The sequence below is a fragment of the Streptomyces sp. NPDC059201 genome, assembly GCF_042754585.1.
Classification (GTDB): domain Bacteria; phylum Actinomycetota; class Actinomycetes; order Streptomycetales; family Streptomycetaceae; genus Streptomyces.
In genome coordinates, this window is sequence record NZ_JBHZBB010000004.1 from 1 (window position 1) to 226063 (window position 226063).

The following is a 226063-nucleotide window of genomic DNA, read 5'->3' on the forward strand; positions in this document are numbered from 1 at the left end:
GCGCAGCCCCGCGGGCGCAGGCCCCGCGGGCGCAGGCCCCGCGGGCGCAGCCCCGCGGGCGCAGCCCCGCGGGCGCAGGCCCCGCGGGCGCAGGCCCCGCGGGCGCAGGCCCCGCGGGCGGAGAACCGGCGGGCGGAGAACCGGCGGGCGGAGACCCGGACCGGCGCAGCCCCGGACCGGCGCAGGCCCGGACCGGCGCAGGCCCGGATGAACGGGCACTCGGCGGGGCGGACGCCCGGGTACGAGTAGGTACCCGGGGGTCCGTGTGTGTGTGTGGGGGGGGTGGGTCAGGTCAGGGATTCTCGGAGGTCGGCGATGAGGTCGTCCACGTTCTCGATGCCTACCGAGAGGCGGACCAGGTCGGCGGGGACCTCCAGGGCCGAGCCGGCGACGCTCGCGTGCGTCATGCGGCCCGGGTGCTCGATCAGGGACTCGACGCCGCCGAGGGACTCGCCCAGGGTGAAGAGCTTCGCGCGGTTGCAGACGCCCACCGCCGCCTCCTCGCCGCCCTCGACGCGGAAGGAGATCATGCCGCCGAAGGACCGCATCTGCTTCGCCGCGATCTCGTGGCCCGGGTGCTCGGCCAGACCCGGGTAGAGCACCTGCGTGACCTTCGGGTGCCGGGTCAGGAAGTCGGCGACCCGCGTCGCGTTCTCGCTGTGCCGGTCCATGCGGACGGCGAGCGTCTTGATGCCGCGCAGCACGATCCACGAGTCGAACGGACCGGCCACCGCGCCCATCGCGTTCTGGTGGTACGCCAGCTCCTCGCCCAGCTCCGCGTCGGCCGCGATCAGGGCGCCGCCGACGACGTCCGAGTGGCCGCCCATGTACTTGGTGAGCGAGTGCACGACGACGTCCGCGCCGAGCGCCAGCGGCTGCTGGAGGTACGGCGAGGCGAAGGTGTTGTCGACGACCAGCTTCACCCCGGCCTGGCGGGCCACACCCGCGACGGCCTCGATGTCGGTGATGCCGAGCAGCGGGTTCGACGGCGTCTCGACCCAGATCAGCTTCGTACGGTCGTTGACCGCCGCCCGGACGGAGGCGATGTCCGAGGTGTTCGCCACCGAGAAGTCGACGCCCCAGCGCTGCACCACCTTGGCGAAGAGCCGGAAGGTGCCGCCGTACGCGTCGTTCGGGATGACCACGTGGTCGCCCGGCGCGAGGAGCGTGCGCAGCAGGCAGTCCTCGGCGGCCAGTCCGGAGGCGAAGGCGAGACCGCGCCGGCCGCCCTCCAGGGCCGCCAGGTTCTCCTCCAGGGCCGTACGGGTCGGATTGGCGCTGCGGCTGTACTCGTAGCCGCCGCGGAGCCCGCCCACACCGTCCTGCTTGTAGGTGGACACCTGGTAGATGGGCGGGACGACCGCGCCGGTCAGCGGGTCGGCGGTGTTGCCCGCGTGGATGGCGCGGGTCTCGAAGTTCTGGTGGCTGTGCTGGTCGCTCATGGTCAGGAGCGTAGTGCCGGGGCCCGCCCACCGCCGCGATTCGTCCACGACGGTGTCCTGGACAATGGACACATGGAGATTCTCTGGTTCCTGATCGCCCTGGGCCTGCTCTTCGGCGTCCTCGGCCCCTATCTGCTGCGCCGCCGGAGCGGCGGCATCCGGCAGGTCGCGCCCGGCACGCCGGACGCCGCCGACCCGGACGCGTACGGATTCGTCCGTCAGGAGGAGCTGGACGTGCGGCTCCCCGGACCGGACCACGATCTCCTCGACGTCCTCGACGTCGTCCAGGCCACCCAGGACTGGCGGGCCGCCGCGCAGCTGCTGGCCGGGACGGACAAGGAGGGCGAGGTCCGCTGGCAGCGCGTCCAGGCGTTCGCGGGCGCCGCCTCCCTGGAGCTCGCGGAGAAGCCGGGCGTCGGCGGCGCCTGGCTGCGCGCCTGGCGTTCGGACGCGCCGAAGGACGCGGGCGCCGCGGCCGTGCACGCGGAGTTCCTGGTGCAGCAGGCGTGGCGCTCCTCGGCGGCCGGCAGCGACGACTTCCGGATCATCCTGGAGGAGGCCCGGAAGGTCGCCGACGAGGCGGCGCTGCTCGCGCCCGGCGACCCCGTCCCGTACCTCACGCAGCTCGCGGTGGCGCGCGGACTCGGCTACACCCACGAGCAGTTCGACCAGGTGTGGGCCAAGGTCATCGACCGGGCGCCGCAGCACATGGGCGCGCACCTGGCGGCGCTGCACTACTGGTGCGAGAAGTGGCACGGCTCGCGCGAGGAGGCCGACCACTTCGCGACGACCGCCGCCGCGCGGGCGCCGCACGGCTCGCTCCTCGCCGCGCTGCCGCTCTTCGCGGTCTTCGAGCACGTGCCGGACGTGGTGCTCGTGCAGGACTTCTACCGCACGGCGGTGGTGAGCAGGGCGATGGAGGGCGCGCTGTACGCGGTGCACTCGGCCCGCCCCGACGACCCGATGCTCGCGCACGTACGGCACCTGCTCGTGTCCTTCCTGGTGCGCGGCGAGCGCTGGGCCGAGGCGATGCAGCAGCTGGTGCACGTGGACGGGCACGTGGGCGCGGTGCCGTGGACGCTGAGCGGCGACCCGGCGGCCGAGTACACCCTGCACCGGAACCTGGCGGTGGCCGGGTACGAGGCGAACGGCGGGAGCCCGGTGACGCTGCGCCGCTGACGTACGGAGTCCGGGCGCGACCGGGGCCAGGGCCGCGCGGGGAATCGCGGGAGGTCACCGGGTGTTGTCACGACTGCCGACCGTCGAGGAGAGATGCCGCATGTTCCTGTCCCGCACCCCCGTCCTGCCCGCCCCGGAGCAGGCCCTGCGCGGCCGCCCGGAGCCGGAGTTCTCCCTGTCCGGGCGCCACACGGTGCTCGGCAACCCGCTGTCCGGCCCCTACCCGGAGGGCCTGGAGGTCGCCGACTTCGGGCTCGGCTGCTTCTGGGGCGCGGAGCGGAAGTTCTGGCAGACCGACGGCGTCTGGACGACGCTCGTCGGCTACCAGGGCGGCTACACGCCGAACCCGACGTACGAGGAGGTCTGCTCCGGCCTCACCGGGCACACCGAGGTCGTCCGCGTCGTCTTCGACCCGGCGAAGGTCTCGTACGAGACCCTCCTGAAGGTCTTCTGGGAGTCCCACGACCCGACGCAGGGCTTCCGCCAGGGCAATGACGTGGGCACCCAGTACCGCTCCGCCGCCTACACCCACTCCCCCGCCCAGGCCGAGGCGGCGGAGGCCTCCCGGGACGCGTACCAGAAGGTCCTGAGGTCCTCGGGCTACGGCGAGATCACCACCGCCGTCCTCCCGGCCGCCGACCGCCCCTTCTACCCGGCGGAGAGCTACCACCAGCAGTACCTGGACAAGAACCCGGCCGGCTACTGCGGCATCGGCGGCACGGGCGTCTCCTGCCCGATCGGCGTGGCCCCGGCGGAGTAGGCGGGTCGGGGCGGGTCAGGCGGACTGGGCGGCGCGTACGGCCGCGGCCGTCGCCGCGGGGTCGTACCCCTCCGGGGTGCCGTCGATCAGCAGCACGTCGCCCGCCATGTGGCGGGTGCGCAGGGGCAGCAGGGCCTGGTACGGCTCGGAGTCGTACCAGGCCCTCGCCTCCTCGTACGACGGGAAGGCGATGATCACGACGGCGCCCGGCCACGCTCCTTCGAGGACCTCGCGGCGGGGCGCGCCGTGCACGAGGAAGCGCCCGCCGAAGGGGTCCAGGGTGGCCTGGATCCGCTCCATGTAGGCGAGCACCTCGGGGTCGAGGACGGGCTTCGGGCTGAGGCTGGCCATCGCGTATGCGGTCATGGGACCAGCGTGCCGGGGGCGGGCGGCACCGTCGATTACCCCGGAGGTCATCCTGAGGTCATGGATCTCCTGAGGTCATGCGGAAGGGCCCCCCCGGAGCGGAGGGGGCCCTTCCCGGTTCTCAGGTCTCAGGCGCAGGCGCGGGCGGGGCTCACGCCTCCGAGCCGGCCTTCCAGGTCGCCCAGTCCATGTTCCAGCCGTTGAGGCCGTTGTCCGGGGCGATCGTCTTGTCCTTGGAGTTCTTGACGATGACGACGTCACCGGTGATCGACTGGTCGTAGAACCAGGCGGCCATCTGCTTGGAGTCGCCGGCGCCCTTGACGTCGGCGAGGCCGATGCAGCCGTGGCTGGTGTTCACGGAACCGAAGATGGAGCGCGCGCCCCAGTAGTTGCCGTGGATGAAGGTGCCGGAGGTGGACAGGCGCATGGCGTGCGGCACGTCCTTGATGTCGTACTCGCCCTTGCCGTCGGAGTCGGTGAAGCCGACGGTCGCGCCGTTCATCCGGGTCTCCTTGAACTTCTCGGAGATCACCATCTCGCCGTTGTAGGTGGTGTTGTCCGGGGAGCCGGCGGAGATCGGGATCGTACGGATCACCTTGCCGTCGCGCTTGACGGTCATCGTCTTCGTCGCGACGTCGACGGTGGAGACCTGGCTGCGGCCGATCTTGAAGGTGACGGTCTTCTGCTGGACGCCGAAGACGCCGTCCGCGCCCTCGACGCCGTCGAGGTCGAGCTTCAGGGTGACCGTCGAGCCGGCCTTCCAGTAGTCGTCCGGCCGGAAGTCGAGGCGCGTCGAGTTGAACCAGTGGCCGACGATCTCCTGGCCGGAGGTGGAGGAGACGGTGATGCCGCCCTGGACGGCCTTCTTGTCGGTGATCGCCTTGTTGAAGTTGATCGAGACCGGCATGCCCACGCCGACGGTCGAGCCGTCCTCGGGGGTGAAGTTGCCGATGAAGCTGTTCTCCTTCGACACGGTGGTGAAGGAGGAGTTCTCGTGCGCCTCCAGGCCCGTCGCGTCGACGGCGGTCGCGGCGATCTTGTAGACCGTGGCGCGCTCCAGCTGGCCGCTCGGCTTCCAGGAGAGGCCGTCGGCCGCTATCTCGCCCTTGACCTCGGTGCCCTCGCCGGAGGTCATGGTGACCTCGGTGAGCTTGCCCTCGGTGACGGCGACCTTGGCGTCGTTGTTGATGGAGGCGTTCTGCGAGCCGTTCTCCGGCGAGATGGTGATCTGCGCCTTGGAGGTCTTCTGCTCGGCCGCCTCGTCGACCTGGGCCTGTGACGGGGCGGTCGGCGAACCGGACGCGGCCGAGCCGGCCGGGTCGTCGTCGTTGCAGGCCGAGAGCACGAGTACGCCGCTGAGGACCGCCGCCGCGGCTGCCAGGCTCCTGCGGTGCTTGCCGACCGTCATCACACGCTTCTCCATCGTCGCCGATTCCCTGTCAATCCATCAGAACACCCATGACACCCCCTCCGGTTCCGGATGCGGGGGGATTGTGGGGAAGACCACTGAACACCACTGTTCGACACGCGTGTACGGGCCGTCCGGTTCCCGGCCGTCCGCACCCGGGCGCGAAACGGCCCCGGGACGCCGTCCCGGGGCCTGTGAACAGGGAGGTCGTCGCCGCTACGGCCGGGCGTCTTCCTCGTCGTCATCCCCGTCCCCATCTTCCTCGTCGAGCTCCCACTCCATCGCATCGGGGTCGTACTCGATCTCCTCGCTGCTCCAGGCGGCCTGGACGAGCTCGACGCCGGGCAGGTCGCGGACCAGGTCGAAGGGCTCGACGAGGTAGGCGAGGGCCTCGGAGGAGTCCTCGCGGACGGCGGTGCGGGCGTGCTCGCGCTCGTCGGCCGGCATGAACTCGTCGGAGTCGATCCGCCCCTCGGCGGCGGCGGTCAGCTCGGCCGGGCCGTCGATCTCCAGGACGATGTCGACCCGCAGGCGGACGTGGCGGGTGGCGGTCTCGGTGCCGGTCTCGGTGCCGACGGAGGCGGGGGCGGGGGTTTCGGAGGTGCTCATGGCTGGGAGCGTAGGGTCTGCCCGGCCCCGCCTTTCCCGCGACCCGCTGAATGTGGCTAGCATCTGGCCACCGCGGGCTTCCCGCGGGGCTTTCCGTGAGGGAGAACGAGATCCGCGTGTCCGCCGCCCGACGCCCGCTGCTGACCGCCACCGCGGCGGGGACCCTGCTGTGCGCCCTGTGGTTCGTCCCGTCGGCGAACGCCTCCGACGGCACGACCGGGGCGGGGGTACGGAACGGGAGCACGCAGCCCGCCTCCCCCGGCGCCGACCGCCTCGCCGAGACCGGAGGCCCGGACACGACGGCGTACCTGCTGGGCGGGACGGGTTTCCTCGGCGTGGGCGCGGGGTTCGTGGCACTGGCGATGCGACGACACGGGCGCGCGTCCTGACGTAGGGGCTGCCGTCCTGACGTACGGGCGGGCGCCCTGACGTATCGGCGCGCGTCCCGACGTACGGGCGGGCGCCCTGACGTACGGGCGCGCGTCCTGACGTATCGGCGGGCGTCCCGACGTACCGGCGCGCGTCCCGACGTACCGGCGCGCTTCCTGACGTACGAAGGGGCCGCCCTCCCCCGTGGAGGCGGCCCCTTCGTACGTCCGTACCGTCCGTACCGTCCCGTGCTTCCGGTGCGTCAGGCCAGCGGGCCCGTGACCGGCTCCACGGCGGCGACGAGGCGGCCCTCGCGGACGAAGGCGTCGGCGGCGGCCAGGTCGGGCGCGAGGAAGCGGTCCGGGCCGGGGCCGGCGACACCGGCGGCGCGCAGGGCGTCGATGGCCGCCCGCGAGGCGGGGGCCGGGGTGAGACCCTCGCGCAGCTCGATGCCGCGGGTGGCGGCGTACAGCTCGACGGCGAGGATCCGGGCGAGGTTGCCGACGGCGGTGCGCAGCTTGCGGGCGGCGGACCAGCCCATGGAGACGTGGTCCTCCTGCATCGCCGAGGACGGGATGGAGTCGGCGGAGGCCGGGACGGCGAGCCGCTTCATCTCGCTGACCAGGGCGGCCTGGGTGTACTGGGCGATCATGAGGCCCGAGTCGACGCCGGCGTCGTCGGCGAGGAAGGGCGGCAGGCCGTGGCTGCGGTTCTTGTCGAGCAGCCGGTCGGTGCGGCGCTCGGCGATGGAGCCGAGGTCGGCGGCGGCGATGGCGAGGAAGTCGAGGACGTACGCGACGGGGGCGCCGTGGAAGTTGCCGTTGGAGCGGACCTCTCCGCTGGACAGCACGACCGGGTTGTCGACGGCGGCGGCGAGCTCGCGCTCGGCGACGAGCAGGGCGTGGGCCATGGTGTCGCGGCCGGCGCCGGCGACCTGCGGGGCGCAGCGGATCGAGTAGGCGTCCTGGACGCGGGGGGCCTCGCCGGCCTGGAAGTGGCCGGTGAGGCCGGAGCCCTTGAGGACGGCCAGCATGTTGGCGGCGGAGGCGGCCTGGCCGGGGTGGGGGCGGATGGCGTGCAGCTCGGGTTCGAGGACCTTCTCGGTGCCGAGGAGGGCTTCGAGGGAGAGCGCGGCGGTGACGTCGGCCGACTTGTAGAGGGTGTCGAGGTCGGCGAGGGCCATGATCAGCATGCCGAGCATGCCGTCGGTGCCGTTGAGGAGGGCGAGGCCCTCCTTCTCCCGGAGGACGACGGGCGCGATGCCGGCGGCGGCGAGCAGCTCGCCGGCGGGCTTCACGGTGCCGTCGGGGCCCTCGGCGTCGCCCTCGCCCATGAGCGCGAGCGCGCAGTGGGAGAGCGGGGCGAGGTCGCCGGAGCAGCCGAGGGAGCCGTACTCGTGGACGACCGGGGTGATGCCGGCGTTGAGGACGTCGGCCATGGTCTGCGCGACCTCGGGGCGGACGCCGGTGTGGCCGGAGGCGACGGTCTTGAGCCGCAGGAACATCAGGGCGCGGACGACCTCGCGCTCGACGTGCGGGCCCATGCCGGCGGCGTGCGAGCGGACGATGTTCCGCTGGAGCTGCGCGCGCAGCTCGTGGTCGATGTGCCGGGTGGCGAGGGCGCCGAACCCGGTGGAGACGCCGTAGACGGGCTCGGGCTTGGCGGCGAGCGCGTCGACGACGGCGCGGGAGGCGGCGAGCGCCTCGACGGCCCCCTCCGACAGCTCGACACGGGCGCCGTGACGGGCGACGGCGATGACGTCCTGCGGGGTCGTGCCGGACGTGCCGAGAACGACTGTCTGCATATCCATATTCAGCACCCTACGGATTGAAGACCGACCTGTCACTAGGCAACATGTCACCACCCCGACCGCACTGGGCCCCTTACTCCGTCCGGCGCCCGGCGGCGGCGTGACCGTGGGCCCGGCCGTCACGGTTCAGGGGGCGGCTCCGGCGGCGGGTTCGTCGGGGAGGCGTCGCGGAAGCGGCGGCGGTCCCGGGTGCCGGGCGGGGCGTCGGCGAGGCGGATGACGGTGCCGTCGCGGCCGGCCACGACCGGTTTCGCGGAGCGGGCGGCCTTGGCCTGGTACTGGGCCGCGTCGGCGAGGCGGAAGAGGCGGCGGGCGGACTTGAGGGGGCCGATGGGGTCGCCGGTGGAGGCGACCCCGCAGGCCACGCCCTCGCCGAGTTCGAGTTCGGCGGCGCGGACGCACAGCTCCTCCGCCACGGCGACGACCTCGTCCGCCGTCGGGCCGACCGCCAGGAGGCAGAACTCGTCGCCGCCGAGGCGGGCGGCGAGGGCGCCGGGGAGGCGGGCGCCGCAGCGGGAGAGGACGGAGCCGAAGCGTTCGAGGAGGCGGTCGCCGACGGCGTGCCCGTGGGTGTCGTTGACGCGCTTGAGGCCGTTGAGGTCGCAGACGAGGAGGCTGACGACCGAGCCGTCGGCCCGGTAGCGCTCGATGGCCTCGTCGAGGCGGGAGTCGACCGCGCGGCGGTTGGCGAGGCCGGTGAGGGGGTCGGTGAAGGCGAGCTTGCGGACCTCCTCCAGGCGCTCCGCCTGGGCGATGCCCGCCGCGACGACCGCGGCGAGGACGTTCGCGAAGTCGGCGTCCCCTCTGGTGAAAGGTTTCGCCCCCGCGGGCCGGGCCACGTACAGCTCGCCCCAGGCCCGGCCGTGCAGCACGATCGGGGCGACCACGCAGCAGCAGCGGCCGCGCCGCCGCAGGCCCTCGACGCGCCCGGTCAGATGCGGCGCGTCGGCCGTCTCGATCCAGGCGTGCGGCCCGGCGCCCACCGCCCACCGCTCGTGCAGGAACTCGGTGATCTCGGGGAACTGGTGCACCGGATACGTCTCCGCGTCCGGGAACTCCTCCTCGCCCACGGCCCGGTCCCCGGCGTTCACCAGCACCCGCAGCCGCCCGTGGTCCCGCTCCCAGACCGACAGGGCGCCGAAGCACCCGTCCAGTCCGGCACACGCCCCGAGCGCCGCGGCCCGCCAGAACTCGCGCGGGGTGTGCGCCGCCGCCATCCCCTGTGCCAGCGCCACCACGGCCCGCAGCCGCACGTCCTCTCCCATTCCTCCAGCTTAGGGAGGTTTGATCCGTTTTCCCTTCCGAGACGTCACCTAACGTGACATCTGGTACAAATCCGGATCATTTAGGTCACTCACGGGGGCGCTGCGGTAGGAAAGCGGGGCGGCAGGTCACTCCCCCGGCCACTCCGGCTTCCGCTTCTCGTTGAAGGCCGCCACGCCCTCGGCGCGGTCGCCCGAGAAGGCCACCGAGCGCCAGGCCGCGTCCTCGACCTCCAGGCCGGCCCGCAGGTCCAGGCCCTGACCGAGCCGCATCGCCTTCTTCGCGGCGCGCAGCCCGACCGGCGAGTTCGCGGCGATCCGCCCGGCCAGCTCCAGGGCCGCCTCCCGGGCGTCCTCCGCGACCACGTCCACCAGGCCCAGCTCGCGCGCCTCGGCGGACTCCACCCGGCGCGCCGTGAAGACCAGCTCGGCGGCGCGCGCGGCGCCCACGCGGCGCGGCAGCAGCTGCGTACCGCCACCGCCCGGGATGACGCCGACGGAGACCTCGGGGAGGCCGACGACGGTCGACGCGTCGGCGACGATCAGGTCGCAGGCGAGCGCCAGCTCGTACCCGCCGCCGAGGGCGAAGCCGTGCACGGCCGCCACGGTCGGCATGGGCAGCTCCAGTACGCCGGTGTAGGCCGCGCGGGCGGTCGGCCGCTGGCGGACCAGCTCGGCGTCGGTGAAGGAGTTGCGCTCCTTCAGGTCGGCGCCGACGCAGAAGGCCCGGTCGTTCGAGGAGGTCAGGACGGTGACCCGGACCTCCGGGTCGGCGGCGAGCGCCGCGCACGCCTCGCCGAGGGAGCGGGCCATCGCGGAGGAGACCGCGTTCATCGCCTTCGGCCGGTCGAGGACGAACTCGGCGACGTGCCCCTCCTTGCGGACCAGCACGAACTCACCAAAACGCTGCTCGGACATCTCCTGCGCCCTCCCGGTTAACGACGGTTCACACGGTTCACCGGGAGGGATCTTAGGTCGGACGGCGGTTCAGGAGCCAGGGCTCCACGACGCCGAGGCCGCGGACCGACCGCTGCCACATCGGCTGGAGCGCGAAGCGGTACGTCTCCGGGGTCCGGCCCTCCTTCTCCGCGCGGGCGGCCTCCTCCGCCGCCTCGGCCTCGGAGACGGGCACCTCGCCGGTGCGGGTGAGCTCCTCGGCGAAGGCGCTGTCGACCAGGACGGCGTCCTTGGGGGCTATCGAGGTGAGCCGGCTGGCGAGGTTCACGGTGGTGCCGAAGACGTCGCCCATCCGGGTCGTGACGGTGCCGAAGGCGATGCCGACCCGCAGCGCCGGCATGGTCTCGTCCTGGCTGAGGGTCTCGATCAGGCGGAGCGCGATCTCGGCGGCGATGCCGGCGTCGTCCGCCGCGTACAGCACCTCGTCGCCGAGGGTCTTGATGAGCCGGCCGCCGTGCGCGGCGACGAGGTCGGCGCAGGTGGTCTCGAACGCCTCGACCAGCTCGCCGAGCTCCTCCTCCTCCAGGCGGCGGGTGAGGCGGGTGAAGCCGACGAGGTCGGCGAAGCCGACGGCGAGCCGCCGGTCGACCATCTCCTCGTCGTCGGCGGCCTGCACGAGGACCCGGCCGGTGGCGGCGGCGAGCTGCCGCCGCCACACGTAGATCAGGAACTCCTCCAGCTCCGGCAGGAGCAGTTCGACCAGGGGATACGTCACCTCGGTGCGGGTCATGCCGGGCTCGGGCGGCTCGGTCAGGCCCTCCAGGAAGGAATCGATCTGCCATTCCGCCAGTCGGGCGGTGGTCTGCCCGGTGGAGCGGGCGACCTGCACCGCCATCGGCTCGCTGAGCAGCCCCGCCTCGACGAGGCCGGCGAGCCGCCGCAGGGCGAGCACGTCGGCCTCGGTGAGCGCCTTGGCCTGTCCGATGTCGGCGAAGCCCATGGCCCGCCAGAAGCGGGAGGCCAGTTCCATGGAGACGCCCGCGGTGCGGGCGGCCTGGAAGGGGGTGTAGCGGCGGTCGGCGCCGAGGATGAGCTGTTCGAGCCGGATGGCGAGCGGGTCGTCGCTCGGCTCGGCCGTGTGGTCGACGGCGTGGTGGGGCGTGGGGTACGCCGAGGGCTCGGCGTTCTCGCCCGCCCCGGGCGGCTCGGGCCGGCCTTCGCCCGTGTTCGCGTCGTCGACGGTCACCGGCCGCCTCCTGCCCGTTCCCTGCCGCTGCCCACGTGTCCTTGCCGATCTGTTCGCCTGGATCGCGCTCCACGATACGACAGGTGTGGGCTGGCTCACGCCGGAACGGTTCGGGGGGTTCAGCCCGTCGCGCGCAGGTGGACGATGTCGCCCGCGCCGACCGCCTCGGTGCCGCCGCCCTCGGTGGCGACGACCAGGCGTCCGTCGCCGTCCAGGGAGACCGCCTCGCCCTCCAGCATCCGCTCGCCCGGCAGGTCGGCGCGGACCCTGCGGCCCAGCGTGGCGCAGCCTTCCGTGTAGGCCGCCAGGACCCCGGACGCCTCCGGGTCGCCGCCGGCCCGCACCCAGGCGCCGTACCGGTCGGCGAGGGAGCGCAGGACGGACCGGAGCAGGGTGTCGCGGTCGGTGGAGACGGCTCCGGCGAGGAGGAGCGAGCCGGCCGTGGGGACGGGCAGCTCGTCGGCGCGCAGCGAGACGTTGATGCCGAGCCCGACGACGACCCCGTCCTCGCCGGCCCGCTCGGCGAGGATCCCGCCGACCTTCCGCTCCTCGCCGTCGACGGTGACGAGGAGGTCGTTGGGCCACTTGAGGGAGAGGTCGGCGCCGGCCGCCTTCGCGAGCCCAGTGGCGGCGGCCACCCCGGTGAGCAGCGGCAGCCAGCCGAGCCGGTGCACGGGCACGTCCGGCTTGAGCAGCACGGAGAGGAAGAGCCCGGACCGCGCGGGAGCGCTCCAGGTCCGGTCGAGCCGCCCCCGCCCGGAGGTCTGCTCCTCGGCGACGAGCACGGCCCCCTCGGGCAGCTCACCGGCCCGCGCGGCCAGGTCGGAATTGGTAGACCCGGTGCTCGCCACCACGTCCAGCGAGCTCCACAGCCCATCCGGAAGAAGCAGGGCCTGCCGCAGCACACGGGCGTTGAGCGGGGGTCGTTCGAGGTCGGACCAGGGTCCGCCGGAGGCGTTGGAGGTCGTCATGCAAGCCAGACTAGGTGTGGCAAAGACCGCAGTGCCGAACCGTATCGGCGTCGATACGCTACGGGTCAGTAGGCCAGCAGTAGCCCATTCGCAGTCAACGAACCCCCCGTGACCAGGCAGGGAGCCGTATCCCGATGTCCGAGCCGGCAGAGCAGTACGAGATCGACATTCACACGACCGCGGGCAAGATCGCGGACCTCAGGCGCCGTATCGACGAGGCCACGCACGCCGGCTCGGAGCGGGCGGTGGAGAAGCAGCACGCGAAGGGGAAGCTGACCGCGCGTGAGCGGATCGCCCTGCTGCTCGACGAGGGCTCCTTCGTGGAGCTGGACGAGCTGGCGCGGCACCGGTCGACCAATTTCGGGCTGGAGAACAACCGGCCGTACGGCGACGGGGTCGTGACCGGGTACGGCACGGTGGACGGGCGTCCGGTGGCCGTGTTCTCGCAGGACTTCACGGTCTTCGGCGGGGCGCTCGGCGAGACGTACGGTCAGAAGATCATCAAGGTCATGGACTTCGCGCTGAAGACCGGCTGTCCGGTCGTCGGCATCAACGACTCGGGCGGCGCGCGCATCCAGGAGGGTGTGAGCGCGCTCGGGATGTACGGCGAGATCTTCCGCCGCAACACCCACGCCTCCGGGGTGATCCCGCAGATCTCGCTGGTCGTGGGCCCGTGCGCGGGCGGTGCGGTGTACTCCCCCGCGATCACCGACTTCACGGTGATGGTGGACCAGACCTCGCACATGTTCATCACGGGTCCGGACGTCATCAAGACGGTGACCGGCGAGGACGTGGGCTTCGAGGAGCTGGGCGGCGCGCGGACGCACAACACGACGTCGGGCGTGGCGCACCACATGGCGGGTGACGAGAAGGACGCCATCGAGTACGTGAAGCAGTTGCTCTCGTACCTGCCGTCGAACAACCTCTCCGAGCCGCCGGCGTTCCCGGAGACGGCGGAGACCGAGGTGTCGGGCGAGGACCTGGAGCTCGACACGCTGATCCCGGACTCGGCGAACCAGCCGTACGACATGCACCGGGTGATCGAGCACGTCGTGGACGACGGCGAGTTCCTGGAGACGCAGGCGCTGTTCGCGCCGAACATCCTGACCGGCTTCGGCCGGGTGGAGGGCTTCCCGGTCGGCATCGTCGCCAACCAGCCGATGCAGTTCGCGGGCTGTCTGGACATCAACGCGAGCGAGAAGGCCGCGCGGTTCGTGCGCACCTGCGACGCGTTCAACATCCCGGTCCTGACCTTCGTGGACGTGCCGGGCTTCCTGCCGGGCGTGGACCAGGAGTACGGCGGCATCATCCGGCGCGGCGCGAAGCTGATCTACGCGTACGCCGAGGCGACCGTCCCGCTGATCACGGTCATCACCCGCAAGGCGTTCGGCGGCGCGTACGACGTGATGGGCTCCAAGCACCTGGGCGCCGACCTGAACCTGGCGTGGCCGACGGCGCAGATCGCCGTCATGGGCGCGCAGGGCGCCGTCAACATCCTGCACCGGCGCACGATCGCCGAGGCGGAGGCGAACGGCGAGAACGCCGAGGAAGTGGCGGCGGTGCGGGCGCGGCTGATCCGGGAGTACGAGGACACGCTGCTCAACCCGTACATCGCGGCCGAGCGCGGCTACATCGACGGGGTGATCCTTCCGTCGGAGACCCGCGCGCAGGTCGTGAAGGGTCTGCGTCAGCTGCGGACGAAGCGGGAATCCCTTCCTCCGAAGAAGCACGGCAACATCCCGCTCTAGCCCTCGGGAGGGACAGCACGATGATCAAGGTCGTACGAGGCAACCCGACGCCCGAGGAGCTGGCCGCCGCACTGGCGGTGGTCCAGGCCCGGGCCGCGGCCACGGCGGCGGCTGCCGCCGAGGACGGCGGCCCGGCGGTACCGGAGGGCTGGTCGGATCCGTCGCGGATCGCGCGTTCGGTGCGTCCGCGGCCGGGCCCGCGGGCCTGGGCGCGGTCCTACTGGCCGGTCTAGAGGCGTACGTACGGTGAAGGCCGGACCCCGTGTGCGGGGGGGTCCGGCCTTCGTCGTACCCGCTCAGCGCTTTCGGGGACGCAGGAAGACCGCCGAGGCGAGGGCCGCCGCCGCGACGAGGGCCGCGTTGACGGCGACCGCGCGGGCGATGCCGGCCGGGAGCGTGGCGGCGGTGACGAGGACGCCGCTCATGATCGGGGTGCCGAGGGTGATGCCGACCTGCTGGGTCATGGTGGCGATGCCGGTGGCCATGCCCTGTTCGTCGTCGGGCAGGCCCGAGGTGGCGGTGACCATGAAGCCGACGATGGCGAGCATGTTGCCGACGCCGCCGGCGAAGGTGGCCGCGAGGAGCAGTCCGTACGTGCTCCGCCCGTCGCCGATGCCGAGGAGGGCGAGGGTCGCGGCGGCCTGGAGGGCTCCGCCGGCGACGAGCGCGGTCCGGGGCGAGGAGCGGCCGATGAGGCGGGGGGCGAGCAGGCCGCCGAGGACGGTGCCGGCGCCGAGGACGCCGAAGGAGAGCCCGGCGGCGAGCGGGGAGAAGCCGAGGACGTCCTGGAGGTGCAGGGTCATCAGGAAGACCAGCGAGGTCTCGGTGGCGAAGGCGGCGAGCCCGGCGAGGTTGCCCCAGACGACGGTGCGGCGCCTGAGGATCCGGAGGGGGACGAGCGGGGCGGCGGAGCGCCGCTCGACGAGGGGGAAGGCGGCGAGGAGGGCGGCGGCCGCGGCGAGGGAGAGGAGGACGCCGGGGTCGGTCCAGCCGTGCTCGCCGGCGGCGGTGAGGCCGTGGACGAGGGCGAGGAGGCCGCCGGTGACGGTGATCGCGCCGGGCACGTCGAGGCGGGGGCGGCCGGCGGGGCGGCTCTCCTTCAGGACGGCGGGGGCGACGAGCAGGACGGCGAGGGCGACGGGCACGTTGATGAGGAAGGCCCAGCGCCAGGAGAGCAGGTCGGTGAGGACGCCGCCGAGCACGGCTCCGGTGGTGAATCCGGCGGACATCAGGGCGCCGTTGAGGCCGAGCGCCCTGGCCCGCAGCGGGCCTTCGGGGAAGGCGGAGGTGAGGAGGGAGAGGCCGGCGGGGGTGACGGCCGCGGTGGCGAGGCCCTGGGCGACGCGGGCGGCCATGAGGAGTTCGGGGGTGGTGGCGAGGCCGCCGGCGAGGGAGGCGGCGCCGAGGACGCCCATGCCGGCGAGGAAGACGCGGCGGCGGCCGAGGAGGTCGGCGAGGCGCCCGAAGAGGAGGGTGAAGCCGGCGGCGGAGAGCGCGAAGGCGGTGGCGATCCACTGGAGGCCGCCGAGGGAGAAGCCGAGTCCCTCGCCGATGACGGGGAGGGCGACGTTCAGGATCGAGAAGTCGACGGCCAGCATGAACTGGGCGACGAGGAGGACGAGGAGGACGAGCCGCATCCGTCCGTCCATGCGGACGCCCGGGGCAGGGGCGGGGGGTGCATCGAGCGCGACCATGACGGGACCCCTTAATGGGAGACTGGTTCCGTTAAGATGGGCGAGACGCTAGCAGACTGCCGAGCCTTAACGGAACAGGAGACCCATTTGAGCGAGAGCAGCGGTACGCCCGACCCCTCGGCCGTGCCCGGCACCCAGCGCCCCGGAGGACGTACCGCCAAGGTGCGCCGGGCGGTCCTCGACGCCACCGAGGAGACCCTCGCGACCGGCGGCTTCCACACGCTGAACATGGATCAGGTCGCGGCCGCCGCGGGCGTCGGCAAGACGACCGTCTACCGCCGCTGGGGCTCCCCCGTCGGCCTGGTCACGGACCTCCTGCGCGACATGGCCGAGCAGTCCGTGCCCGCCGCCGACACCGGCAGCCTGGCGGGCGACCTGCGGGCCAACGCCGTCCTCGTACGGGAGACCCTCACCGACCCGCGGATGGGCGCCGTCTTCCGGGCCGTCCTCGCGGCCGCCGCCTGCGACGAGGAGTGCGCGCGGGCGCTGAGCGGCTTCTACCGCACCCGGCTCGCCGAGTGGGCCCCGGTCGCGGACCGGGCGGCGGCCCGCGGCGAACTACCCGCCGGCACCGACCCCCTGGAGCTCCTGCGGGCGGTCTCCGCGCCGCTCTACTACCGCTTCGCCGTCACCCACGAGGAACTGACCGCCGCCGACGCCGAGCGCGCCGTCACCGCCGCCCTGGCCGCCGCCGCGGCGGGCGCGTACCGGGAGGGTTGAGTATCCGTACTCAGGCGCCACGGGCGTCGCGCACCGCACCATCGGGAGCATGCTGTGGTCCGACCCGGAGAACAAGCCTCCGAAGTTCCTGCGCGAGGCGCAGACGATGATGCGCAGGACGGGCGTCCTGCTGGCGCTGGCCATGGTCGTCCTGATGCTCGTGGCGGGCGCGCGCTGAGTACGCTGCCCCCATGACTGCTGATCGCCCGGGGGGCACGCCCCGCCGTCTCGTCCTCGCCTCCGCCTCCCCCGCCCGGCTGGGTCTGCTCCGGCAGGCCGGTCTCGCGCCCGAGGTGATCGTCAGCGGCGTGGACGAGGACAAGGTCCACGCCCCGACCCCGGCCGAGCTGGCCCTGACGCTCGCGGAGGCCAAGGCGGCGCACGTGGCGGCCCGGCCGGAGGCGAGCGGCGCCCTGGTGATCGGCTGCGACTCGGTCCTGGAGCTGGACGGCGAGGCGCTGGGCAAGCCCGCCGACGCCGCCGAGGCGACCCTCCGCTGGCAGCGGATGCGGGGCCGCGTCGGCATCCTCCAGACCGGTCACTGCGTGTACGACACGACGGCCAAGCGGTACGAGTCGGCGACGGCCTCGACGGTGGTGCGGTTCGGCGAGCCGACGGACGCGGAGATCGCGGCGTACGTGGCGAGCGGCGAGCCGCTGCACGTGGCGGGCGCCTTCACGCTGGACGGGCGGTCCGCGCCGTTCATCGAGGGCATCGACGGCGACCCCGGCAATGTGATCGGCCTGTCGCTGCCGCTGCTGCGCCGGCTGCTCGCGAAGCTGGACGTGGGCATCACCGACCTCTGGCGGGCCTGAGCCGGCGTCAGGCCCCGGCGGGCTCCGGGGCCTTGGCCGGCGCCGGGGCCCCGGCCTCCTTCCCGTACGCCACCAGGGTGAGGACGACGAGCCCGACGACGGTCATGAGGAAGGCGAAGGCGCCCCAGCCGATCAGGCCGACGGCGACCGCGCCGAGGACGCCGTGGACGACCGCGCAGCCGATGAGGAGCCCCCGGCCGAAGCGGCCGGGGCGGCGGTCGCGGACGCCCGCGAGGAGGGCGACGGCGGCGCAGAGCGCGAGGGCGAGGCCGGAGCCGATGCCGAGGGCCCAGGTGCCGGTGACCATGTGGTCGGGGTCGAGTCCGTCGAGGGACATCGACTGGATCTCCACGAACCGCGCCATGATCGCGTTGAGTCCGACGATGGCGGGCGCCTCCGCGAGGAGCACGGCGCCCGTGACGAGTGCGATCGGTCTGCGGGCCACCTCGGCCACCCCCTGGATTCGCCTGTTACCGACAGTACGGTCGACAGCGCGAAGGCTACTGGCCGGTAAACGTCCGGACAAGAGTTCGCGCGCCATGGCCAAAGGGCGACGTTCCGGCAAAGAATCATTGCGCCATTCGTAGGGACTCCACAAAGAAACCCGAATGGCGACTGGCTCCACGAACAGAGACCTGCGCCACACCTCGGAGCTACTGTGCCGTAAAGAAACCCTGCGTACCGTGGTGCGACAAGGGATTTCACGACCCGAGCGACCGTCGATTCACGCTCCGTGTGGGCAAGCTCACCCTTGGGGCGGGGTCGAGGGGCCGTGTCGGCAGTCCCTAAACTCAGCTTGTTTCAAGGAGGGAGCCATCGTGCGCAAGGTGCTCATCGCCAACCGTGGCGAAATCGCTGTTCGTGTCGCCCGTGCCTGCCGGGATGCCGGGATCGCAAGCGTAGCCGTCTACGCCGATCCGGACCGGGACGCTCTGCACGTCCGCGCGGCCGACGAGGCGTTCGCCCTGGGCGGTGACACCCCGGCCACCAGCTACCTGGACATGGCCAAGGTGCTCCAGGCCGCGAAGGACGCCGACGCGGACGCCATCCACCCCGGCTACGGCTTCCTCTCCGAGAACGCGGAGTTCGCCCAGGCCGTGCTGGACGCGGGTCTGACCTGGATCGGCCCGCCGCCGCAGGCCATCCGCGACCTCGGTGACAAGGTCGCCGCCCGCCACATCGCCCAGCGTGCCGGCGCCCCGCTCGTCGCGGGCACCCCGGACCCGGTCTCCGGCGCGGACGAGGTCGTCGCCTTCGCCGAGGAGCACGGCCTGCCGATCGCCATCAAGGCGGCCTTCGGCGGTGGCGGCCGCGGACTCAAGGTCGCCCGCACCCTCGAAGAGGTGCCGGAGCTGTACGACTCCGCCGTGCGCGAGGCCGTCGCCGCCTTCGGCCGCGGCGAGTGCTTCGTCGAGCGCTACCTGGACAAGCCGCGTCACGTCGAGACCCAGTGCCTCGCCGACCAGCACGGCAACGTGGTCGTCGTCTCCACCCGTGACTGCTCGCTCCAGCGCCGCCACCAGAAGCTCGTCGAGGAGGCGCCCGCGCCGTTCCTGACGGAGGCGCAGAACGCCGAGCTGTACGCGGCGTCGAAGGCGATCCTGAAGGAGGCCGGCTACGTCGGCGCCGGCACGGTCGAGTTCCTCGTCGGCACCGACGGCACGATCTCCTTCCTGGAGGTCAACACCCGTCTCCAGGTGGAGCACCCGGTCACCGAGGAGGTCACCGGCCTCGACCTGGTCCGCGAGATGTTCCGGATCGCCGACGGCGAGGAGCTGGGTTACGGCGACCCGGCCGTGCGCGGTCACTCCTTCGAGTTCCGTATCAACGGCGAGGACCCGGGCCGCAACTTCCTCCCGGCCCCCGGCACGGTCACCCTCTTCCAGCCGCCGACCGGCCCGGGCGTCCGCCTGGACGCGGGCGTCGAGTCCGGCTCGGTCATCGGCCCGGCCTGGGACTCGCTGCTCGCCAAGCTGATCGTCACCGGCGCCACCCGCGAGCAGGCGCTCCAGCGCGCCGCCCGCGCGCTCGCCGAGTTCAAGGTCGAGGGCATGGCCACGGCCATCCCGTTCCACCAGGCCGCCGTGGTGGACCCCGACTTCACCGCCAACCCGTTCCGCGTCCACACCCGGTGGATCGAGACGGAGTTCGTCAACGAGATCAAGCCGTTCGCCCCGGCCGGTGCCGACGCGGACGAGGACGAGGCCGGCCGCGAGACGATCGTGGTCGAGGTCGGCGGCAAGCGCCTGGAGGTCTCCCTCCCGTCGTCGCTCGGCATGTCCCTGGCCCGTACGGGTCTGGCCGCCGGCGCCAAGCCGAAGCGCCGCGCCGCGAAGAAGTCCGGCCCGACCGCCTCGGGCGACACCCTCGCCTCGCCCATGCAGGGCACGATCGTGAAGGTCGCGGTCGAGGAGGGCCAGGAGGTCAAGGAGGGCGATCTGATCGTCGTCCTGGAGGCCATGAAGATGGAGCAGCCGCTCAACGCGCACAAGTCCGGCACCATCACGGGCCTGAGCGCGGAGGTCGGCGCGTCGATCACGTCCGGCGCCGGCATCTGCGAGATCAAGGCCTGACGGCCCCACACCTCACACCGAAGGGCCCGCAGGCAGCCGCCTGGGGGCCCTTCGCCGTACGTACACGGGGTACGGGGACGAGGGGACGGCGGCTCACTGCGTATGGGGGGTGTGCTGGGGTGGTACGGGGGCGTACGGGGGTACGGGGGCGTGCTTGGGCGGTACGGGGCGTGCCTGGGGCGCGTACGGGCCAAGGGCGCGTACAGGCCGGGGCTGTCCTGCCTCGTGCCGGCAGGCTCTAGCGGCGGCGGAGGTCTGCTACTCGGGCCGTGCGTTCCAGGGGTTCGGCGGCCAGGCCGGGGGCGGGGCCGCGGAACTGGCCGCCGGGCATCCTGCCGCCGCGCTGGACGGGGAGTGGCATGTCGCGACGGCCCCGGACGCCCGGGGGGAGTTGCTCGGAGGCGGGGGCGCCGCTCTGCCCGGTGCCGGCCACCGCGATCTGCACGCCCTGGTCGGCCAGGGCCTGGAGCTCGGTGGCGGCCCGCTCGTCGTGCGGCGGGGGCTCGTCGGTGACCAGGCGGGTGATCACGTCCGTCGGCACCGTCTGGAACATGGTGTCGGTGCCGAGCTTGGTGTGGTCGGCGAGGACCACGACCTCGGCCGCCGCCTGCACCAGCGCCCGGTCCACGCTCGCGGAGAGCATGTTGGACGTGGAGAGGCCGCGCTCGGCGGTGAGCCCGCTGCCGGAGAGGAAGGCGCGGGAGACGCGCAGCCCCTGGAGCGACTGCTCGGCCCCGCTGCCCACCAGGGCGTAGTTGGAGCCGCGCAGGGTGCCGCCGGTCATGACGACCTCGACCCGGTTGGCGTGCGCCAGGGCCTGGGCGACGAGCAGCGAGTTGGTGACCACCGTGAGGCCGGGCACCCGGGCGAGCCGGCGGGCCAGCTCCTGGGTGGTGGTCCCGGCGCCGACGACGATGGCCTCGCCCTCTTCGACCAGGCTCGCGGCGACGTCGGCGATGGCCGTCTTCTCCGCGGTCGCGAGATGGGATTTCTGCGGGAAGCCGGATTCTCGCGTGAATCCGCCCGGCAACACCGCACCGCCGTGCCGGCGGTCGAGGAGTCCTTCTGCCTCCAGGGCCCGTACGTCACGGCGCACGGTCACTTCGGAGGTCTGGACGACGCGGGCGAGCTCGCGGAGCGACACGGCCCCATTGGCTCGCACCATTTCGAGGATCAACTGGCGACGTTCTGCAGCGAACACGAAACTGACAGTAACGTGCGCCGCCGTTGCTTTTCAGCACTATGCGCCGGATTGCGGAAGATACACACAGGCGGGGCTCCCAAGTGGTATGGAGAGCCCCGCCATTGATCCGTTTTATGCCCCGGCTATGCCCCGTCTTGCCGGGGGTTGTCCGAGTCGGCGAACCGTTCCCGCAGGCGGGGACGGCGATCGCCGCCCGGGGCCGGAGGGTGTCAGCCCTCGCCCGAGGTCTTTCGGGTGTGCAACTGCCGTGCCACTTCCGCGATCGAGCCCGACAGGGAGGGGTACACGGTGAAAGCATTTGCGATCTGTTCGACCGTCAGATTGTTGTCGACCGCGATCGAGATCGGGTGGATCAGCTCGCTCGCCCGGGGGGCGACGACACAGCCGCCGACCACGATGCCGGTGCCGGGGCGGCAGAAGAGCTTCACGAAGCCGTCCCGGATGCCCTGCATCTTCGCGCGGGGGTTGCGCAGCAGCGGCAGCTTGACGACCCGGGCGTCGATCTTGCCCGCGTCGACGTCGGCCTGGGTGTAGCCGACGGTGGCGATCTCGGGGTCGGTGAAGACGTTCGAGGAGACCGTCTTCAGGTTGAGCGGGGCCACCGCGTCGCCGAGGAAGTGGTACATCGCGATCCGGCCCTGCATGGCGGCGACCGAGGCGAGCGCGAAGACGCCGGTGACGTCGCCCGCCGCGTACACGCCGGGGGCGGAGGTGCGGGAGACCTTGTCGGTCCAGATGTGCCCGGAGTCCTTGAGCCGGACCCCGGCCTCCTCCAGGCCCATCCCGGCGGAGTTCGGGATCGCGCCGACGGCCATCAGGCAGTGGGTGCCGGAGATGACCCGGCCGTCCGAGAGGGTGACCTCGACCCGGTCGCCGACCCGCTTGGCGGACTCGGCGCGGGAGCGGGCCATGACGTTCATGCCGCGGCGGCGGAAGACGTCCTCCAGGACCGCGGCCGCGTCCGGGTCCTCGCCCGGGAGCACCCGGTCGCGGGAGGAGACGAGGGTGACGCGGGAGCCGAGGGCCTGGTAGGCGCCGGCGAACTCGGCGCCGGTCACACCGGAACCGACCACGATGAGCTCCTCCGGGAGCTCCTTGAGGTCGTAGACCTGCGTCCAGTTCAGGATCCGCTCGCCGTCCGGCTGGGCGTCGGCCAGCTCGCGCGGGTGGCCGCCGGTGGCGATCAGCACGGCGTCGGCGGTCAGCGTCTCCTCGGTGCCGTCGGCCGCCGTCACGATCACCTGGCGGGAGCCGTCGACGGCCTGGCGGCCGGAGAGCCGGCCGCGGCCGCGCAGCACCCGGGCGCCGGCCCGGGTCACCGAGGCGGTGATGTCGTGCGACTGGGCGAGCGCGAGCCGCTTCACCCGTCGGTTGACCTTGCCGAGGTCCACGCCGACGACGCGGGCGGCCTGCTCCACGTGCGGGGTGTCGTCCGCGACGATGATGCCCAGCTCCTCGTAGGAGGAGTCGAAGGTGGTCATCACCTCGGCGGTGGCGATCAGGGTCTTGGAGGGGACGCAGTCGGTCAGGACGGACGCGCCGCCGAGGCCGTCGCAGTCGACGACGGTCACCTCCGCGCCGAGTTGGGCGCCCACCAGGGCCGCCTCGTATCCGCCGGGTCCGCCGCCGATGATCACGATCCGGGTCACTGGGATCTACGCCTCGCGCTCTCGTTCTGCCGGGGGGTCCCCCCGTGGACTGCGGTGCGTACGCCATTGTCCCGCACGCTTCAAGTGCGTACCCCATTGTCCCGTACGCGGCCCGGTCCCTCGCGCCGGGGCCGGAAATACCCCCGCCGGGGCGCCGCGGAAGCCCCCGGACGGCCGCCACCTCGGGTTTCGCCGGGCACCCCCGTCCCTCCCGTACCCTCGGACCCATGTCGCTCTACGCCGCTTATGCCGGCAACCTCGACGCGCGGCTGATGAGCCGCCGCGCCCCGCACTCCCCACTGCGCGGCACCGGCTGGCTGAACGGCTGGCGGCTCACCTTCGGCGGCGAGCAGATGGGCTGGGAGGGGGCGCTCTGCACCCTCGTGGAGGCCCCGCGCCAGCAGGTCTTCGTGGCGCTGTACGACATCGCCCCGATGGACGAGGACTCGATGGACCGCTGGGAGGGCGTCGGGCTCGACATCTACCGGCGGATGCGGGTCCGGGTGCACACCCTCGACGGCGAGGAGGCGGCCTGGGTGTACGTGCTGAACGCGTACGAGGGCGGGCTGCCGTCCGCGCGCTACCTCGGCGAGGTCGCCGACGCGGCGGAGTCGGCGGGGGCGCCGCACGACTACGTCATGGAGATCCGCAAGCGGCCCTGCTGAGGCCATGCCCCCACCCCGGGCGCGGGGCGCTCTCGTGGGAAACGACAAGACAACGATCGCATGTCCGTCCGCGCCGTCATCTACGCGCGTAGGAATTCTCGGGCTAGGCTTCTTCGCGAACGAAATTCCGTCCGGGGCCACCTCCCTCGGACCCCCTCCCCGAGGCGAGAGAGCCCAGTGAACGCTACTGCCACCCCGTACGAGGCCGCCGAGGCCGCAGCCGCGCGACTGCGCGAGCTGACCGGAGTCGAGAACCACGACGTCGCCCTGGTCATGGGCTCCGGCTGGGCCCCGGCCGTGGACGCCCTGGGCGCCCCCGAGGCCGAGTTCCCCGTCACCGAGCTCCCCGGCTTCCCGCCGCCGGCCGTCGAGGGCCACGGCGGCAAGGTCCGCTCGTACAAGATCGGTGCGAAGCGCGTCCTGGTCTTCCTCGGCCGCACCCACTTCTACGAGGGCCGCGGCGTCGCCTCCGTCGCGCACGGCGTCCGTACGGCCGTCGCCGCCGGCGTGAAGACCGTCGTGCTGACCAACGGCTGCGGCGGTCTGCGCGAGGGCATGCGCCCCGGCCAGCCCGTCCTCATCAGCGACCACCTCAACCTGACGGCCGCCTCGCCGATCGTCGGCGCGAACTTCGTCGACCTCACCGACCTGTACTCGCCGCGGCTGCGGGCGCTGTGCAAGGAGGTCGACGAGACGCTGGAGGAGGGCGTCTACGTCCAGTTCCCCGGCCCCCACTACGAGACCCCCGCCGAGATCAACATGGTCCGCGTCATGGGCGGCGACCTCGTCGGCATGTCCACCGTCCTGGAGGCCATCGCCGCGCGCGAGGCGGGCGCGGAGGTCCTGGGCATCTCCCTCGTCACCAACCTCGCCGCGGGCCTCTCGGGCGAGCCCCTGAACCACGAGGAGGTCCTCCAGGCGGGGCGGGACTCGGCGGCGCGGATGGGTGAACTGCTGACGCGGGTCCTGGACCGGATCTGAGTCTTCCGCGCGGCCCTCGCGCCGCTGCGGCCCCGGGGCGCCGGGCGGGCTTCGGGCCGCTGCGGCGGGTCCGACCGCCGGGGCGCTGCGGCGCGTGCGGGGGCGCGCGGTGCGGGGTGCGGGGCCGCTGCGCGGGGCTCCTTCCCCACCCCGCCCCTTCCCGAAACTGGGGGCAAGCCCCCAGGCCCCCGTACGGCCTGCGGCCGTGCCCTCAAACGCCGGGCGGGCTGAAATCAGCCCCGCCGGCGTTTGAGGCGCGGGGTCCGGGGCGGAGCCCCGGTTACGGGAAGGGGCGGGGTGGGGAAAGGCTCCGCGCAGCGGCCCCGCCGCACCGCCCACCCACCCGCACCCGCCCGCACCCGCCCCCGGGACCGCACTTCACCCGCACCCGCACCCGCACCGATTCCTCCCCCACCCACCCGCACTCCGAAAGGCGCATCACCGTGACGCAGGACGAACTCCTCGCTCGGGCCCAGGCGTGGCTCGCCGAGGATCCCGATTCCGAGACCCGGGAGGAGCTCGGCGCGCTCCTCGACCGGGGGGACACCGACGAGCTGGCCGTCCGGTTCGCCGGGACGTTGCAGTTCGGCACCGCGGGGCTCCGCGGGGAGCTGGGCGCCGGGCCCATGCGGATGAACCGGGCCGTGGTGATCCGGGCCGCCGCCGGGCTCGCCGCGTACCTGAAGAAGGAGGGGCAGGCCGGCGGCCTGGTCGTCATCGGGTACGACGCCCGCTACAAGTCCGCCGACTTCGCCCGCGACACCGCCGCCGTGATGACGGGCGCCGGCCTGCGCGCCGCGCTCCTGCCGCGCCCGCTGCCGACGCCGGTCCTGGCGTACGCCATAAGGCACCTGGGCGCCGTCGCCGGCGTCGAGGTGACGGCGAGCCACAACCCTCCCCGGGACAACGGCTACAAGGTGTACCTGGGCGACGGCTCGCAGATCGTGCCCCCGGCCGACGCCGGGATCGCGGCCGAGATCGACTCCGTCCGGGCGCTCGCCGACGTGCCGCGGCCGGAGGACGGCTGGGAGACCCTCGGCGAGGAGGTGCTGGATGCGTACCTGGCGCGTACCGACGCCGTCCTGACCCCCGGCTCGCCCCGCACCGCGCGGACGGTCTACACGGCCATGCACGGCGTCGGGAAGGACGTCCTGACGGCGGCCTTCGCGCGCCACGGCTTCCCCGCCCCCGCGCTCGTCGCCGCGCAGGCCGAGCCCGACCCGGCGTTCCCGACCGTCTCCTTCCCGAACCCGGAGGAGCCGGGGGCCATGGACCTCGCCTTCGAGGCGGCCCGGGCCGTGGACCCCGACCTGGTCATCGCCAACGACCCGGACGCCGACCGCTGCGCCGTGGCCGTGCCGGACGCGACCGTGGACGGCGGCTGGCGCATGCTCCGCGGCGACGAGGTCGGCGCGCTGCTCGCCGCGCACCTCGTGCACAAGGGCGCGCGGGGCGTCTTCGCGGAGTCGATCGTGTCGTCCTCGCTGCTCGGGCGGATCGCCGAGGCCGCCGGGGTCGGGTACGAGGAGACGCTGACCGGCTTCAAGTGGATCGCCCGGGTGGACGGTCTGCGGTACGGCTACGAGGAGGCGCTCGGCTACTGCGTGGACCCCGAGGGCGTCCGCGACAAGGACGGCATCACGGCCGCGCTGCTCGTCACGGAGCTGGCCTCGGAGCTGAAGGAGCGGGACCGGACGCTGACCGACCTGCTCGACGACCTGGCGGTCGCGCACGGGCTGCACGCCACGGACCAGCTGTCGGTGCGCGTGGAGGACCTGTCGGTCATCGCGGACGCGATGGCGGCGCTGCGCGAGAAGCCCCCGGTGCGGCTCGCGGGGCTGTCCGTCGTCTCGGCGGAGGACCTGACCCGGGGCACGGAGTCGCTGCCGCCCACGGACGGTCTGCGCTACCACCTGGACGGGGAGTACAAGGCGCGGGTGATCGTCCGCCCGTCGGGGACGGAGCCCAAGCTGAAGTGCTACCTGGAGGTCGTGGTCCCGGTCGCCGACGCGAGCGGTCTGGAGGCGGCGCGGGCGACCGGCGCCGAGGTGCTGGGCGCGCTGAAGAAGGACCTGGCGGCGGCCGCGGGGCTGTGATCCGGGCGTGAAGGGCGAGGGCCGGTACGGGAGTTCCGTACCGGCCCTTCGTCGTCCCCCTCGACCGGCTTATCCGAAGCGGCCGTTGACGTAGTCCGCCGTGCGCGGGTCGCTCGGGGAGCCGAACATCCGCTCCGTGGGGCCGTGTTCGACGATGACGCCGGGCGTGCCCTGTTCGGCGAGGAAGAAGGCGCAGGAGTCGGAGACCCGGGCGGCCTGCTGCATGTTGTGGGTGACGATCACGATCGTCACGTCGGACTTGAGCTCGGCGATGGTCTCCTCGACGCGCCGGGTGGAGGTCGGGTCGAGGGCCGAGCAGGGCTCGTCCATGAGGAGCACGCGGGGGCGGACGGCGAGCGCGCGGGCGATGCAGAGGCGCTGCTGCTGGCCGCCGGAGAGGGCGCCGCCGGGCTGCCGGAGGCGGTCCCTGACCTCGTTCCAGAGGCCGGCCCGGGTCAGGCACTCCTCGACGAGGGCGTCCTTCTCGTCGCGTCCGGCCCGGACGCCGCCGAGCTTGAGGCCGGCGAGGACGTTCTCGTACAGGGACATCGCGGGGAACGGGTTGGGCTTCTGGAAGACCATGCCGATCTCGCGGCGGGCGTGGGTGATGCGGCGGCCCCGGTCGTAGATGTCGGCGCCGTCGAGGAGGACGCGGCCCGACAGGGCGGCGGAGCCGATGAGTTCGTGCATCCGGTTGAGGATGCGGAGGAAGGTGGACTTGCCGCAGCCGGAGGGGCCGATGAGGGCGGTCACCTCGTGGGCGGGCATGGCGAGCGAGACCCGGTCGAGGACCTTGCGGTCGCCGAACCAGGCGGAGACGGCCTCGGCGTCGAGCGCGCCGGCGCGGCCCGCGCGGTCGGCGTGCCCCGCCCGCGGGTCTCCGGCGGGGACGGGCGGCAGGGTGACGGTGTCGGCGAGGTCGGTCACGGTGTCATCAACTCCACGGCTTTCAGAGGAGGTTGGGGAGGAGTCGGGTCAGTTCGCCGGAGACGAGGACGCCGAGTGCGAGGAGCACGGGGGTGGCGGCGATCCAGGTCTGGCGGGGGCCCCAGCGGCGGCGGGCGGCGACGGTGAGGACGGCGGCGAGGAGGAGGGCCTGGGCGCCGAGGAAGATCTTCGGCCAGGCGGCCGGGTCGCCGGAGAGCGGCTTCTCGGCCTCGGTGATCCAGCCGGGCCGCAGGGGGCGCGGCGGGCTGGGCTGGACGTCGGAGAGCAGTTTCGCGTCGACGAAGAGGAAGTTCTCCGGGGTGTACGCGCCGCCGTCCGCCGTGACCAGGGTCAGCCGGCCCTCGCCGGCGCCGAGGGCGGCGAGGGTCGGGTCGCCGGGGCGGCGGACGCCCACCACCTCGTAGACGGCGTCGCCCTGACCGGTCGTCACCTCGACGCGGGCGCCGGGCGGCAGCCGGTGCAGGTCGTTGAAGGGGCTGCCGTAGCCCCACTGGCGGCCCATGAGGACGGCCGTCCCCGCCTGGCCGGGCAGCGGGGTGTCCCGGCGGTGGCCGGGGCCCGACATGAGGACCTCCGAGGTGGTGCCCTCGGCGACGACCTCGCGCACGCCGAGGACCGGGATGCGGAGCAGGGCGACGGGGTCGCCGAGGGCGACCGCCTTGCCGTCGTACGTGGTCTGCCCCACCGGGGCGGTGCCGAGGGCGAGTTGCTCGCGCAGCTCGTCGTAGGCGGTGGACTGGTCGCGAGCGTGCTGGAGGTGTCCGACGACGGTCAGGTTGGCGGCGAAGCCGATGAGGAGGGCGGCGAGGACGCACAGCGCCGCCCCGGCCAGGCCGAGCCCGGCGCGGGGGGCGGCTGGTGCCGGTGCGGTGGTCACGGCCGGGCGACCGCCTTGCGGCGGCGGTTCTGGAGGACGGCCGCGGCGCCGAGCAGGCAGAGCGCGAGCGAGCCGAGGGCGGCGGAGGCGGCGGAGGAGGTACCGGTGGCGGCGAGCTGGCCGCCGGACCCGCCCTGGGTGGCGGCGCCGCCACCGGAGGCGGAGCCCGTGCCGGTGGAGCCGTCACCGGTGGTCGAGTCGGAGCCGCCGGAACCCTCGGAGGTGGAACCCGAGCCGGAGGAGCCGGAACCGGAACCGGAACCCGATCCGCCGGCATCTGTGCTGGCGCTCGGGGAGGGCGTGGCCGAATCGGAGGGGGTCGCCGAGCCGGAGGGCGTGGCCGAGCCGGAGGGGGTCGCCGAGTCGGAGGGCGTGGCCGAGTCGGAAGGACTCGCCGAATCGGAGGGGGTCACCGAGCCGGTGGGGGTGGGCGTGGTGCCGGTGGGCGTGCGCGTGGGCGTGGGCGTGGTGGGGGTGGGGGTGGGGGTAGGGGTGGCCTCGACCACGTACAGGGTGTAGACGAAGGAAGTGGGGGTGTGGGCCTCCGGATCGGTGGGGGCGAACGTGGCGACCACGGGCAGTCCGTCGTTGTTGACGGCGGTCTCGGTGACGGTGACCTCGGCCTTTCCGGCGACGACGTCGGCGGTGCCGATGTCGATGAGTTCCTCGTTCACGAACTTCTGGAAGGTCACCGTTCCGGCGGCCTCCTTGGGCTGCACGTTTGCGATGATCTTGGCCGGCCGGCCGACGACGGCGGAGGCGGGGTCGGACGTCACCTCCAGCAGGGTCGCCTTCTGCGCGATCGGGGTCCAGGTGTCACCGGTGACCTGGACCATGGTGGAGAAGAAGTGCTCCGTCTCGGCCCCGCCCGCGGTGCGGCAGTAGAGACGAAGCTCGTAGCGGCCGTCCAGTGGGCCTTCGGGGATGAACAGCCTGAGACCCTCCTGGAGCGACTGCGGATATGCCTCGGCGTCGATGGGCCGGGTGAAGGGGCCATCGCTCAGGGGTTCCCCCGCGACGGTCGTCGCCAGGTTGCTGAAGTTGTCGGCGAGCCCGGGATCGACCACGACGAGCCGGGTCCCGACGTACGGCTTCGCGGGCTGGTCCGGCGCGGGGCAGGCCGCGGAGGTGCTGACCCCCGTACCGATGGGCTTGTCGGTGAGGGAGCCCGACCCGCCCTGCACGGTGAAGGTGCCGTGCAGCGTGGCGGCCTTGGCGGGGGCGGCCATGGCCAGGACGACGGCGAGGGCACCGCAGAGGAGGGCGAGCGCCGTGAGGAGCGCGACGGGTGATCTGAGTGGTGCGGGGCGGTTCATTCGAGTCCCCCAGGAATCGGTTGCGGAAGTGGGTGGGTCGGCGGGATCGGGAAGCGGTGGCGGTCGGCGATCGTGGTGCCGGCGGCGCAGAGCCGGATCTCCCCCTGGAGGCGGACGGTGGGGTGGGTACGGGTACGCCGTGGGGCCGGGCACCCTGGGGTGCCCGGCCGTTGCGCGGTGACGGGGAGCTTGGTGATCAGCGCTCGCCCTTGACGGTCGTGGCGCCGCAGGCGGTGCCGAGGGTGCCGAAGCCGTAGTTGGCGATCGTGGTGCCGGCGGCGCAGACCTTGGAGGTCGAGCCGACGAAGGTGGAGGCGATCGTGGCGTTGGTCAGCTTCGCGGTCGGGACGACGTTGTAGACGTCACGCGTGAAGGGGAAGGACAGGTTGAGCGACTTGTCGGCGTTGCGCGGGGCGACGGTGTTGACCGAGCCGAGCACGGCCGAGCCGCGGCGGTCGGCGACGACGAGCTTCTCCTGCGCCGTGTACTGGGCGACGGAGTAGGGGGCGATGTCGCCGTCGGTGTCGAGGACGGTGCCGTCGTTCTCCTGGACGCCCTGCTGGACGCAGGCGCCCGGGGTGGTGACGCCGATCGCGGAGAGGAAGAACTGGCGGGTGCCGGAGTTGGACTGCGGCAGGATCGGGGTGAGCGTCACACCATTGAGGCTGGTGAGGTTGCACTCGTAGATCGACTTGAGCTGCGCCGTCGTCAGGTCGGACGGCAGGGCGCTGCTGGAGCGCTTGGCCCAGGACACGGCGTCCTTGGCGAAGGGGATCCAGGTGAGGTCCGTGGTGGAGACGTCGACGGGGCCGCGCGAGGAGCGGGCGAAGTCGAGGCAGCCGGAGGCGGTGTCCACGGCGTTGCGGAGCGCGTCGATGCCGGCCGAGGAGCCGTTCGGGCGGTTGATCACACAGCCGGCGGACTTGGTCTTGATGGTGGCGGTGCCGGTGGCGTCCCAGGAGGCGATGATCTTCTGGTTGACCGCGTTCAGGACGACGTTGCCGAGGCCGTTGAGCACGTCCTGGGTCGTGTCGGAGCCGACACCCGCCAGGGTGCGGTACTGGGTGACCGGGTTCGGGTCGGCCTGGGCGGCCGGGGCGAAGGCCGCACCGAGACCGAGGGCGGCGACGGCGAGGGTGGCACCGATACGAGCGCGGGACTTGACGTTCACTTCTGATCTCCTCCGTGGAAACGGATGTCATGGAATGGACGCGCAAGCAAATCCGGATTTCTTCTTTCCCGGCCGGTCCGTCGACCGGCCGGGAACAACAATTCCGTACGGGCGGATCCGGGAACCACCACGTTCAGCCGCTTTTCAGGTTACGAATTCCTGTCCTAGGTGAATCCGAGGGGGTCGCGCGGCGGCCCGCGAATCCGAGGACGGCCGGCCCGGCGAGTGCGGCGGCGCCGCCGGCGACGAGGACCCCGAGGAGGACCCAGCGGATCCAGCCGAGGACCCCGGAGGGTGTGGTGCCGGTGGACGCGGCGAGCTGTTCGCCCGGGGCGCCGCCCGAGCCGGAGCCCGAGCCGGCTCCGGTCCCGCCGGGCGGGGCGGAGGGCGGGGCGGAGGACTGCCCGCCCGTTCCCGCGCCGCCGTCGGCACCGGAGCCGGAGCCCGAGCCGGTGGCACCGGAGGAGGACCCGCCGGTCCCCGTGCCGGGGTCCTCGCCACCGGAGCCACCGGAGCCGGTGGAGCCGGCGGAGGCACCGGAGCCGGACCCCGTGGAGCCGCCGGAGCCCGTCCCGGCCGCCCCTCCGGAGCCGCCGGGGCCACCGGAGCCGCCCGGGCCGCCGGAGTCGCCCCCCGGTCCGCCCGGCTCCGCCGGTGCCCCGCGCTCCAGCCGTTCGGCCGCCGCCGTCGCCCGCTCCTTCAGCTTCGCGGGCAGCGGGGCGTAGCCGAAGGGCAGGTCGCCGGGGGCGGTGCCCTGACGCTGGCCGGGGCCGGCCGCGTACCGCATCACGCGCGCGTAGTCCCGGCGGGCGTCGGCGGGCAGGCCGGTGGAGGCGGCGGCGTAGGTCACGACGGTCAGCGGGTAGCCGCCCGCGCGGACCCGGGCCGGGTCCGGGGCGAGGACGCCCGGCACCGACGAGTCCCGGAACTGGCCGACCGCCTTGAGGAGGGCGTCGGTGGTGGGCAGGACGTAGGTGCCGTCCGCGTCGGGCAGGGCGGCGACCTTGAGCTGGTAGCGGGCGGCGGAGGCGCTCTCAGTGATGCCGTAGGCACGGCGGGAGCCGGGCTGCGGCGCAGGGCCGATGAGCTTCAGCCCGCCGGAGGCGGTGTCCAGATCGGCCTCGTACTTGCTGTTGTGGCTGCCCCTGCGGGTCGACCGGGCGACCTCGTGGAGATCACCGGCGTACGGGGAGCGCTCGAGCGCCCCGTACGCGATCGTCTTCCCGGACAGGGTCAGCACGGTCTCGGTCGGGTCGGCCTTCGGGAACTCGTAGAGGCTCGTCCCGGGCAGGCCGAGGTCCGCGTAATGGGGATTGACCTTCATTCCCCACGGGTCCGCCTTTCCTTCCAGGAAGGCGCGCGCCTCACGATTTCCACGCACATAGTCCCAGACGACCTTCGAGGCGTCGGAACGCTCGGCGGAGAGCAGGATTCCACCGGGGTAGCTCATCTCGGCGGGCGGAGATTCCTTGAATCGCGGATTCAGTTCCAGGAATTCCGGATCGCGGACGATGGAGACCGGATTCTTCTTGAGGTGGTCGGGCGGCGGCAGGGCGGAGGTGCTCACCCGGACGTCGTACGGATAGGACAGCGTGAGCAGCTTCGCGAGGAGGCGGGGGCTGAGCCGCAGGTCCTTCACGAGCCCGATGGCGTCGGCCTCCCAGAAGAAGCCCACGGTCAGCCCGCTGACGGCGACCGGCGCGTGGACGAAGGCCGGCGCGCCGCCGTCCGGCGCGTCCCCGGACGGCTCCGGCGGCTCCGGCGGCTGAACCGGCTCGACCGGCTCGACGGTGAAGCCGAGGCCCGGGGAGCTGGCGGTCGGCGCGAGGAGGCCGGAGCGGACCGCCTCCTCGCCGCGCTGGGAGAAGGTGAAGCGGGTGGCGCCACCCGCGCAGAGGGCCGACTGCCAGGAGGTGACGGCCTCGGTGACCAGCTCGGAGCCGGTCATGCGGCGCTCCGTCTTGTCCGTCGGACAGGGGTCGCCGACCGGTAGGAAGCCGAGCGGGAAGACGAGCCGCTGCTCCCAGTTGGTGGTGGAGAGCGGCGAGGTCTGCGGCCTGCCGTCCTTCTGCGTGCCGTCCGGGTCGAAGGAGCCGCGCGGCACCACGACGAGCCAGCAGCTCCGGCCCCGGACCTCGGCGCCGGTGCCCTGCGGGTCGCCGCAGCCGAGGTGGGGCGCCTCACGGGTCGACTGGAGGTTGAAGCCGGCCTCGCCGGTGCCGTCGGGCTGGGTGACGAGGTAGGGCTCCTCGTTGGTGTCGACGGGGCTGAAGTAGGTCCAGTCGGTGGACTTGGTGGTGGCCGGGCCGGCGACGGGGGTGAAGGGGACGAAGGGGCTGGTGGTGTTGCCGGGGTACTCGGGGTCCGGGATGTCCTCGGCGTACTCCTCCTCCCTCGGGTCGGTACCGGCGGGGAGCACCCGGCGCCCGACGTGGCTGCCGACGTTGAGGCCGCCCAGCGGGAGGGCGCCGAACTGGCACTGGTCCCGCCGGGGCCCGGCCGGGTCGTCGCCCCAGCACTGCATGATCTGGAGGTAGTCGGCGCCGGCGGCGGTGGGCTCGCCGCCCTTCCAGGTGACCCGGACGCCCTGCCCGCGCAGGTTCCGCGTCTGGTGGACGGTCACCTCCAGGCCGGAGAAGTCGTCGTACGGTCCCCGGCCGCCGCGCTTGGTGACGGCGGAGCTCTCGGAGTCGGTGGCGGCGACGGCCTGCGTGTCCCGCGGCAGCGGCAGCAACGCGAGGACGAGCGCGAGGAGCAGGGCCCCGAGGCCGAGGGACCGGGAGCGGAGACGGGTGGTCGAGGTGCCGCCGGCCGCGGGCCGCGGCGGCGCGCCGAGGTGCCGCATCACCGGCCACCTCCCTGGCGGTCCGCACGCGCGGCCATCAGGCGGCCGACGAGCGGCGGTGCGATCACGGTGGCGAGGAGCAGGAAGGCCGAGAGGACCATCAGCAGGCCGCGCAGGCCGGCGCCCGAGTCGGCGGCGAGGGTGACGGGGGTGCCGACGACCGGGTTCCCGGCGAAGGCGTCCCCGCCCCCGGTGCCGTCGCCGCCGCCCGCCGCCCCGCCCGCGCCGCCGTCCGTGACGATGTCGCCGGTGTCGGGGTCCACGACGGGGCCGCCGCTGCCGCCGGAGGCCGCGGCGCCCGCGCCTCCCGAGCCCGAGCCGGTGCCGGATGCGGCGCCGGAGGCGGCCCCGGCCGTGGTCCCGCCGGTGCCGGTGGCGCCGGTCGACCCGCTGCCGGTCCCGCCGGTGGAACCCGTACCCGATCCCGTACCGGATCCCGTACCGCCGCCACTGCCGCCGGTCCCGCCACCCGAACCCCCGCTGGAGCCGGAGCCGTTGGAGCTTCCGCCGCCGGAACCACCCGACGCGGAGCCTCCGTTACCGCCGCCCGAGCCGGAACCGCCGGACGTGCCGCCGCCGTTGACGACCTGCGTCGGGACGCCCTTCGCGCCTCCCGTGCCGTCCGGGCACTGCTGCGCGCCCTGCTTGTCGCAGGACTTGGGCCGGGGGGCGTTCTTGGCGAGGGTGTTGGTGCCGTCGGCGGAGAAGGTGGGGTTGCGGCAGGAGGAGAGGTCGACGGCGCCGGTGGGGGCGCCGGGGATGCGGCGGATCTGGTCGAAGCCCGCCTGGACGAGGTTCTTCGGCAGCGGCGAGTAGCCCAGCTCCTCGGCCTGCTGCTGGCCCTCGCAGAGGAAGTAGCGGGCGAAGGTGCCGAGCGAGCGGCCCTTCTCGGCGGTGTGCGGGGCGGTGTCCGAGGTGGGGACGACCATGTAGCTGTAGCTGGAGAGCGGGTACGCCCGGGAGTCGCCGGAGCGGTAGACGTCGTCGAGGATCTGGGTGAGGTAGTTCGCCGACGAGCGGTTCGTCTCGATCCTCGCCTGGAGGAGGGCGACGGCGACGGCCTGGGCGGTCGGCTCGACGTAGTGGCCGGAGCGGTTGAGGACCTTGACGACCGGGAAGTGCGCGTTGACCGCGTACGAGTACTCGACGTAGGTGATCGCGCCCTCGCCCTGCGGCTGGCGGACGTGCGCCGAGACGCCGAGGGAGCCGGACTTGGCGACGGTGGTGGTGCCGGGCGCGACGGGGAAGTACGAGGTCATCCCGCAGGGGGTGGAGCGGCCGGCCCGCCGGCAGTAGTCGTCCCAGGTGGAGCCGTGCTCCTTGGCGAGCCAGGTGGTGAACTGGGCGGTGGTGCCCGAGCCGTCGGAGCGGACGACGGGCACGATCCGGCGGGCCGGGAGCACGAGTCCGGGGTTGTCGGCCTTGATCTCGGGCGCGTTCCACATGGTCAGCTGACCGGTGAAGATCTTCGCGAGGACGGGGCCGGAGAGGCGCAGGTTGGTGACCTGGCGGCCGCCGATCCGGAGGTTGTACATGAAGGCGGTGCCGCCCGCGACGATCGGCATGTAGGCGTAGCCGCGGCGCGGGGGCACGTCGGTGGCGCCGCCGTCGGTGAGTCCGTACGGGATCTCGGAGACGGCGAAGTCGACGGTGCCGTTCTTGAACTGCTCGCGGCCCTGGGAGGAGCCGTTGGCGTTGAAGTTGACGGTCAGTCCGATGTTGGCGCCGATGTTGCGCCGCCACTGCTCGACGGCGTTGGAGCTCCAGGTGGAGCCGGAGCCGGTGATCTTGGTGTAGCCGGCGGCGTGGGCGGCGGGCGGGCCCGCGAGGAGGGCGAGCAGCGCGCTGAGCACGGCGGCCAGGCCCAGGAGGGTGCGGGTGAGCGGGACGGGCGTTCTCACGACGTGCTCCTCGGAGGTACGGGCTGGGAGGGAAGGGCGGGGGCCGGGGCCGGGGCGGGCGCGGCCGTCGGGGCGAACCGGGCCGCGTCCTCCCGCGAGGCCGCCGCGCGCCGCCGCTCCTGGCGCTTCGTCAGCTGCCCGGGCCCGCGCCCTCCGGCGATCCGGGCGAGGACGAAGAGCAGCAGGACGAGGAGCATCAGCACGGCGGCGGTGCCGAAGCCGCGGGCGATCATGTTCGGTTCGGGCGACTTGACGAGCTCGAAGGTGGCGAGCGGCAGGGAGACCTGGGCGCCGGAGGTCGGCAGCGCGTTGAGCTCGGCGGTGAAGCCCGCGGTGAGCAGCACCGGGGAGGTCTCCCCCACCCCGCGGGCGGTGCCGAGGATGACGGCCGTGGTGAGGCCGGAGCGGGCGGTGGGCAGGACGACGTGCCAGACCGTGCGCCAGCGCGAGGCGCCCATGGCGTACGAGGCTTCGCGCAGGGTGCCGGGGACGAGCCGGATGACGACGTCGGAGGCGCGGATGATGATCGGCAGCATCATCACGGAGAGCGCGAGGGCGGCGGCGAGGCCGGAGCGGTCCATGCCGAGGGCCAGGATCACGGTCGCGTAGATGAAGAGACCGGCGACGATCGACGGCAGCGCGGTCATCGCCTCGACGATCGTGCGGACCAGGCGGGCGAAGGGGCCGGGGACCTCGTTGAGGAAGACGGCGCAGACGATGCCGGCCGGGACGGTGAGGACGAGCGCGATGCCGACCTGTTCCAGGGTGCCGACGACGGCGTGCAGGACGCCGCCGACGTCGAGCGGTTCGAGCGGGCCGGCGAGGCTCATGTCCTCGGTGAAGAAGTTGAGGTGGACGAGGGCCTCGCGGCCCTCCCAGAGGGTGAAGGCGACGACGAAGACGAGGACGGCGAGGAGGACGAGGCCGAGGGTGCGGACGACCACGCCGGCCACCCGGTCGCGGACGGCCGGCCCGTCCTCGTCGAAGGAGACGAGCAGCGCGTAGAGGCCGAGGAAGAGGGCGTACGCGACGAGGGCGAAGCCGACGGCGCCGGTGAAGGGCAGCAGCCGGGCGAAGAGCAGCCAGCTGAGGGCGAGCGCGGCGGCCGCGGCGCCGAGGACGGCGTACACGTCCGTGGCGCGCAGCCCGCTGGTGGCGCGGCGCCGTTCGGGCCCGGCCGGCGGGGCCTTCTCGGTGGGCGGTCGCAGCGTCGGCCGCTCCGGGGCGATGGTCATGCGGTTCCCCCTGTTACGCGTCGCTGGACGCGCCGGAGCGGCTGCGGGCGACGATGGACGAGGCGGCGAAGTTGACGATCAGGGTCATGACGAAGAGCGCGAAGCCGGCCGCCATCAGGGCGGACATGCCGAAGGCGGTGGCCTCGCCGTAGCGCAGGGCGATGAGCGAGGAGACCGAGCTGGTGCCGGTCTGGAGCACGTGCCACTGGATGGTGAAGACCTGCGAGATGACCATGTAGACGGCGATGGTCTCGCCGAGGGCGCGGCCGAGGCCGAGCATGGTGCCGCCGATCATGCCGCCCTTGCCGAAGGGCAGGACGACGGAGCGGATCATGCCCCAGCGGGTGGCGCCGAGCGCGTACGCCCCCTCGCGTTCCCCGGCGGGGGCCTGGGAGAAGACCTCGCGCATGATCGAGCAGATGATCGGCGCCACCATCATCGCGACGACGAGCCCGGCGACGAAGGTGGAGGAGGTGTAGACGGTGGGCGGCGCGAGCGGGTCGTCGGGGTCGGCGCCGTCGACGCGCAGGAAGGGGATCCAGCCGAAGTACGCGGAGATCCAGCGGGCGATCGGCAGGATCGATTCCTCCAGCCAGAACACGCCCCACAGGCCGTAGACGACCGAGGGCACGGCGGCCATCAGGTCGACGGTGGAGATGAGGGTGCGGCGGAGCCCGGGCGGGGCGTACTCGGAGATGTAGAGCGCGGCGCCGGTGGCGAGCGGCACGGCGACGACGATCGCGACGAGGGCGATGAGGACCGTGCCGAGGAGGACGGCGGCGATGCCGAACCGGCCGGCGTCCGGCTCCCAGTTCTCGGTGGTGAGGAAGGAGCCGCCGGCCCGGTCGAGGGCCTGCCAGGCGCGGTGCAGCAGGAAGCCGCCGACCAGGAGCATCACGGCGAGGACGAGCCCGCCGCCGGTGCGGGCGACGCCGCGGAAGACCCGGTCGGCGGGGCCGGGGTCGGCGTGCAGCCGTCTCGGCGTGTCGGGCGGGCCGGCGGGCCGCGCGTCAGGAGCGCCGGGCGGCGCGGTCGGATCGGTCGTCTCGGTCGTCACGGGAAGGACGTAAGTCCGGTCCGGTTGACATGCGCGCCACGAGACGTGAACGAGGGGCGCCCGAGAGGCAACTTCCGTTCACCATAAGGCGGTCGAGGTCCACTGGGCGGCCTCGGTGGCCAGCAGGGCGCGGAAGCGGTCGTAGGCGGAGCGGCAGGTCGAGTGGCGCTCGTACGACCTCCCGGAGAGCGCGGCGGTACGGCCCTCGGCGTCGCGCAGCAGCCAGACCCAGCCGTTGCCGCCCGCGGTGTGCTGCACCCCGCCCCCCATGGCCGCGTGCTGCGCGCAGAGCGCCGCGAAGGCGGCCCGGCAGGCCGCGTGGTCGGCGAAGCACTGCCCCGACCGCGCCACCACCCGCCCGTTCTGCGCGACGAGCCGCCAGTCGTATCGTCCGTCGGCTCTGACGTCGACCAGACAACGTGTCCCGGACACACCGGTGCCCTTGGTCATTGCCCCCACCCCCACAGTCTCGGCACGGGCAATCTATTGACAGTGCCGGGATCGTTGGGCGCTAAACCATCTGCGGGAGACATGCTTCACCCCGCCGTTGCCCCTAGGACATCGGCGGGGTGTGGAGGGCGCGCGGGGCGCGGGGCCGGGCTCAGCCGGTCGCGGTGAGCACCACGAAGAGGATCAGGCCGACGACGGCCGGGGCGATGATCTCGTACGCCCAGCGGATCTGCGGCTCGCCCTGCGCCCCGGGCCTGCTCCGGTGCCGCTCGGCCATCTCCCGCAGGTCGGCCACGGTCTGGTCGCTGGGCGCGGTGCGCGCGGCGGAGTCCCGGACGTCGGCGGTGACGCTGGTACGTCCGTGGGGGTCGTCCTGGGAGGCGCGGGAGGCCCGGCGCGCGGCCTTCTTCCGCTGCCGCAGCGAGACGGGCACGGCCCACAGCTGGTACTTGGCGCCCTCCTGCGTGAAGACCTCGCTGGAGTAGCCGGCCCGGAGGTCGGCGACCGACGCCCACGGCAGCAGGATCGAGCGGAAGGGGTTGCGGATCCGGAGCCGGTCCTCGTTGGCGTACACGGCGGGCCGGATGGTGAAGGCGAGGATCAGGGGCACGACGAGCAGCAGCCCGGCCAGCGCCAGCCAGGGCGTCCGGCCCTCGCCGCGCAGCACCGCGTCGCCCGCGAAGACGAGCGCCAGGGCGAGCAGGAAGACGCCTCCCGCGATGCCGAAGGAGGAGCGGAAGACGCGGTCGGCGTAGGTCGGCTCGGGGCTCGGCTCGGAGTTCGGCTCGGAGGGCGTGGGGCTCGTCATGCCGCCGATTCTGCCTCAGGAGGCGCGGTGGGGCTCGGGCGCCCCGCACGGGAGGGCTCAGGCGGGGAGGGCTCAGGCGGGCCGGGCGGTGATCAGGTCCGCGTACAGGATGACGCAGTTCGGGGCGGCGGGTGTCGCCGTAGACCTTCTCGGTCGGGAAGGCGTCCTTGGCGACCTGCTCCAGCTCCCGGACGCGGAAGACGGCGGCCGACCCGTCCGCGCGGGTCACGGTGATCTCGTCGCCGACCCGGACCCGGGAGACGTCCTTGAGCACGGCCGGTCCGCGCTCGGTGTCGAAGTGCCCGATGAGGACGGCGGGCCCGGTCTCGCCGGGCGTGACGCCCTTCCCGTACCAGCCGATCCGGTCCGCCTGCGCGACCGAGGGCACCTCGACGGTCCCGTCGGCGTTCAGCCCGAGGTCCAGGATCGGCCCCGTGTCGACCCCGGCGGAGGGGAGCTGGACCCGTACGGGCAGCGAGCGGACGAGCGGCTTCACGGCGGCGGCGGAAGCGGAAGCGGAAGCGGTAGTGGAGGCGGTGGGCGCCGGGGCGGCGGCCGACTCCACGATCCGGGCGGGCGGGGTGGCGACCGGCTCGTTCCCTGCCGAGCACCCGGCGAGCGCGACGAGGACGGCCGCGCACAGCACGGCGGAGGCGGAGGCGGAACGGCGGCGGTGGTGGTGCTTCATGGGCGGGCTCCGGCGGCGAGGAGGTCGGTACGGCGGGCGGCCGGCCGTCACGGGGTGGATGACGGCCGGCCTGGGGTGGGGTGGAACGCTCCGGGCTCGGGTCAGGGGCGAGGAGCGGGGTGTACGAGGCGTACGCGTCGCGGCGTACGGGCGTACGCCTCGGGGTGTACGGGTCAGCCCCGGGCGGCGGCGGAACGGCGGCGCAGCACGGTGAAGCCGAGCCCGGCGGCGGCCAGCGAGGCGGCACCGGCGCCGACCGCGAGCAGCGTGGCGGAGCTCTCCCCGGCGGCGAGCTCGGCACCGGCCGCGACGCCACCGCGCGGGACGACGGAGGTCTGACCGCCGGTGGTGACGGCGGTGCCCGCGCTGCCGTGCGTACCGGTACCGGAGCCGGAGCCGGTACCCGTACCCGTACCGGTGCCCGCACCCGCACCCGCACCGGAGCCCGTACCGTTCGCACCCTTGACCGGCTTCAGCTCGCAGCCCTTCGGCAGGGCCGGGAAGGCGTGCGTGCCGCCCTTGGCCGTGCCGCCTTCGACCTTGGTGTACAGCGACGGCGTGGCGCTGAACGGGTGGTCGATACGGGCGACGATGCCGGCGCTCTCCGGCAGCGAGGGGTGCGTGCGGTCGAGCGTCCGGAAGACCTGCTCGCCGCTGCCCAGGTCACGGAGGACGGCCTTCGGCCCCTCCGGGCTCATCGTCAGCTCGGCCTCGGTGCCGGCGCCGATGCCGACGGTGGTGACGGTGGTGCAGTCGTCGACGCGGGTGACCGGCTTCGGCGCGGCCTGCCGGGCGGCGCCGAGGACGTAGGCGGCGAACCCGCCGTCGCTCTCCAGGACGACGACGGCGTTGTTGAAGTGGAAGACCTGGCGGTCCTCCTTCAGGTAGGCGAAGCCGGTGCCCTCGGTGCCCCACCGCAGCTGCTGGATGCCGTAGCGGCCGTCCTTCTTCGCGAGCTCCAGCGTGGTGCCGTCGACGAGCTTGTACCGGCCGGGCTCGGCACCCGGGACGTAGTTGCCGACCCAGCTCAGGGTCGTCCCGTCCGCGTGGAGGACGAGGAACTGGCCGTTGTCGTTGCCCGCGACCGAGCGGTGGTCGGCGTCGAGCGTGCCGACGTTGCGGCCCTCGCGGTAGATCTCGGCGCGGTGGTGGTCGTCGGAGACCCGGAAGATCCGGGCCTCGACGCCGTTCGGCAGCTCGACGGTACGGACCTGGCCGGGGGCGGCGACGAGCCGAGGGGCGGCCTGCCGGGCCGCGCCCCGGACATAGGCGGCGAGGCCGCCGTCGGGCTCGACGACGATGATCGCGTCGCCGTACGTCATGACCTTGCGGTCGCCGTCGGTGGTGAGGATCTGGCCCCCGGCCTTGAGGGTGTAGCCGCCCCGCTCGGCCACGAGCTCCACGCGGACGCCGTTGACGAGCTCGTACGTGCCCGGGTCGGCGCCGGGGAGGTAGTTGCCGCGCCAGGTGGCGGTCTCGCCGCTCGGGTGGAGCACGAGGAAGGTGCCGTCGTCGTTGCCGGCCACCGCGCGCCCGTCGGCGTCCAGGGTGCCGACGCGCTGGCCCTCCTTGAAGAGCTCGGCGCGGAAGTGCGTCGCGCCGACCTTGAAGATCTTGGCCTCCGCCCCGTTCGGCAGGGCCAGGGTCCGGACGTACGTACCGTCCGCGTCGGCCGTCACCCCGGCACCGGCCTTCGGCGCGTGATCGGCCGCGACAGCGGCGCCGGCGGTGAGGGCCGGGGTGATCGCGACGCCCGCGACGAGCGCGGTGGCGATGGCGGTGCGAAGGGCGGTGCGCATAACGACTCCTGTGATGTCAGGCAGGTGATGGGGTGAGTCGCATGCCGCTGACATCTCCTCGGGGAGGGCCGGTGAGTTCTCGCTGGCTGCTGATAAGAATCTAAAGATCTTGTATGGGGGATCGGTCCACTCCATGTCACGAGCCTGTGACAGCCGTCACCCACCCCGACGGACCTTTCGCGCTCCACCCTTCACACCCCCGCGTACGCCCCTGCCCCACACCCCGGCACCGCCCCCAGACCACCCCCGCACCACGCCGTCCCGCGCCCGTGACCTCGGCCTCCTCTGACGCCCTCCCCTGTACAGGTCGCTACGCGCGTAGATATGCTCGACTGGTGACCATGCCCACCCATGCATCCGCAGCAGCCGCTTTCGCCGACGTGACCGCGTCCGAGAGCACGCTGCGCCGCTTCCTCCACGGGCTGCCCGGCGTCGACGCCGTGGGCCTGGAGGCGCGCGCCGCGTCCCTCGGCACCCGCTCGATCAAGACCACGTCCAAGGCGTACGCCATCGACCTGGCCATCTCCATGATCGACCTGACCACGCTCGAAGGCGCGGACACCCCGGGCAAGGTCCGGGCCCTCGCCGCGAAGGCCGTCCACCCCGACCCGACCGACCGCACGACCCCGACGACCGCCGCCGTCTGCGTCTACCCCGACATGGTGGCCACCGCCAAGGCCGCCCTCGCGGGCTCCGGCGTCAAGGTCGCCTCGGTCGCCACCGCCTTCCCGGCGGGCCGCGCCGCCCTCCCCGTGAAGCTGGCCGACACCGCCGACGCCATCGCCGCCGGAGCGGACGAGATCGACATGGTCATCGACCGTGGCGCCTTCCTCGCCGGCCGCTACCTGGAGGTCTACGACCAGATCGCCGCCATCAGGGCCGAGTGCGGCGACCGCGCCCGGCTGAAAGTGATCTTCGAGACCGGCGAGCTGTCCACGTACGACAACATCCGCCGCGCCTCCTGGCTCGGCATGATGGCCGGCGCCGACTTCATCAAGACCTCGACCGGCAAGGTCGCGGTCAACGCCACCCCGGCCAACACCCTGCTCATGCTGGAGGCGGTGCGCGACTTCCGCGCCCAGACCGGTGTACAGATCGGCGTGAAGCCCGCCGGCGGCATCCGCAACACCAAGGAAGCCATCAAGTTCCTGGTGCTGGTCAACGAGACGGCCGGCGCGGACTGGCTGGACAACCACTGGTTCCGCTTCGGCGCCTCCAGCCTGCTCAACGACCTGCTGATGCAGCGCCAGAAGATGGCGACCGGCCACTACTCCGGCCCCGATTACGTGACGGTGGACTGATCGACATGACCTCCCCCTTCGAGTACGCCCCCGCGCCCGAGTCGCGCGCGGTCGTCGACATCGCACCGAACTACGGCCTGTTCATCGACGGCGAGTTCACCGACGCGGCCGACGGCAAGGTCTTCAAAACCGTCTCCCCTTCCACCGAGGAGGTCCTCTCCGAGATCGCCCAGGCGGGCGAGGCGGACGTGGACCGCGCGGTCAAGGCCGCCCGCAGGGCCTTCGAGAAGTGGTCCGCGCTGCCCGGCTCCGAGCGCGCCAAGTACCTCTTCCGGATCGCCCGGATCATCCAGGAGCGCTCCCGCGAGCTGGCCGTCCTGGAGACCCTGGACAACGGCAAGCCGATCAAGGAGACCCGCGACGCGGACCTCCCCCTGGTCGCCGCCCACTTCTTCTACTACGCGGGCTGGGCCGACAAGCTCGACCACGCGGGCTACGGCGCGGACCCGCGCCCGCTGGGCGTGGCCGGCCAGGTCATCCCGTGGAACTTCCCGCTGCTGATGCTGGCGTGGAAGATCGCCCCGGCGCTCGCGACCGGCAACACGGTCGTCCTGAAGCCCGCCGAGACCACCCCGCTCTCCGCCCTGTTCTTCGCGGACATCTGCCGCCAGGCGGGCCTGCCCAAGGGCGTCGTCAACATCCTCCCCGGGTACGGGGACGCCGGCGCCGCCCTGGTCGCGCACCCCGACGTGAACAAGGTCGCCTTCACCGGCTCGACCGCCGTCGGCCGGCAGATCGCCCGCACGGTCGCCGGCAGCGACAAGAAGCTCACCCTGGAGCTGGGCGGCAAGGGCGCCAACATCGTCTTCGACGACGCCCCCCTCGACCAGGCCGTCGAGGGCATCGTCAACGGCATCTTCTTCAACCAGGGCCAGGTCTGCTGCGCGGGCTCCCGCCTGCTGGTCCAGGAGTCGATCCAGGACGAGCTGCTCGACTCGCTCAAGCGCCGCCTGTCGACGCTCCGCCTCGGCGACCCGCTCGACAAGAACACCGACATCGGCGCCATCAACTCCGAGGAGCAGCTCTCCCGGATCACCTCCCTGGTCGAGCGGGGCGAGGCGGAGGGCGCCGAGCGCTGGACCGCCGCCTGCGACCTCCCGGAGGCCGGCTACTGGTTCGCCCCGACGCTCTTCACGGGCGTCACCCAGGCGCACACCATCGCCCGTGACGAGGTCTTCGGCCCGGTCCTGTCGGTGCTGACCTTCCGCACCCCGGACGAGGCCGTCGCCAAGGCCAACAACAGCCAGTATGGCCTCTCCGCCGGCATCTGGACGGAGAAGGGCTCCCGCATCCTCGCGGTCGCGAACAAGCTCCGCGCCGGTGTCGTCTGGGCCAACACGTTCAACAAGTTCGACCCGACCTCGCCCTTCGGCGGCTACAAGGAGTCGGGCTTCGGCCGCGAGGGCGGTCGCCACGGCCTGGAGGCGTACCTCGATGTCCGATAAGACCGAGCAGAACCGTCTGAGCGTCTTCAAGACCTACAAGCTGTACGTCGGGGGCAAGTTCCCCCGCTCCGAGAGCGGCCGGGTGTACGAGGTGAGCGACTCCAAGGGCAACTGGCTGGCGAACGCCCCCCTCTCCTCCCGCAAGGACGCCCGTGACGCGGTCGTCGCCGCGCGCAAGGCGCAGGGCGGCTGGGCGGGCGCGACCGCCTACCTGCGCGGTCAGATCCTCTACCGCGTCGCCGAGATGCTGGAGGGCCGCCGGGACCAGTTCGTCCGCGAGGTCGCGGACGCCGAGGGCCTGTCGAAGTCGAAGGCGGCGGCGCAGGTCGACGCGGCGATCGACCGCTGGGTCTGGTACGCGGGCTGGACCGACAAGATCGCCCAGGTCGTCGGCGGCGCCAACCCGGTCGCCGGCCCCTACTTCAACCTCTCCACCCCGGAGCCGACCGGCGTCGTCACCGTGCTCGCCCCCCAGGAGTCGTCCTTCCTGGGCCTGGTCTCGGTGATCGCCCCGGTCATCGCGACGGGCAACACGGCCGTCGTCATCGCCTCCGAGAAGGCCCCGCTCCCCGCCCTCTCCCTGGGCGAGGTCCTGGCCACCTCCGACCTCCCCGGCGGCGTGGTCAACATCCTCTCCGGCAAGGCCGCCGAGATGGGCCCGCACCTCGCGGCCCACCTGGACGTCAACGCGATCGACCTGACGGGCGCCGACGCCGCCCTGGCCAAGGAGCTGGAGATCGCGGCCGCCGAGAACCTGAAGCGCGTCCTGCGCCCCCGTACCGAGGACTTCGCCGAGTCCCCCGGCACGGACCGCATGACGGCCTTCCTGGAGACGAAGACCGTCTGGCACCCCACGGGCTCGCTGGGCGCCTCCGGCTCCTCGTACTAGCCCCCCGGCATACGGGACGGCCCCCGGGCAGCAGCACTGCCCGGGGGCCTTCGGCATGCCCGCGTTACGGAAGCAGCTTCTGGGTCAGCGGTCCGGCCACCGGCAGGTCGGCGACCGCGCCGCCCTTCGCGACGTCGCCGGTGACGAGGTCCGTGCCGATCGGCTTGAAGTCGGCGATCTGGGTGCCGATGCCGTTGGCCAGCGGGTCGACGCCGGTGTTGGCCAGCGGGTCGAGCTGGAGCCTCGTCAGCGGGCCGAGCCCGTGCGTGACGCCGGACAGGGCGCCCGCGCCGGCCGCGGCGGCGTCCGTGCGGGTCAGCGAGTCCACCGGCAGCGGCACGGCGGCACCCGGCGCCGCCTGGGCCGCGGCCGCCGCGCCGAACACGGCGGCACCGGCCGCGGTGACGCCGAGACCGGCCTGGAACAGGAAGCCGCGGCGGGGGGTCTTCGGCTCTGCGTGACGCGCCATGAGGGTCCTTCCGAGGGGTGAGCGGGCGGCCACCGACAGTAGTGGAGGTGTGATGCTCGATACCAACGGCCCTCCTCGGTGGTCCCCTGGACGGGGTAATGCCTCACACTGGTGTTCCGTGAGTTCCCAACCGATCCCGACCCGGGTCGTCCTGCTCGCGGGCCCCTCCGGCTCCGGCAAGTCGTCCCTCGCCGCCGTCACCGGCCTCCCGGTCCTGCGCCTCGACGACTTCTACAAGGAGGCGGGCGACCCGTCGCTCCCCCTCGTCGACGGCGGCAGCGACACCGACTGGGACTCCCCGCGCTCCTGGGACGCGGACGCCGCCGTCGCCGCGATCGTCGAGCTGTGCCGTACGGGCCGGACCGAGGTGCCCGTGTACGACATCGCCACCAGCTCCCGCACCGGCAGCGACCGCCTCGACATCGAGCGGACCCCGCTCTTCATCGCCGAGGGCATCTTCGCCGCCGAGATCGTGACCCGCTGCCGGGAGCTCGACGTGCTGGCCGACGCGCTCTGCCTGCGCGGCCGCCCGTCCACCACCTTCCGCCGCCGGCTCCTGCGCGACCTGCGGGAGGGCCGCAAGTCGGTCCCGATGCTGCTGCGCCGCGGCTGGCGCCTGATGCGCGCCGAGCGCGCCATCGTCATCCGCCAGACCGCCCTGGGCGCCCACCCCTGCGCGAAGCCGGAGGCCCTGGGCCGCCTGGCCGCCGCCGCGGCGGGCCGCCACCGCACCCCCGCGAGCCGCTGAGGCGCCCCGCGCACGCACCCGCACCACGCACGAAGCGGGCCCTACGAGACCCCCCGGACTCGTACGACCCGCTTCGCTGTTTCCCCCGTGGGCTCCAGATCCCCCCTGGAGCCCTCCCCCGTGGTGCTTCCCCCGTGTCCCCCCGTATCCCTAGGCGACCAGCTCGCCGAAGGACTCCTCCTCGTCACGGCCGAAGCTCAGCACCTCGTCCTCGCGCAGCCGCCGCAGCGACCGCCAGATGCTCGACTTCACCGTGCCGACGCTGATGTCCAGGATCTCCGCGATCTCCGGATCGGTCCGGCCCTCGTAGTAGCGCAGCACCAGCATGGTCCGCTGGAGCTCGGGCAGGCGGGCCAGGGCCTGCCACAGCACCGCGCGCAGCTCGGTGCCGCGCATCGCGTCCGTCTCGCCGACCGTCTCCGGCAGCTCCTCGGTCGGGTACTCGTTGACCTTGCGCCGGCGCCAGGCGCTGATGTGCAGATTGGTCATCGTGCGGCGCAGGTAGCCGCCGACGGCGGCCTTGTCGCTGATCCGGTCCCAGGCGCGGTACGTGGAGAACAGCGCGCTCTGGAGCAGGTCCTCGGCCTCGAAACGGTCACCGGTCAGGTGGTAGGCGGTGGCGTACAGGGAGGCCCGGCGCTCCTGGACGTAGGCCGTGAACTCGGCCTCCGAACAGGAACGCTCCCCCGTGGCCTCCCCGTACACCGCTCCCCCGTCAGCGACGGCGACCATGTACGGCGCCTTGCGCTGACGCCCGACGGTACGAACGCACCCCCGTCCGTTCGCCACACCGCCGGACTTCTCGGTGCTCCGCACGACGTCGTGGAGACGCGTGACAACTGCGCTGGAGGTGGTGCCGTGCAGTGTGTTCATCTCGCGCCCCCCGTCGTTCGGAGTGTGTGTTTCGGTCCGTGTGCCAAGAAGCTTGCCCGGCGGACTTCATGGCGTTGTCCGCCGACTGTCACAGACGTGTCACAGGGACGGCGACGGAAGCGCGCCTCCGGGCGGTCGAACTCGGACGGCTCATGAGCCAGAATGACCTCCGTGCCTTTTCTGCTGCTGATCGAGGACGACGACGCCATCCGCACGGCCCTCGAACTCTCCCTGTCCCGGCAGGGCCACCGGGTGGCCACCGCCGCGTCGGGCGAGGACGGCCTGCTGCTGCTCAAGGAGCAGCGGCCCGACCTGATCGTGCTGGACGTGATGCTGCCCGGCATCGACGGGTTCGAGGTGTGCCGGCGGATCCGCCGCACCGACCAGCTCCCGATCATCCTGCTCACCGCGCGCAGCGATGACATCGACGTCGTCGTGGGCCTGGAGTCGGGCGCCGACGACTACGTGGTGAAGCCGGTGCAGGGGCGGGTGCTCGACGCCCGGATCCGGGCGGTGCTGCGGCGCGGCGAGCGGGAGTCGACGGATTCGGCCACCTTCGGGTCGCTGGTGATCGACCGGGCCGCGATGACCGTGACGAAGAACGGCATGGACCTCCAGCTGACCCCGACCGAGCTGCGGCTGCTGCTCGAACTGAGCCGGCGGCCCGGACAGGCGCTGTCCCGGCAGCAGTTGCTGCGGCTGGTGTGGGAGCACGACTACCTGGGCGACTCGCGTCTGGTGGACGCGTGCGTGCAGCGGCTGCGGGCGAAGGTGGAGGACGTGCCGTCCTCGCCGACCCTGATCCGCACGGTGCGCGGCGTCGGTTACCGGCTGGACGTCCCTGCGTGACGAAGGGGAACAGGGGGGTGTTCGCCCGGCTGCGGCTGTCCAGCCTGCGCCTGCGGCTCGTCGTGGTGTTCGCGCTGGTGGCGCTGACGGCGGCGGTGTCGGCGTCGGGGATCGCGTACTGGCTGAACCGCGAGGCGGTGCTCAAGCGCACCCAGGACAGCGCGCTGAACGACTTCCGGCAGGAGATGCAGAACCGGGCGGCGACGCTGCCGCTGCGCCCGACGCAGGAGGATCTGCGGCGCACGGCCGAGGAGATGACGGCGGGCGGCGCCGGCTACCAGGTGCTGCTGCTGGGCGAGCGGGCGGTGGGGAAGCCGATCGTGGGCGCCTCGGACCCGGACGTGTTCACGCTGGCCGACGTGCCGGTGTCGCTGCGGGAGGCGGTGGACACCCGGCGCCCGGTGACGGACGCGAACCCGTATCCGTACCACCTGTTCTGGCAGCGGACGGAGCGGGGCGGGACGCCGTACCTGGTGGGCGGGACGCGGATCGACGGCGGCGGGCCCGCCGGTTACATGTTCAAGTCGCTGGCGGCGGAGAAGGCGGACCTCAACTCGCTGTCCTGGTCGCTGGGGATCGCGACCGGTCTCGCGGTGATCGGTTCGGTGCTGCTGGCGCAGGTGGCGGCGTCGACGGTGCTGCGGCCGGTGCGGCGGCTCGGCGAGGCGGCCCGGCAGCTCGGCGAGGGCAAGCTGGACACCCGGCTGCCGGTGTCGGGCGCGGACGAACTGTCCGATCTGACGCGGACGTTCAACAGCGCGGCGGAGAACCTCCAGAAGAAGGTGGCGGACATGAGCGCGCGGGAGGAGTCCTCCCGGCGCTTCGTCGCGGACATGTCGCACGAGCTGCGGACCCCGCTGACCGCGCTGACGGCGGTGACGGAGGTCCTGGAGGACGAGCAGGACTCCCTGGACCCGATGATCGCCCCGGCGGTGGCGCTGGTGGTGAGCGAGACCCGGCGGCTGAACAACCTGGTGGAGAACCTGATGGAGGTGACCCGCTTCGACGCGGGCACCGCCCGGCTGGTGTTGGACGACGTGGACATCGCCGACCAGATCACCGCGTGCATCGACGCGCGGGCGTGGCTGGACGCGGTGGACCTGGACGCGGAGCGCGGCATCGTGTGCCGGCTCGATCCGCGCCGGCTGGACGTGATCCTGGCGAACCTGATCGGGAACGCGCTGAAGCACGGCGGCTCCCCGGTGCGGGTCTCGGTCCGCACCGAGGACGGGCCGGGCGAGGAACCGGAGGAGGAGCTGGTCGTCGCGGTGCGGGACCACGGTCCCGGCATCCCCGAGGAGGTGCTGCCGCACGTCTTCGACCGCTTCTACAAGGCGAGCGCCCAGCGGCCCCGCTCCGACGGCTCCGGTCTCGGTCTGTCGATCGCCATGGAGAACGCGCTGATCCACGGCGGGACGATCTCCGCCGCCAATTCGGTGGGCGAGGACGGCGCGGTGGACGGCGCGGTGTTCGTGCTGCGGCTGCCCCGGGACGCGTCGGCGGTCGCCCGCGCCCTGGGCACCGGTTCCCGGCAGGGCGAGGGGGAGGACGAGTGAGGCTGCGTACGGCCGCCGTGGCGGCACTGGCCGTGCTGGTCACGGGGTGCGGGATCAGGACGACCTCGGTGCCGGTGGACGCGGGCGCGGCCCCGTCCCGGGTGCCGTGCAACGTGCCGGAGGCGGCGGCGCCCGGTCCCGGGGTGCCGGTGCGGGCGTTCCTGGTGTGCGGTTCGCAGCTGGAGCCGGTGGACCGCAGGTCGCCGCAGCCGGAGGACAAGGTGAGCGGCGACCCGGTGCGGACGGCGACGGCGCTCCTGGCCCAGCTGCTCGCGGACCCGTCGGAGGCGGAGCGGCAGGCCGGTTTCACCACGGCGGTACGGGCTCCGCTGTCGGTGGAGGGCGGCCGGCCGGGCGACCCGGAGGGCACGCTGCGGCTGAGCCGTCAGCCGGAGGACCTGGCGCCGGCGGCGCTGTCGCAGCTGGTGTGCACCTTCGCGGAGAGTTCGGCGGGCGCGGGCGGGCACACGGTGCTGCTCGCGGGCCCGGGGGCGTACCCGCCGAAGCGCTACCGCTGTACGACGGAGCTGCGGGAGCGGCCGGAGTCGGCCCCTCCGACGGCGGCGGCGCCGACGGCTCCGGCGACGCCGGCGGGCTGAACCGGAACCGTTCCCCGCACGGGCGGCGTCTTGGGGGGCGTGCAGCGTCAAGGTTCGGGCGGGAACGCCGCCGTGGTCGTCCGCGTGATCGGGTTCGTGCTCCTGATCGCGCATCTGCTGCTCGTCGCGTGGGTCGGACTGCTCCCACGGGACGTGGCCTGGGTGACCGCGCCGAACACGGTGCCGCTGGCCGGGCTGCGGGCCGATCTGGCCCTCGGGCCCGCCGCGGCGGCCCGGCAGATCGCCGCGGGACTGCTGCTGCTCGCCCCGCTCGGGGTGCTGCTTCCGATGTGCGACGGGCGGCTCGACGCGTCGCGGTGGGGGTCGCTGACCCGGACGACGGCGGCGGGGGCGCTGGTGTCGCTGGCGCTTGAGCTGCTCCAGACGGCGGTGCCGGGGCAGGTCGTGGACGTGGACTCGGTGCTCCTGAACACCCTCGGGGTGGCGCTGGCGCATCTTCTGGTGGTGCCGGCGGCGCGGGCGCGGATGCGGCGCCGTCGGGCGTCCGCGAAGGGCCAGGGGCGGGGCCGGGGTCAGGGTCGGGTCCTGATGGGGAACGAGGCGGATCAGGGTCGTACCCCGAGGATTCCCAGGGTTCCGATCGCCCGGTAGGCCGACGTCGAAGGGGTGGGCGCGGAGGCACCATGGAGTCATCGGGAGGCCCGGAGGAGCGGCCGCCCGGAACCGACGAAGGAGCCCACCATGGCCGCACTTGTCCGCCCCCGCGAAGGCCGGATGCTCGGCGGTGTGTGCGCGGCGCTCGCCCGGCGCTTCGGCACCTCCGCCCTGACGATGCGGGTGATCTTCCTGGCCTCGTGCCTGCTGCCCGGTCCGCAGTTCCTGCTCTACGCGGCGCTGTGGCTGCTGCTGCCGAGCGAGTCGCGGACGAAGGCGGCCGCCTGGTAGCCGCGGCGGCACCCAGCACGCCGAAGGGGCGCGGACCCGGGGAAGCCCGGTCCGCGCCCCTTCGGCGTGGGGTGGTGCGGTCAGCCGATCGGCAGGCCGCCGGCGCCGAGCGGGAGGCCGCCGAGCAGGCCGCCGAGCGGGGTGGCGCCGAGGGCGCCGGTGGCGGCGTCGGTCGGCAGGTTCTGGGTGGCCTGGCCGGCCGCCCCGGGGAGGGTCTTGACGCCCTGGTCGAGGCCCTGGCCGAGGGCGCCCTGGCCGGCGGCGAGGGACTCGCCGGCGCCGTCGGGCAGCGTGGTGAGGCCGTCGCCCAGGGGGGCGAGCTGGGTCACGGAGCCCAGCGCGTCGGCGCCGTCGAGCGGTGCCGGGAGCGGGGCCGCGGAGGCCGTGCCGGCGGCGGCAGCGGCGAATGCGGCGCCGAGGGCGGCGACACCGAGCTTCTTGGCGGCAGACTGCTTCATCTGAAAATCTTCCTTGGGCTTGGGGGCTGAGCTTCGGGACATCAGGAAAACAGATCCGGAACAGGGGAATCCGGATATGCAGAGCAGCTCCGCAAACTAACCGCCCCGACTCCGGTCCGCAAACACCGGAAAGCCGCCGGGTGTCGTGCTCCCCGGCGGCTCCGTGTCCTTCCGTGTGGCCCTTCTCAGCCCTCGTGGCCGGAAGACGCGCTGGTCGTGGCGGTCTGTCGGAAAAGCCACTCGGATTTCAGTTCGGCATATCCGGGCTTGATCACGTCGTTGATCATGGCCAGTCGTTCATCGAAAGGAATGAACGCTGATTTCATCGCATTGACGGTGAACCACTGGATGTCGTCGAGCGTGTAATCGAAGGTGTCGACCAGGAGCTCGAATTCCCGGCTCATGCTGGTGCCGCTCATCAGCCGGTTGTCGGTGTTCACCGTCGCCCGGAAGTGGAGCTTGCGGAGCAGTCCGATGGGGTGCTCGGCGTACGAGGCGGCGGCGCCGGTCTGGAGGTTGGAGGTGGGGCACATCTCCAGCGGGATCCGCTTGTCGCGGACGTAGGCGGCGAGCCGGCCGAGGCTCACCGTGCCGTCGCCGGCGACCTCGATGTCGTCGATGATCCGGACGCCGTGGCCGAGCCGGTCGGCGCCGCACCACTGGAGCGCCTGCCAGATCGACGGGAGGCCGAACGCCTCGCCCGCGTGGATGGTGAAGTGGTTGTTCTCCCGCTTGAGGTACTCGAAGGCGTCGAGGTGGCGGGTGGGCGGGTAGCCGGCCTCGGCGCCCGCGATGTCGAAGCCGACGACGCCGTCGTCGCGGTAGCGGTTGGCGAGCTCGGCGATCTCCAGGGCGCGGGCCGCGTGGCGCATGGCGGTGAGGAGGGCGCCGACCCGGATCCGGTGCCCGGCGGCGCGGGCCCGCCGCTCGCCCTCGCGGAAGCCCTCGTTGACCGCCTCGACGACCTCCTCCAGGGTCAGCCCGGCCTCCAGGTGCTGCTCGGGGGCGTACCGCACCTCGGCGTAGACGACGCCGTCCTCGGCGAGGTCGACGGCGCACTCGGCGGCGACGCGGAAGAGCGCCTCGCGGGTCTGCATCACGGCGCAGGTGTGCGCGAAGGTCTCCAGGTAGCGCTCCAGGGAACCGGAGTCGGCGGCCTCGCGGAACCAGACGCCGAGCTTGTCGGGTTCGGTCTCGGGCAGCTTCGAGTAGCCCTGTTCCCGGGCGAGTTCGATGATCGTGCCGGGGCGCAGTCCGCCGTCGAGGTGGTCGTGGAGCAGCACCTTCGGGGCACGGCGGATCTGGTCCGCGGTGGGGACGTGGGATGTCGGGCTCGTCATTGCCGCACTCTAGCCCCTACGCGCGTAGAATGCCCCCTGTGGCGCCGGGTCCGGAAGTCTTTTTCCGGTGCGCCGCCGGGGCCCGTCTGCCTAGCCTCGGCCCATGACCCCGACCTCGTACGCCACCGAACTGCCCCGCGTCCACCGCTTCCTCGTCGACTTCCACCGCCGACAGGCCGCCCGCACGGCCGACTTCCCGGGCGGCTTCGCCGCGCTCGACGACACCTACGCGCACTCGCGCGGCAGCAACCACGCACTGGTCACCGGCCCGACCGACCCGGAGGCCCTGCCCGGGCGGCTCGACGCGCTCCTCGGGCACCTCCCCTTCCGGCTCCTGTACGTGCTCGACGGGGAGGTCGCCGCCGGCTGCCGGGGGCCGCTGGAGCGGGCCGGGTACACGGCCGGAGGCACGTACGTCATGCGGCACACCGGTCCCGTGCCCGCGCACGGCGGGGCCCGGGAGGTGGGCCTGGAGGCGCTGCGCGCGCCGGTCGCCGCCTCCTGGCGGCTTCCTCCCGGAGGTGCCGGACGAGGTGATCGAGCACCTCGTGGAGCGGCGGGCGGCCCGGCTGCGCGGCGCCCCGGAGGTCCGCTTCCTCGCCTCGTACACCGAGGACGGCGAGGTGGCCGCCTGGGCCGACCTCTACCTCGACCCGGAGAGCGGGATCGGGCAGGTGGAGGACCTGGTCGCGGCGGCGGAGCACCGGGGGAACGGGCACGCCGGGCGGGTCCTCGACACGGCGCTGCACCTCGCGGACGCGGCGGGCTGCGGGCTGCGCTTCCTGACGGCCGACACCGCCGACTGGCCGCACACCTGGTACGCCCGCCGGGGCTTCACCGCCGTCTCCACCGTCCACCTCTTCGAACGCGCGTAGACCGCACGGGAGTTCGCTCCCCGGACGATACGTAACAGAGACCGCGCGTACGACTGCCGTACACCTCCGCTTCTGAGACTGTTCTGTCATGGCGCAGTACGCACTCGTGGGGACCGCCGACGGCCGGAGACCCCGGCTCGGTCGGCCTGTCGGGGTTTCACGGTCCGTGGCGGCGGTGGGCGGCGTGGCGCTGCTCCTGCCGGACGGCGAGCCCGTGTCCGGGCGCCGGGCCTCGGCCCGGGCACACGCCTCCGCGCTCCCGCTGGGGCGCGAACTCGCCCGCGCGGGACAGTCGGAGGGGCTCGTCGCCCAGGTGGTGCGCTACCGGGGGCGCGGCTGGAACGGCACCGACGCGGAGCTCGCGGCGGACGCCTCCTGGGCGATCGGCGAGGCGGTACGGCGCTACGGCGACGTCCCGGTCTGCCTGGTCGGCCACGGGATGGGCGCGCGGGCGGCGCTGCGGGCCGCCGGGCACCCGGCGGTCGGCGCGGTCCTCGCGCTCGCGCCCTGGCTGCCCGAGGACGACGTGGCCGCCGAGCCCGAGCCCGTGCGGCAGCTGGTGGGGCGGCGGGTGCTCATCGTGCACGGCACCAACGACGCCACGACCGACCCCGAGCTGTCCTTCCGCTTCGCGGCCCGCGCCAAGAAGGCGAACCGCGAGACCTGCCGCTTCGAGGTGCACACGGACGGGCACGGGCTGCGCCAGTACGCCGACGAGGTGCGGGCGCTCGCCGCCGACTTCGTACTCGGCGCGCTCTTCGCCCGGCCCGTCACCCGGCCCCTGACGGACGCGATGGCGGCCCCGCCGCCGATCGGCCTGCGGATGCCGCTGGCGGCGGGGTTCGGCGCCGGGTCACGCCGGCGCTGAGTCCTCCTGCGGCGGCCGGGACTCCTTCGGGAGGAGGTGGCCGCGCCGGCTCAGCAGGAACTTCTTGAAGGCGGCCACCGGGGCGGTGTCCGGGTGGCCGTCGAGCCAGGCGACGCCGATCTCGCGGACCGCGCGCGGGGCGGTGACCGTCAGCTCGACGACCCCGGGTCGGGCCACGGCCGGCGGCGGCAGCAGCGCCACCCCGAGCCCGGCCGCGACCAGGCCGCGCAGGGTCTCGGCCTCCTCGCCCTCGAAGGCGACCCGGGGCGTGAAGCCGGCCTCCGCGCACAGGTCGTCGGTGATGCGGCGGAGCCCGTACCCCGGTTCGAGGGTCACGAAGGTCTCCTCGGCGGCCTCGGCGAGCCGGATGCGGCGGCGGCCGGCCAGCCGGTGGTCGTCGGGGACGACCAGCCGCAGCCGCTGCTCGTCGAGACGGCGGCCGACCAGGTCGGGGGCGTCCGGCACCGGCGAGGTCAGACAGAGGTCGAGCTCGCCCGCGCGGAGCCGTTCGATCATCGCCTCGCCGTAGTTCTGGACGAGGGTGAAGCGGACCTTCGGGTGGTCGACCCGGAAGGCCCGGATCAGCGCCGGTACGGTCTCCGAGCCCATGGTGTGCAGGAAGCCGAAGGCGACCCGCCCGGCCGTGGGGTCGGCGTCGGCCCGTACGGTGTCGGCGGCCCGCTCGACCTCGGCCAGCGCCCGCTCGGCGGCGGTCAGGAAGCGGCGGCCCGCCGGGGTGAGCGCCACCGTCCGGCCGCGCCGGGCGAACAGCGCGACCCCGAGGTCCGCTTCGAGCCGGACCATCGCCCGCGACAGCGTCGACTGCGGCACGCCCATCTCGGCCGCGGCCCTGGTCACGTGCTCGTGCCGGGCGACCGCGGCGAAGTACGCGAGCCGCGGCGCGAGCAGCGGTCCCATGTCTTCTTCGTTACTGTTCGGTGACAGCCGAGGCTGTGACCTGTACTCATGCAGCACGGGAACGATTACAGCAGATCCGTGCATTGGACGCATGAAGCGGACGGTCCTACGTTCGTGGCATGCCTTCCGCCAGTACCAAGGCGGACGCCACACCCGCGTCCGCCGACACCCGCCTCGCCCCGGGCGCCCCCGGCCACCGCCGGATGAGCCTCGCGCTCTTCGCCGCCGGCCTGGCAGCCTTCGCCCTCCTCTACTCCACCCAGGCCCTCCTCCCGGCGATCTCCGCCGAGTTCGGCGCCACCGCCTCGGCCGCCTCCTGGACCGTCTCCGCCGCGACCGGCGCGCTCGCCCTGTGCGTGCTGCCGCTCAGCGCCCTGTCGGAGCGCTTCGGCCGGCGCACGATGATGACCGCCTCCCTCACCGTCGCGGTCGGCGTGGCGCTCCTGGTGCCCTTCGCGCCCAACCTGGAGGTCCTGATCGCGCTCCGGGCGCTCCAGGGCGCGGCGCTGGCCGGACTGCCGGCCTCGGCGATGGCGTACCTGGCCGAGGAGGTACGCCCCCGGGCGCTGATCGGCGCGATCGGCCTCTTCGTCGCGGGCAACTCGGTCGGCGGCATGAGCGGCCGCATCGTGACCGGCTGGGTGGCGCAGATGTGGGGCTGGCGGGCGGGTCTGGCCGCCGTCGGCCTGACCTCCCTGGTGTGCGCGCTCGCCTTCCGGGCGCTGCTCCCGAAGGCACGGCACTTCACCCCCGGCTCCCTGGACCCGAAGGCGCTCGCCGCCACCGTGCGGGGGCACCTGGCGGACCCGCTGCTGCTCCGTCTGTACGGGATCGGCGCGCTGTTCATGACGGTCTTCGGCGCCGTGTACACGGTGATCGGCTACCGGCTGACGGAGGCCCCGTTCTCGCTGCCGCAGGGCGTGATCGGCTCGATCTTCCTGGTCTACCTGGTGGGTACGGTCTCCTCGGCGGCGGCCGGCAGGCTCGTCGGGCGGCTCGGCCGGCGCGGGGCGCTCTACCTGGCGGTCTCCACCACCACGGCGGGCCTGCTGCTCTCGCTCGCCGACACGCTCGGCGCGGTCCTCGCGGGCCTGGTCCTCATCACGGCCGGCTTCTTCGCGGGCCACGCGGTGGCGTCCTCCTCGGTGAGCCGGACGGCGAAAACGGGCCGGGCGCAGGCGTCGGCGCTCTACCAGTCCGCGTACTACCTGGGCTCCAGCGCGGGCGGCACGCTCGGCGCGATCGCCTTCCACGCGGGCGGCTGGGCGGGGACGGTCACGATCGGTCTGGTGGCGGTGCTCGGCGTCGTCTCGATCACCCTGTACGGGACGCACAGCGCGCGCGTCGAGGCCCGGCGGATCCATCCGGTGACGGCCTGAGCACGCCTGGATGACCGTACTGTCACGGTTCCGGCTGCGCCGCAACTGAAGCGCTCCCCCGCACGTCTCGTATGTCAGGACTCTAGGGGGAGTTGACGATCATGAACCGATTCGCGAACCGGGTGGGGAAGAGAGCCGGCATAGCCGCCGGCCTCACCTCGCTGCTCGTGCCGGCCGCCCTCGTGCTGGGCGCCTCGCCGGCCCAGGCCGCCTCGTGCAACGTGACGACGGGGCCGTACCAGAAGCAGGTCGAGAAGTTCCTCGGCCGCACCGTCGACGGGCGCCAGTCGCTCGGCGACTGCCAGGCCATCCAGTCCTTCCAGCGCAAGCACGGCATCACGCCGAGCGTGGGCTACGCGGGACCGCTGACCTGGCGCACGATGAACACGATGATCCAGCAGAAGGCGGCCGGGACCAACCCGAACAAGGACCGCAAGTGTCCGACCAACAAGGGCCGGATCGCCTGCGTGGACCTGACCCGCCAGCTCACCTGGATCCAGGACGGCTCGCGCCTCAAGTACGGCCCGGTGCCGGTGCGCACCGGCAAGGACGGCACCGAGACCCGTACCGGCCTCAAGAAGATCTACTGGCGGAACATCAACCACTGGTCGACGATCTACAACGTCTCGATGCCGTACTCGCAGTTCTTCGACGGCGGGCAGGCGTTCCACTCGACGACCAAGTCCATGTGGAACCCGCCGGGTTCCGGCGGCTGCGTCAACATGCGCTCGGCCGACGCCAAGGCGTACTGGAACCTGCTGCGCAACGGCGACGACGTCTACGTCTACGGGCGCAAGCCGGGAACCTGACCCCGGCTGTCGGTGCGCTGCGGTAGCTTCGCTCTCACCGGTGCCGAACGCCGGCGCCGGTGAGGGGTGATGGGGAACGCGATGGGCGAGACCGCCGTGGTGACGACCGATGAACTCGACAAGTACCGGCGGGAGCTGACCGGTTACTGCTACCGGATGCTCGGTTCCTCCTTCGAGGCGGAGGACGCGGTCCAGGACACGATGGTGCGGGCCTGGAAGGCCATGGACTCCTTCGAGGGGCGCTCCTCGCTGCGGTCCTGGCTCTACCGGATCGCCACCAACGTCTGCCTCGACGCGCTGAACGCGGGCAACAAGCGGGCGCGGCCCATGGACCTCTCGGGGCCGACGCCGGTCGCGCAGGCGCAGCTCGTCAAGCAGCCGGAGATCACCTGGCTGGAGCCGATCCCGGACGGGCGCGTGATGCCGACCGCGGGCGACCCGGCGGAGGCGGCGCTCAGCCGTGAGACCGTGCGGCTCGCCTTCGTCGCCGCGCTCCAGCACCTCGCGCCCAAGCAGCGGGCCGTGCTCATCCTGCGCGAGGTCCTCGCGTGGAAGGCGAGCGAGGTCGCCGAGCTGCTCGACACCTCGGTCGCCTCGGTGAACAGCGCGCTCCAGCGGGCCCGGGCGACCATCGCCGAGCAGGCCCCGGCCGAGTCGGACGCGGCGGACCCGCTCGACGAGGAGCAGCAGGCGCTCCTTGAGCGGTACGTGGCCGCGTTCGAGGGCTACGACATGAAGGCGCTGACGGCGCTCCTCCACGAGGACGCGACCATGACGATGCCGCCGTTCGACCTGTGGCTGCGGGGCCACGACGACATCGTCGGCTGGATGCTGGGCGTGGGCGACGTGTGCCGCGGCTCGAAGCTGGTGCCGACGGTGGCCAACGGCTCGCCGGCCTTCGCGCAGTACCACCCGGACCCGGAGGGCGGTTTCAGCCCGTGGGCCCTGATCGTGCTGGAGGTGCGGGACGGCAAGGTGGCCGGGATGGACTTCTTCCTGGACACCCCGCGCTGGTTCCCGCTCTTCGACCTGCCGGAGCGGCTGGAGGCGTAGCGCGTCAGAGCACCTCGTCCAGGCCGGTGAGGCGGAGCAGGGCCGTGAGGTCGGGTCCCGCTCCGTGGAAGGTGAGCCGGTGGCCCGCCCGGCGGGCCGCGAGCCGGATCCGGGCCAGGGCGTCCACGGCGTCCAGCCCGTACGCCTCCGCGTCGACGCCGCAGCGCACCTCCCCGGGCGGGGCGGCGGCGAGCCGGGCGCAGAGCCGGGCGACCTCCTCGCGGGTGGGCCGGGCGGGGAGGGTCATGAGGAGGGGCTGACGGGTGTCCACGAGGGGGTGACCGCCGGAAGGCGGGAAAGTCATCGCGTGAGAGGCTCGCGATCATGACTACTCACCCTGTCGAACTGGTGATCTTCGACTGTGACGGCGTTCTGGTGGACAGCGAGCGGCTCTACTGCCGGGTGGACCGGGAGGTCTTCGCCGGGCTGGGCGCCGAGTTCACCGAGGCGGAGATGGTGGAGCACTTCGTGGGCTCCTCGAAGGACATGCTCACCGCGATCGTGGCCGAGCGGCGGGGCCGCCCGCTGGAACCCGACTGGGACGCGCCGTTCAAGCAGCGGTACGAGGACGTGCTCGACGCGGAGCTGACGGCGGTGGAGGGGGTCACCGACGTGCTGGACGCGCTGGCGGTGCCGTACTGCCTCGCCTCCAACGGGAGCCACGCCTCCATCCGCAGGAACCTCGGCCGGACGGGTCTGCTGGAGCGCTTCGAGGGGCGGATGTTCAGCGCCCGTGACGTCGAGCGGGGCAAGCCCGCCCCGGACCTCTTCCTGCACGCCGCCGCCGCGATGGGCGTCCCGCCGGAGCGCTGCGCGGTGGTCGAGGACAGCCGCTACGGCGTCCGGGCCGCCCGCGCCGCCGGCATGCGCGCCTTCGGCTACACCGGTGGCCTGACCCTCCCGTCCCACCTCGAAGGCCCGGGCACGGTGCTCTTCGGGCACATGCGGGAGCTGACGGGGCTGCTGGGGGTCAGCTGACGGGGAACTCGGCGGTGTCGAGGGTGAGGTCGAAGGGGGCGGGGAGGTGGATCTTCTCGCCGAACGGGGCGGCGCTCAGGACCCGGTAGACGTCGCCGACGGGCTCTCCGTAGAGGGTGATGGTGGGGCCGCCGGGCGCGTGGCGGTCGATGAGGAGGTAGAGCGGCACTCCGGCTTCCGCGTAGACAGCCGCCTTCGTGATCCGGTCGGTGCTCGCGTTCGACGGAGAGGTGACTTCGACGACGAGCTCCGCCACGTCGGCGGGGATGAGATGGCCGGGTCCGTCCAGTTCGGCCAGCGGAGCCACGAGAAGATCAGGAATGAAGGCGCTCATGCGGCTCGGGATCGAGACGGACTGCGTCTGGTAGACGCCCCAGTCCTCGGGGATGACAGCGGCGAGCCGCCGCAGAACCCTGTAGGCGATGCTGTTGTGCCGGGCGGATGGCGTGGGTGCCACGGTGATGATCCCCTCGATGATCTCCACCTTGCAGCCCTCGGGCCGGTCCATCGACTCCCAGCGACGGACCAGATCCTCCCAGCCGTTGCCCGCGTCGGGGTGGGGCTCGGCAGCGAGTGCGCTCATGGTGTGCTCCTCATTCGGTCGTCACCGATCCCAGCATGCCGAACGGGACCGGTGGAGGTCCATCGGTCCCGTTCACCCGAAGGTGTCATTGGCACATGCCAGAGCCGTTACGCGATGCGGTCCAGGACGATCGGGGTCGCCTTGAAGTCGGTGCCCGCCGGGGCGATGTCCCAGGCGCCGGTGAGGGAGCCGAGGGCGTAGTCGAACTTCTCCGGGGTGTCCGTGTGGAGGGTGAGGAGGGGCTGGCCCGCCGTGACCGTGTCGCCGGGCTTGGCGTGGAGCTCGACGCCCGCGCCGGCCTGCACCGGGTCCTCCTTGCGGGCGCGTCCGGCGCCGAGGCGCCAGGCGGCGATGCCGATGTCGTACGCGTCGAGGCGGGTGAGGACGCCCGAGGAGGGGGCGGTGACGACGTGCCGCTCGCGGGCGACCGGGAGGGTGGCGTCCGGGTCGCCGCCCTGGGCCGCGATCATCCGGCGCCAGACGTCCATCGCGGAGCCGTCCTTGAGGGCCTTCGCCGGGTCGGCGTCCTTGATGCCGGCCGCGGCCAGCATCTCGGCCGCGAGGGCGACGGTCAGGTCGACGACGTCCTGGGGGCCGCCGCCGGCCAGGACCTCGACCGACTCGCGGACCTCCAGGGCGTTGCCCGCGGTGAGGCCGAGCGGGGTCGACATGTCGGTGAGGAGCGCGACCGTCTTGACGCCGCTGTCGGTGCCGAGCGCGACCATGGTGGAGGCCAGCTCGCGGGCGTCCTCGATGGTCTTCATGAAGGCGCCGGTGCCGACCTTGACGTCGAGCACGAGGGAGCCGGTGCCCTCGGCGATCTTCTTCGACATGATCGAGGAGGCGATGAGCGGGATCGCCTCGACGGTGCCGGTCACGTCGCGGAGCGCGTACAGCTTCTTGTCCGCGGGGGCCAGGCCGTCGCCGGCCGCGCAGATGACGGCGCCGGTGGTGTCGAGGACGTGCAGCATCTCCTCGTTGGAGAGCAGGGCGCGCCAGCCGGGGATGGACTCCAGCTTGTCGAGGGTGCCGCCGGTGTGGCCGAGGCCGCGGCCGGAGAGCTGCGGGACGGCCGCGCCGCAGGCGGCGACGAGCGGGGCGAGCGGGAGGGTGATCTTGTCGCCGACGCCGCCGGTGGAGTGCTTGTCGGCGGTGGGGCGGGAGAGCGCGTCGAAGTTCATGCGCTCGCCGGACGCGATCATCGCCGCCGTCCAGCGGGCGATCTCGTCGCGGTTCATGCCGTTGAGCAGGATCGCCATGGCCAGGGCCGACATCTGCTCGTCCGCGACCACGCCGCGGGTGTAGGCGTCGATGACCCAGTCGATCTGCTCGGGGCTCAGCTCGCCCTTGTCCCGCTTGGTCCGGATGACGGAGATGACGTCCATGTCGTGGTGCCTCTTTCTACGCGCATAGAGGGGGGAACGGAAGGAGCGGCCCCTCCCATCGTGCCGGAAGGGCCGCTCCGAGGTGCTATGGGGCGAGGTGGTCCGGGCCGAACGCCTGCGGCAGCATCTCCGCGAGGGTCAGGAGCCCGGCCGGCGTCTCCAGGACGAGCTCGGCGCCGCCGAACTCGTAGAGGAGCTGCCGGCACCGGCCGCAGGGGACGAGCGGCTCGCCGCGCCCGTCCACGCACACGAAGTGGGTGAGCCGCCCGCCGCCGGTGGCCTGGAGCTGCGAGACCAGGCCGCACTCGGCGCACAGGCCGAGCCCGAAGGAGGCGTTCTCCACGTTGCAGCCGGAGACCGTCCGCCCGTCGTCGACCAGGGCGGCCGCGCCGACCGGGAAGCCCGAGTACGGGGCGTAGGCACGCGCCATCGCCTCGCGGGCCTCGGTCCGCAGGGCCTCCCAGCCGGCCTCGGGGAGGGCGGTCGTCACTTGCCCTGGCCCTTCCGGTAGGGCAGGCCGTCCGCCTTCGGCATCCTGAGCCGCTGTGCGGACAGGGCCAGCACGAGCAGGGTGGTGATGTACGGGGCGGCGTCGACGAACTGGCTCGGGACCTGGTCGGTGAGCGCGTACCAGAGGAAGAACGCGACCGCGAAGACCGCGGAGATCACGGCGGGCACGTACTTCTTCTTGTACAGCTGCCAGGCGGCGGCGAGCACCAGGAGCAGGGCGACGAGCAGCAGCAGCGCGTGGACGTTCTCGGCGCCGCCGCGGATCTTGAGGCTGTCGGTGAAGCCGAAGAGGCCGGCGCCGAGCGCCATGCCGCCGGGCATCCAGTTGCCGAAGATCATCGCGGCGAGACCGATGTAGCCGCGGCCGCCGGTCTGGCCCTCCTGGTAGATGCCGGTGGCGACGATCGCGAGGAACGCGCCGCCGAGGCCGGCCAGGGCGCCGGACATGGTGACCGCGATGTACTTGTACTTGTAGACGTTGACGCCCAGCGACTCGGCGGCGACCGGGTTCTCACCGCAGGAGCGGAGCCGCAGGCCGAAGGAGGTGCGCCACAGCACCCACCAGGTGGCCGGGATCAGCAGGAGCGCGACGACGGTGAGCAGCGACAGGTTGGTGACCAGGCCGCCGAGGATGCCGGCGAGGTCGGAGATCAGGAACCAGTGCTTCTGCTGGAGGTCCTGGAGCCAGTCCGAGAGCCCTGGGATCGTGATCTCGTAGATCTGGTCGATGCGGGGGGACTGCTTGGAGGAGCCGCCCTCGGCCTCGCCGAACGTGAAGTTCGACAGGTACATGGTGAAGCCGGCCGCGAGGATGTTGATCGCCACACCGGAGACGATGTGGTTCACGTTGAAGGTGACCGTGATGATCGCGTGCAGCAGGCCGCCGAGCGCGCCGCCGAGGAGACCGAAGAGGACGCCCACCCAGGGGCCCCACTGGTAGCCGGCCCAGGCACCGAACCAGGTGCCGAGGATCAGCATGCCTTCGAGACCGATGTTGACCACGCCCGCGCGCTCGGCCCACAGGCCGCCGAGGCCGGCGAGGCCGATCGGGACGGCGAGCCGGAGCGCGCCGGAGACCTGGCCGACGGAGGTCAGGTCGTCGGCGCCGGAGATGACGCGGACCAGCGAGAAGAGGACGAGTCCGGCCGCGACGATCAGCAGGATCCACGGCAGGGTGAGCTTGCGGCGCCCGGTGCCCTTGGGTGCGGCGCTCGGCTTGGTGACAGTGCCGGTGCTCATGCCGAGACCTCCTTGTCGGTCTTGATGGCGCCGCCGGCGGCGAGCTCCTCGCCGACCTTCTGCTGCTGGCGGCGGGTGCCGTAACGGCGGACGAGTTCGTAGGAGACGACCACGGCGATCACGATGATGCCCTGCATGATCTGCGTGATCTCCTTCGGGTAGCCCTCGACGTCGAGCGACGAGGACGCCTTGTCGAGGAACGCGAAGAGCAGCGCGGCGAAGAGGATGCCGACCGGGTTGTTGCGGCCGAGCAGCGCGATCGTGATGGCGGTGAAGCCGACGCCGACCGGGAACGACAGGCTGTACGTGTGGGTGTCGCCGAGCAGCGTGGGCATGCCGGAGAGGCCCGCGAGGCCGCCGGAGATGAGCATCGAGGTGAGGATCATCCGCTTGGCGTCGACGCCGCTGGCCTGCGCCGCGGACTCGCTCTCGCCGGTGGCCCGCAGGTCGAAGCCGAAGCGGGTGCGGTTGAGGACGAACCAGTAGACGACGCCGAGGGCGAGGGCGACGAAGGTGAAGCCGTAGATCTCGCCGTTGCCCTGGCCCATGTCGATGCCGGGGAACCAGCCCGACTCGGCGATCTCGCCGGTCGTCAGGTCGTTGGAGCCCGGGGGCTGGACGCCGAGGTTCTTCGGCAGGATCAGCCAGGCGATCAGGGAGGTCGCGATGGCGTTGAGCATGATCGTCGAGACGACCTCGGAGACGCCCCGGGTGGTCTTGAGGAGACCGGCGATGCCGGCCCAGAAGGCACCGGTGAGGGCCGCGACGACCACGATCATCAGGATGTGCAGCGGGCCGGGCAGCTCGACCGAGGCGCCGACCACGGCCGAGACCATCGCGGCGAGGCGGTACTGGCCGTCGACGCCGATGTTGAAGAGGTTCATCCGGAAGCCGATGGCGACGGCCAGGGCTGCCAGGTAGTAGATCCCCGTCTGGTTGACGATGAGGACCTGGATGTCCGAGTACCCGGCGTTCTCGATCATCAGCCGGATCGGCTCGATGGGGTCGAGGCCCGTCGCGAGCAGCACCAGCATGGTGAGCACGAACGAGGTGACCAGGGCCAGCACCGGGCCGGCGGCCCCGATGATCAGCTTGTCCTTGTCGATCTTCATCATCGGGCGTCACCGTCTTCGGACTGCTCGGGCTGCTCTGCGGCGCCTTCGAGGTGGCCGGAGGCCGCGCCGGTCATGGCGGAGCCCAGCTGCTCGGGCGTGATGGTGGCGGGGTCCGCGTCCGCGACGAGCTTGCCGCGGTACATGACCCGGAGGGTGTCGGAGAGGCCGATCAGCTCGTCGAGGTCGGCGGAGATCAGCAGCACCGCCAGGCCCTCGCGGCGGGCGTCCCGGATCGCGTCCCAGATCTGCGCCTGCGCGCCGACGTCCACACCGCGGGTGGGGTGGGCGGCGATCAGGAACTTGGGGTTGTGGCTCATCTCGCGGCCGACGATCAGCTTCTGCTGGTTGCCGCCGGAGAGGGAGGCCGCGGTGACGTCGATGCCCGGGGTGCGGACGTCGTACTCGCGGACGATCCGCTCGGTGTCCTTGCGGGCGGCCTTCGGGTCGAGGATGCCGCGCTTGGAGTTGGGCGCCTCGGTGACGTGACCGAGGATGCGGTTCTCCCAGAGCGGGGCCTCCAGGAGCAGGCCGTGGCGGTGCCGGTCCTCGGGGATGTAGCCGATGCCGCCCTCGCGGCGCTTGCGCACCGAGACCTTGGAGATGTCCTCGCCGTCGAGCGTGATGGCGCCCTCGTCGGGGGTGGCCATGCCCATCAGGGCCTCGATGAGCTCGGTCTGGCCGTTGCCCTCGACACCGGCGATGCCCAGGATCTCGCCCTTGTGGATGGTGAGCGAGATGTCGTCGAGCAGCTTGCGGCCGGCCGCGGCCTCCTCGTGGACGACCGTCGTGCTCGACGGGTCCGCGGGGGCGGCGGTGGTCAGCGGGGCGCCGGTGGCGCCGCCCTCCAGGAGGGTCAGCCCCTTCACCTGGAGCATGGCGACGTCCGTGACGGTCGACTCGCGGGTCTCCGGGGAGGGCAGCTCGCTGCCGACCATCAGCTCGGCGAGCTGCTTGGTGGTGGCGGTCCTCGGGTCGGCGGTGCCGACGGTGGTGCCGCGCCGGATGACGGTGATGTCGTCGGCGACCTTCAGGACCTCGCCCAGCTTGTGCGAGATGAAGATGACGGTGAGGCCCTCGGCCTTGAGCTCGCGCAGGTTGTCGAAGAGCGCGTCGACCTCCTGCGGGACCAGGACGGCGGTCGGCTCGTCGAGGATGAGGATCCGGGCACCGCGGTAGAGCACCTTGAGAATCTCGACGCGCTGCCGGTCGGCGACGCCGAGGTCCTCGACGAGGGCGTCGGGACGGACGCCGAGGCCGTACGCGTCGGAGATCTCCTGGATCTTCCGGCGGGCCTTCGCGCCGATGCCGTACAGCTTCTCGCCGCCGAGGACGACGTTCTCCAGGACGGTGAGGTTGTCGGCGAGCATGAAGTGCTGGTGCACCATGCCGATGCCGCGCGCGATGGCGTCACCGGGACTGGAGAAGGTGACCTGCTCCCCGTCGATGGCGATGGTGCCCTCGTCCGGCTTCTGCATGCCGTAGAGGATCTTCATGAGGGTCGACTTGCCGGCACCGTTCTCGCCGATCAGGGCATGGACGGTGCCCTTCCGGACGGTGATCGCGATGTCCTTGTTGGCGACGACGCCGGGGAAGCGCTTGGTGATGCCGTGGAGTTCCACGGCAGGGGGGCTGGACGCGTTGATGACGCACTCTCCTTGGCCGAAAGGAGTGGGAGCGGAGGGCAGGGCGGGGCGAAGTTATCGTGCCGGTGCGAGATCTACACGCGTAGCGCTGCCGAAAAGTGAAAACCCGTACGGGAATGGGCCCGGGGCCCGGTCCTGGTGGGAGTCCCACCGGGGCCGGGCCCGCGGGCAACTGGTCGTGAGCTCGCGCCTTACGGAGCGGTCTTGACCGTGATCTTGCCGTCGATGATGTCCTTCTTCGCCTTGTCCACCGCGGCGATCAGGTCGGTCATCGACTTGTACTTCGGGTTCGAGTCGGCCAGGCCGACACCGTCGGTGGCGAGGCCGTAGCGGACCTCACCGGTCTGCGGCTTGCCGTCCTTGACCGACTTGATCAGGTTGAAGACGGAGTCGGAGACGTCCTTGGTGACCGAGGTCAGGATCGAGTCCTTGTACTCGGCGAGACCCGCCTGGTTGTACTGGTCGGAGTCGACACCGATGGACCACTTGCCGGCCTTGGAGGCGGCCTCGATCGCACCGGAGCCGGCGAGACCGGCGGCGGCGTAGATCACGTCGGCGCCCTTGTCGAGCTGGCCCTGGGCGGCGGCCTTGCCGAGGTCGGGCTTGGCGAAGCCGTCGAAGTTCGGCGGCTGGGTCAGGTACTGGGTGAGCACCTTCGCCTTGGGGTTGGTGTCCTTGACGCCCTGGACGTAGCCGGCCTCGAACTTCTTGATCAGCGGGACCTCGACACCGCCGATGAAGCCGACCGTGCCGGACTTGGACGCCTTGGCGGCGGCGACGCCGGCCAGGTAGGAGCCCTGCTCCTCGTTGAAGACGAGGTTGGCGATGTTCTTGCCGGTCACCGAGGTGTCGTCGATGATGCCGAAGGTCGTGTCGGGGAACTGCTTGGCGACCTTCTCGATGGCCGGGGCGTAGGCGAAGCCGACGCCGATGACCGGGTTGTTGCCGGCGCGGGCCAGCGAGGTGAGGCGCTGCACCTTGTCGGCGTCGCCCTCACCGGACGACGGCTCGGCCTCGGCGCCCTTGACGTCGAGCTCGTCCTCGGCCTTCTTCAGGCCGGCGTAGGCGGCGTCGTTGAAGGACTGGTCGCCGCGGCCGCCGATGTCGTACGCGATGGCGGCCTTGGCGGCCTTCGAGTCGGAGCCGGAGCCGCCCTCGGAGGAGGACTTGCCGCAGGCGGTGGCGGAGAGCGCGAGCGCCGCGGAGGCGATGCCCACGGTGGTGATCCTGGTGATCCGGCGCAAGAGGAGGGTCCCTTCAAGACTGACCGAAAGCGCCTCTTCCGGCGCTGGCTTTGCGGCGATCGTAACGCGCGTAGATGTCAGTTAAGGACCCGTTCATGAGTCGTTACCGTATCGACGCGAACCCACGGGTCACAGTACCCGTACACACTTCGCGATCAAGGCGCAACCCCGTGTCATCAGCCGAGATGGGGGCGCCGCCCCACGCATGGCGGGGGACGGCGCACGGTGCGGCGGGGGTCAGACCCCCTCGGCGCGGGCGTCGAGCAGGGCGGCCGCGGTGAAGAGCTCGACGGCGGTCTGGATGCACCGCTCGTCCACGTCGAAGTCGCCCGCGTGGAGGTCGCGGACGCGGGGGTCGCCGGGGGCGCGGACGCCGAGCCGGGCCATCGCGCCGGGCACGTGCTCCAGGTACCAGGAGAAGTCCTCGCCGCCGAGGCTCTGCTCGGTGTCCTCGACCGAGTCGGCGCCGCGGCGGGCGGTCATGGCGTCCCGGAGCAGCTCGGTGATCGTCGCGTCGTTGACGACCGGGGGGACGCCCCGGACGTAGTTCACGGTGGACTTGGCGCGGTGCAGGGAGGCGACCTCGTCGACGGCGGCGTGCACCAGGTCGGGGGCGTCGCGCCAGGCGGGCAGGTCGAGGCAGCGGACGGTGCCGGAGAGCTCGGCGTGCTGGGGGATGACGTTGGGCGCGTGGCCGGCCTCGATCCGGCCCCAGGTGACGGAGAGGCCGGCGCGGGCGTCGACCCGGCGGGCGAGGACGGCCGGCACGTCGGTGGCGATCCGGGCGGCGGCGGTCACCAGGTCGGTGGTGAGGTGCGGGCGGGCGGTGTGGCCGCCGGGGCCGTCGAGGGTGATCTCCAGGCGGTCGCAGGCGGAGGTGATGGGGCCGACGCGGAGCCCGATCCTGCCGACGTCGACCTTGGGGTCGCAGTGGACGGCGATGATGCGGCCGACGCCGTCGAGGACGCCGGCCGCGACCGCGTCGGCGGCTCCGCCGGGCAGGACCTCCTCGGCGGGCTGGAAGAGCAGCCGCACCGGGCGCGGCAGCCGGCCCTCGCGCTCCAGCTCGGCGAGGACCAGGCCGGCGCCGAGGACGGTGGTGGTGTGCACGTCGTGGCCGCAGGCGTGGGCGCGGTTGGGCACGGTGGAGCGGTACGGGACGGTCTTGGCGTCCGGGATGGGCAGCGCGTCGAGGTCGGCGCGGATGGCGAGCATGGGGCGCGCGCGGTCCCAGGTGCCGATGTCACAGATGAGTCCCGTGCCGCCCGGGAGGACGCGCGGCGCCAGGCCGGCCGCCTCCAGGCGGGCCTTGAGCGCGGCGGTGGTTCGGAACTCCTGGTTGCCGAGCTCGGGGTGCATGTGCAAGTCCCTGCGGAAGGCGATCAGTTCGCCGCGCAGGGAGGAGGACAGCGTTCCGGGCAGGGTGAAGGATCCGGGCTCACGGGTCTTCAACTGGTTCACCCTTTGAAGGGTAGGCCCATCCGGTGATCAACTGCCCGTTGATCACCAAAAGTTCAACCCGTTAGGGGAAAGAATCTCGGTTTGCCGTGCATGGGACACGCTCCGTATGGGTAGGCTCACCCGATTTCTCGGCGGTGGGGCCGGAACGCGAACCGGTCAGCCGAATTCCAGCCGGTCGACCGCGGCACCGCTGCGCGGAGTGAGCCGGTCCACCCCCGACGCCGTGCCGGCGACGCCCGCGAGGAAGCCCTGGGCCCGCGGGGAGGCGGTCGCCTTGAGCCATTCGGGTGCGATCTCGCAGACCGCGACCTTCACCCCGGTGCCCGCCAGAGCGAGCGGCAGGGTGTGCACCACGGTGGACGGGAAGCTGACGATGGTGGCGCCGATCGGGCCGCGCCGGGCGATCAGCTCCAGCGGCAGCTCGGGACGGACCACCTGGAGGCCGGTCTCGACCGCGACCCGGTGCAGCTTCTCCGGGGTCTCGCGGCGGTGGGCGAAGTAGCGGGTCGCGCCGTGGGTACGGGCGAGCTGCCCGACGACCCGCAGGTAGTGCTCGGCGTCGACCACCCCGGTCTCGACGAGCGAGGTGCCCACGAGGTCGGCGCCGCCGGTGAGCGCGGGCGGCCCGAAGCGCTCCCGGGTCCACGCGTAGGAGTTCTCGGTGACCTCGGTGCCCGGCGGGGCCTGGACGGGCAGCGAGGTGAAGATCTCGACCGTCCTGCCGGGTCCCGGGGCGAACCGGCGGCGCGCCAGCGAGGTGACCGGGGCGAGGACCAGCTCCCGCGGCCCCAGGTCGCCCTTGCGGTGCCAGCGGACCAGCCGCTCCCCGCCCGCGAGCTGGGCGGCGAACTCCATGGTCGCGGTGCCGTCGTCGACGACCGTGACGTGCCGGGGCCCGTAGAGGGTGAGCAGCAGTTGTACGTAGCGGGAGAACGGGTCGCCGACGATGACGCGCTCGGCGGCGCGCAGCGGCCCGCCCAGCTCGCGCAGGGTCCGCGCCAGCGCGCCGCGCCCGGCCCGCGCCTCCTGCCAGTGCACGGCGAACCCCTCGTCGCGGGCGAGCTGGGCCATCCGGCGCAGCTGCCCCCGCGACATGGGGTCGTTCGGCGAGAGGACGACGATCCGGAGGTCGTCGGAGGCGGCGGGTGCGGCGCCCGCGCGGGGCGGGGCGGAGGCGTGGGCCGGGGCCGGAGCCTCCGGGCCGTGCGGGGCCTCTGTGCCGTGCGGGGCGAGGGCGGCGGGCGCCCGGGGCGGGGCCGATGCCTGAGCCTCCGGGCGGTGCGCGGCGGAGGCAGCGGGCGCGGCGCCCGGCGCCGGGGGGGCCGGCGCGGGTGCCTGGGGGGCACCCGGCGCCGGGGAGGGCGCGGGGGCGGCGGCCGGGACGGGGCCCCGGCCGCGCGCGTGCGCCCACTCCAGGACGTTCAGGAGCTGGACGGGGCTCTCGACGAACGCCAGACGGCCGGTCATGCGGAGACGGGCTCCAGGACGCGGCGGAGCTTCTTCATGGGGCCGAGCTCCGACTCGTACACCTTCTTCACGCCGTCGCCGAGGGCGGTCTCGATGGTGCGGATGTCGCGGACGAGGCGCTCCAGGCCCTGCGGCTCGACGGAGGCGGCCTGGTCCGAGCCCCACATGGCGCGGTCGAGGGTGATGTGGCGCTCGACGAAGGTCGCGCCGAGGGCGACGGCGGCCAGCGTGGTCTGGAGGCCGGTCTCGTGGCCGGAGTAGCCGATCGGGACGTTCGGGTACTCCTCCTGGAGCGTCTGGATGACGCGCAGGTTCAGCTCCTCGGCCTTGGCCGGGTAGGTGGAGGTGGCGTGGCAGAGCAGGATGTTGTCGCTGCCCAGGACCTCGACCGCGTGGCGGATCTGCTTCGGCGTCGACATGCCGGTGGAGAGGATGACGGTGCGTCCGGTGGCGCGCAGCTCGCGCAGCAGCTCGTCGTCGGTGAGGGAGGCGGAGGCGACCTTGTGGGCGGGGACGTCGAACTTCTCCAGGAAGGCGACGGCCTCGGTGTCCCACGGGGAGGCGAACCAGTCGATGCCGCGCTTCGCGCAGTGCTCGTCGATCTGGCGGTACTCGTCCTCGCCGAACTCCACGCGGTGGCGGTAGTCGATGTAGGTCATCCGGCCCCAGGGGGTGTCGCGCTCGATGTCCCACTGGTCGCGCGGGGTGCAGATCTCGGGGGTGCGCTTCTGGAACTTGACGGCGTCACAGCCGGCCTCGGCGGCCACGTCGATCAGCTTGAAGGCGTTCTCGAGGTCGCCGTTGTGGTTGATGCCGATCTCGCCGCAGATGTAGACGGGCTGACCGGGACCGGCGGTCTTCGGGCCGAGGGTGCGCAGACGGGTGCTCATGGTGGTGCTTCCTTTAGCTTTCGAGAGGGGTGGGGGAAGGGGTGTTCAGCTCGGGTCCGAGGAGCCAGGCGGCGATCTCGCGGATCGCTCCGAAGCCGCCCGGGGTGACGGTGACCGCGCGGGCCGCGGCCCGGACGGAGTCGTGGGCGCTGCTCACCGCGACGGGCCAGCCGACGAGGTGGAAGCAGGGCAGGTCGTTGACGTCGTTGCCGGCGTAGAGGACGCGCGCGGGGTCGATGGACTCGGCCTCGCACCACTCCTTGAGCGCCAGGTCCTTGCGGTCGATCCCGTGCAGGACGGGGATCTTGAGCTTGCGGGCGCGGGCGGCGACGACGGGGTTCTGTTCGGTGGAGAGGATGAGGACGGGCAGTCCGGCGCGGCGCAGGGCCGCGATGCCGAGGCCGTCGCCGCGGTGGGCGGAGACGAACTCCCGGCCCTCCGCGTCGAGGTGGACCCGGTCGTCGGTCTGGGTGCCGTCGAAGTCGAGGACGACCGCGTCGACGTCGGCGAAGCCGGGCGTGGCCGGCTCGTCGAGGAGCGGGGCGAGGGCCTGGGCGCGGGCCAGGTCGTGCGGGTCGTCGATCTCCAGGACGCGGGCCGGGTCGGTGACGACGAGCGCGGTGCGGCCGAAGAAGCGGTGCCCGTGGGTACGGAATCCGGCCGCGTCCATCGCGTAGACGGCGCCGGTCTCCAGGTACTCGGGCTCGCGGTCCTGGCGGCGCGGGCGGTGGGCCTTGTCGTGGTTGACGCCGGTGGCGCCGGTCGCGCTGTCCCTCGGGTCGCGCCAGAGGAAGCCGTGCGAGGGGGCGGCCGTGAAGGCGGTGTCGGCGGCGCCGGAGGTGATCCGGGCGACGGCGTCGGCGACCTCGGCGGAGCTCAGGAAGGGGCTGGTGCACTGGACGAGGAGGACCACGTCGGCGGTGCGGCCGTGGCCGGCCTCGAAGGCGTCGAGGGCGTGCAGGACGGCGGACTCGCTGGTGGCGGTGTCGCCGGCGATCGCGGCCGGGCGCTCGACGGCCTCGGCGCCGAAGGCGCGGGCGGCGGCGGCGATGGCCGGGTCGTCGGTGGAGACGAGGACGTCGGTGACGCCCACCGCGCCGAGGCAGGCCCGGACGGCCCGGCCGACCAGCGGGATCCCGGCGACCGGGGCGAGGTTCTTGGCGGGGACGCCCTTGGAGCCGCCGCGCGCGGGGATGACGGCGAGCACGGTGGGGCTCGGCTTCTTCGTGGGCATCACAGTTCTCCCAGGCGTCGGACGACGGGGGCCACGCGCTGGACGCCGTGGCGGTAGGCGCCGCGCGCCGCCTCGCGGACGATCCGGCGCAGCCCGCTGTCGCGGACCGGGGGCGCGGTGACGTCCAGGCGGTGGCGGGCGAGGATCCCCGGCAGGTAGCCGGGGGCCGTCTCCGCGGTGTAGTAGGGGCTGATCGGGGGGAGTTCGGGCAGCGCGAGGAGTGTGGCGACCTTCTCGCGGGCGGCGTCGAAGGCGGAGTCGTACCCGCCGTCGGAGGCGACGCCCTGGCGGGCCAGCCACTCCTCGTCGGGCTCGGGTGCCTCTCCCCGGTCGAGCCGGTCGAGCCGGTCGAAGGAGGTGAGGAGGCCGGAGCCGATGAAGTGGTGGTTGCCGTTGACCTCGCGGACCCCGCAGTCGGTGAGGATCGCGGTGGGGATCCGGCGGTGCAGGGCCTCCAGGGCGGCCGTGGAGGAGACGGTGACCAGCAGGTCGGTGCGGTCCAGGACCTCGCCCATGTGCCCGTACACCAGGCGGAAGTTGGCCGGCGGGTCCAGGTCGCGCACCAGCCGCTGGTACGGGTGCTCCTCCAGGTGCGTGGTGTGCTCGCCGGGCTTGGAGCGGAGCTTGAGGAGGACCTCGCGCTCCGGGTGCAGCCGGGCGTGCCGGACGAGCCGCTCCAGGACGTACGCCCGCTCGGCGCGGGTGACCGGTACGGACGGCTGGGCGGCGAACACCAGGGTGTCGCGGCCCGGTTCGGGGCGATGCGGGGCGCCGCCGAGGAACGGCAGGGCGGCCTCGACGACCGACTCGGAGCCGGCGCCGACCCCTTCGTACACGGCGCGGAACCGGTCCGCGTCGTGACGGGAGTTGGCGAGGACGACGTCCGCGCCGTGGCGGAGCAGCAGGCCGTCGGCCAGCTTCTCGTAGACCACGCCCACGTACCCGGTGACGATCACCGGCCGGCGGTCGAGACCGAGGTCGGCGAGGCCCTGGAGGACGGCCCGGACGGTGCCGCCGACCAGCGCGAGGACCACGACGTCGTACCGCTCGCCGCGGGCCTCCGCGTCCCGCACCTCGCGCAGGAACTCCGCGCCGGTCACTTCGCGCGGGGCGGCCGTGGAGGCGCCCGTCTCGGCGAGCTGGCGGGCGGTGGGGGTGGCCCTGCCGCGGAGCACGAAACCGGTGGGCTCACTGGTGGAACCGGGGGTCTCGGTGTCCGCCGCGGTGATGCGGCGCGCGGTGAGCGCACCCCATTTCCACCGGGTGTCGGAATCCGCGAGTACGGCGACCCGTACCGCTTCACTGGAACTTGCTGGCACGTCGAGGACGCTAGAAGGGCATTCCGGTCTACGGCCCAACTGAGCCGCAACAAACGGTGAACAGCACCTCTCCGTGATCTGAAGCGGCCCGGGATTCAGCCGTTGGACGGCCCGAAATCCCCTCGGGTAAAGGCGGTTAAGGAGCCCGCCGCTTCGTGTTCACCGAAAATCCCCCGGACGGTCGGCGAAGCGGCCGGGGCGGCGCCTAGCGTCGGCCGCGTGGTCAAGCTCTCCGTCGTCGTGCCGTTCTTCAACGTGCAGACATACGCCCCCGACACCCTCGCCAGTCTGCGCGCCAACGCCCGCGACGACTTCGAGTTCCTCCTCGTCGACGACTGCTCGTTCGACGACACCCCGGACATCCTCGAACGGGCCGCGCGCGAGCTGCCCGGCGCGGTCCTGATCCGGCACGAGCGGAACGAGGGCCTGGCGACGGCCCGCAACACCGGTCTCGACGCCGCCCGCGGCGAGTTCATCACCTTCCTCGACGGGGACGACTGGCTCTCCCCCGGCTACTACGGGCGCCTGGTGGCCGCCGCGGAGGACCTCGGCTGCGACTTCCTGCGCACCGACCACACCTCGGTCACCGGCCGCGCCCGCTCGGTCCGCCGGGCGCCCGTCCCGCGCCGCAACGAGGTCATGGACCCGCGCGAGGCGATCCTCCCCGCCCACCGCACGACCTCCGTCGACTACCCGTTCGCCTGGGCCGGGATCTACCACCGCAGGCTCCTCGACCGGGGGCTGCTGCACTTCCCGCACGGCCTGCGCACCGCCGAGGACCGGCCGTGGATCTGGCGGCTGCACCGCGAGGCGGAATCCTTCGCCGCGATAGGCGAACTCGGCGTCTTCTACCGGCGCGGGGTGGCGACCTCGCTCACCCAGATCGGCGACGTCCGGCAATTGGATTTCATCCGCGCATTCGACCAGGTGATCGAGGAGACGGCCAAGGACAGGGAAGCGGACCGCTTTCTCCCCAAAGCCGTCCGCACCTATTGCGCGGTCATCGCCCATCACATCGGCTCGATACAGAAGTTCGAACCGGACGTGGCCCGGCAGCTGAAGGCGATGAGCGCGGGCGCGCTGCGCCGCATGCCGCAGGACGTCCTCGAACAGGCGCTGACCGCGATGGGCGGCGACCGCGCGGCCGTCCTGCGCAAGCTCCGCCGCCGGCGCCCCGCACCTCCGCCGCCCGCCCCGCCGGCCCCGCCGCGCGGCCGGGGTCCGGCGGCCGGCACGAACTCCTCGGAGGTGGCCGCGTGAGCACGGCCCGTACGACCCAGATCTTCGCCGCCTCCACCCTCTACGGCGCGGTCACCCTGGCCGCTGCCATAGACAGCGGCTGCTTCGGCACCGCCGCCCGGCGGATCCTCCTCGTCACCAACAACGCGCCCGTCCCGGAGACCACCCCCGCCTTCGACGAGGCCGAGGGCTTCGGCCGGATCCGGGACCGCTTCGACGAGGTGGTGTCCTGGAACGAGACGATCTCCCCGCTCCACCCCGGCGGCTGGACCCCGCGCGGCCAGGACGTGCCGATGCTCCAGCGCCACCTCCACAAGGTGTGGGGGCTGGACGGCGACCGGGTCGAGCTCGTCCTGGAGTCCATCCAGGTCACCCCGGCCCTCGCCCTCGCCACCCTCCTCCCCGCGGCGGCGATCACCGTCTACGCGGACGGGCTGATGAGCTACGGCCCGACCCGCAACAAGATCGACCCGCTGATCGGCGGCCGCGCCACCCGCCTCCTCCACCTCGACCTGGTGCCGGGCCTGCGGCCGCTGCTGCTCGGCGAGTTCGGCGCGGTGCCGGAGACCGTACCGGTGGAGGCGTTCACCAAGGCGGTCGGCGAGCTGGCCGGCTCCGACGCGCCGGCCGCCGCCGGCGAGGGCCCCGCGCTGCTCCTCGGCCAGTACCTGGCCGCGCTCAAGCTGATGACGGCCGCCGAGGAGGAGGAGCTGCACCTGAGCATGGTGCGCGGCGCGGTCGCCCGCGGGCACCGGAGCCTCGTCTTCAAGCCGCACCCGACCGCCCCCGACTCCTGGACGGCCTCGCTGGCCGAGGAGGCGGCCCGGCTCGGCGCCGAGCTGTCCGTGGAGACCCGCCCGGTGCTCGCCGAGGTGCTCTACCGGGAGCTGCGGCCCTCGCTGGTCGTCGGCTGCTTCTCGACGGCGCTGATGACCGCCCGCACCTTCTACGGCCTGCCGGTCGCCCGGGTCGGCACCCGGGAGCTGCTCCAGCGGCTCACCCCGTTCCAGAACAGCAACCGGATCCCGCTGACGGTCGTCGACGCGGTCGTCCCGCCGCTGACGCCGGGCCCCGACGAGGAGGAGCCGGTGACGGACACCGCCCGCCTCGACGACCTGGTCGCCGCCGTCGGCTTCGCGATGCAGCCGAACATACGGGGCGACCTGCGGGACGCGGCGGTACGCCACCTGTCGGGGCCGTACGCCGAGCGCACCCGGCACCACTTCTCCCGCCGCAGGCTCACCGTCCTCGACCTGCCGGGCGGCCTGCCGGTCCCCCGGCACCCGAGGGTGCGCCGGCTGGCGCGCCGGGCGCTGCGGCTGCGCAAGGCGCTGAGGAAGTAGCGCCGGAGACCGGCCCGGGACCTGTGCGGAGGTCCCGGGCCCCACCTCCTCACGCGCGGGCGATCGGCTCCTGGATCTCGGTCACCCAGCCGGCCGGGTCCTCCGGGCACTCCAGGTACAGCTCGCGGGCGTAGCCGGCCGACGTGTACGCGTTGGTGTCGATCCAGGAGGCGAGGGCCTGCGCGGTCGGCAGGATGTCGTCCATCGAGCCCCGGTGGACGACGGTCGCCGCCTCCTCGATCCCGGGCAGCACGTGGACGCGTACGCCCTCCGCCTCGGTGCCCTCGGGCACGGTCATCGCGGCGTGCACGACGATCGAGCCGTCTCCCTTCCCCGCGTCCTCGTAGTACGCGATCCCCGGCCCGAAACCGGTGACCCCGGCGGCCTCCAGACGGCCGCACAGCTCCCCGTACAGCGGCCCGATGACGGGCGAGATGGCCTCCGGCCCGAAGCCCGCGGCAACCGCGCTCAGCTCGGCGACCCGCACGGCGGGGATCTTCTTGACGACGACGTCCTGCGTGGACATGCGTCCCTCGCTCTCGATGGCTCGGAGCCGCGCACCGACCTGGGCGAGCCGTGCCCGCGCCTCTTCGAGGGCGGTCTCCAGCTCGGTCCTGCGCAGCCGCAGCATCCCGCGCAGCTCGTCCGCGCCGATCTCGTCGTCGAGGATGGCCCCCACCTGTTCGAGGCTGAAGCCGAGGTCCTTGAGCGCGATGACGCGGTTGAGCCGCGCGAGCTGGTCCGCCGAGTAGAAGCGGTAACCGCTGTGCGGGTCGACGTGGGCCGGGCGCAGCAGTCCGAGCGCGTCGTAGTGACGCAGCATCCGGACCGACACCCGCCCGTGCCGGGCGAAGTCTCCGATGGCAAACATGACGCCCCCTACGGAACGGCCTCACACGGTGTGAGGGTCAAGCAGGCACGGGACGGGTGCGGGGGTTCAGGCGGCGCTGCTGAGGGAGAGCTTCACGGCGAAGCCGAGGAAGAGGGCGCCGGCGGCGGAGGTGGCGCCGGCGGAGAGGCGCTTGCGGCGGCGGAAGGCGGCGGCGAGGCGGGTGCCGCTGAATATCAGGGTGGTGAGGTAGAGGAAGCTGCCGAGTTGGAGCAGGGCGCCGAGGACCAGGAAGGAGAGCGCCGGGTAGGCGTAGGACGGGTCCACGAACTGCACGAAGAAGGAGATCAGGAAGAGGATCGCCTTCGGGTTGAAGATGCTGATGACGAGCGCCCGGCGGTACGGGTGTTCGGTGGAGCCGCTCTCCGCGCCCTCGGGTCCGGCGCCGTCGGGCTGGTGGCGGGAGCGCCACATGGCGAGGGCCGCGCGGAGCATCCCGTACGCCATCCAGGCCAGGTAGCCGGCGCCCGCGTACTTGACGATCGTGAAGAGCAGCGGGGTGGTCTGGAGCAGGGAGGCCGCGCCGAGGGCGGCCAGGGTCATCAGGATCGTGTCGCCGGTGAAGACGCCCGCGGCGGCCTTGTAGCCGGTCCTGGTGCCCTTGCGGGCGGCCACGGACAGCACGTAGAGCGAGTTCGGCCCCGGGAGGAGGATGATGAGGACGAGCCCCGCGAGATAGGTCGGCAGATCGGTGACACCCAGCATGGGCGGAGTGTCGCACATGGGTACGACACTCCGCTGTGACCTGCGTCTATATGGATGAGACTAGAAGACGTCGCTGGGCACGTACGTGCCCCAGACCTCGCGCAGGGCGTTGCAGACCTCGCCGACGGTGGCGCGGGCCTTGAGCGCGTCCTTCATCGGGTAGAGGACGTTGTCCGTGCCCTCGGCCGCCTTCTTCAGCTCGGCGAGCGCCGCGTCGACGGCCGCCTGGTCGCGCTCGGCGCGGAGCCTGGCGAGGCGGTCGGCCTGCTGGGCCTCGATCGCCGGGTCGACGCGCAGCGGCTCGTACGGCTCCTCGACGTCGATCGTGTAGCGGTTGACGCCGACGACGACCCGCTCGCCGGAGTCGGTCTCCTGCGCGATCCGGTACGCCGAGCGCTCGATCTCGCTCTTCTGGAAGCCGCGCTCGATGGCGTTGACCGCGCCGCCCAGCTCCTCGACCTTGTCCATCAGCTCCAGCGCGGCGGCCTCCACGTCGTCCGTCATCTTCTCGACGACGTACGACCCGGCGAAGGGGTCCACGGTGGCGGTGACGTCGGTCTCGTACGCGAGGACCTGCTGGGTGCGCAGCGCGAGGCGGGCGGACTTGTCCGTCGGCAGGGCGATGGCCTCGTCGAAGGAGTTGGTGTGCAGCGACTGCGTGCCGCCGAGGACGGCCGCGAGGCCCTGGACGGCGACGCGGACCAGGTTGACCTCGGGCTGCTGGGCCGTCAGCTGCACGCCCGCGGTCTGGGTGTGGAAGCGGAGCATCAGCGACTTGGGGTTCTTCGCGCCGAACTCCTCCTTCATCACCCGCGCCCAGATCCGGCGGGCGGCGCGGAACTTCGCCACCTCCTCCAGGATCGTGGTGCGGGCCACGAAGAAGAACGACAGCCGGGGCGCGAAGTCGTCGACGTCCATGCCGGCGGCGACGGCGGTGCGGACGTACTCGATGCCGTCGGCGAGGGTGAACGCGATCTCCTGCGCGGGCGAGGCACCGGCCTCGGCCATGTGGTAGCCGGAGATCGAGATCGTGTTCCACTTCGGGATCTCGGCCTTGCAGTACTTGAAGATGTCCGCGATCAGCCGCAGCGAGGGCTTGGGCGGGAAGATGTACGTGCCGCGGGCGATGTACTCCTTCAGCACGTCGTTCTGGATCGTGCCGGTCAGCTTGTCGGCGGGCACGCCCTGCTCCTCGCCGACCAGCTGGTACATCAGCAGGAGGAGGGAGGCGGGGGCGTTGATCGTCATCGACGTCGAGACCTTGTCCAGCGGGATCCCGCCGAACAGCACCCGCATGTCGTCGACCGAGTCGATCGCCACGCCGACCTTGCCGACCTCACCGCTCGCGATGGCCGCGTCGGAGTCGTGACCCATCTGGGTGGGCAGGTCGAAGGCGACCGACAGGCCCATGGTGCCGTTGTCGATGAGCTGCTTGTACCGGGCGTTCGACTCCACGGCGGTGCCGAAACCGGCGTACTGGCGCATCGTCCAGGGGCGTCCGGTGTACATCGACGGGTACACACCGCGGGTGAAGGGGTACGCGCCCGGCGCGCCCAGCTTCCCGTCGGGATCCCAGCCCTCCAGGGCCTCCGGACCGTAGACCGGCTCGATGGGCAGTCCCGACTCCGACTCGCGCGCCATTGCTTGTGCCTCCCGATTGACCTGCTGCCCGCTACTGTGCGGTACCGACCCTCGCGACGGACTGTAGCGGCGGCTGTGCGGCCCGGTGGAGAGCAGCACGCTGGGACCTTCCTCACAGCATGAGCGCTTGCTCGCACAGGTGCGCAACCACAGGCGGGCGGGAAGCATCCCTATGGGCACAGTTCATTCCCCGGGGGGCCACCATGAAGCGTTCGTCCGTCATACGCAGAGCCGTTCTCGCGACCGCCGCCGTCGCGCTCGTCACGACGGGGTGTACGGCCCAGGCGGCCGGGTCGGACGACAAGCCGCCGGCGCCCACCACCTCGGCCCCGGCCACCTCCGCGTCCCCCGCACCCTCGTCGTCGGCCCCTTCCTCGCCCGCTCCGTCCTCGCCGGCTCCGGCGCCCTCGGCGAAGGCGCTCATGAAGGACGGGGACGAGAGCGAGCAGGTGCGGGAACTCCAGGCGCGGCTGCGCCAGCTGGACTACTTCGACCGGGCGCCCACCGGCTTCTACGGGACGATCACGGCGAAGGCGGTCTCGGGTTTCCAGAAGAAGCGGGGGCTGCCGGAGACGGGGTCCGTGGACGAGACGACCTGGCAGCGGCTGCTCGGCATGACGAAGAAGCCGACGGCGGACGAGCTGAAGCCGTCCACCACCAACAAGCTGGACACCCCGGACGCGCGCTGCATGACCGGCCGGGTGCTCTGCATCAGCAAGGAGAGCCGGACCCTCGCCTGGATGATCGACGGCCGGGTGGTCTCGTCGATGGACGTGCGCTTCGGCTCGGAGAACACGCCGACCCGTGAGGGCACCTTCGCAGTGGGCTGGAAGGCGAAGGACTGGACGTCGACGATCTACCACACGCCCATGCCGTACGCGATGTTCTTCAGCGGCGGCCAGGCGGTGCACTACTCGTCGGACTTCGCGGCGCGCGGCTACAACGGGGCCTCGCACGGCTGCGTGAACGTCCGGGACCGGGCGAAGATCTCGGCCCTCTTCGACCAGGTGAAGGTCGGCGACAAGGTCGTCGTCCACTGGTAGCGGAAGGGTGGTGGCGGACGGGGCGGGAAGAAGGGGCGCGGGTGGGACCGGGGGAACGTGTCCCACCCGCGCCGGGTGCGCGGAGCCGTAGGTACGGGGGGAACCCCGGCTCTCTGCGCGGCCGATGACCAGTCGGCTCACTCTGTACTGCGCCGCCGGGCCGAAAAGTGTCACACCCCCGGCGCGGGGGCTCCCGTCGGGCAGAGCGCGAGGGCCTTCGCGGGGGTCTCCGCCGGGTGGGTCCTGCGCTTGGTCTTGTCCTCGTCCTTGCCCTCGCCCCCGTGCCTGTCGGCCTTGGGGCGGTCCTTCGGGTCCTGGTCGCGCTCGCGGTCGGAGTCGTCGTCCCGGTCGTTCCCCTCGCCGTCCTTCTCCTTGTCCTCCTTCTCCTTCTCCCGCTCGCGCTCCTTCTCGCCGTCCTCTTCCTTGCCGTCCGCCTTGTCGGCGCCGAGGAGCCTGTCGCAGTAGGCGCGCAGGGTCTCGCCCACGCGCGGGGCGCCGGTGAGCTGTTGGCGGGCGGAGGCGTCGAGGCGGCCGTCGCGGTACGCGCGGCACGCCTTGGTCCTGCGGTCGGCCTCGGTGCCGCGCCTGTCCTTGGGGGTGGGGGCGACCGAAGTGGGGTCGGTGGGCTTGCCGGTGGGCTTGCCGGTGGGCTTGCCGGTGGCGGTCGCGGTCGCTTCGGACCGGGCCGTGGGGGTGGCGCCGGGTGTGGGGGTGTCGGCGGGGCGGCCGGGGTCCTCGCTGCGGGAGGGGCTCGGGTGGCGTTCGATCCCGGCGGTCGGTTCGCGCGGGTCGGGCGGGTCGGGCGGCGTGGCGGTCTCGGCGGCGGTGACCGTACGGGAGGGTTCCCTGTCGACCAGCGGGAGTACGCCGGTCCCCGCGGCGACGGCGACCCCGCCGACGGTGACGGCGGCGAGCCCGGCGGCCAGCCCGTACCGCAGGGAGCGTCCCCAGCGGCGGGTCGTACCGGGGGAACGGACGAGCCGTACCCGCCCGAGGTCGGCGGAGACGACCGCGTCGGCCGGGGAGTCGGCGGTGGCGCGGGCCGCGGCGCGGGCGGCGGTGGCGGTGCGGAAGGCGGCGAGGGCGGCCTCCTCCCCGGCGAGCGGGACGCCGGGGGCGGGGGCGGCGGAGGCGCGGGCCGCGTCGAGGGCTTCGGCGAGGGCCGCGGCCCCCGTGGGGGCCTCGGGACCGGCGGGGTCGACGGGCTCGCCCCGGAGCAGCCGCTCCGCGGCCTCCGGGTCGAGCCACTGATTCCGCTCGTCGGCCATCACATGTCCTTCTGCGTACGCGGACGCCAATGCGTCACACCGCCGGGGGCTATGAAGCCCTGGTTCCGGCCGCGCTGGGGCGGCACTCCGTCGAGTGCCTGCGCGTCGGGCGCGGGCCCGCCGCCGGGGGGCTCCCCGGCCGGTTCCGGGGCGGCCGCGCCGGCCGCGCCGACCGCGCCTTCGACGCCGAGGAGTTCGGCGAGCTTCTTCAGGCCACGGTGGGCGGCGGTGCGGACGGCGCCGGGGCGCTTGCCGAGGGCCTCCGCGGCGGACTTGGCGTCGAGTCCGACGACGACGCGCAGGACGACGGCCTCGGCCTGGTCCTGCGGGAGGCGGGCGATGAGGCGGAGGGTGTCGCCGGTGGCCAGCGCCTCCAGGGCCTCGCCCGCGGTGTCCGAGTCGGCGGGCTTGTCGGTCAGTTCGGTCTCGTCGGCGCCGGAGGCGGGCCTGCGGCCGCGCATCCGGATGTGATCGAGGGCGCGGTTGCGGGCGATCCGGGCCGCCCAGCCGCGGAAGCGGTCCGCGTCGCCGCTGAAGCGGTCGAGGTCGCGGGCGATCTGGAGCCAGGACTCCGAGGCGATGTCCTCGGCGTCGGCCTCTCCGACCAGCGTGCGCATGTAGCCCAGCAGACGGGGGTGCACGGCGCGGTACACAGTACGGAAGGCGTCCTCGTCCCCGTCCTGCGCAGCGAGCACCGCGGCCGTCAGCTCCGCGTCGTCCCCCAGCACTCCCCAAACCCTGTCCGTCGGTCGCGTTCTGCGCGCGCCAGCACGTCGGTCGCGTCGTCGGGGCTGGTCATCGCCGCCGAGTCCGCCTCGCGCTCCAGCACGCTACGTCGATTCCTGGCGTCGCGTCCACGCGGTGCGGGCACCTTGTACAACTTGCAACCTTCGCTCCGCGCGCGGGTGGCGCATCCGACGGTGTGACAGAAACCGCACCACCGGCGCTGTAGGGAGTACGGAGCCGTGCTGCGGCTCCGTGGACGACGACCGGGGCCTCTCCTGTGGGGGGTGGCGGCCCCGGTCGTCTCCCTTTTCCGGGCCGCGCTCCGCCCGATTCATCCCCTCTTCATGCCATACGACGCATCACTCAAAAGAAGTCACGAGAAGTCACACCGGGCACGACTGTCAACCGATCGTTGACAGTGCAGGGGTGTCAACCTAGGGTTGCCTCATGACGCATCCCGCGGTTCCGCAGCTCAGCATCCGTCTCGACGAACTCATCGACGCGATCAAGAAGGTCCACCCGGACACGCTGGACCAGCTCTCCGGCGCCGTCATCGCGGCGGACTACCTCGGCGAGATCGCCGACCACCTCATCGGCCACTTCGTCGACCAGGCCCGCCGCTCCGGCGCCTCCTGGACCGACATCGGGCGCAGCATGGGCGTGACCCGTCAGGCCGCCCAGAAGCGCTTCGTCCCCAAGGACCCCGACGCCGAGAGGATGGACCCGAACGCCGGGTTCGCCCGCTTCACGCCGCGCGCCCGCGCCGTCGTCGTCGCCGCGCAGAACGAGGCGATCGCCGCGCGGAACGCGGAGACCGTCCCCGGACATCTGGCGCTCGGGCTGCTCGCCGAGCCCGAGGGGCTCGCCGTCCTGTGGATCACCCAGCAGGGCGTCACCGCCGAGCGGCTGCGCGAGGCGGTCACGCCGACGCTGCCGCCCGTCGCCGAGGAGGTGCCGGCGCTCATTCCGTACGACGCGGCGGCGAAGAAGGTGCTCGAACTGACCTTCCGCGAGGCGCTGCGGCTCGGGCACAACTACGTCGGCACCGAGCACATCCTCCTCGCCCTCCTGGAGCACGAGGACGGCGAGGGCGTGCTGAGCGGTCTCGGCCTGGAGAAGGCGACGGCCGAGCGGCAGCTCTCCGAGCTCGTCGCCTCCGCGACGGTCGAGGCGCCTTCGGAGGACTGAGCCTCAGGCGGTGCGGGCCCGGCGCGAGACCACCGCGCGCAGCACCCGGCCGCCCTCGACGGACAGCTCACGGGCCCGGCGCAGTCCGGTCGGGCCGTGGGCGACCGTCTCCAGGACGGCCTGCTGGCGGCGGAGTTCACCGGCCTGGAGCGGGCCGTCCTCGTGGACGTCGTACAGGCGGTGCACGGCGAGCGCGACGGACGAGCACTGCCCGGCCCAGGCCCGCAGGGGCTCCTCGGCCCACGCGGCGGGAGCCCCGTCGAGCATCGTGCGCACCATCGTGACGACCCCGCCGGCGTCCGCGTCCCCGTCGCCCGCGCCGTCCAGCTCGACCCGCGCCGTGGCCACGGCCTCGGCCCACCCGCCGCCGCCCCCGCGCGCCACCGCGGCCCACACCGGGCGCAGCACCTCGGCGCGCCCGGGCGCGAGCAGCGGCAGGCACCGGTCCAGGCAGGCGAGCCCGGCGGCGGCGAGGCCGCGCTCGTCGGCCCCGTCGATCAGGTCCCGCAGACTCCGGCCCGTCTCCACCGTCATGGTCGCCTCCGCCGCCTCCGCGCCGACCGGCGCTTTTCCGTCACATGGCGGCCGGAATCATGCCAGTGGCCTTGGTGTGCTGCATAGAGGTCAGACGGCGGACGAACAGGATGGCGAGGATGCCGGCGACGACGGTGAGCAGGTAGCCCGCCAGAGACCAGCCCGCTGCGGTGGTCCACTCGTCCAGCGTCTCGGCCCGCTTGTACGCCTGGGCCGCCACCCGGTCCACCACCGCTCCGGCGACCCAGAAGGACCACCAGGAGTTCAGCAGGGTCAGCTCCCGCGCGCCGTCGGCGGCGGACGGGTCCGGCCGGCTGCCCCGCCAGATGTCCGCGGCGATGTTCCGCGGGATCCACAGGTTGGCGATCGGGATGAACCACGCGCCGATGGCCCAGCCGGGCCTGCGGCTCTGGAGGTCGCCGGCCCAGACCTCGGCGTTCAGCCGGACCCGGTGGAACCAGATGATGAAGAGGACGATGGTCGCCACGTAGGCGCCGCCGCTCGCGACGCCCAGCAGGGCGAGGTCGACGCCGGCGAAGGTGCTCGCCCGGTAGGCGGCCAACGGGTCGGTGAGCGACCACACCTCGTCGCCGGCGAGCAGCAGGTCGAGGAAGACGTCGACGCCCAGCAGGGTCATGACGGCGTACGCCAGGCCGTTGGGATTGCGCAGCATGAAGGTTCCCCCCAGGAACGGTGTGCGATCGGAACGGCCCCTCCCCCAAGGGGCCGGGGCGGAACCTATGCCAGGCGGAACCGTTCCGTCCAGGGAAAACCCCAGCTCAGCCGCGTACCTTCGTCGCCAGGGCGCGGAAGTCGGCCCAGCTCTGGGTGGGTTTGCGGGAGTCCCACACCTTCTGGGAGAGGGCTTCGAGCGGGAGGCGGATGCCGGCGGCGACCTGGTCCTGGGTCTGGGCGTTGGAGAGGTCGCACCAGACGGCGAGCCGGCCGCCGAGGATCTGGGCGTCGTAGCGGGCGGGGACCGGGGTGGTGCCGCGCAGGACGAGCGGGGTCCACTGCTCGTAGATGCGGCGGCCGGTCGGGTAGGTGAACTGGTTGGGCTCGCCGAGGACGTAGTAGAGGTACTCGTCGTTGAGGTTGACCAGCTTGCGGCCCGCCTGGAGGTACGGGAGCGGGGGCCGGGCGCCGAACTCCTTGCCGGTCCAGTACTCGACCTCGATGTCCTTCGCCGCGCTCACCACGCCGCCCGCGAAGAAGCCGTCGTTCCACGCCTTGAGGGTCTTGCCGGTGGGGCGGACGGTGGCGGCGCGGTCGTTGAGCCAGTCGGTGGCCAGGTCCTGGACGCGGCCGGAGGGCCCGTACGCCTCGCGCGCCGCCTTCGCGAGCTGCGGGTAGCTGGCCTCGGGGTCCTTCGCCATCAGGGCCACGTACTCGTCGGCGCCCAGGTGCCAGTAGGCGCCGGGGAAGAGGGCCGTGTACTCGCGCAGCAGGTCGTCGACGATCCGGGCCGAGTCGGGGTCGGAGATGTCGACCGCGCCGCGCGGGGTGCGGCCGCTCACGCTGACCAGCTGGAGGTCCGGGTGGGCGTCGATGACCGCGCCGAGGTGTCCGGGCGAGTCGATCTCGGGGACGACGGTGACGTGCCGGCTCGCGGCGAGCGCGAGGATCCGGCGGACCTCCGCCTTGGTGAGGTGCTGCTTCGAGACGACCTCGGGGTGCGAGTCCGACTCGATCCGGAAGCCCTGGTCGTCGGAGAAGTGCAGCCCCAGCTGGTTGAGCTTGAGGTCGCCCATCTCCCGGATGCGGTCCTCCAGCCAGGCGGCGGTGAAGTGCTTGCGGGCGATGTCGACGTTGAGTCCGCGCTGCGGCTTGGCCGGCCGGTCCGTGACGGTGCCCTCGGGCATCGCCCCGGCGCCCTTCACCGACTGCTTGAGGGTGCGGGTGCCGTAGAAGACGCCCGCCTCGTCGGGGCCGGCGATCCGGACCCGGCCGTCCTTCACGGTCAGCGTGTACGACTCGGGGGCGCCGCCCTTCGCGCCGAGCGCCAGCTCGACGTCGCCGGTGACCGGGGCGGCCTCGCCGCGGTAGCGCAGGCCCAGCTCCTGGGCGATCAGCCGCGCCTCGTCGGCGAGGCCCGCGCTGTTCGCGCCGAGGACGACGCCCGCGCGGGGTCCGGGCTTCCAGCCGGGGCCGCGGGCGGCCTCGTGGGAGCGGACGGCGGGGACGGTGCGGGGGGCGGTGGAGAGCGGGTACGTCCGGGTGGGCGTCGGCGAGGGGGAAGGGGTCGCCGTGGTCGGCTCGGGGGCGGGGGCCGCGGCCGTGCCCGTACCGGACGGGGCCGAGGGGGCCGAGGGTGCCGCGGAGGGGGAGGCCGTACCGGACGGGGACCCGTTCGAGCAGGCCGCGACGGTGGTCAGGGCCACCGCGGCCGCCAGGAGTGCCGGGCCCCGCAGGGCGCCTCGTGGGGAGTACCGCATCTTTCCGATCCTCCCGCACCGGGGACGGACCGGCCAATCGTCCGTGCGCGGATCCCCACCCGGAGGAACGGAACCTTCACGTCCATCACACGTTCCTAAACTCTCCCTTCCGGGTGAAATTCGCGCACTCGTCGGACACTTCCCCCGTACCGTCGATAACGTTGCGTCACGCCCACCCCACTCGTCCCGCCGTCCCGGAGCCCACGCTGACCAGCGACACCCACGCCCCCTGCCGCAAGCCGGGACCGGCGGACGCGCCTGCCATACCCGCCCAGAAGTCCCCCGGCGCCCCGCACGGCCTGCTGCCGCTCAACGCGGCGGCCCCCGCCGAGGCGGTGGCACTGCTGCTCTCCTGCTGCCACAGCCCCCGCTGGGCCGAGCGGATCGCCGCCCACCGGCCCTATCCCACGGTGGACGCCCTGCTGGCCGCCGCCGAGGAGGCCGGGTACGACCTGACGGGAAACGACCTCGACGAGGCACTGGCCGCGGAATCCTCCGCGCCGCCGGACCCGGACGCGCCGCCGGCCGCCCGGACCGCGCTGCGCGCCGCCCACGCCGCGTACGAGAGCCGCTTCGGCCATGCGTTCGTCATCAGCCTGGACGGGGTGCGGCCGGGCGAGCGGCTGGACGCCGTCCTGGCCGGAATCCGGTCACGTCTCGGCAACGAACCGGACGAGGAGCGGGCCGTCGCGGCCGACGAGCTGCGCCGGCTGGCGCGCTCCCGGCTCGCCTTCACGCTCTCCCAGGGACTCACGTTCCGCCGCGCGGACCTGTGATTCTCCCCGGAATGGGCCGAATCCGCCTCGGACGATAGCCCGTCCGTGCCTGTTTGATCACACTGACGGACCCCGCGCGAGCGAACCGACAAGTCGTCGCTACGATGACCGGGGCCGGTGGACCGTACCCGGCCGGGCCAGACCGACAGAGAAGCCGGCCGGGCCCCTGATCCCCGCTCCCGGAGGGTTTTTCCGTGCCGGCTGGAACGCTGTACCGCGGCCGGGAAGGAATGTGGTCCTGGGTGGCTCATCGAGTCACCGGCGTCCTCATCTTCTTCTTCCTGTTCGTACACGTGCTGGACACCGCTCTCGTCCGCGTCTCCCCCGAGGCGTACGACGAGGTCGTCGCGACCTACAAGACGCCGATCGTCGCTCTTCTGGAGTACGGCCTGGTCGCCGCCATCCTCTTCCACGCGCTCAACGGCCTCCGGGTCATCGCCGTGGACTTCTGGTCCAAGGGCCCGCGCTACCAGAAGCAGATGCTCTGGACCGTCGTGGGCATCTGGGTCGTGCTGATGGCGGGGTCGATCTACCCCGTCCTCGGCCACGCCGCACGTGAACTGTTCGGGAGCTGACCTCAGACATGTCCGCTGACACGACTTCCGCGATCGGTCCCGTCGAGGGCGCTGCCTACGACGCGGACAACCCCGCCCCCTACATCGAGGCGCCGCGCAAGCGCACGGGCAAGACGCCCAAGTCGACCCGCGGCAACTTCGAGATGGCCGCATGGCTCTTCATGCGCCTCTCGGGTGTCGTCCTCGTGGTCCTCGTCCTCGGCCACCTGCTGATCCAGCTCTTCCTGGACGGCGGCGTCTCCAAGATCGGCTTCGCCTTCGTGGCCGGCCGCTGGGCGTCCCCGTTCTGGCAGGTCTGGGACCTGCTGATGCTGTGGCTCGCCATGCTGCACGGCGCCAACGGCCTCCGTACCGTCATCAACGACTACGCGGAGCGCCCCAACACGCGCCTGTGGCTCAAGGGCCTGCTGTACACCGCCACGGTGTTCACCATCCTTCTGGGCACGCTGGTGATCTTCACCTTCGACCCGAACATCCGCTAGGCACGGGGCTGAGGTAACCACCCAATGAAGATCCACAAGTACGACACCGTCATCGTCGGCGCCGGCGGCGCCGGCATGCGCGCCGCCATCGAGGCGACGAAGCGCAGCCGCACCGCCGTGCTGACGAAGCTCTACCCCACCCGCTCCCACACGGGAGCCGCGCAGGGCGGCATGGCCGCCGCGCTGGCCAACGTGGAGGAGGACAACTGGGAGTGGCACACCTTCGACACGGTCAAGGGCGGTGACTACCTGGTCGACCAGGACGCCGCCGAGATCCTGGCGAAGGAGGCCATCGACGCCGTCCTCGACCTGGAGAAGATGGGCCTGCCGTTCAACCGGACCCCGGACGGCACCATCGACCAGCGCCGCTTCGGCGGCCACTCCCGCAACCACGGCGAGGCCCCGGTCCGCCGGTCCTGCTACGCCGCGGACCGCACCGGCCACATGATCCTCCAGACGCTGTACCAGAACTGCGTCAAGGAGGGCGTGGAGTTCTTCAACGAGTTCTACGTCCTGGACCAGCTGATCACCGAGGTCGACGGCGTCAAGAAGTCCGCCGGCGTCGTCGCGTACGAGCTGGCCACCGGCGAGATCCACATCTTCCAGGCGAAGGCGGTCATCTACGCCTCCGGCGGCACCGGCAAGTTCTTCAAGGTGACGTCGAACGCCCACACCCTGACCGGTGACGGCCAGGCCGCCTGCTACCGCCGCGGCCTGCCCCTGGAGGACATGGAGTTCTTCCAGTTCCACCCGACGGGCATCTGGCGCATGGGCATCCTCCTTACGGAGGGCGCCCGCGGTGAGGGCGGCATCCTCCGCAACAAGGACGGCGAGCGCTTCATGGAGAAGTACGCGCCGGTCATGAAGGACCTCGCGTCCCGTGACGTCGTGTCCCGCTCCATCTACACGGAGATCCGCGAGGGCCGCGGCTGCGGTCCCGAGGGCGACCACGTCTACCTGGACCTGACGCACCTCCCGCCGGAGCAGCTCGACGCCAAGCTCCCGGACATCACCGAGTTCGCCCGTACGTACCTCGGCATCGAGCCGTACACGGACCCGATCCCGATCCAGCCCACCGCGCACTACGCCATGGGCGGCATCCCGACCAACGTCGAGGGTGAGGTCCTCTCGGACAACACCACCGTCGTCCCGGGCCTGTACGCGGCCGGCGAGGTCGCCTGCGTGTCGGTGCACGGCGCCAACCGCCTCGGCACCAACTCGCTGCTCGACATCAACGTCTTCGGGCGCCGCGCGGGCATCGCCGCCGCCGAGTACTCCCACAAGGCCGACTACGTCGAGCTGCCGGAGAACCCGGAGTCCCTGGTCGTCGCGCAGATCGAGAACCTGCGCAACTCCACGGGCAGCGAGCGGGTCGCCGACCTGCGCCGCGAGCTCCAGGAGACGATGGACGCCAACGTGATGGTGTTCCGCACGGAGCAGACCATCAAGACGGCCGTCGAGAAGGTCGCCGAGCTGCGCGAGCGCTACAGGAACGTGTCCATCCAGGACAAGGGCAAGCGGTTCAACACCGACCTCCTGGAGGCCATCGAGCTGGGCAACCTGCTCGAACTGGCCGAGGTCATGGCCGTCTCGGCCCTGGCGCGCAAGGAGTCCCGCGGCGGTCACTACCGCGAGGACTACCCGAACCGCGACGACGTCAACTTCATGCGCCACACGATGGCGTACCGCGAGGTCGGCGAGGACGGCTCCGAGACCGTGCGTCTCGACTACAAGCCGGTCGTCCAGACCCGCTACCAGCCGATGGAGCGTAAGTACTGATGGCCACCCCCGTTCTGGAAAAGGTCGAGGCGGAGTCCGCCGCCTCCCCGTACATCACGGTCACGTTCCGGATCCGCCGCTTCAACCCCGAGCTCTCGGACGCGGTGGTCTGGGAGGACTTCCAGGTCGCGATCGACCCGAAGGAGCGCGTGCTCGACGGTCTCCACAAGATCAAGTGGGACATCGACGGCACGCTGACCTTCCGTCGCTCCTGCGCGCACGGCATCTGCGGCTCGGACGCGATGCGGATCAACGGCAAGAACAGGCTCGCCTGCAAGACGCTGATCAAGGACCTGAACCCCGAGAAGCCGATCACCGTCGAGCCCATCAAGGGCCTCACGGTGATGAAGGACCTCGTGGTCGACATGGAGCCCTTCTTCCAGGCGTACCGCGACGTCATGCCGTTCCTCGTCACCAAGGGGAACGAGCCGACCCGCGAGCGCCGGCAGTCCGCCGAGGACCGCGAGCGCTTCGACGACACCACCAAGTGCATCCTGTGCGCCGCGTGCACGTCGTCCTGCCCGGTCTTCTGGAACGACGGCCAGTACTTCGGTCCGGCCGCGATCGTCAACGCGCACCGCTTCATCTTCGACTCGCGCGACGAGGCCGGTGAGCAGCGCCTGGAGATCCTGAACGACAAGGACGGCGTGTGGCGCTGCCGCACGACGTTCAACTGCACGGACGCCTGCCCGCGTGGCATCGAGATCACCAAGGCGATCCAGGAAGTGAAGCGCGCGCTGATCACGCGTCGCTTCTGACCTCCTCCGCGTGATGCGAAGGCCCCGTCTCCCTCCGGGAGGCGGGGTCTTCCGCGTGTGCGGGGCCCGGGAGGCGTCAGCCGCCGACCAGGGGGACCAGCTTCAGGAAGACGACCTCGGTGGCGGGGCCGAGGGTGACCGTCTCGTCCGGGTCCTCGATCTGGCGGTCGCCGACGAGGACCAGGAAGCCGTTGCGGGCGAAGGCGTCCAGGGCGCGGGCGAGCCCGGCCTCGTACCCCTCCGGGCCGGTCTCCAGGGCGACCCGGCGGGCTATCAGCTCGCGCAGCGGCAGCCGCTCCTCGGGCACGGCGAGGGGCGCGGAGGCGGTCCGGGCGCCGAGGGTGGTCTCGTCGACGAAGGTGACTGTTCCCATGCCGACGAGCGTAGGCACCGGCACTGACAGTCGGTCAGGCGGTCGGGCGGTGAGGTGGTCGGGCGGTCAGCCGTGCCAGTGCGGGGCGGCCGGGTCCGCCTCGGCGGCGAGCATGACGCGGCGGAGGAGGTCGTTGAGGGTGGCGCGCTCGGCGGGGCTGAGGACGCCGAGGAGGCGCTCCTCCTCGTGGCCGAGGACGTCCATGGCGCCGAGCCAGGTGGTGCGCCCGGCGCCGGTGAGTTCGACGACGACGCGGCGGCGGTCGGTGGTGGAGGGGGTACGCCGGACGAGGCCGCGCTTCTCCAGGGCGTCGAGGCGGCCGGTGACCGAGGCGGGGGCCAGGTCGAGGTCCTGGGCCAGCTCGGAGGGGGCGGCGGAGCCGCCGCGGCCGGCCAGTTTGTGCAGGGTGTCGAACTCGTGGCGTTCGAGGTCGAAGTCGACGAGGGACTGCTCGCGGACCCGGCGGAGGTAGACGGAGAGCTTCTTCATCCGGGTGACCGCGCCTTCGACGACGGGGTCGAGTTCGGGCAGGACGGGCTGCCAGCGGGCCACGTGCCCGTCGGTCCAGTCCTGCTCCTGGGGTGCCAGGGGGTCCGGCTTGTTCATGGGGGGATCGTACGTGCGGGGGTCCGGCCTGTCCGGGCAGTGATACTTCGTTGCCTAATATTTCGTTGCCAAATCATTAGGTACCGAAATACTCTGCGCGCATGCCGTCCGCCGCCACCGCGTCGCCCCCCGCCGTCCGCCACCCCCTGCGCACCCGCCCCTTCCGGCTGCTCTTCGCCGGGCGGCTGCTCTCCCTCACCGGAGACGCCGTCGTGCCCGCCGCGCTCGCCCTCGCCGTCCTGGAGGCCACCGGCTCCACGGGCGCGCTCGCGCTCGTGCTCGCGTGCGCGATGGTGCCGAAGCTGCTGCTCCTGCCGGTCGGCGGAGTGCTCGCCGACCGGTTCGACGCCCGCGCCATCGCCCTCGCCACCGACCTCGCCCGGTGCGCCACCCAGCTCCTCGTCGGGGCCCAGCTCCTGAGCGGCAGCCCCACCCTCTGGCTCATCGCCGCCGCCTCGGCCGTCGGCGGCGCGGCCGGCGCCTTCGCCATGCCGACCAGCTCGCCCCTGGTGCGCGGGACGGTCGCCCCCGAGGCGCTCCTGCGGGCCAACGCCGCCATGGGCATCGCGCACAGCGCCACGCGCGTGGGCGGGCCCGCGCTGGCCGGCGCGCTCGTCCTCACCGTCGGCCCCGGCTGGGCCTTCGTCCTGGACGCCGCCTCCTTCGCGGTCAGCGCCGCGCTCCTCGCCGTCCTGCGGGTCGAGCGGGTGCCGATCCCCCGCCGGTCCTTCCTCGCCGACCTGCGCGAGGGCTGGCGGGAGGTCAGGTCCCGCGACTGGTACTGGACCAGCCTCGTCGCCCACAGCGCCTGGAACGGAGCCGCAGCCGTCCTGATGACCCTCGGCCCGGCGATCGCCCTCGACCGGCTCGGCGGGGCGGGCGCCTGGGTGCTGCTGCTCCAGGTCGGCGCGGTGGGGCTGCTCGCCGGCTCGCTGCTCGCCGACCGGCTGAGCCCCGCCCGGCCCGTCCTCCTCGCCAACCTCGCCCTCTCCACGTACGCGCTGCCGCTGGCGCTGCTCGCCGCCGGGGCACCCGCCTGGGCCGTCATCGCCGCGTACGGGCTCGCGCAGGCCGGCCTCGGCTTCCTCAACCCCGTCTGGCAGACGGTCGTCCAGCGCGCGGTCCCGGAGCAGGTCCTTGCCCGGGTGGTCTCGTACGACTGGCTCCTCTCGCTCGCCGCGATGCCGGTCGGCTACACGCTGGCCCCGCTCGCCGCCGACGCCTGGGGCCCCGGCGTCCCGCTGGTCGCGGCGGCCGTCCTGGTCGGCGGCTGCTGCCTGGCGACGGCGCTGGTGCCGGGGGTGCGGCGGGTGCGCTGAGCCCGTTGTCAGTGGCGGGTCCTACCGTGGTCGGCATGGTGGGGATCACGGGCCCGGTGAGCGGGCTGGACGAGGCGGTGGACCGCGAGCGGGCCGGACGGGCGGGGGCGCTCGTGGAGTTCCTGGACGCGCTCGACGCGGCGGGACGGCGTGCGGCGGCCTTCGCGCTCCAGCGTCACGGGGCGCACCGGGGGACGGCGGAGCTCGGTCTCGCCCACCTGGCCGGGCAGCGTCTCGGCTGGTCGGCCGCCGAGTCCGACCGGATGCTCGCGCGGCTCCTCGGCCGGGACGCGGAGTTCTGCCCGCACGAGCTGCGCGAGGCGTTCCTGGTCGTGGTGCCGATCGCCGTCGCGGTGGCCGAGCAGGTGGAGGAGTACGACCGGCCGAGACTGCGGACGCTCCGTCACCTGGGCGAGTCCTACCGGTGGTACGGGAACGGCGAGGGGTACCAGGGCATCCGGCGCAGGATCGACGCGCTGCTGGCCCGCGAGGCGCCCGTCGTCGACGGCCGGCTCCCCCGGCACCTGCTCGACGCGCTCGACGACTACGGTCCCGCGATGCGCGCGGCCCACGGGGAACTGCTGTCGGGTGCGGGCGTCGCCGCGTTCCTCGGGCACTGCGCGCTGCTCGACAGGCCGCGGGCCACCCGGGCCTGGCGGAAGCGGGCGGCGGAGCTGCTGGCCGGGGCCGAGCGGGGTGCGGAGGTGGTGCGGCGGCTGCTGGAGGGGATCGCCGCACAGCCCGAGCACCGGGTGCACGACCTGAACCCGTTCGGGATGGGGCTCGCCTCGCTCGCCGGGGAGGGCAACACCTCCTTGGTCCGCGGCCTGTTGTGGGCCGCGCTCGGCGTCGGGGAGGAGTGGGCGGTGCCGCTGGTGGGGGCCGTGGCGCTGAACGCGGGGACGGGGCTCGGCGGGTCCGGGGGGATGTGCCGGAGCCAGCCGCTCGCCACGACGGCCGTCGCGGTCCTCGGGGAGTGCCCGGCCGAGCGGGCCGGGGAGGCCGTCGCGGAGCTGGGACGACTGCCGAGACGGGTGGTCAACCGGACGGTGGTGAAGGGGATCGCGCGCGCCCGGGAGGCGGTCTCCGCGCGGGCCGGGATCACCGCGTCGATGCTGCGGGAGCGGGCGGTCCCGGAGCTCGGGCTCGACGGGCGCGGGGTGCGGGAGACCCCCCTGGGGGCGTACACGGCGGAGCTGGCGGTACGGGAGCCGGGCACGGCGCTGCTCTCCTTCAGGGGCCCGGAGGGGAGGCTCCTGAAGACCGCGCCGAAGGAGGTGCGGGAGGCGCGCGCCGAGGAGCTGAAGGATGTGCGAGCCGGGCTGCGGGCGCTGTCGGCGCTGCTGTCGGAGGAGCGGGCCCGCCTGGAGGAGCACCTGGCGGCGGGCACGAGCTGGCCGGCGGAGGACTGGCAGCGGTACTACGTGGACCATGCGGTGACGGGGGCGGTGGCGCGGGCGCTGGTGTGGGAGGCGGGGGGCGACCTCGGGGGCTGGGTCGCCGGGCTGCCGGAGCGGTCGGGGGGCGGGTGGGTGCTGGCCGGGGCGGACGGCACCGCGCGGCCGGTCGGGGCGGGCGACTGGCTGCGGCTGTGGCATCCGCTGCGGGCCGGGGACGAGGAGGTCGCCGGGTGGCGGGCGGCGCTGCTCGACCGGGAGGTGCGGCAGCCGTTCAAGCAGGTGTTCCGGGAGGTGTACCCGCTGACGCCGGCGGAGCGGGAGACAGCGTCGTACTCGAACCGCTTCGCGGGCCACGTGCTGCGGTACGGGCAGGCGCGGGCGCTGATGACGGGCCGGGGCTGGGCGGGGCGGCACCTGGGGCACTTCTCCGAGGGGGACTCCTCCGAGCTGGTGAAGGAGCTGCCCGCGCCGGGCGAGCTGCCTGCGGCGGAGGGGACGCGGTGGCGGGCCCGCTTCTTCGTCGACCTCGTCGACCAGGGGGCGTACTCGGACGGGCTCGCGCTGCTGTGCGCGACGGACCAGGTGCGGTTCGAGCGGCGGGCGGGGTCCGCGGGGCCGCGCGCCTGGGAGGAGGCGCCGCTGGAGGAGGTGCCGGCGCTGGTGCTGTCGGAGGCGCTGCGGGACGTGGACCTGTTCGTGGGGGTGGCGTCGGTCGGGGCGGACCCGGAGTGGCGGGACCGGGGCGCGGACCGGGCCTACGGCGACTACTGGCGGAGCTGGGGCTTCGGGGAGCTGACGGCGGGGGCGCGGGTGCGGCGGGAGACGCTGGCGCGGCTGCTGCCGCGGACCCGGCTCGCGGACCGGGTGGAGCTGACGGACCGGTTCCTGCGGGTGCGGGGGGAGCTGGGGGCGTACCGGATCCACCTGGGTTCGGGGAACGTGCTGATGGAGCCCTCGGACGCGTATCTGTGCGTGGTGGTGGACCGGGCGCGGGAGGCCGGGCGGGCGGCGGGGAAGGTGTTCCTGCCGTTCGAGGAGGACGGCGGGATGCTGTCGGTGATCCTGTCGAAGGCGTTCCTGCTGGCCGCCGACGACCGGATCACCGACCCGTCGATCACCGCGCAGCTGCGGCGGGGGCGCTGAGCCCGGCGAGGTGGTCGAGGAGGAGGCGGAGGGTCTCCTCGGGGCGCTCCAGGGACGGCAGGTGACCGGCCCAGTCGAGCTCGACGTGGCGGGCCTCCGGGAGGAGGGCGGCCGTCTTCTCGCCGATGGCGCGGAAGTCGGGGAGGTCGTGGGCGCCGGTGACGACGAGGGCGGGCACGCCGATCGTCGCGAGGTCGTCCTCGGTGACGCCGGCCGACCGGGCCTCGTGCTCCTCGGGGACGTCGAGCTGGAGCTCGAAGGCGCGGCGCTGCATGGTGTGGACGAGGGCGCGGGCCTCGGGGCCGGCGCCAGGGCCGAGCCACAGCTCGACGTTGAGGGCGGTGGCCCCCTCCACGTCACCGGCTTCGAGGAGGGCGTCCTCCCGCTCGCAGAAGGCGGTGAGTTCGGGTCCCTCCTCGTGCTCGACGGGGGCGGCGGCGCAGAGCAGCGCGAGCGCGGCGGTGCGGCCGGGGTGGCGGACGGCGAACTCCAGGGCGACCTCGCCGCCGAAGGAGGAGCCGACGAGCACGGCCCGCTCGGCGCCGAGGTGGTCGAGGAGGTCGCGGACGTCGTCGGCGTGCAGGTGCGGTGCGTCGGCGGGGGTCTCGCCGAAGCCGCGGAGGTCGCAGCGGACGACCCGGTGTCCGGCGTCGGCGAGGGCCTGGAACTGCCCGTCCCACATCCGGCGGTCGCAGACCCCGGAGTGCAGCAGGACGACGGTCTGGGGGCCGGTGCCGGCCGTGTCATGAGAGAGCGTCACCCGCGTGACTGTAGACGCCCCTGACATCACGGGCCACACCTTTCCCACCGCCTTCCCATCACTCCTCCACCCGCGACTTGAACACGTTCAAGAAGGGGTCTACAGTCATGACTGCCAGCATTTGAACGCGTTCAAGGGAGCGTGGGGCATGGACCTCACTGTCGTCGCGTACATCGCCTACCTGCTGATCAGCGTGGCCCTCACCATCTGGGTCGCCCGCACCCTCAGCCGTAACGGAAGGATCTTCCTCGCCGACGTGCTGCACGGGAACGAGAAGCTCGCGGAGGCCGTCAACCACCTCCTGGTGGTCGGCTTCTACCTCGTCAACTTCGGCTTCGTCGCCCTCTACCTGCGCCAGGACGCGACCGTCCTCGACGCCCGGGAGCTCTTCGAGGCCCTCTCCGTCAAGCTCGGCGTCGTCCTGCTCGTCCTGGGCGTGATGCACCTCGGCAACGTCTACGTCCTCAACAAGATCCGCCGCCGGGGCGCCATGGAGCGCGAGCAGGTCCCGCCGGTCGCCCCGCAGGGCTGGACCACCGGCCCCAAGAACGGCCCCTGGGCCCCGCCCGCCCCGCAGTCCTGACCCGGCCGGCCGACGATGACGACCCCCGCCTCCCGTCAGGGCACCCCCGTCGGACGTCTGACCGTGCTGTACGACGCCGACTGCCCGCTCTGCGTGCACCTCAGGCACTGGCTGCTGCGCCAGCGGCAGCTCGTACCGCTCGACCTCGTCCCGGCCGGCTCGCAGCGGGCACGGGACCTCTACCCGGACCTCGACCACGCCTCCACGCTGCGGGAGATCACCGTGATCGGGGACCGGGGCCAGGTCTACACGGCCTCGGCCGCCTGGATCGTCTGCCTCTGGGCGCTGGCCGAGCACCGGCCCAGGGCCCACTGGCTCGCCACCCCCGCCGGACAGCCCTTCGCCCGCGCGGCCGTCCTCGCCGCCGCGCGCTGGCGGGAGGCGCTCAAGGGCCCCGGCGCAGGGGACGGACCCTGCGGGGACGGGCACTGCGAAGTGCCCGGTCCGCCCGGCTAGGCTCGGCTCCGTGAAGGACGCGAAGGAAGAGAAGAAGGCCCCGGCCGCTCCGAAGACCTCCGAGGCTTCGAAGGCCCCGAAGAGCGAGCAGACCCGGACGCTCATCCTGGAGACCGCGCTGCGGCTCTTCCGGGAGCGGGGGTACGACAAGACCACCATGCGGGCCATCGCCCAGGAGGCCGGGGTCTCGGTCGGGAACGCCTACTACTACTTCGCGTCCAAGGAGCACCTGGTCCAGGGCTTCTACGACCGCATCGCCGAGGAGCACCAGGCGGCGGTCCGGCCCGTCCTGGAGGGCGGCGAGAAGGAACTCGTCGCCCGCATCAGGGGCGTCCTGCTCGCCTGGCTCGACATCGCGGAGCCGTACCACGAGTTCGCGGCCCAGTTCTTCAAGAACGCGGCCGACCCGGACAGCCCGCTCTCGCCGTTCTCCCCCGAGTCGGAGGGCCCGCGCGAGGCGGCGATCGAGGTCCACCGCCGGGTGATCTCCGGCGCCTCGGTGAAGATCGACCCCGAACTCTCCGAGGCGCTGCCGCAGTTGCTCTGGCTCCAGCAGATGGGCCTGGTGCTGTTCTGGGTGTACGACCGCTCCGAGGGCGCCGCCAACAGCCGCCGCCTGGTGGAGCGGCTGTCGCCCGTCACCGCGCGGGCGATCTCGCTCTCCCGCTTCCGCATCCTGCGCCCGCTGGTCAAGGAGACCCACGAGCTGCTCGCGGACTTCATGCCGACGGCCGCCGGCATGGCGGCTTCGGGGCGGCCCCGCAGGACCGCCCCGAAGCAGGACTGAGCGCGCCTCGGCGGCTCAGATCCAGGAGAGCTCCCACAGGCGCCAGATGCCGGTGCCGTCCGAGAGGTTCTGCGAGCCGCCGACACCCTCGGTGGCGAGGACGTAGTCCTTCTTCTGCCAGAGCGGGACCAGCGGCACGTCCTTGGCGACCTCGTCCTGGATCGCCTTGAAGTCGCGGGTGGTCCGGGAGCGGTCGCTGTACTGCTGGGTGTCGGTGATCAGCTTGTCGACGGTCTTGCTGGAGTAGCCGTTGTCCAGGGTGTTCCCGGTGCCGACGAGCGGGGCCGTGAAGCTGTCCGAGTCGGGGAAGTCGGGGAGCCAGCCGACGGTGTACGCGTCGTAGGCGCCGCTGGTGTAGCCCTTCTGGAAGGTCTGCCAGTCGGCCTCCACGACCTTCACCTCGAAGAGCCCGGTCTCCTCCAGCTGCTTCTTGATCTGCGCGGTCTCGGCCTTGTACGTGGCGTCCTGGCGGTAGCCGAAGGTGAACGCGACCGGCGTCTCCACGCCCGCGTCCTCCAGCAGCTTCTTCGCCTTCGCCTGGTCCGGCGCCGGGTAGCGGTCGTAGAAGGCCGTGCTGTGGCCGACGAAGCCCTGCGGGATCAGCGAGTACAGCGGCTCGACCGTGCCCTTGTAGGCGCCGGTGGTGATGGCCGGGCGGTCGAGGACCGCCGCGATCGCCTGGCGTACCGCCTTGGACCCCATCGGCGAGTCGGCCCGGGTGTTGAAGATGATGTTGCGGATCTCGGCGCTCTCCGCCTCGGTGAGGCGCGTGCCGCCGTTGGTGTCCAGGTTCTCCACGAAGGACGGCGGGAGCTGCCGGTGCGTCACCTGGACGTCCTTGGACTTCCAGGCGTTCGCCAGGTCCTCGGACTGCTTGTAGTACTTCACGAGGACCGGCCGGCCCGTCTTGGCGAGCGCGCCGCGGTACTTCGGGTTCGGCTCCAGCAGGGCGCTCTGGCCCGGCTTGTACTCCTTGAGGAGGTACGGGCCGGTGCCGTCGACGCCGTTGTCCTGGCGCAGCGCGTCGGCCGGGTAGCGCTCGCGGTCGACGATCGAGCCGGCGCCGGTGGCCAGCTTCAGCGGGAAGGTGGCGTCCCGGCCGCTGAGGTGGAAGGTGACGGTGAGGCCGTCGGCCGTCACGTTCTTCAGGGTGGGGAAGAGCGGGGCGGGTCCGACCTCGGCCTTGATCTTCAGCATCCGGTCGAAGGAGTACTTGACGTCCTCGGCCACCACCTTGCGCCCGCTGGGGAAGGCGAGGTCGCCGCGGAGCGTGCACTGGTACGTGGTGAGCTTGTCGCCCACGAACTTGCAGCTCTCGGCGGCGTCCGGGCTCGGGGTGGTGAAGCCCGGCTTGAAGGTCAGCAGCGACTGGTAGACGTTGCTGTAGATCGCCCAGGAGCCGGCGTCGTAGGCACCGGCCGGGTCGAGCGAGGTGACCTCGTCGGTGGTGCCCACGGGGACGGGGTCGGTACGGCCCTCGTCGGAGGGCAGGAGTTGCCAGCCCCCCACCCCCGCGGCCACCAGTACTCCACAAGTGATGAGGATCCGGAGTCGGACCGTCGACCGCATTGCCGTGCTTCCTTTTTTCGTGCAAAAACCCCAAGAGCGACGTCCCCCGAATCGTCGCGTTTGCGCCACCCAATCACACGGGTTTCACACGGGGAAGAGGAAACCTTCACATGGCATGCATATGTCCGGGAAATGCGAATTTAAGTCGATGAGCAGCACGTATCGACCCCGGCGCAGCGAGTGACATTCTCCGATTACGCCTGTTTCGAGGCGAGTTGGACGAGGGTGATGTCGGAGGGCGCGCCGACCCGGACCGGCGGTCCCCACGCGCCCGCGCCCCGCGAGACGTACAGCTGGGTGTCGCCGTACCGCTCCAGTCCGGCCACGGTCGGGTTGGCGAGTTCGGCGAGGAAGTTGCCGGGCCAGAGCTGGCCGCCGTGGGTGTGTCCGGAGAGCTGGAGGTCGACGCCGTGCGCGACGGCGTCCTCGATGACGACCGGCTGGTGGGCGAGGAGGACGGCCGCGCGGGAGCGGTCGCGGTCGCCGAGCGCGCGGGCGAAGTCCGGCCCCTGCCCCTCGCTCTCGCCGGCCACGTCGTCCACGCCGGCGAGGTCGAAGCCGGCGGCGATCTCCAGGCGCTCGTTGCGCAGCGGGCGCATGCCGAGCTCGCGGACGTGGTCGACCCAGGCGTCGGCGCCGGAGAAGTACTCGTGGTTGCCGGTGACGAAGAAGGAGCCGTGCCGGGCGCGCAGCCGCGCCAGCGGCTCGGCGGCGGGCCCGAGGTTCTCCACGGTGCCGTCGACGAGGTCGCCGACGACGGCGATCAGGTCGGGCTGGGTGGCGTTGATCGCGTCGACGATCCGCTGCGAGTGGGCGCGCCCGAGGATCGGCCCGAGGTGGATGTCGGACACGACGGCGATCCGGTACCCGTGCGCGGCCCGCGGCAGCTTGGCCAGCGGCACGGTCACCCGCTTCACCTTCGGCCCCCGCAGCACCCCGTACGCCCCGTTCCCCACGGTCCCCACGGCAGCGGCGGCCGCGGCCCCACCGACGACCCGCGACACGAAGAGCCGCCGCGACACGTCGGAGACGACCGGCGCGTCGGACGCCTCGGCCTGTGGCACCTCCGGCGCCTCGGGTTCCCGAGTCAGCTCCGGTACGGGAACGGGCGCGGGCGCCGGTACGGGAACGGGCGCGACGGCCGGCGCGACGGCGGCCCGCCGGGCGAGCCACCGCAGCAGCAGCGGCCGCACGGCCTCCCCGACGACCAGCGCGAGCACCACGTACAGCAGCAGGGCGAGCCACAGGAACCCGGGCCAGGCCACGACCTGCTGGAACAGGAACGGCGCACCGGCCCGCCCGGAGACCAGCGCCGCGATCGACAGCACCGGCAGCACGACCACCGCCACAGTCCCGACCCGCCGCGCCACCCCACCGGCCGCGGTCACATCACGAACCAGCCGGCGCCACACGTACCAATGAACCCCGCCGAGCAGCAAGAGCACCAAGGCCAGAAAGGGCAGAAAGGCGATCACGCCTGGAACCTCACTTGTGTCGGTCGCCGGTGTTCGGTCGCCGGTCGTCGGTGGCCGGTCGTCAGTCGGTGGAGCGGCGGGAGGCGCGCAGTCCGCGCAACCCGATCACGCCGATCACCGTCCCCAGAACGAAGGACGTCACGGCGAGCAGCAGATGGACCCAGAAGTAGGCCGTCGGGTCTCCGGCGTCGTCGAAGGCGAGCCCGCTCCCGTCGTTCCATAGATTCTTGACGAAAGTGACCCAGATGAACCAGCTCCAGACCCCGAAGGCGAGCAGGAACCAGGAGACGCGGCGGCTGAGCTTCATGGGCTCAGTATCGCCGCGGGCCCTGTGGGGGCCGCGTCCGGGTGGATGGGGTGGGGTGGAGGGGGGCGTGGGGTTCGGATCGGTGGGGCGGGCATGTACGTTCTCGAGCGTGTCTGCTTCGAAGAGGATCGCTGGTGCGGTCACCGCCGCCCTGTTGCTGCCGATCGCGCTGGGGGCCGGGCCCGCGCGCGCCGACGAACCGGTGAGGCCGGGGGCCACGGCGAAGACGCCGGAGAAGAAGGTCGAGCAGCCGAAGCCGCCGCAGAACATGTCGACGGTCGGCGGGGTGCTGCTGGGGGTGCCGGGGACGCAGGTGAAGCTGGGGGCCGGGGCGCCGGTGCTGCCGAAGGAGCTGTCGGCGCGGTCGTGGATCGTCGCGGACGCGGAGAGCGGCGCGGTGCTCGCCTCGCACAACGCGCACTGGCGGCTCGCCCCCGCCTCCACGCTGAAGATGCTCTTCGCGGACACCCTGCTGCCGAAGTTCTCGGACAAGAAGCGGGTCCATCTGGTGACCGGCGCGGACCTGGCCGGGATCGGCGAGGGGTCGAGCCTCGTCGGGATAAAGGAGAAGCAGAGCTACACGGTCCGGGACCTGTGGCTCGGGGTCTTCCTGCGGTCCGGGAACGACGCGGTGCACGTGCTGACCCGGATGAACCAGGGCCTCAACAAGACCGTCGCCGAGATGAACGCGCGTGCGAGCGAGCTCCAGGCCCTCGACACGCACGTGAAGACGCCGGACGGCTACGACGCCCCGGGGCAGGTCTCGTCCGCGTACGACCTGACACTGATCGCCCGCAGCGGCATGCAGAAGGCGGACTTCCGGGAGTACGCGGCGACCCCGCGCGCGGCCTTCCCCGGCGAGGCGAAGCCGGGCAAGAAGCGCGAGACCTTCGAGATCCAGAACACCAACCGGCTGCTGACCGGTGACTTCGGCATCGCCCCGTACCAGGGCATCGCCGGGGTGAAGAACGGCAACACCACGCACGCGGGCGCCACCTTCACCGGGGTCGCCGAGCGGAACGGGCGGGTGCTGCTGGTGACGGTGATGAACCCCTCGTCGAAGGAGCAGCACGCCGTCTACAAGGAGGCCGCGCGCCTGCTCGACTGGGGCTTCGCGGCCTCCGGGAAGGTGACGCCGGTGGGTGAGCTGGTGCCGCCGCGGAACGCGGTCCCGGTGGCGCGGCCCTCGGGCGGTACGGAGTCGGGGGGCGCGCCGGCGCCGGGCAAGGATCAGGCGGGGTCGAGCGGTCCCGCCGTCGCCGCCGCCTCCGAGGGGGGTTCGGGCGGGGTCGGGATCGCGCTGGCCGTCGCGGGCGGGGTGCTGCTGCTGCTCGCGGCCGCGGTCTTCCTGGTCAACCGCCGCTGGCCGGCGACGGGGACTCGCTCCCGGTCCCGGTCCCAGTCGCGGTCCCAGTCCCCGTCGCCTTCTCGGTCCCGGTCCGGGTCCCGTTCTCGGTCTCGGTCTCGGTCTCGGACCGCCGATCCGGATCCGGATGTGAATCCTTAGAGTCCACGGCCGTCCACGCGGAGCAGAAGAGGAGGAGTTTCGCGGTGAAGTTGATCCAGAGGAGCAGGGCCACCGGCACGCCGAAGGCCCCGTACATGGACTTCGCCGCGACCTCCCGCATGTAGCCGCCGAGCAGCAGTTTGAGGAGTTCGAAGCCGGCCGCGCCGATCAGGGCGGCGACCACGAGCCGGCGGCGCGGCGGGTCGACGTCGGGCAGCAGTTTCAGGACGTAGAGCAGGATCAGGAAGTCGGCGGCCATCGCCACGAGGACGGCGGCGAACTGGAGCACCACGCCGCCCGCGCCGCCGCCGGAGATGCCGAGCCGGTCGGCGCTCCAGCCGACGGCCGTGGAGCCGAGCCAGGAGGCGGCGAGCGAGCAGAGGGCGACGCCGCCGAGCCCGACGAGGACGACGGCGTCCTTGCCCTTGCGGAGCACCGGGTTGCCCTCGTCGGCGTCGTCGAGGCCCCAGACCGCCCGCAGGCAGTCCCGCATCGAGCCGACCCAGCCGATGCCGGTGAAGAGCAGCAGGGCGCCGGCGACGAGTCCGACGGTGCCGGCGTTGGCGACGAGGCTGCCGATGTCGAGCTGGTCGGAGATGCCGGGGACCTGTTCGGAGAGCTTCTCCTCGATCCGGTCGAGCTGCTCGTCGGTGAGGAGCGCGGCGCCGATCGCGGCGGCGACCGTGATCAGCGGGAAGAGGGCGAGGAAGGAGAGGAAGGTGATGGCGGCCGCGAGGCGGCTCCAGTGCACCTCGTCCAGCCGCTCGTAGGAGCGCCAGGCGCGTGTCGTCATCAGTCGGGCGGCCCAGGGGCCGATGACGGGGAGCTTGGTCAGCCAGTCCATGGTTCCAACGTACGAGGCGGGCGTGCGCGGGGCGCGCATCCGGCGCCGGACACCCCGGAACGGGCCTGCCGGCTCGGTACGGTGACGGGGAGGGAGGTGTCCGCGGCCGGATCCGGGAGGCCGGGAACCGCCGCCGTACGCCCCCGAATCGCCTCGTCAGCCGCTCCGTGCGTCCTTCCGTCCCCGCTTCCCCGTCCGGGAGGGGGGAGCGAGGGCTGCGCGGAACCCGCCCGCCAGGGCGCCGATGTCAGGAAGTACGCATGAACTCGCAGCCGATCTCCGCCCCGTCCGCCGCCCCGTCCGCGGGGCCGGTCCCCGACCCGTCCGCAGGGCCGGTCGCCGCGCCGGCGGGCGGTGGGTCAGGGCGTCCGCGCGTGGATCTCCTCACCCGGGAGTATCCGCCGGAGGTCTACGGCGGGGCCGGGGTGCACGTCGCCGAGCTGTCGCGGGTGCTGCCGCGCCATGTCGACCTGCGGGTGCACTGCTTCGGCGGTCCCCGGGAGGGCGACGGGGTGCTGGCGCACGCGGAGCCGCACCTCGCCGACGGCGCGAACGCGGCGCTGCGGGTGCTCGGCGCGAACCTCGGGATGGTGGCGGCGGCGGCCGGGACGGAGCTGGTGCACAGCCACACCTGGTACGCGAACGCCGCCGGCTTTCTGTCGCAGGTGCTGCACGGGGTGCCGCACGTGGTGACGATGCACAGCCTGGAGCCGCTGCGGCCGTGGAAGGCGGAGCAGCTCGGTGGCGGGTACGCCCTGTCGTCGCTGGTGGAGCGGGTCGCCGTGGAGCGGGCGGACGCGGTGGTGGCGGTGTCGCGGGGCATGCGGGAGGACATCCTGCGGGTCTATCCGGAGGTCGATCCGGAGCGGGTGCACGTGGTGCACAACGGCATCGACACGGCGGTGCAGCGGCCGGACCGCGGGACGGCGGCGCTGGAGCGGTACGGCGTGGACCCGGACCGGCCGATCGTGCTCTTCGTGGGGCGGGTGACCCGGCAGAAGGGTCTCCCCCAGCTGCTGAGGGCGGCCTTCGACCTGGATCCGGAGGCGCAGCTGGTGCTGTGCTGCGGGCAACCGGACACGCCGGAGATCGCGGCGGAGACGGCGGCGCTCGTCGACGAGCTGAGCGCGGTGCGCAAGGGGGTGGTGCGGATCGACGGGATGCTGGATCCGGTGTCGTTGCGGCAGTTGCTCACGCACGCGTCGGTGTTCGTCTGCCCGTCGCTGTACGAGCCGATGGGGATCGTGAACCTGGAGGCGATGGCCTGCGGTACGCCGGTGGTGGCGACGGCGACGGGCGGGATCCCGGAGGTCGTGGTGGACGGCGGGACGGGGCTGCTGGTGCCGGTGGAGCAGCGGGCGGACGGTACGGGGACGCCGCTGGACGAGCGGCGGTTCGCGGCGGACCTGGCGGCGGCGGTGAACCGGCTCCTCGGGGATCCGGCGCTGGCGCGGGAGCTGGGGGCGGCCGGGCGGCTGCGGGCGGAGCGGGAGTTCGGCTGGGACCGGGCGGCGGAGCGGATCGCCGGGGTGTACGCGCGGGTGCTCGGCTCCTGACGCGTTCCGGCGGCTCCCCCGGCCCGGCCCCGGGGCGCGGCTCTCCGCGTCCCGGGGCGGGGGCGTACGGGGCCCGTACGGGTACGGGTACGGGTACGGGTACGGAACGGGAACGGCATGCGTGAAGGCCCCCGTCGGCCTGCGGGTGCAGGTGCGGCGGGGGCCTTCGGTGGGGCGGTGGGGCGCGGGGCGGGTCAGGCGGCGGCGAGGTCGTTCTTGATGAAGTCGGCGGCGCGCTCGCCGATCATGACGGCGGTGGTGTGGGTGTGGGCCGAGACGATCGTCGGCATGATCGAGGTGTCGGCGACCCGCAGGCCCTGGATGCCGTGGACGCGCAGCCGGGAGTCGACGACGGACAGCTCGTCGATGCCCATCTTGCAGGTGCCGGAGTAGTGGTGGTACGAGCCGGTGTTGCGGGAGACCCAGGTCTCCAGCTCGGCCCGGGTGCGCACGTCGGGGCCCGGGGCGACCTCCTTGACGCCCCATCGGCTGGTGAACGCCTTGGTGCGGAAGACCTCGCGGGCGATCTCGGTGCAGTCGGTGGCCCGGACGAGGTCGGCGCGCTCGGCGTAGAAGTTGGGGTTCACGCGGGGGCGGGCGAGCGGGTCGGCGCTGCGGAGCTTGATCCAGCCGCGGGAGAGCGGGCGGACGACGGCCGGCAGCATGATGACGAGGTGCGGGTCGACGTGGTCCTGTTCGTGGACCGAGGAGACGCTGCCGGTGGCCTTCCACTCGACGAGCTTCTCAATGAGCTTCTCGCCCCAGGGGGCGCGGGGCAGGAACCACAGCTCCAGGTCGGGGGCGAGGAGGCCGGGCTCGGAGCCCCAGAAGAGGACGGGTTCGTTGATGACGCCCTCGGTGGGGCCGGGCTTGTCCATGTAGCCGGTGGGGCCGATGACGAGCGGGTGGTTCTGGTAGTTCTCGCCCACGCCGGGGAGGTCGGCGACGACGTCGATGCCGAACTCGGCGAGCTGCTCGGGGTCGCCGACGCCGGAGAGCAGGAGCAGCTTCGGGGACTCGATGGCGCCGGAGCTGAGGACGACCTCGCGGTCGGCGCGGACGGTCGTGAGGGTGCCCTCGTGGACGTATTCGACGCCGACGCAGCGGGTGCCCTCGAAGAGCAGGCGGGTGGCGGTGGCCTCGGCGCGGACGGTGAGGTTGGCGCGGTCCCTGGCGGGTTCGTAGTAGCCGGCGCGGACGCCGCCGCGCTTGCCGTCGGGGGTGATGTCGAGGTGGTGCCAGCCGACGCCGAAGTAGTCGACGTTGACGTCGGCGACCTGGGGGTAGCCGAGTTCGACGCAGCCGTCGACGAAGGACTGGGAGACGGGGTTGCCCTCGTCTCCGGCGTTGACGACGTTGATGGGGCCGTCGAGGCCGGCGGTGGGGTTGGTGCCGTCCTTCTGGTTCTCGACGCGCTGGAGGTAGGGCAGGACGTCGCGGGCGGACCAGCCTGCGGCGCCGCCGTAGGCCCAGGAGTCGTAGTCGGCGTCCCGGCCCCGGTTGTGGATCATGTGGTAGATGCTGGAGCTGCCGCCGAGGCCGCGGCCGGCGGCGGAGTAGACGGTCTCGCCGCCCATGGCCGGCTGGGGTTCGGTGAGGTAGGACCAGTCGAACTCGCTCAGGTTGGTCTGGGACCAGAGTTCGGGCACCTCGATCAGCGGGTCGTCCTTGGCGCTGCCGGCTTCGAGGACCAGCACGGAGACGTCGGGGAGTTCGCTGAGCCGGGCGGCCGTCACCAGGCCGGCGGTGCCTCCGCCGACGATGACGAAGTCAAAGGTCTCGGTCATGGTTGTTCGATTCCCTGGGTACGTGGGTGCGGGGGCGCGCGGTGCCGTCAGGCGTCCGCGCGGACGAGGTCCGCCGCGCGCTCGCCGATCATGATCGTGGCCGCGTTGGTGTTGCCGGCGGTGATGGCCGGCATGACGGAGGCGTCCGCGACACGGAGTCCTTCGACGCCGTGGACGCGCAGGGCGGAGTCGACGACGGCCCCGGCGTCGGGGCCCATCCGGCAGGTGCCGGCGGGGTGCCAGACGGTGGAGGCGGAGGCGCGGACGTACGCGGCGAGCTCGGTGCGGGAGGTCAGGTCGGCCCCGGGGGCGAGCTCCCGTCCCCGGTAGGGGGTGAGGGCGGCGGTGTGGGCCAGTTCGCGGGCCAGCTCGATGCCGCGGACGAGGACGTCGAGGTCGGACTCCTCGGAGAGGTAGCGGGGGTCGACCACGGGCAGCGCGGTGGGGTCGGCGGAGGCGAGCGTGACGGTGCCCCGGCTGTGCGGCTGGGCCAGGATGGGGGCGAAGGTGAAGCCGGGGCCCTCGGTCTTGTACCGGTCGTCGACGAACTGCACCGGGCCGAAGAAGTACTGGAGGTCCGGGGAGTCCGCGGGGCCGGGCTCGGGCCGGGTGTGGACGAACAGGCCGGCTTCCGCGAGGAGTTCGGGGAAGGGCAGGTCGCTGAGGCTCTCGTAGCCGACGCCGAGGAGCAGGTGGTCCTGGAGGTTGCGGCCGACTCCGGGGAGGTCCACGAGGGGGGTGATGCCGTGGCGGCGCAGTTCCCCGGAGGGTCCGATGCCGGAGAGCATCAGGAGCTTGGGGGTGGCGAGCGCGCCGGCCGCGAGGATCACCTCGCCGGTGGTGCGGGCGGTGTGCGGGACGCCGTCGCGGAGGTAGGTGACGCCGGTGGCCCGGCCGCCCTCGACGAGCACGCGGGTGACGGTGGCGCCGGTGGCGAGCGTCAGGCCGGGGTGGTCGCGCACCGGGTCGAGGTAGGCGGAGGCGACACTGGAGCGGCGGCCGTCCTTGGAGCGGGTGGACTGGTAGTAGAAGCCGCCGTTCTCCTGCCGCTCGGCGTTGTAGTCGATCGGCCCGGGGTGGCCGAGCTCGTCGGCGGCGGCGACGAACGCCTCGGAGACGGGGGCGGGCCGGGGGTAGTCGGTGACCGCGAGGGGGCCGCCGGTGGAGCGGTGCTCGCCGGCGCCGCCGGAGTAGTCCTCGGCCCGGCGGAAGTACGGCAGGACGTCGTCGTGGCCCCAGCCCTCGTTGCCGAGGTCCCGCCAGCGGTCGAAGTCGCGGCGGTTGCCCCGTACGTACATCATCGCGTTGACGGAGCTGCCGCCGCCGAGGACGCGGCCCTGGGGCAGGGGTACGGTGCGGCCGTCGAGGCCGGGCTGCGGGACGGTCTCGTAGCCCCAGGCGGTGTCGCCGCCCCAGAGGGAGACCATCGAGGGGATGTCGGTGCGGTGGATCCGCTCGTCGCGGTCGTCGGCGCCGGCTTCGAGGAGGAGGACCCGGACGTCCGGGTCCTCCAGGAGCCGTGCGGCGACCACGCCGCCGGCCGACCCGGCGCCGACCACGATGAGGTCGAAGCTCTCCTCGCCGGTCACCGGGGCTCGTTCTCCGCGAAGCTGGGCAGGAGCTTGGTCTCCTGGAAGCTCGGGATGAGGTCGACGACCAGGTATTCGAGGTAGTACCTGCCCCACATGGTCTGCCAGAGCGGGAAGGTGCCGTCGAACTCCTCGCCCCGGACGCCGGCCAGCTTGGCCTCCAGGTCCCAGATCAGGGTGTCGAAGTCCTCGTGGGTGAAGGGGAGTCCGAAGGACTCGGCGGCGGCGAGGACCTCGTCCTTGCTGCGGTACTTCAGCGAGTCGAGGAGGTCGGGGCGGACGGCCACGGTCCGCAGGAACTCGATCGCGTTCTTGGCGCTCATCGGGCGTCCACCTGCTCCTCCGTGACCAGTGCGGTCAGTTCGTCGTCCGTGTAGCGGGGGACGACCCGCTCGACCAGATAGCCGAGGTGGGTCTTGCCCCACATGGCCCGCCACAGGCTGCTGTTGCCGTCGACGGGTTCCTGGTCCTTGCCGGCGATGACGCCCATCTCCAGCTTGAAGATGACGTCGGACATGTCGTCCGCCGAGAAGTCGTAGCCCTCGTTCTTCGCGTGGAAGAGGAGCTGGCTCAGGTTCCTCAGCTCGTACGCGGCCAGCGTCGCCGGATTCTCCCGCACGGCCACGAGGAAATCGAGAAAGCTCTTCTGTGACATTTCCTTCGCCCCCTTTTCCCATGATTCGAGCACGAATGATTCACTGCGCCGATTCTCGTCCGGTAGTTCTTTTCCGGGCAATCAGCGGAGGCCGACTTCCTGACCTGTGGGGCAGAAGGGGCGCTAGCGCTTCCAGTGCGGCATGTGGAGGAAGAGGACGCGCCGGCCGGTGGTGACGATCCAGTACTCGAAGAGGTTGAGGCCGACCAGGACGGCGGCCACGAGCACCCCGGTGACCAGCATCGGGAGGTACAGGGCGAGGGGGGTGAGGAGCAGGCAGAGGGCGGCCGCGGAGAAGCGGCTGACGCCGGCCGCGCCGAACATCCGCCACCGGGAGTAGCAGAATCCGAAGAGGTACAGGGCGGCGCTCGGCGCGAGCAGCAGCTCGGGGAGGGAATGCGGCACCGCCATCGGATACAGGCAGATCTTCTTGAGTCCCACCGCGATGAAGATGATGGCGGTGAGGTAGATGAAATGGCCGTAGTTGAAGACGTCCCGGACGATGCGGGCCTGCACCGGGTCGGTCTCCAGGCTGTGCCGGACGGCCGCCGCACCGAAATGGAAATAGGTCCACCACAGGCCGACGATGACGGTGAAGCTGACGGCGAGCGCGGCGGACCTGGCGGGTCCCAGGGAGCTGTTGGAGGCGTTGGTGCCGACGGCGAGGACGGTCTCGCCGAGCGCCATGATGATGACGAGGCCGAAGCGTTCCGGGAGGTGCGAGGTCTCGAAGGTGAAGCGGTCGAGCCGGTGGCCGAAGAGGACGGGGACGACCACCTCCATGACGGCGGCGGCGCCCCAGAGCGCGGTGCGGGCGGCCCCCGAGGTGAGGCCGCCGGCGAGGAAGAGGGGGCCGGCGAGCAGCAGGGTGAGCCCGAAGGGTTCGACCCTGAGGTCGCCGAAGAGCGGCAGCTTGCGCATGCCCGCCCACAGCAGGGCCCGCATGACGACGTAGCAGAGCGCGAAGAGCAGTCCGTGCTGCTGGTAGGCGTACGGGATGGCCACGGTCATGCCGAGGCCGCAGGCGGCGAGGGCGAAGAGCATCAGCCGGATCGCCGGGCGGTCGAGCGCCACGCCCGCGGAGTTGCCGAGCAGGGTGGCGCTCATCCAGCCCCACCAGAGCGGGACGAGGAGGACGAGGGTCTGCGCCAGGCCGAGGGGGCCGTGGGCGGCGGCGAGGAGGCCGGAGATCTGGACGAGGGCGAAGACCCACACCAGGTCGAAGAACAACTCGGCCCAGGTGACCCGCTGTTCGCCGTGCTTCCCGGACGGTTCGGCGGCGCCGCCGGTGGCGATGTCGACCTCGGAGTCCGGGTCGGCCGCGGCGGCCCCGCCCGCGGGGGCGGGGCCGCTCCTTGCTGCCGTGCGGTCCACCGTCAGTCGGCCTTCAGCTCGGGCGGGTAGAGGAAGTAGTTGACCGCGGAGGCGGCCTGCGCGCCCTCGTGGACGGCGGCGGTGACCTGGTGCGAGTGGAGGGCGGTGAGGTCGCCGGCCGCGTAGACGCCGGGGACGGCGGTCTTCTGCTCGGTGTCGACGACGACGTAACCGCTGTCGGCGAGGGGCAGCCCGAGCCGGCGGGCCAGCGTGGTCTCGGGGGTGGCGCCCTGGATGCTGAAGAGGGCGTCGAGTTCCAGCCTGCGCCCGCCGCGGGTGACGACGGCGGAGAGCATTCCGTCCGCCCCCTCGACCTCGCCGATCCGGTCGTGGTGGACGGGGATGCCGGCGCGGTCGAGGCGTCGGCGGTACTTCGGGCTGATGTCGTCGGCGCGGCTGTTGGTGAGCAGTTCCACCCGGTCGGTGAGGCTGTGCAGCTGCATGGCCTCGCCGGCGGCGGCGTCGGTGTGGCCGACGACGAGGATCCGCTTGCCCCGGTTCTCGTACCCGTCGCAGGTGATGCACCAGAACATCGAGCGGCCGACGTACGACTCCCAGCCCGCGAAGTGCGGGAAGTGGTCGAGGACGCCGGTGGCGAGGACGAGGGTGCGGGCGCGCCAGGAGTGGCCCTGCGAGCGGACGGTGAAGCCCTGCTCGGCGTCGCCCTCGGCGTGGGTGATGAGGTGGTGGACGATCCGGGCCCGGGGGTAGCGGGCGAGCTGCTCGGTGCCCAGCTTGCGCAGGTCGACCGTGGGGATGCCGTCGGGGAAGCCGAGGTAGTTGTGGTTGGTCTGGTGGTGCGTGGAGCGGCCGTGGCCGGTGTCGAAGACCAGGACCTCGCGGTTGTAGCGGGCCAGGTAGAGGGCGGCGGAGAGGCCCGCGGGGCCGCCTCCCACGACGATCGTGTCCACCGGCTCGCCGGCGCCCTGTCCTGTACCGGTACCCGTGGCTGGGGACGTGGACGTCACCGGGGTCCCTCCCTCGACTCTGTCGACAACGCGGTCATGGCCGCCGACGGTAGGGAGGGCGGCGGCCGCCGGGCCACTTCCTCGCGGAGACTTCCTGGGGTCGGGCCGTTCGCCGCCCGTACCTCAGGCAGTCCGCGCGGGTTTCTTGCCCGCCGTCCGGCCGCGGTGTTCCCGTCGGGAGTTCCCCTCCGCACTCCCGACTGGAGATCCCATGCGCGCAAGTCTCGTCCACGGCCATCAGGACGTCCGGGTCGAGGAGGTGCCGGACGCCCGGCTCCGGTACTCGACCGACGCGGTGGTCCGGGTCACCCACGCCTGCATCTGCGGCAGCGATCTGCTCGGCTACCGGAACACGGCGCCCCGGCCGCACGGGCAGCGCACCGGCCACGAGTTCATCGGCGTGGTCGAGCGGGTGGGTTCGGACGTCGCCCAGGTCCGTCCCGGTGACCGGGTGATCGCCCCCTTCACCTGGTCCGACGGGGTCTGCGCGCACTGTGTGGCCGGGCTCCACACGTCCTGTGTCCGCGGTGGCTTCTTCGGGCAGCCGGGCTCGGACGGGGCGCACGGCGAGGCGGTGCGGGTGCCGTTCGCGGACGGCACGCTGGTCGTGGTGCCGAAGGGGGCGGACGCCCCGGCGGGGGCGCTGCTCACGCTGTCGGACGTGATGGGCACGGGGCACCACGCGGCGCTGTGCGCGGCGGTGCGGCCCGGCGGGACGGTGGCGGTGGTGGGCGACGGCGCGGTGGGGCTGTGTGCGGTGCTGGCGGCGCGGCGGCTCGGCGCGGGCCGGGTGATCATGCTGAGCCGGCATCCGGACCGGCAGGCGCTGGCGACCCGGTTCGGCGCGACGGACCTGGTGCCCGAGCGGGGCCCGGCGGCGATCGAGGCGGTCCGGGAGCTGACCCGGGGACTCGGCGCGGACTCGGTGATCGGGGCGGTGGGCAGCGGCGAGGCGATGCACACGGCGCTGGGGGTGGCCAGGGACGGGGGCGCGGTCGGCTTCGTGGGGGTGCCGAAGGACGGCAACGAGGGGGTGGACTTCCGGCAGATGTTCCGGCGGAACGTGGCGCTGCGCGGGGGTGTGGCGCCGGTGCGGGCCTATCTGCCGGAGCTGCTCGCGGACGTGCTCGCGGGGCGGCTCGACCCGTCTCCCGTGTTCGATCTGACGGTGGGTCTCGACCAGGTGGCGGAGGGGTTCCGGGCGATGGACGAGCGGCGGGCCGTGAAGACGATGATCACCTTCTGAGGGGCGGCGGCTCCGGCGGGAGCGGCGGCGACCGCCTCTGCTCTCCTGCGGACGGGCTCCGCCCCCTCGGGGGTGGAGCCCGTCGCGCGTACCGGCGTGCCGTCGTCTTCGCCGCGCCGGGCGGCGGGATCGGGGTGGGTCAGCGGAAGTCGGGGCCCCGGGTGCGGGTGCGCTTGAGTTCGCTGAATCCGGGGGTGGAGGCGACGAGGACGACGCCGTCCCAGAGGCGGCCGGCCGCCTCGCCGTGCGGGGTGGGGCTGACGACCGGGCCGAAGAAGGCGGTGCGGTCGGGGACGGACGGGCCGTCGAGGGCGATGACGGGGGTGCCGACGTCCTCGCCGACGAGGGCGACGGCAGCCTTGTGGGAGTCGTACAGGGCGCTGTCGTAGGTCTGCGCGGTGAGGTGCTCGGCGAGGCCGGCGGGGAGGCCGGTCTCGCGCAGGGCGTCCTCGACGACGCTCCGGGTGTGCGGGAGGCCGCGGTTGTGGAAGCGGGTGCCGAGGGCGGTGTAGAGGGGGCCGACGACCTCGTCGCCGTGCTCGTGGGCGGCGGCGACGCAGACGCGGGCGGGGCCGCGGGCTTCGAGGAGCATCTGGCGGTAGGCGCGGGGCAGGCGGGGGTTGTCCTGGAGGATGGCGAGGCTCATGACGTGCCAGCGGGTGGTGACGGGGCGGACGCCCTCGACCTCGTGCATCCAGCGCGAGGTCATCCAGGACCAGGGGCAGACGGGGTCGAACCAGAAGTCCGCGTGGTGCGCTGCGGTGGTGTTCATGGGTTCCTTCGGTGGGCGGGGCGAAACCGGTGGGCAGGACGAACCGGTCGGCGGGGCGAACCGCCGAAGCGGTCACCGCGGGATCCGAAGGGGTGGGATCGCCGCGGTGACCGGTTTCGGGGCCCGTACGGGTCGGTCGGGCCGGTCAGGACTCCGACGAGGTGGGGGTGCGGCCCGGGAGGAGCGCCAGGGCGGCGAGGGTGGCGAGGACCGCGAAGCAGGCGGAGCCGATGAGCGCGGTCTGGTAGCCCTCGGTGAGCGCGACCGGGAGGGAGCTGCCCTCGGCGAGGGCGGTGCTGGTGGCCGAGCCGGCGACGGTGACCAGGATGGCGAGGCCGAGGGCGGCGCCGACCTGGTTGGCGGTGTTGAACAGGCCGGAGGCGAGTCCGGCCTCCTCCTCGCTGGCCTCGGCGGTCGCGGCGACGGTGGCGCAGACCCAGACGGTGCCGCCGCCGAGTCCGGTGAGGACCTCGGGGCCGAACTGCTCGACGAAGAACGAGCCCTGGCCGATCTGGGCGGCCCACAGGGCGCCCGCGGCGACGAGCAGGGTGCCGAGGGCGGCGGTCCAGCGCAGGCCGAGCCTGGGCAGGACGTGGCCGACGTTGGTGGCGGCGATGACGACGCAGAGGGCCAGCGGGACGAGCGCGAGGCCGGACTCCAGCGGCGAGAAGCCGCGGACCATCTGGGTGTAGAGGGTGAGGAAGAAGATGGCGGGGATGACGGCCATCGGGGTCAGGCCGCCGACCAGGTTGGCGCCGCGGAGGGTCTTCTTGCGGAAGATGCCGAGGGGGACGAGCGGCTGGCTGCTCTTGGCCTCGACGACCAGGAAGAGGCCGAGGAGGCCGAGGGCGAGGGCGCCGAGGCCCAGGGTGCGGCCGGAGGTCCAGCCGTACTTCTCCGCCTCGACGAGGACGAAGACGAGGAGGGCGAGACCGCCGGTGCTGAGGACGGCGCCGACCAGGTCGAAGCCGCCCGAGACGCCGGCGTTGTCGCGGTCGGCGGGGAGCAGCTTGCCGGCGAGGACGACCGCGAGGAGGGCGATCGGCACGTTGACGTAGAAGACGGAGGCCCAGCCGAACCAGTCGGTGAGCAGGCCGCCGAGGACCATGCCGGCCGCGCCGCCGGCGCCGGAGACGGCGCCGTAGACGCCCATGACCTTGTTGCGCTGCTTCTGCTCCTCGGGCGTCCCGTTGGGGAAGATCGTCATGAGGAGGGAGAGCGCGGCCGGGGCGGCGAAGGCGGAGGCGAGGCCCTGGAGGGCGCGGGCCGCGATCATGACGGCGGGCGAGCCGGCGAGGGCGCCGAGGAGCGAGGCGGCGGCGAAGAGCACCAGGCTGGCGGCGAAGAGCTTGCGCCGGCCGACGAGGTCGGCGAGGCGGCCGCCGAGCATGAGGAAGCCGCCGAAGAGCAGCAGGTAGGCGTTGGTGACCCAGGACAGGTCGCCCTGGGTGAAGCCGAGTTCGGCGCCGAGCGAGGGCATCGCCACGGCCACGATGGTGGAGTCCAGGACGAGCATGAACTGGACGGCGACGAGCAGGGCCAGTGCCGCGCCAGGGCGCTGAACCACTGGGCTGAGATCCTTGGTCTCAGTGACCGCTGGTGCGGACATGTGAGAAACCTCCAATGAGGAAGAGGACGGAAAAGAGCGGGAGGCCGGGGCGGAATGTGCGGACCGCCCGGTCACGACGGGATGCGAACGTAGTGCGGGATTCCCGGGGGCCGCGAAGAATCCGCCGCGACAATATGAAGTCCGGTCACGGCAGGTAATGCTCTGCCCAGGCCGCGATGAGATCGGCCGCGTAATGGGCGTCGCGGACGTCGCTCAGATAGTGGTCGGCGGTGTCGAGGGAGACGTACGACTTGGGGTGCCGGGCCGCCCGGAAGATCCGCGCCGCGTGCTCGACGCCCACCAGGGTGTCCCCCGGCGCGTGGAGGACGAGCAGGGCGGCGCCGAGCTCGCCGGCGCCGCGCCGCTCCGGCCGGTCCGCGAGCGAGTCGAGGAAGTCGCGGCCGAAGACGAAGCGCCGGCCGGCCAGTTCCACGGTGCCCTCGCCGGCCCGTTCGATCTCCTCGGCCGCGGTCCCGAACAGCTCTCTGACGTGCGCGGGAGTGCTCGGCGCGGCGATCGTCGCGACCGCCAGGACCTCGGGCAGGAGCCCGGCCGCGGCCAGCGTCGTCGCGCCGCCGAAGGAGTGCCCGACGAGCAGGGCGGGTGCCTGGTACCGCTCGCGCAGGTGCGCCGCCGCGGCGACCACGTCCGCCACGGAGTCGTCGAAGACCCCGTACGGCCGGTCGCCCTCGGACGCGCCGAGTCCGGTGAAATCGAGCCGGAGCACGCCGAATCCGCGGTCGGCAAGGCGGCGGGAGACGCGGGCGGCCGTGAGGAAATCCTTGGAACAGGTGAAACAGTGCGCGAATACGGCGAACGCCCGGGGCGTGCCCGCCGGAAGATCGATCTTCGCGGCGAGCAGCCGTTCGCTCGCGCCCGGGAATCGGACGGAACGTGTCCGGGCCTCCATCAGGATTCCCCGGCCAGGTCCAGTTCCGCGTGGACGGCGCCGAGGCAGCGGTTCATGACCACGCCCATGCCGGCGGCGCGGGCGACCCGGGCGGCCTCGTCGGAGACGATGCCGAGCTGGAGCCAGAGGGTGCCGGCGCCGATGGCGGCGGCCTGCCGCGCGATCTCCGGCGTCTCGGGCGCCGGCCGGAAGACGTCGACGACGTCGACCCGCTCCTGGACGTCGAGGAGGGAGGGGACGGCGGGCACGCCGAGGATGCTGCCGCCGTGCGGGTTCACGGGGATGATCCGGAAGCCCTTGGACTGGAGGTAGGCCGGGATCTCGTGGGCCGCCTTGCCCGGGGCGTCGGAGGCGCCGACGACCGCGATGGTGCGGGCCCCGGTGAGGATGCGGACGTAGTCGTCCCAGTGTCGCTCGCTCATGCGTAGAGTTCGCCTTTCTCGTGCGGGTGTTCGGGGTCGGGCTCCTCGGCGGGCCGGCGCCGGGCGGGCGGCGGGGCCTCGGGGCCGCCGGTCAGCCGCCGGGCCAGCGGCTCGGTGAAGCGGGCCGTCAGCGGGCCGAGGATGACGAGGAGCAGGACGTAGGCGGTGGCCAGCGGGCCGAGGGCGGGCTCGACCCCGGAGGAGACCGCGAGGCCGGCGATGACGATGGAGAACTCGCCCCGGGCCACCAGGGCGCCGCCCGCCCGCCAGCGTCCGCGCACGCCGATGCCGGCGCGCCGGGCCGCCCAGTAGCCGGTGGCGATCTTGGTGAAGGTGGTGACGACCACCAGGCCGAGGGCGGGCAGCAGGACCGGCGGGATGGTGCTGGGGTCCGTGCTGAGGCCGAAGAAGACGAAGAAGACGGCGGCGAAGAGGTCGCGCAGCGGCATCAGCAGGTGGTGGGTGTTCTCGGCGACCTCGCCGGAGAGCGCGATGCCGACGAGGAAGGCGCCGACCGCCGCGGAGACCTGGAGCTGCTGGGCGAAGCCGGCGACGAGCAGGGTCAGGCCGAGGACCACCAGGAGCAGCTTCTCGGGGTCGTCGCTGGAGATGAAGCGGGAGATCACCCGCCCGTAGCGGACGGCGACGAGGAGGACCGTGCCGACGGCGGCCAGCGCGATGGCGAGGGTGAGCCCGCCCGCGGCCCAGCCGGCGCCCGCCAGGATCGCGGTGAGGATCGGCAGGTAGACGGCCATCGCCAGGTCCTCCAGGACGAGGACGCTGAGGATGGCGGGGGTCTCCCGGTTGCCGAGCCGGCCGAGGTCGCCGAGGACCTTGGCGATGACGCCGGAGGAGGAGACCCAGGTGACGCCGGCGAGGACGACGGCGGCCACCGGCCCCCAGCCGAGCAGCAGGGCGGCGAGGGCGCCGGGGATGGCGTTGAGCAGGAGGTCGACGACGCCGGCCGGGGCGTGGGTGCGCAGATGGCCGACGAGGTCGCCCGCCGTGTACTCCAGGCCGAGCATGAGGAGCAGCAGGACGACGCCGATCTCGGCGCCGACCTCGATGAACTCCTCGCTGCCGCCGAGCGGCACGACGCCGCCGGCGCCGAAGGCCAGGCCGGCGAGGAGGTAGAGCGGGATGGGCGAGAACTTCATGCGGACGGCGAAGCGCCCGAGGAGTCCGAGGGCGAGGACCACGGCCCCGAACTCGATGAGGAAGACGGCGGAGTGCACGGGTCACCCCCGGTCGAGGATGTCGTGGGCGCCGTCGACGCCCTCCCGGGTGCCGATCACGATGATCGTGTCGCCGCCGCGCAGCCGGAAGTCGGGTCCGGGAGAGGGGACGGCGTGGGAGCGGCGCATGACGGCGACGATCGAGGCGCCGGTACGGGTCCGCATCTGCGTCTCGCCGAGCGTACGGCCGTTCCAGTAGGAGGTGCCGACGATCGTGACCCGTTCGGCGATCAGCCCGAAGTCGCTGGTGTGCAGCAGGTTGGGGCTGTTGTGGTCGGGGACGAGGGCGTCGGTGAGCGCCAGCGCCTCGCCGGGGGTGAGCTTCATCGAGAGCCCGGCGGAGTCGGGGTCGTCGTCGTGGTGGACGTTGAGCGTGCGGGTGCCGTCGCGGTGGGCGATGACCGACAGGGTGTCGTGGCGGCGGGTGGTGAGCTCGTACTGCACGCCGACGCCGGGCAGCGGGGTGGTCCTCAAGCGCGGAGCGGGCACGGTGCCCCCCTCTCTCCTCGGTTCGGTGGGTGGTTCAGGCGCGGCGGAGCCAGATCGCCCCGAGCGGCGGCAGGACGAACTCGGCGCTGTACGGGTGCCCCTGCCAGGGCACGTCCTGGGCCTCGACCGGGCCGGGGTTGCCGAGCCCGGCGCCGCCGTAGGCGGTGGCGTCGGTGGAGAGCACCTCGGTCCAGCGGCCCGGTCCCGGCAGGCCGACGCGGTAGGCGGGGCGGGGGTCGGGCCGGAAGTTGTGGACGCAGACCAGGGGGCCGCCCTCGCCCTCGGGGTCGTACCGGGCGAAGGAGAGGACGTTGTCCTCGGCGGCGTCGGCGTCGATCCAGCGGAAGCCCCCGGGGTCGCCGTCCCCGCGCCACAGGGCGGGGGTGGCGAGCGAGAGCCGGTTGAGGTCGCGGACCAGGTCGCGGACGCCGGTGTGGGCGCGGTCGCCGAGCAGCCGCCAGTCCGGTCCGCGCTCGTGGGACCACTCGGCGTCCTGGGCGAACTCCTGCCCCATGAAGAGGAGTTGCTTGCCGGGGAAGGCCCACATGAGGGCGAGGTAGCCGCGCAGGTCGGCGAATCGGCGCCAGCGGTCGCCGGGCATCTTGGCGAGCAGCGAGCCCTTGCCGTGGACCACCTCGTCGTGGCTGATGGCGAGGGTGTGGTGCTCGGCGTGGGCGTAGACGGAGGGGAAGGTCAGCGCCCGGTGGTGATGGCGGCGGTGGACCGGGTCCTGGGTGATGTACGACAGCGAGTCGTGCATCCAGCCCATGTTCCACTTCAGGGTGAAGCCGAGGCCGCCGGTGTCGGTGGAGCGGGTCACGCCCTCCCAGGCGGTGGACTCCTCGGCGACCGTGACGACACCGGGGCAGCGGCGCCGCACGGTGGCGTTGGTCTCCTGGAGGAACTCGACGGCCTCCAGGTGCTCGTGGCCGCCGTGGGCGTTGGGCAGCCACTCCCCCGGGCCGCGCGAGTAGTCGAGGTAGAGCAGGGAGGACACGGCGTCCACCCGGAGCCCGTCGACGTGGAACTCCTCGCACCAGTAGACGGCGTTCGCGACGAGGAAGTTGCGGACCTCGGGGCGGCCGTAGTCGAAGACGAGGGTGCCCCAGTCGGGGTGCTCGCCGCGGCGCGGATCGGGGTGCTCGTAGAGCGGGGTGCCGTCGAAGCGGGCGAGCGCCCACGCGTCGCGCGGGAAGTGGGCGGGCACCCAGTCGAGGAGCACGCCGATGCCGGCCGCGTGCAGGGCGTCGATCAGGTGCCGGAAGTCGTCGGGGGTGCCGAGCGCGGCCATCGGGGCGTAGTACGAGGTGACCTGGTAGCCCCAGGAGCCGCCGAAGGGGTGCTCGGCGACCGGCATGAACTCGACGTGGGTGAAGCCCAGCGCCTTGACGTAGGCGGGGAGTTCGGCGGCGAGCTCCCGGTAGCCGAGTCCGGGCCGCCACGAGCCGAGGTGGACCTCGTAGACGCTCATCGGCTCCCGCCCGGCGCTCCGCCCGGCCCGGCCGGCCATCCAGGCGGCGTCCGTCCACCGGTGGGTGGAGGCGTGCACGACGGAGGCGGTGCCGGGGGCGGACTCGGCGGAGGCGGCGAGCGGGTCGGCCTGCTGCGCCCAGGTGCCGTCCTGCCGGAGGATCTCGTACTTGTAGCGGCAGCCGGAGCCGACGCCCGGCACGAACAGCTCCCAGACGCCGGTGGCGCCGAGCGAGCGCATCGGGTGCCCGGCGCCGTTCCAGTGGTTGAGGTCGCCGACCAGCCGGACGGCGCGGGCGTTCGGGGCCCACACCGCGAAGGCGGTGCCGGTGACGGGCGGGCCCGCGGCCGGGCGGTGCTCCCGCACGGTGGCGCCGAGCACCGTCCACAGCCGCTCGTGCCGGCCCTCGGCGATCAGGTGCAGGTCGAGCTCGCCGGGGACGGGCGGGAAGCGGTACGGGTCGTCCGCCAGGTGCTCCTCCGTCCCGTACCGGACGAGCAGCCGGTAGTCGGGTACGGCGTCGAGGCCGGCGAGGAGTCCGGTGAACAGGCCCCCGCCGGCCGGCCGCAGCTCGGCGAGCGGGGCGCCGGCCGGGGTGACGGCCGTGACGGCGTCGGCGAGCGGCAGCAGCGCCCGCAGGGTGACCCCGGCGGGTCCCGGGTGCGCCCCGAGCAGGGCGTGCGGGTCGCCGGTCTCGCCGGCCCGGAGCCGCCGCAGGACGGCGGGGTCCGGTGCGAGGGGGCCGGGCTCGGCGGCGCCGCGCCCGGCGGGGGCGGGCTCGGCGGCGCCGGGCTCCGCGAGGCCGGGCTCGGCGGGGCGGGCGGCCGGGCGGAGGGCGGGCGGTGCCGTGGTCACGAGAGCTTCCTGTCGGTGATGACGTGGGCCACCCGGTACCGCGGGTCCAGGCGCACGTAGTTGTCCCGCCCCCACGGGTAGGTCTCGCCGGAGAGGACGTCGTGGGCGGCGAAGGTCTCCGCGCGGTCGAGGCCGAGGGCCGGCAGGTCGAGGTGGACGGTGGCCTCCCGGGCGCTGTGCGGGTCGAGGTTGAGCACGACCAGCACCCAGTCGTCGCCGGCCCGCTTGGAGAAGCAGACGACCGCGTCGTTGTCGGTGCGGTGGAAGTGGAGGTTGCGCAGCTCGTGCAGGGCCGGGTGGGCGCGGCGGAGCCGGTTGAGGGTCCGGACGAGGGGGGCGAGGGTGTCGCCCGACGCCTCGGCGGCCTTCCAGTCGCGGGGGCGGAGCTGGTACTTCTCCGAGTCCAGGTACTCCTCGCTGCCGGGGCCCGCGGGCACGTTCTCGTACAGCTCGAAGCCGGCGTAGACGCCCCAGGTGGGGGCGGCGGTGGCGGCGAGGACGGCGCGGATGGCGAAGGCGGGCCGGCCGCCGTACTGGAGGTAGGCGTTGAGGATGTCGGGGGTGTTCACGAAGAGGTTGGGCCGCAGGTAGGCGGCGCTCTCCTCGCCGTCGAGCCCGGCGAGTTCGGAGAGGTAGGACTCGACCTCGTCCTTGGAGTTGCGCCAGGTGAAGTAGGTGTACGACTGGTGGAAGCCGACCCGGGCGAGGGCGTGCATCATCGCGGGGCGGGTGAACGCCTCGGCGAGGAAGAGGACGTCGGGGTCGGTGGCGTGGATCTCCTCCAGGAGCCGCTCCCAGAAGCCGACGGGCTTGGTGTGCGGGTTGTCGACGCGGAAGACGCGCACGCCGTGGTCCATCCAGTGGCGCAGGACGCGCAGGCACTCCTCGAAGAGCCCGTCGGGGTCGGTGTCGAAGTCGACCGGGTGGATGTCCTGGTACTTCTTGGGCGGGTTCTCGGCGTAGGCGATGGAGCCGTCGGCGCGGTGCCGGAACCACTCGGGGTGCTCGGTGACCCACGGGTGGTCGGGCGAGCACTGGAGGGCGAAGTCCAGGGCGATCTCCAGGCCGAGCTCTCGGGCGCGGCCGACGAAGAAGTCGAAGTCGTCGAGGGTGCCGAGGTCGGGGTGGACGGCGTCGTGGCCGCCGTCGGCGGAGCCGATCGCCCACGGGGAGCCGGGGTCGTGGGGTCCCGCCGTGAGGGTGTTGCCCGCGCCCTTGCGGTGGGTGCGGCCGATGGGGTGGATCGGCGGCAGGTAGACGACGTCGAAGCCCATGTCGGCGACGGCGTCGAGCCGTTCGGCGGCAGTGCGGAAGGTGCCGGAGCGGGGCGGGTCGAGGACGCCCTCGGCGTCGGCTGCGGCGAGGACGGCGCCCTCGGAGCGGGGGAAGAACTCGTACCAGGCGCCGTAGAGGGCGCGTTCGCGGTCGACCCGGAGGGGGAGTTCCGGGGAGCGGGTGACGAGGTCGCGCAGCGGTCTGGCGGCGAGGACCGCGGCGACGGCGGGGGCGAGGGCGGCGGCGAGGCGGTCGGCGGGCGGGCGGTCCCGGTCGGCGAGCCGGCCACGGGCGGCGGCGAGGACGGCGCGGGCGTCCTCCTCGTCGGCGCCGGGCCGCTCCTGGGCGGCCCGGTCGAGGAGCAGCACCCCCTCGGCGAGCACCAGTTCGATGTCGAGGCCGGCCGGGACCTTGATCTCCGCGGTGTGGCGCCAGGTGGCCCACGGGTCGGCCCATGCCTCGACCCGGTAGCTCCAGTCGCCCTCGCGGCTCGCGGAGACCCGGGCGGTGTAGCGGTCGGTGCCGGGGGCGACGAGGCGCATCGGGCTCCACGGTCCGGTGCGGCCGTCGGGGTCGGTCAGGACCACGTTGGCGGCGACGGCGTCGTGGCCCTCGCGGAAGACGGTCGCCGACACGTCGAAGACCTCCCCGGGGACGGCGCGGGCGGGGCGGCGGCCCTCGTCGACCCGGGGACGGACGTCGGCGATCGGGATCCGGCCGACCGTCGGCGGGAACCGCCGGGCGTCGGGCTTGCCTTTCATGTGCGTGCCTCCTCGCACCGAGGTGCGGTCGCTGGGAAGGGTGGGGCGGTCGCCGGTCAGCGGCGGAAGCCGGTCGTGCCGTTGCGGACGTCGGCGATGATCCGCCGGTAGCCCGTGACCAGGGCGTGGTGCGGGTAGGCGGTGCTGAAGGGGCGTTCGCCGGCGAGGGTGGCCATCTCGGGGGCGTACGGGAGGACCGCGGTGATCCCGGTGCCGTACGCGCCCTCGACGACGGCGTCGAGCCGCTCCCGGTCCATGCCCGCCGGCACCATGTTCACGGCGACGCTGAGGCGTCCGCAGCCGAGCCGGCCGGTGAGGGACATGGTCTCGCGGGCGCCCGCGAGGTCGAGCCGGTCGGCCCGGGTGACGACGACGAGGGCGTCGGAGCTGGCCATCGCGGTGACCGTCTCGTTGTTGAAGCCGGCGTGCGTGTCGAGGATGAGGACGTCGAGGGCGAGGGAGTCGATGAGCCGGTCGAAGCCCTCGCGGAGCAGCCCGACGTCGTACCCCCGGCCCATGATCTCGCCGGCGCCGGCCGCCCGGCTGCGGGCGGGGACGAGGAAGAGGCCGTCGTGTCCGGCCTCGACCTCGGCGGGGTACGCGGCGTCCTCGATCTCGCAGCCGCCGATCAAGTAGTCGCTGAGCGAGCGGCGCACGGCACCGACCACGTCGCCGAACATCACGTCCAGGGCGGGCGTCTGGATGTCCGTGTCCACCAGCGCGACCCGGCGGCCCGCCGAGGCGAGGAGCAGCGCGAGGTTGGCCGCGGTGCTGGACTTCCCCGTGCCGCCTCGGTACGAGTGCACGGTGATGATCTGCGACATGGTCTCCAGGTCTCCTCAGGGGGCGGGGTCCGGCTCGGGCGCGCGCCAGTGGACGGTCATCATCGTGATGTCGTCGGACTGTTCGGCGGCTCCGACGAACGCGTCGAGGACGCCGTCCATGTGGTCGAGGAGTTCCTCGCCGCGGCCGGCCGCGGCGGTGAGCTGTTCGACCATGGCGTCCTCGCCGAAGAAGCCGCCGGACCCGGCGCGGGCCTCGGTGACGCCGTCGGTGTAGATGAAGAGCGTGTCCCCGGGGCTGATCTGGGCGTAGCCGAGGGAGAAGGTGACGTCGGGCATGACGCCGACGGCGGGTCCCGTGGGCTCCAGGAAGACGGGGTCGGATCCGTCGCCGCTGACCAGGACGGGCGGGTTGTGACCGCCGTTGATGTAGACGAGGTTGCCGGTGACCGGGTCGAGCACGCCGAAGAACATGGTGGCGAAGTAGCCCTGCCGGATGTGGTTGCGGGTGAGGTAGTTGTTGGTGCCGACGACGGCGTTGAGCAGCGGGGTGGCGCCGACGACGGGGATGGCCCGGCTGTGTTCCTCCCAGTCGCCGCTCTCGCCGAGGAGGTCGGCGGCGATGAGGTTCTGTAGGCCGCTCTGTTCGGCGGTGTGCCGGAGCAGGCTGCGGATGAGGGCCATGAAGAGGGCGGCGCCGACGCCCTTGTCGCAGACGTCGGCGACGACGAGGGCCAGGCGGCGGCGGTTGACCAGTTCGAAGACGTCGTAGAAGTCTCCGGCGACGGTGCGGGCCGGCCGGAAGCGGACGTCGATCTCCCAGCCGTCGAACTGCGGGAGGGTGTCGGGCAGGAAGCCGCCCTGGATCTCCCGGCCGATCTCCAGTTCGCGCTCGTAGCTGAGGAGTTCGGCGTGGGCGGCGACGTCCTCCAGGGTGCGGCTGAAGGCGGCCCGTTCGTGGCAGTTGCGCAGCCGGGCGCGCACGAGTTCCGGGTAGAAGGGCGGGACGAGGTAGTCGGATCCGGCCCTGATGTGGCCGCCGAGCAAGTGGAGTTCGTGTTCGGCGAAGGCCACGACGGTGGGGCTCTGGCCCTCTTCGACGAGCCGGCGGGTGACGGCCTTGACCGTGCTGGGCGAGAGCCGGGCGGAGGCGAGGACGACCTCGGTCTCGCCGGACGCGCCGGCCGCGGCGGCGAGGAGTTCGGCCGGGGTGCGGACGCGGACGTCGGCGTCCAGGCCCTCCAGCGCCTTCCTCAGCTCGGGCGGCACCCGGTGGTGCTCGTCGAGGAGGAGCACCTTGGTGCGGGCCTGCCGGGTCTCCGGCCGGGAGTCGGCCGGGGTCTCCGTCTGCGTCTGTGACATGTCTTCGTCTCGTCTATCCGTTGTCGTGCCGGGCGATGGCCAGGGTGCAGACGTTGCGGCCCGCCACCAGCGCGTAGTCGAAGGAGTCGACGGCCGTCAGGGCGAGGAAGACCCCGAGTCCGCCGACCTTGCGGTCGGCGAGGGGCACGTCGAGTTCGGGGGCGCGCAGGCCCTGCCGGGGGTCGAAGGCCGGGGCGTCGTCGACGAAGCGGATCCAGACGCGGCCGGTCTCGATGCCGCCGTCGACGAGGATGCAGCCGGGGGCGCCCCGGTAGCCGTGCATGACGATGTTGGTGGCGAGTTCGTCGGCGGCGAGGCGCAGCCGGTACAGCCGGCCGGGCGGCAGTCCGGCCCGCTCCCCGAGGTCCAGGGTGAACCGGGCGATCCGGTCCAGCGCCTCCAGCTCGGCCGGGACGCCGATGGGCGCGGGGGCCGGGCCGGCCGCCGGGCCGGCGGGGTCTCCGGGGAGCGGTGCGCAGGGCGCGGCGGCCCCCGCGGGTGCGGTGCTGAAGTCGATCGCCATGGCCGCCTCCTCAGGCGTCGATCAGGTCGATGCTGTGGTCGAAGCCGGCGAGGCGGATGGTCCGGCTCACGGGTTCGGTGGCGCCGACGACGCTGATGCGCACCTCGTCGCCCATCTTCTGGCGGGCGAAGACGAGGGAGCGCAGTCCGGCGCTGGAGAGGTAGGTGAGGAGCCTGACGTGGATGTCGAGGCGGAGCGCGCCGGCTCCGGCGGCGTCCTCGATGAGGTCGTGGAAGCGGGAGGCGGTGGAGGCGTCGAGCTCGCCCTTGAGCTCGATGGTGGCGACCTCGCCGGTCAGGCTGAGGGTGGCGTCGAAGGACACGGTGGGCTTCCTCTCGGTGGTCCGGTGGGTGGGTGCGCGGGCGGGCGGCGGGTCAGCGGGGTTCCCCGGCGGGGCGGCCGACGAGGATCACCACGGAGTGGGCTCCGAGGTGGTAGCGGCCGGCGTGTTCGAGCGGGGGTTCCTCGCCGACGGCGTGGAGCCCGTACGGGAGGGGCACGCCGGTGTCGGCGTAGAGGTGCCAGCGGTGCCCGTCCGGGAGGCCGGGCAGCTCCAGGTCGTGGGCCTCCCAGTGGGCGTTGACCGCGACGTACACGTGGTCGTCGGGCGCGGTGCCGCCCTTGGCGTGCCGGCCGCAGCGCATCATGCCGAGGACACGGCTGTGTTCGGCCCAGTCGGGGGACCAGGCCATGACGCCGTGCCAGCTCACGTCGGGGTAGCCGCTGCCGACCCGGTCCACGCCGAGGGGGTGGTCGGTGGAGCGGAGGACGGGGTGGGCGTGGCGGAAGGCGATGAGGCCGCGGGTGAAGGCGAGGAGTTCGGCGTTGGCCTCGACGAGTCCCCAGTCGAACCAGGAGAGGGCGTTGTCCTGGCAGTAGGTGTTGTTGTTGCCGAGCTGGGTGCGGCCGACCTCGTCGCCGGCCAGGATCATCGGGACGCCCTGGCTGGTGAGGAGGATGGCCAGCATGTTCTTCATCTGGCGCAGCCGGAGTTCGCGGACGTGGGCGGAGGCGCTGGGGCCCTCCTCGCCGCAGTTCCAGCTGTGGTTGTCGTCGGCGCCGTCGCGGTTGGACTCGCCGTTGGCCTCGTTGTGCTTGTCGTTGTAGGAGACGAGGTCGGCCAGGGTGAATCCGTCGTGGGCGGTGACGAAGTTGACGGAGGCGGAGGAGGTGCGGCCCTGGTAGAGGTCGGGCGAGCCGGCCATGCGGGTGGCGAGTTCGCCGACGAGGCCGGGTTCGCCCTTGATGAAGCGGCGGACGGTGTCGCGGTACTTGCCGTTCCACTCCGACCAGCGGCCGTAGTTGGGGAACTTGCCGACCTGGTAGAGGCCGGCGGCGTCCCATGCCTCGGCGATGAGCTTGGTGTGCCGCAGGACCGGGTCGTGGGCGAGCTGTTCCAGGAGCGGCGGGTTGGGCAGCGGGGTGCCGTCGGGGGCGCGGTCGAGGATGGCGGCGAGGTCGAAGCGGAAGCCGTCGATGTGGTATTCGGCCACCCAGTACCGCAGGCAGGAGAGGACGAAGTCGCGGACGACGGGGTGGTTGCAGTTGACGGTGTTCCCGGTGCCGCTGAAGTTGTAGTACTCCCCCTGGGGGGTGAGCATGTAGTACGTGGCGTTGTCGAGGCCGCGGAACGAGATGGTGGGGCCGTGTTCGTTGCCCTCGGCGGTGTGGTTGAAGACCACGTCGAGCATGACCTCGATGCCGGCCTTGTGCAGCTCCTTCACGAGCGACTTGAACTCGTCGGCCTGCATGCCGAAGCGTCCGGTGGCGGCGTAGCCGGCCTTGGGGGCGAAGAAGGAGACGGTGTTGTAGCCCCAGTAGTTGTGGAGCCGTTCGCCGGTGGCGGGGTCGGTGCGGGGGTTGTCGAGCTCGTCGAACTCGAAGACGGGGAGGAGTTCGACGCAGTTGACGCCGAGCTCCCTGAGGTACGGGATCTTCTCGCGCAGGCCCGCGTAGGTGCCGGGGGCCGACACCCCGGAGGAGGGGTGCCGGGTGAAGCCGCGGACGTGGGTCTCGTAGATGACGAGGTCCTCGGTGGGGATGCGCAGCGGGGTGTCGTCGCCCCAGTCGAAGTCCTCGTCGGGGACCTGCGAGCGGTACGGGTAGACGTCGTCCCAGTCCGGCTCCCGGCCCCACACGTCACGGCCGGAGACCAGCCGGGCGTACGGGTCGGCGAGGACCTTGCGGCTGTCGAAGCGGTCGCCCTCGCGGGGGTTCCAGGGGCCTTCGGCGCGGAAGCCGTACTCGATGTTCTCCGGGTCGAGGCCGAAGACGGTCATCGCGTACACGCTGCCGGTGCGGAACTCGGGCGGGAACTCCAGTTCGGCCATGGGCATGGCCGCGCCGCGCTCGAAGAGCACCAGGCTCATCGCGGTGGCGCGGTCGGAGTAGACGGAGAAGTTGATGCCGCCGGGCACCGGATGGGCGCCGTACGGGAAGGGCCGGCCGGCCCTGACCCGGTGGCCGCCGATCCGGCGGGTGGGGAAGGCGTCGACGCGCTCGCGGGTGTCGGGGGTGGTCATCGGCCCGCGCGTTCCAGGGCCGCGTCGAGGTTCTCGGCGATGTCGAAGAAGTCGAGGAAGCCGGTCGCGGACATCACGAAGTGGACCTCCTCGGAGAGCCCGACCAGGGTGACCCGGGCGGTGACCTGCTGGGCGCGGCGGTGCACGATCAGGAGGGTGCGCAGGCCGGCGCTGGAGACGTAGGAGACGGCGGTGAGGTCGATGAGAACCTCGCAGCCCTCGCCGACGTGCGGCAGGAGCTGGGCCTGGAGTCCGCCGGAGGTGGTGGAGTTGATCTCGCCCTGGAGGGCGACGACGGTCGCGGCGCCCTCGGTGCGGGTGGTGATCTTGACGGTCATCCGGTCACCTCCGGACGGGGGACGGGCGCGAGCCGGACCCTGACCTTGACGCGGCCGGAGGTCTCGGGGAGCCGGACGGTGAGGGCGTCGGCGTCGTAGTCGGCGTGCGGCTCGCCCTCGATCTCGACGGACTCGATGCGGACGGAGCCGGCGGGGAGCAGGTCGGGGGCGACGCGCAGGAGGCCGTCGTCGACGAGGGCCGGGTCGGGCTTGAACCAGAAGTCCATCGCCTTGCCGTTGATCAGCAGGTTGTTGTAGACGGCGGCCAGGTAGCAGAGCTCGGCCGAGTGGTACATCGACATCGAGTGGCTGCCCTTGTGGCGCTCGACGCCGAGGAGGTAGGGCAGGCCGCTGGCGAGGACGTTGAAGTAGACGGCGCCCTCGTCGTGGTCGAGGAAGAAGGCGTTGTAGAAGGACTGGGCGTCCCGGGCCTCGGTGCGGAAGTCCTCGCGGCGGGTGTGGCCGTGCAGGATGAGGTAGGCGAGGATGGCCTGCTCCTGCTGCCACCACGCCTTGCGGTCGTGCCAGGTGAAGCGGAAGCGGTCCTCCCCGTCGGCCTTGACCCGCTCGACGACGTCGTACCAGCCGCCGCGCTGCCGGTCGGCGCCGGCCTCGGGCATGGTCTCGGCGATGGAGACGGCGGTGTCGAGGTAGGCGTCCTTGGGCCGGAGCGCCTGCATCCGCATGAGGTTCCAGGCGATCTTGAGGTTGTGGCCGACGACGGCGCGGTTCTGCTGCCAGCCGTGCGTGGTGTCGTGCGACCAGTCCCGGTGGAAACGTTCCTGCACGAAGGGGCTGTGCGTGGTGTCGGGGAAGCGCTCGACGATCGTGTCGAAGGTGTACTCCAGCATGTCGGCGTAGGTCTTCTCGCCGGTCGCCAGGTACAGGTTGATCAGGTACGCGGGGGCGTGGTCGCCGACCGAGTTCCAGTTCTTCCGCGCCCGGTTGGCGCCCAGGGACTCGTGGTCCGGGCTGAGCAGGATCGGGTCGATGTGCGAGAAGTAGCCGCCGTGCTCGGGGTCCAGGTAGAACCGGTCGAAGAGCCGCAGGGTGGCGTCCGCGTCGGCCTTGATCCGCGGATCCCCGGTGATGCGGTACGTCTGCACGGGGCCGGCCAGGGCGTAGATCTGCTCGTAGGCGGGGAGCGCGTCGTAGTCGTCGGAGAACTCCGAGGTGAAGAGCTTCGACTCGACGTCCCCGTCGACCTTGAGGCCGTGGTACCAGTACACGACGTTCTCGTCGCCGTCGACGAAGCGCATGTGCTCGCGGAGGTACTCGGTGCCGCGCTCGGCGATCTCCAAGTACTCGTCCTCGCCGGTGAGGAGGAAGGCCGAGGCCATGCCGTACACCAGCCGGGAGATGGTGTCGGTCTCCTGGACGTGGCTCGCGGTCTTCTCGCCGCTGAGCCGGATCTCGGTCCGGTACTCGCGGAAGTCGACCGGCCCGTCGCCGAACTGGGCCTTGCGGTAGAAGGCGGCGATCTCCTCGATCTGCCGGACCCACCAGCCGCCCTCCTCGAAGCGGTAGTCGTCGGCCTGCCGGCCCACGAAGACCAGCCGCTTGGCCTCGAAGCGCAGCCCGCCGCCGGGGCGCGGGTAGAAGACGCCGTACGCGAGGACGAAGCGGCCCTCCTCGGCGAGGTCGTCGATGTGGCCGGAGGCGTCCTGGTAGGGCTCGCCCAGGTTGTGCAGCAGCTCCGCGCTCGGGCCGCCGTCCAGGGCGACGTCGAAGCTCCGGCCGTCGGCGGTGGCGAGGGTGAGGACCCGGGCCTCCCGGTCGAAGCCGGTGATCCGGCCGGCGATGGTGTCGGAGAACGTGAAGTCCACCGTTGCCGCGTTGCTCGTCATGATCGTCACGCCCCTCGGAGCACGAGCTCGTCGATGATGGTCCTGGCGAAGAGATGGCAGTGGTCGCCGGTGCGCGCGGTCACCAGGTCGCCGTCGACGACGACGTCCTGGTCCACGTAGGAGGCGCCCATGTTGCGCACGTCGCCGATCAGGTTGTTGTGGCACACGACCTTGCGTCCGCGGACGGTGTACGGGACGGAGGCGGCCAGCCACATGCCGTGGCAGATGATCCCCTTGACCAGGCCGGACCGGGAGAAGGCCCGGCGCAGCAGGTCGGTGGCGGGGGCGAGGCGCTCGATGTCCTCGGTGTAGCGCAGCCGGTCGGCGACCATGCCGGAGGGCACGATCAGCGCGCCGTACTCGCGCAGCCGCCGGTCGTCGAGCTCGGAGAGGTCGCGGGTGACGGTGAGCGGGGCGCGGTGTTCGTGGCCGGTGAAGGTGAGGGAGCGGTTGCCCCACAGCCGGCTGAACAGCTCGACCTGGGCGCCCTCCTCGGCGAACCGCCGCTGGTAGTAGGAGATCTCCGGCTCGTAGAAGTCGCTCTCGGCCAGGATCGCGATCCGGCGGCCCGTGAGGACGCCGGGGCGGACCGGTAGGTCAGTCATCGTTCCGCTCCTCGGCGGTGGTCCGGAGGTCGATCAGGAACGGCGCGTCGTCGGCGAGCATCCGCTTGACGGCGTCGGCCACCTGCTCCGGCGCGTCCACCCGGACCGCCTCGACGCCGAAGCCCCGGGCGATCTCGGCGAAGCCGAGGTCGGGGTGGGACAGGTCGAAGGGGGTGGGGTGGGCGTGGTGCGGGACGCCGCGCTCGCGCCAGTACTGCTCGATGTTGAGGTCGAGCAGCTTGTAGCTGCGGTTGTTGCAGATCACGAACTTGGCGCCGATGCCGTGCCGGACCGCCGTGTACAGCGCCTGGATGGTGTACATGGAGCCGCCGTCACCGGTGAAGCCGATGACGGTCTTCTCCGGGTGGGCCAGCTTGATGCCCATGGCGCCCGGGATGCCGACGCCGAGGGAGCCGCCCCGGGTGGAGAACCAGTGGCCGGGGATCCGGCCGGGCAGATGGGCGTTGAGCGGTCCGCCGGAGGTCAGCGCCTCGTCGAAGACCATGACGTCCTCGGGGACCTGGGCGGCCAGCTCCCGCATGAACGCGTCGAGGAGCGAGCCGTCGGGGGCCGGCGCGGCCGGACGGGCGGCCCTGCGGGCCTCCAGGCGGGCGGCGGCGGCCGCGCGGTCGGCGTCCGTCAGCCGCGCGTCGAGCCGCTCGGCGAGCGCGGCCAGGGTGTGCTTGGGGTCGGCGACGAGACCGAGGCTCACCGGGTGGTTCTTGGCGATCTCGTAGCCGTCGAGGTCGATGTGGACGATCCTGGCGTCCTCGCGGAAGGCCCCGCCGGTGACCGGGAAGACCTCGGGGAAGACGTAGGTGCCGACGATCAGGACGGCGTCGGCGTCCTTCACGACCTCGTGGCTGACCTCGCCGAACATGTGGCCCAGCTGGCCGCGGTAGAGCGGGTGCCGGGCATCCAGGTTGACCTCGGAGAAGTCGACGCCCCACACGTCCGCGCCGAGCTGCTCGGCGACCCGGGCCAGCTCCTCCTGGCCGCCGGAGGCCGAGACGCCGTCGCCCACCAGGACGAGCGGGCGTTCGGCTCCGGCGAGCAGCTCCGCGGCCCGCTCCACGAGCTCGGGGACGGGCACCGACCGGGTGTCGAGGAAGGTGGTCGGGACGACCGGCTCGGAGTTGAGCGCGTCGAGCACGTCCATCGGCAGGGCGACGAAGACCGGCCCCCGGGGCGGCGTCATGGCCATCTTCATGGCGCGGCGCAGCACCCGCAGGACCGAGTCCGGGTCGGTGACGCGGGTGGCGTACTTGGTCACCGGCTCGGCCATGGCGACCAGGTCGGCGGCCATCTGCGCGTCCATCGCCTCGTACTTCACACCCGCCTCGCCCGCGATGACGAGGAGCGGCGAGTGCCCGCGCTTGGCCTGGTAGAGCATGCCGATCGCGTTGCCGAGACCGACTCCGCTGTGCAGCTGGAGGAGCGCGGGGCGGCCGGTGGCGCGGGCGTAGCCGTCCGCGATGCCGGCCGCGACGGTCTCCTGGAGGGTCAGGATGTACTGGAGCTCGTCGTAGTCCTCCAGCGCGTCCAGGAACCCCTGCTCGACCGTCCCGGGATTGCCGAACATAAAGGGAATTCCATCGGCGATGAACTGCTCGATGATCGCGGCATTGCCCTGCCTGGCCATGTTCTCCTTCTCTCGTCGGATCTCTTCGGATTGCCGTACGGAATTCCGTACGGCCGTACGGAACGCGCCGGCGTTACCAGCCGAAGCGGCGCAGACCGTCCTCGAGAACCTCGACGACCTTCTCGCCGGTCAGGTAGGAGTCGGGGGTCGAACGCCCGGTGATGAACGGGTAGTCGACGATGACCGAGGTCTCCTTGCCGAAATTGCCGATGTAACGGCCGTCGGGTCCCGTGGCGTCGCGCAGGATGTACTCCAGCGGGTACGGCGGCGGGCCCATGACGAAGTCGGTGCCGAGGAAGCCGGTGCCGTCCTTGTAGTCGTACTCCTTGCAGTGGCCCGTGACGCGCTTGCCGCGGATGATCGACGCGCGGTCCTCCCAGTCGCGGGCGAAGGCGAGCGGCGTCACGCCGTAGCACTCGGCCGCGATCGGCTTGTCCGCGCGGTGGAAGGCGAGCACGATCTCGTGCAGCCGCTCGTTGTTGCCGAGGTCCACGATGGGGCCGCTGCCGCCGACGATGAGGAGCGCGTCGTAGGCGTCGAGCTCCTGCTCGACCAGGGCGACGGCCCGGTGGTACTCCTCCAGGCGGCGCAGGTAGTCGTCGTCCGAGGTGTACGGGCGCTGCGGCAGCCAGCCCGAGATGTCGATCGGGTCGTCGAGGCGGTCGGACGCGTCCAGTTCGCGGGTGAGCCGCGCGACCTCCTCGGAGGTGACCGAGCGGCCCAGCGGCGGGTCGATGTACCCGGGGTCCATCGACGGCGGCAGGGCGTGCGCCCGCTTGCCGGTCGGGGTCGCGAAGTCGACCTCGTAGCCGCGCTGGTCGAAGTGGTGGAGCGGGCCGACGAGCTCCTCGCCCCAGTAGCCGTACTCCGAGAGCACGACGAGGATCTTCCTGGCGTTCTTCCTGGCCACGCCTTCTCCTTGGGTGGTGGGTGCGGAAGGGGTGGCCGCGTCCGCGGGCGCCGGGCGCCGGCGTCGCAGCCACCTCGGTGGGCGGATCAGCGGGCCTCGGGGCCGATGATCCAGTTCTCCTTCACGGCGAGCGAGAAGACGTACTTCGGGTCGACGATCGCGTCCCGGGCCGCCCGGACCTCGCCGGTGGAGTACGCGCGCAGCGCCTCGCGGAGCGCGTCCACGTCGTCGAACCACAGCTGCTCGACGGAGTCGAAGGCGGCCTCGCCGAAGACGTAGGCGCCGTCCACGGTGTGCGCGTGCAGATGGCGGCGCAGGCCCGGGATCCCCTTCACGGCGTCGGCGTAGGCGCCGAGGCTCGCCTCGCGGTACTCCGCGAGGCCGAGGCCGGGCCGGCGCTTGAGCAGCACCGTGAGCTTCACGCCGCCGCCCTGCTCGGGGCCGGGCACCAGCTCGTGGGCCGTGGTGTCGACGACCAGGGTCTGCCAGAACGCGGCCCAGTGGGGCTCGTCGAGGCGGGCGCCCTGGAGGAACTCCTCGGTCTGGAGGGAGGCCAGCTGCTCCTCGCCGTTCGCGAGCCAGATCTCGGCGATGCCCTGGTGCGGCAGGGCCGGCGTGCCGAGGTTCTCCTCGATGTCGACGACGGTGTCGACCATGTACTTGCGGATCTGCGGGATCTTCGCGGCGTACTTCACCGCGTGCACGTCCACCCAGTAGTCCTGGAATTCCTGGGCGGTCATACCGGGCTTCGGCGCCGCCAGAATGAACTGGTGAATCATCGGGATTCTCCCTCTTTCACATTCCGTGAACTCGTGTCATCTTCACCGGGTGCTTCTCGGCCGGTCAAAGATCGTCCTGGGACTTCCTGAACTGTCCGCACACGCGTTCTCCCGGGTGTGCGGAGCGGAATTCAGGAGGGGTCGATTCCGCCGTGCACGGCGAGTACGTCGAGCACCCGGCCGCGTACGGTCGCGACCTCGTTCGCGTCGGCGCCCTCCGCGTTGAGCCGCAGGACGGGCTCGGTCTGGGAGGCGCGCAGGTTGAACCAGGCGCCGCCGGGCAGCTCGACGGTGAGCCCGTCGAGGAGGTCGGTCTCGGCGGCGGCGAAGGCCGCGCGGACCGCCTGGACGGCGGCGGCCGGGTGGCTCACCGGGACGCCGCTCCCGGCGCCGTCGTCCGGGCCGGCGGCGAAGGCGGCCCGGACCGCCTCGACGGCCGCCTCCGGGTCGCTCACCCGGACGTTGATCTCGTCGGAGGCCGCGTACCGCGTGTATCCGGCCATCAGCGCGGACAGCGGCCGGTCCTGTCCGCCGAGGGCGGCGAGGACGTGCAGGGCGGCGAGCATGCCGGTGTCCGCGAACCAGAAGTCGTGGAAGTAGTAGTGGCCGGAGTGCTCGCCGCCGAACACCGCGTCGTGCTCCGCCATCAGCGCCTTGACGAAGGAGTGCCCCACCCGGGAGCGGACCGGCTTGCCGCCGGCCTCGGCGATCAGCTCCGGGACCGCGCGGGAGGTGATCAGGTTGTGCACCACCGCCCGGCCGGGGCGGCGGGCCAGTTCGCGGGCCGCGATGAGGCCGATGACCTGGGACGGGCTGATGCCCTCGCCGCGCTCGTCCACCACGAAGCAGCGGTCGGCGTCGCCGTCGAAGGCCAGGCCCAGGTCCGCGCCCTCCGCGACCACCCGCGCCTTGAGGTCGGCGACGTTGGCCGCCTTCATCGGGTCGGCCTCGTGGTTCGGGAACTCGCCGTCCAGCTCGAAGTAGAGCGGCACCACCCGGAGCAGCGGGTGGTCGAGCACCTTCGGCGCGGTCAGCCCCGCCATGCCGTTGCCCGCGTCGACGACGACCTTGAGCGGGCGGATGCCGTCGAGTCCGACGAGCGAACGCAGGTGGGCCACGTACCCGTCGAGCAGGTCGAGCGCGGCCAGGCCGCCCCGGGCGCCGACCGGCGGCGGCGCGGGCTCGGTGAGGGCGGCCCGGATCCGCTCCAGGCCGGTGCCGTCGCCGACCGGGACCGCGCCGGCCCGGCAGAGCTTGACGCCGTTGTACCGGGCCGGGTTGTGGCTCGCGGTGAACATGGCGCCCGGCACGCCGAGACTGCCGGACACGTAGTACAGGTAGTCGGTCGAGCCGAGTCCCGCGTCCAGCACGTCGGCGCCCCGGTCGCGGACGCCGTCCGCGAAGGCGGCGGCCAGGGCGGGCGAGGTCGCGCGCATGTCGCGGGCGACGGCGATGCGGGAGGCCCCGGTCAGCTCCGTGAAGGCGGCGCCGATCCGGCGGGCCGCCTCCGCGTCGAGCAGCTCGGGGGCGAGGCCCCGGATGTCGTATGCCTTGACCAGTCCCGCGTAGCGGTCCTGTCCTGCGTAGCGGTCCGGCGCGGTGCCGGGAGTCGTGCTCATCGCTCCTGCTTCCTTCGTCGTCGGGGGGCGGTGGCGGGGTCAGCCGGCCGGGAGCCGGCCGTGGGCGAGCCGCCGGACGGCCGCGAGCGGGATGGGCAGCCACTCGGGCCGGTTCCGGGCCTCGTACACCGCCTCGTACACGGCCTTGTCCGCCTCGAAGGCGCGCAGCAGCACGGGGGCGCGGCGCGGGTCCGCGCCGCCCGCCTCGGCGTAACCGGCGCAGAAGGCCCGCCTGTTGTGGACGGCCCAGGCGGAGGCGCGGCGGGCCAGCCGGGTGCCGCGCAGGTCCTGCGGGGACTGCGCGCCGGGCGGTGCGCCGAGCAGCCCGGCGAGGGCGTGGTGGGCGGCGTAGTCGAAGGACCGCAGCATCGCGGCCACGTCCCGGAGCGCGGGCTGCGGCCGGCGGCGCTCCCCCACCGAGTGGCCCGGCTCGCCCTCGAAGTCGATGAGGACCCAGTCGTCCTCGGCGCGCAGGGCCTGGCCGAGGTGAAGATCGCCGTGGACGCGCTGCACGGGCGGCGCGTCGCCGCGCCGCACCGCTTCGGCGAGGCTCCGCTGCACGGACCGCAGGGGCCGCTCGAACGGCCCGAGTTCGGGCAGCTCGCGCAGGGCCTCGGTGAGCCGGTCGCCGAGGGCGGTGACGAGCGCGCCGGCCTCGGCGGGGCTCAGGGCACGGCTGCCGAGCTGCGCGGCGAGCGCGGCGTGGACGCGGGCGGTCGCCCGCCCGAGGGCGCGCGCCTCCTCGGCGAAGCCGCCGAGCGGGGCGACCGTCTCGCACTCGCCGACCACGCACGCGCGGGCCGCCTCGACGGCGAGCTGCCAGCCGTCGCCCCGGGAGGGGACGAACTCCTGGAGGATCGCGAGCGTGGTGCCGCCGCCGGGCCCGTCCGGGGCGGACCGGATCCAGCCGAGCGGGGCGGCGGCGCGGACGCCGCCGGCCCGGTCGAGCGCGGCGAGCAGTTCGAGTTCGGGGCTGGGTCCCGGGGTGGGGCGGCGCAGCACCTTGAGGAGGGCCCGGTCGCCGTAGAGCACCGAGCTGTTCGACTGTTCGGCGGTTCCGGCGCGGGCGGCCAGCCCGGTGGGCAGCGGGCCGCCGCCGTGCTCGAAGCGCAGGACGCCCACGCGGTCGCCCCGGGCGATCCGCTCCAGGAGCCGGCCCATCAGCTCGGCGTCGCCGGTGGCTTCGTACAGCACGGGCCGCCGGCCGCCGGGGAGTTCGGCGCGGCCGATCCGCACGTCGTCGCCGAGGCCCGGGGGCAGCTCGTCGCGGACGCCGACGAGGAGCTGGTACAGCTCGTCGTGGCCGGCGCGGACGACGGCGAGCAGCAGCGCCGCCGGGCCCTCGACGACCAGCTCGGCGAGGACCGGCGTGACGGCGGCGAGCGGGGTGTCCTTCCCGGCGAACCACCGCCGGCCCCGCAGCCAGCCGGGCACCCGGTCGCAGAGCGCGTCCCGCAGCACGGGCAGATCACGGACGGTGCAACCGGCGGGCGGCGGAGAGGTGGTGTACGGGTCGGCGGGCGGCGGAGGAGCCGGGTACGGGTCGGCGGGCGGCAGGGCGGGGTCGGTTCTCGTCATGCGGCGGACGCCCCCAGGGTGCCGTGGCCCACCGGGCGCGCCGGTCCGACCGGGCGCACGGGGACCGGCGGCAGCCGGAGCGGGGCCGGCGCGGCGGCGTCGGCGGGCTGTGCGGACAGGACGGAGGCGGCCTGGGCGAGCGACACCATCGTCATGTGGTGGTGCCAGCCCCGGAAGGAGCGCCCCTCGAAGTCGCGCAGCCCCAGCGGGTCCGCGATCTCGGCCATGTCCCGCTCGGCCTTCCGGGCGAGGGCGGCGGTGCGGTAGAGCGTGCCGACCCGGGTCCGGGTGAGGTTGGAGAGCCAGTACTCCCCCGGGGCGCGCCGGTTCGGGTCGGTCCACGCGCCGAGGAGCACCAGGTCGGCCCGGTCGGAGCCGTCGCCGCCGGGCGCGTCCGGCAGCGGGAGCCGTACCGTCGTGGTGCCGACCGAGGTCGCGCGGAGCGCCCCGGCGGTGTGGTCGTACCACTCGACGGGCAGGCACCGCCGGCTCAGCGCCCGCAGCAGGTCGCCGGAGCCGCGCCGCAGCAGGGACGGGTCGATGCGGACGACGAAGGGCGTGCGGCGGCGGAGGAGTTCGGTGCAGACGCGGGTGGCGTCGGACTCGCGCAGGTCCATCACGACGGGCCGGGCGGGCAGGTCCCACTCCTCGGTCATCCGGGCGACCGCGTCGATCGCGCACTGTTCGGGCGGGCAGGAGCCGACGTCCTCCGGGATGGAGGCGCGGCGGCGGAGCCCCGGCTCGGCGACCCAGGAGTCCGGCAGGGCCAGGCGCCAGTCGACGGGGCAGCTCGCGCGGTCGGAGGTGAGCCAGACGCCCATGGCGCGCTGGCAGTTGACGTACCGGCCGATCTGCGGGACCCACTGGCGGTGGACGCCGACCGAGTGCTGTCCGACCTTGACGATGACGAGCGGCTGGACGACCCAGGCGCGCGGGGCGGTGCGCTGGAGCAGCCGGGCCAGTTCGCGGCGGACCGGCGCGGTGTGCCAGGGCGACTTGGTGATGAACTGGTAGAGGCTCTGCTCGACGCCGCCGCCGGCCCCGGCGGCCAGCGCCCGCATGGTCTTCTTCCCCTCGACGGAGAGGAGGCCGCGCATGTACATCTCGCCCCAGCGGCGCTGGTCGCTGCGGGGAATGGAGGTGAAGGTCCGGGAGACGATCTCGGCGACCGTCTCCTCGGCGACCGCCTCGGGCAGGTCCCGGTGACGCTCGTTGGACATGGCTCGGCCCTCTCCTGAGGTCGTACGGATGCAATCCGGGGGCGCGCGGGGCGGGACGGTCGCCCGGCCGGCGCGGACGGGGCCGCGCGGGGACGCGGGCACACCGGACACCGGGGTCGGCGGGCCGCTGCCTGCGCCGATCCCCGGGTCCGGAGCCCGCCGGAGCAACGGGGGGTACCTGCCGGCGGGCGTCATGGACGGACCGGGCGGCTGAACCGACCGGCCTCGTCGTGGGTGGGGGCGCCGGTGAAGGCGCCGCGGGTGGACGGCCCCGGGGGCCGGGGCCTGTGGTGGGAGGGCCCGGAGTCGGGGCCCCGGGTCGGGGCCCGTGGTCAGGGCCCCGTGTCGCGGGCTATCGCGTCGTCAGGACGCGGTCCGGGGCGAGGCGGCGGAAGAGCGGGGCCCAGTCCACCGGCGCGGCGCCGGGTTCGTTGTAGATCTCGAAGGTGCGTCCGGCCGCCTCCGGCGTCCGCAGCGCGCGCACGCACGCCTCGGCGACGGCCGACCGGGAGACCCAGCCGCTGCCGCGGTCCTCCTGTTCGAGCCGGACGCGGCTGCCGGCGGTGGTGTCGTCCGTGAGCCAGCTGGGCCGTATCACGGTGTACGGGAGCGCCGACTCCCGTACCGCCTCCTCGCCGCGCAGCCGCCAGTCCAGCAGCCGCCCGTAGGCGTTCATCGGGTGGTCGCGGCGGGTCACGAAGATCTGACTGACCAGGACGACGTGCGGGCGCCCCCCGTTCGCGGCCACCGCGGCGAGCACATTGCGCACGCCGTCGTACACCGTGCTCTCCGGGCAGTCGGGGCCGCTCTCGGCGGTGCCCGGCTCGACGCTGAACACCACGCCGGCGCAGCCGTCGAGCGCGGGGCCCAGGGTGTCGGCGTACCGGACGTCCGCCCGGTGCGTCTCGACCCCCTCCTCCGGCGGCACGGGGCCGTGCTCGGGCCGCCGGCTGACCACCCTGACCGGGGTGCCGAGCCGGTGCAGGCGACGGGCCACCAGACCACCGACCCGTCCGGCACCGCCGATCACCGCGATGGGACCGTTCATCGTTCTCCCCCTTTCCCCGGGCCTCCCCGGGGCGACACGCCGGTCTCCCGGCGGCGCCGGGCCTCAGGCCCAGCGCAGGATGTCCTCGGCGCTTCTCAGTTCCGTCTGCGCGGGCACACCGCACAGGGCCGGCACGCTCAGCCGCGGGTAGACGGTGATCCCGAAGAAGCGGGATCCCGGCCACAGCACGGCCCCGTCGCCGATGGCCGAGTGGCCTTCGAGCCGTACGGGCCGGTCGCGCTCCGACCGCACCTCGGCCATGGGGCCCACGTAGCTGTCGGCGATGTGGGCGTACGGGCCGATGACGGCGGAGTCGCCGACGGCGGAGTCGATCAGCGTCGCGCCTTCCCTGACCTCGGCACCGTCGCCGACGTCCGCGTGCTCCAGCCGGACCCCCGGGCCTATCTCGACCCCCCGGCCGATCCTGACGCCGGGTCCGACGACGACCGAGCCCTCCTCGATCTTCTGGGCGAGGGTGGTTCCTGTGACGTCGTCCTTGGTCCGCAGGCTGGTCTCGTGGATCCAGTGCCGCGGACGGAGGCCGTCCGGGGCGTCCATGAGCCGGTTCATCTGCTCGTACGCGCCGTCGAGCACGAGCCGTACCGTGTCCAGGTAGTCCGGGACGTTGCCGAGGTCGCCGAGGCGGCCGATCGTGTGGGTCGCCACCGGGAGCCCGCGGTCCGCGAGCCAGGGCAGCAGGTCGCCGCCCCAGTCGAGCCGCTGGTGCGACTGGCGGAAGAGTCCCGGGTCCCGGGCGAGGACGCGCAGCCGGTCGCAGTCCACCAGGTACATGCCCGCGTTGGTGGGCAGGGTGAGGGCGGGGTCCGCCTCGGTGCCCGGGAAGAGGGCGGCGAGTTCGCGCGCTCCCGGCTTCTCGACGAAGCCCCGGACGAGCCCGGCCCCGTCGGTCCGCATGACGCCGTACTTGCCGGCGATCTCGGCCGCCGTACGGGCGACGGCGGCCACCGTGACCACCGCGCCGCGCCGGCGGTGCTCCCGCTCCATCGCCTTCAGGTCGAAGTCGAAGAGGGAGTCGACGGGCAGCACGAGCGCCCTGCCGCGCAGGTCCCACTGTTCGAGGTTGTGGAGGGTGGCCCCGGCGGAGCCGACGTTGTAGCGGTCGAAGCGGGACCGGGAGTACGTGACGTCGACGCCGTGGCGTTCGCCGTGTCCGAGCAGGAGCTTGATCTGGTTCCGGTTCTCCAGGCCGTGGGTGACCACGTAGAAGCGGCGGATCCCCTGGTCGCGGCAGGCGTCGACGACCCATTCGACGAGCCGTCTGCCCACCAGCGGGATGAGCGCCTTGCTCCGGATGTAGTCCGTGGACTTGAGGGTGATGGGCTTCGCCCGCTCCCCCCTGCCGCCGGCGAGGATGATGCCGACCGTCTCCCCGTCCGTGCTCACTGCGTCCCCCTCGTGGTCGACCATCGCGGGCATGACTGACGGTCCCGGGTGCCGGGGGCCGGTCAGCCCCAGCCGTCGTCGGCGGGCTTGGCTATCACGGAGCGGGGGCCGACGCCCCAGCCGTCGTCGGCGCTGACGACGCCGGCCGGGTCGGCGGCGGCGGAGCCGAGGCCCGCCTGGAGGCCCACGGCCAGGGCGCCGACGAGGAGGGCGGCACTTATAGCGCTTACATTCGCGGAATTCAAGAAACTCATTTCTTCCCCCTGTGGATTGTCTGGAATCATTCGCCGCCACCTGAGCGGGAGCGGCGCCTCTCGACATCCGAAATCATGCCGGAGAAAACTCGCCGGACGAGGTTTCGGTAGCATCGTGATCACGCATTGCGAGAAACAGAAGGGGGAGCCAATGTGTAGAAACAAGGACATATCACACCAGACGAACGTGGCGAGGGTCTGCGACCGCGGTCTGGAGACGTATCGCGGCGCGCTGCGAACAGGCCCCATTTCCGGAGAAATGCCCGAGTGCCTTCTCGAATTGGGCCTGCTCCGCCCGCTGGCCGAAAACCCGGCGATATTCGCGGCCGTCCCGCCCGACATCGCGGCGAGCGAGCTGTCCCGTCCGATCGAGCGGGCCGTCCTCGTCCAGCAGCACACCATCGCCGCCCTGTACGACGCGGTCTCCGCGGCCGAGGACGTCTACCGGGCCGAGCAGCGCAATTCCATCTCGCCCACCCGGGCGCTGCACGGCGGGGAGGTCATCGCGGCGGCGCTGCGCCGCGCGGCCGACGGCTGCCGGCACGAGATGCTCGCCGCCCAGCCGGGCGGCAGCCGCAGCCCGGACGTGCTGGCGTCGGTGCTGCCGCGTGATCTGGAGATGTCCGCGCGGGGGGTCAAGCAGCGCACGCTCTACCAGCACACCGTCCGCACCCACGGGCCCACGCTCGCCTACATCGAGCGGGTCTCCGCGGCCGGCGCGGAGGTCCGCACCCTCGACGAGATCTTCGACCGGCTCATCGTCTACGACCGGACCATCGCGTTCATCCCCGACCCCCGCCTCGAACGGGACAGCCACGCTCTCGTGATCGAGCACCCGGGCATCGTCCACTACCTCGCCACGGTCTTCGACCACGCGTGGCAGCGCGCGGAACCGGTGAGCATCACCCAGGAGCGGGCCCGTCCGCCGCTGATGACGAACGAGACCCGGCGCTCCGTGCTGCGGCTCATGGTGGAGGGGTACACCGACTCGACCATCGGTTCCCGCCTCGGCATCAGCTCCCGCACGGTCTCGCACCACATCAAGAAGGCGGCGGAGCAGTTCGGCAGCCGCAGCCGCGCCCATCTCGCCTACATGCTGGCGCAGTCGGAGATCCCTCCGGAGAACACTCCCTGAGCGAAAGGCCCCCGGCCCGGTCGGGTACGGGCCCCGCGGCCCGCACCCGACCGGAGGTCAGGCTCCGGCGTCCGGGGCCTCCAGGCCGGCGAGCACGGCGAGCACCGCGCCGACCGCCCCGTCATCGGCACCGCTCTCCTCACCGGCTCCGGGGACGGCTCCGGCTCCCGCTTCGGCTCCGGCTCCGGCTCCGGCTCCGGCTCCGGCTCCGGCTCCGGCTCCGGCTCCGGCGGGCAGCGGTACGCCCGTCACGCGGCGGCCGGGAAGCAGCCGGGCCAACTCGGCGGCGAGGCCGTCCACATCCACCTCGCCGACCGCCCCGACCAGCGCGAACTGACGGTGTCGGCGTTCCGTCAGTGCGGCGGCCGCGGCGGCGAGGTCCTCGTCCCCGAGGTAGACGAGATGGGCGTGCGCCCGGCGCGCGCCCGGCATCCGCACGAGCGAGGCCGCGAGCGCCGTACCCCGCTCCCCCACGGAGACCAGGCAGGTCGGCTCACCGCCCGGGGACTCCGTCCCCGCCGTGACCCCCGTCCCTTCCGGGGTTCCGCACGGCGGGTCGTCGTGGACCAGGGGGGACGGGCGGCCGTCGTCCGGCGGGCCGCCGGGGCGGCCGGCGGCGCCGGTCCAGGCGGTCACCTCCGCGCCGACCCGGATGTAGTGCGGGCGACCGGTGCGGGCCGCCTCCCGGATCACCGCCCGGGTCTCCTCCTCTCCGCACGGGACGGCGAAGGAGATGTCCGGCAGCCCCCGCAGGACCGTCTCGGCCTCGTCCCACCGGGCGGCCGGGGTCACCACGGTGGCGCCGGCGGCCAGGAAGGCCCGGACGGCGCGGAGTTGTTCCATCGGACGGAAGCCCTGCCCGGGTCTGACGCAGACGAACTGCCGGAAGCCGGCGACGGCCAGTCCCCGCGCCATGCTGGCCATGGCCGCCTCGACACCGTTGAGGTCGAAGAAGCGGTCCGCGTGGGCGAGTTCGAAGGGGTGCCCCCGGCCGTCGGCCTTCCCGGCCAGGCACACCACACGCCGGTCCCGCGCGGCGATCCTGGTCAGCTCGTCCACGTACGCCTCACAGCCCGAGCGCCTCATGAGGCGCTCCCGGGTCTTGGCTCCGGCGGGCAGGCGACCCGGACATGCGGGGCGCCGGCCCGGGAGGCGCCGACCCTTGGGGCACCGGCCCGGGGAACGGGCGGGCGCTCCGGGGTGCGGACGGGGGTACGCGGTGGGGTGCCGCCCTCGGCGGTGCCACGGACGGCGGTGCCACGCGCGGCGGTACCACAGACGGCGGTACCACAGACGGCGGTGCGCCCGGCGCGGTCGCGGGCGCGGTCTAACCTCGTGCCCTCCTCGTACCCGTACCGGGCGACGAAGCGAGCGGCGGATGCGGCGGAGCGGTGCATGTGAACCTCTTTCGTGGTTCGACGGGCGCCGGGATTCCGCCGGTGGATCCGGGCGGGCCATGACGCGACGGGGTACGGGGAAGCGCCGGACACGGCGCCACCGGCCGGGGCCGGACGGGCCGGACCGGCGCGGAGGAGCCGCCGAAGAGCGCAGCCCGGACGACATCGGGGCATCTGTACGGAAAAGTCCCGCGGACTTTGTCAGGTCGCCCCGCCCACGCGCCCTCCCCCGGGCGGGTCACGGCGGGCGTGACCCGTCCCGGGACGACTGCGGCGAGCGCGGGAGGGCGGTGGCGGAGGTTCTGCCGGCGGGCGGGATCCGACGGGATCCCGGGCCGGCCGGGCGGAGGCGGTGACGAACGGTGACGGCGCGGGCCGGGCCCGCGCGGCCCGGTCAGGGCTCGGGGTTCCCGCAGATGACGGGCCGGGGAGCGGCGAGGACGGCGACGCGTCCCGGTCCGGCCCCGTCGGGGCGAGGACTCTCGTGTCCGTGCGCTCGCGCCATGTGACTACCCCCGTGTCGGTCCCGCGGCTCATGACAGCTGTGCCGCGGATGCCGCCGTCCCGGACAAGTGCGGAGAAGCCGCCCGGACGGCTGCGCAGATCATAGCCAACCCGCTTTCGGGCAGGCCGGTTTGTCGCCATGGTGAGACGGGCCCCGCCGCGCGGCGGGAGGGACGCCGCGACGCAGCGACACATCGAGCCACAAGAGCCGCATAAGAGACAGATGGGGCGCTACCGTCACCCCCATGGCTGTCGAGACCTTCCTCCCGGACGACGACTGCGTGGCGCTCACGGGCTCCGGCGGCACCGCCCCCTCCCTCGCGCTGCTCGTCCGCCCCCGCTCCGCGCCCGAGGCCGCCCGCTCCGTGCTCGGCCGGGGCGCGCGGGGCGTCGTGGCCCGCGGCCGCGGCGGCGCCTGCGGCGACGCGGCGCAGAACGCCGGCGGGACCGTCCTCGATCTCACCGGGCTCGACCGGATCCAGGGCCTCGACCCGCGGGAGGGCGTGGTGGTGTGCGAGGCCGGCACCGGTCTCGACCGGCTCGCCCGCGCCCTGCTGCCGCACGGCTGGCAGCCTCCGCTCGACCTCGTCGCCGGCCCTCGTCCGGCCCGCCGCCGCGCGGGCACCGTCGGCGGCGCGATCTCCCGGGGCGACCTCATCGGCGCGGTCCGCTCGCTCGAACTCCTCACCGCCGACGGGGCCGTGACCACGGTGCGGCCCGGCGATCCGCTGTGCGACGCGACCACCGGCGGGCTCGGCCTCACCGGTGTGATCCTCTCCGTCGCCCTCGCCCTGCGGCCCGTCGAGACCGCCTACGTACGGGAGCGGTCCCTCCCGTTCCGCGACGCCGACGCCCTGCTCGCCCACTGGACCGGCGTGGACGCGCCCCGGGGGCGGCACGCGCGCGCGTGGGTCGAGCTGTCCGGCCGGGGCCGCGCCGTCCTGACGACCGCCGAGCCCGTCCCGTACGCCGGACTCCCCCGGGGCCACCGGGCCCGCCGCGCCCCGCTCGGCCTCCCGTCCCGTCCCGGCCCGGCGGGCGGGCTGCGGGCACTGCCGGGGCTCACCCGCACCCGTCCGCTCACGCCGTACGGCCCCGGCGCGTCCGGCGGTCTCCCCGCGGCCCCCGGCTCCGCCCTCCTCCCCCGTGTCCTCGCCTCCCTCGGCCGCTCCGGCGTCGTGCCCGTCCCCGGGCTCGCCGGCCCCTTCGTGCGGTACCGCTGCGCCGTGCCGGAAGGGCGGGAGGAGGCGCTGCGCGGGATCCTCGGGCTGCTCGCCCACCGGCGCTCGCCCGCCCGGGGCGCCCGGCACGCGCGCGTGGAGCGGGTGTACGCGGACGGGGCGGACGGGGCCGGGCCGCTGGCGTTCCCGTTGCGCGGCTGGACCCTGGGGTTCGACGCGCCCGCCGGGGCGCCCGGGCTCGGGCGGTTCCTCGACGTCCTCGACGAGCGGGTCGCGGCGGCCGGCGGGCGGGTCTGCCTCGCCGAGGACGCCCGGCTGCGGCCCGCGCTGCTTCCCGTGATGTATCCGCGGCTCGACGCCTTCCGTGGGCTGCGCGCCTCGCTCGATCCCCGGTCCCTGTTCCGCTCGGACCTCTCCCGCCGTCTCGGCCTCTAGGAGTGATTGTCGTGAAGGACGCCTTCGGTGCCCCCCAGTCCCTGCTGCTGCTCGGCGGCACGTCCGCCATCGGGCTGGCCACGGCGCGCCGGCTGATCGCCCGCCGCACCCGGACGGTCTGGCTGGCCGGCCGCCCCTCCCCCGAACTGTCCGCGGCGGCGGGCTCGCTGCGCGCGCTGGGGGCGGAGGTGCACGTCGTGCCGTTCGACGCGCTGGACACGGACGCGCACGCGGAGCGGCTCGGGAAGGTCTTCGCCGAGGGCGACGTCGATCTGGTGCTGCTGGCCTTCGGGGTCCTCGGCGACCAGGCGCGGGACGAGTCCGAGCCGGCCGCCGCGGTGCGGGTCGCGCAGACCAACTACACGGGCGCCGTGTCGGCGGCCCTGGTGTGCGCGGGCGCGCTCCAGGCGCAGGGGCACGGCTCGCTGGTGGTGCTGTCGTCGGTGGCGGGCGAGCGGGGACGGCGCGCCGACTTCATCTACGGCTCGTCGAAGGCGGGGCTCGACGTGTTCGCGCAGGGGCTGGGGGACGCGCTGCACGGGACGGGGGTGCACGTGATGGTGGTGCGGCCCGGTTCGGTGCGCTCGGCGCGGACGGCGGGGCGCCCGGAGGCGCCGCTGTCGACCACCCCGGAGGCGGTCGCGGGCGCGATCGAGCTGGGGCTGCGGCGCCGCTCGGAGACGGTGTGGGTGCCGGGCCCGCTGCGCCTGGTGGCCTCGGCGCTGCGCCACGTACCCCGGCCGCTGCACCGGCGGCTGCCGGTGTGAGCCGGCGGAGGCCCGGCGGCCGCGGGCCCTAGGGGGTCGAGCGGACCGGGCTGCCGCCCTGGGAGGGGACGGCGGAGATGGGGCGGCCGCTGCCGAACTCGTAGTCGTACAGCTTCCGCCACACGCCGTCAGCGCCCTGCTCGTAGAGGGCGAAGGAGGAGCAGGTCCAGGCGGCCTCGTAGCCGGCCAGTTCCTCGTAGGCCCGGTCCATCGCCTCCTCGGCGATGCCGTGGGCGACGGTGACGTGCGGGTGGTACGGGAACTGGAGCTCGCGGACGAGCGGCCCGGCCTCGTCCCGGAGGCGGGCCTGGAGGCGGTCGCAGCCGGCCATGCCCTCGGCGAGGGTGACGAAGACCACCGGGGAGAGCGGGCGGAAGGTGCCGGTGCCGCTGAGCCGGATCCCGAAGGGGAGCCAGTCGGCGGCGACGTCGGTGAGGTGCGCCTCGATCTCCGGCAGCCGGTCCTGGTCGACCTCGGTGGGCGGGACGAGCGTGACGTGGGTGGGGATGGCGTGCGCGGCGGGATCCCCGAAGCCCGCGCGCCGCTCCTGGAGCAGGCTGCCGTGAGGCTCCGGGACCGCGATCGAAACGCCGAGCGTTACGGTCCCCACGTCGTTCTCCTCCGTCGTCTCGGTCGGTCGGTGTCCGGGTCGGTGTGTGGTGGTGCAGCGCCAGTGTGCGGCCTGCACCACCCTGATGGCCAGGGTCCTCGGACCCTGCGCCGTGTCAGTGCTTCGCGGGCAGGAAGCCGATCTTCTCGTACGTCGCGGCCAGGGTCTCGGCGGCGACCGCGCGGGCCTTGTCCGCGCCCGTCGCCAGGATCGAGTCCAGCGTCTCCGGGTCGTCCAGGTATTCCTGGACGCGGGTCCGGAAGGGGGTGACGAAGTCCACGACGACCTCGGCGAGGTCGGTCTTGAGGGCGCCGTACATCTTGCCCTCGTAGCTCTTCTCCAGCTCCGCGACGCCCGTGCCCGTGAGGGTGGACATGATCGTGAGGAGGTTGGAGACGCCCGCCTTGTTCTCCGGGTCGAAGCGGATCACCGTGTCGGTGTCGGTGACGGCGCTCTTCACCTTCTTCGCGGTGACCTTGGGGTCGTCGAGGAGGTTGATGAGGCCCTTCGGCGTGGAGGCCGACTTGCTCATCTTGATCGACGGGTCCTGGAGGTCGTAGATCTTCCCGGTCTCCTTGAGGATGTACGGCGCCGGGATCGTGAACGTCGCGCCGAAGCGCCCGTTGAAGCGCTCCGCGAGGTCGCGGGTCAGCTCGATGTGCTGGCGCTGGTCCTCGCCCACCGGCACCTGGTCGGCCTGGTAGAGGAGGATGTCCGCGACCTGGAGGATCGGGTACGTGAAGAGGCCGACGGTGGCGCGGTCGGCGCCCTGCTTGGCGGACTTGTCCTTGAACTGGGTCATGCGGGACGCCTCGCCGAAGCCGGTGAGGCAGTTCATGACCCAGCCGAGCTGCGCGTGCTCGGGGACGTGGCTCTGGACGAAGAGGGTGCAGCGCTCCGGGTCGAGGCCGGCGGCGAGGAGCTGCGCGGCGGCCTGCCGGGTGTTGGCCCGCAGCTCGGCCGGGTCCTGCGGAACGGTGATCGCGTGCAGGTCGACGACCATGTAGAAGGCGTCGTGCGACTCCTGGAGGGCGACCCACTGGCGGACGGCGCCGAGGTAGTTGCCGAGGTGGAACGAGCCCGAGGTGGGCTGGATCCCGGAGAGCACGCGGGGACGAGCATCAGAGGCCATGCACATCATTCTCTCAGGTGTGGGAACCGATCCCCGACTTCCGGTGTACCAAGAGTGTGAGGACACGGGAGGGGGGCTCGGCCGTCGTCGACGAGAGCGCCGTGATCGCCCGGGTGCGCGCCGGAGAGCCGGAGGCGTACGCGGAGCTGGTCCGCGCGCACACGGCGATGGCGCTGCGGGCGGCGGTGGCGTGCGGGGCGGGTGCGGAGGCCGAGGACGTGGTGCAGGCGGCGTTCTTCAAGGCGTACCGCTCGCTGGGGAGTTTCCGGGAGGGAGCGTCCTTCCGGCCGTGGCTGCTGAGCATCGTGGCCAATGAGACGAGGAACACACTGCGTTCGGCGGGGCGTCAGCGGGCGGTGGCCGGGCGGGAGGCGGAGCTGCTCTCGGGCGAGCCGCTGATACCGGAGTCGGCGGACCCGGCGGCGGCGGCGGTGGACGGGGAGCGGCGCCGGCGGCTGCTCGCGGCGCTCGACGGGCTGCCGGAGGAGCACCGGCGGGTGGTGGTGCACCGCTATCTGCTGGAGCTGGACGAGGCGGAGACGGCCGAGGCGCTGGGGTGGCCGCGGGGGACGGTGAAGTCGCGGCTGAGCCGGGCGCTGAAGCGGCTCGGGGTGGCGTTGGGTGCGAGGGGAGCGGTGGGGGCGAAGGGAGGTGAGGAGTGTGCATGAGCGCGAGCGTGGGCGTGATCGTGAGGACGAGGGGTCCGGGGGGCTGCCGGAGGAGCTGAGGGAGCTCGGGCGGTCGCTGCGGGTGCCGGACGTGGACGGGGAGTCGATGGCGGAGCGGGTACTGGCCCAGCTCCTCGCCGAGCACGTGCCCGTGCCGGTGGCTGCGCCCGTGCCTGCGCCGGAGCCGGAGCGGCCGGAGCGGTGGGGGTGGTGGCGGCGGTGGTGGCGGGCGCTGCTCGCGGCGCTGTCCGGGCTGCTGGTGGTGGCGGTGCTGACGCCGCCGGTGCGGGCGGCGGTCGTGGAGTGGCTGGGCGTCGGCGGGGTCGCGGTGGAGTACGCGCCGGGGGCGGCGCCCGGGGCGGCGGAGGAGGTTCCGGGGTGCCCGGGGGCGGTGCCGGTGGCGGAGGCGGCCCGGCGGGCCGGGTTCGCGCCGCTGCTGCCGGAGGGGGCGGCCGGGGCGGTCACGGCGGTGACGGGGCGGGAGCCGAGGGCGGTGGTCGGCGTGTGCTGGCGGACGGAGGAGGGGGCGGTGGTCCGGCTGGACGAGTTCCCGGGCGAGCTGGACCTCGGCTTCATGAAGCGGATACGGGTGCAGCCGGAGCCGGTGGCGCTCGCGGACGGGACGGAGGCGTACTGGTTCGCCGAGCCGCACCTGCTGACCTTCCCGCTCTCCTCGGCCGACGGCGGGTGGCGGCACGAGGTGCGGACGGCGGGGCCGACGCTGCTGTGGGTCCGTCCGTCGGCGGGGCTGACGCTGCGGCTGGAGGGGATACCGGACCGGACGGAGGCGCTGCGGGTCGCCGCCTCCGTCCGGTAGCCGGTAACCGGTAGCCGCTGGCCGGCGGCCGGGTGTCAGGCGGGCAGGCCGGGGGCCGGGTGGGCGGCCATCAGGTCGGCGACCTCGGCGCGGATCTTGGCGAGGGTGGACTCGTCCTCGGCCGCGGCGGCGGTGACGGCGCGGTCGATCCAGTCGGCGACCTGGTCCATGTGGGCGGGGGTGAGGCCGCGGGACGTGAGGGAGGGGGTGCCGATGCGGAGGCCGGAGGGGTCGAAGGGCTTCCGGGGGTCGTAGGGGACGGTGTTGTGGTTGACGACGATGCCGGCGCGGTCGAGGGCCTTGGCGGCGGTCTTGCCGGGGACCTGACGGGAGGTGAGGTCCATCAGGATCAGGTGGTTGTCGGTGCCGCCGGAGACCAGGTCGAAGCCTCGGGCGAGGAGGGCGTCGGCGAGGGCCCGGGCGTTGGCGACGACGGCGTGGGCGTAGGCACGGAAGGAGGGCTGGGCGGCTTCGCGGAGGGCGACGGCGATGGCGGCGGTGGTCTGGTTGTGCGGGCCGCCCTGGAGGCCGGGGAAGACGGCCTTGTCGAGGGCCTTGGCGTGCTCCGCGGTGGACATCAGCATGGCGCCGCGCGGGCCGCGGAGGGTCTTGTGGGTAGTCGTGGAGATGACGTCCACGTGACCCACCGGGGAGGGGTGGGCGCCGCCGGCGATCAGGCCGGCGATGTGGGCGATGTCGGCGACGAGGACGGCGCCGGCCTCGCGGGCGATCTCGCCGAAGGCGGCGAAGTCGATGGTGCGGGGCAGGGCGGTGCCGCCGCAGAAGAGGATCTTGGGGCGTTCGGCGAGGGCGAGGTCGCGGACCTGGTCGTAGTCGATGAGGCCGGTGTCGCGGTGGACGCCGTACTGGACGCCGCGGAACCAGGAGCCGGTGGCGGAGACGCCCCAGCCGTGGGTGAGGTGGCCGCCCATGGGCAGCGCCATGCCCATGACGGCGTCGCCGGGCTTGGCGAAGGCGAGGTACACGGCGAGGTTGGCCGGGGAGCCGGAGTAGGGCTGGACGTTGGCGTGGTCGACGCCGAAGAGGGCCTTGGCGCGCTCGATCGCGAGGGTCTCGACCTGGTCGACGACCTGCTGGCCCTCGTAGTAGCGGCGGCCGGGGTAGCCCTCGCTGTACTTGTTCTGGAGGACGGTGCCGGAGGCTTCGAGGACGGCGGCGGAGACGTAGTTCTCGCTGGGGATGAGGCGGAGGGTGTCGGCCTGGAGCCGTTCCTCGGCGCCGACGAGCGCGGCGAGCTCGGGGTCGGTCGCGGCGAGCGCGGGGCGCGTGGCGGGAACGGGAACGGGAGCGGGAACGGGAAGGGTCGGGCGCTGCGGCGGGGTGGTCACGTGTTCCTCCGGGAGTACGTCGGAACGTCCCGGGGGCGGGTGCCGCACGGGACGCGGAGCGGTCCCGTGATGCCCAGGCGAGCGGCACCTCGTGTGGTGGAGCGCGCGCGGCTCCCCCGGGGTCGGTTCCCCGTACGCCAGTCGCCGCGCGTGGGCTCAGAGTAGCGGGCGCGCCGTGGTGCGAGGTTTCTTCGTCCGCGATGCGAGCGACGATAAGAAGGGGCCACAACACACCCCGGCCGCAGGACGATCGGAGATCCCGTGTCGAGAACGCAAGACGAGATCGCTGCCTCGGACGCGCACAGCGCCCGCAACTACCACCCCCTGCCCGTCGTCGTCGCCTCCGCGGAGGGGGCGTGGCTGACCGATGTCGAGGGGCGCCGCTTCCTCGACATGCTCGCCGGCTATTCGGCGCTGAACTTCGGGCACGGCAACCGCCGGCTGATCGAGGCGGCGAAGGCCCAGCTGGAGCGGGTGACGCTCACCTCGCGGGCCTTCCACCACGACCGGTTCGCCGAGTTCTGCACGCGGCTGGCCGAGCTGTGCGGGAAGGAGCTGGTGCTGCCGATGAACACCGGGGCGGAGGCGGTCGAGACGGCCGTGAAGACCGCCCGGAAGTGGGGGTACGAGGTGAAGGGCGTGCCGGACGGGCACGCGAAGATCGTGGTGGCGGGGAACAACTTCCACGGGCGGACGACGACGATCGTGTCGTTCTCCACGGACCACGAGGCCCGGGACCACTACGGGCCGTACACGCCGGGCTTCGAGATCGTGCCGTACGGCGATCTGACGGCGCTGGAGGCGGCGGTCACCGAGAACACGGTGGCGGTGCTGCTGGAGCCGATCCAGGGCGAGGCGGGCGTGCTGGTGCCGCCGGACGGGTATCTGCGCGGGGTGCGGGAGCTGACGGCCCGGCGGAACGTGCTGTTCATGGCGGACGAGATCCAGTCGGGCCTGGGCCGGACGGGCCGCACCTTCGCCTGCGAGCACGAGGGCGTCGTGCCGGACGTGTACATCCTGGGCAAGGCGCTCGGGGGCGGTGTGGTGCCGGTGTCGGCGGTGGTCGCGGACGCGGACGTGCTGGGGGTGTTCCGGCCGGGCGAGCACGGCTCGACCTTCGGCGGGAACCCGCTGGCCTGCGCGGTGGCGCTGGAGGTGATCGCGATGCTGCGCACCGGTGAGTACCAGCAGCGGGCGGCGGAGCTGGGTGAGCACCTGCACGCGGAGCTGGGACTGCTCGTGGGCGGCGGAGCGGTGGAGGCGGTGCGGGGCCGCGGGCTGTGGGCGGGCGTGGACATCGCGGCGGCGCGGGGTACGGGGCGGGAGGTGTCGGAGCGGTTGATGGAGCGGGGGGTGCTGGTGAAGGACACGCATGGTGCGACGATTCGGGTCGCGCCGCCGCTGGTCATCTCAAAGGAAGACCTGGACTGGGGCCTGGACCAACTCCGAGCCACCCTGTCCCCCTGACGGCCCCGGCCCCGTCGCAGCCATCCGTCCCACTGGGTCGGTGCCCCCCGCGCCCGGGGCTGTGCGGGTGCCGCCCCTCCGTTCCGCTGGGGCGGTGCCCACCCCCCGCTCCGCCGTTCCGTTGTGGGCATACGTTCCGCTAGGGCGGAACGGGTGGGCACAACGGAACGGCACCCTTCGCGGGTGCCTCCGCGCCGGTGCCTGGACCCGCACCACTTGTGCACCGCGCTACGGGTGCGGGTTCGGGCGCGGAAAGCCTTGGCCCGGCAGGGGGCGCCGTCCCTGTGCCCACCCGTCCCGCCCTGCGGGACGCCTGCCCACAGGGACGGCGGCGGGGCGGCCCGGCCGCAGGGGTGGCGGGGCCACAGGGACGGCGGCGGCGGGGGGAACTTGGGGCATTGACAGGGGAGTTGGTCTAGGCCAATGATGCGGCCATGCCGAGACTCCGTCTGCGCCACGCCGTGCGTGGCGCCCTCGCCGCCCTCCTCCCCCTCGCCCTCCTCGGGGCCGTCGGCGGCACCGCGAACGCCGCGCCGCAGGGGCCGTGGCCGCCGCCCGCGCCCGTGGTCTCCCGGATCGAGACCAAGGACCCGGTCGTCTTCATCACCATCGACGACGGCTGGTTCCACGACCCCGCCGCCGCGAAGCTGCTGCTCGACCGCCGTGTGCCCGCCTCGCTGTTCCTGCTCCCGGGGGCGTACTCGTACGACTCGGGCTACTTCCACCAGCTGCTCGACCACGGGCGGGTACGGATCGAGAACCACACGGTCGGCCATCCGGACCTCACGACGCTCGACGCGGCCGGGCAGAAGGCCGAGGTCTGCGGGGCGCGGGACGCGCACCTCGCGGAGTTCGGCGACGGGCCGCGCCTGCTGCGCCCGCCGTACGGGGCGTTCGACGCGACCACCCGGACCACCGCCCGCGCCTGCGGGGCGAAGGCCGTGGTGACGTGGACGTACGACCTGACCACCTGGGGCCAGTGGACGCCGCCGACCCCGGAGCTGAAGGCCGGCGACATCATCCTGCTGCACTTCAACGAGACGCTGGAGCAGGACCTGAAGCGCGCCCTCGCCCTCGCCGACGCGGCCGGACTGAAGCCGGCCCCGCTGCGGGAGTACGTACCGGAATAAAGGTCAGAGGATCACGTGCGGGAGGAAGCGGGCGTACTCGTCCGTGATGGGGCCCGCCGACTCCCGGATGCCGAGCCCCGCCGCCTCGTCCTCGACGACCCACGCGCCCAGCAGCGTGCGGTTGCCGTCGAAGTCGGGGAGCGGGGCGAGGCCCTGGTAGCAGCAGGGCTCGTCGCGGACGACCGGCTCGCTGCCGGGCTCGTGCAGGGTGACGCCCGCGCCCTCCCGGCCGAGCAGCGGCTTGGCCGCCCAGCCGAGGGTCGTGGCCAGTTCGCGCGGCCCGTCGAGATAGGCGGGCAGCAGGTTGGGGTGGCCCGGGTAGAGCTCCCAGAGGATCGCGAGGAGCGCCTTGTTGGAGAGCAGCATCTTCCAGGCGGGCTCGATCCAGCAGGTGGTGCCGGAGCCGCCGCCGTTGTCCAGGGTGGACAGGACGTGCTTCCCGAAGCGGTCGGTGACCAGCCACTCCCACGGGTAGAGCTTGAAGCAGCTGCGGATGAAGCGCAGCTTCTCGTCGACGAAGCGGCGCGAGAGCCGGTCCCAGCCGATCCGCTCGACGGAGAGCGCCTCGGTGGCGAGTCCGGCCTGCTCGGCGGTCTCGCGCAGGTACGCGACCGTCATCAGGTCCTCGCCGAGCTCGTCGGTCTCGGAGTGGGCGAAGTGGACCGGGCCGGGCGGCAGCAGCGGCGCCTGCCGCTTCCACGCGTCGACGAGGCGCTCGTGGAGCGAGTTCCACTGGTCGGCGCCGGGGAACCGTTCCTCCATCCAGAACCACTGCGGGCTCGCGGCCTCCACCAGGGAGGTCGGGGTGTCGGCGTTGTACTCCAGCATCTTCGCCGGGCCCGTACCGTCGTAGACGAGGTCGAAGCGGGCGTAGAGGGAGGGGAGTTCGGCACGCCGGCGCCAGGACTCGGCGACCCGCTCGGCGATCCGGGGATCGGTGATCCCGAGGTCGGCGAAACGGTTCCGCTCGACGATGTGCGCGGCCGCCGCGAGGCACATGGCGTGCAGCTCCTCGACGACCTCCTCCAGCGCCTCGACCTCGGGCAGCGAGAAGGAGTAGTACGCGCTCTCGTCCCAGTACGGGCGCAGCGAACCGTCCGGATAGCGGGTCAGCGGATAGACGAGACCCTGCTCCTCGACCGTCTCCTGCCAGCCCGGACGGGGCTCGATGGTGTGCCGTTCCATGGTGCCGGTCCGCCCGTCTCAGCCGCCGCTCGACCCGGAGGACGAGCAGCCGAAACCGCCGGTCTCGACGGCCTTCTTGTCGAAGCTGCCGCCGGAGACGCGCCGGTCGCTGACGTAGCCGCCGTAGTAGTACGCGCCGCGGACGGTCGTGCCGTCGTCATCGTCGTCGTCGCTCGAACCGCCGGTGTCGCAGCGGTAGCCCGGCAGCTCCTCCAGGGTCACCGGGTCCGCGCACCGGCGGTCGGGTTCGGCGCCGCAGGCGGTGATCGTCGCCGCGAGCACGCCCATACCGCCGAGCACCACCGTGCTCGACCTGAGCCTCCGCATGTCCCTCGCCCTCCCCTTCGCGTGGCCGCGCACCTTCGTGTGCGCGTGGCACGTCCGCGCGGCCGTTCGTATGACCGCGGGCCTCGCGACCGCACAGTGTAGGCCGCCGCTTTCCGCCACCGGCACCTAGAGTCGCTATGTGCTCTTGGGTATGGTTTGCGCGCTCGGATCGTCCCTGTGCTTCGGCGCGGCCACGGTCTTCCAGGCCGCCGGCGCCCGCGCGGCGGCGCCCGGGACGGGCAGCGGGGTCGATGTCGGGCTGCTGTGGCGGGCGCTGCGGCAGTGGCGGTATGTGGCCGGTCTCGCCCTCGACGGCCTCGGCTTCGTCCTGGAGGTGGTCGCCCTGCGCGCCCTCCCCCTGTACGCGGTCGGCGCGGCGCTCGCCGCGAGCCTCGCCGTGACGGCGGCGCTCGCCTCGCGGGTGCTCGGGGTGCGGCTGAGCCGGGTCGAGTGGGGCGCGGTCGCGGCGGTCTGCGCGGGGCTCGGCATGCTGGCGCTCGCGGCGGGCCGGGAGGGCCACCGGTCCGGCCCGCCGTGGCTGCCGTGGGCGCTGCTGGGGATCGCGGCGGGGGTGCTGGTGCTCGGCGCGACGGCGGGGCGACTGCCGGACCGGTCCCGGGCGCTGGTCCTCGGCCTCGGGGCCGGGATCGGCTTCGGGGTGGTGGAGGTGGCGGTACGCCTCCTGGACGGCGTGGACGTGGCGGACCCCGCCCTGTGGGCGCTGCTGCTCGGAGGCGGGGCGGCGTTCCTGCTGCTGACCGCGGCCTTCCAGCGGGGGGCGGTGACGACGGCGACGGCGGGGATGGTGCTGGGCGAGACGCTGGGCCCTGCGGCGGCGGGCGTCCTCTGGCTCGGCGATCGCACCCGGGAGGGCCTCGGGGGGCTGGCCCTGACGGGCTTCGCGGTGGCGGTGGCGGCCTCCCTGACCCTCGCCCGCTTCGGCGAACCCCCACCCCCCGCAGCCGGGAACCCCGCAGACCGCTCGCGCCCGGCCGGTCCGTGACCGTACGGGCCCGGCTGGCCGCGTGGCAGCACGAGAATGGCCCCGCTCTCCTCCCCACTCAGAGTCGAGGCGGGGCCTTTGGCGTTGTTCAGGCGCCGAGCTGACCGGCCTTGACGCTCTCGATGAAGGCGGAGAACGCGGGGGCGTGCACGTCCAGCACGGGGCCGGCGGGGATCTTCGAGTCGCGGACGGGAACGACGTCGAACGTGGGCACCAGGTTGGTGGCGACCTCCACGCAGTTGCCGTCATTGTTGCTGTAGGAGGACTTGAACCACTGCGGATGGGACGTCACGGGAAAGCCTTTCGTGCCTCGCGGATCATGGCCACTGTCGCCGCTTGCGACAGGGCTTCGGCTTGCACCTGATGGTAGGTCTTGAGCAGAGCCACCACCGAGTCGGTGTTGCGCTCCATGTGCCCTCGGATCTGAGACTCGGCGTACGCGAGCACGGTCATATCGGGCAGGGTCAACAGGTTGAGCGGTAGGTCGAGCGCCCTGTACTCGCCCATTTCGTACGGTGCGATCTGCACCACGGTGTTGGGCAGGTCTGCGACCTCCAGCAACCGGTCGAGCTGTTCGGCCATGATCTCAGGACCGCCGACCCTGCGCCGAATGCAGCTCTCATCCAGGACTATCAGCATCATCGGCGGACGATCCCGCACGAGGGCCGCTTGCCGTTCCGCCAGGAACCGAACTCGTGCGTCCGCACGTCCCGACGTGATCGCGCCGCGCCGTACGTTGCTGTCCGCCAGGCATCGGGCGTACGCGGGAGTCTGCAACAGGCCGGGCACAATGCCGATTTCGTACAAGCGGAGCTCAACCGCCTTGCCCTCGTTGGCTACGTACTCCGGGAACCCTTCGAGGAGGGGCCCAGGCCGCGTCTTGTGCCACTCACGCTCCAGAGAGTCCACACTCCCCTTCGTTCCGAAGATCTCGTCCATCTGTACCGAGAACGGAAGGGAGGGTGGCTTGCGGGTAGTTTCGACAGCGGAAATATGCTGGCTGGAATATGCCGAACGCGAGGCCGCATCCTCCTGCGTCCACCCTCGCTGGTCCCGCAGCCTGCGTAAAAGCACTCCGTACGCGGCCTGCGGGCTGGACGTGGCGTCCAGCTCCTTGCGGTTAGCCACAACTCTTCCTTCCGATCAGGCCAGTTGAAGGGAACTCGACTGTAGGCCACGCTTACGACCCCTGGTAGTGGAAGCGCTACGGAGAGGAGCGGTCGTGACCGGACACAACGCTCGCCCGAGTCCGAACCCGATCACAAAGCCGGCGACGCCGGTCCCCGACCTCGGCACCTTCATGGCGGCGGACACCGCCGAGGGAGCGTCCCGACTCGGAAGGGTCACGGCGTGGGACGGTGACCTGATCCACCTGTCACCCCCGGGTGGGGGCACGATGTGGACAGCGGCACCGGACGAACTGCGGCGACCGACCGAGGAGGAGTGTGCGCGTATCCGCGTCCTCATCTCGCCCGTGCCGGCATCGGGCCCGTGACACGGGTGTACGGGTACGCGCTGCACCACATCGAGCGCGACCCCGAGACCGAGCCGGCCGTGTCGGCGAACTGTCTGCACGACGGGTGCGGGTGGACCTCCACGCCGACCCATGCGGTAAAGCCGGTGGATGAGGCGTGTATGAGGCACACGGGGCTTCACCCGGCCCACACCCGCTTCGCTCGACAGTTCGCGGACGTTGCGGTGGTGGGCCGCGTGGGGTCCCCGTGAGGGTCTACGCCGTCACGGCGCCTGTGAGTACCTGCGGACTGGCGCGATGAAGAGGTTGCGCGGCGTGACGACCGCGCATCGGCGCCGTGCCACATGCCCGCAGTACCGCCCACCCATGAACTCCGCTCCCTCGGCACGGCCCCTTACTGCGGGGAGGTCCCGGGGCTGAGGGAGCGGGCAAGACCCGGCCGGCTGTCTGCGTGACGGTCGACGGCCGACCGGATGTGTACGACGACCAGGAACCACCATCCGACAGGAGGAACGACCAGTGAGCACCGCTCAGACGATGCCCGCTCCGTTCGGGGTCCGGCATCTCGTATCGCCCCCGCCGAGCACCGACGACGCCCCCGTGATCACGTACAGCGAGGGGCTTCAGCTCAACGTCTCCGCCGAGGGCAACCCGTGGCACGCGATCACGGCCGAGCTGCCCGAGACGCAGACGGAGACCAGCAACGGCGACGGCAGTTCGCCAGGGTCCGACAGCGGTACGGACCTCTGGTGACATGCGCCCCATCCTCATCCTGACCGGCCGAGACGATCTCACGGCCGACGCGGTGGTCGAGGAGCTGGTGAGCCGTGGGGAACACGTCGTCCGGTACGACACGGCCGACTTCCCCACGGCCTCCCGTCTGGCCGTCTCCCTCACCGGGGACGGCTGGACGGGGTCCCTCGCCGGCTCTCGCGCGGTACGCCTCGACACCGTGAAATCGGTGTGGTGGCGCCGCCCCAACGAGTTCCGCACCCCGGATGACTGGCCGGGCAATGCCCGCGCGCTCGCTGTCTCCGAAGCACGGTCCGGGATGCTCGGCGTGCTCGGCTCGCTGCCAGTGCGGTGGATCAACCATCCCTCGCGCGACGCAGCCGCGAACTACAAACCCGTTCAACTCGCTGCCGCCGCTCGCTGCGGGCTGGACGTGCCCCGCTCCGTGATCACGTCGGACCCCGACCACGCGCGGTCGTTCATGGGGGACGACACGGTCGTCTACAAGGGGCTCGGAGGCGGGGTGCTCGGGCCCGAGGGACGGCAGTTCCTTCCCGTCGCGCTCGTCTCCGCCGACCAGGTCGACGACGCCGTACGTGGCACCTGCCATCTGTTCCAAGAGCGCGTGGACAAGGCGTATGAAGTCCGGCTGACGGTCATCGGCGACAGGATGTTTCCCGTTGCCATCCACGCGGGCAGCGAGGCCGCCCGACTCGACTGGCGGACCGACTACCGGTCCCTCACCTACGAGCCGATCACCATGCCAGTCAGCGTCGAAAAGGCCGTACGGGCGCTCATGGACGAACTCGGGCTGTTCTTCGGCGCCCTGGACTTCGCCGTCACGCCGGACGGTCGGTGGGTGTTCTTCGAGGTGAACCCCAACGGGCAGTGGCATTGGCTCGCCGTCAAGGCCGGTATCCCGCTCGTTGCAGCCATGGCCGATGCACTGCAAGGAGAACCCCCGTGACCGAGGTATCCACATGGACCACCGCCGCGAAGGCACTCGCCGACAGGGTGACCGCCGACGCGCCCGCGTGGCACGACGCTGTGAGCGGCACCCCGCGTGATCAGCTCGTCCCGCGCTGGTGGCAACCCATCCCCGACAGCCCCGGACGGGAATGGGAGCTGGTGAGCCTGCCCGAGGGCTCCCCCGAACGACTGACCGCCGCGTACACGGATGCCACGTTGGTGACCCGAGTCGGCCCCCTGCACGCCGACCAGGCCGAGCACGGCGAGCGTGGGAAGGGCGAACCCACGTCGTCTTCCACGCTGCCGGGGCTCATCGTCTCGATGGCTGACCGGCTCCGCGTCGAACCCGGAGACAGGGTGCTGGACGTAGGAACCGGCTCCGGATACTCGGCCGCCCTGTTCGCGCACCGCTTCGGCGACGAGTCCGTCACCAGCGTGGACGTGGACCCGTACTTGGTGGAAGCCGCCCGTGCCCGGCTCGCCGGCTTCGGCCGTACGCCCCGCATGGAAGCGCTCGACGCCACGGGCGAACTCCCGGACAGCGAGTACGACCGCATCATGGCGACCGTCTCCGTACGCCCGGTCCCCGAATCGTGGCTGCGCGCTCTGCGGCCCGGTGGTCGGCTCGTGACGACGATCGCCTACACGGCGCTGCTGATCACGGCGGACATGGGGCCGGACGGAGTCGCCCGGGGCAGCGTCCAGCCCGACCCGGCGACGTTCATGGAGACTCGGCAGAACGCGGACTACCCGCCCAAGCTGAACGACGTGTTCGTGTCGGCCCGTGTCCGCGAGGGCGACGACGTACGGGCCCCGGACGGGCCGATCCCCGACCTCTGGCAGGAATGGCCGCTCCGGTGGCTGTACGAGCTGGACACGCCCGGTGTCGAGACCCGGTCAGCCGTCCACCCCGACGGACGGCGTGTGGTGTGGCTGCTCGCCGCAGACGGGTCGTGGGCCCGCGCCGAGGACTCCGAGTCCCCCCTCGTGCACCAGGGCGGCCCCCGTCGACTCTGGGACGGGTTGGAGGGGGTACGTCGACGCTGGGACGAGAACGGCCGGTTCCCCCTGCACGACATGCGGGTGGAGTTCTCGCCCGAGGTAAGCCGGCTGCTCGCTCCGACGGGCAAGTGGGACTTGCCGATCTGACCCCGGCCCACGGCAGGGTTCACACCGCACTGCCCCGTCCGTGCGTTGCCCCCGTGGCGCATGGGCGGGGCTCTCGAATGCGCAGGCTTACGCCTCCGCCTGGTCGTCGTCCTCGCTGCCCGAACCGGCGGCAGGCGCAACGAAACTGCCCTTCCCCCACCGGGTCTCGATGAGCCCTCGCTCACGGGCGATGCCGATCGCTCGGCGGACAGTCATCCGGGCCACGCCGTGACGCGCGCAGAGGTCCGCCTCTGACGAGACGGGGTCACCCGCGCGCTTCCCCTTGATTTCGGCTTCAAGGGCGTCCAGCACATCCATGTACGGGGCACGCGGGTGGCTCGGGGTCTCGGGCATGGAGCGAGCGTAGACAAACCGCCGACGCCGAGCCACTTAGACGAGTAGATAAGTTAGACAGGTGGACAGGTTAGACGTGTTGCCCTAGCGTGATGCCCCGAACACAGAAAGGCCCCGGCGAACCGGTCCTACGCGGTCCGCCGGGGCGTCGCCGATCAGCTGTTGGGAGCTGAAAGACATGTACGAGCTTATCGCCCTCACATCCATCGGAATGGGACTGCTGCTCACCCTCTGGTGCGCGCTCGAACTGTGGCCGGGCCGGCAGCCCGGACGCCACTCCGCCGCCTACCGCGCGCCCGAGACCCTGCCCACCCTCGCCGTGCCCCGTGCGACGCCATGGCCCGCCCCGACCCCTCAGCACGTCACCGCGCGACACACCCCGCTCCGGGGCGAGGACACCCCTCTTGTTCGCCCCTACGTCCTCGCCGAGAACACCCTGCGTCTCGGAGCGATCCGCGAACGGCGTACGGCTGCTGTCCTCGCCACGCTCGGCGTGGACTACCCCTACGAGTACGCCGGGAACCACTTCGAAGCCCTCGCCGCTCTCACCGCTGCGGGGGTGACCGCATGACCCGCGAATGGCTCGCGGCCGAGACGGCCCCCGGACGCTCCGGAGCCTGGTGCTCCCGCTGCAAGCGCTGGACGTACGCACCCATGGAAGTCGGATACGTCGAGCGTCAGAGCGGCCCCGGGGTCATCCTGTACGCCTGCCCGAGCCACGCCGTAGCCATGATCCCCGGCCCGATGCCCGGAGAGCTTGAGCGGGACGCGTAGTCCCTCGCAGACATCCAAGAGCCCCGTCCGGCACGTGCCGGGCGGGGCTTCTTTCGCTGTCCGCGCCCCCCGGCACCCTCGCCGCTCCCGGTCACTTCCCCGCGCTCCCCCCGCCCCCGGCGACCTCCCCCACCCCCTCCAACACGCGGCACAGCGCTCGCAGCGCGCCCTGCCAGGCGCTGTCGGACGGGGTGCCGTAGCCGACGACCAGGCCGTCCAGGGCGCGTTCCGCGTCCGGGTGGCGGAACTGGTCCAGGCCCTGGACCGCCAGGCCGTGCCAGGCGGCGGAGTGGAGGGCGGCGCGTTCGGTGCCGGGGGGCAGGGAGAGGACGGCGTGCAGGCCGGCCGCGATGCCGCCGACCTGGATTCCGGGGGCGTACGCGGCCAGCGCGGCGACGAGTTGGTCGCGGCGGCGCCGGTAGCGCAGGCGCATGGCCCGGACGTGGCGGTCGTGCGCTCCCGAGGCGAGGAACTCCGCGAAGGCGAGCTGGTCGGGGGTCCCGCACATCCAGTCGACCACCGAGCCCTTGCCGGCGGCGACCTCGTCCACCAGGGCCTCCGGCAGCACCATCCAGGCGAGGCGGAGACCGGGGGCGAGAGACTTGCTCGCCGTGCCGAGGTAGACGACGCGCTCCGGGTCGAGGCCCTGGAGAGCGCCGACGGGTTGCCTGTCGTAGCGGAACTCCCCGTCGTAGTCGTCCTCCAGGACGAATCCGCCGGTGGCCCGCGCCCAGTCGACGACCGCCGTCCGCCGGTCCGGGGGCAGCGCCCCGCCGAGCGGGAACTGGTGCGCCGCCGTCAGGAGCACCGCGTCCGGCGCCAGCGCGGCCAGTTCCTCGACCCGGGTGCCCCGTTCGTCGAACGGCAGCGGCGGGGTGGCGAGTCCGGCGTCGCGCAGCAGCGCCGCGTGGGGGCCGAGCCCGTACGACTCCACGGCCACCGCCCCGGCCCCGGCCCCGGCCACCGCCCCCGCCCCCGCCCCGGCCCCGCGTCGCCGCAGCGCCCGGCCGATCAGCATCAGCGCGTGCGCGAACCCCGCGCAGATCACGATCCGTTCGGGCCGCGCGTGCACGCCCCTGGCGCGGGCCAGGTACTCGGCGAGGACGGTCCGCAGCTCCGCCCGGCCGCGCGGATCCCCGTACCCGAACGCCTCGTCGGGCGCGGCGGTGAGCGCCCGCCGGTACGCCTTGAGCCACGCGGCGCGCGGGAAGGAGGCGAGGTCCGGGGTGCCGGTCCGGAGGTCGTACGCGGGCACACCGGCCCGCCGCCGGGGTGCCCTCACCCCGGAGCCACCCCCCGCCCGCCACGCACTGCCGCCCGGCGTCGGTTCGGCGGGGACGGCCGAGGGAACATCCGCCTCGCCCGCATCCCGATCCCCACCCCCATCCCCATCCCCCTCCTGCGACGGGGCCGAAGACGGAGGATCGGCCCGGCGGGCGACCCGCGTGCCGGAACCCTGGCGCGCCGTGAGCCACCCTTCGGCCACCAGTTCGGCGTACGCCTCGGCGACCGTGTTCCGGGCCACCCCGAGGTCCGCCGCGAGCTGCCGCGAGGACGGCAGCCGGGTGCCGGGCGCGAGCCGTCCACCCCGTACGGCCTCGCGCAGGGCGTCCATCAGACCCGCCTTGAGCCGGGTGCCGCGCAGCTCAAGATGGAGGTCGGCTCCGAAAGTGGCCCAGTCGTTCCGCATGGAAATGGACCATACCGGCATGCCATCCGCTGCGTACGGTGGCTTCATGACCACCACCACAGCGCACGCCCCCGCCCAGGCCCTCGCCCACGAGCACGCCCCCCGCATGCCGTTCGCCGAGCGGGTCCCCGACTACTACCGGGCGATGCTCCGGCTGGAGCAGGAGGCCGCCAAGGGCGTGGACCCCTCGCTCTACCACCTGATCAAGATCCGCGCCTCGCAGATCAACCACTGCGCCTTCTGCCTCGACATGCACACCAAGGACGCCCTCGCCGAGGGCGAGACCGTGGAGCGGGTCGTCCAGCTCGCCGCCTGGCAGGAGTCCCGGCACTTCTACACGGAGCGGGAGCTGGCCGCGATCGCCCTCACCGAGGCGGTCACCGTCCTCACCGACGGCTTCGTCCCCGACGAGGTGTACGCGGCGGCCGCCGCGCACTTCGACGAGGAGGAGCTCGCCCGGGTGATCGGCGCGATCGTCGTCATCAACGCGTGGAACCGGATCGCCGTCACCACCCGCATGGTCCCGGGCCACTACACCCCGCGCTCCCACTGAGAACGGACGGAGCCCCCGGTCGTACCGCACACAGCAGTACGACCGGGGGCTCCGTCACGCGCTCGCTTCGGGCAGGGCTCAGATGAGGCCCAGCTCGCGCACCGCGTCGCGCTCCTCGGACAGCTCCTTGACGGAGGCGTCGATGCGGGCGCGGGAGAAGTCGTTGATCTCCAGGCCCTGGACGATCTCGTACGCGCCGTCCTTGCAGACGACCGGGAAGGACGAGATGAGGCCCTCGGGGACGCCGTAGGAGCCGTCCGACGGGACGCCCATCGAGGTCCAGTCGCCCTCACGGGTGCCGTTGACCCAGGTGTGGACGTGGTCGATGGCGGCGTTCGCGGCCGAGGCGGCGGAGGAGGCGCCACGGGCGTCGATGATCGCGGCGCCGCGCTTGGCGACGGTCGGGATGAAGGTGTCGGCCAGCCACGCCTCGTCGTTCACGACCTCGGCGGCGTTCTTGCCCGCGATCTCCGCGTGGAAGATGTCCGGGTACTGGGTCGCCGAGTGGTTGCCCCAGATGGTGAGGCGCTTGATGTCCTCGACGGAGGCGCCGGTCTTCTGGGCCAGCTGCGTCAGCGCGCGGTTGTGGTCCAGGCGGGTCATCGCGGTGAAGCGCTCGGCCGGGACGTCCGGGGCGGACTGCTGCGCGATGAGGGCGTTGGTGTTGGCCGGGTTGCCGACGACGAGGATCTTGACGTCGTCCGCCGCGTGGGCGTTGATGGCCTGGCCCTGCGGCTGGAAGATGCCGCCGTTGGCGGCGAGCAGGTCGCCGCGCTCCATGCCCGGGCCGCGCGGGCGGGCGCCCACGAGCAGACCGATGTTGGCGCCCTCGAAGCCCTTGTTCGGGTCATCGAAGATGTCGATGCCCTTGAGCAGCGGGAACGCGCAGTCGTCGAGCTCCATGGCGGTGCCCTCGGCGGCCTTGACGCCCTGCGGGATCTCGAGGAGGCGCAGCTTGACCGGCACGTCCGCGCCGAGCAGGTGGCCGGAGGCGATGCGGAAGAGCAGCGCGTAGCCGATCTGGCCGGCCGCGCCGGTCACGGTGACATTCACGGGAGTGCGGGTCATGGCGATCTCCGTAAGACAGCTGGCGGTGGGGTTCCCTGCCCCTGAGGCTGGATATCGCTCCCCTGATCGATCGATGTCTCGATGTGAAGAGATATCCGGCGGTCAGGCTATCGGACCCGGGCCCCTGCGCACCCCCACCCCCTTGTGGTCCGGCTCACCTCCTCACCGTTTCACCCCTCCGCTCACCCCTCCGTTCACCCGTCCGTGCAGCCGTCGCCGCCGTCGGTGAGGGCCGCGCAGGCGCGGGCGGCGCCGCTGGAGGGGACCGGGATCATCGTGGTGTACGCGCCGGTGTCGGGCGCGCGCACGTTCTCGACCTGGATGGCGGTGCCCGCCTGGACGCTGATCTCGTCCCCCTCGGCCGCCCCGCTGATCCGGGCCCAGGCGGCGGCGCAGACCTCGCTGTGCCGGACCTCGACGAGGGCGGAGCCGATGCGGGTGCGGGCGACGGTGGTGGCGAGCGGCCCGCCGCAGCCCATGTCCTCCGGGTCCATGCCCCCGCAGTCGGCGCCCGTGCAGCGGACGCCCTCGGGAAGGCTGGGGGTGGGCGTCGACGGGGCGGTGGTGGCCGGGGCCGTCGGCGCGGCGGCGGGCGGCCCCTCGGACCCGCCGAGATCGACGAAGAGCACGGCGGCGGTGACGACGAGCGCGGCACCGACGATCCCGGCGACGTAGACCACCGGCGAGACCCGGCGCCCCCGGCGCGGGCGGTGGGTGCCGCCGGCGGGCCCTGAACCAGGCGCGGGACGCCGAGGCTCGGGCACCGACCCCGGAGCCGACCCCGGAGCCGACCCCGGAGCCGACCCCGAAGTCGTCACGGGAGCCGGAGCCGGAGCCGTCACAGGCGCGGGAGCCTTCACGGAAGCCGGCGCGGGAGCCGGAGCCGTCACAGGCCCCGAAGCCGTCGCAGGGGGCACCGCCCGGATGCGCATCGTCTGGTCGGCCGATACGCCCTCCGGGGCGCGGCCCCCGTCCCGTACCCCTTCCTCGTCCCGCTCAGGCCCCGACACCGCCACCGACCGCTCGCGCAGGAGGCGTTTCCAGGCGCGGTCGGCGTGCTCCCACTGGGCGGCGAGGGGGCCGAGGTCGGCGCCGGTGATGTCGGAGAGCGCGACGACGGCGCTCCTCGGCACGGCCCTGCGGGCGTTCAGGTACGCGTCCCAGTCGTCCCGCCCCTGTCCGGTGCGCTCGGCGACGGCGGCGACGCCGAGTCCGCTGCGGTCGATGACCAGCCGCAGCCGTTCGGTGAACGTCCGCACGTCCGGATCGAGTTCGTCCGACAGCGACTTCCACGCCGACATGTGCGCCCCCATCTCCCCTGCCCGTTGTCCCCGGCCGTCCCCAGCCGTCCCGGCTTCCCCGAAGGATGGCAGCTCCGGCGGGCGAGCGGGACCCCGGCCGGAGGGTCCCGATGTACCGGAATGGTCACCTCCGTGCCACAGCGGACGGCCCGAACTTGCCCTTCGTTGGCGGGTACATGACCCTTGATCACAGACGGCGCCCGCCCTCCCACGGGGGAGAGGGCGGGCGCCGTCGTCTGCAAGCCGCGTCTCAGGTGCCCTGCACCACGCCTCAGGAGACCTGCGCCACGTCTCAGGTCACCGTCAGATGGAGGATGTCCTCCAGGAACGGGATCTTGAGCCAGGGCTTCGGCTGCACCATGAGCGCGAGCAGCACGATCAGCGAGCCCATCACGCCGTACGTGATCATGTCGGTGAAGCGCGAGCGGACCGCGAGCATGCCCACCGAGGGCAGTACCCGGCGGAGCACCGCGCCCATCAGCAGCGCGGCCCCGACCATCATCGTCCCGACCCGGAAGGACTGCCAGAAGGGGTCGGTCCCCACCACGAGCAGTCCGAGCGCCGCCGTCCCGAGCACCAGGAGCAGCGGCCACTGGCGCGCGGGCGCGGGAGCGTCGCCGCCCGCCGCCCGGCCGCCGCCCTCGGGGCGGGCCGTGTCGGTGGTGACGGTCGGCGGCCGGCGCGAACCCCGCACCCGGCGGACCTTCGACACCCGGCCGCGCGGCAGCTCCCGCGGCCCGTCGGGGGCCCCGGGGGAACCCGGGCTCCCCGGGGTCATCTCAGAGCGCCGCGGCCGCGCGCTCCGCGGCCTCGACGACGTTCACGAGCAGCTGCGCGCGGGTCATCGGGCCCACGCCGCCGGGGTTCGGGGAGATCCAGCCGGCCACCTCGGCGACGTCCGGGTGCACGTCGCCCAGGATCTTGCCCTCGGCGTTGCGCGAGACGCCGACGTCGAGGACGGCCGCGCCCGGCTTCACGTCCTCCGGCTTGATCAGGTGCGGCACGCCGGCGGCGGCCACGATGATGTCGGCGTTCCGCAGGTGCGCCGAGAGGTCGCGGGTGCCGGTGTGGCACTGGGTCACGGTCGCGTTCTCGGAGCGGCGGGTCAGGATCAGCGGCATCGGGCGCCCGATGGTGACACCGCGGCCGACGACGACGACCTCGGCGCCGTTGATCTCCACGCCGTGGGCGCGCAGCAGGGTGATGACGCCGTTCGGCGTGCAGGGCAGCGGGGCGGGCTCGTTGAGGACGAGCCGGCCGAGGTTGGTCGGGTGCAGGCCGTCGGCGTCCTTCGCCGGGTCCATCAGCTCCAGGATGCGGTTCTCGTCGATGCCCTTCGGCAGCGGCAGCTGGACGATGTAACCGGTGCAGGCCGGGTCCTCGTTGAGCTCCCGGACGACCGCCTCGATCTCCTCCTGCGTGGCGGTCGCGGGGAGTTCGCGCTGGATGGAGGCGAGGCCGACCTGCGCGCAGTCGCGGTGCTTGCCGGCCACGTACTTCTGGCTGGCCGGGTCGTCGCCGACCAGGACGGTGCCGAGACCGGGCGTGATGCCCTTCTCCTTGAGGGCCGCCACACGGACGGTCAGGTCGGACTTGATCGCGGCCGCGGTGGCCTTGCCATCGAGAATCTGGGCGCTCATGGGGGACATCCTCCCGGATGACCCCCACCGAGTTCCAATTCGCTCCCCCTTCCCACCTCGCTTCCCTCCCCCTCCCCTCCCACCGGAGGTTCCGGGAGGGGCCCGGCCGTCGGAACGGAGGGTTGCACTTGCACAACTCCGGTGCGTATCGACTGGACAACACCTCGGAGCTACGACGACGATTGCCCCCGCAGTGCCGCGGAAAGTGCCGGGGGGAGTCCGCTCACATGCCGTGAAAGTTCCTCCGCGCGGGCCGCGTCGTCCCCGCACGAGAACATTCACGGAGGAATGACCCGATGAGCTTCGGCGACCCGAACAACCCCTACGGCCAGCCGCCGCAGGGTCAGCAGCCGGGCTACGGCTACCCGCAGGCCCCCCAGGGCGTCCCGCAGCAGGGCGGCTACGGCTACCCGGCCGCCCCGCCCGCCTCCCCGTACGGCCAGTTCCCGGGCGGCCCGAACCAGATCCCGCAGTCGATGCCGGGTCTGCTGATGACGGCGCGGGTGTTCCTGTACCTGGTCTCGGCGGTGCAGATCATCGCCGGTGTGCTCTACGTCTACGCGGCGAGCATCGCGAGCGACGCCTCGGACCTCGCGTCCTCCTACGGCACCTCGGACAACCCGCTCGGCGACCTCGGTGACGCCGCCGCCGGCATCCTCGTCATCATCGCCCTCGTCTTCCTGGGCCTCGCCGCGCTGTCGATCACGCTCGGCGTCAAGTTCAGCCGGGGCGGCCAGGGCGTGCGGATCACCACGGTGATCTACGGCGCGCTCGGCACGATCGTGGGCGCCATCGGCCTCTTCATCGGGATCGACTCGGGGCTGGCCACGGCCATGATCTTCCCGCTGATCTGGGTCGTCTTCGGCGTGATCATCACCATCGCCCCGGTGGTCCCCAGCGGCACCGCCTGGTTCGCCCGCCCGCGCTACTGATCCGGCGCGGCCGCACGGCACGCCGAAGGGGCCCGGTTCCGCCTGGAACCGGGCCCCTTCGCGTACCCCTCACGTCACTTCCGCTTGAGCACCGCGAAGCCCTCGGAGCGGTGGACGATCTCGTACGCCGCCTCCGGGTGCAACTGCGAAGCCGTCACGGCCGGGTCCGAGGTCTGGCCGGACCAGCCGCGCAGGTCGAGCGCGAGGTAGTCGGGGGTCACGCCCTTCGACGTACCGACCCAGAAGACCCGGTGGTCGGCGGTGAGGTGCGCGAGGAGCGGCACGTCGGCCTCGACGGTGGCGCCCTCCGGGACCGCCGCGACCGCCGCGCGGGCCTGCTCGGCGCGGGCGTCGGTGCGGTACGTCTCGGACTTCAGCAGTTCGCGCAGCGGAAGGTTCGCGGCGAGGGTGAGGGCGACGGCCGTGGAGACGGCGACGGCGACCTTCCCGTACGCGGCGAGCCAGGCGCGCGGCGAGGTGCGCACCGCGCGGACCCCGTCGACCAGGGCCAGGAAGACGACCGGCATCAGGACGGCGCTGTAGTGCCAGTGCATGCCCCAGTGGTTGGCGTCCTGGGAGACGAAGCGCCAGCCGAGGGTGGGCAGGACGAGCAGCACCAGCGGGGAGCGCAGCGCGAGGAAGCCGGTGATCGCGAGGAGGTAGAGGACCATCTCCCAGCGGTCGCCGGAGGTCAGGGCGGAGCTGATGATCTGCCCGAGGGAGGTCTCGGCGCCGGTGCCGGTCTTCTCGATCTTCGCCCAGTAGTCGTACTGGCCGAGCTTGCTGGCGGCCGGGATGAGGACGAGGACGGTGAGCGCGAAGGCGGCGACGCCGAAGCCGGCGAGGGCGGCGCCGAGCTTCCGCTGGCCCTTGACCGCGAGGACGACGCCGACCATGGCGACGGTGAGCCCCATGTCCTCCTTGACGAGGACGAGCGGCGCCGCCCAGGCCGCGGCGGCGGTCCAGCGGCCGAAGAGCAGCGCGCGGCAGACCAGGGCGAGCAGCGGGACGGCGAAGGCGATCTCGTGGAAATCGGACTTCACGGCCTCCTGGAGGCCCCAGGAGAGCCCGTACGCGACCGTGAGGGCGAGCCCGGCGGCCCGGCTGCCGAGGATCTGCTGGGCGGTGCGGCCGACGATCACGGCGGAGGCGGCGAAGAGCGCGGCCTGCGCGAAGAGCAGCGAGACCGGCGAGGGCCAGATCCAGTAGAGCGGGGCGAGGAGCGCCGTCACCGGGCTGAAGTGGTCGCCGAGTATGGGGAAGCCGGGGCCCTTGATGTCGACGACGGGGACCCGGAACTCGGCGTAGGAGCGGACGGCCTGCCCGAAGATGCCGAGGTCCCAGGAGGGGGTGCGGAACTGGTCGTACTGCACCCAGGAGTAGAGGAAGTACAGACCGGTGAGGACGGCCGCGATCGCCACGTACGGCAGGTACGGGACGCGTGGCGGGTCCGTGCCCTCGGCGGGCCGCTCGTCGGCGGGGTCCGCAGCGGGCTTGTTCAGTACGTCCAACACCACGTCTCCACTACTGCCGGCCGGCCCGGGGCCTGACCATTAGACCAGAGACGGCTGGGGAGCCCTCCGGAAAGAGGAGGGCTCCCCAGCGCGTCGCACCGTCAGTGGAAGAAGTGGCGGGTGCCGGTGAAGTACATCGTCACGCCGGCCTTCTTCGCGGCCTCGACGACGAGCTCGTCGCGCATCGAGCCGCCGGGCTGGACGACCGCCTTCACGCCGGCCGCGGTGAGGATCTCCAGGCCGTCGGGGAAGGGGAAGAAGGCGTCGGAGGCGGCGTAGGAGCCGCGGGCGCGCTCCTCGCCGGCCCGCTCGACGGCCAGCTTGGCGGAGTCGACGCGGTTGACCTGGCCCATGCCGACGCCGACGGAGGCGCCGTCCTTGGCGAGCAGGATCGCGTTGGACTTGACCGCGCGGCACGCCTTCCAGGCGAAGGCGAGCTCGGCGAGCTCGGCCTCGGAGAGGGCGTCGCCGGTGGCGAGGGTCCAGTTGGCCGGGTCGTCGCCCTCGGCCTGGAGGCGGTCGGTGACCTGGAGGAGGGCGCCGCCGTCGACGGGCTTGACCTCGACCGGGTTGGCCGGGGCGCCGTCGGCCCTGAGGACGCGGATGTTCTTCTTCTTGGCGAGGACCTCGACGGCCCCGTCCTCGTACGCCGGGGCGACGATGACCTCGGTGAAGATCTCGGCGACCTGCTCGGCCATCTCGACGGAGACCGGGCGGTTGACGGCGATGACGCCGCCGAAGGCGGAGAGCGGGTCGCAGGCGTGGGCCTTGCGGTGGGCCTCGGCGACGTCGGCGCCGACCGCGATGCCGCACGGGTTGGCGTGCTTGATGATCGCGACGCAGGGCTCGGAGTGGTCGTACGCGGCCCGGCGCGCGGCGTCGGTGTCCGTGTAGTTGTTGTACGACATCTCCTTGCCGTGCAGCTGCTCGGCCTCGGCGAGGCCGCCCGTGCCGTCCACGTACAGCGCGGCGCCCTGGTGGGGGTTCTCGCCGTAGCGCAGGACGTTCTTGCGCGCGTAGGTGGCGCCCAGGAAGTCGGGGAAGCCGCCCGCGGCGGAGCCGCTATCAGACACAGTGTCGGCGGCGGCGTAGTCGCCGGCGAACCAGGAGGCCACGGCCACGTCGTACGCGGCGGTGTGCTGGAACGCCTCGGCGGCGAGCCGCTTGCGGGCGGTCAGGTCGAAGCCGCCCGCCTGGGCGGCGGCGAGGACGTCCGCGTACCGCTCCGGGCTGGTGACGATGGCGACCGACGGGTGGTTCTTGGCGGCGGCGCGGACCATCGACGGGCCGCCGATGTCGATCTGCTCGACGCACTCGTCCGGGGTGGCGCCGGAGGCGACGGTCTCGCGGAACGGGTACAGGTTCACGACGACCAGGTCGAAGGGCTCCACGCCCAGCTCTACGAGCTGCTCGCGGTGCGACTCCAGGCGCAGGTCGGCGAGGATGCCGGCGTGCACGCGCGGGTGCAGCGTCTTGACGCGCCCGTCCAGGCACTCGGGGAAGCCGGTCAGCTCCTCGACCTTGGTGACCGGGACGCCGGCGGCGGCGATCTTCCCGGCGGTGGAGCCGGTGGAGACGAGCTCGACACCGGCCTCGTGCAGACCGCGGGCCAGCTCCTCCAGACCGGTCTTGTCGTAGACGCTGACCAGCGCGCGGCGGATGGGCTTAACGGTGTCCGTGTTCACCGATCTGAACCTTTCGTCCCTCAATGCGGTAGCCGTGCCGGGCGAGACGCCCCACGACGTCGACGAGCAGCGAGCGCTCGACTTCCTTGATGCGCTCGTGCAGAGCGGCTTCATCGTCCGACTCCCGCACCTCGACCACGCCCTGGGCGATGATCGGGCCGGTGTCGACGCCGTCGTCGACGAAGTGGACGGTGCACCCGGTGACCTTCACGCCGTGGGCGAGCGCGTCACGCACCCCGTGGGCACCGGGAAAACTGGGGAGGAGCGCCGGGTGGGTGTTGACGACCCGGCCGCCGAAGCGGGCGAGGAACTCCTTGCCGAGGATCTTCATGAACCCTGCCGAGACGACGAGGTCCGGCTCGTACGCGGCGGTGGCCTCGGCCAGGGCGCGGTCCCAGTCCTCGCGGGTCGCGTGGTCCTTCACCCGGCAGACGAAGGTGGGCAGCCCTGCGCGCTCGGCCCGCTCCAGGCCGGCGATGGAATCGCGGTCGGCACCGACGGCGACGATCTCCGCGCCGTAGCCCTCGGGGTCGGCGGCGATGCCATCGAGGAGGGCTTGCAGGTTGGTACCGGACCCGGAGACCAGGACGACAAGACGGGCGGCAGCCACAGGGTCACTCTTTCCGTGGTGTTTGTACGGTCGTACGAACGAATCGTGCCCGTCGATACGGGGAACCCTACGAATGGCTCGACCGTCAGCAACGATACCGGCACACCGGGCGGCCCCCACGGGACGGGGGCGGGGCAGGGGGGTAGCGTCAGGGTCCGACGCCGGTCACGCCGCCCGGTGCGACGCGGTCACGACGACAGAGGGAAGACGTCCAGCAGATGCCGGATCGCCAGTCCACGAACGACAACAACCCGTTCGCCCCGCCGCCCGAGGGCAAGCCCGACCAGCCGTGGCAGCCGCGCAGGCCGGACGGCTCGGACGGGTCGGAAGGCCCGGACGGCGACGCCGCCGAGCCGTCGTCGCCCGTGACGGGGTCGTCCGACGGGCGCTGGAGCCCGCAGCAGCCGGGCCGTTCCTCGGACGGTTTCGGGCGCGGGCCCGAGCGCGAGGGCGGCCAGGGCGGTCAGGGCGGCGGATCCGGCGGCCAGGGGCCGGAGCGGCCCGGGCTGCGCTGGGACCCGACGGACCCGGCCCAGCGGCGCGCGCGGTACGCGATCCTCGGCGGCATGTGGGCCTTCTTCTTCGCGATCTTCGACATCCCGGAGCTGGCCCTGCTGCTCGGCGCGCTGTCGCTGTATTGGGCGATCAGCTCGCTGCGCGCGAAGCCGAAGGCGGCGGCCGAGGTGTCGCCGGAATCACAGAACGCGTCCCAGCCCTCGGGACGGGCGTCCGCCGCGCCGGGCACCCCGAACCCGCGCCGCTCGATGCGGACGGCCGCGATCAGCGGCCTGGTGGCGTCGTCCGTGGCCCTGCTGATCGTGGCCTTCGGCTTCACGATGCAGCTGGTCTACAAGGACTTCTACGAGTGCCGGGACGACGCCCTCACCCACGCGGGGGCACTGTCCTGCAACGACCTGCTGCCGAAGCCGCTGCGGGACGGGTTCGGGGTGCGGGACTAGCGAGAGCGCTTCTCACTTCCCACTTCTCACTTCCGCGCGTCTCCCTTGTCCGCCTTTTCTGACGCTTTCGCCGTTTGCGATCCTTCCGCCCCGGCCGTCCCCGACGGCCGGGGCGGTTCGGCTTGTGCGGTCGGGAGTGTGGGCTTGGGGTTCTCCCAGGCGGCGGGGAGGTAGTCGTACGGCTCGTAGCCCTCGTCGTCCAGGGAGAAGTCGAAGTCCAGGCCGAGGGGGTCCGGGGCCGTGGTGGAGGCCGCCGGGGCGGTGGCACCCGCCGCCGCCAGGGCCGGCTCCGGGGCCTTCGGGGTCTTCGGGGTCTTGGACGCCTTCGGCTGCTTGGGGGTCTTCGGCGGCTTCGGCTGCTTGGGGGGCTTCGGGGGCTTGGGCTCCTTCTGGCGGGGCACCCGGCGGCCCCAGGCCCGTACCACCAGCGCCGTCGGCAGGCCGACGGCCACGCCCCACAGCACCGCCGCAGCGCCCACCTGCCACCCCACCGGGCCGAAGGCGAGCAGCCGGCCCGAGCCCAGCGGGCCGCCCGCCGCGCCCGCCAGGACGGTGACCGCCGCCCCGGTCGCCCAGGCCGCGCCCAGCGCCGCGAGCGCCGTCTCACGGGCCTCGCCGGTGCCGGTCGCCCGGCCCACCGAACGGCCCAGGGCCACCGCCGCGGCCAGCGGCACGACCGCCGCGGCCCACTGCGGCCAGCCGCCGCGCCCGTCCGGCGGCAGCGCCGCGAGGAGCGGGAAGGGCGGCACGGCCGGGTCGCCGACGAGACCCAGCGGGGTCGCGAGCGCGCCCGTGCCGAGCGCGAAGCCGGGACCGAGCCCGTACGCGGCGGCCCACACGGCCGCGTTCGGCAGCAGCGCGAGGACGAGCAGCGCCAGCGCCACCCGACCGGACCACTCCCCCGCGATTCCCTCGTACGAGGCCCGCGCCGCGCCCGCGTGCCAGACCAGCGAGGTCCCGGCCAGGACCGCGCCGCCCGCGAGCAGCGTCACCAGGCCCGACCCGGCCCCGCGCAGCGCGGCGGCCGTCTCCTCCCGGCCCGGCAGGGGCCGGCCGAGCGCCGTCCAGACCCCGGCGCCCGCCGCGCCGATGACCACGCCCGGCAGCCACAGTCCGGCGGTGACGAGGTCGGCGGGGAGCGGGCCGCTCTCGCTGTAGACCACGATCACGGCCGCGACCAGCAGATATCCCCCGGAGACCGCGCCGAGCGCGCCCGCGGGCGAGGGGCGGGCTCGGGTCTCGTCAGCCGGGTCGAGGGTGGACCGGGCGGTCCGGAAGACCAGCCAGGCCGGCAGCACGGCGGGCAGCAGGGGCACGATCCCCAGCGGCGCGGGCAGCCCGCTCACGGTGTCGGTGCGGACGAGGTCGACGCCGTGGGAGAGCAGCCACAGCCCGGCGGCGAGGTGGAGGGCGCCGTTGGCGCCGCTGTCGGGGTACGGCGAGCTGATCCAGGCGACGATCACCAGGACCGCGAGCGCGCCGGCGCCGAGGCAGGCGGCGACGCCGCCGCGGACACAGGCGGTGGCGAACGCGGCGGAACGCCCGCTCTGGACCAGGGAGTGCTCGGTCAGGTGGGTCACGGGGCCATGCTGCCAACGACACGCGCTTTCGCGGCGTAACAGGCAAACATCCGTTGTGTCGCTCAAGATACGTTTATGTACTTTTCGGCCCAGAGGTGCTCTGTGGGAGGTCCACGCCGATGAGCCAGACGAGCCGGGGCGGCGACACCGCGCCCCCCTCCACCGCCGCGCTGCCCACCCCGAAGGAGCGGCGCCGACTCCGCGAGGCCCTCTCCCTGAGCGAGGAGCAGGTCGCCGAGTCCATGGGCGTCACGAAGGCCACGGTCAAGGCATGGGAAACCGGCCGCTCGACCCCCCGGGGCCGCAAGCGCGAGGCATACGCGAAGCTGCTCGCGGGACCTGCGGCGGAGCCCGCCGCGGGGCCGGAGGCAGGTTCGGCGGCCGGTCCGAGAGCCGGTGCGGTGGCCAGTCCGAAGGCAGGTCCGGCGGCCGGTCCGCAGGCCGGTTCGGCAGCCGGTCCGCAGGCCGGTTCGGCAGCCGGTGCGGCGGTCGGTACGGCAGCCAGCCCGAAGGCAGGCCCGGCGGCCGGTACGAAAGCCGGCGCGGCGGCCAGCCCGCAGGCAGGTGCGGCAGCCGGGCCGAAGGCCGGTAAGACGGCCATCGCGAAGGCCGGTGCGGTGGCCGGGCCGAAGGCCGGTCCGACGCCCGCCCCCGCCGCCAACGTGCGGCCCAAGGCCAGCCCCAAGCGGGCACCCAAGCCGCCCCGGGTCCTCCCGGCGACAGCGAACGCCTCGGCGCCCGGTCGGCGCCTGAAACCGGGGCCTGAGCCGAAGCCCGCAGCGGAGAAGGAGCCGACGCCGGCGCCCGCTCCGGCCCGGCTCACGCCGGAGGAGGCGTTCGACGCGCTGTACGGGCACGCGGCCCCCGGCCTCGTCCACCAGACGTATCTCCTGACCGGGCGCCGACGGCTCTCCCGGGAGTCCGTCGAGCACGCCTTCCACCACGCGTGGGAGCACTGGCCCGAGGTGGCCACGGACGCCGACCCGGTCGGCTGGGTGCGGGCGGCGGCGTACGAGTACGCCCTCTCGCCCTGGCACCGGCTGCGCCGCGCCCACAAGCACCCCGACGCCCCGCCGACCGAGGCAGGCCGGCGGGCGCTCCTCGGCGCGCTGCTCGACCTGCCGGCGCCGTACCGCCGCACCGTCCTGCTCTACGACGGGCTCGGGCTCGACCTGCCCGAGACGGCCGCAGAGACGGAGGCGAGCACGCCGGCCGCCGCCAACCGGCTGATGTACGCGCACGCGGCGATCGGCGAGCGGCTGCCGGAGCTGGCCGACCCGGAGGCGCTCCAGCGGCGGCTGACCGAGCTGGTCGCGGAGGCGCCGACGGCGACGCTGCCGGGGGCGCGCGCGGTCCGCAGCGGCAGCGAGCGGCGGATCCGGCGGATGACCCGGGCGGTGCTCGGGGTGACGGCGGTGCTGATCGGCGTCACGGCCCTGACGGCGGTGACGGCGCCGACCCGCTACATCCCGGACGTCGCGCCCGGCCAGACCGTGAACGGCGTCCCGGTCCGCGGCGGGCCGCAGAAGCTCGGCGAGGAGGACGTGGAGCTGCGCGACAGGCTGCGCTCCGAGCCGAACCCCGGCCCGGAGCGGCTGATCCCGGCCGCGCGGTAAGCCGCTCCCGTACGCGAGTGGGCCCCGCCCTTCCGGTCTCCCGGAGGGGCGGGGCCCACTTGCCTACGGCCTGTGAGGCGGTGCCGTGCGTCAGCCCGCGAGGATCGCGCGCGCCAGCTTGGCGGTCTCGGTGGGGGTCTTGCCGACCTTCACACCGGCGGCCTCCAGGGCCTCCTTCTTCGCCTGGGCGGTGCCGGAGGAGCCGGAGACGATGGCGCCGGCGTGGCCCATGGTCTTGCCCTCGGGCGCGGTGAAGCCCGCGACGTAGCCGACGACCGGCTTGGTGACGTTGGCCTTGATGAAGTCGGCCGCGCGCTCCTCGGCGTCGCCGCCGATCTCGCCGATCATGACGATCAGGTCCGTCTCCGGGTCGGCCTCGAAGGCCGCCAGGGCGTCGATGTGCGTGGTGCCGATGACCGGGTCGCCACCGATGCCGACGGCGGAGGAGAAGCCGATGTCACGGAGCTCGTACATCATCTGGTACGTCAGCGTGCCGGACTTCGAGACCAGGCCGATGCGGCCCGGCTTCGTGATGTCGCCCGGGATGATGCCGGCGTTGGACTGGCCCGGGGTGATGAGACCGGGGCAGTTCGGGCCGATGAGGCGGGTCTTGTTGCCCTTCTCCACGGCGTACGCGTAGAACGCGGCGGAGTCGTGGACGGCGATGCCCTCGGTGATGACGACGGCGAGGGGGATCTCGGCGTCGATCGCCTCGACGACGGCGGCCTTCGCGAAGGCCGGCGGCACGAAGAGGACCGAGACGTTGGCGCCGGTCTCCTTCATCGCCTCGGCGACGGTGCCGAAGACCGGGACCTCGGTGCCGTCGAAGTCGACCTTCTGGCCGGCCTTGCGCGGGTTCACGCCACCGACGATGTTGGTGCCGTCACCCAGCATGAGCTTGGTGTGCTTCATGCCCGTGGCACCGGTCATGCCCTGGACGATGACCTTGCTGTCCTTGTTGAGGAAGATAGCCATGGCTGTTCTGTCCCTCTTCCCTTACTTCGCGGCCGCGAGCTCGGCGGCCTTGTCGGCCGCGCCGTCCATGGTGTCCACACGCTGCACGAGCGGGTGGTTGGCGTCCGACAGGATCTTGCGACCCAGCTCCGCGTTGTTGCCGTCGAGGCGCACGACGAGCGGCTTGGTGACTTCCTCGCCCTTCGAGGCGAGGAGCTCCAGGGCCTGCACGATGCCGTTGGCGACCTCGTCGCAGGCGGTGATGCCGCCGAAGACGTTGACGAACACGGACTTGACGTCCGCGTCGCCGAGGATGATCTCCAGGCCGTTCGCCATGACCTCGGCGGAGGCGCCGCCGCCGATGTCGAGGAAGTTGGCGGGCTTCACGCCGCCGTGGTTCTCACCGGCGTACGCGACGACGTCCAGGGTCGACATGACCAGGCCGGCGCCGTTGCCGATGATGCCGACCTCGCCGTCGAGCTTGACGTAGTTGAGGCCCTTGGCCTTGGCGGCGGCCTCGAGCGGGTTGGCCGCGGCCTTGTCCTCCAGGGCCTCGTGCTCCGGCTGGCGGAAGTCGGCGTTCTCGTCGAGCGAGACCTTGCCGTCGAGGGCCAGGATGCGCCCGTCCTTGGTCTTCACCAGCGGGTTGACCTCGACGAGGAGGGCGTCCTCGGCGACGAAGGTGTCCCACAGGGTGACCAGGACCTCGGCGACGCCCTCGGCGACCTCGGCCGGGAACTGCGCCTGGGCGACGATCTCGCGGGCCTTGACGATGTCGACGCCCTTGTTGGAGTCGACCGGGACCTTCGCGAGGGCCTCGGGGGTCTTCTCCGCGACCTCCTCGATGTCCATGCCGCCCTGCACCGAGGCCATGGCCAGGAAGGTGCGGTTGGTGCGGTCGAGGAGGTACGAGACGTAGTACTCGGCCTCGATCTCCGGGGACAGCTCGGCGATCATCACCTTGTGGACCGTGTGGCCCTTGATGTCCATGCCCAGGATGTCCGTCGCGCGGGCGACGGCCTCGTCCGCGGTGGCGGCGAGCTTGACGCCGCCGGCCTTGCCGCGGCCGCCGACCTTCACCTGGGCCTTGACGACCGACTTGCCGCCAAGCCTCTCGGTGGCCTCGCGCGCCGCCTCAGGCGTGTCGATGACTTCACCGGCCAGCACCGGTACACCGTGCTTGGCGAAGAGGTCCCTCGCCTGGTACTCGAACAGGTCCACGCGCGTCCCTTTTCTAGATGATCGCGGTTCGTTGTCTGCGTGGGCGTGCCGCGGAGGGCAACGTGACTGCGCTGTCACTAGGGAGGCGTACACGGTGTCCGTGGACGCGGCATGTCCGTCTCGCAGGTTATCCCCGTGGGCCGTTGGTCCCTAAATCGCAGATCACAACCGAGCGGTGATACGGGTCACAGAACGTAGGGGCGGGAGGGCTGTCCGTGGGCACCGGGGCACCCCCGCCCAGTCCCCACGGGGCAGGCGGGGAAGGGGGATTGCGCCCCTCACGCCACGCCGGTGCGCCGGGTGAGGGGCGCCCGGCCTCGGGTGTGATATGGGCCTCAGTGGACTCGCGCGCGCCCGTCCGGGTGGCCGGGAGACGACGGATTCCGTACGACCGGCCGAACGCCGCTCAGGCGGTGTCGGGTATCGGCAGCGGCCGCTTCTCCAGGGCCGCCGCCATCACCTCCGGGAAGAGGTCGGGGGTGCAGGCGAAGGCCGGGACGCCGAGGGCGGCGAGCGCGGCCGCGTGCTCGCGGTCGTAGGCGGGGGCGCCCTCGTCGGAGAGGGCGAGGAGGGCGACGAACTCCACCCCGGACGCCTTCATGGCGGCGACCCGCTTCAGCATCTCGTCGCGGATGCCGCCCTCGTACAGGTCGCTGATGAGGACGACGACGGTGTCGGCGGGGCGGGCGATCCGTGACTGGCAGTAGGCGAGCGCCCGGTTGATGTCGGTGCCGCCGCCGAGCCGGGTGCCGAAGAGGACGTCGACGGGGTCGTCGAGCGCGTCGGTGAGGTCGACGACGGAGGTGTCGAAGACGACGAGCCGGGTGGCGACGGCCCGGAGGGAGGCGAGGACGGCGCCGAAGACGGAGGCGTACACGACCGAGGCGGCCATCGAGCCGGACTGGTCGATACAGAGCACGACCTCCTTCCGCATCGCCTGGGACGCGCGCCCGTGGCCGATCAGGCGCTCGGGGACGACCGTGCGGTGAGCGGGCAGGTAGTGCTTGAGGTTGGCCCGCAGGGTGCGGTCCCAGTCGATGTCCCGGTGGCGGGGCCGGCTGATCCGGGCCGAGCGGTCCAGGGCTCCGGTGACGGTCGCTCTCGTACGCGCCGCGAGCCGGGCCTCCAGGTCGGCGACGACCTTGCGGACGACGGCCCGCGCGGTCTCCCGGGTGGTCTCCGGCAGCGCCTTGTTCAGCGACAGCAGGGTGCCGACGAGGTGGACGTCGGGCTCGACGGCCTCCAGCATCTCCGGCTCCAGGAGGAGGGTGGCGAGCCCGAGCCGGTCGATGGCGTCGCGCTGCATGACCTGCACGACGGTGGTCGGGAAGTAGGCGCGGATGTCGCCGAGCCAGCGCGCGACGGAGGGCGCGGAGCCGCCCAGCCCGCCCCTGCGCTCCCCGCCTCCGTCGCGGCTGTCCCGGCCGTCGCGGCTGTCGTAGAGGGCGGCGAGGGCCGCGTCCATGGCGGCGTCGGTGCCGGTCAGGGCGCGGCCGGTGCCCGCCTCCGCGGCGCCGCCGAGGACGAGCCGCCAGCGCCGCAGCCGCTCGTCGGCCGTGGTGGTGGAGCTGCTGCCGCTCAGGGTGGGGCTGTTCAGGGTGGGGCTGTTCATGCGGGTGCCTCCTGTCCGGTGGTTCCGAGGACGAGGTGGAGCAGGGGGAGGACCCCGTCGGCCCGCTCCGCGTCGAGGTCGGCGGCGAAGCCGGGGACGAGGGCGGCGGGACCGGGGGCGGCCGCGCCGGGCCCCCGGGCGACGAGCTCGCCGAGCGTGCGGCGCACCCCGGGCTCGTACGCCCCGAAGGTGCGCCGCAGCAGCGGCAGGACATCGGTGAACGCCTCGGCCGGTACGCCGCTGAGCCAGCCGTCCAGCAGGGCGAGGAGGCGCTCGTCGTGGACGAGGAGCAGGCCGCCGCCGGAGCCCCCGACGAATCCGTCGACCCAGGCGGCGGCGGAGGCGGGCGGCGTGCCGGGCGACAGGGCGAGTCCCATGAGCCGCGCGGTCTCGTCGTCGGACGCCCGCCCCTCGTCGAGCAGGATCCGCGCCGCCCGCCCCCGGACGACGCCGGGCGTCCGCTCCCCCACGGCGAGCCGGCGCAGCACACCGGCCCACCGCAGCGCGAGCGCGCCGGTGGCGGGGTCTGTGGCTGTGGCTGTGGCCCGTTCCGGTACCGGTTCCGGTTCCGGTTCCGGGAGGAGGGGGAGGGTGGCGTGGAGGGCGTCCAGGCGGTCGCGCATCTGGGCGGCGGCGTCCGCGTCGAGGCCGGCGCAGGCGGGCGGGAGGCCCACGCAGATCCGCTCGGCCAGCCCGGCGGCGACGCCCGCGAGGGCGGCCGTGTCGGTGCCGCGCACGTCGCCGTAGCGCAGGGCGCGGGCCAGGGCGGGGAGCGCGTCGGCGAGGTGGGCGACGTCGGTGTCGAGGGCGGCCCGGTCGGCGAGGGCGCCGAGGACGGCGGGCAGGGCGTCGGTGAGCCCGGCGAGCAGGCACCGCTCGGCGAGGGCGGTGATCTCGCCCAGGGAGTCCGCGGCGAGCGCCCGGGACGCGGCGCGGGCGGTGGCGGCGGCCTCCACGGTGGTGCCCCAGACGCCGGCCTCGGCGACCCGGACGTGCAGCTCGGGCTGCCAGCGCAGCCGCCAGGACTCGCGGAAGGTGCCGGTGCCGGTCCGTCCCGGGGCGGGCGCGCCCCAGTCGACGCCGAGGAGCCGGAGGCGGTGGAGGAGGCGGCTGCGGGCGGCGTCGGTCTCCCCGCGCAGGTCGAGGTCGAGCTCGCGCTCGTCGGCCTCGGGCTTGAGCCGGAGGCTCCGGCGCCGCCGGTCGAGGTCGCGCTGGAGCGGGACGGCGGGCGCGGCGGCCGGGACCTCGCCGAGGACGTCGCCGACGACGAGCCGGTCCCGGACGAGGGCGAGCGGCACGTCGGAGCCCTCGCAGAGGACGGCCCGGACGGCGTCGGTGGTCTCGTCGAGGCCGGGGCGGGGCCGGCCGCGCAGGGCGGCGAGGGTCTCGGCGAGGCGGACGGCCTCGATGACGTGGGCGGGGGAGACGGGGTGGTCGGCCTCGCGGAGGAGTCCGGCGACCTTGGTCATCCAGCGCTCGACGGGCCGGTCGGGGGCGGCGAAGAGGTGTCCGTACCAGCCGGGGGACTCGATCCCGGCGCCGTATCCCGAGCGGCGGGCGAGCCGGCGGTGGGTCCAGGGGACCCAGGTCAGTTCGGCCTTGACCTTGGGCAGGCCCTTGAGGAGGGCGCGGTCGGCGGTGACGGTGGTCCGCCGGGCGAGGGCGGGGACGTGCCAGGCGCCGCAGACGACGGCGACCGAGTCGCCGAACTCCTTGCGGGCGGCGCGCAGGCGCAGCCGCATGTGGGCCTCGCGGACGAGGTCGCGCGGGTGGCCGCCGTGCCCGTACCGCTCGCGCAGGGCGGTCATGGCGTCGGCGAGGGCGTCGAAGGGGGCGAGGGGGTCGGCGCCGGCGCGGAGCTCGACGACGTCCTCCCACCACTGCTCGGGGTCCTCGTGCCCAGCGGCCCTGGCGAGTTCGGCGAGGGGGTCGATCCGGACGCCGCCGTCGGCCTCCTCCTCGCCGTCGCCCCAGGTGGGGTCGGTCGCGGCGAGGGTGTGGGCGGCGGGCAGGTCGACGAAGCGGACGGGGACGCCCCGGCCGAGGGCCCAGCGGACGGCGGTCCACTCGGGCGAGAAGGCGGCGAAGGGCCAGAACGCGGCCCGTCCGGGGTCGTCGACGGCGTGGGCGAGGAGGGCGACGGGCGGCCGCATCTCCGGGTCGGCGGCGAGGGCGACGAGCGCGTCGGCCTCGGCGGGGCCCTCGATGAGCACCGCGTCGGGCCGGGCCGCGTCCAGCGCGGCGACCACCCCGCGCGCGGAGCCGGGCCCGTGGTGCCGCACCCCGAGGAGCAGGGGCCCGGGAGCCCGGACACGGGGGTCCGCCCCGGCGGGTGCCGTGGCGAGGGCCGTCATGCGCTCACCTCGCGGCAGGCGCGGTAGAAGTCCTTCCAGCCGTCGCGCTCTCTGACCACGGTCTCCAGGTACTCCTGCCAGACGACCCGGTCGGCGGCCGGGTCGCGGACGACGGCGCCGAGGATGCCGGCGGCGACGTCCGAGGGGCGCAGCACGCCGTCCCCGAAATGGGCGGCGAGCGCCAGGCCGCCGGTGACGACGGAGATGGCCTCGGCGGTGGAGAGGGTCCCGGAGGGTGACTTGAGCTTGGTGCGCCCGTCGGCGGTGACGCCGTCGCGCAGTTCGCGGAAGACGGTGACGACCCGCCGGATCTCCTCCACGCCCTCGGGCAGGGCGGGCAGTTCGAGGGAGCGGCCGAGCTGCTCGACCCGGCGGGCGACGATGTCGACCTCGTCCTCGGGGGTGGCGGGCAGCGGCAGCACCACGGTGTTGAAGCGGCGCCGGAGCGCGCTGGAGAGGTCGTTGACCCCCCGGTCGCGGTCGTTGGCGGTGGCGATGAGGTTGAAGCCGGGGACGGCCTGGACCTCCTCGCCGAGCTCGGGGACGGGCAGGGTCTTCTCGGACAGGATCGTGATGAGGCTGTCCTGCACGTCGGCGGGGATGCGGGTCAGCTCCTCGACGCGGGCGGTCATCCCCTGGTCCATGGCCCGCATGACGGGGCTGGGCACGAGCGCGGCGCGGCTGGGGCCCTCGGCGAGGAGGCGGGCGTAGTTCCACCCGTACCGGATGGCTTCCTCGGGGGTGCCGGCGGTGCCCTGGACGAGGAGGGTGGAGTCGCCGCTGACGGCGGCGGCCAGGTGCTCGGAGACCCAGGTCTTGGCGGTGCCGGGGACGCCGAGGAGCAGCAGCGCCCGGTCGGTGGCGAGTGTGGTGACGGCGACCTCGACGATGCGGCGGGGTCCGACGTACTTGGGTGTGATCACGGTGCCGTCGCGGAGCGTGCCGCCGAGGAGGTAGGTGGCGACGGCCCAGGGCGAGAGGCGCCAGCGGGCGGGCCGGGGGCGGTCGTCGGCGGCGGCGAGCGCGGCGAGTTCGTGGGCGAAGGCGTCTTCGGCGTGGGGCCGCAGGGCCTCGGCGGCGGGCCTCGGCCGGCCCGGGCCGGTGTCCGTCACGGCACCGGCGCCGGGCTGCGCGATGGTTGCGGGCACGGTCATGGATCCCCCTCCAGATCGTTTCGACCTGCTGTGCGATCCACGGTGCACCACGCCACTGACAATCGGCTGTCGTCGCTGGTCAGTGGCGGTTTACGGCCCTGAAGGGCGGGGCGCTGAGGCCCAGTTGAGGACCGGTCAGTTGAAGACCGGGGAGACGGCGACGCAGCCGCCGGACATGGCCTGCTCGCCCTTGGCCTCCTTGATGACCTTGCCCTGGTAGACGACCTTGCAGGTGAGGTCGGCGGGCTTCAAGGAGACCGGCATGACGGCGGGCGGCATGATGCCGTGCAGCTTGACCGTCCTGGTCCACGGCAGGGCGGGCTTCTTGTCGCTCTGGACCTGCGGCTGCATCGCGGTGCCGTCGCCGGCGTGGTACTCGATCGACTCCACGGCCGTGCCGGTGACCTCGTAGGTCACCTCGTAGCTCTCGGCGACGGCCTTGTCGACCTGGTCGGCGGCCTTGTCGGCCACCTCGGAACAGGCTCCGAGCCCGAACGCGAGGCCGCTGACGGCGAGGGCCGAGACGGCGGTGCGGACGGTGCGGTTCATGGTGGTACTCCCCCTGCACGGTGGTGCGGACGTAGGGGCGCGCGCCGGTTCGCGCGAGCCCGTACAGCACCGTAAAGGACCGGTAAAGCGGGGACGGCGCCGGGGGTCGCCGCCGGAGGTTAATCCGCAGGTCAACAGCATTGTCAGTGGCGGAGAATACCGTCAGGTACATGAATGCGATGGGGGTGCGCTGGACGGCTGAGCAGGTGCTGGCACTGGCTCCTGACGAGGCGTCGCGCAGAGCGGGGAGCAGGCTCGGCGCGGCCGGGCCGTGGAGTGGTGCGGGCGGCGGCGAGGGGGTCGTCTGGGGGCAGTGCAAGGGCAGCGGCCGCACGCCGTACCGGACGGTCGTGGACACGGCCGGGCCCGCGTACGCGTGCACCTGCCCGAGCCGCAAGTTCCCCTGCAAGCACGCGCTCGGACTGCTGCTGCTGTGGGCGGCGGACGGCACGGCCGTGCCGGACGGGACGGAGCCGCCGGAGTGGGCCGCGCGCTGGCTCTCGACGCGCCACGCCCGGGCGGCAGGGGCCGCGCGGAGGGCGGACGGGGGCGCGGCGGCGGCTCCGGCCGATCCGGAGGCGGCCCGCCGGCGGGCCGAGCGCCGGGCGGCCCGGGTGACGGCGGGCGCCGAGGAGTTGGAGCGGCGGCTCGCGGACCTGGTGCGCGGCGGGCTCGCCGCGGCCGGGCAGCAGGGGTACGGCCTGTGGGAGGAGACCGCCGCCCGCATGGTCGACGCGCAGGCGCCCGGGCTCGCGGGCCGGGTCCGTGAGCTGGGCGCGATACCGGGCTCGGGCCCCGGCTGGCCGGTGCGGCTCCTGGAGGAGTGCGCGCTCACCCACCTCCTCGACCGCGCGTGGCTGGCCGCCGACCGGCTCCCCGCCCCGCTCGCCGCGACGGTACGGACCCGGGTCGGCCTCCCCTCCGCCCCCGGCGGCACGGAGGTACGGGACCGCTGGCACGTCCTCGCCCAGTACGACACCGGGGACGGCCGCCTGACGACCCGTCGCATCTGGCTGTACGGCACGGGCAGCGGCCGTACGGCCCTGCTGCTCTCCTTCGGCGCGGCGGGCCGCGCGCCCGCGCTCGCGCTGCCGGTCGGCGCCGTGGTGGAGGGCGGACTGACCCCGCACGCGGGCGCGGGGCAGCTCCGCGCCGACCCGGGCGAGGCACTGCTCCCGGTCGCCGCCCCGGCCGCACCTCCGCCGGGCGGACCGGTGGGTGCCGCGCTGGACGCGTACGGACGGGCGCTGCGCGAGGACCCGTGGCTGGACTCCTGGCCGGTGACGCTCACCCAGGTGGTCCCCACGCAGGCGGAGTACGGCTGGCAGCTGGCCGACGCCGACGCCCGCGAGGCCCTCCCCCTGACCACCGGCGACCGCCCCCACCCCGGCCTGTGGCGCCTCCTGGCCCTCTCGGGCGGCGCCCCCCTCACCGTCTTCGGCGAATGCGGCCACCGAGGCTTCACCCCCCTGGCCGCCTGGTCCCCGGACGACCCGTCGGAAACAGTCCCGCTGCACTGACCGCCCACCGATGCCCGCGACCGCGGGCGAGATCGCGACCGAGGAGTGCTTGTGCCGATGACCGTCGATGCGCGTCCCGAAATTCCGCAGGCCGGTGCTTCGGAGCCTGGGCGTGGTGGGGGTTCGGGTGGTTCCGGGTGGGAGGGGCTGATGACGGCGGCGTTGCTGGGGACCGACCGGCGGCCGCTTTCGGGGGCGCGGGGGGCCGCGGCTGCCGGGGAGCTGCTGGACGCGGCCGCGCGGGGGACGCTGCGGCGGCGCGCGGGGCTGCGGGCCGGGCCCGCCGCCATACCGCCCGAGCGGGCGCCGGAGGATCCGCGGCCCGCGCTGCCCGCGGCGGCCCGGCGGCGGCTCGACGGGCTCCTGGCCGGACGGGCCGCGCCCGCCCCGGCGGGCGGCCGCAGGGGCAGCGCGCCGGACCTCGCCGAACTGCTGCCGCAGTGGCTGGCGCTGGCCGGTGAGCGCGGCTACAAGGCGCCGTCCGCCGCGCTGCCGGCGCTGCTGGACGCGGCCAGGGCCCGTACCGATCTACGGCCGCAGGCGCTTGCCCTGGCCGGGCCGCGCGGGCTGTGGCTGGCCCGGTTCAACCCGGACTGGCGGTTCGCCCTGCGGGGCGGCGGCGCGGGCGGCACCCTGCCGGATCCCGGGGACGCGGGAGCGGTGCGGGCGCTGTGGGAGGAGGGCCTGTTCGCCGAGCGGGTCGCGCTGCTCGGTGCCGTACGGGCGGAGGATCCGGCCGCAGGGCGGGCTCTGCTCGCGTCCACCTGGTCCGGGGAGCGGGCCGAGGACCGGCTGATGTTCCTGGACTCGCTGCGCGCCGGGCTGTCGGCCGCGGACGAGGAGTTCCTGGAGGCGGCCCTAGCCGACCGCAGCCGCAACGTCCGGGCGACCGCCGCCGAACTGCTCTCCGCCCTGCCCGGCTCGGCGCTCGCGGGCCGCATGGGCGACCGGGCGGGGACCTGTGTGGGCCTGGACCGGACGGCGGCCGTGCCGACGGTCGTCGTGGAGGCCCCGCACGAGTGCGGTGAGGAGATGCGGCGGGACGGTGTGGTCGCGGTGCCCCCGTCGGGCCGGGGCGAGCGGTCCTGGTGGCTGGGGCAGTTGGTGGAGGCGGCGCCGCTGTCCTGCTGGCCGGCCCGGTTCGGCGGGCGCTCGCCGGAGGAGATCGTGGCGCTGCCGGTCGCCGACGACTGGCAGGCGGAGCTGCACGCGGCCTGGTGCCGCGCGGCGGTCCGGCAGCGGGACGCGGCTTGGTCGCGCGCGCTCCTCGGCGCCCCGTCGGTGCCCCCGGCGACGGGTCCGGGAACCTCCTCGCTGGCCGAGCGGGCGCAGTTGCTGTCGACGCTCGACCCGGCGGAGCGGGCCCGGTGGGTGGCGGCGTTCGTGGCGGCGCACGGCCTGTCGGAGGCGTTCCAACTGCTCGGGGTCTGCGCGGTGCCCTGGGCGGAGCCGCTGGGCGAGGCGGTGATCGACGCCCTGGACATCGCCCGGGACGCGGGCAGCTACCCGTGGAGCTTCAGCGGTGTGATGGGGCTCGCGGAGCGCTGCCTCTCCCCCGCCGCGGCCCGGCGGCTGGAGTCGCTGGCGGCGGCGGTCCCCGACGCCGAGGACACCTCGCCGGGCGCGGGCGCCTACTGGTCGGAGGCGTTCCAGCGCCTGGTCGCGACCCTGGACCTGCGCGCCCGCATGCGTACCGAACTGGAATCCGCCCAGGCCGGAGCGGCCTGAACCACCCGCTCGCCACCCGTACGCGCGCGTGCAGCCCGCCCCGCGTACACGCGCGGACGGCCGGGAACCCGTCGGAGGGGGCTCCCGGCCGTCCGGCACGCGTGGGTCTCACGGGTGGGTCCAGAGGACCCTCAGGCGGCCGCCACGCGGACGTTCGCGTTCACCCAGTCGACGATCGACGCGGTCGTCGCGCCCGGCGTGAAGATCTCCGCGACGCCCTTCTCCTTCAGCGGCGGGATGTCCGCGTCGGGGATGATGCCGCCGCCGAAGACCTTGATGTCCTCCGCGTCGCGCTCCTTGAGGAGCTCGATGACCTTGACGAAGAGCGTGTTGTGCGCGCCCGAGAGGATCGACAGGCCGATCGCGTCGGCATCCTCCTGGATCGCGGTGTCGACGATCTGCTCGGGCGTCTGGTGCAGCCCGGTGTAGATCACCTCCATGCCGGCGTCGCGCAGGGCCCGCGCGATGACCTTGGCCCCGCGATCGTGGCCGTCGAGACCCGGCTTGGCGACGACCACGCGGATCGGACCGGTCACACCCATCACTGCCTCCACATGCGACCCCCGCGCGTCTGTGTGCCGGGGAGGTGAACGAACGTTATCGACAGCATCCCGCAACGGGCCGTTTCGCGGTGCCCGGCGAGGGGGAAATCACACGTGGGACACGTTCGTTCCGCGGCCCACCCCGCACCGGCCCTCCTCCTGGGCCTTCCAGCCGCCCGCGGGGCCGGTCGCGAAAGGAGCCGCGACCGCCGGTCGCCGGAGTTCCGTGCCGCCGTCCGTACGGCACGGGAGTCCGGCGACCGGCGCACCACCCGGCCCCATGTGCCGCACGGGAGGTCGGCGATGGAGTTCGCCAAGGTCACCACCCAGCTGAAGGCCACCACCCTCGAGGTCGCGATCCTCACCGGCCGGCTCGTCCTCTACCCCTCCGGGATCGCCCCCGAGCGGCTCGCCCCCGTCCGCCCGGGCGAGGGCCCGCTGCCCGTCACCCCCGGGGGAGGCCGCCCGGTGGTCCTCCTGCACGGCTTCGTCGACAACCGCTCCGCCTTCCTCCTGCTGCGCCGCGCGCTCGCCCGGCACGGCCGGATCCACGTCGCCTCCCTGAACCACTCGCCGCTCACCTGCGACCTGCGGACCGCCGCCGAGGCACTGGGGAGCCGGATCGACACCCTCCTGACCGGCACCGGCCGGACCGAGGTGGACCTCGTGGGCCACAGCCTGGGCGGACTGATCGCCCGTTATTACGTACAGCGGCTGGGCGGTGACGCGCGGGTACGGACGCTGGTCACCCTCGGCACCCCGCACGCGGGCACGGCGGTGGCGCCGCTCGCCGACGCGCACCCGGTGGTGCGGCAGATGCGTCCGGGGTCGGAGGTGCTGCGGGAGCTGGCCGCTCCGGCGCCGGGCTGCCGGACCCGCTTCGTGAGCTTCTGGAGCGACCTGGACCAGATCATGGTGCCGGTGGAGACGGCCCGCCTCGACCACCCCGACCTCCTCGTGCACAACGTGCGCGTGAGCGGTATCGGCCATCTCGCGCTCCCGGTGCACCCGACGGTGGCGACGGGCGTCCTGGCGGCGCTCGACGCCGGCGAGGCCGGCGAGGTCAGCGAGGTCAGCGAGGCCGGCGAGGCCGAGAACATGCCGGAAGGAGGCGCGGCGGGAGCTTCCGGGGCGGCCTCGGTGGCCTGAACCCGCCGCGCCGCGGCGACACCCCCGACCCCGTTTTTCGAACACCTCTCGAACACAAGGCCAAAGGTCTGTGCGTGAGCTGGCGAAACACGGCCGATTGCCCGTTTCCTGCGCCCGCGAACCTCTCCGAAGATTGTCGGCCCCGCATACCGCCGGGTACAGTCGCGCCACTGCTTCCCCCCGGGACACCCCTGTCGGGCCCGCCCCGGACTGGTCCTGCTGCCGAGGCGAGAGAGACGTTGGTGAACGACCAGCACCCCCACGCCGGGTACGCCGGAGACGGCGCCCACACCACCGGCGGCTTCGCGGCCGACCCCCTCTTCGGGACCTGGTCCGACACCGGACAGACCGGCCACAGCGGCCAGTGGGACCTCGGTCAGTACGCCGCCACCGGCACGTACGACACGACCGGCGCGTACGAGACGGGCGCCTGGACCACCACCACGGGGAGCTACGACACGACGGGCCAGTGGGACACCACCGGCCAGTGGACCACCGCGACGGGCACCTCCACCGCCACCGCGACGGACGCCTACGCGACGGACACGGCGTACGGCCAGTCCGAGCAGCACGGGCAGCACGAGGCGTACGCGGCGCACGAGGCGCACACGGCGTACGACACGACCGGCCAGTGGGACGCCTCCGCCTGGACCGAGGCCCAGCACACCGGCCAGTACGAGACCCTGCACTCCGGCACCTACGCGGCGCAGGGTGCGTACGGGCACGAGGCGTACGACGCGACCGGCCAGTGGGCCGCCCCCGCCTTCGCGACCGACACCGGCGCCTACGACGCCACCGCCTGGAACCAGGCCACCGACCTGGCCGATCCGGTCGTCCCCCATCAGTACGTCCCGCCGACGGAACGCGTCGACCAGACCGCCGAGTTCGCGTTCACGTACGAGCCGACCGCCGAGGCCGACACCGGCGACGAGCACGACCGGATCGCCGATCTCGGCGAAATCTCCGAGATCACCGAGATCGACGCCCCCGTCGCCGAGGTCCGTACCGACGCCGCCGCCGGAGCCCGTCCCGTACGCCGTTCCTCCGGCGGCAGCCGCGCCCGGCGCCGTACCCCCGCCAAGCGCTCCGCCCTGCTGACCGTCGCCGTCCCGTCCGCCTGCGTCATGGGCGTCGCCGGCATCGCGGCCGCCTCCGTCAGCGGGCTCACCGGCACCGGCACCGACGGCCAGAAGCAGGACACCACCGCGCTCGCCGCCGCCGACCAGGCCGCCGTGAAGCAGGTGGCGGCCAACACCGCGCTCGAAACCCAGCTCAACGCCCTGGACGCCGACGTCCGCGACTTCGGCGACCGCGCCAGCCGCACCCAGGAGCGCATCGACCTCAAGGCGCGCCAGGCCGCCGACAAGAAGAAGCGCGAGGAGGAGGCCGCACGCCGCGAGGCGATGCGCCCCAAGTACATGCTTCCGGTGAAGCTGCACCAGCTCAGCGCCCGCTTCGGCCAGTCCGGCGTCAACTGGATGTCGGTGCACACCGGCATCGACTTCCCCGTGCAGTACGGCACCTCCGTCATGGCCGCGACCGACGGCACCGTCCGCACCCAGTGGAACTCCGCCTACGGCAACATGGCGATCGTGACCGCCGCCGACGGCACCGAGACCTGGTACTGCCACCTCAGCAGCACCAAGATCCGCTGGGGTCAGGTCAAGGCCGGCGACGTCATCGCGTACTCCGGCAACTCCGGCAACTCCACCGGCCCGCACCTCCACTTCGAGGTCCGGCCCGGCGGCGGCTCCGCGATCGACCCGCTGGACTGGTTCCGCAGCCACGGCCTCGACCCGACGAGCTGAACCCGCCCGCACACACGCGCGAGGGGCCCGGTCCACCATCGGACCGGGCCCCTCGGCGTGTCACACCGTCTACAGCTTCTCGACCAGCTACAGCTTCTCGACCGGCGCGTACCGCAGCAGCAGCCGCTTCGGCTTCTCGTCGCCGAAGTCGATCGTCGCCTGGGCGTCCGAGCCCGCGCCCGTCACCGCCAGGACCGTGCCCAGACCGAACTGGTCGTGGGTGACCCGGTCGCCGACCGTCAGCGCGACCACCGGCTTCTCCCCGCCCGCGCGGCGGGTCGCGAAACCGGACGGGCCGGAGCGCGCCCGGGACGAGGAGAGCGAGGACGTCAGCGAAGAGGTGATCCCCGAGGTCGGCCCCGCGGGCTTCGCCACCGGCCCCGTCCGCTTCCACTCCAGGTACGCCGGCGGGATCTCCTCCAGGAAGCGGGAGGCCGGGTTGTACGAGGGCTGGCCCCAGGCGCTGCGCATCGACGAGCGCGTGAGGTAGAGGCGCTCGCGGGCGCGGGTGATGCCCACGTACGCCAGGCGCCGCTCCTCCTCCAGCTCCTTGGTCTGGCCGAGGGCGCGCATGTGCGGGAAGACGCCGTCCTCCATGCCGGTGAGGAAGACCACCGGGAACTCCAGGCCCTTCGCGGTGTGCAGGGTCATCAGCGTGATGACGCCGGAGCCCTCCTCGTCCTCGTCCGGGATCTGGTCGGAGTCGGCGACGAGCGCGACCCGCTCCAGGAACTCGGCGAGCGTGCCCGCCCCGGCCCCCGCCGCTCCGGCCGCTTCCGGCTCGGCGCCTTCCTGCCCGGCGCCTTCCTGTGCGGCGCCTTCCTGTGCGGCGGCGGCCTCCCCGCGCTCCTGTTCGAACTCCAGGGCCACCGCGGCGAGCTCCTGGAGGTTCTCGATCCGGGTCTCGTCCTGCGGGTCGGTGGACGCCTGGAGCTCGGCCAGGTAGCCGGTGCGCTCCAGGACCGCCTCCAGGACGACGGCGGGGCCCGCGCCGGACTCGGCGATGGTGCGCAGCTCGTCCATGAGGGTGTTGAAGCGCTTCACGGCGTTGGCCGAGCGGGCGGCCATGCCGTACGCCTCGTCGACCCGCTTGAGGGCCTGCGGGAAGGTGATCTTCTCGCGCAGCGAGAGGGCGTCGATCATCGCCTCGGCGCGCTCGCCGATGCCGCGCTTGGGCACGTTGAGGATGCGGCGGAGCGGCACGTTGTCCTCGGGGTTGGCGAGGACGCGCAGGTAGGCGAGGACGTCCCGGACCTCCTTGCGCTCGTAGAAGCGCACGCCGCCGACGACCTTGTAGGGCAGTCCGACGCGGATGAAGATCTCTTCGAAGACGCGGGACTGGGCGTTGGTCCGGTAGAAGACGGCGACGTCCCCGGCCTTGGCCTCGCCCGCGTCGGTGAGCCGGTCGATCTCGTCGGCGACGAACTGGGCCTCGTCGTGCTCGGTGTCCGCGACGTAGCCGGTGATCTGGGCGCCCGCGCCGGCGTTGGTCCACAGGTTCTTGGGGCGGCGCGACTCGTTGCGCTCGATGACCGCGTTGGCGGCCGAGAGGATCGTCTGGGTGGAGCGGTAGTTCTGCTCCAGGAGGATCGTCGTCGCGTCCGGGTAGTCCTCCTCGAACTGGAGGATGTTGCGGATGGTCGCGCCGCGGAAGGCGTAGATCGACTGGTCGGCGTCGCCGACGACGCACAGCTCGGCCGGGCCGAGGTCCTCGTAGCCGGTGCCGACCAGCTCGCGCACCAGGGTGTACTGGGCGTGGTTGGTGTCCTGGTACTCGTCGACGAGGACGTGGCGGAAGCGGCGGCGGTAGTGCTCGGCGACGTCGGGGAACGCCTGGAGCAGGTGGACCGTCGTCATGATGATGTCGTCGAAGTCCAGCGCGTTGGCCTCGCGCAGGCGCGCCTGGTACATCCGGTACGCCTCGGCCAGCGTCTTCTCGAAGCCGTCGGCGGCCTGGTCGGCGAAGGACTCCTCGTCGATCAGCTCGTTCTTCAGGTTGGAGATCTTGGCGCTGAAGGACTTCGGCGGGAACTTCTTCGGGTCGAGGTCCAGGTCGCGGCAGACCAGCGCCATCAGGCGCTTGGAGTCGGCGGCGTCGTAGATCGAGAAGGACGAGGTGAAGCCGAGGCGCTTCGACTCGCGGCGCAGGATGCGGACGCAGGCGCTGTGGAAGGTCATGACCCACATCGCGTGCGCACGCGGGCCGACGAGCTGCTCGACGCGCTCCTTCATCTCGCCGGCGGCCTTGTTGGTGAAGGTGATCGCCAGTATCTGGCCGGGGTGCACGTGCCGGGTGCCCAGGAGGTGGGCGATGCGGTGGGTGAGGACCCGGGTCTTGCCGGAGCCGGCGCCGGCCACGATGAGCAGCGGGGTGTCGGTGTGGACGACAGCGGCGCGCTGCTGCTCGTTCAGCCCGTCCAGCAGGGCGGCCGGGTCCACGACGGGGCGGTGCGCGCCGTCCCGGTAGTACGGGTCCCGGGGCGGGGGCGCGTCGAAGTGCTCCCCGAACAGGTCGTGCGGAACGTCCTCCGCGGCCGGGGAGCCGTGCTCGTAGTCCTCGGGCGGGGGCGGGGCGTCCTCCGGGGAGTGGGACTGGAGGCCGGCCAGGAAGCTGTCGTCAAAGAGGCTGCTCATCGCCTCACGAGTCTAGGACGCCGCACCGACATCCGGTCCCGCCTTCGTCAGGTCGCCGACGTGACGGCCCGCACGCGGGCCCCGGCCGGGGGCCCGCACCCGGCTCCCCCGGCCCGTCCCGGCCCGCCTCCGACTCACGCCGGGCTCACGTCCAGAGGGTCGCGATGAAGATGTTCGCCGTGGTCAGGCCGCCGACGGCGGCGAAGAGGCCCTTGTCGGCGGTCTCCTCGTCGCGCTTGACGTAGACGATCCCGAGGATCGCCACGAGGATCAGCAGCTTGACGCCGATCTTGATGTTGTTGACCGTCTGGTCGTCGGCCTGGTTGAGGCCGACGAGCGCGACGCCGGTGACCAGCATGGTCAGCGCGCCGTGCAGCATGGCGGGGGTGAAGCGGGCCGTGCCGGCCCCGATCGCCTTCATCTGGGTGAGGAATCCGCCCAGGAGGGAGGCGATGCCGATGATGTGCAGCGCGACGAAGACATTGATGAGGACGTCCATGGGGCGGAGCCTAACCGGGCCCCTAGCACCGCTCTCCGGCCGGGTCCACCCACTCCCCCGCTTCGGTCGCCCGCTCCACGGAATCCTTCGCCGACCACCCCGGCCGGCGAAAGGGAACGGTCCCGGAGGGTCATCCGGCGCCAATAGCCGTCAACCCGCCGCCTCGTCGTGACCGCCGGGTCTAGCGTCCTTCCCCAGGTGGCCGGCTCCCCACCCGCCGGACCACCCGGCGGTGCCGGCCGACCCCGCCGGAGAACCCCGGCGGCGGCCCGTCTCCCCTGTGCGGTCCGCCGCCGGCCCCGGCCGGCACCGTCCCCCACAGGGAGAGGATGTGACCCGCCCTCGTGGCAGCTCACCGAAAACCCCGGCCGTCGTCGCTCGGCCGCCCCGCGGCCCGCACGGCCGCCACGCTGGCCCTGGCCTCCGCGGCCACCGCGACCCTCTTCGAGGGTTCCGGGCACGCCGACCCGGCGGCCCCCGGCCGCACCCCCGCCCAGGTCAGGACCGAGGTCGACCGGCTCTACCAGGAGGCCGAGGCCGCCACCGAGCGGTACAACGGCGCGAAGGAGCGGGCCGACGCCGCCCGCGTCTCCTACGACCGGCTCCGCGACGAGGCCGCCCGCCGCACCGAGCGGCTGAACACCGCCCGCCAGAGCCTCGGCGCCGTCGCCGCGGCCCAGTACCGCTCCGGCGGACTCGACCCGGCCGTCCAGCTCGCCCTCACCTCGGACCCGGACGAGTACCTGGAGCGGGCCGCCCTCGCCCAGAAGGCCGGCGACCGGCAGGCCGCCACCCTCACCTCCGTACGCAGAGAGCTGGCCGGACTCGCCCAACTGCGCGCCGAATCCGCGGGCAGGCTCACCGCCCTGCGCGGCCACGAGGCCGAGCTGCGGCGCCAGAAGGCCACCGTCCTCGGCAAGCTCACCGCCGCCCGCGAACTCCTGGCCCGGCTCACCGCCGAGGAACGGGCCCGGTACGAAGCGGCCGTCGCCGCCCGCGCCACACCCCCACCCGGCACGACAGCCCACGCCGGCACCACCGGAACCGCCGCCGCGACCACAGGCACCGGCACCGGCTCAGCGGCCACCGGCGGCACCGCGGCCCGGGCGGACCGCTCCTCCGGCGACCGGGGCCCGGTCGCCGCACCCACCGGCCGCGCCTCCGCCGCGATCTCCTTCGCCCGCGCCCAGCTCGGCAAGCCGTACGTCTGGGGCGCCACCGGCCCCTCGGGCTACGACTGCTCGGGGCTCACCCAGGCCGCGTGGCGCGCCGCCGGGGTCTCCCTGCCCCGCACCACCTACACCCAGATCAACGCGGGGCGCCGGGTCTCCCGCTCCGAGCTGGCCCCGGGCGACCTGGTCTTCTTCTACTCCGGCATCAGCCACGTCGGCCTCTACATCGGCGGAGGCCAGATGGTCCACGCGCCCCGGCCGGGCGCCCCGATCCGGATCGCGCCGATCGACGAGATGCCCTTCGCGGGCGCCACCCGGGTCGTCTGAACCCGGGCTCAGACCAGGCGGCGGGCGGTGGCCCAGCGGGTCAGCTCGTGCCGGTTGGAGAGCTGGAGCTTGCGGAGCACCGCGGAGACGTGCGACTCGACGGTCTTCACCGAGATGTAGAGCTGCTTGGCGACCTCCTTGTACGCGTAACCGCGGGCGATCAGCCGGAGCACCTCCCGCTCCCGCTGGGTCAGCCGGTCCAGGTCCTCGTCCACCGGGGGCGCGTCGGTGGAGGCGAAGGCGTCCAGGACGAAGCCGGCGAGGCGCGGGGAGAAGACGGCGTCGCCCTCCTGGACCCGGAAGATCGAGTCCACCAGGTCAGTGCCGGTGATCGTCTTGGTGACGTAGCCGCGGGCGCCGCCCCGGATCACGCCGATCACGTCCTCCGCCGCGTCCGAGACGGAGAGCGCGAGGAAGCGGACCGGGTCCTCGGCGGCGCCCATCAGCCCGGCGCAGCGGCGGAGCACCTCGACCCCGCCGCCGCCGGGCAGGTGGACGTCGAGGAGGACGACCTCCGGTCTGGTGGCGGTGATCACGGTGACGGCCTGGTCGACGTCGGCGGCCTCGCCGACGACCTCGACGCCGGTGGTCTCGGTCCGCCCGATCTCGGCCTGTACGCCGGTGCGGAACATGCGGTGGTCGTCGACGAGGACGACCCGCACCCGGCGCCCGGCACCGCCCGCCGCGCCCGGCCCCGTCTCCCCGTCGGCTCCGGTCGTCGCCCCGGTCTCGTCGCTCATCCGTCCGCCCTCTCCATCTCCAGCTCGACTTCCGTGCCCCCGCCCGGTACGGCCCGCAGGCGGGCGGTGCCGCCGTTGCGCTGCATCCGGCCGATGATCGATTCTCGTACGCCCATTCTGTCCTCGGGGACCTCGTCCAGGTCGAATCCGGGGCCCCTGTCGCGCACCGAGACGAACACCGTGCGCCCCTCGACCTCCGCGTACACCTGCACGGCCCCGCCCTCGCCACCGTACTTCGCGGCGTTGACCATCGCCTCGCGCGCGGCCTGCATCTGCGCGGTCAGCTTCTCGTCGAGAGGGCAGTCGCCGACGACGACGACCTCCAGCGGCACGCCGTGCTTGTCCTCGACCTCGGCGGCGGACCGCTTCACCGCCTCGGCGAGGGTCTCGGGCTCCTCGTCCTTGCCGGTGCCCTCGGGCTTGTAGAGCCAGTTCCGCAACTCGCGCTCCTGGGCGCGGGCGAGCCTGCGGACCTCTCCGGCGTCGTCGGCGTTGCGCTGGATCAGGGTGAGGGTGTGCAGGACGGAGTCGTGGACGTGGGCGGCGACCTCGGCCCGCTCCTGGGCGCGGATGCGCAGCGTCCGCTCCGCGGTCAGGTCCTGCGACATGCGGATCAGCCAGGGGCCGGCGAGCAGCGCTATGCCGGTGAGGACGGCGACGGCGGCGGTGAGCGCGGTGCCGATCTGCGCGACGGAGCCGCGCACGACCACGAAGACGGCGAGCCCGGTGCCGACCAGGGCCACGCCGACGAGCCCGCGCACGAGGTGGAAGCCGCGCCCGTGCTTGACCTCCCGGCCCATCCAGATGTCGCGGCGGGCGTTGTCCGCCTGCCGCCACACCAGGACGACGCCGACGCCGATGAGGAGCGTCGGCCACACGTACCGGCCGGTCTCGCCGTCGATCCGCAGGTTCGCGATGAAGACGGACGCGCCGATCGCGAGGGCGATGAGGGCGAGGATCTGGCCGCGGTCGGGTTTGCGGAGCCGGCGTCTGCCGTCCTCGGTGGCCTCGAACAGCGAGCGGGGCTCGCCCCGGCCGCCGACCCCGAGCGGGACGACGATCCAGAAGATCGCGTAGAGCAGCAGTCCGAGGCCCTCGGTGAGGACGAGCACCGCGAAGACGGCGCGCACCCAGGCGACGGGCAGACCGAGGTGTCCGGCGAGGCCGCGTGCGACACCGCCGAGCCACCGGCCGTCGGCGCTCCGGTAGAGCCTGCGCACGGGCGGTTCGTCGAGTTCGGTGACACGAGCGGTTGCGGACATGTACCGATCGTCACACGTCCGGCCCTCCCGGGGTATCAGGGTCGGCCCTGAGATCGACCCCGGGATCGCCTCGGGGTCGGGGCCCCCTCGAATATCAGGGTCGTGCCAGGGTCGTTCCCGGTGCCGTCCGGGGGTCACGGGCGGTCACCATGGACCCATGACGAGTTCCACGCCTTCGCGGCCCACGCAGCACGAGGCTCCGCCGGCGGCCGATGCCGCCTCCACGGCTCCCCTGCGCCGCTCGCGCACGAGCCGAGTGGTCGGCGGGGTCTGCGGCGGTCTCGGCCGGTACTTCGACATGGATCCGGTGATCTTCCGGATCGTGCTGGCGGTGCTGGCGGTAACCGGCGGCATAGGGCTGATCTTCTACGGCTTCGCGTGGTTGCTGATCACGCTCGTGGACGAGGAGGAGAGCGAGGGTCGGCGGCTGCTGACCGGCCGGGTGTCCGGCGCCTCGCTCGCGGCGATACTCATGGCGCTGGTGGGCTGCGGCATCTTCCTGTCGATGCTGCGCACGGGCTCGCTGTTGGGCTTCGCGGTGCTGCTGACGCTGGCGACGGCCGGTGCGGCCTACTGGTCGCAGCGGCGGCCGCTTGCCGAGGGAGAGGCGGCCGAGGGCGATCCGGAGGCCAAGCCGAAGGCTCCGCACGGGCGGGTCCCGGTGCCGCCGGAGGCGAAGGCCCCGCCGCTGACGTTCATCGAGCTCGGCTCGTGGTGGCGCGACCCGATCGTGAAGGACGGTTCGACGGGCAAGGTGGCCATCGGCTACATGTGGGGCCCGCACGGCATCGTCGACCGCGAGGGCAAGGTCGGCGGCGAGGTGCCGAAGCCGGGCAGCCAGTGGGGCCCGCAGGTGGATCCGGAGCGTCCGGAGCCCTCGGTGCGGCGCAGCCCGTACTCGATCGCGGGCATCGTGCATCTCCTGGCGTTCGCCGCCGCGATCACGGGCACGGCCCTGACGTGGGAGTCGCAGCCGCTGGGCACCAGTCTGGCGACGGGTCTGGCGGCCGCGCTCGCGGTGTTCGGCCTGGGGCTGGTCGTCAGCAGTTTCCTGGGGCGCACCGGCTTCGGCACGATCTTCCAGACGGTGGTGACGGCGGCGCTGCTGGCCGGCGCGATCGCCTTGCCGGACAAGATCACCACGGACTGGACGCGTCAGACGTGGACGCCGCCCACGGTGGCCGCCGTGCAGGCGCGGTACGACCTCGGGTCGGGTGTGGGGACGCTGGACCTGTCCCGGCTGTCGGTGCCCGAGGGGACGACGGTGTCGACGGCGGTCGACGTGGGCGCGGGGAAGCTGGAGGTGGTGGTGCCGCGGGACGTGGTGGTGAAGCTCCACGCCCAGGTGGGTCTCGGCGATCTCCAGCTGCCCGGGCAGGCGCCCGACGACATCGACATCGCCCCGGACCGCGACGAGACGCGGACGCTGGACCCGGCCGCCGGGATCGACCCGGCGGGGACGCTGGACCTCTCGTTGGAGGTCGGCCTTGGACAGGTGGAGGTCACCCGTGCTGCTTCATGAGTTCCGTCCGGGCCGGCTGGTCGTCGGCGTGGCCGCCCTCGCCCTGGCCGGGGCCTACGGCGGGGAGCTCGCCGGCGCCTGGTCGGTCCCCTGGTGGCTGGCGATCCCGGTGATGTGCGGGGGGCTGGGGGTGGCCGGCCTGGTGACCTGGGTGGCCTACGGCATACGGCGGCGTTCGGCGAGGAGCCGGTCGGCGGAGAGCACCGGGGCCCCGGCGAGCAGCAGCGGCAGCCAGGCCATGAGGTAGGCGAGGTCGTTGCCGAGGTAGTACGGCTCGACCTGCCAGCTCACGGTGAACCAGAGGCTCAGCGAGATGAGGACGCCGCCGAGGGCGGCCAGTCGGGCGAGGAGGCCCAGGAGGGTGCCGAGGCCGACGGCGATCTCGCCGAAGGCGATGGCGTAGCCGAAGCCGGTGGGGCTGTTGAGGGCGAGGTCGACGAGTCCGGGGATGGCCGAGGAGTCGCGGACGCCGCGCATGGTGTCGCCGATGGAGCCGGCTCCGGAGTCGGCGAAGAAGGCCGGGTCGGTGAGTTTGTCGAGGCCGGCGTAGACGAAGGTGACGCCGAGGAAGATCCGGAGCGGGAGGAGGGCGTAGCGGGAGGCGGTGGCCTTCCACTCGTCCGTGCGGCGGCGTCGCGGGGTGGTCCCGCCGGTGCGGTCCAGGTACTCGGCCATGATCGCTCACCTCTCCACACCCCGTACGACTGTTCGCGGATCGATTGTCTCCGCTTGTCCTGTGAAGGGACACAGGTGGAGGGGCTTTCGGGGCGGGATCCTCAGTCGAGGACGTCGATCGTCACCCGGTTGGTCTCGAATCCGGCGGCGGTGACGACGGAGACGTCGACCCGGCCGGGCTCGACGTCGGCGGGGAGGGGGACGGTCAGGACGGTGTCGGTCGGGTTGGCGAAGCCGCCGGGGACCGGGACCAGAGGGACGTGGGCGTGGACGGGGCCGATGCGGACGACGAGCCGGGTCAGCGGGTCGGGGGCGGCGGCGCCGGGCGGGACGAAGCCGTGGCCGCGGATCTCGATGTCGTCGCCGGTGCGGATGGGGGCGTCGAGGTCGCCGGCCTCGCGGGCGCGGACCACGGCGTGGACGGCGGGGCGGCCGCCCTCGGTGCACTTGGCGGCCAGGTGCCAGGCGGCGGAGACGGCGACGAGGAGGGCGAGGGACCAGGGCAGTTCGGGGAGGTGGGCCGGGTCGGCGGCGAGGCGGGTGGCGGCGAAGGCGAGGACGGCGCCGGAGACGAGGACGTACTGGACGTCGGCGAGGTCGGCGCGGCCGTTGTCGTCGCAGAGGAGGTCGGCGGCGCGGGGCCGGTCGGCGCGGACCTTCTGGAGCCGCTGGGCGGCGATCCGGGTGGAGACGACGAGCCGGGCGGTGACGGCGACGGCGGAGACGAGGGCGAGGACGGTGACGAGCCCGGCGGCGCCGGAGAGGCCGAAGGCGGTGGCGGTCAGGGAGCGGGAGGTGAGGAAGAGGAGGGCGTAGCAGAGGAAGAGGAGCCAGGCGGCGGCGACGGCGCGGGTGGTGGAGAGCCGGTTGTCCTCGCCGGTGAGCGGGGCGAGGAGGCCGCCGCGGGCGCGGTGGGCGTGGGCGGCGGCGGTGAGCGGGACGGCGAGGAGGAGCGCGGTGCAGAGGCCCGCGGTGCGGGCGGCGGTCCAGCCGGTGCCGAGGGCGGTGAGGGCCTGGCCGAGGAGGAGGGCGAGGACGGCGGCCCAGACGGCGGCGAGGCTGCCGGTGCGGACGCGGGTGAGCCAGGCGAGTCCGGCCTCGCGGCCGTGGGCGGTGACGGCGCGGGCGGACTGGGCGAGCTCGTCGGAGACCCACTGGCGGGCGGCGACCGGGGAGTGGGCGACGGCGGCGGGGACGCCGTGGCCGGCGGCGAGTTCCTCACGGCGGGCGAGGAAGGCGGCGACGGCCCGGCGGTGGCCAGTCTCGCCGCAGTGGGCGCAGCCGGCGCAGGCCGTGGGGTGCTCGCCGGCGCCGTGGCGCCCGCCGTACTGTCTCGCCTCTTGAACCGCCACGGTGCCGTCACTTCCCGAGTTCGAGGTTTCGAGCTCAACCTGCCGCTGATTCCTCGGAATTGTTCCGCACCGAGGGTGCTCGCGAGGGCCGCGTGCGCCCCGTCGGAGAGTGATTGCCGCGCCATCCCATTGACGTACAGAAGGGTGAAGCGATGGTGCTACGACAGGAGTTCGGGCTCCGCTCGGCTGATCCTGCGCCAGAGGGGCTGGTAGTTGATCCAGGCGACGAGGTCGCTGCCGAGCTGTTCGCGGGTGGCGACGGCGTCCTTGTGGTCGATGAGGACGGGTTTGCCGGCGGCGCGGGCGGCGAGCTGGATGCGGGCGCAGCGGTCCATGGCGATGAACCACCAGGCGGCGGCGTCGACGGAGGAGCCGACGGTGAGGAGGCCGTGGTTGCGCAGGACGATGCCCTTGAAGGGGCCGAGGGCGAGGGCGACGCGGCGGGCCTCCTCGGTGTCGACGGTGACGCCGGTGTAGGCGTCGTAGAGGGCGTGGTCCTGGTAGAAGGCGCACGCCTCCTGGGTGAGGGGGTCGAGGAGTTCGCCGAGGGCGGCCAGGGCGCGGCCGTGGGTGGAGTGGGTGTGGGCGACGGCGACGGCGTCCGGGCGGGCGCGGTGGACCTGGGCGTGGACGGTGAAGGCGGCCTGGTTGACGTGCTGGCCGCCGAGGACGACCTGGCCGTCGCCGTTGGCGAGGACGAGGTCGCTCGCGGTGAGGTCGCCGAAGGGGGCGCCGAAGGGGTTCACCCAGTAGCAGTCGTCGTACTCGGGGTCGCGGACGGTGATGTGGCCGGAGACGCCCTCCTCGTACCCGAGCCGTCCGAAGAGGCGGAGCGCGCCGGCGAGCCGCTGCTTGCGGTGGGCGCGTTCCTCCGCTGCCGTCGCGTGCACGGGCGGCATGGCGAAGTGGAGCCGGTCGACGGGGACGGGGGCCGGTATCTCGGTCATGCGCCGGAAGGTAACGCCCGGCCGGTCAAGTCACCAGACTCCGGACGGGAACGGTCTCCGTCCGGGGGCCGGGAAGCGGCGAGGCCGCCGTCCCCGGGGTGCGGGGACGGCGGCCTCGTGCGCGGGCGGGAGGGGTCACTCCCACTCGATGGTGCCCGGGGGCTTGCTGGTGACGTCGAGGACGACGCGGTTGACGTCGGCGACCTCGTTGGTGATGCGGGTGGAGATCCGGGCGAGGACCTCGTAGGGCAGGCGCGACCAGTCGGCCGTCATGGCGTCCTCGGAGGAGACCGGGCGCAGGACGATCGGGTGGCCGTAGGTGCGGCCGTCGCCCTGGACGCCGACGGAGCGGACGTCGGCGAGCAGCACGACCGGGCACTGCCAGATCTCGCGGTCGAGACCGGCGGCGGTCAGCTCCTCGCGGGCGATGGCGTCGGCGTCGCGGAGGAGGTCCAGGCGCTCCTTGGTGACCTCGCCGACGATGCGGATGCCGAGGCCGGGGCCCGGGAAGGGCTGGCGCTGGACGATCTCGTCGGGCAGGCCGAGCTCCTGGCCGACCATGCGGACCTCGTCCTTGAAGAGCTGGCGCAGCGGCTCGACGAGCTCGAACTCCAGGTCCTCGGGGAGGCCGCCCACGTTGTGGTGGGACTTGATGTTGGCGGTGCCGGTGCCGCCGCCGGACTCGACGATGTCCGGGTAGAGGGTGCCCTGCACGAGGAAGGCGACCTCGGGGCCCTCCTCCTGGAGGATCTCCAGCTGCGCCTGCTCGAAGACGCGGATGAACTCACGGCCGATGATCTTGCGCTTGGTCTCCGGGTCGGAGACGCCGGCGAGGGCGGTGAGGAAGCGCTCCTGCGCGTCGACGACCTTCAGCTGGACGCCGGTGGCGGCCACGAAGTCCTTCTCGACCTGCTCGGTCTCGCCCTTGCGCATCAGGCCGTGGTCGACGTAGACGCAGGTGAGCTGCGAGCCGATGGCCTTCTGGACGAGGGCGGCGGCCACGGCGGAGTCGACGCCGCCGGAGAGGCCGCAGATGGCGCGCTTGTCGCCGACCTGGGCGCGGATGGCCGCGACCTGCTCCTCGATCACGTTGCCGGTCGTCCAGGTGGGCTGGATGCCGGCGCCGCGGTAGAGGAAGTGCTCCAGGATCTGCTGGCCGTGCGTGGTGTGCAGCACCTCGGGGTGGTACTGGACGCCGTAGAGCTTCTTCGCGTCGTTCTCGAAGGCGGCGACCGGGACCACGTCGGTGGAGGCGGTGACGGTGAAGCCCTCGGGGGCGGCGGAGCAGGCGTCGCCGTGCGACATCCAGACGGACTGCTCGACCGGGGTGCCCTCGAAGAGGGTGGAGCCGGCCTTGGAGACGTGCAGCGGGGTGCGGCCGTACTCGCGGGCGCCGTTGTCGTCGACGGTGCCGCCCAGGGTCTGCGCCATCAGCTGGAAGCCGTAGCACATGCCGAAGACGGGGACGCCGGCCTCGAAGAGCGCGCGGTCGAGGCGCGGGGCGGCCTCCGCGTACACGGAGGACGGGCCGCCGGAGAGGATGATCGCCTTCGGGTTCTTGGCCAGCATCTCGGCCACCGGCATGGTGGACGGGACGATCTCGCTGTAGACCCGCGCCTCGCGGACGCGACGGGCGATGAGCTGGGCGTACTGGGCGCCGAAGTCGACAACGAGGACTACGTCCGGGTTGGTGACGTCGGGCGCGGCAGCGGGGGACGCTGATGACACTTCGGCGGCCTTCCGGCGGTAGGAGGGTTCCCCCGAAGGAGGGGGCTATTTGTCGATTCTACCGGCGCGCGGGGGGCGATTTTCGTCTCACCATCCCAACCCGGGTGGCCTTCGTCTCACGATCCGGGCCCGGCTTGCCCCGGGGCGCGGCGCGGGGTCCATACTGTCTGCCATGCGCGAGCTCACGACCTTCCTGTTTACCTATGGCAACCGGCCCACCGGCTGCCATGGTCGTGCTGCTTGAGCAACTGACAAGCGACTTCCCAGGCGCCCCGGGCCGACAAGGCCCGGGGCGTCTGGCGTTTCCCGGGCCGTGCCGATCCGGGGCCTCCACACCACCAGGAGCCCCGCATGACCACGAAGACCCTCACCGAGCAGACCGGCGCCCGCACCGACGAGGCGGCCTCGCTGATCGGCGACGCCCGCGAGCGGATCGACGCGCTCGACGACCGGATCATCGGTCTCATCCAGGAACGGATGGCCGTCTCGGCGGTGATCCAGGAGGCCCGGATCACCTCCGGCGGCCGGCGGGTGAACCTGGCGCGCGAGATGGAGGTGCTGGCCCACTACCGGGACGCGCTGGGCAAGCCGGGCACGGCGCTGGCGATGACGATGCTGGAGCTGTGCCGGGGCCGCGTCTGAGGGGTGGGTGCCCGCACCCGAGTTCGGTGCCGGTCTCACCCGTACGGCGCGTGACCGGTGCCCGGCGGGCTTCGTTGAGCGGGGTGTCCGTGCCAGCCAGGGGCGGGCCCGTAGAAACCACGCGTGGCTTTCGCTGGGGCGTGTGACGTGCTCGCGCACGTCGTGGGACCTCGCTCCAGTGCACGTGACCGGACGGCAGGGGACAGCAGCCCGGTCACCCAGAAAGGGCGGTCGGTCCCGGGGACGCCCGGGGCCGACCGCAACCGGCTCACCGGTCGCGGATCCCGCGGCCCGCACCCCTCTGTACCCGCACCCCCCGCACCCCCGTCCCCCGGCCCGTCCCCGTCCCCCCTCCGACTTTCCTCCCCGACGCGGCGCGACCCCCCGGCGCCGCTTCGCCCGGCACCGCCGCTGCCCTGACACCGGTGCCGACCCGAAGGGCCCGTGCCGCGACCGGAATCGCGGCACGGGCCCTTCCCATACCCCACCACCCTATGTGACGCGCGTCACATGAAGATCCGGGGCAACGCCTACAACCAAAGGCGGGGTCCGGTGGTCATCTATGCAGCAACACCGAAAAGCCGGAAGGGCGCTGCACTCGGAGGGGGGTGCAGCGCCCTTTCTGTGCGTCCATGGACCTGTGCGTCCGTGGAGTCGTCAGGATCGCTTCGGCGGTACGGCCGGGATGCCCAGGAAGGGCAGGCGCAGGGCGCCGAACGCCTCCGCCGGGACCGCGGGGGACTTCGGCTCGACCGCCGCCACGCGCGCGTACGCCTCGCCCTGCCGGGGCCGCGGGTCCTCCTCGCCCTTGTTCGGCCAGAAGGACATCGCCCGCTCCGCCTGGGCGGTGATCGTCAGGGACGGGTTCACCCCGAGGTTGGCGGAGACCGCCGAGCCGTCCACGACCGAGATGCCCGGGTGGCCGTAGAGGCGGTGGTACGGGTCGATGACGCCGGACTCCGCGTCGGCGCCGATCGGGCAGCCGCCGAGGAAGTGCGCGGTCAGCGGGGTCCCCATCAGCTCGCCCACGTTGGAGCCGGCGAAGCCGTTGATCTCCTCGGAGATCAGGGTGGCGGCCCGGGTCGCCGCCTCGATCTGCGTCGGGTTGGGCGCCCCGTGCCCCTGGCGGGCGGTGAGCAGGCCCTTTCCGAGGCCGCCGGGCTTGCGGTAGGTGGTCAGCGAGTTGTCGAGGGACTGCATGACGAGGCCGATGATGGTCTTCTCCGACCAGCGCCGGTTGGACAGCGAGCGGAGCGCGAGGACGGGGTGCCGGGCCATGTTGAGGGCCCAGTTGCGCACCCGGTGGGCGCCGTAGGGGACCTGGAGGACGGTGAGGCCGCCCATCGAGTTGGAGCCCTTGCCGTAGCGAACCGGTTCGATGTGGGTGTTCTCGTCCGGGTGGACGGACGAGGTGATGGCGACGCCGCGGGTGAAGTCGGCCCGCTCCTTGCCGTGCTTGCGCCGGTAGCGGCGGTCGGTGGTCTGGGCGCCGACGAGACCCTCGGAGTTGGTACGGGTCAGCTCGCCGAGCCGGCCGGAGATCCGGGGCAGCAGACCGCTGTCCTTCATCCGGTGCAGCAGGGTCTGGGTCCCGTACGTGCCGGCGGCGATGACCACCCGGCGGGCGGTGAAGGTGCGGCCCCGGCCCTTCTTCCGGTCGTCGGTGGGCAGCGTCTTGACCGCGTAGCCGCCGCGCGAGTCCTCGGTGACGGCGACGACGGAGGTCATCGGGTGGACGACCGCGCCCGCCTTCTCGGCGAGGTAGAGGTAGTTCTCGTTGAGGGTGTTCTTGGCGCCGTGGCGGCAGCCGGTCATGCACTCGCCGCACTCGGTGCACGCCTTGCGCGAGGGGCCCACGCCGCCGAAGAACGGGTCGGCGACCTCGCCGCCCGGCCTGGCGGTCGCCTTCCCGTCGGCGTCGTCCCCGTCGCCGAAGAAGACGCCGACCGGCGCCATGTGGAAGGTGTCGCCGATGCCCATGGCCTGGGCGGCGGCCTTCAGGTGCACGTCGGAGGGGGTCATCGTCGGGTTGAGCCGGACGCCCAGCATCCGCTTCGCCTGGTCGTAGTACGGGGCGAGCTCGGCGCGCCAGTCGGTGATGTCCTTCCACTGCGGGTCGTCGAAGAACGGCGCCAGCGGCTCGTACAGCGTGTTCGCGTAGTTGAGGGAGCCGCCGCCGACGCCCGCGCCCGCCAGCACCATCACGTTGCCCAGCAGGTGGATGCGCTGGATGCCGTACAGGCCCAGCGCGGGCGCCCACAGGAAGTTCTTCAGGTCCCAGGAGTTCTTCGGCAGGGTCTCCCGGGTGAAACGGCGGCCCGCCTCCAGGACGCCGACCCGGTACCCCTTCTCGGTGAGCCGGAGGGCGGTGACCGAACCGCCGAAGCCGGAGCCGACCACGAGGACGTCGTAGTCGTACGCGCCTTCCTCGTCCTGATTTCGGGCAGGGGGGACCGCGGTCATGGCTCTCCTCGCAGAACCTCGTAAGGAAACGGGCGGAAACGGGCGGAGCGGCGCACCGGCGTCGGGGCGGGCCGGGCTACGTACGGGCGGAGCGGCGTACCGGCCGGGCGTCAGCTCAGACGCAGGGCCTTCAGCGCCTTCAGGGAGAGGCTCATCACCTTCGCGTACGCCTCGTCGTCCATCCCGAAGGAGGGCGCGAGCGGCATCAGGCGCTGCTGGGCGACGGTCTGGGCCTCCGTGTACTTGAGGATGCCCTCGGAGCCGTGGCGGCGGCCGAGGCCGGAGTCCTTCATACCGCCCATCGGGGCGCGGACGCTGCCGTACGCGGGCGCGTACCCCTCGTTGATGTTGACGGTGCCGGTGCGAAGCCGGGCGGCGACGGCGTGGCCGCGGCGCGAGTCGGTGGTCCAGACGGAGGCGTTGAGGCCGTACGGGGTGGCGTTGGCCTGCGCGACGGCCTCGTCCTCGTCGGTGAAGCGGTAGATCGAGACGACCGGGCCGAAGGTCTCCTCGGCGCAGACGGACATCGGGGCCTCGACGCCGTCGAGGATGGTCGGCTCGTAGAAGAGCGGGCCGATGTCGGGGCGGGCGACGCCGCCGGCGACGAGCTTGGCGCCCTTGGCGACGGCCTCCTCGACGTGCTTCGTGACGGTCTCCAGCTGCCGCTCGCCGACGAGGGAGCCCATGTCGGCGCCGTACGCGAGGGAGTTGCCGAGGCGCATGGCCTTGGTGCGGGCGGCGAAGCGCTCGACGAAGGCGTCGGCGACCGACTCGTGCACGTACAGGCGCTCGATGGAGATGCAGAGCTGGCCGGCGGAGGAGAAGCAGGCGCGGACGGCGCCGGCGGCGGCCTTCTCGATGTCGGCGTCCTTCAGGACCAGCATGGCGTTCTTGCCGCCGAGTTCGAGGGAGACGCCGACGAGGCGGGCGGCGGCGCCCTGGGCGACCTCGCGGCCGGTGCGGGTGGAGCCGGTGAAGGAGACGTAGTCGGCGTGGCGGACGACCTCCGGGCCGACGACCGGGCCCTCGCCGAGCACGACCTGGAAGACCTCGGCGGGCAGACCGGCCTCGATGAGCAGGTCACGGGCCCAGAGCGCGGTGAGCGCGGTCTCCGTGTCGGGCTTCATGACGAGCGCGTTGCCGGTGACGAAGGCGGGCAGGGCGTCGCCGACGGAGAGTTCGAGGGGGTAGTTCCAGGGGGCGATCTGGCCGACGACCCCGCGCGGCTGGCGCAGCTCGGTGACCTTGGTCAGGGTCGGGACGACGCCGGTGTGCCGCTTGGGACGCAGGTACGAGGACGCCTTGCGGCCGTAGTGGCGGGCGGCGACGGCGACCGCGAGGACCTCCTCGTGGGCGTGCAGCCGGGCCTTGCCGGTCTCCAGCTGGATGAGGTCGAGCACCTCGGACTGGCGGGCCAGGACCAGGTCGTGGAAGCGGAGCAGGACGGCGGCGCGGGCCCGGACGGGGGTGGCGGCCCAGGCGGCCTGGGCGGCGCGGGCGCGCGCGAACGCCTCGGCGACGTCCTCGGGCGTGGCCTCCGGCAGGTCCGCCAGCTTCTTCCCGGTGAAGGGGGTGTGGTTGGCGGTGCGGCCGGAGCCGACGACGCCCCGGGTGAGCCGGGCGACCAGGTCGGGCGTCACGACGTCGGCGGCGGTCCTGGCGCCGGCCGGCGCGGGGGCGACCGGGTTGGTCGCGCCGGCCGGGGCGGCGGGGCGGGCCGCCTGCGCGGCGTCGGCGGGAACCGTGAGAGCGGCGGCGGGGGCCTGCGAGTCCGTCATGACGCCGAGCGTAAGCGCCGTTCCGGTCTTTGGGTACCCGCCGGTAACGCGTTTTCACCCCCCGCACACATCACGCCAGTGATCACTGGCGCATAAGCCCTGATCAGGGGCTTACGGCCGGCAGGGGGTCACGGTGAAGATTCTTCCGGAGTCACGCGGCGGGCGGCCGCCAGTACCGGAGGACGGTGTCGAACTGCTGCCGGGTGGTGTCCCAGCTCGACTCCGGCGAGGCCATGTAGATCGCGTACTCGGTGCCGTCGGCGGCGTAGTACACCTGGTCGATCGCGTGCCGGGCGCCCGGGAAGTTCTGCCGCTCGGTCCAGGTGAACTCCCAGAGCGCGGACTCGACCTGATCGCGGTAGGTGTTCTGGTTCAGCCACACCCGCCGGTAGTCCATCCGCTTCTTGAGCGTCTTCTCCAGGTCCAGGAGGTGCATGTACGGGTTCTCGAAGTCGGGGCTGCGGTCGATGCTGATCCGCAGGCGGTGGCGCCCGCCGTCCGGGGTGTAGTCGATGTTGGCGTCGCCGTCCGTCTGGCGCTTCCAGCCCTCCGGGACGACCACGCTGAAGCCCGCCGGGTCCTCGACCCGGCGCCAGCCCTCCGGCACGCCGTCCGCCGTCACGCCCTGGCCGTGGGTGGGGGTGGGCCCGGCGGTGGTGCTGGTGGCCGGACCGGGGCCGGGCGCGCCGCCGCCCCCTCCCCCGTACTGCATCACGGCGAAGACGGCGCCGCCCGCGACGACGGCCGCGAGCACCGCCGTGAGCACGGCGGAGCGCCACCGCCCCTTCCCGCCACCGGAGGCGGACCCGGCGGGGACGAGGGTGGGCGGGGACGAGGGCGAGGGCGAGGCCGGGGCGGAGGAAGGAGAAGGGGAAAGGGAAGGGGAAGGGGAAGGGGGAGGGGACGCGGCGGGGCGCTGGGTGGCGGACGCCTGTGCCGGGCTGGGCCACTCGGCCGTCCGCGGGGTCGGGGAGATGGAGGTCGAGGACGGCGGCGTGTGCGGGAGCGAGGTCGGGGACAGGGGCGTCGGTACGTCCTCCGGGCCGCCGGCCGCCACCGTCTCCAGGTCCATCCGCTGCGTCGGCACGTACGCCTGGGCCGTCTCCGGGCTGCGCCCCTCCATCGCGTCGAGCAGCATCCGCTCGGCCTCGTCCGCGTGCGGCCGCTGCCCGGGGTCCTTGCGCAGCAGCGCCACGATGACCGGGGCGAGCGGCCCCGCGTTCGCCGGGTACGGCGGCTCCTCGCCGACGACGGCCTGCATGGTGCTGATCGGGGACGTACGCCGGAAGGGCGAGGTGCCCTCGACCGCCGTGTACAGGGTGGCGCCGAGCGACCACAGGTCGGAGGCCGGGCCGGGATCGCCGCCCCTTACCCGCTCCGGCGCCAGGTAGTCGATCGAGCCGACGAGTTCGCCGGTCCGGGTGATGGTCGAGTCGCCCTCGATCGCGGCGATGCCGAAGTCGGTGATGAGGACCCGCCCGTCGCGGGCGAGCAGGACGTTGCCGGGCTTCACGTCCCGGTGGAGCACGCCCGCCGTGTGCGCGGCCCGCAGCGCGCCGACCACGTGCAGCCCGACCCGGGCCGCCTCGCGGGGCTCGATCGTCCCGGCCTCCTTGACGGCGTCGGCGAGCGACGGGCCGTCGACGAACTGCATGACGATCCAGGGCCGGTCGTCGTGTTCGAGCACGTCGTGGACGGTCACCACGCCGGGGTGGGTGATCCGGGCGGCGGCCCGCGCCTCCTTCTGGGTACGAGCGTGCAGCACCAGCCGGTCCGCCTCGGCGACGAACCGACCCGCCGTCAGCTCCTTCACCGCCACCACGCGGTGCAGCACCTCGTCGTGCGCGCGCCAGACCTTGCCCATGCCGCCGCGTCCGATGGACTCGGCGAGCCGGTACCGTCCGGCGAGAAGCAGCCCCGACCCTGTGCTCTGAGAGTGTTCCACGTGCCCCCGCCCCGTTGCTTCGGATCCCAGGTTACGGAGGAGGGGACAGCGGACGGAACCGCGGGGCCCGCAAAGGAACCGCACTGTGACCGCCGCCGGGCTCAGCGCGCCGGACGGAACCCCTTCACGGCCTCCTCGTAGATCTCCGAGACCTTGTCGCGGTCGCTCTCCGGGCCGATGACCTGGACGACGTGGTAGCGGCCGCCGTCGATGAGCGCGAGGTTGCGGACGAAGACCTCGCGGCCCGAGCTGTCCATCCAGGTGTAGTGCCCCTCGGCGGTGGGCGTGCGGCCGATGTCCACCCGCCGCGCCTTCACCAACTCCGACCAGCTGGACTGCCGGTAGGGCTCCAGCTCGCGCTCCCTGGAGCTCTGGTACTCCAGCGGATCGGAGCCGTGGTCCTGGACGCTGTCCCGGCCCGGGACGACGATCATCGTGAAGTCGCCGCCGGTGTAGCGGACTTGCCCCGCGTCGTTGATGGCGCTGCGACGCCAGTCGCGCGGGACGCCGATCCTGAACCCCTCCGGGTCCTCACGCAGCGCGTACCCGGCGGCCGGCGCGGGGCGGGAGGGCGCCGATGCCGAAGTCGACGGCGGGGCGGGCGGGGTGGTGGCGGGCGGCGTCGTTGCGGGTGGGGCGGTGGTCGGCGCCGGGGCGGGCGGCTTCGAAGTGGCCGACGCCGACGTCGTCGGGCGGGCGTCGGTGGGCTGCTCGCCGCCTCTGGGCAGGGCGATGGCCACGTACGCGAGGGCGCCGCCGAACAGCATGAGGACGACGAGCAGCACCCGGCGGCCGAGGGAACGCGGACCGGCGGGCGGGCGCGGACCCCGGCGCGGCGGCTCGGGCTCGACGTCCTCGTAGCCGTACTCGTAGCTCTGATGGGACTCGTACGCCTGCTGGGACTGCTGGGACTGCTGGGGCTCGTACGCCTGCCCGTGCTGCTGAGGCTCGTAGCGCTGCTCGGCGGAGGGTTCCTCGTACGCCGGGAAGTGCCGTGCGCGCGGCTCTTCCTCGGGTACGGGGGTGGGTGCGGGCGCGGGCGTGGATACGGGCTCGGGGGGCCGGCTTCCGCGGGGCTCCTTGCCGCGGCGGTGGCGGTGGCGGCCCGAGCCGGCGGCGGCGCGACGACGGCGCACCAGCTCGCCGCGGCGGCGCAGGATCGGCAGCCGCTTCGCGTCGAACGGCGGCGGGGGTACGGCCGCGAGGTCCGCCTCCGGCTCCGGCGCGGACCTGACCAGCGACCGCAGCCAGCCGCGCAGCTCCTCGAAGTCCGGGCGCTCGGTGGGGTCCTGGCGCAGCAGGGACTCCACGACCGGGCGCAGCGGACCGCACTCCTCGGCGAAGGCGGGCGGTTCGGCGCAGACCAGTTGGACCAGTTCGGCCGCGTTGTCCTCGGGGTACGGGGCGTGGCCCTGGACGGCCCGGTAGAGCAGGGCGCCGAGCGCCCACAGGTCGGTGGCGGGGCCGATGGGCGGGGCGAGCCGCCAGTTCTCGTGGACGGGCCCGGCCTGTTCGGGCGCCCAGCGCTCGGTGACGGCGCCGACGACCGCGATCCGGGTCTGCCGGGCCCGCTCGGCGGCGAGCCGGGTCGCCGGACCCCGGTACCGCTCCGCCGCCGGGCCCGGATGCGCGGGGACGGCGGTCTCGGCGGACGGCCGGGCCGGGCGGGCGGGCTCCGGGACGGCGGCCGTGTACCCGGCGGGCAGCGCGGGGCGGCCGGAGCCGGGCAGCACGGGACCGCCGCCGGCCGGCACGTGCGGCGAGCCGTCCCGGGAGGTGTGCGGGCCGTCGCTCCAGGTGCCCTTGAGCATCACGCGCGGCGGGCGCGGGCCCCGGTACGGCGGCTCGTCGTCCTCGTCGTCGTCCTCGTCGTCCGCCACCCGCGCCCACCACTGCGGCGCGGGCCCGGGCCGGGTGGCCTCCGGGAGAGCGGGCACCTCGGTCCCGGGGGCCGTGTCGGGGGCGGATTCCGGCTTGGGTCCGGGCTCCGGCGCGTGCTCCGGCGCGGGCTCCGGTTCGGGGGCGCGCTGGACCGGGAGCGAGCCGGTGTCGCCGATCCGCGCGGCGGCGGCGCGGGTGGCCGCGCGGTAGGCGGCGATGGCCCCCGCCCGGGCCGCCCGCGGGTCGGTGCTGGGCGGCACGGCCGGAACCTCGGGCGGACTCGCGGGGCGCGGCGCGGGCGTCGCGATCCCGTACGGGTCGGCCCCGTACGGGACGGGCTCCTGCGCGGGCGGCAGCTCGGCGACGGCCGCCCCGGGAGCGGCGTACTCACCGGTCTCGTAGACGTCGGGCTCGTACAGGTCAGGCTCGTACACCTCGGGCTGGTACGCCTCCGGCTCGTACGTCTCCTCGGCGTACTCCTCCGCGGCGTACGCCTCCGGCTCGTACGCCCCGGTCTCCTCGACGTACTCCTGCTGGTACTCCTCCTGCTCGTACTCCCCCGCCTCGTACCTCTCCGCCTCCCCCGCCTCGTACTCCGGCTCGGGGGCGCGGAAGGCGGGGTCGTCGGGGTCGGGGACGGGGGCGTAGCCGCAGAGGGCTTCCTCGGCGGCGCCGGCGGCGAGGCCGGTGAGGAGGACGCGGCCGTCGTCGCAGACGAGGACCGTGCGCGCGGTGATGTTGCGGTGGACCCAGCCGTGGGCGTGGAGGACGCGCAGGGCGGTGAGGACGTCCGCGGCGATCTCGGCGGCGCGGAACGGGTTGAGCGGGCCCTCGGCGAGGAGGGCGGAGAGCGGGCGGGCGGCCACGTGCTCGCTGACTATCCACAGCGAGCCGGCCTCCGCGAAAACGTCGAAGACCTGGTCGAGTAAGGGGTGGTCGGGGATCTGCGCGGCGGCCTGAGCGGCCTCGATCGCCCGGCGGACGACCGGCTCGGCCGGTCTGCGGGTGGCGCCGCCCCCGGAGCCGTACGGGCCGGCGGGCGCGGGCCCCTCGCCGAGGACCTCCGCGTCGACGATCTCGGGCAGCGGGACCTGACGGACCCGCACCTCCTGCCCGCTGTACGTGTCGAAGGCGCGCGTCTCGACGAGGTCGACGAGTCCTCCGGCGCCGGGCGGCGGCAACGGCAGGCGGTAGCGCTCAGCGAGCACTCTTCCCGCGTACTCGTCCACGGCGCCTCCCCCTGCGCATTGGTCGTCCCCCGCCTCTCACGATACGGGGCGGCGGTCAGTCCTTGGGGCTGAACGTGGCGAACGCCGTCTCGCGCAGCGTCCGGCACTCCGCTCCGTTCCACTCCTCGGCCTTGCAGGTGATCATGATCGAGTAGCCGTGCTTCGCGTCCACCTTGAAGCCGCGGTTGAGAACGTGGACGCGCACGCCCTTCTGGGTCCGCTCGAACTCCCAGTCCGCGACGGTCGGGTAGCCCTTGTAGGAGACCGAGTCGATGCGGATGTGCTGGTACTTGGTGCTGGTCAGGCGGACGCCGCCCAGGGCGGCGGCCCAGGCGGCCTTGGCGTCGTCCTTGGGGCTGGCGTTGAAGTCGACCTGGACGCGCGGGAAGCCGCCGTTCTCGCTCCATATGGCGCCGCCCTTGTAGCCGTCTATGGCGCGCATGGTGAAGGACGAGGGCATGGCCATGGAGAAGTGGAAGCGGTCGTTGGTGACCAGGCTGTAGCCGGCGGGAAGCGCGGCTCCGGGGCCGGTGCCGGTGCCGGTGCCGCCGCTGGGCTGGGCGCCGGGGTCGGTGCCGGGGGTGCCGCCGGTCTGTCCGGTGGAGGTGCCGGGGGTCCCGGTCGTCGTCCCCTCCGTCCCCTCCGTCCCCGTCGAACCGCCTTCGGTGGCCGAGCCGTTCTCGCCGGGCTGGGTGCCGCCCTGCTGGCCGGGGTCGCTGGGCGAGCCGCCCGAGCCGCCGTCGGTGCCGGAGCCGCCCTCGGAGCCGGCGGTGGTCCCGGCCGAGGCGCCGGTCTCGCCGCCCTTGCCCTGGTCGCCCTTGTCGCCGCCGTTCAGGGAGACCGCGAGGATCGTGCCGAGCACGGCGAGGACGGCGATCGCGGCGATGATCACCAGAGTGCGCCGGGGGACGACGTCGGTGAGCGGGGCGCGGGCCGGCGTCTGCCGGGAGCCGCCCTGCGGGGGCACGGGCCGGGCCGGCTCCCTGCCCTTGTCCTTCGCGCGGTCCTTCCCCTTCGCCTCGGCCTTCGCCGCCGCCGCCGCCGCGTTCCGTACGGAGGCGAGGGCGCCCCGCATCCGCTCTGCGGCGGGCTCGGGGGCCTTCTCCTGGGCGGCGGCGGCCGGGGCGACCGGGTCCCGCTCGGGGCGGGTCGGCAGCGCGACGACCCTGGTCACCTCGGGCGAGGGCTCCGGCGCGGCCTCGGGGGCGTCGAGCACGGCGCGCAGCAGGACGCGGGCGCGGGCGTCGTCGAGCCGCTGCGCCGGGTCCTTGGCGAGCAGGCCGTAGATGACCTTCTCCAGCTCCGGGCCCGCGTTCTTCGGCGGGTCGACGGGCTCGGTCATGACGGCGGTGAGGGTCGCGATCGCGGAGCCCTTGTCGTACGGCGGGCAGCCCTCCACGGCCGCGTACAGCAGACCGCCCAGCGACCAGAGGTCGGCGGCCGGGCCGGGCTTGTGGCCGCGGGCGCGCTCGGGCGAGATGTACGAGGGGGCGCCGACGAGCATGCCGGTGGAGGTGATGGAGGGGTCGCCCTCCACCTGGGCGATGCCGAAGTCGGTGAGGACGACGCGGCCGTCCTCGGCGATGAGGACGTTGGACGGCTTCACGTCGCGGTGCAGGATGCCCTCGCGGTGCGCGGAGCGCAGCACGTCGAGGATGGCGAGGCCGACCTCGGCGGCGCGGCGCGCGGTGAGGACGCCGTCCTCGCGCACGGCGTCGGCGAGCGACTTGCCCTCGATGAGCTCCATGACGATCCAGGGGCGGTCGTCCTCGTCGACGACGTCGTAGACGGTCACGGCGCCGTTGTTGCGGATCTTGGCGATGGCCTTGGCCTCGCGCAGGGTCCGGGTGATCAGGCGGCGCTTCTCGTCGTCGTCGATGCTGCTGGGGAAGCGGAGTTCCTTGACGGCGACGGTGCGGCCGAGGGTCTCGTCGACGGCGCGCCAGACGGTGCCCATGCCGCCGCGGCCGAGGAGGGCGCCGAGCCGGTAGCGGCCGGCGAGCAGCCGGCCCTCGGTCTCGGCGGTGGTGGACGCGGCGCCCTTGCGGAGCCGATCGCCGGCGGACCGCTGCCCGTCGCCGTCCCCGGCCCCGAACCCGGCCCGCCCCGTGGACGGCTCGGTCCCCGGCACCCGATCCCGAGCCGAGTCGCCCGCGGACGGCGATACGTCACCCTCGGACACCGGGCTCTCAGGCGTCCGGTCCTGAGGCGCGACGGCCTCGGGCTTCGCGTCCTGAGGCTTCGCGTCCTGAGGCGCAACGGCCTCGGGCTTCGCGTCCTGAGGCGTGACGTCCTGAGGCTTCGCGTCCTGAGGCTCAGCGTCCTCAGGGCGCGCGTCACCGGTCACCGCATCCCCGGCCACCGCGTCACCGGCCACCGCATCCGCGGCCACCGCATCCCCGGTCTCCGCGTCCGCGCTCGCCGTGGTCTCCGCCGCCCGTCCCGCCTCGCGCGCGGCCGGAACCGTCCCCCGCGCGCCGTCGGTCGCGGCCCCCGCGGCGGCGTCCCGCCGGGGGTCCTTCGCCGTGTCCCGCGACTGCTCCGACTCCGACATGCGTCCCCTCTGCGTTCCCTGATCTCCGCCGCGTCCACCGCACTCCGCACGCTGCGGCAACCCGCCCTGGAAGAGAGCCCATTGTCCCTCACCTCGGGACGGGTGGCGCCCCCGGGTCCGTACTCCGCTATGACGACGCGCCACCACCGCCCCCGGGTTCCCTCCCGCCCCGGACGTACCGTCAGACGGAGCCCCCGTCAGATCGGGACGATGTCGGGCGCACCGAGCCGTGCGGCGTCCGCCGTCAGGTCGTCGGGCTGCCGCTGCGACTCGCGCTCCGCCTCGACCCGCTTCTCGTAGTGCGCGACCTCCTTCGCGATGTGGCTCTCGTCCCAGCCGAGGACGGGCGCCATCAACTCGGCGGCCTCGCGCGCGCTGAGGGTCCCGCGGTCGAAGGTCTCGATGGAGACGCGGGTGCGGCGGGTGAGGACGTCGTCGAGGTGGCGGGCGCCCTCGTGGGAGGCGGCGTAGACGACCTCGGCGCGCAGGTAGTCGTCGGCGGCGGCGAGCGGCCGGCCCAGCGAGGGGTCCGCGGCGACGAGGGCGAAGAGCTCCTCGGCGAGGGAGCCGTACCGGTTGAGCAGGTGCTCCACGCGGACGACGTGGAGGCCGGTGCGGGCGGCGATCCTCGCCCGCGCGTTCCACAGCGCCCGGTAGCCCTCCGCGCCGATCAGCGGAGTGTCCTCCGTGACGCAGGGGGCCACCCTCTGGTCGAGTCCGTGCACGGCCTCGTCGACGGCGTCCTTGGCCATCACCCGGTAGGTCGTGTACTTGCCTCCGGCGACGACGACCAGGCCGGGCACCGGGTGGGCGACGGTGTGCTCGCGGGAGAGCTTGCTGGTGGCGTCGGACTCGCCGGCGAGCAGGGGGCGCAGTCCGGCGTAGACGCCCTGCACGTCGTCGCGGGTGAGCGGGGTGGCGAGCACCGTGTTGACGTGCTCCAGCAGGTAGTCGATGTCGGCACTGGAGGCGGCGGGGTGGGCCTTGTCGAGGTCCCAGTCGGTGTCGGTGGTGCCGATGATCCAGTGCCGTCCCCAGGGGATGACGAAGAGCACGGACTTCTCGGTACGCAGGATGAGGCCGGTGCTGGAGTGGATCCGGTCCTTGGGGACGACGAGGTGGATGCCCTTGGAGGCGCGGACGTGGAACTGGCCGCGCTCGCCGATGAGGGCCTGGGTGTCGTCGGTCCACACGCCCGTGGCGTTGACGATCTGCTTGGCCCGGATCACGTACTCGCCGCCGGTCTCGACGTCCTGGACGCGCGCGCCGACGACCCGCTCGCCCTCGCGGAGGAAGCCGACGACCCGGGCGCGCCCGGCGGCCAGCGCGCCGTAGGCGGCGGCGGTGCGGACGAGGGTGAGGACGAAGCGGGCGTCGTCCATCTGGGCGTCGTAGTACTGGAGGGCGCCGGTGAGGGCGTCCTTGCGCAGGCAGGGGGCGACGCGGAGGGCGCCCTTGCGGCTGAGGTGCCGGTGGACGGGGAGGCCCCGGCCGCGGCCCGAGGAGACGGACATGGCGTCGTACAGGGCGACGCCGGAGCCCGCGTAGAGCCGCTCCCAGCCCTGGTGCTGGAGCGGGTAGAGGAAGGGCACGGGCTTCACGAGGTGGGGGGCGAGCCGCTCCAGGAGGAGTCCGCGCTCCTTGAGGGCCTCGCGGACCAGGGCGAAGTCGAGCATCTCCAGATAGCGCAGTCCGCCGTGGATGAGCTTGCTGGAACGGCTGGAGGTGCCGGAGGCCCAGTCGCGGGCCTCGACGATGCCGGTGGCGAGCCCGCGCGTGACCGCGTCGAGGGCCGTGCCGGCGCCGACGACGCCACCGCCGACCACGAGCACGTCCAGCTCCCGCTCGGCCATGGCCGTCAGCGCCTCGGCGCGCTCGGCGGGTCCCAGTGTCGCTGTCCTCACGGCTGCCGCCTCCCGTCGTCCCGGCGGGCGCCCCGGCGCTCGTGCGCGCCCGGCGTCCCGCGTCCGGCCAGCCGTGAACCGGACCGCGGTGTGGCCCGGCTCACAGTCCCGATTCTGGACCGGTCGGGCGGCTTCGGCCACCGCCCCCGCACAGACCTGTGGATAACACTCGCGACCTTCGATCATGCAATGCCGCATAACGGTCATATTTACTCTTAGTCTGACATTGCGTACGCAATGCATCACGGCTATCGGGAAGGACGGCCCACCCCCCATGCCCGCAGACCTCGCCGTCATCGGCCTCGGCCACCACGGACTCCCCCTCGCCCAGGCCGCGACCGCCGCGGGCGTCGCCACCGTCGGCTTCGACACCGACCCCCGCCCGGTCGCCGAGCTCACCGCGGGCCGCCCCCCGGTCGACGGCTCCCTCACCGCCTCCGAGATCCGCCGCATGCTCTCCGGCGGCTTCCGGGCCACCACCAGCCCGGCCGAACTCGGCCGGGTCCGCACCGCCGTCCTCTGCGCCCCCACCCCCCTCGGCCCCGACGGCGCCCTCGACCTCACCGCCGTCACCGACGCCGCCCGCGCGCTCGCCGCCCGGCTGCGCCCGCACACCACCGTGCTCCTGGAGTCCCCCGTCCCGCCCGGCACCACCGAGGGCCTCCTCCGGGAGCTCCTGGAGGACGGCTCGGGCCTGCGGGCCGGGCGCGACTTCCACCTCGCGTACTCCCCCGGCCGCATCGACCCCGGCAACCGCCTGCCCGGCCTCGCCGGCACCCCGAAGGTGATCGGCGGCCTCACGCCCGCGTGCACCGAGTCCGCCGCCGCCTTCTACGGCCGCTTCACGGACAAGGTCGTACGCGCGCGTGGCCCCCGCGAGGCCGAGACGGTCAAGCTCCTGGAGACCAACTTCCGGCACGTCAACATCGCCCTCGTCAACGAGATGGCGGTGCTCTGCCACGAACTCGGCGTCGACCTCTGGGACGTCATCCGCTGCGCCGAGACCAAGCCCTTCGGCTTCCACGCCTTCCGCCCCGGCCCCGGCGTCGGCGGCCACGGCGTCCCCGTCGAGCGCCTGGGCACCCACCGCCCGCTCCGGCTCGTCGAACTCGCCGGCCAGGTCAACCAGCGGATGCCCCAGTACGTCGTCCAGCGCGCCGCCACCCTCCTCAACGAACACGGCAAGTCCGCCCGCGGCGCCCGCGTCCTGCTCCTCGGCGTCACGTACAAGCCCGACCTCGCCGACCGCGAGGGCTCCCCCGCCGAGGAGATCGCGGGCCGCCTCATGGACCTCGGCGCGGCGGTCAGCTTCCACGACCCGCACGTCCCCGACTGGCGGGTCCGGGACCTGCCCGTCCCCCGCGCGGACTCGCTCTACGAGGCCGCCGCCCACGCCGACCTGACCCTCCTGCTCCAGCACCACCGCGTCTACGACCTCCAGGGCCTCGCGGTGAAGGCCCAACTGCTCCTGGACACCCGCGGCGCCACCCCCGCGGGCACGGCCCACCGCCTCTGAGCCACGGGTAACAGGTGGGCCACTGCCGGAGCGGACTGCTAGTCTCCGGCCCTCTCGATCGCACAGCCGTGCGTCAAGCACCGTGGGGGGACCACACCATGAGCCAGCCCGTTCCGCCGCCCGGCAACCCGTTCGCCCAGGGCTCGCCCCAGCAGCCCGACGGCCAGAACCCGTACGCGCAGAACCCGGCCGGCCAGAACCCGGCGGCCCCGAACCCGTACGCCCAGGACCCGGCCGCCCAGAACCCGGCAGGCCCGAACCCGGCGGCCCCGAACCCGTACGCGCAGAACCCGGCCGGCCAGAACCCGTACGGTCAGGCGCCCGCCGGCCAGAACCCGTTCGGCGCCTACCCGCCGGCGCCCGCGCCCCGCCGGGCCAACGTGGGCCTCGGCATCCTCGCCGCCGTCGTCGCCGCGCTGGTCACCGCCGGTATCTACGGCGCCATCATCGGCGGCGTCGAGATCCAGATCGGCTGGGCCGCCATCGGCGTCGGCTTCGCGGTCGGCTTCGCCGCCGGCAAGGTCGGCGGCAACAACCCCGTGCTGCCGATCGTCAGCGCGGTCATCGCGCTCGGCGCCGTCTACCTCGGCCAGATCGTCGGCATCGCGGTCTTTTTCACCAAGGAGTACGACGCCTCCTTCGCCGACGTCTTCTTCAAGGAGTTCGGCCTGCTGACGGACCTGTGGAGCGAGGCCAAGGAGCCGATGACGTTCCTCTTCCTCGCGCTCGGCCCCCTCGCCGCCTTCTCCGGCGCCAAGAAGGCCGGCGCCTCCGACTGACCCGGAGCACGCGCGCGTACGAGAGGGCCCCGCACCGACCGGTGCGGGGCCCTCTCGTACGCGTACCGCCGGCGTCAGCGCTTGTGCTGCGCGTCCGCGACGGTGACCTCGACGCGCTGGAACTCCTTGAGCTCGCTGTAGCCGGTCGTGGCCATCGCGCGGCGCAGGGCGCCGAAGAAGTTCATCGAGCCGTCCGGGGTGTGCGACGGACCGGTGAGGATCTCCTCGGTGGTGCCGACGATGCCCAGGTCGACCAGCTTGCCGCGCGGCACGTCCTCGTGGACGGCCTCCATGCCCCAGTGGTGGCCCTTGCCCGGCGCGTCGGTGCCGCGCGCCAGCGGGGAGCCGATCATCACCGCGTCGGCGCCGCAGGCGATGGCCTTCGGGAGGTCGCCGGACCAGCCCACGCCGCCGTCGGCGATGACGTGCACGTACCGGCCGCCGGACTCGTCCATGTAGTCACGGCGGGCCGCGGCCACGTCGGCGACGGCGGTCGCCATCGGGACCTGGATGCCCAGCACGTTGCGCGTGGTGTGCGCGGCGCCGCCGCCGAAGCCGACCAGGACGCCCGCGGCGCCGGTCCGCATCAGGTGCAGGGCGGCGGTGTACGTGGCGCAGCCGCCGACGATGACCGGGACGTCCAGCTCGTAGATGAACTGCTTCAGGTTGAGCGGCTCGGCGGCGCCGGAGACGTGCTCGGCGGAGACCGTGGTGCCGCGGATGACGAAGATGTCCACGCCCGCGTCGACGACGGCCTTGGAGAACTGCGCGGTGCGCTGCGGGGAGAGCGCGGCGGCGGTGACGACACCGGAGTCGCGCACCTCCTTGATGCGCTGCCCGATCAGCTCCTCCTTGATCGGAGCGGCGTAGATCTCCTGCAGACGGCGGGTGGCGCGGGCCTCGTCCAGCTCGGCGATCTCGTCGAGCAGCGGCTGCGGGTCCTCGTACCGGGTCCACAGCCCTTCGAGGTTCAGCACGCCGAGGCCACCGAGCTCGCCGATCCGGATGGCGGTCTGCGGGGAGACGACCGAGTCCATCGGGGCGGCCAGGAAGGGCAGCTCGAAGCGGTAGGCGTCGATCTGCCAGGCGATCGAGACCTCCTTCGGGTCCCGGGTGCGCCGGCTCGGTACGACGGCGATGTCGTCGAACGCGTACGCCCTGCGGCCGCGCTTGCCGCGCCCGATCTCGATCTCAGTCACGATGTGTGGCCTTTCCCTCTATGTCTGCGCCTACCAGTATCCCCGACACACGCGCGGGGGGCGGCTCCGGCCACATGCCGGAACCGCCCCCTCCCGTGTGCGCGGACTACTTCCTGCTGTAGTTCGGCGCCTCGACCGTCATCTGGATGTCGTGCGGGTGGCTCTCCTTGAGGCCCGCCGAGGTGATCCGGACGAAGCGGCCCTTGGACTCCATCTCGTCGATGGTGGCCGCGCCCACGTAGCCCATCGTCTGGCGGAGGCCGCCGACGAGCTGGTGCAGGACGCTGGCGAGCGGGCCGCGGTACGGCACCTGGCCCTCGATGCCCTCGGGGACGAGCTTGTCGTCGGAGGCGACGTCGGCCTGGAAGTAGCGGTCCTTGGAGTAGGACCGGCCCTGGCCGCGGGACTGCATGGCGCCGAGCGAGCCCATGCCGCGGTACGACTTGAACTGCTTGCCGTTGATGAAGAGCAGCTCGCCGGGCGACTCCTCGCAGCCGGCGAGGAGGCTGCCGAGCATCACGGTGTCGGCGCCGGCGGCGAGCGCCTTGCCGATGTCGCCGGAGTACTGGAGGCCGCCGTCGCCGATCAGCGGGATGCCGGCGGCGCGGGCCGCGAGCGACGCCTCGTAGATGGCGGTGACCTGCGGGACGCCGATGCCGGCGACGACGCGGGTGGTGCAGATGGAGCCGGGGCCGACGCCGACCTTGATGCCGTCGACACCGGCGTCGATCATCGCCTGGGCGCCGTCGCGGGTGGCGACGTTGCCGCCGATCACGTCGACGTTCACGCTCGACTTGATCTTCGCCATCCAGCTCAGGGCGTTGCTGTTGTGCCCGTGGGAGGTGTCGACGATCAGGAAGTCCGCGCCGGCGGCGGCGAGCGCCTGGGCGCGCTCCAGGGCCTCGGGGCTGGCGCCGACGGCGGCGCCGACGAGCAGGCGGCCCTCGGCGTCCTTGGCGGCGTTCGGGTACTTCTCCGCCTTGACGAAGTCCTTGACGGTGATGAGGCCCTTGAGGACGCCCTTGTCGTCGACGAGGGGCAGCTTCTCGATCTTGTGGCGGCGCAGCAGCTCCATGGCGTCGACGCCGGAGATGCCGACCTTGCCGGTGACCAGCGGCATCGGCGTCATGACCTCGCGGACCTGACGGGTGCGGTCGGTCTCGAAGGCCATGTCGCGGTTGGTCACGATGCCGAGCAGCTTGCCGGCCGGGTCCGTGACGGGGACACCACTGATGCGGAACTTGGCGCACAGGGCGTCGGCCTCGGCGAGGGTCGCCTCGGGGTGCACCGTGATGGGGTCGGTCACCATGCCGGACTCGGACCGCTTCACCAGGTCGACCTGGTTGACCTGGTCCTCGACGGAGAGGTTCCGGTGGAGCACGCCGACGCCGCCCAGACGGGCCATCGCGATCGCCATGCGGGACTCGGTCACCTTGTCCATCGCCGCGGAGAGCAGCGGGATGTTGACCCGGACGTTACGAGAGATGCGGGACGAGGTGTCGACCGCGTTCGGGAGCACCTCGGACGCTCCCGGCAGCAGCAGCACGTCGTCGTAGGTCAGCCCGAGTGTCGCGAATTTCTCGGGCACTCCGTCGACGTTGGCAGTCATGACACCTTCCCAAATGGCCTTGATCGGTGCGGGATGTCCATGCTAACGGGCCTGAGCGGTGTCTCATTCCACGATCAAGGTCAGCGGGAAGCTTTGGACGTTCGCACGTGTACGAAAGGGATGACGGGGCCCGGTGAGGCTTACTGCTCGGCCAGGGCGCGCAGCCGGCTGAGGGCGCGGTGCTGGGCGACGCGGACGGCACCGGGGGACATGCCGAGCATCTGGCCGGTCTCCTCGGCGGTCAGCCCGACGGCGACCCGGAGGACGAGGAGCTCGCGCTGGTTCTCCGGGAGGTTGGCGAGGAGCTTCTTGGCCCATTCGGCGTCGTCGCTGAGGAGGGCCCGCTCCTCGGGTCCGAGGGAGTCGTCGGGCCGCTCGGGCATCTCGTCGGAGGGCACGGCGGTGGAGCCGGGGTGGCGCATGGCGGCCCGCTGGAGGTCGGCGACCTTGTGCCCGGCGATGGCGAAGACGAACGCCTCGAAGGGGCGGCCGGTGTCCTTGTAGCGCGGCAGGGCCATGAGGACGGCGACGCAGACCTCCTGCGCGAGGTCCTCCACGAAGTGGCGGGCGTCACCGGGCAGCCGGTTGAGCCGGGTGCGGCAGTAGCGCAGCGCGAGGGGGTGGACGCGCGCCAGCAGGTCATGGGTGGCCTGCGCGTCCCCTTCGACGGCACGGTGGACGAGCACACCGATCTCCCCCTGCCCGGCAGGCATGGGGGAACCCATGGTCTCGTCGTCGCGCATCGCTCCATGGTGCCCTGACGCCTGTTCGTCCGTGGCACCGTGTCCGTTGTTGTGCACCGAAGCGTTATGAGCAGGTGCGCCTGGATTCATCGCTGGCGCCCTCCCCTTCCGCTCGATCGACTCGTCCCCGAGGAACTCCACACCTCAAGGATGCGGCATCGGGCCGGGAAGTGACACAGGCCCGCCCCGTCCGCCCCTCGGCGGACGGGGGTACGGACGGGGAGACGGCCGGTGCGCGGTGATTCAGCGGACCAGGCCCCAGCGGAATCCGAGCGCGACGGCGTGCGCCCGGTCGGAGGCTCCGAGCTTCTTGAAGAGGCGTCGGGCGTGGGTCTTGACGGTGTCCTCGGAGAGGAAGAGCTCGCGCCCGATCTCCGCGTTGGACCGGCCGTGGCTCATGCCTTCGAGGACCTGGATCTCGCGCGCGGTGAGGGTGGGCGCGGCGCCCATCTCGGCCGAACGGAGCCGGCGCGGGGCGAGCCGCCAGGTCGGGTCGGCGAGCGCCTGGGTGACGGTGGCCCGCAGCTCGGCGCGCGAGGCGTCCTTGTGCAGATAGCCACGAGCACCCGCGGCGACCGCGAGCGCGACGCCGTCGAGGTCCTCGGCGACCGTGAGCATGATGATCCGGGCGCCGGGGTCGGCGGAGAGCAGCCGGCGGACGGTTTCCACACCGCCGAGGCCGGGCATGCGCACATCCATCAGGATGAGGTCCGAGCGGTCGGCGCCCCAGCGGCGGAGGACTTCCTCCCCGTTGGCCGCGGTGGTCACGCGCTCCACGCCGGGCAC

The 226063-nt window shown here is 73.2% G+C and carries 200 protein-coding genes, 2 pseudogenes and 1 riboswitch (1 of these 203 cut by a window edge); of the genes and pseudogenes, 70 read left to right on the forward strand and 132 right to left on the reverse strand.

Going from position 1 to position 226063, the window contains the following annotated elements; translation table 11 throughout:
* Window positions 1-287: 287 nt before the first annotated feature.
* Window positions 288-1442 carry a cystathionine gamma-synthase gene (locus ACFXMG_RS14315; RefSeq protein WP_383829495.1) on the reverse strand — a complete coding sequence of 385 codons (1155 nt, stop codon included), beginning with the start codon at window positions 1440-1442 and terminating at the stop codon, window positions 288-290.
* Between the two features lie 72 nt (window positions 1443-1514).
* On the opposite strand from ACFXMG_RS14315, the gene ACFXMG_RS14320 reads away from it, so the two are divergent.
* On the forward strand, window positions 1515-2621 hold the full coding sequence (locus ACFXMG_RS14320) for a hypothetical protein (protein ID WP_383829492.1): 1107 nt from the start codon (window positions 1515-1517) through the stop codon (window positions 2619-2621).
* Window positions 2622-2721: 100 nt separating this feature from the next.
* A complete protein-coding gene (msrA, locus tag ACFXMG_RS14325) occupies window positions 2722-3381 on the forward strand; it encodes a peptide-methionine (S)-S-oxide reductase MsrA (protein ID WP_383829489.1) in 660 nt (219 codons plus the stop codon).
* 15 nt (window positions 3382-3396) lie between these two features.
* Here msrA and ACFXMG_RS14330 read toward each other — a convergent pair whose 3' ends face one another.
* The 3 genes from ACFXMG_RS14330 to ACFXMG_RS14340 form a co-directional block, all read right to left on the reverse strand.
* Window positions 3397-3747 carry a DUF1330 domain-containing protein gene (locus tag ACFXMG_RS14330; RefSeq protein ID WP_383829486.1) on the reverse strand — a complete coding sequence of 117 codons (351 nt, stop codon included), beginning with the start codon at window positions 3745-3747 and terminating at the stop codon, window positions 3397-3399.
* 151 nt (window positions 3748-3898) lie between these two features.
* The gene (locus ACFXMG_RS14335; RefSeq protein ID WP_383829484.1) at window positions 3899-5170 is read right to left on the reverse strand and encodes an Ig-like domain-containing protein; all 1272 of its coding nucleotides are present in this window, start codon (window positions 5168-5170) and stop codon (window positions 3899-3901) included.
* 201 nt (window positions 5171-5371) lie between these two features.
* A complete protein-coding gene (locus ACFXMG_RS14340) occupies window positions 5372-5764 on the reverse strand; it encodes a hypothetical protein (protein WP_383829481.1) in 393 nt (130 codons plus the stop codon).
* A 116-nt stretch (window positions 5765-5880) separates the two neighbouring features.
* Between ACFXMG_RS14340 and ACFXMG_RS14345 the strand changes: the two genes are divergently transcribed.
* Entirely contained in the window at window positions 5881-6153 is a 273-nt protein-coding gene (locus ACFXMG_RS14345) for a hypothetical protein (protein WP_383829478.1), read from the forward strand.
* A 242-nt stretch (window positions 6154-6395) separates the two neighbouring features.
* Here ACFXMG_RS14345 and hutH read toward each other — a convergent pair whose 3' ends face one another.
* The 5 genes from hutH to ACFXMG_RS14370 all read right to left on the reverse strand — a co-directional run bounded on the left by hutH (window position 6396) and on the right by ACFXMG_RS14370 (window position 12319).
* Window positions 6396-7937 carry a histidine ammonia-lyase gene (hutH, locus tag ACFXMG_RS14350; protein WP_383829498.1) on the reverse strand — a complete coding sequence of 514 codons (1542 nt, stop codon included), beginning with the start codon at window positions 7935-7937 and terminating at the stop codon, window positions 6396-6398.
* A 125-nt stretch (window positions 7938-8062) separates the two neighbouring features.
* Entirely contained in the window at window positions 8063-9208 is a 1146-nt protein-coding gene (locus tag ACFXMG_RS14355) for a diguanylate cyclase domain-containing protein (protein WP_383829475.1), read from the reverse strand.
* Between the two features lie 126 nt (window positions 9209-9334).
* Complete coding sequence (locus tag ACFXMG_RS14360) at window positions 9335-10123, reverse strand: enoyl-CoA hydratase/isomerase family protein (protein WP_383829472.1); 789 nt, start codon at window positions 10121-10123, stop codon at window positions 9335-9337.
* A gap of 52 nt (window positions 10124-10175) precedes the next feature.
* Window positions 10176-11348 carry an adenylate/guanylate cyclase domain-containing protein gene (locus tag ACFXMG_RS14365; RefSeq protein WP_383829469.1) on the reverse strand — a complete coding sequence of 391 codons (1173 nt, stop codon included), beginning with the start codon at window positions 11346-11348 and terminating at the stop codon, window positions 10176-10178.
* Window positions 11349-11467: 119 nt separating this feature from the next.
* On the reverse strand, window positions 11468-12319 hold the full coding sequence (locus tag ACFXMG_RS14370; RefSeq protein WP_383829466.1) for a biotin--[acetyl-CoA-carboxylase] ligase: 852 nt from the start codon (window positions 12317-12319) through the stop codon (window positions 11468-11470).
* A gap of 134 nt (window positions 12320-12453) precedes the next feature.
* Between ACFXMG_RS14370 and ACFXMG_RS14375 the strand changes: the two genes are divergently transcribed.
* Complete coding sequence (locus tag ACFXMG_RS14375; RefSeq protein ID WP_383829463.1) at window positions 12454-14067, forward strand: acyl-CoA carboxylase subunit beta; 1614 nt, start codon at window positions 12454-12456, stop codon at window positions 14065-14067.
* Between the two features lie 20 nt (window positions 14068-14087).
* Window positions 14088-14300 carry an acyl-CoA carboxylase subunit epsilon gene (locus ACFXMG_RS14380; protein WP_383829460.1) on the forward strand — a complete coding sequence of 71 codons (213 nt, stop codon included), beginning with the start codon at window positions 14088-14090 and terminating at the stop codon, window positions 14298-14300.
* A gap of 63 nt (window positions 14301-14363) precedes the next feature.
* Here the strand turns inward: ACFXMG_RS14380 and ACFXMG_RS14385 are convergent, their stop codons facing one another.
* Entirely contained in the window at window positions 14364-15761 is a 1398-nt protein-coding gene (locus ACFXMG_RS14385) for an MFS transporter (protein WP_383829457.1), read from the reverse strand.
* Between the two features lie 36 nt (window positions 15762-15797).
* On the opposite strand from ACFXMG_RS14385, the gene ACFXMG_RS14390 reads away from it, so the two are divergent.
* The 3 genes from ACFXMG_RS14390 to ACFXMG_RS14400 are packed head-to-tail and all read left to right on the forward strand — an operon-like array spanning window position 15798 to window position 17296.
* On the forward strand, window positions 15798-16481 hold the full coding sequence (locus ACFXMG_RS14390; protein WP_383829454.1) for a TetR/AcrR family transcriptional regulator: 684 nt from the start codon (window positions 15798-15800) through the stop codon (window positions 16479-16481).
* A 49-nt stretch (window positions 16482-16530) separates the two neighbouring features.
* On the forward strand, window positions 16531-16659 hold the full coding sequence (mmpB, locus tag ACFXMG_RS14395; protein WP_383829451.1) for a morphogenic membrane protein MmpB: 129 nt from the start codon (window positions 16531-16533) through the stop codon (window positions 16657-16659).
* Window positions 16660-16672: 13 nt separating this feature from the next.
* Window positions 16673-17296 carry a Maf family protein gene (locus ACFXMG_RS14400; protein ID WP_383829448.1) on the forward strand — a complete coding sequence of 208 codons (624 nt, stop codon included), beginning with the start codon at window positions 16673-16675 and terminating at the stop codon, window positions 17294-17296.
* A gap of 7 nt (window positions 17297-17303) precedes the next feature.
* Here ACFXMG_RS14400 and ACFXMG_RS14405 read toward each other — a convergent pair whose 3' ends face one another.
* The gene (locus ACFXMG_RS14405) at window positions 17304-17741 is read right to left on the reverse strand and encodes a hypothetical protein (protein ID WP_383829445.1); all 438 of its coding nucleotides are present in this window, start codon (window positions 17739-17741) and stop codon (window positions 17304-17306) included.
* A 373-nt stretch (window positions 17742-18114) separates the two neighbouring features.
* On the opposite strand from ACFXMG_RS14405, the gene ACFXMG_RS14410 reads away from it, so the two are divergent.
* Complete coding sequence (locus tag ACFXMG_RS14410) at window positions 18115-19869, forward strand: acetyl/propionyl/methylcrotonyl-CoA carboxylase subunit alpha (RefSeq protein WP_383829443.1); 1755 nt, start codon at window positions 18115-18117, stop codon at window positions 19867-19869.
* Window positions 19870-20107: 238 nt separating this feature from the next.
* Here ACFXMG_RS14410 and ACFXMG_RS14415 read toward each other — a convergent pair whose 3' ends face one another.
* Both ACFXMG_RS14415 and ACFXMG_RS14420 read right to left on the reverse strand, forming a co-directional pair.
* Window positions 20108-21034: a DeoR/GlpR family DNA-binding transcription regulator gene (locus tag ACFXMG_RS14415; RefSeq protein WP_383829440.1), complete on the reverse strand. Its 927-nt coding sequence runs from the start codon at window positions 21032-21034 to the stop codon at window positions 20108-20110.
* Window positions 21035-21282: 248 nt separating this feature from the next.
* A complete protein-coding gene (locus ACFXMG_RS14420) occupies window positions 21283-22722 on the reverse strand; it encodes an NAD(P)H-quinone dehydrogenase (protein ID WP_383829437.1) in 1440 nt (479 codons plus the stop codon).
* A gap of 227 nt (window positions 22723-22949) precedes the next feature.
* Here ACFXMG_RS14420 and ACFXMG_RS14425 point away from each other — a divergent pair, with 227 nt between their 5' ends.
* The 3 genes from ACFXMG_RS14425 to ACFXMG_RS14435 all read left to right on the forward strand — a co-directional run bounded on the left by ACFXMG_RS14425 (window position 22950) and on the right by ACFXMG_RS14435 (window position 26464).
* Window positions 22950-23387 (forward strand): gamma-glutamylcyclotransferase, encoded by a 438-nt coding sequence (locus tag ACFXMG_RS14425; protein ID WP_383829434.1) that lies wholly within the window; start codon window positions 22950-22952, stop codon window positions 23385-23387.
* A 177-nt stretch (window positions 23388-23564) separates the two neighbouring features.
* The gene (locus ACFXMG_RS14430) at window positions 23565-24368 is read left to right on the forward strand and encodes a purine-nucleoside phosphorylase (RefSeq protein WP_383829431.1); all 804 of its coding nucleotides are present in this window, start codon (window positions 23565-23567) and stop codon (window positions 24366-24368) included.
* Window positions 24369-24811: 443 nt separating this feature from the next.
* Entirely contained in the window at window positions 24812-26464 is a 1653-nt protein-coding gene (locus ACFXMG_RS14435) for a phospho-sugar mutase (RefSeq protein ID WP_383829067.1), read from the forward strand.
* A 69-nt stretch (window positions 26465-26533) separates the two neighbouring features.
* Here ACFXMG_RS14435 and ACFXMG_RS14440 read toward each other — a convergent pair whose 3' ends face one another.
* The 12 genes and pseudogenes from ACFXMG_RS14440 to ACFXMG_RS14495 all read right to left on the reverse strand — a co-directional run bounded on the left by ACFXMG_RS14440 (window position 26534) and on the right by ACFXMG_RS14495 (window position 41559).
* Window positions 26534-27364 (reverse strand): phosphate ABC transporter ATP-binding protein, encoded by an 831-nt coding sequence (locus ACFXMG_RS14440; RefSeq protein ID WP_383829109.1) that lies wholly within the window; start codon window positions 27362-27364, stop codon window positions 26534-26536.
* Window positions 27365-27413: 49 nt separating this feature from the next.
* A complete protein-coding gene (locus ACFXMG_RS14445; RefSeq protein ID WP_383829069.1) occupies window positions 27414-28289 on the reverse strand; it encodes a sortase in 876 nt (291 codons plus the stop codon).
* The gene (locus ACFXMG_RS14450) at window positions 28286-29605 is read right to left on the reverse strand and encodes a hypothetical protein (protein ID WP_383829071.1); all 1320 of its coding nucleotides are present in this window, start codon (window positions 29603-29605) and stop codon (window positions 28286-28288) included. Before ACFXMG_RS14450 ends, ACFXMG_RS14445 begins: the two co-directional genes overlap by 4 nt.
* A 196-nt stretch (window positions 29606-29801) precedes the next feature.
* Window positions 29802-30776 carry a hypothetical protein gene (locus tag ACFXMG_RS14455; protein ID WP_383829073.1) on the reverse strand — a complete coding sequence of 325 codons (975 nt, stop codon included), beginning with the start codon at window positions 30774-30776 and terminating at the stop codon, window positions 29802-29804.
* Window positions 30777-30909: 133 nt separating this feature from the next.
* Window positions 30910-33621: a hypothetical protein gene (locus ACFXMG_RS14460; protein WP_383829075.1), complete on the reverse strand. Its 2712-nt coding sequence runs from the start codon at window positions 33619-33621 to the stop codon at window positions 30910-30912.
* The gene (gene pstS, locus ACFXMG_RS14465) at window positions 33621-35522 is read right to left on the reverse strand and encodes a phosphate ABC transporter substrate-binding protein PstS (RefSeq protein WP_383829077.1); all 1902 of its coding nucleotides are present in this window, start codon (window positions 35520-35522) and stop codon (window positions 33621-33623) included. Before pstS ends, ACFXMG_RS14460 begins: the two co-directional genes overlap by 1 nt.
* Entirely contained in the window at window positions 35519-36757 is a 1239-nt protein-coding gene (pstA, locus tag ACFXMG_RS14470; protein ID WP_383829079.1) for a phosphate ABC transporter permease PstA, read from the reverse strand. Before pstA ends, pstS begins: the two co-directional genes overlap by 4 nt.
* 13 nt (window positions 36758-36770) lie before the next feature.
* The gene (pstC, locus tag ACFXMG_RS14475; RefSeq protein ID WP_383829081.1) at window positions 36771-37814 is read right to left on the reverse strand and encodes a phosphate ABC transporter permease subunit PstC; all 1044 of its coding nucleotides are present in this window, start codon (window positions 37812-37814) and stop codon (window positions 36771-36773) included.
* A gap of 78 nt (window positions 37815-37892) precedes the next feature.
* Window positions 37893-38264, reverse strand: coding sequence for a DUF1508 domain-containing protein (locus ACFXMG_RS14480; RefSeq protein WP_383829083.1), 372 nt, complete (start codon window positions 38262-38264; stop codon window positions 37893-37895).
* 151 nt (window positions 38265-38415) lie between these two features.
* Window positions 38416-39072: a PH domain-containing protein gene (locus ACFXMG_RS14485; protein WP_383829085.1), complete on the reverse strand. Its 657-nt coding sequence runs from the start codon at window positions 39070-39072 to the stop codon at window positions 38416-38418.
* Window positions 39073-39199: 127 nt separating this feature from the next.
* Window positions 39200-39760, reverse strand: a pseudogene (locus tag ACFXMG_RS14490) (sortase domain-bontaining protein); the annotation flags it as partial.
* Window positions 39761-39933: 173 nt separating this feature from the next.
* Complete coding sequence (locus ACFXMG_RS14495) at window positions 39934-41559, reverse strand: hypothetical protein (RefSeq protein ID WP_383829087.1); 1626 nt, start codon at window positions 41557-41559, stop codon at window positions 39934-39936.
* 341 nt (window positions 41560-41900) lie between these two features.
* On the opposite strand from ACFXMG_RS14495, the gene deoC reads away from it, so the two are divergent.
* Genes deoC through ACFXMG_RS14510 form a run of 3 tightly spaced genes read left to right on the forward strand, consistent with a single transcriptional unit; the run spans window position 41901 to window position 45194 of the window.
* Entirely contained in the window at window positions 41901-42860 is a 960-nt protein-coding gene (gene deoC, locus ACFXMG_RS14500) for a deoxyribose-phosphate aldolase (RefSeq protein WP_383829111.1), read from the forward strand.
* 5 nt (window positions 42861-42865) lie between these two features.
* A complete protein-coding gene (locus ACFXMG_RS14505) occupies window positions 42866-44305 on the forward strand; it encodes an aldehyde dehydrogenase family protein (protein ID WP_383829089.1) in 1440 nt (479 codons plus the stop codon).
* Window positions 44295-45194: an aldehyde dehydrogenase family protein gene (locus ACFXMG_RS14510; RefSeq protein ID WP_383829091.1), complete on the forward strand. Its 900-nt coding sequence runs from the start codon at window positions 44295-44297 to the stop codon at window positions 45192-45194. Before ACFXMG_RS14505 ends, ACFXMG_RS14510 begins: the two co-directional genes overlap by 11 nt.
* A 64-nt stretch (window positions 45195-45258) precedes the next feature.
* Here the strand turns inward: ACFXMG_RS14510 and ACFXMG_RS14515 are convergent, their stop codons facing one another.
* Window positions 45259-45663, reverse strand: coding sequence for a hypothetical protein (locus ACFXMG_RS14515; RefSeq protein ID WP_383829093.1), 405 nt, complete (start codon window positions 45661-45663; stop codon window positions 45259-45261).
* 52 nt (window positions 45664-45715) lie between these two features.
* On the opposite strand from ACFXMG_RS14515, the gene ACFXMG_RS14520 reads away from it, so the two are divergent.
* Window positions 45716-46411 carry an ATP-binding protein gene (locus tag ACFXMG_RS14520; protein WP_383829095.1) on the forward strand — a complete coding sequence of 232 codons (696 nt, stop codon included), beginning with the start codon at window positions 45716-45718 and terminating at the stop codon, window positions 46409-46411.
* Window positions 46412-46561: 150 nt separating this feature from the next.
* Here the strand turns inward: ACFXMG_RS14520 and ACFXMG_RS14525 are convergent, their stop codons facing one another.
* The gene (locus ACFXMG_RS14525) at window positions 46562-47284 is read right to left on the reverse strand and encodes a SigE family RNA polymerase sigma factor (RefSeq protein WP_383829097.1); all 723 of its coding nucleotides are present in this window, start codon (window positions 47282-47284) and stop codon (window positions 46562-46564) included.
* A 171-nt stretch (window positions 47285-47455) separates the two neighbouring features.
* Here ACFXMG_RS14525 and afsQ1 point away from each other — a divergent pair, with 171 nt between their 5' ends.
* The 5 genes from afsQ1 to ACFXMG_RS14550 all read left to right on the forward strand — a co-directional run bounded on the left by afsQ1 (window position 47456) and on the right by ACFXMG_RS14550 (window position 51194).
* Window positions 47456-48133 carry a two-component system response regulator AfsQ1 gene (gene afsQ1, locus ACFXMG_RS14530; RefSeq protein ID WP_383829099.1) on the forward strand — a complete coding sequence of 226 codons (678 nt, stop codon included), beginning with the start codon at window positions 47456-47458 and terminating at the stop codon, window positions 48131-48133.
* Window positions 48130-49689, forward strand: a complete 1560-nt coding sequence (locus ACFXMG_RS14535; protein WP_383829101.1) for an ATP-binding protein — start codon at window positions 48130-48132, stop codon at window positions 49687-49689. Before afsQ1 ends, ACFXMG_RS14535 begins: the two co-directional genes overlap by 4 nt.
* On the forward strand, window positions 49686-50288 hold the full coding sequence (locus ACFXMG_RS14540) for a hypothetical protein (protein WP_383829103.1): 603 nt from the start codon (window positions 49686-49688) through the stop codon (window positions 50286-50288). Before ACFXMG_RS14535 ends, ACFXMG_RS14540 begins: the two co-directional genes overlap by 4 nt.
* A gap of 39 nt (window positions 50289-50327) precedes the next feature.
* Window positions 50328-50900 (forward strand): VanZ family protein, encoded by a 573-nt coding sequence (locus tag ACFXMG_RS14545; protein WP_383829105.1) that lies wholly within the window; start codon window positions 50328-50330, stop codon window positions 50898-50900.
* Between the two features lie 90 nt (window positions 50901-50990).
* Window positions 50991-51194, forward strand: coding sequence for a PspC domain-containing protein (locus tag ACFXMG_RS14550; protein WP_383829107.1), 204 nt, complete (start codon window positions 50991-50993; stop codon window positions 51192-51194).
* 80 nt (window positions 51195-51274) lie between these two features.
* Here ACFXMG_RS14550 and ACFXMG_RS14555 read toward each other — a convergent pair whose 3' ends face one another.
* A complete protein-coding gene (locus tag ACFXMG_RS14555) occupies window positions 51275-51652 on the reverse strand; it encodes a hypothetical protein (RefSeq protein ID WP_383829623.1) in 378 nt (125 codons plus the stop codon).
* Between the two features lie 185 nt (window positions 51653-51837).
* Complete coding sequence (locus ACFXMG_RS14560) at window positions 51838-52992, reverse strand: adenosine deaminase (protein ID WP_383829626.1); 1155 nt, start codon at window positions 52990-52992, stop codon at window positions 51838-51840.
* Between the two features lie 521 nt (window positions 52993-53513).
* On the opposite strand from ACFXMG_RS14560, the gene ACFXMG_RS14565 reads away from it, so the two are divergent.
* On the forward strand, window positions 53514-53867 hold the full coding sequence (locus ACFXMG_RS14565; protein ID WP_384119710.1) for a GNAT family N-acetyltransferase: 354 nt from the start codon (window positions 53514-53516) through the stop codon (window positions 53865-53867).
* Window positions 53868-53955: 88 nt separating this feature from the next.
* Window positions 53956-54735 (forward strand): alpha/beta hydrolase, encoded by a 780-nt coding sequence (locus tag ACFXMG_RS14570; RefSeq protein ID WP_383829633.1) that lies wholly within the window; start codon window positions 53956-53958, stop codon window positions 54733-54735.
* Here the strand turns inward: ACFXMG_RS14570 and ACFXMG_RS14575 are convergent.
* A complete protein-coding gene (locus ACFXMG_RS14575) occupies window positions 54721-55653 on the reverse strand; it encodes a LysR family transcriptional regulator (RefSeq protein WP_383829636.1) in 933 nt (310 codons plus the stop codon). The genes ACFXMG_RS14570 and ACFXMG_RS14575 overlap by 15 nt on opposite strands.
* Window positions 55654-55772: 119 nt before the next feature.
* Between ACFXMG_RS14575 and ACFXMG_RS14580 the strand changes: the two genes are divergently transcribed.
* From ACFXMG_RS14580 to ACFXMG_RS14590, 3 genes are all read left to right on the forward strand, one after another.
* A complete protein-coding gene (locus ACFXMG_RS14580) occupies window positions 55773-57032 on the forward strand; it encodes an MFS transporter (RefSeq protein WP_383829639.1) in 1260 nt (419 codons plus the stop codon).
* Between the two features lie 101 nt (window positions 57033-57133).
* Window positions 57134-57841: a L,D-transpeptidase family protein gene (locus ACFXMG_RS14585; protein ID WP_383829642.1), complete on the forward strand. Its 708-nt coding sequence runs from the start codon at window positions 57134-57136 to the stop codon at window positions 57839-57841.
* Between the two features lie 81 nt (window positions 57842-57922).
* Window positions 57923-58894: a sigma-70 family RNA polymerase sigma factor gene (locus tag ACFXMG_RS14590; RefSeq protein ID WP_383829645.1), complete on the forward strand. Its 972-nt coding sequence runs from the start codon at window positions 57923-57925 to the stop codon at window positions 58892-58894.
* Window positions 58895-58898: 4 nt separating this feature from the next.
* Here the strand turns inward: ACFXMG_RS14590 and ACFXMG_RS14595 are convergent, their stop codons facing one another.
* On the reverse strand, window positions 58899-59198 hold the full coding sequence (locus ACFXMG_RS14595) for an STAS domain-containing protein (RefSeq protein ID WP_383829648.1): 300 nt from the start codon (window positions 59196-59198) through the stop codon (window positions 58899-58901).
* 20 nt (window positions 59199-59218) lie between these two features.
* On the opposite strand from ACFXMG_RS14595, the gene ACFXMG_RS14600 reads away from it, so the two are divergent.
* On the forward strand, window positions 59219-59872 hold the full coding sequence (locus ACFXMG_RS14600; protein ID WP_383829651.1) for an HAD family hydrolase: 654 nt from the start codon (window positions 59219-59221) through the stop codon (window positions 59870-59872).
* Here ACFXMG_RS14600 and ACFXMG_RS14605 read toward each other — a convergent pair.
* The 12 genes from ACFXMG_RS14605 to ACFXMG_RS14660 all read right to left on the reverse strand — a co-directional run bounded on the left by ACFXMG_RS14605 (window position 59865) and on the right by ACFXMG_RS14660 (window position 73962).
* Window positions 59865-60455 (reverse strand): Uma2 family endonuclease, encoded by a 591-nt coding sequence (locus ACFXMG_RS14605; protein ID WP_383829654.1) that lies wholly within the window; start codon window positions 60453-60455, stop codon window positions 59865-59867. The genes ACFXMG_RS14600 and ACFXMG_RS14605 overlap by 8 nt on opposite strands.
* A gap of 107 nt (window positions 60456-60562) precedes the next feature.
* Window positions 60563-61840 carry a thymidine phosphorylase gene (locus tag ACFXMG_RS14610; protein WP_383829657.1) on the reverse strand — a complete coding sequence of 426 codons (1278 nt, stop codon included), beginning with the start codon at window positions 61838-61840 and terminating at the stop codon, window positions 60563-60565.
* Window positions 61841-61925: 85 nt separating this feature from the next.
* Window positions 61926-62330, reverse strand: a complete 405-nt coding sequence (locus ACFXMG_RS14615; protein WP_383829660.1) for a cytidine deaminase — start codon at window positions 62328-62330, stop codon at window positions 61926-61928.
* Window positions 62327-63589, reverse strand: a complete 1263-nt coding sequence (locus ACFXMG_RS14620) for an ABC transporter permease (protein ID WP_383829663.1) — start codon at window positions 63587-63589, stop codon at window positions 62327-62329. The genes ACFXMG_RS14615 and ACFXMG_RS14620 overlap by 4 nt, the downstream gene beginning before the upstream one ends.
* Window positions 63586-64704, reverse strand: coding sequence for an ABC transporter permease (locus ACFXMG_RS14625; protein WP_383829666.1), 1119 nt, complete (start codon window positions 64702-64704; stop codon window positions 63586-63588). Before ACFXMG_RS14625 ends, ACFXMG_RS14620 begins: the two co-directional genes overlap by 4 nt.
* Window positions 64701-66323 carry an ABC transporter ATP-binding protein gene (locus ACFXMG_RS14630; protein ID WP_383829670.1) on the reverse strand — a complete coding sequence of 541 codons (1623 nt, stop codon included), beginning with the start codon at window positions 66321-66323 and terminating at the stop codon, window positions 64701-64703. Before ACFXMG_RS14630 ends, ACFXMG_RS14625 begins: the two co-directional genes overlap by 4 nt.
* Window positions 66324-66538: 215 nt before the next feature.
* Window positions 66539-67591, reverse strand: coding sequence for a BMP family protein (locus tag ACFXMG_RS14635; RefSeq protein WP_383829673.1), 1053 nt, complete (start codon window positions 67589-67591; stop codon window positions 66539-66541).
* 237 nt (window positions 67592-67828) lie between these two features.
* The gene (locus ACFXMG_RS14640) at window positions 67829-69052 is read right to left on the reverse strand and encodes an amidohydrolase (RefSeq protein WP_383829676.1); all 1224 of its coding nucleotides are present in this window, start codon (window positions 69050-69052) and stop codon (window positions 67829-67831) included.
* Between the two features lie 156 nt (window positions 69053-69208).
* Entirely contained in the window at window positions 69209-70519 is a 1311-nt protein-coding gene (locus tag ACFXMG_RS14645) for a hypothetical protein (protein ID WP_384901143.1), read from the reverse strand.
* Window positions 70516-71409 (reverse strand): N-acetylneuraminate synthase family protein, encoded by an 894-nt coding sequence (locus tag ACFXMG_RS14650; RefSeq protein WP_383815336.1) that lies wholly within the window; start codon window positions 71407-71409, stop codon window positions 70516-70518. The genes ACFXMG_RS14645 and ACFXMG_RS14650 overlap by 4 nt, the downstream gene beginning before the upstream one ends.
* A 13-nt stretch (window positions 71410-71422) precedes the next feature.
* Complete coding sequence (locus ACFXMG_RS14655) at window positions 71423-72643, reverse strand: cytidylyltransferase domain-containing protein (protein ID WP_383815339.1); 1221 nt, start codon at window positions 72641-72643, stop codon at window positions 71423-71425.
* Entirely contained in the window at window positions 72643-73962 is a 1320-nt protein-coding gene (locus tag ACFXMG_RS14660; RefSeq protein WP_383815342.1) for a DUF6716 putative glycosyltransferase, read from the reverse strand. Before ACFXMG_RS14660 ends, ACFXMG_RS14655 begins: the two co-directional genes overlap by 1 nt.
* Window positions 73963-74181: 219 nt before the next feature.
* On the opposite strand from ACFXMG_RS14660, the gene ACFXMG_RS14665 reads away from it, so the two are divergent.
* Window positions 74182-75222, forward strand: coding sequence for a glycosyltransferase family 2 protein (locus ACFXMG_RS14665; RefSeq protein ID WP_383815344.1), 1041 nt, complete (start codon window positions 74182-74184; stop codon window positions 75220-75222).
* A complete protein-coding gene (locus ACFXMG_RS14670; protein ID WP_383815347.1) occupies window positions 75219-76544 on the forward strand; it encodes a polysialyltransferase family glycosyltransferase in 1326 nt (441 codons plus the stop codon). Before ACFXMG_RS14665 ends, ACFXMG_RS14670 begins: the two co-directional genes overlap by 4 nt.
* Before the next feature lie 49 nt (window positions 76545-76593).
* Here the strand turns inward: ACFXMG_RS14670 and ACFXMG_RS14675 are convergent, their stop codons facing one another.
* The 3 genes from ACFXMG_RS14675 to ACFXMG_RS14685 all read right to left on the reverse strand — a co-directional run bounded on the left by ACFXMG_RS14675 (window position 76594) and on the right by ACFXMG_RS14685 (window position 79779).
* Window positions 76594-77415: a MerR family transcriptional regulator gene (locus tag ACFXMG_RS14675; protein WP_383815349.1), complete on the reverse strand. Its 822-nt coding sequence runs from the start codon at window positions 77413-77415 to the stop codon at window positions 76594-76596.
* 66 nt (window positions 77416-77481) lie between these two features.
* Window positions 77482-78138 (reverse strand): leucine efflux protein LeuE, encoded by a 657-nt coding sequence (leuE, locus tag ACFXMG_RS14680; protein WP_383815352.1) that lies wholly within the window; start codon window positions 78136-78138, stop codon window positions 77482-77484.
* Between the two features lie 60 nt (window positions 78139-78198).
* Window positions 78199-79779 (reverse strand): methylmalonyl-CoA mutase, encoded by a 1581-nt coding sequence (locus ACFXMG_RS14685; protein ID WP_383815355.1) that lies wholly within the window; start codon window positions 79777-79779, stop codon window positions 78199-78201.
* A 203-nt stretch (window positions 79780-79982) separates the two neighbouring features.
* Between ACFXMG_RS14685 and ACFXMG_RS14690 the strand changes: the two genes are divergently transcribed.
* Window positions 79983-80822: a L,D-transpeptidase family protein gene (locus ACFXMG_RS14690; RefSeq protein ID WP_383815358.1), complete on the forward strand. Its 840-nt coding sequence runs from the start codon at window positions 79983-79985 to the stop codon at window positions 80820-80822.
* Window positions 80823-80992: 170 nt separating this feature from the next.
* Here the strand turns inward: ACFXMG_RS14690 and ACFXMG_RS14695 are convergent, their stop codons facing one another.
* Both ACFXMG_RS14695 and ACFXMG_RS14700 read right to left on the reverse strand, forming a co-directional pair.
* Window positions 80993-82090 (reverse strand): hypothetical protein, encoded by a 1098-nt coding sequence (locus ACFXMG_RS14695; protein WP_383815360.1) that lies wholly within the window; start codon window positions 82088-82090, stop codon window positions 80993-80995.
* Entirely contained in the window at window positions 82090-82818 is a 729-nt protein-coding gene (locus ACFXMG_RS14700; RefSeq protein ID WP_383815362.1) for an RNA polymerase sigma factor, read from the reverse strand. The genes ACFXMG_RS14695 and ACFXMG_RS14700 overlap by 1 nt, the downstream gene beginning before the upstream one ends.
* A 445-nt stretch (window positions 82819-83263) precedes the next feature.
* Here ACFXMG_RS14700 and ACFXMG_RS14705 point away from each other — a divergent pair, with 445 nt between their 5' ends.
* Window positions 83264-84004, forward strand: coding sequence for a Clp protease N-terminal domain-containing protein (locus ACFXMG_RS14705; RefSeq protein ID WP_383815365.1), 741 nt, complete (start codon window positions 83264-83266; stop codon window positions 84002-84004).
* A 3-nt stretch (window positions 84005-84007) separates the two neighbouring features.
* On the opposite strand, the gene ACFXMG_RS14710 is transcribed toward ACFXMG_RS14705, so the two are convergent.
* From ACFXMG_RS14710 to ACFXMG_RS14720, 3 genes are all read right to left on the reverse strand, one after another.
* Window positions 84008-84538, reverse strand: coding sequence for a hypothetical protein (locus tag ACFXMG_RS14710; protein ID WP_383815367.1), 531 nt, complete (start codon window positions 84536-84538; stop codon window positions 84008-84010).
* Window positions 84539-84578: 40 nt separating this feature from the next.
* A complete protein-coding gene (locus ACFXMG_RS14715) occupies window positions 84579-85211 on the reverse strand; it encodes a DUF4328 domain-containing protein (protein WP_383815369.1) in 633 nt (210 codons plus the stop codon).
* 106 nt (window positions 85212-85317) lie between these two features.
* Window positions 85318-86973 carry a glycoside hydrolase family 20 protein gene (locus ACFXMG_RS14720; RefSeq protein WP_383815372.1) on the reverse strand — a complete coding sequence of 552 codons (1656 nt, stop codon included), beginning with the start codon at window positions 86971-86973 and terminating at the stop codon, window positions 85318-85320.
* A 161-nt stretch (window positions 86974-87134) separates the two neighbouring features.
* Between ACFXMG_RS14720 and ACFXMG_RS14725 the strand changes: the two genes are divergently transcribed.
* The 5 genes from ACFXMG_RS14725 to ACFXMG_RS14745 all read left to right on the forward strand — a co-directional run bounded on the left by ACFXMG_RS14725 (window position 87135) and on the right by ACFXMG_RS14745 (window position 91343).
* On the forward strand, window positions 87135-87749 hold the full coding sequence (locus tag ACFXMG_RS14725) for a 2-oxo-4-hydroxy-4-carboxy-5-ureidoimidazoline decarboxylase (protein ID WP_383815375.1): 615 nt from the start codon (window positions 87135-87137) through the stop codon (window positions 87747-87749).
* Window positions 87750-87943: 194 nt separating this feature from the next.
* Window positions 87944-88324: a succinate dehydrogenase, cytochrome b556 subunit gene (gene sdhC, locus ACFXMG_RS14730; RefSeq protein WP_189948009.1), complete on the forward strand. Its 381-nt coding sequence runs from the start codon at window positions 87944-87946 to the stop codon at window positions 88322-88324.
* A gap of 8 nt (window positions 88325-88332) precedes the next feature.
* Window positions 88333-88806 carry a succinate dehydrogenase hydrophobic membrane anchor subunit gene (locus ACFXMG_RS14735; RefSeq protein WP_383815378.1) on the forward strand — a complete coding sequence of 158 codons (474 nt, stop codon included), beginning with the start codon at window positions 88333-88335 and terminating at the stop codon, window positions 88804-88806.
* A gap of 24 nt (window positions 88807-88830) precedes the next feature.
* A complete protein-coding gene (sdhA, locus tag ACFXMG_RS14740; protein WP_383815381.1) occupies window positions 88831-90585 on the forward strand; it encodes a succinate dehydrogenase flavoprotein subunit in 1755 nt (584 codons plus the stop codon).
* Complete coding sequence (locus ACFXMG_RS14745; RefSeq protein ID WP_383815384.1) at window positions 90585-91343, forward strand: succinate dehydrogenase iron-sulfur subunit; 759 nt, start codon at window positions 90585-90587, stop codon at window positions 91341-91343. The genes sdhA and ACFXMG_RS14745 overlap by 1 nt, the downstream gene beginning before the upstream one ends.
* Before the next feature lie 76 nt (window positions 91344-91419).
* Here ACFXMG_RS14745 and ACFXMG_RS14750 read toward each other — a convergent pair whose 3' ends face one another.
* Window positions 91420-91716, reverse strand: a complete 297-nt coding sequence (locus ACFXMG_RS14750) for a hypothetical protein (protein ID WP_383815387.1) — start codon at window positions 91714-91716, stop codon at window positions 91420-91422.
* Between the two features lie 66 nt (window positions 91717-91782).
* Entirely contained in the window at window positions 91783-92322 is a 540-nt protein-coding gene (locus ACFXMG_RS14755; protein WP_383815390.1) for a MarR family winged helix-turn-helix transcriptional regulator, read from the reverse strand.
* A 101-nt stretch (window positions 92323-92423) separates the two neighbouring features.
* Between ACFXMG_RS14755 and ACFXMG_RS14760 the strand changes: the two genes are divergently transcribed.
* Both ACFXMG_RS14760 and ACFXMG_RS14765 read left to right on the forward strand, forming a co-directional pair.
* Window positions 92424-93641: an MFS transporter gene (locus tag ACFXMG_RS14760; protein ID WP_383815393.1), complete on the forward strand. Its 1218-nt coding sequence runs from the start codon at window positions 92424-92426 to the stop codon at window positions 93639-93641.
* A 35-nt stretch (window positions 93642-93676) separates the two neighbouring features.
* A complete protein-coding gene (locus tag ACFXMG_RS14765) occupies window positions 93677-96184 on the forward strand; it encodes a DUF4132 domain-containing protein (RefSeq protein ID WP_383815396.1) in 2508 nt (835 codons plus the stop codon).
* Here the strand turns inward: ACFXMG_RS14765 and ACFXMG_RS14770 are convergent.
* Complete coding sequence (locus ACFXMG_RS14770) at window positions 96156-96944, reverse strand: alpha/beta fold hydrolase (protein WP_383815398.1); 789 nt, start codon at window positions 96942-96944, stop codon at window positions 96156-96158. The two genes, ACFXMG_RS14765 and ACFXMG_RS14770, sit on opposite strands and share 29 nt — an antisense overlap.
* 148 nt (window positions 96945-97092) lie before the next feature.
* Here ACFXMG_RS14770 and ACFXMG_RS14775 point away from each other — a divergent pair, with 148 nt between their 5' ends.
* Genes ACFXMG_RS14775 through ACFXMG_RS14785 form a run of 3 tightly spaced genes read left to right on the forward strand, consistent with a single transcriptional unit; the run spans window position 97093 to window position 98770 of the window.
* Entirely contained in the window at window positions 97093-97527 is a 435-nt protein-coding gene (locus ACFXMG_RS14775) for a hypothetical protein (protein ID WP_383815401.1), read from the forward strand.
* Window positions 97528-97542: 15 nt separating this feature from the next.
* The gene (locus ACFXMG_RS14780) at window positions 97543-97983 is read left to right on the forward strand and encodes a thiol-disulfide oxidoreductase DCC family protein (protein WP_383815403.1); all 441 of its coding nucleotides are present in this window, start codon (window positions 97543-97545) and stop codon (window positions 97981-97983) included.
* Window positions 97984-97993: 10 nt separating this feature from the next.
* A complete protein-coding gene (locus ACFXMG_RS14785) occupies window positions 97994-98770 on the forward strand; it encodes a TetR/AcrR family transcriptional regulator (protein ID WP_383815406.1) in 777 nt (258 codons plus the stop codon).
* A gap of 15 nt (window positions 98771-98785) precedes the next feature.
* Here ACFXMG_RS14785 and ACFXMG_RS14790 read toward each other — a convergent pair whose 3' ends face one another.
* From ACFXMG_RS14790 to ACFXMG_RS14800, 3 genes are all read right to left on the reverse strand, one after another.
* Window positions 98786-100339 (reverse strand): ABC transporter substrate-binding protein, encoded by a 1554-nt coding sequence (locus ACFXMG_RS14790; protein ID WP_383815409.1) that lies wholly within the window; start codon window positions 100337-100339, stop codon window positions 98786-98788.
* A 194-nt stretch (window positions 100340-100533) separates the two neighbouring features.
* Entirely contained in the window at window positions 100534-101814 is a 1281-nt protein-coding gene (locus ACFXMG_RS14795; protein ID WP_383815411.1) for a metallophosphoesterase, read from the reverse strand.
* 61 nt (window positions 101815-101875) lie between these two features.
* A complete protein-coding gene (locus ACFXMG_RS14800) occupies window positions 101876-102121 on the reverse strand; it encodes an SCO4848 family membrane protein (RefSeq protein ID WP_383815414.1) in 246 nt (81 codons plus the stop codon).
* A gap of 109 nt (window positions 102122-102230) precedes the next feature.
* On the opposite strand from ACFXMG_RS14800, the pseudogene ACFXMG_RS14805 reads away from it, so the two are divergent.
* A pseudogene (locus tag ACFXMG_RS14805) lies at window positions 102231-103524 on the forward strand (D-alanyl-D-alanine carboxypeptidase family protein); the annotation flags it as partial.
* Here the strand turns inward: ACFXMG_RS14805 and ACFXMG_RS14810 are convergent.
* Window positions 103474-104472, reverse strand: coding sequence for a YihY/virulence factor BrkB family protein (locus ACFXMG_RS14810; RefSeq protein WP_383815416.1), 999 nt, complete (start codon window positions 104470-104472; stop codon window positions 103474-103476). The pseudogene ACFXMG_RS14805 and the gene ACFXMG_RS14810 overlap by 51 nt on opposite strands.
* Window positions 104473-104846: 374 nt before the next feature.
* Here ACFXMG_RS14810 and glgA point away from each other — a divergent pair, with 374 nt between their 5' ends.
* Window positions 104847-106028 (forward strand): glycogen synthase, encoded by a 1182-nt coding sequence (gene glgA / locus ACFXMG_RS14815; RefSeq protein ID WP_383815668.1) that lies wholly within the window; start codon window positions 104847-104849, stop codon window positions 106026-106028.
* Window positions 106029-106222: 194 nt separating this feature from the next.
* Here glgA and ACFXMG_RS14820 read toward each other — a convergent pair whose 3' ends face one another.
* The 6 genes from ACFXMG_RS14820 to ACFXMG_RS14845 form a co-directional block, all read right to left on the reverse strand.
* Window positions 106223-107815, reverse strand: coding sequence for a GMC family oxidoreductase (locus ACFXMG_RS14820; RefSeq protein WP_383815419.1), 1593 nt, complete (start codon window positions 107813-107815; stop codon window positions 106223-106225).
* Between the two features lie 47 nt (window positions 107816-107862).
* A complete protein-coding gene (locus ACFXMG_RS14825; protein WP_383815421.1) occupies window positions 107863-109404 on the reverse strand; it encodes a GMC family oxidoreductase in 1542 nt (513 codons plus the stop codon).
* A complete protein-coding gene (locus ACFXMG_RS14830; protein WP_360312539.1) occupies window positions 109401-109727 on the reverse strand; it encodes a Nif11 family protein in 327 nt (108 codons plus the stop codon). Before ACFXMG_RS14830 ends, ACFXMG_RS14825 begins: the two co-directional genes overlap by 4 nt.
* Window positions 109724-110059, reverse strand: coding sequence for a hypothetical protein (locus tag ACFXMG_RS14835; protein ID WP_383815424.1), 336 nt, complete (start codon window positions 110057-110059; stop codon window positions 109724-109726). Before ACFXMG_RS14835 ends, ACFXMG_RS14830 begins: the two co-directional genes overlap by 4 nt.
* A gap of 123 nt (window positions 110060-110182) precedes the next feature.
* The gene (locus ACFXMG_RS14840) at window positions 110183-111433 is read right to left on the reverse strand and encodes a low temperature requirement protein A (RefSeq protein WP_383815427.1); all 1251 of its coding nucleotides are present in this window, start codon (window positions 111431-111433) and stop codon (window positions 110183-110185) included.
* 2 nt (window positions 111434-111435) lie between these two features.
* The gene (locus ACFXMG_RS14845; RefSeq protein ID WP_383815429.1) at window positions 111436-112401 is read right to left on the reverse strand and encodes an NAD(P)/FAD-dependent oxidoreductase; all 966 of its coding nucleotides are present in this window, start codon (window positions 112399-112401) and stop codon (window positions 111436-111438) included.
* Between the two features lie 211 nt (window positions 112402-112612).
* On the opposite strand from ACFXMG_RS14845, the gene ACFXMG_RS14850 reads away from it, so the two are divergent.
* Window positions 112613-113647, forward strand: coding sequence for a zinc-binding dehydrogenase (locus ACFXMG_RS14850; protein WP_360312547.1), 1035 nt, complete (start codon window positions 112613-112615; stop codon window positions 113645-113647).
* Window positions 113648-113786: 139 nt separating this feature from the next.
* Here the strand turns inward: ACFXMG_RS14850 and ACFXMG_RS14855 are convergent, their stop codons facing one another.
* The 25 genes from ACFXMG_RS14855 to ACFXMG_RS14975 all read right to left on the reverse strand — a co-directional run bounded on the left by ACFXMG_RS14855 (window position 113787) and on the right by ACFXMG_RS14975 (window position 141813).
* Window positions 113787-114419 (reverse strand): DsbA family protein, encoded by a 633-nt coding sequence (locus ACFXMG_RS14855; protein ID WP_360312549.1) that lies wholly within the window; start codon window positions 114417-114419, stop codon window positions 113787-113789.
* Window positions 114420-114564: 145 nt separating this feature from the next.
* The gene (locus ACFXMG_RS14860; RefSeq protein ID WP_360312551.1) at window positions 114565-115986 is read right to left on the reverse strand and encodes an MFS transporter; all 1422 of its coding nucleotides are present in this window, start codon (window positions 115984-115986) and stop codon (window positions 114565-114567) included.
* Between the two features lie 187 nt (window positions 115987-116173).
* Window positions 116174-116938 carry an alpha/beta hydrolase family protein gene (locus ACFXMG_RS14865; RefSeq protein WP_383815432.1) on the reverse strand — a complete coding sequence of 255 codons (765 nt, stop codon included), beginning with the start codon at window positions 116936-116938 and terminating at the stop codon, window positions 116174-116176.
* The gene (locus tag ACFXMG_RS14870; protein ID WP_383815435.1) at window positions 116938-117360 is read right to left on the reverse strand and encodes a CoA-binding protein; all 423 of its coding nucleotides are present in this window, start codon (window positions 117358-117360) and stop codon (window positions 116938-116940) included. Before ACFXMG_RS14870 ends, ACFXMG_RS14865 begins: the two co-directional genes overlap by 1 nt.
* The gene (locus ACFXMG_RS14875; protein WP_383815437.1) at window positions 117357-118595 is read right to left on the reverse strand and encodes a cation:proton antiporter; all 1239 of its coding nucleotides are present in this window, start codon (window positions 118593-118595) and stop codon (window positions 117357-117359) included. The genes ACFXMG_RS14870 and ACFXMG_RS14875 overlap by 4 nt, the downstream gene beginning before the upstream one ends.
* 3 nt (window positions 118596-118598) lie before the next feature.
* Window positions 118599-119084 (reverse strand): TrkA C-terminal domain-containing protein, encoded by a 486-nt coding sequence (locus ACFXMG_RS14880; RefSeq protein ID WP_360312559.1) that lies wholly within the window; start codon window positions 119082-119084, stop codon window positions 118599-118601.
* Window positions 119085-119118: 34 nt separating this feature from the next.
* A complete protein-coding gene (gene glgB / locus ACFXMG_RS14885; protein ID WP_383815440.1) occupies window positions 119119-121410 on the reverse strand; it encodes a 1,4-alpha-glucan branching protein GlgB in 2292 nt (763 codons plus the stop codon).
* On the reverse strand, window positions 121407-123446 hold the full coding sequence (locus ACFXMG_RS14890; protein ID WP_383815442.1) for a maltotransferase domain-containing protein: 2040 nt from the start codon (window positions 123444-123446) through the stop codon (window positions 121407-121409). Before ACFXMG_RS14890 ends, glgB begins: the two co-directional genes overlap by 4 nt.
* A gap of 56 nt (window positions 123447-123502) precedes the next feature.
* A complete protein-coding gene (locus ACFXMG_RS14895) occupies window positions 123503-124270 on the reverse strand; it encodes a MinD/ParA family protein (protein WP_360312565.1) in 768 nt (255 codons plus the stop codon).
* Between the two features lie 15 nt (window positions 124271-124285).
* On the reverse strand, window positions 124286-125590 hold the full coding sequence (locus tag ACFXMG_RS14900; protein WP_383815444.1) for a PP2C family protein-serine/threonine phosphatase: 1305 nt from the start codon (window positions 125588-125590) through the stop codon (window positions 124286-124288).
* A 13-nt stretch (window positions 125591-125603) separates the two neighbouring features.
* Window positions 125604-126113: an ATP-binding protein gene (locus tag ACFXMG_RS14905; RefSeq protein ID WP_383815447.1), complete on the reverse strand. Its 510-nt coding sequence runs from the start codon at window positions 126111-126113 to the stop codon at window positions 125604-125606.
* Between the two features lie 10 nt (window positions 126114-126123).
* The gene (locus ACFXMG_RS14910) at window positions 126124-126435 is read right to left on the reverse strand and encodes an STAS domain-containing protein (RefSeq protein WP_360312571.1); all 312 of its coding nucleotides are present in this window, start codon (window positions 126433-126435) and stop codon (window positions 126124-126126) included.
* Between the two features lie 52 nt (window positions 126436-126487).
* Window positions 126488-128635 (reverse strand): glycogen debranching protein GlgX, encoded by a 2148-nt coding sequence (gene glgX / locus ACFXMG_RS14915; protein WP_383815450.1) that lies wholly within the window; start codon window positions 128633-128635, stop codon window positions 126488-126490.
* Window positions 128632-128973, reverse strand: a complete 342-nt coding sequence (locus tag ACFXMG_RS14920) for an STAS domain-containing protein (protein ID WP_360312575.1) — start codon at window positions 128971-128973, stop codon at window positions 128632-128634. Before ACFXMG_RS14920 ends, glgX begins: the two co-directional genes overlap by 4 nt.
* Entirely contained in the window at window positions 128970-130820 is a 1851-nt protein-coding gene (locus ACFXMG_RS14925) for an AGE family epimerase/isomerase (RefSeq protein WP_383815453.1), read from the reverse strand. Before ACFXMG_RS14925 ends, ACFXMG_RS14920 begins: the two co-directional genes overlap by 4 nt.
* A 5-nt stretch (window positions 130821-130825) precedes the next feature.
* Window positions 130826-131425, reverse strand: a complete 600-nt coding sequence (locus ACFXMG_RS14930) for a DJ-1/PfpI family protein (RefSeq protein WP_360312579.1) — start codon at window positions 131423-131425, stop codon at window positions 130826-130828.
* Window positions 131418-133067, reverse strand: a complete 1650-nt coding sequence (locus tag ACFXMG_RS14935; RefSeq protein WP_383815457.1) for a thiamine pyrophosphate-binding protein — start codon at window positions 133065-133067, stop codon at window positions 131418-131420. Before ACFXMG_RS14935 ends, ACFXMG_RS14930 begins: the two co-directional genes overlap by 8 nt.
* A 73-nt stretch (window positions 133068-133140) precedes the next feature.
* Complete coding sequence (locus ACFXMG_RS14940) at window positions 133141-133977, reverse strand: type 1 glutamine amidotransferase domain-containing protein (protein ID WP_383815460.1); 837 nt, start codon at window positions 133975-133977, stop codon at window positions 133141-133143.
* Between the two features lie 86 nt (window positions 133978-134063).
* Window positions 134064-134756 carry an EthD domain-containing protein gene (locus tag ACFXMG_RS14945; RefSeq protein ID WP_360312585.1) on the reverse strand — a complete coding sequence of 231 codons (693 nt, stop codon included), beginning with the start codon at window positions 134754-134756 and terminating at the stop codon, window positions 134064-134066.
* Window positions 134757-134887: 131 nt separating this feature from the next.
* The gene (manB, locus tag ACFXMG_RS14950; RefSeq protein WP_383815463.1) at window positions 134888-136375 is read right to left on the reverse strand and encodes a phosphomannomutase/phosphoglucomutase; all 1488 of its coding nucleotides are present in this window, start codon (window positions 136373-136375) and stop codon (window positions 134888-134890) included.
* A 39-nt stretch (window positions 136376-136414) separates the two neighbouring features.
* A complete protein-coding gene (locus ACFXMG_RS14955) occupies window positions 136415-137953 on the reverse strand; it encodes a maltokinase (protein ID WP_383815465.1) in 1539 nt (512 codons plus the stop codon).
* Window positions 137950-139173, reverse strand: coding sequence for an IS701 family transposase (locus ACFXMG_RS14960; RefSeq protein ID WP_383815468.1), 1224 nt, complete (start codon window positions 139171-139173; stop codon window positions 137950-137952). The genes ACFXMG_RS14955 and ACFXMG_RS14960 overlap by 4 nt, the downstream gene beginning before the upstream one ends.
* 352 nt (window positions 139174-139525) lie before the next feature.
* Window positions 139526-140221: an SDR family oxidoreductase gene (locus tag ACFXMG_RS14965; RefSeq protein WP_383815470.1), complete on the reverse strand. Its 696-nt coding sequence runs from the start codon at window positions 140219-140221 to the stop codon at window positions 139526-139528.
* A gap of 63 nt (window positions 140222-140284) precedes the next feature.
* Complete coding sequence (locus tag ACFXMG_RS14970) at window positions 140285-141625, reverse strand: sugar phosphate nucleotidyltransferase (RefSeq protein WP_383815472.1); 1341 nt, start codon at window positions 141623-141625, stop codon at window positions 140285-140287.
* Window positions 141626-141687: 62 nt separating this feature from the next.
* Window positions 141688-141813 (reverse strand): hypothetical protein, encoded by a 126-nt coding sequence (locus ACFXMG_RS14975; protein WP_383815475.1) that lies wholly within the window; start codon window positions 141811-141813, stop codon window positions 141688-141690.
* 325 nt (window positions 141814-142138) lie between these two features.
* Here ACFXMG_RS14975 and ACFXMG_RS14980 point away from each other — a divergent pair, with 325 nt between their 5' ends.
* Window positions 142139-143014: a LuxR C-terminal-related transcriptional regulator gene (locus ACFXMG_RS14980; protein WP_383815477.1), complete on the forward strand. Its 876-nt coding sequence runs from the start codon at window positions 142139-142141 to the stop codon at window positions 143012-143014.
* 57 nt (window positions 143015-143071) lie between these two features.
* Here ACFXMG_RS14980 and ACFXMG_RS14985 read toward each other — a convergent pair whose 3' ends face one another.
* Window positions 143072-144100: a transketolase gene (locus ACFXMG_RS14985; protein ID WP_383815479.1), complete on the reverse strand. Its 1029-nt coding sequence runs from the start codon at window positions 144098-144100 to the stop codon at window positions 143072-143074.
* A 1060-nt stretch (window positions 144101-145160) separates the two neighbouring features.
* On the opposite strand from ACFXMG_RS14985, the gene ACFXMG_RS14990 reads away from it, so the two are divergent.
* A complete protein-coding gene (locus tag ACFXMG_RS14990; protein ID WP_383815481.1) occupies window positions 145161-146531 on the forward strand; it encodes an FAD-binding protein in 1371 nt (456 codons plus the stop codon).
* A gap of 11 nt (window positions 146532-146542) precedes the next feature.
* Window positions 146543-147298: a decaprenylphospho-beta-D-erythro-pentofuranosid-2-ulose 2-reductase gene (locus ACFXMG_RS14995; RefSeq protein ID WP_383815483.1), complete on the forward strand. Its 756-nt coding sequence runs from the start codon at window positions 146543-146545 to the stop codon at window positions 147296-147298.
* Window positions 147299-147326: 28 nt separating this feature from the next.
* Here the strand turns inward: ACFXMG_RS14995 and ACFXMG_RS15000 are convergent, their stop codons facing one another.
* On the reverse strand, window positions 147327-147908 hold the full coding sequence (locus ACFXMG_RS15000) for a 2'-5' RNA ligase family protein (RefSeq protein ID WP_383815486.1): 582 nt from the start codon (window positions 147906-147908) through the stop codon (window positions 147327-147329).
* A 115-nt stretch (window positions 147909-148023) separates the two neighbouring features.
* Window positions 148024-149040 (reverse strand): tryptophan--tRNA ligase, encoded by a 1017-nt coding sequence (trpS, locus tag ACFXMG_RS15005; RefSeq protein WP_383815489.1) that lies wholly within the window; start codon window positions 149038-149040, stop codon window positions 148024-148026.
* A 56-nt stretch (window positions 149041-149096) separates the two neighbouring features.
* Here trpS and ACFXMG_RS15010 point away from each other — a divergent pair, with 56 nt between their 5' ends.
* Window positions 149097-149708, forward strand: a complete 612-nt coding sequence (locus ACFXMG_RS15010) for an RNA polymerase sigma factor (protein ID WP_383815491.1) — start codon at window positions 149097-149099, stop codon at window positions 149706-149708.
* Window positions 149701-150525 (forward strand): hypothetical protein, encoded by an 825-nt coding sequence (locus tag ACFXMG_RS15015; RefSeq protein WP_383815494.1) that lies wholly within the window; start codon window positions 149701-149703, stop codon window positions 150523-150525. The genes ACFXMG_RS15010 and ACFXMG_RS15015 overlap by 8 nt, the downstream gene beginning before the upstream one ends.
* A 35-nt stretch (window positions 150526-150560) precedes the next feature.
* Here ACFXMG_RS15015 and glyA read toward each other — a convergent pair whose 3' ends face one another.
* On the reverse strand, window positions 150561-151874 hold the full coding sequence (glyA, locus tag ACFXMG_RS15020) for a serine hydroxymethyltransferase (RefSeq protein ID WP_383815496.1): 1314 nt from the start codon (window positions 151872-151874) through the stop codon (window positions 150561-150563).
* A gap of 64 nt (window positions 151875-151938) precedes the next feature.
* Window positions 151939-152029: riboswitch (ZMP/ZTP riboswitch) on the reverse strand.
* Between the two features lie 106 nt (window positions 152030-152135).
* Between glyA and rocD the strand changes: the two genes are divergently transcribed.
* Together rocD and ACFXMG_RS15030 are read left to right on the forward strand one after the other, a co-directional pair.
* Window positions 152136-153341, forward strand: coding sequence for an ornithine--oxo-acid transaminase (rocD, locus tag ACFXMG_RS15025; protein WP_383815498.1), 1206 nt, complete (start codon window positions 152136-152138; stop codon window positions 153339-153341).
* Between the two features lie 434 nt (window positions 153342-153775).
* Window positions 153776-154471, forward strand: a complete 696-nt coding sequence (locus ACFXMG_RS15030; RefSeq protein WP_383815500.1) for a polysaccharide deacetylase family protein — start codon at window positions 153776-153778, stop codon at window positions 154469-154471.
* Between the two features lie 3 nt (window positions 154472-154474).
* On the opposite strand, the gene ACFXMG_RS15035 is transcribed toward ACFXMG_RS15030, so the two are convergent.
* On the reverse strand, window positions 154475-155656 hold the full coding sequence (locus ACFXMG_RS15035) for a glutathionylspermidine synthase family protein (RefSeq protein ID WP_383815503.1): 1182 nt from the start codon (window positions 155654-155656) through the stop codon (window positions 154475-154477).
* 18 nt (window positions 155657-155674) lie between these two features.
* Entirely contained in the window at window positions 155675-155983 is a 309-nt protein-coding gene (locus ACFXMG_RS15040; protein WP_383815505.1) for a hypothetical protein, read from the reverse strand.
* Between the two features lie 151 nt (window positions 155984-156134).
* Here ACFXMG_RS15040 and ACFXMG_RS15045 point away from each other — a divergent pair, with 151 nt between their 5' ends.
* The gene (locus ACFXMG_RS15045) at window positions 156135-156986 is read left to right on the forward strand and encodes a hypothetical protein (RefSeq protein ID WP_383815671.1); all 852 of its coding nucleotides are present in this window, start codon (window positions 156135-156137) and stop codon (window positions 156984-156986) included.
* 88 nt (window positions 156987-157074) lie between these two features.
* Here ACFXMG_RS15045 and ACFXMG_RS15050 read toward each other — a convergent pair whose 3' ends face one another.
* Together ACFXMG_RS15050 and ACFXMG_RS15055 are read right to left on the reverse strand one after the other, a co-directional pair.
* Window positions 157075-157278 (reverse strand): DUF397 domain-containing protein, encoded by a 204-nt coding sequence (locus ACFXMG_RS15050; RefSeq protein ID WP_383815507.1) that lies wholly within the window; start codon window positions 157276-157278, stop codon window positions 157075-157077.
* The gene (locus ACFXMG_RS15055) at window positions 157275-158114 is read right to left on the reverse strand and encodes a helix-turn-helix transcriptional regulator (RefSeq protein ID WP_383815510.1); all 840 of its coding nucleotides are present in this window, start codon (window positions 158112-158114) and stop codon (window positions 157275-157277) included. The genes ACFXMG_RS15050 and ACFXMG_RS15055 overlap by 4 nt, the downstream gene beginning before the upstream one ends.
* 865 nt (window positions 158115-158979) lie before the next feature.
* Between ACFXMG_RS15055 and tgmA the strand changes: the two genes are divergently transcribed.
* Genes tgmA through ACFXMG_RS15070 form a run of 3 tightly spaced genes read left to right on the forward strand, consistent with a single transcriptional unit; the run spans window position 158980 to window position 161310 of the window.
* On the forward strand, window positions 158980-159213 hold the full coding sequence (gene tgmA / locus ACFXMG_RS15060) for a putative ATP-grasp-modified RiPP (RefSeq protein WP_383815513.1): 234 nt from the start codon (window positions 158980-158982) through the stop codon (window positions 159211-159213).
* A gap of 1 nt (window position 159214) precedes the next feature.
* On the forward strand, window positions 159215-160159 hold the full coding sequence (tgmB, locus tag ACFXMG_RS15065) for an ATP-grasp ribosomal peptide maturase (protein ID WP_383815515.1): 945 nt from the start codon (window positions 159215-159217) through the stop codon (window positions 160157-160159).
* Window positions 160156-161310, forward strand: a complete 1155-nt coding sequence (locus tag ACFXMG_RS15070) for a methyltransferase domain-containing protein (RefSeq protein ID WP_383815517.1) — start codon at window positions 160156-160158, stop codon at window positions 161308-161310. Before tgmB ends, ACFXMG_RS15070 begins: the two co-directional genes overlap by 4 nt.
* Window positions 161311-161397: 87 nt before the next feature.
* Here ACFXMG_RS15070 and ACFXMG_RS15075 read toward each other — a convergent pair whose 3' ends face one another.
* Complete coding sequence (locus tag ACFXMG_RS15075; RefSeq protein ID WP_383815519.1) at window positions 161398-161664, reverse strand: GntR family transcriptional regulator; 267 nt, start codon at window positions 161662-161664, stop codon at window positions 161398-161400.
* A gap of 178 nt (window positions 161665-161842) precedes the next feature.
* On the opposite strand from ACFXMG_RS15075, the gene ACFXMG_RS15080 reads away from it, so the two are divergent.
* On the forward strand, window positions 161843-162235 hold the full coding sequence (locus tag ACFXMG_RS15080) for a hypothetical protein (protein ID WP_383815521.1): 393 nt from the start codon (window positions 161843-161845) through the stop codon (window positions 162233-162235).
* Entirely contained in the window at window positions 162232-162438 is a 207-nt protein-coding gene (locus ACFXMG_RS15085) for a hypothetical protein (protein ID WP_383815523.1), read from the forward strand. The genes ACFXMG_RS15080 and ACFXMG_RS15085 overlap by 4 nt, the downstream gene beginning before the upstream one ends.
* A gap of 91 nt (window positions 162439-162529) precedes the next feature.
* Here the strand turns inward: ACFXMG_RS15085 and ACFXMG_RS15090 are convergent, their stop codons facing one another.
* Complete coding sequence (locus ACFXMG_RS15090) at window positions 162530-164128, reverse strand: PLP-dependent aminotransferase family protein (protein WP_383815526.1); 1599 nt, start codon at window positions 164126-164128, stop codon at window positions 162530-162532.
* Window positions 164129-164174: 46 nt separating this feature from the next.
* Between ACFXMG_RS15090 and ACFXMG_RS15095 the strand changes: the two genes are divergently transcribed.
* Window positions 164175-164681 carry a carboxymuconolactone decarboxylase family protein gene (locus ACFXMG_RS15095; protein ID WP_383815529.1) on the forward strand — a complete coding sequence of 169 codons (507 nt, stop codon included), beginning with the start codon at window positions 164175-164177 and terminating at the stop codon, window positions 164679-164681.
* Between the two features lie 78 nt (window positions 164682-164759).
* Here the strand turns inward: ACFXMG_RS15095 and ACFXMG_RS15100 are convergent, their stop codons facing one another.
* The 4 genes from ACFXMG_RS15100 to ACFXMG_RS15115 form a co-directional block, all read right to left on the reverse strand.
* Window positions 164760-165749, reverse strand: coding sequence for a malate dehydrogenase (locus ACFXMG_RS15100; RefSeq protein ID WP_383815532.1), 990 nt, complete (start codon window positions 165747-165749; stop codon window positions 164760-164762).
* Between the two features lie 194 nt (window positions 165750-165943).
* Window positions 165944-167050 carry a DUF2690 domain-containing protein gene (locus tag ACFXMG_RS15105; protein ID WP_383815535.1) on the reverse strand — a complete coding sequence of 369 codons (1107 nt, stop codon included), beginning with the start codon at window positions 167048-167050 and terminating at the stop codon, window positions 165944-165946.
* Between the two features lie 292 nt (window positions 167051-167342).
* The gene (locus ACFXMG_RS15110; RefSeq protein WP_383815537.1) at window positions 167343-167828 is read right to left on the reverse strand and encodes a DUF3017 domain-containing protein; all 486 of its coding nucleotides are present in this window, start codon (window positions 167826-167828) and stop codon (window positions 167343-167345) included.
* A gap of 1 nt (window position 167829) precedes the next feature.
* Window positions 167830-168690, reverse strand: coding sequence for a bifunctional methylenetetrahydrofolate dehydrogenase/methenyltetrahydrofolate cyclohydrolase (locus ACFXMG_RS15115; RefSeq protein ID WP_383815540.1), 861 nt, complete (start codon window positions 168688-168690; stop codon window positions 167830-167832).
* Window positions 168691-168986: 296 nt separating this feature from the next.
* Between ACFXMG_RS15115 and ACFXMG_RS15120 the strand changes: the two genes are divergently transcribed.
* Complete coding sequence (locus tag ACFXMG_RS15120; RefSeq protein ID WP_383815542.1) at window positions 168987-169622, forward strand: hypothetical protein; 636 nt, start codon at window positions 168987-168989, stop codon at window positions 169620-169622.
* Window positions 169623-169696: 74 nt separating this feature from the next.
* Here the strand turns inward: ACFXMG_RS15120 and ACFXMG_RS15125 are convergent, their stop codons facing one another.
* The 3 genes from ACFXMG_RS15125 to purN all read right to left on the reverse strand — a co-directional run bounded on the left by ACFXMG_RS15125 (window position 169697) and on the right by purN (window position 173431).
* Window positions 169697-171136, reverse strand: coding sequence for a DUF2079 domain-containing protein (locus ACFXMG_RS15125; protein ID WP_383815545.1), 1440 nt, complete (start codon window positions 171134-171136; stop codon window positions 169697-169699).
* Window positions 171137-171237: 101 nt separating this feature from the next.
* Entirely contained in the window at window positions 171238-172821 is a 1584-nt protein-coding gene (purH, locus tag ACFXMG_RS15130) for a bifunctional phosphoribosylaminoimidazolecarboxamide formyltransferase/IMP cyclohydrolase (RefSeq protein ID WP_383815548.1), read from the reverse strand.
* Entirely contained in the window at window positions 172802-173431 is a 630-nt protein-coding gene (purN, locus tag ACFXMG_RS15135; protein WP_383815550.1) for a phosphoribosylglycinamide formyltransferase, read from the reverse strand. Before purN ends, purH begins: the two co-directional genes overlap by 20 nt.
* A 218-nt stretch (window positions 173432-173649) precedes the next feature.
* On the opposite strand from purN, the gene ACFXMG_RS15140 reads away from it, so the two are divergent.
* Window positions 173650-174390 carry a hypothetical protein gene (locus tag ACFXMG_RS15140; RefSeq protein ID WP_383815553.1) on the forward strand — a complete coding sequence of 247 codons (741 nt, stop codon included), beginning with the start codon at window positions 173650-173652 and terminating at the stop codon, window positions 174388-174390.
* A gap of 26 nt (window positions 174391-174416) precedes the next feature.
* On the opposite strand, the gene ACFXMG_RS15145 is transcribed toward ACFXMG_RS15140, so the two are convergent.
* The gene (locus tag ACFXMG_RS15145; protein WP_383815555.1) at window positions 174417-175970 is read right to left on the reverse strand and encodes a DUF6350 family protein; all 1554 of its coding nucleotides are present in this window, start codon (window positions 175968-175970) and stop codon (window positions 174417-174419) included.
* A gap of 119 nt (window positions 175971-176089) precedes the next feature.
* Between ACFXMG_RS15145 and ACFXMG_RS15150 the strand changes: the two genes are divergently transcribed.
* Window positions 176090-177586, forward strand: a complete 1497-nt coding sequence (locus ACFXMG_RS15150; RefSeq protein WP_383815558.1) for a helix-turn-helix domain-containing protein — start codon at window positions 176090-176092, stop codon at window positions 177584-177586.
* Between the two features lie 90 nt (window positions 177587-177676).
* Here the strand turns inward: ACFXMG_RS15150 and sucD are convergent, their stop codons facing one another.
* The 6 genes from sucD to ACFXMG_RS15180 all read right to left on the reverse strand — a co-directional run bounded on the left by sucD (window position 177677) and on the right by ACFXMG_RS15180 (window position 185430).
* Window positions 177677-178561 (reverse strand): succinate--CoA ligase subunit alpha, encoded by an 885-nt coding sequence (sucD, locus tag ACFXMG_RS15155; RefSeq protein WP_383815561.1) that lies wholly within the window; start codon window positions 178559-178561, stop codon window positions 177677-177679.
* Window positions 178562-178582: 21 nt separating this feature from the next.
* The gene (gene sucC, locus ACFXMG_RS15160; RefSeq protein WP_383815563.1) at window positions 178583-179761 is read right to left on the reverse strand and encodes an ADP-forming succinate--CoA ligase subunit beta; all 1179 of its coding nucleotides are present in this window, start codon (window positions 179759-179761) and stop codon (window positions 178583-178585) included.
* A gap of 406 nt (window positions 179762-180167) precedes the next feature.
* A complete protein-coding gene (locus ACFXMG_RS15165) occupies window positions 180168-181373 on the reverse strand; it encodes a VWA domain-containing protein (protein WP_383815566.1) in 1206 nt (401 codons plus the stop codon).
* Window positions 181370-183727 (reverse strand): DUF5682 family protein, encoded by a 2358-nt coding sequence (locus tag ACFXMG_RS15170; RefSeq protein ID WP_383815568.1) that lies wholly within the window; start codon window positions 183725-183727, stop codon window positions 181370-181372. The genes ACFXMG_RS15165 and ACFXMG_RS15170 overlap by 4 nt, the downstream gene beginning before the upstream one ends.
* Complete coding sequence (locus tag ACFXMG_RS15175) at window positions 183724-184881, reverse strand: AAA family ATPase (protein WP_383815571.1); 1158 nt, start codon at window positions 184879-184881, stop codon at window positions 183724-183726. Before ACFXMG_RS15175 ends, ACFXMG_RS15170 begins: the two co-directional genes overlap by 4 nt.
* A 135-nt stretch (window positions 184882-185016) precedes the next feature.
* On the reverse strand, window positions 185017-185430 hold the full coding sequence (locus tag ACFXMG_RS15180; protein ID WP_383815573.1) for an MmpS family transport accessory protein: 414 nt from the start codon (window positions 185428-185430) through the stop codon (window positions 185017-185019).
* Window positions 185431-185600: 170 nt separating this feature from the next.
* Between ACFXMG_RS15180 and ACFXMG_RS15185 the strand changes: the two genes are divergently transcribed.
* The gene (locus ACFXMG_RS15185) at window positions 185601-186950 is read left to right on the forward strand and encodes an SWIM zinc finger family protein (protein ID WP_383815575.1); all 1350 of its coding nucleotides are present in this window, start codon (window positions 185601-185603) and stop codon (window positions 186948-186950) included.
* A gap of 150 nt (window positions 186951-187100) precedes the next feature.
* Window positions 187101-188678: a DUF5691 domain-containing protein gene (locus ACFXMG_RS15190; protein ID WP_383815578.1), complete on the forward strand. Its 1578-nt coding sequence runs from the start codon at window positions 187101-187103 to the stop codon at window positions 188676-188678.
* Between the two features lie 131 nt (window positions 188679-188809).
* On the opposite strand, the gene ACFXMG_RS15195 is transcribed toward ACFXMG_RS15190, so the two are convergent.
* Window positions 188810-189220, reverse strand: a complete 411-nt coding sequence (locus tag ACFXMG_RS15195) for a cobalamin B12-binding domain-containing protein (RefSeq protein ID WP_383465321.1) — start codon at window positions 189218-189220, stop codon at window positions 188810-188812.
* A gap of 303 nt (window positions 189221-189523) precedes the next feature.
* Between ACFXMG_RS15195 and ACFXMG_RS15200 the strand changes: the two genes are divergently transcribed.
* The gene (locus ACFXMG_RS15200) at window positions 189524-190369 is read left to right on the forward strand and encodes a lipase family alpha/beta hydrolase (protein ID WP_383815580.1); all 846 of its coding nucleotides are present in this window, start codon (window positions 189524-189526) and stop codon (window positions 190367-190369) included.
* A gap of 242 nt (window positions 190370-190611) precedes the next feature.
* Window positions 190612-192177, forward strand: a complete 1566-nt coding sequence (locus ACFXMG_RS15205) for a M23 family metallopeptidase (RefSeq protein ID WP_383815582.1) — start codon at window positions 190612-190614, stop codon at window positions 192175-192177.
* Window positions 192178-192264: 87 nt separating this feature from the next.
* Here the strand turns inward: ACFXMG_RS15205 and ACFXMG_RS15210 are convergent, their stop codons facing one another.
* Window positions 192265-194811 (reverse strand): ATP-dependent DNA helicase, encoded by a 2547-nt coding sequence (locus tag ACFXMG_RS15210; RefSeq protein WP_383815584.1) that lies wholly within the window; start codon window positions 194809-194811, stop codon window positions 192265-192267.
* Between the two features lie 145 nt (window positions 194812-194956).
* The gene (locus tag ACFXMG_RS15215) at window positions 194957-195310 is read right to left on the reverse strand and encodes a hypothetical protein (RefSeq protein ID WP_383815587.1); all 354 of its coding nucleotides are present in this window, start codon (window positions 195308-195310) and stop codon (window positions 194957-194959) included.
* Window positions 195311-195654: 344 nt separating this feature from the next.
* On the opposite strand from ACFXMG_RS15215, the gene ACFXMG_RS15220 reads away from it, so the two are divergent.
* Window positions 195655-196809, forward strand: a complete 1155-nt coding sequence (locus tag ACFXMG_RS15220; RefSeq protein WP_383815590.1) for an NlpC/P60 family protein — start codon at window positions 195655-195657, stop codon at window positions 196807-196809.
* Window positions 196810-196817: 8 nt separating this feature from the next.
* Here the strand turns inward: ACFXMG_RS15220 and ACFXMG_RS15225 are convergent, their stop codons facing one another.
* Both ACFXMG_RS15225 and ACFXMG_RS15230 read right to left on the reverse strand, forming a co-directional pair.
* Window positions 196818-197549: a LuxR C-terminal-related transcriptional regulator gene (locus ACFXMG_RS15225; RefSeq protein WP_383815593.1), complete on the reverse strand. Its 732-nt coding sequence runs from the start codon at window positions 197547-197549 to the stop codon at window positions 196818-196820.
* Window positions 197546-198811: a PspC domain-containing protein gene (locus ACFXMG_RS15230; RefSeq protein ID WP_383815595.1), complete on the reverse strand. Its 1266-nt coding sequence runs from the start codon at window positions 198809-198811 to the stop codon at window positions 197546-197548. The genes ACFXMG_RS15225 and ACFXMG_RS15230 overlap by 4 nt, the downstream gene beginning before the upstream one ends.
* A 157-nt stretch (window positions 198812-198968) precedes the next feature.
* Between ACFXMG_RS15230 and ACFXMG_RS15235 the strand changes: the two genes are divergently transcribed.
* The gene (locus ACFXMG_RS15235) at window positions 198969-200333 is read left to right on the forward strand and encodes a PspC domain-containing protein (protein ID WP_383815598.1); all 1365 of its coding nucleotides are present in this window, start codon (window positions 198969-198971) and stop codon (window positions 200331-200333) included.
* 156 nt (window positions 200334-200489) lie between these two features.
* Here the strand turns inward: ACFXMG_RS15235 and ACFXMG_RS15240 are convergent, their stop codons facing one another.
* From ACFXMG_RS15240 to guaA, 4 genes are all read right to left on the reverse strand, one after another.
* Window positions 200490-201008: a DoxX family membrane protein gene (locus ACFXMG_RS15240; RefSeq protein ID WP_383815601.1), complete on the reverse strand. Its 519-nt coding sequence runs from the start codon at window positions 201006-201008 to the stop codon at window positions 200490-200492.
* A 101-nt stretch (window positions 201009-201109) separates the two neighbouring features.
* Window positions 201110-202360: a hypothetical protein gene (locus ACFXMG_RS15245; protein WP_383815604.1), complete on the reverse strand. Its 1251-nt coding sequence runs from the start codon at window positions 202358-202360 to the stop codon at window positions 201110-201112.
* A gap of 158 nt (window positions 202361-202518) precedes the next feature.
* Complete coding sequence (locus tag ACFXMG_RS15250; protein ID WP_383815607.1) at window positions 202519-203307, reverse strand: class II aldolase/adducin family protein; 789 nt, start codon at window positions 203305-203307, stop codon at window positions 202519-202521.
* Window positions 203308-203442: 135 nt separating this feature from the next.
* Window positions 203443-205035 (reverse strand): glutamine-hydrolyzing GMP synthase, encoded by a 1593-nt coding sequence (gene guaA, locus ACFXMG_RS15255; RefSeq protein ID WP_383815610.1) that lies wholly within the window; start codon window positions 205033-205035, stop codon window positions 203443-203445.
* A 351-nt stretch (window positions 205036-205386) separates the two neighbouring features.
* On the opposite strand from guaA, the gene ACFXMG_RS15260 reads away from it, so the two are divergent.
* Window positions 205387-205677, forward strand: a complete 291-nt coding sequence (locus ACFXMG_RS15260; RefSeq protein ID WP_383815613.1) for a chorismate mutase — start codon at window positions 205387-205389, stop codon at window positions 205675-205677.
* Between the two features lie 657 nt (window positions 205678-206334).
* Here the strand turns inward: ACFXMG_RS15260 and ACFXMG_RS15265 are convergent.
* The 6 genes from ACFXMG_RS15265 to ACFXMG_RS15290 form a co-directional block, all read right to left on the reverse strand.
* Window positions 206335-208140, reverse strand: coding sequence for a GMC oxidoreductase (locus tag ACFXMG_RS15265; RefSeq protein ID WP_383815616.1), 1806 nt, complete (start codon window positions 208138-208140; stop codon window positions 206335-206337).
* 110 nt (window positions 208141-208250) lie between these two features.
* A complete protein-coding gene (locus ACFXMG_RS15270; protein WP_383815619.1) occupies window positions 208251-209918 on the reverse strand; it encodes a succinic semialdehyde dehydrogenase in 1668 nt (555 codons plus the stop codon).
* Between the two features lie 151 nt (window positions 209919-210069).
* Complete coding sequence (locus ACFXMG_RS15275) at window positions 210070-211863, reverse strand: serine/threonine-protein kinase (RefSeq protein WP_383815622.1); 1794 nt, start codon at window positions 211861-211863, stop codon at window positions 210070-210072.
* A gap of 101 nt (window positions 211864-211964) precedes the next feature.
* Window positions 211965-214973, reverse strand: coding sequence for a protein kinase (locus tag ACFXMG_RS15280; protein ID WP_383815625.1), 3009 nt, complete (start codon window positions 214971-214973; stop codon window positions 211965-211967).
* A 55-nt stretch (window positions 214974-215028) separates the two neighbouring features.
* Window positions 215029-217527 carry a serine/threonine-protein kinase gene (locus ACFXMG_RS15285; protein WP_383815628.1) on the reverse strand — a complete coding sequence of 833 codons (2499 nt, stop codon included), beginning with the start codon at window positions 217525-217527 and terminating at the stop codon, window positions 215029-215031.
* A 197-nt stretch (window positions 217528-217724) separates the two neighbouring features.
* Window positions 217725-219431, reverse strand: a complete 1707-nt coding sequence (locus tag ACFXMG_RS15290) for a glycerol-3-phosphate dehydrogenase/oxidase (RefSeq protein ID WP_383815631.1) — start codon at window positions 219429-219431, stop codon at window positions 217725-217727.
* Window positions 219432-219705: 274 nt separating this feature from the next.
* Between ACFXMG_RS15290 and ACFXMG_RS15295 the strand changes: the two genes are divergently transcribed.
* Both ACFXMG_RS15295 and ACFXMG_RS15300 read left to right on the forward strand, forming a co-directional pair.
* Entirely contained in the window at window positions 219706-220947 is a 1242-nt protein-coding gene (locus ACFXMG_RS15295) for a nucleotide sugar dehydrogenase (RefSeq protein ID WP_383815633.1), read from the forward strand.
* 98 nt (window positions 220948-221045) lie between these two features.
* Window positions 221046-221726: a hypothetical protein gene (locus ACFXMG_RS15300; protein ID WP_383815636.1), complete on the forward strand. Its 681-nt coding sequence runs from the start codon at window positions 221046-221048 to the stop codon at window positions 221724-221726.
* 74 nt (window positions 221727-221800) lie between these two features.
* Here ACFXMG_RS15300 and ACFXMG_RS15305 read toward each other — a convergent pair whose 3' ends face one another.
* From ACFXMG_RS15305 to ACFXMG_RS15320, 4 genes are all read right to left on the reverse strand, one after another.
* Window positions 221801-222925, reverse strand: coding sequence for a GuaB3 family IMP dehydrogenase-related protein (locus ACFXMG_RS15305; protein WP_383815638.1), 1125 nt, complete (start codon window positions 222923-222925; stop codon window positions 221801-221803).
* A 106-nt stretch (window positions 222926-223031) separates the two neighbouring features.
* A complete protein-coding gene (guaB, locus tag ACFXMG_RS15310; protein WP_383815640.1) occupies window positions 223032-224534 on the reverse strand; it encodes an IMP dehydrogenase in 1503 nt (500 codons plus the stop codon).
* 140 nt (window positions 224535-224674) lie between these two features.
* Complete coding sequence (locus ACFXMG_RS15315; protein ID WP_383815642.1) at window positions 224675-225277, reverse strand: sigma-70 family RNA polymerase sigma factor; 603 nt, start codon at window positions 225275-225277, stop codon at window positions 224675-224677.
* A gap of 243 nt (window positions 225278-225520) precedes the next feature.
* Window positions 225521-226063, reverse strand: the 3' portion of a protein-coding gene (locus ACFXMG_RS15320; protein ID WP_003948568.1) for a response regulator transcription factor. 69 nt of this gene lie beyond the right edge of the window; only the last 543 of its 612 coding nucleotides appear in the window; its start codon lies off the right edge, out of view; its stop codon occupies window positions 225521-225523.

Bases quoted from the DNA above. Each gene is read 5' to 3' on its own strand.
- ACFXMG_RS14595 (WP_383829648.1), bottom strand. From the start codon at position 59,198: ATGACTTTCCCGCCTTCCGGCGGTCACCCCCTCGTGGACACCCGTCAG.
- ACFXMG_RS14750 (WP_383815387.1), bottom strand. From the start codon at position 91,716: ATGGGAACAGTCACCTTCGTCGACGAGACCACCCTCGGCGCCCGGACC.
- ACFXMG_RS14835 (WP_383815424.1), bottom strand. From the start codon at position 110,059: ATGTCACAGAAGAGCTTTCTCGATTTCCTCGTGGCCGTGCGGGAGAAT.
- ACFXMG_RS15090 (WP_383815526.1), bottom strand. From the start codon at position 164,128: ATGCGGAACGACTGGGCCACTTTCGGAGCCGACCTCCATCTTGAGCTG.
- ACFXMG_RS14600 (WP_383829651.1), top strand. From the start codon at position 59,219: ATGACTACTCACCCTGTCGAACTGGTGATCTTCGACTGTGACGGCGTT.
- ACFXMG_RS15270 (WP_383815619.1), bottom strand. From the start codon at position 209,918: ATGACGGACTCGCAGGCCCCCGCCGCCGCTCTCACGGTTCCCGCCGAC.
- ACFXMG_RS14830 (WP_360312539.1), bottom strand. From the start codon at position 109,727: ATGAGCGCCAAGAACGCGATCGAGTTCCTGCGGACCGTGGCCGTCCGC.
- ACFXMG_RS15045 (WP_383815671.1), top strand. From the start codon at position 156,135: ATGGTTTGCGCGCTCGGATCGTCCCTGTGCTTCGGCGCGGCCACGGTC.
- ACFXMG_RS15165 (WP_383815566.1), bottom strand. From the start codon at position 181,373: ATGAACAGCCCCACCCTGAACAGCCCCACCCTGAGCGGCAGCAGCTCC.
- ACFXMG_RS15110 (WP_383815537.1), bottom strand. From the start codon at position 167,828: ATGACCCCGGGGAGCCCGGGTTCCCCCGGGGCCCCCGACGGGCCGCGG.
- sucD (WP_383815561.1), bottom strand. From the start codon at position 178,561: ATGGCTATCTTCCTCAACAAGGACAGCAAGGTCATCGTCCAGGGCATG.
- trpS (WP_383815489.1), bottom strand. From the start codon at position 149,040: ATGGCCTCTGATGCTCGTCCCCGCGTGCTCTCCGGGATCCAGCCCACC.
- ACFXMG_RS14985 (WP_383815479.1), bottom strand. From the start codon at position 144,100: ATGAGGCGCTCGGGCTGTGAGGCGTACGTGGACGAGCTGACCAGGATC.
- ACFXMG_RS15200 (WP_383815580.1), top strand. From the start codon at position 189,524: ATGGAGTTCGCCAAGGTCACCACCCAGCTGAAGGCCACCACCCTCGAG.
- ACFXMG_RS14980 (WP_383815477.1), top strand. From the start codon at position 142,139: ATGCCCGAGTGCCTTCTCGAATTGGGCCTGCTCCGCCCGCTGGCCGAA.
- ACFXMG_RS14605 (WP_383829654.1), bottom strand. From the start codon at position 60,455: ATGAGCGCACTCGCTGCCGAGCCCCACCCCGACGCGGGCAACGGCTGG.
- ACFXMG_RS14575 (WP_383829636.1), bottom strand. From the start codon at position 55,653: ATGGGACCGCTGCTCGCGCCGCGGCTCGCGTACTTCGCCGCGGTCGCC.
- ACFXMG_RS15215 (WP_383815587.1), bottom strand. From the start codon at position 195,310: ATGGACGTCCTCATCAATGTCTTCGTCGCGCTGCACATCATCGGCATC.
- ACFXMG_RS14570 (WP_383829633.1), top strand. From the start codon at position 53,956: ATGGCGCAGTACGCACTCGTGGGGACCGCCGACGGCCGGAGACCCCGG.
- ACFXMG_RS15230 (WP_383815595.1), bottom strand. From the start codon at position 198,811: ATGTCCGCAACCGCTCGTGTCACCGAACTCGACGAACCGCCCGTGCGC.
- leuE (WP_383815352.1), bottom strand. From the start codon at position 78,138: ATGCTGGGTGTCACCGATCTGCCGACCTATCTCGCGGGGCTCGTCCTC.
- ACFXMG_RS14625 (WP_383829666.1), bottom strand. From the start codon at position 64,704: ATGATGAAGATCGACAAGGACAAGCTGATCATCGGGGCCGCCGGCCCG.
- ACFXMG_RS14720 (WP_383815372.1), bottom strand. From the start codon at position 86,973: ATGCGGTACTCCCCACGAGGCGCCCTGCGGGGCCCGGCACTCCTGGCG.
- ACFXMG_RS14555 (WP_383829623.1), bottom strand. From the start codon at position 51,652: ATGAAGCAGTCTGCCGCCAAGAAGCTCGGTGTCGCCGCCCTCGGCGCC.
- ACFXMG_RS14580 (WP_383829639.1), top strand. From the start codon at position 55,773: ATGCCTTCCGCCAGTACCAAGGCGGACGCCACACCCGCGTCCGCCGAC.
- ACFXMG_RS14935 (WP_383815457.1), bottom strand. From the start codon at position 133,067: ATGGCCAGGCAGGGCAATGCCGCGATCATCGAGCAGTTCATCGCCGAT.
- ACFXMG_RS14855 (WP_360312549.1), bottom strand. From the start codon at position 114,419: ATGAACACCACCGCAGCGCACCACGCGGACTTCTGGTTCGACCCCGTC.
- ACFXMG_RS15190 (WP_383815578.1), top strand. From the start codon at position 187,101: ATGACGGCGGCGTTGCTGGGGACCGACCGGCGGCCGCTTTCGGGGGCG.
- ACFXMG_RS14425 (WP_383829434.1), top strand. From the start codon at position 22,950: ATGTCGCTCTACGCCGCTTATGCCGGCAACCTCGACGCGCGGCTGATG.
- ACFXMG_RS14675 (WP_383815349.1), bottom strand. From the start codon at position 77,415: ATGTTTGCCATCGGAGACTTCGCCCGGCACGGGCGGGTGTCGGTCCGG.
- ACFXMG_RS14315 (WP_383829495.1), bottom strand. From the start codon at position 1,442: ATGAGCGACCAGCACAGCCACCAGAACTTCGAGACCCGCGCCATCCAC.
- ACFXMG_RS15210 (WP_383815584.1), bottom strand. From the start codon at position 194,811: ATGAGCAGCCTCTTTGACGACAGCTTCCTGGCCGGCCTCCAGTCCCAC.
- pstA (WP_383829079.1), bottom strand. From the start codon at position 36,757: ATGACCATCGCCCCGGAGCGGCCGACGCTGCGACCGCCCACCGAGAAG.
- ACFXMG_RS14780 (WP_383815403.1), top strand. From the start codon at position 97,543: ATGACGACCCCCGCCTCCCGTCAGGGCACCCCCGTCGGACGTCTGACC.
- ACFXMG_RS14385 (WP_383829457.1), bottom strand. From the start codon at position 15,761: ATGGTCGCGCTCGATGCACCCCCCGCCCCTGCCCCGGGCGTCCGCATG.
- ACFXMG_RS14335 (WP_383829484.1), bottom strand. From the start codon at position 5,170: ATGGAGAAGCGTGTGATGACGGTCGGCAAGCACCGCAGGAGCCTGGCA.
- ACFXMG_RS15170 (WP_383815568.1), bottom strand. From the start codon at position 183,727: ATGACGGCCCTCGCCACGGCACCCGCCGGGGCGGACCCCCGTGTCCGG.
- ACFXMG_RS15140 (WP_383815553.1), top strand. From the start codon at position 173,650: ATGCCGGATCGCCAGTCCACGAACGACAACAACCCGTTCGCCCCGCCG.
- ACFXMG_RS14695 (WP_383815360.1), bottom strand. From the start codon at position 82,090: ATGGCCGACGAGCGGAATCAGTGGCTCGACCCGGAGGCCGCGGAGCGG.
- msrA (WP_383829489.1), top strand. From the start codon at position 2,722: ATGTTCCTGTCCCGCACCCCCGTCCTGCCCGCCCCGGAGCAGGCCCTG.
- ACFXMG_RS14495 (WP_383829087.1), bottom strand. From the start codon at position 41,559: ATGCGCACCGCCCTTCGCACCGCCATCGCCACCGCGCTCGTCGCGGGC.
- ACFXMG_RS14810 (WP_383815416.1), bottom strand. From the start codon at position 104,472: ATGGACTGGCTGACCAAGCTCCCCGTCATCGGCCCCTGGGCCGCCCGA.
- ACFXMG_RS14850 (WP_360312547.1), top strand. From the start codon at position 112,613: ATGCGCGCAAGTCTCGTCCACGGCCATCAGGACGTCCGGGTCGAGGAG.
- ACFXMG_RS15080 (WP_383815521.1), top strand. From the start codon at position 161,843: ATGTACGAGCTTATCGCCCTCACATCCATCGGAATGGGACTGCTGCTC.
- ACFXMG_RS15075 (WP_383815519.1), bottom strand. From the start codon at position 161,664: ATGCCCGAGACCCCGAGCCACCCGCGTGCCCCGTACATGGATGTGCTG.
- ACFXMG_RS15040 (WP_383815505.1), bottom strand. From the start codon at position 155,983: ATGCGGAGGCTCAGGTCGAGCACGGTGGTGCTCGGCGGTATGGGCGTG.
- ACFXMG_RS15120 (WP_383815542.1), top strand. From the start codon at position 168,987: ATGAGCTTCGGCGACCCGAACAACCCCTACGGCCAGCCGCCGCAGGGT.
- ACFXMG_RS14390 (WP_383829454.1), top strand. From the start codon at position 15,798: ATGGGCGAGACGCTAGCAGACTGCCGAGCCTTAACGGAACAGGAGACC.
- ACFXMG_RS14320 (WP_383829492.1), top strand. From the start codon at position 1,515: ATGGAGATTCTCTGGTTCCTGATCGCCCTGGGCCTGCTCTTCGGCGTC.
- ACFXMG_RS14800 (WP_383815414.1), bottom strand. From the start codon at position 102,121: ATGAAGCTCAGCCGCCGCGTCTCCTGGTTCCTGCTCGCCTTCGGGGTC.
- ACFXMG_RS14590 (WP_383829645.1), top strand. From the start codon at position 57,923: ATGGGCGAGACCGCCGTGGTGACGACCGATGAACTCGACAAGTACCGG.
- ACFXMG_RS14355 (WP_383829475.1), bottom strand. From the start codon at position 9,208: ATGGGAGAGGACGTGCGGCTGCGGGCCGTGGTGGCGCTGGCACAGGGG.
- ACFXMG_RS14705 (WP_383815365.1), top strand. From the start codon at position 83,264: ATGACGCATCCCGCGGTTCCGCAGCTCAGCATCCGTCTCGACGAACTC.
- ACFXMG_RS14505 (WP_383829089.1), top strand. From the start codon at position 42,866: ATGACCTCCCCCTTCGAGTACGCCCCCGCGCCCGAGTCGCGCGCGGTC.
- ACFXMG_RS14360 (WP_383829472.1), bottom strand. From the start codon at position 10,123: ATGTCCGAGCAGCGTTTTGGTGAGTTCGTGCTGGTCCGCAAGGAGGGG.
- ACFXMG_RS14765 (WP_383815396.1), top strand. From the start codon at position 93,677: ATGGTGGGGATCACGGGCCCGGTGAGCGGGCTGGACGAGGCGGTGGAC.
- ACFXMG_RS15285 (WP_383815628.1), bottom strand. From the start codon at position 217,527: ATGTCGGAGTCGGAGCAGTCGCGGGACACGGCGAAGGACCCCCGGCGG.
- ACFXMG_RS14790 (WP_383815409.1), bottom strand. From the start codon at position 100,339: ATGCGGTCGACGGTCCGACTCCGGATCCTCATCACTTGTGGAGTACTG.
- ACFXMG_RS15240 (WP_383815601.1), bottom strand. From the start codon at position 201,008: ATGGCCGAGTACCTGGACCGCACCGGCGGGACCACCCCGCGACGCCGC.
- ACFXMG_RS14645 (WP_384901143.1), bottom strand. From the start codon at position 70,519: ATGACCGGCCGTCTGGCGTTCGTCGAGAGCCCCGTCCAGCTCCTGAAC.
- ACFXMG_RS14900 (WP_383815444.1), bottom strand. From the start codon at position 125,590: ATGTCACAGACGCAGACGGAGACCCCGGCCGACTCCCGGCCGGAGACC.
- ACFXMG_RS14655 (WP_383815339.1), bottom strand. From the start codon at position 72,643: ATGCCCACGAAGAAGCCGAGCCCCACCGTGCTCGCCGTCATCCCCGCG.
- ACFXMG_RS15085 (WP_383815523.1), top strand. From the start codon at position 162,232: ATGACCCGCGAATGGCTCGCGGCCGAGACGGCCCCCGGACGCTCCGGA.
- ACFXMG_RS15030 (WP_383815500.1), top strand. From the start codon at position 153,776: ATGCCGAGACTCCGTCTGCGCCACGCCGTGCGTGGCGCCCTCGCCGCC.
- ACFXMG_RS14520 (WP_383829095.1), top strand. From the start codon at position 45,716: ATGCTCGATACCAACGGCCCTCCTCGGTGGTCCCCTGGACGGGGTAAT.
- ACFXMG_RS15315 (WP_383815642.1), bottom strand. From the start codon at position 225,277: ATGCGCGACGACGAGACCATGGGTTCCCCCATGCCTGCCGGGCAGGGG.
- ACFXMG_RS15115 (WP_383815540.1), bottom strand. From the start codon at position 168,690: ATGAGCGCCCAGATTCTCGATGGCAAGGCCACCGCGGCCGCGATCAAG.
- ACFXMG_RS14515 (WP_383829093.1), bottom strand. From the start codon at position 45,663: ATGGCGCGTCACGCAGAGCCGAAGACCCCCCGCCGCGGCTTCCTGTTC.
- ACFXMG_RS15195 (WP_383465321.1), bottom strand. From the start codon at position 189,220: ATGGGTGTGACCGGTCCGATCCGCGTGGTCGTCGCCAAGCCGGGTCTC.
- ACFXMG_RS14955 (WP_383815465.1), bottom strand. From the start codon at position 137,953: ATGACGAGAACCGACCCCGCCCTGCCGCCCGCCGACCCGTACCCGGCT.
- guaB (WP_383815640.1), bottom strand. From the start codon at position 224,534: ATGACTGCCAACGTCGACGGAGTGCCCGAGAAATTCGCGACACTCGGG.
- ACFXMG_RS15150 (WP_383815558.1), top strand. From the start codon at position 176,090: ATGAGCCAGACGAGCCGGGGCGGCGACACCGCGCCCCCCTCCACCGCC.
- ACFXMG_RS14895 (WP_360312565.1), bottom strand. From the start codon at position 124,270: ATGTCGCAGATCATCACCGTGCACTCGTACCGAGGCGGCACGGGGAAG.
- ACFXMG_RS15250 (WP_383815607.1), bottom strand. From the start codon at position 203,307: ATGACCGAGATACCGGCCCCCGTCCCCGTCGACCGGCTCCACTTCGCC.
- ACFXMG_RS14460 (WP_383829075.1), bottom strand. From the start codon at position 33,621: ATGCGGCACCTCGGCGCGCCGCCGCGGCCCGCGGCCGGCGGCACCTCG.
- ACFXMG_RS14400 (WP_383829448.1), top strand. From the start codon at position 16,673: ATGACTGCTGATCGCCCGGGGGGCACGCCCCGCCGTCTCGTCCTCGCC.
- ACFXMG_RS14775 (WP_383815401.1), top strand. From the start codon at position 97,093: ATGGACCTCACTGTCGTCGCGTACATCGCCTACCTGCTGATCAGCGTG.
- ACFXMG_RS15300 (WP_383815636.1), top strand. From the start codon at position 221,046: ATGAGCCAGCCCGTTCCGCCGCCCGGCAACCCGTTCGCCCAGGGCTCG.
- glgX (WP_383815450.1), bottom strand. From the start codon at position 128,635: ATGACCACCCCCGACACCCGCGAGCGCGTCGACGCCTTCCCCACCCGC.
- sdhA (WP_383815381.1), top strand. From the start codon at position 88,831: ATGAAGATCCACAAGTACGACACCGTCATCGTCGGCGCCGGCGGCGCC.
- ACFXMG_RS15095 (WP_383815529.1), top strand. From the start codon at position 164,175: ATGACCACCACCACAGCGCACGCCCCCGCCCAGGCCCTCGCCCACGAG.
- ACFXMG_RS15175 (WP_383815571.1), bottom strand. From the start codon at position 184,881: ATGACCGTGCCCGCAACCATCGCGCAGCCCGGCGCCGGTGCCGTGACG.
- ACFXMG_RS14330 (WP_383829486.1), bottom strand. From the start codon at position 3,747: ATGACCGCATACGCGATGGCCAGCCTCAGCCCGAAGCCCGTCCTCGAC.
- deoC (WP_383829111.1), top strand. From the start codon at position 41,901: ATGCCCACCCATGCATCCGCAGCAGCCGCTTTCGCCGACGTGACCGCG.
- tgmB (WP_383815515.1), top strand. From the start codon at position 159,215: ATGCGCCCCATCCTCATCCTGACCGGCCGAGACGATCTCACGGCCGAC.
- ACFXMG_RS14415 (WP_383829440.1), bottom strand. From the start codon at position 21,034: ATGGTGCGAGCCAATGGGGCCGTGTCGCTCCGCGAGCTCGCCCGCGTC.
- ACFXMG_RS15105 (WP_383815535.1), bottom strand. From the start codon at position 167,050: ATGTCGGCGTGGAAGTCGCTGTCGGACGAACTCGATCCGGACGTGCGG.
- ACFXMG_RS15265 (WP_383815616.1), bottom strand. From the start codon at position 208,140: ATGACCGCGGTCCCCCCTGCCCGAAATCAGGACGAGGAAGGCGCGTAC.
- ACFXMG_RS14890 (WP_383815442.1), bottom strand. From the start codon at position 123,446: ATGAAAGGCAAGCCCGACGCCCGGCGGTTCCCGCCGACGGTCGGCCGG.
- ACFXMG_RS14685 (WP_383815355.1), bottom strand. From the start codon at position 79,779: ATGGCGCGCGAGTCGGAGTCGGGACTGCCCATCGAGCCGGTCTACGGT.
- ACFXMG_RS14965 (WP_383815470.1), bottom strand. From the start codon at position 140,221: ATGAACGGTCCCATCGCGGTGATCGGCGGTGCCGGACGGGTCGGTGGT.
- ACFXMG_RS14960 (WP_383815468.1), bottom strand. From the start codon at position 139,173: ATGTCCAACGAGCGTCACCGGGACCTGCCCGAGGCGGTCGCCGAGGAG.
- ACFXMG_RS15260 (WP_383815613.1), top strand. From the start codon at position 205,387: ATGACCACGAAGACCCTCACCGAGCAGACCGGCGCCCGCACCGACGAG.
- ACFXMG_RS14610 (WP_383829657.1), bottom strand. From the start codon at position 61,840: ATGGACGTCATCTCCGTCATCCGGACCAAGCGGGACAAGGGCGAGCTG.
- ACFXMG_RS14945 (WP_360312585.1), bottom strand. From the start codon at position 134,756: ATGATTCACCAGTTCATTCTGGCGGCGCCGAAGCCCGGTATGACCGCC.
- ACFXMG_RS14375 (WP_383829463.1), top strand. From the start codon at position 12,454: ATGTCCGAGCCGGCAGAGCAGTACGAGATCGACATTCACACGACCGCG.
- ACFXMG_RS14485 (WP_383829085.1), bottom strand. From the start codon at position 39,072: ATGACGAGCCCCACGCCCTCCGAGCCGAACTCCGAGCCGAGCCCCGAG.
- ACFXMG_RS14870 (WP_383815435.1), bottom strand. From the start codon at position 117,360: ATGAGCGAGCGACACTGGGACGACTACGTCCGCATCCTCACCGGGGCC.
- ACFXMG_RS14715 (WP_383815369.1), bottom strand. From the start codon at position 85,211: ATGCTGCGCAATCCCAACGGCCTGGCGTACGCCGTCATGACCCTGCTG.
- ACFXMG_RS14380 (WP_383829460.1), top strand. From the start codon at position 14,088: ATGATCAAGGTCGTACGAGGCAACCCGACGCCCGAGGAGCTGGCCGCC.
- ACFXMG_RS14550 (WP_383829107.1), top strand. From the start codon at position 50,991: ATGGCCGCACTTGTCCGCCCCCGCGAAGGCCGGATGCTCGGCGGTGTG.
- ACFXMG_RS15235 (WP_383815598.1), top strand. From the start codon at position 198,969: ATGACGAGTTCCACGCCTTCGCGGCCCACGCAGCACGAGGCTCCGCCG.
- ACFXMG_RS14620 (WP_383829663.1), bottom strand. From the start codon at position 63,589: ATGAGCACCGGCACTGTCACCAAGCCGAGCGCCGCACCCAAGGGCACC.
- ACFXMG_RS14905 (WP_383815447.1), bottom strand. From the start codon at position 126,113: ATGGCGATCGACTTCAGCACCGCACCCGCGGGGGCCGCCGCGCCCTGC.
- ACFXMG_RS14340 (WP_383829481.1), bottom strand. From the start codon at position 5,764: ATGAGCACCTCCGAAACCCCCGCCCCCGCCTCCGTCGGCACCGAGACC.
- ACFXMG_RS14450 (WP_383829071.1), bottom strand. From the start codon at position 29,605: ATGAACCGCCCCGCACCACTCAGATCACCCGTCGCGCTCCTCACGGCG.
- ACFXMG_RS15100 (WP_383815532.1), bottom strand. From the start codon at position 165,749: ATGACCCGCACTCCCGTGAATGTCACCGTGACCGGCGCGGCCGGCCAG.
- ACFXMG_RS14920 (WP_360312575.1), bottom strand. From the start codon at position 128,973: ATGACCGTCAAGATCACCACCCGCACCGAGGGCGCCGCGACCGTCGTC.
- ACFXMG_RS15225 (WP_383815593.1), bottom strand. From the start codon at position 197,549: ATGAGCGACGAGACCGGGGCGACGACCGGAGCCGACGGGGAGACGGGG.
- ACFXMG_RS14990 (WP_383815481.1), top strand. From the start codon at position 145,161: ATGGCTGTCGAGACCTTCCTCCCGGACGACGACTGCGTGGCGCTCACG.
- ACFXMG_RS14820 (WP_383815419.1), bottom strand. From the start codon at position 107,815: ATGACCGAGACCTTTGACTTCGTCATCGTCGGCGGAGGCACCGCCGGC.
- ACFXMG_RS14525 (WP_383829097.1), bottom strand. From the start codon at position 47,284: ATGAACACACTGCACGGCACCACCTCCAGCGCAGTTGTCACGCGTCTC.
- ACFXMG_RS14585 (WP_383829642.1), top strand. From the start codon at position 57,134: ATGAACCGATTCGCGAACCGGGTGGGGAAGAGAGCCGGCATAGCCGCC.
- ACFXMG_RS14370 (WP_383829466.1), bottom strand. From the start codon at position 12,319: ATGACGACCTCCAACGCCTCCGGCGGACCCTGGTCCGACCTCGAACGA.
- ACFXMG_RS15180 (WP_383815573.1), bottom strand. From the start codon at position 185,430: ATGAACCGCACCGTCCGCACCGCCGTCTCGGCCCTCGCCGTCAGCGGC.
- mmpB (WP_383829451.1), top strand. From the start codon at position 16,531: ATGCTGTGGTCCGACCCGGAGAACAAGCCTCCGAAGTTCCTGCGCGAG.
- ACFXMG_RS14760 (WP_383815393.1), top strand. From the start codon at position 92,424: ATGCCGTCCGCCGCCACCGCGTCGCCCCCCGCCGTCCGCCACCCCCTG.
- ACFXMG_RS14690 (WP_383815358.1), top strand. From the start codon at position 79,983: ATGAAGCGTTCGTCCGTCATACGCAGAGCCGTTCTCGCGACCGCCGCC.
- ACFXMG_RS14510 (WP_383829091.1), top strand. From the start codon at position 44,295: ATGTCCGATAAGACCGAGCAGAACCGTCTGAGCGTCTTCAAGACCTAC.
- ACFXMG_RS14735 (WP_383815378.1), top strand. From the start codon at position 88,333: ATGTCCGCTGACACGACTTCCGCGATCGGTCCCGTCGAGGGCGCTGCC.
- ACFXMG_RS14745 (WP_383815384.1), top strand. From the start codon at position 90,585: ATGGCCACCCCCGTTCTGGAAAAGGTCGAGGCGGAGTCCGCCGCCTCC.
- hutH (WP_383829498.1), bottom strand. From the start codon at position 7,937: ATGCAGACAGTCGTTCTCGGCACGTCCGGCACGACCCCGCAGGACGTC.
- ACFXMG_RS15035 (WP_383815503.1), bottom strand. From the start codon at position 155,656: ATGGAACGGCACACCATCGAGCCCCGTCCGGGCTGGCAGGAGACGGTC.
- ACFXMG_RS14650 (WP_383815336.1), bottom strand. From the start codon at position 71,409: ATGAGCACCCGTCTGCGCACCCTCGGCCCGAAGACCGCCGGTCCCGGT.
- manB (WP_383815463.1), bottom strand. From the start codon at position 136,375: ATGAGCACGACTCCCGGCACCGCGCCGGACCGCTACGCAGGACAGGAC.
- ACFXMG_RS14865 (WP_383815432.1), bottom strand. From the start codon at position 116,938: ATGGAGGCCCGGACACGTTCCGTCCGATTCCCGGGCGCGAGCGAACGG.
- ACFXMG_RS15295 (WP_383815633.1), top strand. From the start codon at position 219,706: ATGCCCGCAGACCTCGCCGTCATCGGCCTCGGCCACCACGGACTCCCC.
- ACFXMG_RS14925 (WP_383815453.1), bottom strand. From the start codon at position 130,820: ATGACGAGCAACGCGGCAACGGTGGACTTCACGTTCTCCGACACCATC.
- ACFXMG_RS14755 (WP_383815390.1), bottom strand. From the start codon at position 92,322: ATGAACAAGCCGGACCCCCTGGCACCCCAGGAGCAGGACTGGACCGAC.
- ACFXMG_RS14710 (WP_383815367.1), bottom strand. From the start codon at position 84,538: ATGACGGTGGAGACGGGCCGGAGTCTGCGGGACCTGATCGACGGGGCC.
- ACFXMG_RS14560 (WP_383829626.1), bottom strand. From the start codon at position 52,992: ATGACGAGCCCGACATCCCACGTCCCCACCGCGGACCAGATCCGCCGT.
- ACFXMG_RS14480 (WP_383829083.1), bottom strand. From the start codon at position 38,264: ATGACCAAGGGCACCGGTGTGTCCGGGACACGTTGTCTGGTCGACGTC.
- ACFXMG_RS15185 (WP_383815575.1), top strand. From the start codon at position 185,601: ATGAATGCGATGGGGGTGCGCTGGACGGCTGAGCAGGTGCTGGCACTG.
- ACFXMG_RS14930 (WP_360312579.1), bottom strand. From the start codon at position 131,425: ATGACTGACCTACCGGTCCGCCCCGGCGTCCTCACGGGCCGCCGGATC.